This is a genomic window from Pelagicoccus enzymogenes (genome assembly GCF_014803405.1).
GTDB classification, from domain to species: Bacteria; Verrucomicrobiota; Verrucomicrobiia; order Opitutales; family Opitutaceae; genus Pelagicoccus; species Pelagicoccus enzymogenes.
In genome coordinates this window covers 1-230,686 of the sequence record NZ_JACYFG010000007.1, presented here as the reverse complement: position 1 = coordinate 230,686, position 230,686 = coordinate 1, and the positions used below count along the sequence as shown (strand labels likewise).

Annotated in this window: 180 protein-coding genes, 1 tRNA gene and 1 pseudogene; 89 read left to right on the top strand and 93 right to left on the bottom strand. The window is 56.6% G+C overall.

Annotation, left to right across the window (positions count from 1 at the left end):
* Nucleotides 1-643: 643 nt before the first annotated feature.
* From IEN85_RS06960 to trhA, 3 genes are all read left to right on the top strand, one after another.
* Nucleotides 644-1,282: a hypothetical protein gene (locus tag IEN85_RS06960; protein ID WP_191616361.1), complete on the top strand. Its 639-nt coding sequence runs from the start codon at nt 644-646 to the stop codon at nt 1,280-1,282.
* A gap of 139 nt (nt 1,283-1,421) precedes the next feature.
* Nucleotides 1,422-2,828: a Fe-S cluster assembly protein SufB gene (sufB, locus tag IEN85_RS06955; protein ID WP_191616360.1), complete on the top strand. Its 1,407-nt coding sequence runs from the start codon at nt 1,422-1,424 to the stop codon at nt 2,826-2,828.
* Nucleotides 2,829-3,134: 306 nt separating this feature from the next.
* Nucleotides 3,135-3,755 (top strand): PAQR family membrane homeostasis protein TrhA, encoded by a 621-nt coding sequence (gene trhA, locus IEN85_RS06950; protein WP_191616607.1) that lies wholly within the window; start codon nt 3,135-3,137, stop codon nt 3,753-3,755.
* Between the two features lie 264 nt (nt 3,756-4,019).
* On the opposite strand, the gene IEN85_RS06945 is transcribed toward trhA, so the two are convergent.
* Nucleotides 4,020-4,763: a BON domain-containing protein gene (locus IEN85_RS06945; protein ID WP_191616359.1), complete on the bottom strand. Its 744-nt coding sequence runs from the start codon at nt 4,761-4,763 to the stop codon at nt 4,020-4,022.
* Between the two features lie 194 nt (nt 4,764-4,957).
* Here IEN85_RS06945 and IEN85_RS06940 point away from each other — a divergent pair, with 194 nt between their 5' ends.
* Nucleotides 4,958-5,113, top strand: a complete 156-nt coding sequence (locus tag IEN85_RS06940) for a DUF3309 domain-containing protein (protein ID WP_191616358.1) — start codon at nt 4,958-4,960, stop codon at nt 5,111-5,113.
* 50 nt (nt 5,114-5,163) lie between these two features.
* Here IEN85_RS06940 and IEN85_RS06935 read toward each other — a convergent pair whose 3' ends face one another.
* On the bottom strand, nt 5,164-6,348 hold the full coding sequence (locus tag IEN85_RS06935; protein WP_191616357.1) for a sensor histidine kinase: 1,185 nt from the start codon (nt 6,346-6,348) through the stop codon (nt 5,164-5,166).
* 209 nt (nt 6,349-6,557) lie between these two features.
* Here IEN85_RS06935 and IEN85_RS06930 point away from each other — a divergent pair, with 209 nt between their 5' ends.
* Nucleotides 6,558-6,923, top strand: coding sequence for an HPF/RaiA family ribosome-associated protein (locus IEN85_RS06930; protein ID WP_191616356.1), 366 nt, complete (start codon nt 6,558-6,560; stop codon nt 6,921-6,923).
* A 183-nt stretch (nt 6,924-7,106) separates the two neighbouring features.
* Here the strand turns inward: IEN85_RS06930 and IEN85_RS06925 are convergent, their stop codons facing one another.
* Nucleotides 7,107-7,310 carry a DUF3185 family protein gene (locus IEN85_RS06925; protein WP_191616355.1) on the bottom strand — a complete coding sequence of 68 codons (204 nt, stop codon included), beginning with the start codon at nt 7,308-7,310 and terminating at the stop codon, nt 7,107-7,109.
* Nucleotides 7,311-7,742: 432 nt separating this feature from the next.
* On the opposite strand from IEN85_RS06925, the gene IEN85_RS06920 reads away from it, so the two are divergent.
* Nucleotides 7,743-8,393 carry a DUF2959 family protein gene (locus IEN85_RS06920; RefSeq protein WP_191616354.1) on the top strand — a complete coding sequence of 217 codons (651 nt, stop codon included), beginning with the start codon at nt 7,743-7,745 and terminating at the stop codon, nt 8,391-8,393.
* A 248-nt stretch (nt 8,394-8,641) separates the two neighbouring features.
* The gene (locus IEN85_RS06915) at nt 8,642-8,971 is read left to right on the top strand and encodes a sll1863 family stress response protein (RefSeq protein ID WP_191616353.1); all 330 of its coding nucleotides are present in this window, start codon (nt 8,642-8,644) and stop codon (nt 8,969-8,971) included.
* 334 nt (nt 8,972-9,305) lie between these two features.
* On the opposite strand, the gene groL is transcribed toward IEN85_RS06915, so the two are convergent.
* Nucleotides 9,306-10,928: a chaperonin GroEL gene (gene groL, locus IEN85_RS06910; protein ID WP_191616352.1), complete on the bottom strand. Its 1,623-nt coding sequence runs from the start codon at nt 10,926-10,928 to the stop codon at nt 9,306-9,308.
* A 145-nt stretch (nt 10,929-11,073) separates the two neighbouring features.
* The gene (locus tag IEN85_RS06905; protein ID WP_191616351.1) at nt 11,074-11,286 is read right to left on the bottom strand and encodes a DNA-directed RNA polymerase subunit omega; all 213 of its coding nucleotides are present in this window, start codon (nt 11,284-11,286) and stop codon (nt 11,074-11,076) included.
* A gap of 606 nt (nt 11,287-11,892) precedes the next feature.
* Here IEN85_RS06905 and IEN85_RS06900 point away from each other — a divergent pair.
* From IEN85_RS06900 to ptsP, 6 genes are all read left to right on the top strand, one after another.
* A complete protein-coding gene (locus IEN85_RS06900; protein WP_191616350.1) occupies nt 11,893-12,678 on the top strand; it encodes a DnaJ domain-containing protein in 786 nt (261 codons plus the stop codon).
* A gap of 188 nt (nt 12,679-12,866) precedes the next feature.
* Nucleotides 12,867-13,202, top strand: a complete 336-nt coding sequence (locus IEN85_RS06895; protein ID WP_191616349.1) for a chaperone modulator CbpM — start codon at nt 12,867-12,869, stop codon at nt 13,200-13,202.
* A gap of 157 nt (nt 13,203-13,359) precedes the next feature.
* The gene (locus IEN85_RS06890; protein WP_191616348.1) at nt 13,360-13,500 is read left to right on the top strand and encodes a DUF3309 domain-containing protein; all 141 of its coding nucleotides are present in this window, start codon (nt 13,360-13,362) and stop codon (nt 13,498-13,500) included.
* Nucleotides 13,501-13,550: 50 nt separating this feature from the next.
* Entirely contained in the window at nt 13,551-14,243 is a 693-nt protein-coding gene (locus tag IEN85_RS06885; RefSeq protein ID WP_191616347.1) for a hypothetical protein, read from the top strand.
* A gap of 9 nt (nt 14,244-14,252) precedes the next feature.
* Nucleotides 14,253-15,398 (top strand): site-2 protease family protein, encoded by a 1,146-nt coding sequence (locus tag IEN85_RS06880; protein ID WP_191616346.1) that lies wholly within the window; start codon nt 14,253-14,255, stop codon nt 15,396-15,398.
* Nucleotides 15,395-17,068 carry a phosphoenolpyruvate--protein phosphotransferase gene (gene ptsP / locus IEN85_RS06875; RefSeq protein WP_191616345.1) on the top strand — a complete coding sequence of 558 codons (1,674 nt, stop codon included), beginning with the start codon at nt 15,395-15,397 and terminating at the stop codon, nt 17,066-17,068. Before IEN85_RS06880 ends, ptsP begins: the two co-directional genes overlap by 4 nt.
* Nucleotides 17,069-17,208: 140 nt before the next feature.
* On the opposite strand, the gene IEN85_RS06870 is transcribed toward ptsP, so the two are convergent.
* Complete coding sequence (locus tag IEN85_RS06870; protein WP_191616344.1) at nt 17,209-18,258, bottom strand: fatty acid desaturase; 1,050 nt, start codon at nt 18,256-18,258, stop codon at nt 17,209-17,211.
* Between the two features lie 481 nt (nt 18,259-18,739).
* Here IEN85_RS06870 and IEN85_RS24645 point away from each other — a divergent pair, with 481 nt between their 5' ends.
* From IEN85_RS24645 to IEN85_RS06860, 3 genes and pseudogenes are all read left to right on the top strand, one after another.
* Entirely contained in the window at nt 18,740-18,865 is a 126-nt protein-coding gene (locus IEN85_RS24645; RefSeq protein ID WP_263597518.1) for a hypothetical protein, read from the top strand.
* Nucleotides 18,866-20,404: 1,539 nt separating this feature from the next.
* Nucleotides 20,405-20,788 (top strand): annotated as a pseudogene (locus IEN85_RS06865) (arsenic resistance protein); the annotation flags it as partial.
* Nucleotides 20,789-21,269: 481 nt separating this feature from the next.
* Nucleotides 21,270-21,785 (top strand): adenine phosphoribosyltransferase, encoded by a 516-nt coding sequence (locus tag IEN85_RS06860; protein WP_191616343.1) that lies wholly within the window; start codon nt 21,270-21,272, stop codon nt 21,783-21,785.
* A gap of 193 nt (nt 21,786-21,978) precedes the next feature.
* Here the strand turns inward: IEN85_RS06860 and IEN85_RS06855 are convergent, their stop codons facing one another.
* The 5 genes from IEN85_RS06855 to IEN85_RS06835 are packed head-to-tail and all read right to left on the bottom strand — an operon-like array spanning nt 21,979 to nt 26,541.
* Nucleotides 21,979-22,737, bottom strand: a complete 759-nt coding sequence (locus IEN85_RS06855) for an outer membrane protein OmpK (RefSeq protein ID WP_191616342.1) — start codon at nt 22,735-22,737, stop codon at nt 21,979-21,981.
* A gap of 23 nt (nt 22,738-22,760) precedes the next feature.
* Nucleotides 22,761-23,303 carry a hypoxanthine phosphoribosyltransferase gene (gene hpt / locus IEN85_RS06850; protein WP_191616341.1) on the bottom strand — a complete coding sequence of 181 codons (543 nt, stop codon included), beginning with the start codon at nt 23,301-23,303 and terminating at the stop codon, nt 22,761-22,763.
* 25 nt (nt 23,304-23,328) lie between these two features.
* On the bottom strand, nt 23,329-24,621 hold the full coding sequence (locus tag IEN85_RS06845) for an NCS2 family permease (RefSeq protein WP_191616340.1): 1,293 nt from the start codon (nt 24,619-24,621) through the stop codon (nt 23,329-23,331).
* Between the two features lie 38 nt (nt 24,622-24,659).
* Nucleotides 24,660-25,298, bottom strand: a complete 639-nt coding sequence (upp, locus tag IEN85_RS06840) for a uracil phosphoribosyltransferase (protein ID WP_191616339.1) — start codon at nt 25,296-25,298, stop codon at nt 24,660-24,662.
* A 31-nt stretch (nt 25,299-25,329) separates the two neighbouring features.
* Nucleotides 25,330-26,541: a uracil-xanthine permease family protein gene (locus IEN85_RS06835; RefSeq protein ID WP_191616338.1), complete on the bottom strand. Its 1,212-nt coding sequence runs from the start codon at nt 26,539-26,541 to the stop codon at nt 25,330-25,332.
* Between the two features lie 258 nt (nt 26,542-26,799).
* Between IEN85_RS06835 and IEN85_RS06830 the strand changes: the two genes are divergently transcribed.
* The 3 genes from IEN85_RS06830 to IEN85_RS06820 all read left to right on the top strand — a co-directional run bounded on the left by IEN85_RS06830 (nt 26,800) and on the right by IEN85_RS06820 (nt 29,877).
* Nucleotides 26,800-27,240 (top strand): MarR family winged helix-turn-helix transcriptional regulator, encoded by a 441-nt coding sequence (locus IEN85_RS06830; RefSeq protein WP_191616337.1) that lies wholly within the window; start codon nt 26,800-26,802, stop codon nt 27,238-27,240.
* A 106-nt stretch (nt 27,241-27,346) separates the two neighbouring features.
* Nucleotides 27,347-28,642: a mechanosensitive ion channel family protein gene (locus IEN85_RS06825; RefSeq protein ID WP_191616336.1), complete on the top strand. Its 1,296-nt coding sequence runs from the start codon at nt 27,347-27,349 to the stop codon at nt 28,640-28,642.
* An 8-nt stretch (nt 28,643-28,650) separates the two neighbouring features.
* Nucleotides 28,651-29,877 carry a hypothetical protein gene (locus IEN85_RS06820; protein ID WP_191616335.1) on the top strand — a complete coding sequence of 409 codons (1,227 nt, stop codon included), beginning with the start codon at nt 28,651-28,653 and terminating at the stop codon, nt 29,875-29,877.
* A gap of 145 nt (nt 29,878-30,022) precedes the next feature.
* Here the strand turns inward: IEN85_RS06820 and IEN85_RS06815 are convergent, their stop codons facing one another.
* The 8 genes from IEN85_RS06815 to IEN85_RS06780 all read right to left on the bottom strand — a co-directional run bounded on the left by IEN85_RS06815 (nt 30,023) and on the right by IEN85_RS06780 (nt 38,720).
* Nucleotides 30,023-30,346: a hypothetical protein gene (locus IEN85_RS06815; protein WP_191616334.1), complete on the bottom strand. Its 324-nt coding sequence runs from the start codon at nt 30,344-30,346 to the stop codon at nt 30,023-30,025.
* A gap of 82 nt (nt 30,347-30,428) precedes the next feature.
* Nucleotides 30,429-31,655 (bottom strand): trans-sulfuration enzyme family protein, encoded by a 1,227-nt coding sequence (locus tag IEN85_RS06810; RefSeq protein WP_191616333.1) that lies wholly within the window; start codon nt 31,653-31,655, stop codon nt 30,429-30,431.
* Nucleotides 31,656-31,842: 187 nt separating this feature from the next.
* Entirely contained in the window at nt 31,843-32,532 is a 690-nt protein-coding gene (locus IEN85_RS06805; RefSeq protein ID WP_191616332.1) for a class I SAM-dependent methyltransferase, read from the bottom strand.
* 111 nt (nt 32,533-32,643) lie between these two features.
* Complete coding sequence (gene ilvB / locus IEN85_RS06800; RefSeq protein WP_191616331.1) at nt 32,644-34,332, bottom strand: acetolactate synthase large subunit; 1,689 nt, start codon at nt 34,330-34,332, stop codon at nt 32,644-32,646.
* Nucleotides 34,333-34,685: 353 nt separating this feature from the next.
* Nucleotides 34,686-35,948 (bottom strand): AGE family epimerase/isomerase, encoded by a 1,263-nt coding sequence (locus tag IEN85_RS06795; RefSeq protein WP_224772493.1) that lies wholly within the window; start codon nt 35,946-35,948, stop codon nt 34,686-34,688.
* 102 nt (nt 35,949-36,050) lie between these two features.
* Complete coding sequence (locus tag IEN85_RS06790; protein ID WP_191616329.1) at nt 36,051-36,953, bottom strand: hypothetical protein; 903 nt, start codon at nt 36,951-36,953, stop codon at nt 36,051-36,053.
* A gap of 33 nt (nt 36,954-36,986) precedes the next feature.
* Complete coding sequence (locus tag IEN85_RS06785; protein ID WP_191616328.1) at nt 36,987-38,189, bottom strand: aminopeptidase; 1,203 nt, start codon at nt 38,187-38,189, stop codon at nt 36,987-36,989.
* A 72-nt stretch (nt 38,190-38,261) separates the two neighbouring features.
* Complete coding sequence (locus IEN85_RS06780) at nt 38,262-38,720, bottom strand: RidA family protein (RefSeq protein ID WP_191616327.1); 459 nt, start codon at nt 38,718-38,720, stop codon at nt 38,262-38,264.
* A gap of 87 nt (nt 38,721-38,807) precedes the next feature.
* Here IEN85_RS06780 and IEN85_RS06775 point away from each other — a divergent pair, with 87 nt between their 5' ends.
* Nucleotides 38,808-39,584 carry an SAM hydrolase/SAM-dependent halogenase family protein gene (locus IEN85_RS06775; protein WP_191616326.1) on the top strand — a complete coding sequence of 259 codons (777 nt, stop codon included), beginning with the start codon at nt 38,808-38,810 and terminating at the stop codon, nt 39,582-39,584.
* Between the two features lie 53 nt (nt 39,585-39,637).
* On the opposite strand, the gene IEN85_RS06770 is transcribed toward IEN85_RS06775, so the two are convergent.
* Nucleotides 39,638-40,162 (bottom strand): NADPH-dependent FMN reductase, encoded by a 525-nt coding sequence (locus IEN85_RS06770; protein WP_191616325.1) that lies wholly within the window; start codon nt 40,160-40,162, stop codon nt 39,638-39,640.
* Nucleotides 40,163-40,321: 159 nt separating this feature from the next.
* Here IEN85_RS06770 and IEN85_RS06765 point away from each other — a divergent pair, with 159 nt between their 5' ends.
* Nucleotides 40,322-41,827 carry a TolB family protein gene (locus IEN85_RS06765; RefSeq protein ID WP_191616324.1) on the top strand — a complete coding sequence of 502 codons (1,506 nt, stop codon included), beginning with the start codon at nt 40,322-40,324 and terminating at the stop codon, nt 41,825-41,827.
* 7 nt (nt 41,828-41,834) lie between these two features.
* Here IEN85_RS06765 and IEN85_RS06760 read toward each other — a convergent pair whose 3' ends face one another.
* From IEN85_RS06760 to IEN85_RS06750, 3 genes are all read right to left on the bottom strand, one after another.
* Complete coding sequence (locus tag IEN85_RS06760) at nt 41,835-44,720, bottom strand: M16 family metallopeptidase (protein ID WP_191616323.1); 2,886 nt, start codon at nt 44,718-44,720, stop codon at nt 41,835-41,837.
* Nucleotides 44,721-44,729: 9 nt separating this feature from the next.
* Nucleotides 44,730-45,842 (bottom strand): SMP-30/gluconolactonase/LRE family protein, encoded by a 1,113-nt coding sequence (locus tag IEN85_RS06755; RefSeq protein WP_191616322.1) that lies wholly within the window; start codon nt 45,840-45,842, stop codon nt 44,730-44,732.
* A gap of 280 nt (nt 45,843-46,122) precedes the next feature.
* Nucleotides 46,123-48,618 carry a glycogen/starch/alpha-glucan phosphorylase gene (locus tag IEN85_RS06750; protein WP_191616321.1) on the bottom strand — a complete coding sequence of 832 codons (2,496 nt, stop codon included), beginning with the start codon at nt 48,616-48,618 and terminating at the stop codon, nt 46,123-46,125.
* Nucleotides 48,619-48,914: 296 nt separating this feature from the next.
* Here IEN85_RS06750 and IEN85_RS06745 point away from each other — a divergent pair, with 296 nt between their 5' ends.
* Nucleotides 48,915-50,408 carry an MFS transporter gene (locus IEN85_RS06745; RefSeq protein ID WP_191616320.1) on the top strand — a complete coding sequence of 498 codons (1,494 nt, stop codon included), beginning with the start codon at nt 48,915-48,917 and terminating at the stop codon, nt 50,406-50,408.
* Between the two features lie 12 nt (nt 50,409-50,420).
* Nucleotides 50,421-52,559, top strand: coding sequence for an alpha-glucuronidase family glycosyl hydrolase (locus tag IEN85_RS06740; protein ID WP_191616319.1), 2,139 nt, complete (start codon nt 50,421-50,423; stop codon nt 52,557-52,559).
* Between the two features lie 134 nt (nt 52,560-52,693).
* Here the strand turns inward: IEN85_RS06740 and IEN85_RS06735 are convergent, their stop codons facing one another.
* The gene (locus tag IEN85_RS06735; RefSeq protein WP_191616318.1) at nt 52,694-53,191 is read right to left on the bottom strand and encodes a VPDSG-CTERM sorting domain-containing protein; all 498 of its coding nucleotides are present in this window, start codon (nt 53,189-53,191) and stop codon (nt 52,694-52,696) included.
* Nucleotides 53,192-53,512: 321 nt separating this feature from the next.
* Between IEN85_RS06735 and IEN85_RS06730 the strand changes: the two genes are divergently transcribed.
* The 5 genes from IEN85_RS06730 to IEN85_RS06710 are packed head-to-tail and all read left to right on the top strand — an operon-like array spanning nt 53,513 to nt 59,644.
* Nucleotides 53,513-55,045 (top strand): TolC family protein, encoded by a 1,533-nt coding sequence (locus IEN85_RS06730; protein ID WP_191616317.1) that lies wholly within the window; start codon nt 53,513-53,515, stop codon nt 55,043-55,045.
* 39 nt (nt 55,046-55,084) lie between these two features.
* Complete coding sequence (locus IEN85_RS06725) at nt 55,085-56,377, top strand: efflux RND transporter periplasmic adaptor subunit (RefSeq protein ID WP_191616316.1); 1,293 nt, start codon at nt 55,085-55,087, stop codon at nt 56,375-56,377.
* Nucleotides 56,374-57,066 carry an ABC transporter ATP-binding protein gene (locus tag IEN85_RS06720; RefSeq protein ID WP_318186589.1) on the top strand — a complete coding sequence of 231 codons (693 nt, stop codon included), beginning with the start codon at nt 56,374-56,376 and terminating at the stop codon, nt 57,064-57,066. Before IEN85_RS06725 ends, IEN85_RS06720 begins: the two co-directional genes overlap by 4 nt.
* 42 nt (nt 57,067-57,108) lie before the next feature.
* On the top strand, nt 57,109-58,392 hold the full coding sequence (locus IEN85_RS06715) for an ABC transporter permease (RefSeq protein ID WP_191616315.1): 1,284 nt from the start codon (nt 57,109-57,111) through the stop codon (nt 58,390-58,392).
* A complete protein-coding gene (locus IEN85_RS06710) occupies nt 58,385-59,644 on the top strand; it encodes an ABC transporter permease (RefSeq protein ID WP_191616314.1) in 1,260 nt (419 codons plus the stop codon). Before IEN85_RS06715 ends, IEN85_RS06710 begins: the two co-directional genes overlap by 8 nt.
* Nucleotides 59,645-59,739: 95 nt before the next feature.
* On the opposite strand, the gene IEN85_RS06705 is transcribed toward IEN85_RS06710, so the two are convergent.
* The gene (locus tag IEN85_RS06705) at nt 59,740-60,495 is read right to left on the bottom strand and encodes a ribonuclease HII (protein ID WP_191616313.1); all 756 of its coding nucleotides are present in this window, start codon (nt 60,493-60,495) and stop codon (nt 59,740-59,742) included.
* 52 nt (nt 60,496-60,547) lie between these two features.
* Nucleotides 60,548-61,552 (bottom strand): ribonuclease HIII, encoded by a 1,005-nt coding sequence (gene rnhC, locus IEN85_RS06700; RefSeq protein WP_191616312.1) that lies wholly within the window; start codon nt 61,550-61,552, stop codon nt 60,548-60,550.
* 113 nt (nt 61,553-61,665) lie between these two features.
* On the opposite strand from rnhC, the gene IEN85_RS06695 reads away from it, so the two are divergent.
* From IEN85_RS06695 to malQ, 3 genes are all read left to right on the top strand, one after another.
* Nucleotides 61,666-62,244, top strand: a complete 579-nt coding sequence (locus tag IEN85_RS06695; RefSeq protein WP_191616311.1) for a lipocalin family protein — start codon at nt 61,666-61,668, stop codon at nt 62,242-62,244.
* 84 nt (nt 62,245-62,328) lie between these two features.
* Complete coding sequence (locus IEN85_RS06690) at nt 62,329-63,366, top strand: A/G-specific adenine glycosylase (protein WP_191616310.1); 1,038 nt, start codon at nt 62,329-62,331, stop codon at nt 63,364-63,366.
* A gap of 379 nt (nt 63,367-63,745) precedes the next feature.
* Nucleotides 63,746-65,296 carry a 4-alpha-glucanotransferase gene (gene malQ / locus IEN85_RS06685; protein WP_191616309.1) on the top strand — a complete coding sequence of 517 codons (1,551 nt, stop codon included), beginning with the start codon at nt 63,746-63,748 and terminating at the stop codon, nt 65,294-65,296.
* Between the two features lie 48 nt (nt 65,297-65,344).
* Here the strand turns inward: malQ and IEN85_RS06680 are convergent, their stop codons facing one another.
* From IEN85_RS06680 to IEN85_RS06655, 6 genes are all read right to left on the bottom strand, one after another.
* Complete coding sequence (locus IEN85_RS06680; RefSeq protein WP_191616308.1) at nt 65,345-65,734, bottom strand: hypothetical protein; 390 nt, start codon at nt 65,732-65,734, stop codon at nt 65,345-65,347.
* Nucleotides 65,735-65,826: 92 nt separating this feature from the next.
* Nucleotides 65,827-66,720, bottom strand: a complete 894-nt coding sequence (locus IEN85_RS06675; protein WP_191616307.1) for an alpha/beta fold hydrolase — start codon at nt 66,718-66,720, stop codon at nt 65,827-65,829.
* Complete coding sequence (locus IEN85_RS06670; protein WP_191616306.1) at nt 66,717-67,751, bottom strand: 3-oxoacyl-ACP synthase III; 1,035 nt, start codon at nt 67,749-67,751, stop codon at nt 66,717-66,719. The genes IEN85_RS06675 and IEN85_RS06670 overlap by 4 nt, the downstream gene beginning before the upstream one ends.
* A 49-nt stretch (nt 67,752-67,800) precedes the next feature.
* Nucleotides 67,801-68,616 (bottom strand): enoyl-ACP reductase FabI, encoded by an 816-nt coding sequence (locus IEN85_RS06665; RefSeq protein WP_191616305.1) that lies wholly within the window; start codon nt 68,614-68,616, stop codon nt 67,801-67,803.
* A gap of 6 nt (nt 68,617-68,622) precedes the next feature.
* Nucleotides 68,623-69,069, bottom strand: a complete 447-nt coding sequence (locus tag IEN85_RS06660; RefSeq protein ID WP_191616304.1) for a 3-hydroxyacyl-ACP dehydratase FabZ family protein — start codon at nt 69,067-69,069, stop codon at nt 68,623-68,625.
* Nucleotides 69,070-69,117: 48 nt separating this feature from the next.
* A complete protein-coding gene (locus tag IEN85_RS06655; RefSeq protein WP_191616303.1) occupies nt 69,118-70,602 on the bottom strand; it encodes a phytoene desaturase family protein in 1,485 nt (494 codons plus the stop codon).
* 260 nt (nt 70,603-70,862) lie between these two features.
* Here IEN85_RS06655 and IEN85_RS06650 point away from each other — a divergent pair, with 260 nt between their 5' ends.
* Together IEN85_RS06650 and IEN85_RS06645 are read left to right on the top strand one after the other, a co-directional pair.
* Nucleotides 70,863-71,537: a hypothetical protein gene (locus IEN85_RS06650; RefSeq protein ID WP_191616302.1), complete on the top strand. Its 675-nt coding sequence runs from the start codon at nt 70,863-70,865 to the stop codon at nt 71,535-71,537.
* 114 nt (nt 71,538-71,651) lie between these two features.
* Entirely contained in the window at nt 71,652-72,128 is a 477-nt protein-coding gene (locus tag IEN85_RS06645; protein WP_191616301.1) for a peptidylprolyl isomerase, read from the top strand.
* A 162-nt stretch (nt 72,129-72,290) separates the two neighbouring features.
* On the opposite strand, the gene IEN85_RS06640 is transcribed toward IEN85_RS06645, so the two are convergent.
* Nucleotides 72,291-73,145, bottom strand: a complete 855-nt coding sequence (locus tag IEN85_RS06640; RefSeq protein WP_318186588.1) for a hypothetical protein — start codon at nt 73,143-73,145, stop codon at nt 72,291-72,293.
* Nucleotides 73,146-73,224: 79 nt separating this feature from the next.
* On the opposite strand from IEN85_RS06640, the gene IEN85_RS06635 reads away from it, so the two are divergent.
* The 9 genes from IEN85_RS06635 to IEN85_RS06595 all read left to right on the top strand — a co-directional run bounded on the left by IEN85_RS06635 (nt 73,225) and on the right by IEN85_RS06595 (nt 83,091).
* Nucleotides 73,225-74,214, top strand: a complete 990-nt coding sequence (locus IEN85_RS06635; protein ID WP_191616300.1) for a 3'(2'),5'-bisphosphate nucleotidase — start codon at nt 73,225-73,227, stop codon at nt 74,212-74,214.
* Nucleotides 74,215-74,542: 328 nt separating this feature from the next.
* Nucleotides 74,543-75,856: a TolC family protein gene (locus IEN85_RS06630; RefSeq protein ID WP_191616299.1), complete on the top strand. Its 1,314-nt coding sequence runs from the start codon at nt 74,543-74,545 to the stop codon at nt 75,854-75,856.
* A gap of 31 nt (nt 75,857-75,887) precedes the next feature.
* On the top strand, nt 75,888-76,763 hold the full coding sequence (locus IEN85_RS06625) for a PAS domain-containing response regulator (protein WP_191616298.1): 876 nt from the start codon (nt 75,888-75,890) through the stop codon (nt 76,761-76,763).
* Nucleotides 76,763-78,997, top strand: a complete 2,235-nt coding sequence (locus tag IEN85_RS06620) for a type I secretion system permease/ATPase (RefSeq protein WP_191616297.1) — start codon at nt 76,763-76,765, stop codon at nt 78,995-78,997. The genes IEN85_RS06625 and IEN85_RS06620 overlap by 1 nt, the downstream gene beginning before the upstream one ends.
* Before the next feature lie 11 nt (nt 78,998-79,008).
* Entirely contained in the window at nt 79,009-80,370 is a 1,362-nt protein-coding gene (locus IEN85_RS06615; RefSeq protein ID WP_191616296.1) for an HlyD family type I secretion periplasmic adaptor subunit, read from the top strand.
* Between the two features lie 507 nt (nt 80,371-80,877).
* A complete protein-coding gene (locus tag IEN85_RS06610) occupies nt 80,878-81,717 on the top strand; it encodes a hypothetical protein (protein ID WP_191616295.1) in 840 nt (279 codons plus the stop codon).
* Nucleotides 81,672-82,235, top strand: coding sequence for a hypothetical protein (locus IEN85_RS06605; protein ID WP_191616294.1), 564 nt, complete (start codon nt 81,672-81,674; stop codon nt 82,233-82,235). Before IEN85_RS06610 ends, IEN85_RS06605 begins: the two co-directional genes overlap by 46 nt.
* 96 nt (nt 82,236-82,331) lie before the next feature.
* Nucleotides 82,332-82,772: a DUF1801 domain-containing protein gene (locus IEN85_RS06600; protein WP_191616293.1), complete on the top strand. Its 441-nt coding sequence runs from the start codon at nt 82,332-82,334 to the stop codon at nt 82,770-82,772.
* A gap of 55 nt (nt 82,773-82,827) precedes the next feature.
* Nucleotides 82,828-83,091, top strand: a complete 264-nt coding sequence (locus IEN85_RS06595; RefSeq protein WP_191616292.1) for a DUF1841 family protein — start codon at nt 82,828-82,830, stop codon at nt 83,089-83,091.
* 61 nt (nt 83,092-83,152) lie between these two features.
* Here IEN85_RS06595 and IEN85_RS06590 read toward each other — a convergent pair whose 3' ends face one another.
* Nucleotides 83,153-83,626: a helix-hairpin-helix domain-containing protein gene (locus IEN85_RS06590; RefSeq protein ID WP_191616291.1), complete on the bottom strand. Its 474-nt coding sequence runs from the start codon at nt 83,624-83,626 to the stop codon at nt 83,153-83,155.
* 164 nt (nt 83,627-83,790) lie between these two features.
* On the opposite strand from IEN85_RS06590, the gene IEN85_RS06585 reads away from it, so the two are divergent.
* The 3 genes from IEN85_RS06585 (at nt 83,791) to IEN85_RS06575 (ending at nt 85,354) form a co-directional block, all read left to right on the top strand.
* Entirely contained in the window at nt 83,791-84,324 is a 534-nt protein-coding gene (locus IEN85_RS06585; RefSeq protein ID WP_191616290.1) for a hypothetical protein, read from the top strand.
* Nucleotides 84,325-84,367: 43 nt separating this feature from the next.
* Nucleotides 84,368-84,766, top strand: coding sequence for a cupin domain-containing protein (locus IEN85_RS06580; RefSeq protein WP_191616289.1), 399 nt, complete (start codon nt 84,368-84,370; stop codon nt 84,764-84,766).
* A 102-nt stretch (nt 84,767-84,868) separates the two neighbouring features.
* A complete protein-coding gene (locus IEN85_RS06575; RefSeq protein WP_224772490.1) occupies nt 84,869-85,354 on the top strand; it encodes an LURP-one-related/scramblase family protein in 486 nt (161 codons plus the stop codon).
* A gap of 713 nt (nt 85,355-86,067) precedes the next feature.
* On the opposite strand, the gene IEN85_RS06570 is transcribed toward IEN85_RS06575, so the two are convergent.
* The 9 genes from IEN85_RS06570 to IEN85_RS06530 all read right to left on the bottom strand — a co-directional run bounded on the left by IEN85_RS06570 (nt 86,068) and on the right by IEN85_RS06530 (nt 98,100).
* Nucleotides 86,068-86,466, bottom strand: coding sequence for an acyl-CoA thioesterase (locus tag IEN85_RS06570; RefSeq protein WP_191616287.1), 399 nt, complete (start codon nt 86,464-86,466; stop codon nt 86,068-86,070).
* Nucleotides 86,467-86,479: 13 nt separating this feature from the next.
* Complete coding sequence (locus IEN85_RS06565) at nt 86,480-88,801, bottom strand: alpha/beta fold hydrolase (RefSeq protein WP_191616286.1); 2,322 nt, start codon at nt 88,799-88,801, stop codon at nt 86,480-86,482.
* Complete coding sequence (locus IEN85_RS06560) at nt 88,795-90,732, bottom strand: acyl-CoA dehydrogenase family protein (protein ID WP_224772489.1); 1,938 nt, start codon at nt 90,730-90,732, stop codon at nt 88,795-88,797. Before IEN85_RS06560 ends, IEN85_RS06565 begins: the two co-directional genes overlap by 7 nt.
* Nucleotides 90,733-90,756: 24 nt before the next feature.
* The gene (locus IEN85_RS06555; RefSeq protein WP_191616285.1) at nt 90,757-92,928 is read right to left on the bottom strand and encodes a 3-hydroxyacyl-CoA dehydrogenase NAD-binding domain-containing protein; all 2,172 of its coding nucleotides are present in this window, start codon (nt 92,926-92,928) and stop codon (nt 90,757-90,759) included.
* A 1-nt stretch (nt 92,929) separates the two neighbouring features.
* A complete protein-coding gene (locus tag IEN85_RS06550) occupies nt 92,930-94,219 on the bottom strand; it encodes a thiolase family protein (protein ID WP_191616284.1) in 1,290 nt (429 codons plus the stop codon).
* 51 nt (nt 94,220-94,270) lie between these two features.
* Nucleotides 94,271-96,058: an AMP-dependent synthetase/ligase gene (locus tag IEN85_RS06545; protein WP_191616283.1), complete on the bottom strand. Its 1,788-nt coding sequence runs from the start codon at nt 96,056-96,058 to the stop codon at nt 94,271-94,273.
* 418 nt (nt 96,059-96,476) lie between these two features.
* Nucleotides 96,477-96,671 carry a CPXCG motif-containing cysteine-rich protein gene (locus IEN85_RS06540; protein ID WP_191616282.1) on the bottom strand — a complete coding sequence of 65 codons (195 nt, stop codon included), beginning with the start codon at nt 96,669-96,671 and terminating at the stop codon, nt 96,477-96,479.
* A gap of 73 nt (nt 96,672-96,744) precedes the next feature.
* Nucleotides 96,745-97,368, bottom strand: a complete 624-nt coding sequence (locus IEN85_RS06535) for an alpha-ketoglutarate-dependent dioxygenase AlkB (protein WP_191616603.1) — start codon at nt 97,366-97,368, stop codon at nt 96,745-96,747.
* A gap of 138 nt (nt 97,369-97,506) precedes the next feature.
* A complete protein-coding gene (locus IEN85_RS06530) occupies nt 97,507-98,100 on the bottom strand; it encodes a TetR/AcrR family transcriptional regulator (protein WP_191616281.1) in 594 nt (197 codons plus the stop codon).
* Nucleotides 98,101-98,230: 130 nt separating this feature from the next.
* On the opposite strand from IEN85_RS06530, the gene IEN85_RS06525 reads away from it, so the two are divergent.
* Nucleotides 98,231-98,977, top strand: a complete 747-nt coding sequence (locus IEN85_RS06525) for an SDR family oxidoreductase (RefSeq protein WP_191616280.1) — start codon at nt 98,231-98,233, stop codon at nt 98,975-98,977.
* 255 nt (nt 98,978-99,232) lie between these two features.
* Here IEN85_RS06525 and IEN85_RS06520 read toward each other — a convergent pair whose 3' ends face one another.
* A complete protein-coding gene (locus IEN85_RS06520) occupies nt 99,233-100,789 on the bottom strand; it encodes a polysaccharide lyase (RefSeq protein WP_191616279.1) in 1,557 nt (518 codons plus the stop codon).
* Nucleotides 100,790-101,118: 329 nt separating this feature from the next.
* On the opposite strand from IEN85_RS06520, the gene IEN85_RS06515 reads away from it, so the two are divergent.
* The 6 genes from IEN85_RS06515 (at nt 101,119) to IEN85_RS06490 (ending at nt 111,747) form a co-directional block, all read left to right on the top strand.
* Complete coding sequence (locus IEN85_RS06515) at nt 101,119-102,528, top strand: glycoside hydrolase family 28 protein (RefSeq protein ID WP_191616278.1); 1,410 nt, start codon at nt 101,119-101,121, stop codon at nt 102,526-102,528.
* Nucleotides 102,529-102,627: 99 nt separating this feature from the next.
* Nucleotides 102,628-104,787, top strand: coding sequence for a hypothetical protein (locus tag IEN85_RS06510; protein ID WP_191616277.1), 2,160 nt, complete (start codon nt 102,628-102,630; stop codon nt 104,785-104,787).
* 16 nt (nt 104,788-104,803) lie between these two features.
* Entirely contained in the window at nt 104,804-107,995 is a 3,192-nt protein-coding gene (locus IEN85_RS06505) for a DUF4450 domain-containing protein (RefSeq protein ID WP_191616276.1), read from the top strand.
* Nucleotides 107,996-108,211: 216 nt separating this feature from the next.
* On the top strand, nt 108,212-108,847 hold the full coding sequence (locus IEN85_RS06500; RefSeq protein ID WP_191616275.1) for a DUF3826 domain-containing protein: 636 nt from the start codon (nt 108,212-108,214) through the stop codon (nt 108,845-108,847).
* 379 nt (nt 108,848-109,226) lie between these two features.
* A complete protein-coding gene (locus IEN85_RS06495) occupies nt 109,227-110,024 on the top strand; it encodes a rhamnogalacturonan acetylesterase (RefSeq protein WP_191616274.1) in 798 nt (265 codons plus the stop codon).
* Nucleotides 110,025-110,097: 73 nt separating this feature from the next.
* On the top strand, nt 110,098-111,747 hold the full coding sequence (locus tag IEN85_RS06490; protein ID WP_191616273.1) for a rhamnogalacturonidase: 1,650 nt from the start codon (nt 110,098-110,100) through the stop codon (nt 111,745-111,747).
* Nucleotides 111,748-111,858: 111 nt separating this feature from the next.
* On the opposite strand, the gene IEN85_RS06485 is transcribed toward IEN85_RS06490, so the two are convergent.
* Complete coding sequence (locus IEN85_RS06485; RefSeq protein WP_191616272.1) at nt 111,859-113,208, bottom strand: Gfo/Idh/MocA family protein; 1,350 nt, start codon at nt 113,206-113,208, stop codon at nt 111,859-111,861.
* Between the two features lie 118 nt (nt 113,209-113,326).
* On the bottom strand, nt 113,327-114,448 hold the full coding sequence (locus IEN85_RS06480) for a sugar kinase (RefSeq protein WP_191616271.1): 1,122 nt from the start codon (nt 114,446-114,448) through the stop codon (nt 113,327-113,329).
* 383 nt (nt 114,449-114,831) lie between these two features.
* Between IEN85_RS06480 and IEN85_RS06475 the strand changes: the two genes are divergently transcribed.
* Both IEN85_RS06475 and IEN85_RS06470 read left to right on the top strand, forming a co-directional pair.
* On the top strand, nt 114,832-117,270 hold the full coding sequence (locus IEN85_RS06475) for a glycoside hydrolase family 88 protein (protein ID WP_191616270.1): 2,439 nt from the start codon (nt 114,832-114,834) through the stop codon (nt 117,268-117,270).
* 179 nt (nt 117,271-117,449) lie between these two features.
* Nucleotides 117,450-117,611, top strand: coding sequence for a hypothetical protein (locus IEN85_RS06470; RefSeq protein WP_191616269.1), 162 nt, complete (start codon nt 117,450-117,452; stop codon nt 117,609-117,611).
* Nucleotides 117,612-117,618: 7 nt separating this feature from the next.
* On the opposite strand, the gene IEN85_RS06465 is transcribed toward IEN85_RS06470, so the two are convergent.
* A complete protein-coding gene (locus IEN85_RS06465) occupies nt 117,619-119,682 on the bottom strand; it encodes a hypothetical protein (RefSeq protein WP_191616268.1) in 2,064 nt (687 codons plus the stop codon).
* A 127-nt stretch (nt 119,683-119,809) separates the two neighbouring features.
* The gene (locus tag IEN85_RS06460) at nt 119,810-121,192 is read right to left on the bottom strand and encodes a glycoside hydrolase family 28 protein (RefSeq protein WP_191616267.1); all 1,383 of its coding nucleotides are present in this window, start codon (nt 121,190-121,192) and stop codon (nt 119,810-119,812) included.
* 191 nt (nt 121,193-121,383) lie between these two features.
* Between IEN85_RS06460 and IEN85_RS06455 the strand changes: the two genes are divergently transcribed.
* The 4 genes from IEN85_RS06455 to IEN85_RS06440 are packed head-to-tail and all read left to right on the top strand — an operon-like array spanning nt 121,384 to nt 126,835.
* Nucleotides 121,384-123,117 (top strand): TolC family protein, encoded by a 1,734-nt coding sequence (locus tag IEN85_RS06455; RefSeq protein WP_191616266.1) that lies wholly within the window; start codon nt 121,384-121,386, stop codon nt 123,115-123,117.
* A gap of 2 nt (nt 123,118-123,119) precedes the next feature.
* Nucleotides 123,120-124,811 (top strand): efflux RND transporter periplasmic adaptor subunit, encoded by a 1,692-nt coding sequence (locus tag IEN85_RS06450; protein ID WP_191616265.1) that lies wholly within the window; start codon nt 123,120-123,122, stop codon nt 124,809-124,811.
* Between the two features lie 12 nt (nt 124,812-124,823).
* Nucleotides 124,824-125,537, top strand: coding sequence for an ABC transporter ATP-binding protein (locus IEN85_RS06445; protein WP_191616264.1), 714 nt, complete (start codon nt 124,824-124,826; stop codon nt 125,535-125,537).
* Nucleotides 125,534-126,835: an ABC transporter permease gene (locus IEN85_RS06440; protein ID WP_191616263.1), complete on the top strand. Its 1,302-nt coding sequence runs from the start codon at nt 125,534-125,536 to the stop codon at nt 126,833-126,835. The genes IEN85_RS06445 and IEN85_RS06440 overlap by 4 nt, the downstream gene beginning before the upstream one ends.
* 450 nt (nt 126,836-127,285) lie before the next feature.
* On the opposite strand, the gene IEN85_RS06435 is transcribed toward IEN85_RS06440, so the two are convergent.
* Both IEN85_RS06435 and IEN85_RS06430 read right to left on the bottom strand, forming a co-directional pair.
* A complete protein-coding gene (locus tag IEN85_RS06435) occupies nt 127,286-129,529 on the bottom strand; it encodes a pectate lyase family protein (RefSeq protein WP_191616262.1) in 2,244 nt (747 codons plus the stop codon).
* A 91-nt stretch (nt 129,530-129,620) separates the two neighbouring features.
* On the bottom strand, nt 129,621-130,361 hold the full coding sequence (locus IEN85_RS06430) for a hypothetical protein (protein WP_191616261.1): 741 nt from the start codon (nt 130,359-130,361) through the stop codon (nt 129,621-129,623).
* Nucleotides 130,362-130,513: 152 nt separating this feature from the next.
* Here IEN85_RS06430 and IEN85_RS06425 point away from each other — a divergent pair, with 152 nt between their 5' ends.
* The 4 genes from IEN85_RS06425 to IEN85_RS06410 all read left to right on the top strand — a co-directional run bounded on the left by IEN85_RS06425 (nt 130,514) and on the right by IEN85_RS06410 (nt 133,779).
* Entirely contained in the window at nt 130,514-131,185 is a 672-nt protein-coding gene (locus tag IEN85_RS06425) for a response regulator (protein ID WP_191616260.1), read from the top strand.
* Between the two features lies 1 nt (nt 131,186).
* Entirely contained in the window at nt 131,187-132,590 is a 1,404-nt protein-coding gene (locus IEN85_RS06420) for an ATP-binding protein (RefSeq protein ID WP_191616259.1), read from the top strand.
* Between the two features lie 73 nt (nt 132,591-132,663).
* Complete coding sequence (locus IEN85_RS06415; RefSeq protein WP_191616258.1) at nt 132,664-133,458, top strand: DUF3826 domain-containing protein; 795 nt, start codon at nt 132,664-132,666, stop codon at nt 133,456-133,458.
* A 63-nt stretch (nt 133,459-133,521) separates the two neighbouring features.
* On the top strand, nt 133,522-133,779 hold the full coding sequence (locus IEN85_RS06410) for a hypothetical protein (RefSeq protein WP_191616257.1): 258 nt from the start codon (nt 133,522-133,524) through the stop codon (nt 133,777-133,779).
* Nucleotides 133,780-134,102: 323 nt separating this feature from the next.
* Here IEN85_RS06410 and IEN85_RS06405 read toward each other — a convergent pair whose 3' ends face one another.
* The 7 genes from IEN85_RS06405 to IEN85_RS06375 form a co-directional block, all read right to left on the bottom strand.
* A complete protein-coding gene (locus IEN85_RS06405; RefSeq protein WP_191616256.1) occupies nt 134,103-135,944 on the bottom strand; it encodes a TonB family protein in 1,842 nt (613 codons plus the stop codon).
* Nucleotides 135,945-136,163: 219 nt separating this feature from the next.
* Nucleotides 136,164-136,610 (bottom strand): hypothetical protein, encoded by a 447-nt coding sequence (locus IEN85_RS06400; protein ID WP_191616255.1) that lies wholly within the window; start codon nt 136,608-136,610, stop codon nt 136,164-136,166.
* 159 nt (nt 136,611-136,769) lie between these two features.
* Nucleotides 136,770-138,686 carry a right-handed parallel beta-helix repeat-containing protein gene (locus IEN85_RS06395; protein WP_191616254.1) on the bottom strand — a complete coding sequence of 639 codons (1,917 nt, stop codon included), beginning with the start codon at nt 138,684-138,686 and terminating at the stop codon, nt 136,770-136,772.
* Nucleotides 138,687-138,789: 103 nt separating this feature from the next.
* A complete protein-coding gene (locus IEN85_RS06390; protein ID WP_191616253.1) occupies nt 138,790-139,788 on the bottom strand; it encodes a sugar phosphate isomerase/epimerase family protein in 999 nt (332 codons plus the stop codon).
* A gap of 46 nt (nt 139,789-139,834) precedes the next feature.
* Nucleotides 139,835-143,236 (bottom strand): glycoside hydrolase family 2 TIM barrel-domain containing protein, encoded by a 3,402-nt coding sequence (locus IEN85_RS06385; protein WP_318186586.1) that lies wholly within the window; start codon nt 143,234-143,236, stop codon nt 139,835-139,837.
* Nucleotides 143,233-145,668 (bottom strand): glycoside hydrolase family 95 protein, encoded by a 2,436-nt coding sequence (locus IEN85_RS06380; RefSeq protein ID WP_191616252.1) that lies wholly within the window; start codon nt 145,666-145,668, stop codon nt 143,233-143,235. Before IEN85_RS06380 ends, IEN85_RS06385 begins: the two co-directional genes overlap by 4 nt.
* 8 nt (nt 145,669-145,676) lie before the next feature.
* A complete protein-coding gene (locus IEN85_RS06375; RefSeq protein WP_191616251.1) occupies nt 145,677-150,152 on the bottom strand; it encodes a glycosyl hydrolase in 4,476 nt (1,491 codons plus the stop codon).
* 307 nt (nt 150,153-150,459) lie between these two features.
* Here IEN85_RS06375 and IEN85_RS06370 point away from each other — a divergent pair, with 307 nt between their 5' ends.
* The 3 genes from IEN85_RS06370 to IEN85_RS06360 are packed head-to-tail and all read left to right on the top strand — an operon-like array spanning nt 150,460 to nt 157,104.
* Entirely contained in the window at nt 150,460-152,862 is a 2,403-nt protein-coding gene (locus tag IEN85_RS06370) for a glycoside hydrolase family 2 TIM barrel-domain containing protein (RefSeq protein WP_191616250.1), read from the top strand.
* Complete coding sequence (locus IEN85_RS06365; RefSeq protein ID WP_191616249.1) at nt 152,859-156,512, top strand: sialate O-acetylesterase; 3,654 nt, start codon at nt 152,859-152,861, stop codon at nt 156,510-156,512. The genes IEN85_RS06370 and IEN85_RS06365 overlap by 4 nt, the downstream gene beginning before the upstream one ends.
* A gap of 1 nt (nt 156,513) precedes the next feature.
* Nucleotides 156,514-157,104, top strand: a complete 591-nt coding sequence (locus tag IEN85_RS06360) for a hypothetical protein (RefSeq protein ID WP_191616248.1) — start codon at nt 156,514-156,516, stop codon at nt 157,102-157,104.
* Between the two features lie 158 nt (nt 157,105-157,262).
* On the opposite strand, the gene IEN85_RS06355 is transcribed toward IEN85_RS06360, so the two are convergent.
* The 6 genes from IEN85_RS06355 to IEN85_RS06330 form a co-directional block, all read right to left on the bottom strand.
* Entirely contained in the window at nt 157,263-158,456 is a 1,194-nt protein-coding gene (locus tag IEN85_RS06355) for an alpha/beta hydrolase family protein (protein ID WP_191616247.1), read from the bottom strand.
* A gap of 240 nt (nt 158,457-158,696) precedes the next feature.
* Entirely contained in the window at nt 158,697-160,334 is a 1,638-nt protein-coding gene (locus IEN85_RS06350; protein WP_191616246.1) for a polysaccharide lyase, read from the bottom strand.
* A 36-nt stretch (nt 160,335-160,370) separates the two neighbouring features.
* On the bottom strand, nt 160,371-161,024 hold the full coding sequence (locus IEN85_RS06345) for a DUF3826 domain-containing protein (protein ID WP_191616245.1): 654 nt from the start codon (nt 161,022-161,024) through the stop codon (nt 160,371-160,373).
* Nucleotides 161,025-161,193: 169 nt separating this feature from the next.
* Nucleotides 161,194-164,547, bottom strand: a complete 3,354-nt coding sequence (locus tag IEN85_RS06340; protein ID WP_191616244.1) for a TonB-dependent receptor domain-containing protein — start codon at nt 164,545-164,547, stop codon at nt 161,194-161,196.
* A gap of 1,239 nt (nt 164,548-165,786) precedes the next feature.
* Entirely contained in the window at nt 165,787-168,027 is a 2,241-nt protein-coding gene (locus IEN85_RS06335; RefSeq protein ID WP_191616243.1) for a TonB family protein, read from the bottom strand.
* Nucleotides 168,028-168,299: 272 nt separating this feature from the next.
* The gene (locus IEN85_RS06330) at nt 168,300-169,304 is read right to left on the bottom strand and encodes an aspartate-semialdehyde dehydrogenase (RefSeq protein ID WP_191616242.1); all 1,005 of its coding nucleotides are present in this window, start codon (nt 169,302-169,304) and stop codon (nt 168,300-168,302) included.
* Nucleotides 169,305-169,311: 7 nt separating this feature from the next.
* Here IEN85_RS06330 and IEN85_RS06325 point away from each other — a divergent pair, with 7 nt between their 5' ends.
* The 5 genes from IEN85_RS06325 to IEN85_RS06305 all read left to right on the top strand — a co-directional run bounded on the left by IEN85_RS06325 (nt 169,312) and on the right by IEN85_RS06305 (nt 174,517).
* The gene (locus IEN85_RS06325; protein ID WP_191616241.1) at nt 169,312-169,848 is read left to right on the top strand and encodes a L,D-transpeptidase; all 537 of its coding nucleotides are present in this window, start codon (nt 169,312-169,314) and stop codon (nt 169,846-169,848) included.
* Between the two features lie 69 nt (nt 169,849-169,917).
* Nucleotides 169,918-170,718 (top strand): hypothetical protein, encoded by an 801-nt coding sequence (locus IEN85_RS06320; RefSeq protein ID WP_191616240.1) that lies wholly within the window; start codon nt 169,918-169,920, stop codon nt 170,716-170,718.
* Nucleotides 170,719-170,880: 162 nt separating this feature from the next.
* Nucleotides 170,881-172,986 carry an ATP-dependent DNA helicase gene (locus IEN85_RS06315; protein WP_191616239.1) on the top strand — a complete coding sequence of 702 codons (2,106 nt, stop codon included), beginning with the start codon at nt 170,881-170,883 and terminating at the stop codon, nt 172,984-172,986.
* A gap of 211 nt (nt 172,987-173,197) precedes the next feature.
* Nucleotides 173,198-173,500 (top strand): tetratricopeptide repeat protein, encoded by a 303-nt coding sequence (locus IEN85_RS06310; RefSeq protein ID WP_191616238.1) that lies wholly within the window; start codon nt 173,198-173,200, stop codon nt 173,498-173,500.
* Between the two features lie 96 nt (nt 173,501-173,596).
* Nucleotides 173,597-174,517, top strand: coding sequence for an AraC family transcriptional regulator (locus IEN85_RS06305; RefSeq protein ID WP_191616237.1), 921 nt, complete (start codon nt 173,597-173,599; stop codon nt 174,515-174,517).
* On the opposite strand, the gene IEN85_RS06300 is transcribed toward IEN85_RS06305, so the two are convergent.
* The 10 genes from IEN85_RS06300 to IEN85_RS06255 all read right to left on the bottom strand — a co-directional run bounded on the left by IEN85_RS06300 (nt 174,514) and on the right by IEN85_RS06255 (nt 185,354).
* Entirely contained in the window at nt 174,514-175,392 is an 879-nt protein-coding gene (locus IEN85_RS06300; protein WP_191616236.1) for a carbohydrate kinase family protein, read from the bottom strand. The two genes, IEN85_RS06305 and IEN85_RS06300, sit on opposite strands and share 4 nt — an antisense overlap.
* Nucleotides 175,389-177,452: an HAD-IIB family hydrolase gene (locus IEN85_RS06295; protein WP_191616235.1), complete on the bottom strand. Its 2,064-nt coding sequence runs from the start codon at nt 177,450-177,452 to the stop codon at nt 175,389-175,391. The genes IEN85_RS06300 and IEN85_RS06295 overlap by 4 nt, the downstream gene beginning before the upstream one ends.
* Before the next feature lie 20 nt (nt 177,453-177,472).
* Nucleotides 177,473-178,831: a glycosyltransferase gene (locus IEN85_RS06290; RefSeq protein WP_191616234.1), complete on the bottom strand. Its 1,359-nt coding sequence runs from the start codon at nt 178,829-178,831 to the stop codon at nt 177,473-177,475.
* 318 nt (nt 178,832-179,149) lie between these two features.
* Nucleotides 179,150-179,773 carry a mechanosensitive ion channel family protein gene (locus IEN85_RS06285; RefSeq protein WP_191616233.1) on the bottom strand — a complete coding sequence of 208 codons (624 nt, stop codon included), beginning with the start codon at nt 179,771-179,773 and terminating at the stop codon, nt 179,150-179,152.
* Nucleotides 179,774-179,840: 67 nt separating this feature from the next.
* On the bottom strand, nt 179,841-180,572 hold the full coding sequence (locus tag IEN85_RS06280) for a hypothetical protein (RefSeq protein WP_191616232.1): 732 nt from the start codon (nt 180,570-180,572) through the stop codon (nt 179,841-179,843).
* A 43-nt stretch (nt 180,573-180,615) separates the two neighbouring features.
* Entirely contained in the window at nt 180,616-181,143 is a 528-nt protein-coding gene (locus IEN85_RS06275; RefSeq protein WP_191616231.1) for a hypothetical protein, read from the bottom strand.
* Nucleotides 181,144-181,164: 21 nt separating this feature from the next.
* Nucleotides 181,165-181,338, bottom strand: a complete 174-nt coding sequence (locus IEN85_RS24875; protein ID WP_191616230.1) for a DUF1328 family protein — start codon at nt 181,336-181,338, stop codon at nt 181,165-181,167.
* A 247-nt stretch (nt 181,339-181,585) separates the two neighbouring features.
* Nucleotides 181,586-183,364, bottom strand: a complete 1,779-nt coding sequence (locus tag IEN85_RS06265) for a sensor histidine kinase (RefSeq protein ID WP_191616229.1) — start codon at nt 183,362-183,364, stop codon at nt 181,586-181,588.
* Nucleotides 183,365-183,400: 36 nt separating this feature from the next.
* On the bottom strand, nt 183,401-184,753 hold the full coding sequence (locus tag IEN85_RS06260; RefSeq protein ID WP_191616228.1) for a sigma-54-dependent transcriptional regulator: 1,353 nt from the start codon (nt 184,751-184,753) through the stop codon (nt 183,401-183,403).
* 52 nt (nt 184,754-184,805) lie between these two features.
* Nucleotides 184,806-185,354, bottom strand: coding sequence for a Dps family protein (locus IEN85_RS06255; protein ID WP_191616227.1), 549 nt, complete (start codon nt 185,352-185,354; stop codon nt 184,806-184,808).
* Between the two features lie 271 nt (nt 185,355-185,625).
* Between IEN85_RS06255 and IEN85_RS06250 the strand changes: the two genes are divergently transcribed.
* Complete coding sequence (locus tag IEN85_RS06250) at nt 185,626-186,915, top strand: glycosyltransferase (RefSeq protein ID WP_191616226.1); 1,290 nt, start codon at nt 185,626-185,628, stop codon at nt 186,913-186,915.
* 219 nt (nt 186,916-187,134) lie between these two features.
* Nucleotides 187,135-188,646, top strand: coding sequence for a Na+/H+ antiporter NhaC (nhaC, locus tag IEN85_RS06245; protein ID WP_191616225.1), 1,512 nt, complete (start codon nt 187,135-187,137; stop codon nt 188,644-188,646).
* Nucleotides 188,647-188,756: 110 nt separating this feature from the next.
* Here the strand turns inward: nhaC and proB are convergent, their stop codons facing one another.
* The 5 genes from proB to IEN85_RS06220 all read right to left on the bottom strand — a co-directional run bounded on the left by proB (nt 188,757) and on the right by IEN85_RS06220 (nt 195,754).
* Nucleotides 188,757-189,845, bottom strand: coding sequence for a glutamate 5-kinase (proB, locus tag IEN85_RS06240; RefSeq protein ID WP_191616224.1), 1,089 nt, complete (start codon nt 189,843-189,845; stop codon nt 188,757-188,759).
* Nucleotides 189,846-190,647: 802 nt separating this feature from the next.
* Nucleotides 190,648-190,722 (bottom strand) — tRNA-Met (locus IEN85_RS06235).
* Between the two features lie 134 nt (nt 190,723-190,856).
* Entirely contained in the window at nt 190,857-191,810 is a 954-nt protein-coding gene (locus IEN85_RS06230; RefSeq protein ID WP_191616223.1) for an alpha/beta hydrolase, read from the bottom strand.
* 27 nt (nt 191,811-191,837) lie between these two features.
* A complete protein-coding gene (locus IEN85_RS06225) occupies nt 191,838-193,217 on the bottom strand; it encodes a DUF1552 domain-containing protein (protein ID WP_191616222.1) in 1,380 nt (459 codons plus the stop codon).
* Nucleotides 193,218-193,228: 11 nt separating this feature from the next.
* The gene (locus IEN85_RS06220; RefSeq protein WP_191616221.1) at nt 193,229-195,754 is read right to left on the bottom strand and encodes a DUF1592 domain-containing protein; all 2,526 of its coding nucleotides are present in this window, start codon (nt 195,752-195,754) and stop codon (nt 193,229-193,231) included.
* A 543-nt stretch (nt 195,755-196,297) separates the two neighbouring features.
* Here IEN85_RS06220 and IEN85_RS06215 point away from each other — a divergent pair.
* Nucleotides 196,298-196,945 carry a response regulator gene (locus IEN85_RS06215; protein ID WP_191616220.1) on the top strand — a complete coding sequence of 216 codons (648 nt, stop codon included), beginning with the start codon at nt 196,298-196,300 and terminating at the stop codon, nt 196,943-196,945.
* Nucleotides 196,946-197,119: 174 nt separating this feature from the next.
* Here IEN85_RS06215 and IEN85_RS06210 read toward each other — a convergent pair whose 3' ends face one another.
* The gene (locus IEN85_RS06210; protein ID WP_191616219.1) at nt 197,120-197,962 is read right to left on the bottom strand and encodes a sirohydrochlorin chelatase; all 843 of its coding nucleotides are present in this window, start codon (nt 197,960-197,962) and stop codon (nt 197,120-197,122) included.
* 93 nt (nt 197,963-198,055) lie between these two features.
* Between IEN85_RS06210 and IEN85_RS06205 the strand changes: the two genes are divergently transcribed.
* Complete coding sequence (locus IEN85_RS06205) at nt 198,056-198,634, top strand: OmpA family protein (RefSeq protein ID WP_191616218.1); 579 nt, start codon at nt 198,056-198,058, stop codon at nt 198,632-198,634.
* Nucleotides 198,635-198,931: 297 nt separating this feature from the next.
* A complete protein-coding gene (locus IEN85_RS06200; protein ID WP_191616217.1) occupies nt 198,932-199,402 on the top strand; it encodes an early set domain-containing protein in 471 nt (156 codons plus the stop codon).
* 77 nt (nt 199,403-199,479) lie between these two features.
* On the opposite strand, the gene xerD is transcribed toward IEN85_RS06200, so the two are convergent.
* Together xerD and infA are read right to left on the bottom strand one after the other, a co-directional pair.
* Nucleotides 199,480-200,403 carry a site-specific tyrosine recombinase XerD gene (xerD, locus tag IEN85_RS06195; protein WP_191616216.1) on the bottom strand — a complete coding sequence of 308 codons (924 nt, stop codon included), beginning with the start codon at nt 200,401-200,403 and terminating at the stop codon, nt 199,480-199,482.
* Between the two features lie 44 nt (nt 200,404-200,447).
* Entirely contained in the window at nt 200,448-200,720 is a 273-nt protein-coding gene (gene infA, locus IEN85_RS06190; protein ID WP_191616215.1) for a translation initiation factor IF-1, read from the bottom strand.
* A 119-nt stretch (nt 200,721-200,839) separates the two neighbouring features.
* On the opposite strand from infA, the gene tadA reads away from it, so the two are divergent.
* Together tadA and IEN85_RS06180 are read left to right on the top strand one after the other, a co-directional pair.
* The gene (tadA, locus tag IEN85_RS06185; RefSeq protein ID WP_191616214.1) at nt 200,840-201,373 is read left to right on the top strand and encodes a tRNA adenosine(34) deaminase TadA; all 534 of its coding nucleotides are present in this window, start codon (nt 200,840-200,842) and stop codon (nt 201,371-201,373) included.
* A 70-nt stretch (nt 201,374-201,443) separates the two neighbouring features.
* Complete coding sequence (locus tag IEN85_RS06180) at nt 201,444-202,049, top strand: superoxide dismutase (protein ID WP_191616213.1); 606 nt, start codon at nt 201,444-201,446, stop codon at nt 202,047-202,049.
* Nucleotides 202,050-202,225: 176 nt separating this feature from the next.
* Here the strand turns inward: IEN85_RS06180 and IEN85_RS06175 are convergent, their stop codons facing one another.
* Nucleotides 202,226-203,446, bottom strand: coding sequence for a PD40 domain-containing protein (locus tag IEN85_RS06175; RefSeq protein ID WP_191616212.1), 1,221 nt, complete (start codon nt 203,444-203,446; stop codon nt 202,226-202,228).
* Between the two features lie 135 nt (nt 203,447-203,581).
* Here IEN85_RS06175 and IEN85_RS06170 point away from each other — a divergent pair, with 135 nt between their 5' ends.
* Together IEN85_RS06170 and IEN85_RS06165 are read left to right on the top strand one after the other, a co-directional pair.
* Nucleotides 203,582-204,631, top strand: a complete 1,050-nt coding sequence (locus tag IEN85_RS06170) for an Mrp/NBP35 family ATP-binding protein (protein ID WP_191616211.1) — start codon at nt 203,582-203,584, stop codon at nt 204,629-204,631.
* A 171-nt stretch (nt 204,632-204,802) separates the two neighbouring features.
* On the top strand, nt 204,803-205,024 hold the full coding sequence (locus IEN85_RS06165) for a hypothetical protein (protein WP_191616210.1): 222 nt from the start codon (nt 204,803-204,805) through the stop codon (nt 205,022-205,024).
* Nucleotides 205,025-205,118: 94 nt separating this feature from the next.
* Here IEN85_RS06165 and rpmG read toward each other — a convergent pair whose 3' ends face one another.
* The 5 genes from rpmG to hisG form a co-directional block, all read right to left on the bottom strand.
* The gene (gene rpmG / locus IEN85_RS06160; protein WP_008102793.1) at nt 205,119-205,286 is read right to left on the bottom strand and encodes a 50S ribosomal protein L33; all 168 of its coding nucleotides are present in this window, start codon (nt 205,284-205,286) and stop codon (nt 205,119-205,121) included.
* Nucleotides 205,287-205,488: 202 nt separating this feature from the next.
* Entirely contained in the window at nt 205,489-206,853 is a 1,365-nt protein-coding gene (locus IEN85_RS06155; RefSeq protein ID WP_191616209.1) for a PTS sugar transporter subunit IIA, read from the bottom strand.
* Between the two features lie 41 nt (nt 206,854-206,894).
* Nucleotides 206,895-207,269 carry an NADH-quinone oxidoreductase subunit A gene (locus tag IEN85_RS06150; protein ID WP_191616208.1) on the bottom strand — a complete coding sequence of 125 codons (375 nt, stop codon included), beginning with the start codon at nt 207,267-207,269 and terminating at the stop codon, nt 206,895-206,897.
* A 394-nt stretch (nt 207,270-207,663) separates the two neighbouring features.
* The gene (rpsA, locus tag IEN85_RS06145; protein WP_224772487.1) at nt 207,664-209,313 is read right to left on the bottom strand and encodes a 30S ribosomal protein S1; all 1,650 of its coding nucleotides are present in this window, start codon (nt 209,311-209,313) and stop codon (nt 207,664-207,666) included.
* 251 nt (nt 209,314-209,564) lie between these two features.
* Nucleotides 209,565-210,425, bottom strand: a complete 861-nt coding sequence (gene hisG, locus IEN85_RS06140; RefSeq protein WP_191616601.1) for an ATP phosphoribosyltransferase — start codon at nt 210,423-210,425, stop codon at nt 209,565-209,567.
* A gap of 261 nt (nt 210,426-210,686) precedes the next feature.
* On the opposite strand from hisG, the gene IEN85_RS06135 reads away from it, so the two are divergent.
* Nucleotides 210,687-211,436: a response regulator transcription factor gene (locus tag IEN85_RS06135; RefSeq protein ID WP_191616206.1), complete on the top strand. Its 750-nt coding sequence runs from the start codon at nt 210,687-210,689 to the stop codon at nt 211,434-211,436.
* Nucleotides 211,437-211,525: 89 nt separating this feature from the next.
* Here IEN85_RS06135 and IEN85_RS06130 read toward each other — a convergent pair whose 3' ends face one another.
* A complete protein-coding gene (locus IEN85_RS06130) occupies nt 211,526-211,693 on the bottom strand; it encodes a hypothetical protein (RefSeq protein ID WP_191616205.1) in 168 nt (55 codons plus the stop codon).
* A gap of 144 nt (nt 211,694-211,837) precedes the next feature.
* Here IEN85_RS06130 and hemF point away from each other — a divergent pair, with 144 nt between their 5' ends.
* The 4 genes from hemF to IEN85_RS06110 are packed head-to-tail and all read left to right on the top strand — an operon-like array spanning nt 211,838 to nt 217,209.
* Nucleotides 211,838-212,767: an oxygen-dependent coproporphyrinogen oxidase gene (hemF, locus tag IEN85_RS06125; protein ID WP_191616204.1), complete on the top strand. Its 930-nt coding sequence runs from the start codon at nt 211,838-211,840 to the stop codon at nt 212,765-212,767.
* A 26-nt stretch (nt 212,768-212,793) separates the two neighbouring features.
* Nucleotides 212,794-213,825, top strand: coding sequence for a uroporphyrinogen decarboxylase (hemE, locus tag IEN85_RS06120; protein ID WP_191616203.1), 1,032 nt, complete (start codon nt 212,794-212,796; stop codon nt 213,823-213,825).
* A 23-nt stretch (nt 213,826-213,848) separates the two neighbouring features.
* A complete protein-coding gene (hemG, locus tag IEN85_RS06115) occupies nt 213,849-215,210 on the top strand; it encodes a protoporphyrinogen oxidase (protein WP_191616202.1) in 1,362 nt (453 codons plus the stop codon).
* 52 nt (nt 215,211-215,262) lie between these two features.
* On the top strand, nt 215,263-217,209 hold the full coding sequence (locus IEN85_RS06110; protein WP_191616201.1) for an alpha/beta fold hydrolase: 1,947 nt from the start codon (nt 215,263-215,265) through the stop codon (nt 217,207-217,209).
* Nucleotides 217,210-217,446: 237 nt separating this feature from the next.
* Here IEN85_RS06110 and IEN85_RS06105 read toward each other — a convergent pair whose 3' ends face one another.
* From IEN85_RS06105 to IEN85_RS06095, 3 genes are read right to left on the bottom strand one after another with little or no spacing between them, the layout of a single operon-like run.
* Nucleotides 217,447-218,121, bottom strand: a complete 675-nt coding sequence (locus tag IEN85_RS06105) for a response regulator transcription factor (protein WP_191616200.1) — start codon at nt 218,119-218,121, stop codon at nt 217,447-217,449.
* Complete coding sequence (locus tag IEN85_RS06100) at nt 218,114-219,832, bottom strand: sensor histidine kinase (protein ID WP_191616199.1); 1,719 nt, start codon at nt 219,830-219,832, stop codon at nt 218,114-218,116. The genes IEN85_RS06105 and IEN85_RS06100 overlap by 8 nt, the downstream gene beginning before the upstream one ends.
* A 1-nt stretch (nt 219,833) precedes the next feature.
* Entirely contained in the window at nt 219,834-221,291 is a 1,458-nt protein-coding gene (locus IEN85_RS06095) for a DUF3108 domain-containing protein (protein WP_191616198.1), read from the bottom strand.
* A gap of 148 nt (nt 221,292-221,439) precedes the next feature.
* Here IEN85_RS06095 and rsmG point away from each other — a divergent pair, with 148 nt between their 5' ends.
* A complete protein-coding gene (rsmG, locus tag IEN85_RS06090) occupies nt 221,440-222,078 on the top strand; it encodes a 16S rRNA (guanine(527)-N(7))-methyltransferase RsmG (protein WP_191616197.1) in 639 nt (212 codons plus the stop codon).
* Between the two features lie 79 nt (nt 222,079-222,157).
* A complete protein-coding gene (locus IEN85_RS06085) occupies nt 222,158-224,785 on the top strand; it encodes a DEAD/DEAH box helicase (RefSeq protein ID WP_191616196.1) in 2,628 nt (875 codons plus the stop codon).
* A gap of 457 nt (nt 224,786-225,242) precedes the next feature.
* On the opposite strand, the gene IEN85_RS06080 is transcribed toward IEN85_RS06085, so the two are convergent.
* Entirely contained in the window at nt 225,243-226,622 is a 1,380-nt protein-coding gene (locus IEN85_RS06080) for an integron integrase (protein ID WP_318186584.1), read from the bottom strand.
* Nucleotides 226,623-226,817: 195 nt separating this feature from the next.
* Here IEN85_RS06080 and IEN85_RS06075 point away from each other — a divergent pair, with 195 nt between their 5' ends.
* The 3 genes from IEN85_RS06075 to IEN85_RS06065 all read left to right on the top strand — a co-directional run bounded on the left by IEN85_RS06075 (nt 226,818) and on the right by IEN85_RS06065 (nt 228,748).
* On the top strand, nt 226,818-227,276 hold the full coding sequence (locus tag IEN85_RS06075) for a hypothetical protein (RefSeq protein WP_191616195.1): 459 nt from the start codon (nt 226,818-226,820) through the stop codon (nt 227,274-227,276).
* A gap of 75 nt (nt 227,277-227,351) precedes the next feature.
* Nucleotides 227,352-227,918, top strand: a complete 567-nt coding sequence (locus tag IEN85_RS06070) for an STM3941 family protein (protein ID WP_191616194.1) — start codon at nt 227,352-227,354, stop codon at nt 227,916-227,918.
* An 83-nt stretch (nt 227,919-228,001) separates the two neighbouring features.
* Nucleotides 228,002-228,748 carry a GNAT family N-acetyltransferase gene (locus IEN85_RS06065; RefSeq protein WP_191616193.1) on the top strand — a complete coding sequence of 249 codons (747 nt, stop codon included), beginning with the start codon at nt 228,002-228,004 and terminating at the stop codon, nt 228,746-228,748.
* Nucleotides 228,749-228,832: 84 nt separating this feature from the next.
* Here IEN85_RS06065 and ltrA read toward each other — a convergent pair whose 3' ends face one another.
* On the bottom strand, nt 228,833-230,092 hold the full coding sequence (gene ltrA, locus IEN85_RS06060; RefSeq protein WP_191616192.1) for a group II intron reverse transcriptase/maturase: 1,260 nt from the start codon (nt 230,090-230,092) through the stop codon (nt 228,833-228,835).
* Nucleotides 230,093-230,686 lie beyond the last annotated feature (594 nt).

Sequence of the window (230,686 nt, the reverse complement as noted above, 5' to 3'; positions counted from 1 at the left end):
TCTATTGTAGACAGTGTTTTCGATAAAAAACTTCGATTCATAATGGATTCCAAGATTTTATTATAGAAACACCATTTCCGCAATAGGGCACGAACCTACCGCCCAATTGGCCTCAAAAACGATACATCATACTCAGTATCCCCTCGTTTCCACAATAGCCAAACAACCTCACCCTGCTACGGTGATATATAAACTCCCAATACGAACCTTCGAAGTTCAAAATGCTATTAAACAGGCCCGGTAGGCAATCACCCAATAGCGATAAACAGAAGTTTCTGTTACCTTGGAATCCAACACTGCAATGTCTTTGCCTAACAACTGTTGCCCGGACCAAATAACCTTACCTTGCCTAAAACACTGCGATCCACCGTGTCAGCCGACAAAGAGAGGCACCCTATTCGTTTCAAAAACCGCAGACACAGGGGAGCTTGCTCAACCCCAATATCCCCTTTCTCGACGCAATCCGCTATCAAATAAAACCCAGAATCGTGACCTAACGTTTTACGAGGTTTCGAAGAGTAGATTATCGATATCTGTGACCACTCTCTAATCAGCGTTTAACGGAGACAATTGATTACTATATTTTAAATAGGAACGGAAACTCACCCCTTCATTTCAACATTAAAAACAAACATCAAATAATATGCTTATAAATTCTAAATACTTCAAGCGAATCCTTATCGCAGCATCGGCTTTTTCAGTCATTGCAATGGCTTCAACGTCTCGAGCGACCATATCCGTCGAACTCTCCCCAACAGTCACTCCTGCAGCAGGCGGGTTCTTTGACTGGTCCTACGATACAACGTTTATCAACAGCTATACCCAAAAAAATGAATCACGGATTACCATTTTCGATTTCGAGGGATACGTGCCCGGCTTTGAAGTCACCCCCTTTGGCTGGACATTCACGACCGCCCCAACTGGCCCAGCACTTTTATCCGATGCAGCTCAATTGGCGGTGCCTTCCCACACCGACTTAAGTATTCCCAACCTAATCTGGAACTTTACTGGAATCTCGGGTCCCACCTTGGACTCATCGACATTGATGTTCGGGGCGCGCAGCATGTATGGGGAAGAAGTAATCCGCTCGTACGGAACGCGTGATCGCGCTGACAGTGGAATAGCGGAAACCAATTCAGCAAGCCAAGGTCCCACCTACTCGCCGAAATCGCATGCAGTACCTGACCAATCGTCCACACTTGCTCTGTCCGGAATTGCACTATTTCTGATCGGAACACTCGGACGTTTCCGAGCCAAAAATAGATCTTCAGGCAAGCAATAAAGCGGTCCAGGGCAACCACCCAACTCACACCCACCAATGGCCCATCGAAGATGGGCCATTACTTTTCGCTCCGGTCCCAAACAAGGATCTATTCCGAAACATCGAACGCCCCCGTTCCCTTAGAACAAGAGCACAAAACATGAAGGCAGACACCAATATCGAAGTCGACAGGGAGCGCGGAAACTTCCGCTTCACAGAACACCACACCTACGACGCTGGCACCGGCCTGAGCGAGCAGACCATCGACTATATCTCCGACGTCAAAGGGGAAGCGGACTGGATCCGCGCCTTCCGCAAAAGGGCCCTCGCCACCTTTCTCAAAAAACCGCTTCCCACCCATTGGGCCACCACCGACCTGGCAAACATCCACTTCGACAAGATCCGCTACTACCTCTCCGGAGACCGAAAGACTAAGAAAAGCTGGGACGAAGTGCCCGACGACGTGAAGCAAACCTTCGAGCGCCTCGGCATTCCGGAAAACGAACGTCGCTTCCTCGCAGGCGTCGAAGCCCAGTTCGACAGCGAATCCGCGTATTCAAACATCAAAGACAGCGTGTGTAAACAGGGCGTGCTGTTCATGGGCAGTACCGAAGCACTGATGCAGCACCCGGAGATTTTCCGCAAATGGTTCGGAAAAGTCATCCCTACTGCGGACAACAAATTCTCCGCGCTCAACAGCGCCGTCTTTTCCGGCGGCTCCTTCATCTACATCCCGCCCGGGGTCAAGGTCAGCCACCCGCTGCAAGCCTACTTCCGCATCAACGCGGAAAACTTCGGACAGTTCGAGCGCACCCTGATCATCGCTGACGAAGGATCCGAAGTCACCTACATGGAAGGCTGCACCGCCCCAAAATTCGACACTGCCACCCTGCACAGCGCCGTCGTCGAACTCGTCGCCCTGCCCGGAGCTAAGATCGAATATATCACTGTGCAGAACTGGTCATCCAACGTCTACAACCTCGTCACCAAACGAGCCCTCGCCCACGAAAACGCCATCGTCAAGTGGATCGACTGCAACATCGGCTCCCGCCTCACCATGAAATACCCCGGCGTCATCCTCAAAGGCCGCGGTGCCCGCGGAGAAGTCCTCAGCATCGCTCTCGCGAACGACGGCCAACATCAGGACACCGGAGCCAAGATGATCCATGCCGCCGACAACACCTCCAGTAACATCATCGCCAAATCCATAAGCGTCGGTCACGGCCGATCCACCTATCGTGGTCGCGTCCACATGCCCAAGCGCTTAAAAGGCTGCAAGAACAACACCGAGTGTGACGCCCTCCTCATCAACGCCTCCTCGCGGACCGACACCTATCCCGCGATAACCATTCAAGGACAGCGAAACGTCGCCCAACACGAAGCCTCTGTAAGCCGCGTATCCACAGACCAACTATTCTACATGCAGCAACGCGGACTGAGCAACGCCCAGGCTATGAGCCTCAGCGTTAACGGCTTCGTGAACGACCTCACCCGACAATTCCCCATGGAATACAGCGTCGAGCTAAAGCGCCTCATCGAACTGGAAATGGAAGGTTCCGTAGGTTAGATTCAACTACAAACGAGCAGGACGCCACGCACTAAGTTAGGGCGTCGATTGCTCCGTGCAACCCGGACACAGACCTTATGATGGATCAATTATTAGAGTTAGGAATGGGCGTCTGGACCCTTCTCGGCGCCATCGTCGTTATCTGTATCCTATATGCAGTGACGAAGAAGCGACCTAAATAGGCTTGGGCAATAGCTCCCCCCGAAAAGTAGGACTCAAATCCAATCCTCCCAAGCTAACGCCAAACGGGAAGGGATGGACTTTTCAAGTAACCGCCCCGAGAGTGTTATCGAAATCCAATCTCGCATGGAAAAAGGGGAACGATTCAATAGCATAACGCACATCGCCGGAGCGGTCTTAGCCCTTTGCGGAGCCGCCGTTCTGGTTACCTTCGCGTCGTTGCAAGGCGACCCTTGGAAGATCGTCAGCTTCAGCGTGTACGGCGTCAGCTTGCTCCTGCTCTACGCAGCCTCAGCCCTCTACCACAGCCTGCACGCAGGACGCGCCAAAGCCCTGTTCCAGACCTTCGACCATATCTCGATCTACCTTCTTATCGCCGGCACCTACACGCCCTTTACCTTGGTGACCCTGCGCGGAGGCTGGGGCTGGTCGCTCTTCGGCGTCGTGTGGCTCCTCGCCCTGGTCGGCTCCATACTGGAGCTTCGCCCTAAGTCCGCCAGCCGCGTCCCGTCGGTATCGATTTACCTAGGCATGGGCTGGCTGATCCTCGTCGCCATCAATCCCCTGCTAGATTCCCTGCCCCGCTTCGGACTGTTGTGGCTGGTCCTAGGCGGCTCGCTGTACACCGTCGGCGTAGTCTTCTACCTCTTCGCCAATCGAGTCCGTCACTTCCACGGCATCTGGCACCTTTTCGTCATCGCCGGAAGCGCTAGCCACTTCTGTTCAATCTTTTTCTTCGTCAATTGAAAAGGATAATGTATTATGTATCCACTTCACATTACAATCTCCCAACTTCTTCTATTTGATATAGACACTGGCGATACTTGAAGCATTTAGGCTCTGAGAAAGGTAAAACCCGAGGATGCAGATAACAGGTTTTCTACTCCCTCACCCACCGACAGGGAAGCTACTTGAGTCGGCGGAATACTGCCAGACCAAAAAAAGCGCGGCCACCTTTTCGGCGACCGCGCGGTTTTCCCTCTGATCCTCAAAACGAGATAGAACAGTCCATTACCCTTTGACGGTCATGTTGTTCGTCACGGACTTAACGCCGCGAACATCCTTGGCAAGTTTCCCAGCGAGCGAGCGGGCCGCATCCGACGCGGCAACACCGCCCAAAACCACCACGCCGTCGATAGTGGAAACCGAAGTCTTGAGCGCATGCGTCGATTTGCTGTTCAGCAGCGCAAACTTGACCTGGGCCGTGATTGAGGCGTCGTCGACCAACTCTGCAACCGACTCCTCGCCATCAGAAGGCACTTCGATTTCAATGTTGTTGGTCACCGACTTCACCCAGTCGATCTCCTTGGCATAGATCCCCGTCAGCTCCTTTTGCGCTTCGTTGCGAGCGGTGCCCCTCAATGTCACTACGCCATCTTCAACCGAGACATCCGTAGAAGCGGCGCTCACGTTGGCCTTTACAAGCAGCATGCTGCGGACCTTGAAAGCCATCCACGCATCGGAATGTTCTTTGTACTTCGACTCGATCTCGAGGTTGTTTTGCACCTTATCCACGCCAGGTATCTGCTTGACGGTATCGGCTGCCAGATCCTTTTCGCCTTGGTCCTGAACCTTACCGGATAAAGTGATATTTCCATCAATTGATTTGGCGATTACATTGCCGGACAATACCGTGCTAAAGTTGTAGGACGACTTGGCCGCTTCCTCGATCTTGCGATCGCTCTGAGGCGAGGCAGACAACAAGGCGGGGCTCGCGATCAAAGCGAGGAGCACTGATAGATATTTTGTTTTCATATTGTTTTCATAATAATTATATTATCTGCGCGAGTCGCGAAGATAGACTTGATTATATAATACCGTACTCAATCTCCTTTCGCCATGGGGCGTTACCCGCTACGTGCGGACAATGGAAACGCCTCGCTTGCGCCTCGCGCGCTTAGGACAAGGCCCCATAGAACTCACGCCTACAAATCGCTTACACTGCCGACATGAATATCTTACTTCTCGTTTTGTTGGCTGTCATTCTATTCGGAGGCGGTGGTTTCTATTACGGTGGCCCCGCCTTTGGTGGCGGCGGACTCGGACTGGTCCTACTCGTCTGCTTAGTTATATATTTCCTAGGCGGTTTCCGAAATCGCCTCTAGTTTCACCCGAGCCGAATCAAGTGGAGGCGCTAAAACCACGACTCGGCCCGCTATTCGGAGGATTCCCGCGGTAGTAGAGTCGTGAGCGTCGTGCCATCGTCGCCAGCGCTAACCTCGATTGCGCCACCGTGGGCGCGTGCGATCTCCGACGCGATGAATAGGCCGAGGCCAAGGCCTGGTCGACTTCCATGGCTCGACCGCAACGCAAACGGCGAAAACAAGGATGCCCGGTTTTCCTCGGATAGCGGCGGCCCGCCATTCGTTATTGCGATCCGCACCATATCCCCCCGATAGTCGAGCCCGATGTTCACAGGCTCCGAAGGCGGGCTGTGCTGCAGCGCGTTTCCCAACAAGTTGGAAAGCAGTTGGCGGAAGCGGACCTCATCGACGCACGCCACCACTGGATCCGAATGTAGCAAGCGAATAACCCGCCCTGGACGAGACAAACAGAGTTCGCTGATCGCTTCGCTCGCAAGTACAGTCAAGTCCAACTGGCATCGGCGTTCCAATGGAATCCCCTTGCCTAGACGACCGCGGGCAAAGTCAAGCAGATCCTCGATCAGATTCCCGATCTGAAGGCCACAGCTGCGGAGGATCTGATACAGTTCGTCGCGGTCTGGCCCGTCATTCTGAATCCGCATCAGGTCCGCTGCCCAGATTATGCTAGTCAAAGGGTTTCGTAGATCGTGGCCTAGCACCGCGATAAACTCCTCGCGAGCTCGGCTTGCCTCCCGTTCCGCTAAAAGTTGCTCCTCGAGCTCCTGCCGAGGACACTTCGTGCACAACTGCTGTCGCAGGAGCTCTCCCAGCAGCGTCAGCACCCCTACCATATCGGGCTTGAATGCGTTCGGCCTCCCGTCAAAGACGCAAAGCCATCCAAAAAGCTGCCCTTCGCAACCGGAGATCGGAAGCCAGATGCACCTACCCGGGCCAGCAGATGGCGGGGTTCCGTGCTTTCGAGGAAACCGCTCGGCTCCCACCGATTCCGCGAAAGGCAAAAAAGCCGAGTCGCCAGAGCGTACGAGAATGGTTTCACCCATCTCAAGCCGGTCGTCTACAGCGAGGCCGTAGTCCATGCAGTCATGGACGCCACACGCCGTCCATTTCCCATCCATCAAGCGAGCCACCAAGGCCAACCGCATGCCAGTGAGCTCGCAAACAAGCTTCAGAATCGTCGGCACAGCACTGGCAGACGCGGGCTGCGGAATTTCTCGGGAGGATGTAGTGACGGACATAACAGAGTTGCAAGTCGACGCTCATGTGAAATCGGCGACCCTGCGGCGACCCTGACCATCGGTTTCGGTTTTGAACAAGGATCACCTATGATGCACAGAAAAGCCCAATGCCCCAATAGGGTCATACCCGCCCCCAAGCCGCGAATGGAAGAGAGGCAGGTCTAGGCCCCATAGACGCATTCTCTCGGACCGGCCATACTCCCTCTGCAATGCAGATTCAGATTAACACCGACCGAAGCCTCGAAGGCCGCGAAGCCTTGTTTGCGTACATCCGAAAAGTCGTAGCGCACTCACTCAGTCACCAAAGCGAACACATCACCCGCGTAGAGGTTCATTTGGCCGACGAGAACGGCGCCCATGACGGCTCGAAGGAAATGCGCTGCACCATGGAAGCTCGACTTGAACACCACCAGCCCCTCGCCATCTCCCATGAAGCAGCAAACATACACCAAGTGGTCAACGGTGCCACTGAGAAGCTCGCTCAATTGGTCAAAAGGACCCTCCGAAAGCTAAGGGAAGAAAAGGGTCACCGCACCGATCCGCCGCCACCAAGCCCGGAAACGACGGCTCTGTAGGGACCCGATGTTTGGAACGTAATAATATACAACTCTAACACACACATCGTTGGGGAAGCGCGGTTGCATGCGAAATGCCGCGGATCATCCTACTCGTTCGCATCCGTTGCCTCTACAGCTCCGCTCCGACGCGTGCATTCACGCTTTCGATCTACCTGTTCCAGAGAAACGCGTGGGCTTGGTTTAATTCGACGAGCCGCGAAACAGGCCAGCAAGGCCTATCGCAAGAAGAGTGGCACCGCCCGCCAGCATCCAAATTGCTTCGTCCGTCGGCGATCCGGTAAAGAAGTTCGAAAATGTGGAGCTAATCGAGTCGGCGGCACTCAAGCCATAGACAATAAGAGCGCCACCACAGATCGAGAGGCCAATTGAAAAAATTCTATTCATAAGCATAGGTCATGGAATCGGGCTACTTTTCCAGGGCAACCAGCATACTCGAGAATCGTAGCTCCCACTATGGGGCCTAACCCGCATCGAGAGCTAGAGAGGGCTTGATACACCTCTTCAGGAACGGTCCACAGCACCTCGTAATGCAAGTGCCCGTTAACTAGCGCGCGAGCTCCCCCCAGTAGGCGAAGACCCCGTAGCGGCAAAAGCAAAGAACCGTTAAACTCCCAACCAACTAAATAGATCAGGGACAGGCGCAGCGGCATCAAACAAAACGCCGCAAGGTGATTCCGTCTTCCAACGGATGGCGGCCAAGGCAGGTCGACCCAAACGAAATTCAAGAAACGCGAACCAACGAAGCAGCCCTGCGAATCGTAGTTGTTTAATACATACTTCTGACTATTTCCGTTCGGTTACCAACCAAAATAAAATATGAAAACACATACATCACTTATCCTGCTCGCAGCTGTTGCTGCCCTGCTAATCGGTTGCTCTACCCTAGGCTACAAAAAAGCCCAAGACACTTCGTCCTCACTACGCGAAACCGCGCAAAGCATCGACGATAGCATACCGCCCCTTGATGCCGTCTTGGTGGCTCTCGACAACCTCGTGAAAACTCCAAACCAAAACCTGATCGACCAATATCAAAGCTACAGATCCGCATTGGCCAACCTAGGGTCTTCTATTGGAACGATAAATTCAAGGGCTCAGGACATGCAGCTACTTGGAGACGCCTATTTTCTCAACTGGGAGGGCGAGCTTGCCAAGATTCAGAACTATGAGATCGCAACAGACAGTCGTGATCGCAAGACACTTGTATCCAAAAAGTTCAGCGCCCTGAGCGAAAAATATGTTTCGCTCAACAAATCGCTTACCCCCTTCATGTCGGACCTTACCGACATCCGCACCGCCCTAGGCACCGACCTCACGGAAAAGGGTCTGAAATCCGTCGAAGGCGTCCTGAAAAAGTCAACTCGCGAGGGTGCCCGCATTCGCGATTCGCTCACGAACCTCTCTGCGGACTTCCGCAATCTCGGTATGGAAATGGAATCCTCCTCATCGGTAGCTGATACTGCTCGGTAACGAGTAATTCGCTTCTCTACTTTTATCAAAAATGTCCCTCCTCTCCACTCTCGCGCAATTCGCTCGGTGGTGGGAGAGGCAACAAACACAAAATCACTATGAAAACTATAATTCTTTCAACCTCACTCATTATCGGGATTCTAGCCGCTGGATGCTCGCAACCATCAGAAAAATCCATGGCGGCAGAGAAGACGGCCAAAGACCCGGTCGTAAAAACGGAAGCGTCTATTGACACTTCCTTATCCAAAATGAAGGCATTCTCGTTCGAGCAAAAGCAGGCTTTCTCCGAAGCGATGAGCAAGCAGCTCGTTGTCATTGAATCCGAAATACAATCCCTCGAAGCAAAGATGAAAAACGCCTCCGATTCTGTAAAGGCTGCGGGGCAGCCTAAGCTCGCGGAGCTGAAGGAACGGGCGACCTCGCTGAAAAAACAGATCGCAGCCATCGCCGATGCCACCCCCACTACCTGGGATGGCATGAAAGCCGACTCGCAAAAGGCCTACGACGCCCTCAAACATAACGTCGACGAGTCGCGCCAATGGCTAAGCGACGCAATTCAACCAAAGAACGAGACCTAGTCCATACCGACTGGCACGGACCAAAGAATATCAAGCGCAAGAAACGAACGAAACACCGTTCAGATCTAATGCGCAAACTCGCTTCTAAGGCGCGGTCAGAAAGGCCGCGCCTTAGTCGTAATCTGCTAGGTTACACCTAACGTAGGGCGCGGCGCTCGCCCCGTCCCGCGATGGATTGATATATACTCTGCGGGACGGTACGAGTGCCGCACCCTACTGCGAGCTCGCGTTTTAAGACGCAATGGCCTCTGCACCGCAGCAACGAATAGCTCGAACTCGCTCGCCAGTTCGAGAACAAACCCTGCAGCACGGGCGCCATGGACCACGCCGCGACTCAGCTCAAGGCTCCTGCAGACCCACGCCTTTGGGCGGCATGCTTCGTTTCCTCGAAATCCACGATCATGCACTCGGTAGTCAGCAATAGCCCAGCAATCGAAGCCGCATTCTGCAACGCGACTCGCGTCACTTTCGTGGGATCGACGACACCGCTGAGCAACAAGTCTTCATAAGCTCCAGTCGCTACGTTGTATCCATTGTTCCCTACTGCCCTTGCGACCTCCACTACGACCACGGATCCTTCAACGCCGGCATTCTCGCACAGCGCTTGAATGGGCGAGGACAAGGCACGGCGCACGATCTCTATCCCGAGCTGCTCGTCCCCTGAATACCTCAAGGCCTCCACTGCCGCGCGGCAACGCAGCAACGCCACTCCCCCGCCCGGCACGATTCCCTCTTCTACGGCAGCCCGTGTCGCATGCAAGGCATCCTCCACACGAGCCTTCTTCTCCTTCATTTCGAACTCAGTAGCCGCCCCCACGTAGATAACCGCCACCCCGCCGGCCAGCTTGGCCAGACGTGCCTGCAGATTCTCCCTATCAAAGTCCGATGTGGTTTCCTCCAGCTGCCGGCGGATTTTCTTCACCCGAGCGGCGATTCCTGCCGCATGCTGCCCGTCCGAGTACAGAATCGTAGAGTCTTTATCGACCCGGACGCGCTTGACCCGGCCTAAATCCTCAAGCGTAAGTCCTTCCAAAGTCAGGCCAAGGTCCTCGGTGACAAAGCGCCCGCCGGTAAAGCTTGCGATATCTTCCATGAAGTCCCTGCGGCGCTCCCCAAAGCCAGGAGCCCTCACCGCGCATGTATTCAAGCTGCCGCGCAAGCGGTTCACAACCAACGTGGCCAAGGCTTCGCCGGTGATGTCTTCCGCGATCACCAAGAGCGGCTTGCCCGACTCCGAGATCGACTGCAGTAGCGGCAGGATATCTTGCAAACGAGCCACCTTCTTTTCGTGGAGCAATACATAGGCGTCTTCCAAGTCCGTATCCATCGTTTCACTATTGGTCACGAAATAGGAGGACAGGTAGCCGCGATCGAACTGCATCCCTTCGACCACTTCCAGCGTCGTCTCAACCGACTTGCCTTCTTCGATCGTGATGCTGCCATCCTTGCCGACCTGGTTCATGGCATTTGCGATGATCTCTCCGATTCCGCTTTCCCAATTGGCGGAGACGGTCGCGACCTGCCGAATCTCCTCAACTGTCCACACTGGCTTAGAAATGCGAGCGAGCTCCAGAACGGCAGCCTCTACCGCCCGGTCGATGCCGCGCTTGAGAAAAATCGGGTTTGCCCCAGCCGCAACATGCTTGATCCCTTCCCGGTAGATGGACTCGGCCAGCACTGTCGCGGTCGTGGTGCCATCACCTGCGATGTCCGAGGTATGGGACGCCGCCTCCTTGACCATCTGGGCCCCCATGTTCTCGTAGGGATCTGAAAGCGTGATCTCCTTCGCCACGGTTACACCATCCTTGGTCACAATGGGAGTTCCGTAAGAACGATCAATCACCACGCTACGCCCTTTCGGACCTAAGGTAACCTTGACCGAACGTGTCAGCAGCTCGACGCCGCGTAGTATTTTGCGACGCGCTGCCTCGTCGAACATAAGTTGTTTCGATGCCATAAATTTATCTTTATAAAAATTGATCCCCCCAATTGCAGTAGAACCGATTGGTCCCTCCTCAATGGGCTTTTCTTATTCACATACCCAATGGGATTTCTCCTCACACCTGCTCTCAAAATTTGAGGACTTTTCGTCACCGGTATTATCAATACGGTACTTTTCCAGAACTTAGCTCGTAGCTGATCTTTCCTTCGATTATTTCTCGGAGGGCGACGTCCTCAAGCGCCAGCTTCTCCAACGACTCCACCATTGGCTTGCTGCCTTGCCGCAACTGTTTCACGCGCCGCGATACAACATTTACCAGAACATAGGGATCGGAAACAATTTTACGTGCTGCCTTGATCAGTTCGTCTTTCATATAAAATAGATTCCACAAGACTCCAATGGCCGTTTATTCGAAATGATACCTTGAGGCACGACACTCAACATACTCTTATTTCATGTCCGGATCCATGGGGTGTAACCCTGATGCAAGCGAAATGGTCCTGATCAGTATGCTCTTACCCAACTATCGCAGCTCACGCCGATCTATTCTAATCAGCTGCTATTAGCCGCCAAGTCGAGTACGCTGCCATTACGATCCCCCCACATAGAACAAACAAAGACTCGTCTCGCGGCAAATCAAAGAAAAATCGAGTAATAATCGTATCGAATGAATTCGCCCGGCTCAGCCCATAAGCAACCAACGCAAACGCAATTGCGAACCTGCTTATAATAAAGAAAGTTTTCATAATGTTAATTAACCAATCAGGTTATGGAGGAAGAAAAACCAAGGCTCTTGTACCGAAAAAACCCAGCAGACTACAAAGGGGATAGATTACCCAATTGGCATCAAACTGGGTATGGGGCGTAACCCGCCCTCAAGCGAACAAGCCACCTGGAAACAGGCGGGCAACACCCCATCGCTTTCTCGTTTCAACTACCTTATAATCGATAGGCCGATTCACTAATCGAGAGCCTTCCCATGTCAGTCGATTTCAAGGATTATTACCAGACACTCGGAGTCGAGCGAACGGCGACCCAGGCTGATATCAAGAAAGCATTCCAAGCGCTCGCCCGCCGTTACCATCCGGACGTCACCAAGGAGAGGGACGGCGCCGCAGATAAGTTCGCCGCCATCAACGAGGCAAACGAAGTACTTAGCGACTCCGCAAAACGCTTCAAGTACGACACTCTAGCATCTGAACACAACGAACCCGCTCGCCTTTGCGCCCAGCAGCCGCGATGGCAGGCTGGGACCTCGAGTAAAACCGGACGCCCCGAATTCCATTTTTCGGGTACCGGCTTCAGCGACTTTTTCGAGCAATACTTCACCCCCAGCTTCGAGACCCGCCATGGAGATACAGCGGAAGGCTATTCTTCCATTCGGAAAGGCTTGGATTTCGAAGGCGAAATTCCAATTACGCTCGGCGAAGTCCTAAGAGGCACAGTGCGGGACGTCTCTGTGAAACGTGCGGACCCTCTGTCTGGCAAGATCGAGCCACGCTCCTTAAAGGTACGCATACCAGCAGGGGCACAGCAAGCTCGCCCTATTCGCGTCCCGGGCAAAGGAAGCCCCGGCTCCGGTTCCGGCCTCTCTGGCTACTTGTATCCACGTATTCGCTACGGAGCCCATCCAGAATTTCAAGTCAATGGCTCAGACCTGCTTTTCGAGCTCGAACTAGCGCCTTGGGACACAATGCTCGGATTGAAAGCCAAAGTCCCGAGTTTGGAGAGTGCCATCAAAGTCAACATACCCGCCTCCACCTAAAATGGAACTCGACATCGCGTTCGCAAACACGGCCTACCGAACGGTCCCAAGCAAACCCGATGCGACCTCATCGTCGTCGTTGATATTTCAATACCTAAGACTCTCACCTCCAGTGAAGAAGCACTTTGGAAACAGCTTCGCGAAGCTTCCACACACCCCGTAAGCGAGCGAACAACCGAAACCGTACTATGAGAAAATCAAACCCAACTCCCTCGCAAACCATCACCCTTATCCCCGAGATCTATTCCGTGGACGACTCATATTCGATCGAAGAAGTCGTGCGTATCACCCATGTGCCCCGATTTCAGATTGCCGTGTACTGTCGCTACGGATTCATTTCCACCTTGTCCGAGCCTCAGCGCGACGGTTGGCGCTTCGACCCAAGCTCTATCGTAGCGCTGCAACGCATCAGGCATCTCAAGCGGACCTATCAGCTCAACACAGCTGCCGTAAAACTCGTCTGCTCGTTGATGAACGAAATAGACCATCTGCGCGACGAAGTCGGCAAACAACCTTCAGAATAAGACGACCTGTCGCCTGATAGCATTGCGTTCCCTCTCCTTTAAACCGAGAATCAAACGAGGGAGTGGTAGGTCTAGACCCCGTAGCGCTGGCGTCGCGCTTCAGGTACAATCGAACTGGTAAAAGCTGACTTCACAATGGAAACGGCCTAGCAACACCATGACCCACTCCGCATTCGTCGCAGTCCTATTATTCCTCATTGTGGGCGCCCTTCCGCGCTGGTCGCACAGCCGCGACTGGGGCTACTACCCAAGCGGAACCCTGCTCGCGATACTCGCGCTCATTCTGCTCCTCCGGTAGAGCACACTGAGAGGACCCGCCTTTCTGATACCGTTCGGCAGCTAGGACTTATGATGCGCGATTCCCACACGCTATTTGGCATGCCCGCCCTCGCTACCGACGGAGCGTTCGGCTACGTTACAGACTTTTACGTCGATCCATCGTATTGGAAAATCTGCTACATCGTCGTCAAGACACATGCGTGGTTCGACGGCAGGCTGGCACTCGTCGCGGCGCCGTGCGTCCAGCCAAGTCTCCTTGGCCACCCTGGCTGGACAATGATCAAGCGCGCACGCGAGCGGATCGCCCACCTCCCAACCGTAGACTGTGACAACGCAAGCGCCCCGCCCTCTTCGCTAGACCTTGATACATCCCATTTCCTGCCCAGCCATTGGGAAACCTCAGGCCAGGGAAACCGCTCCCATGGCCCCGCACTCCTTCCACCCAGTTCATTTCACCGCAATGGGCTTCACAGCTTGAAGTCCGCAACCGGTTATCGCTTAGAAACCAATGACGGCGCGGCGGGCAAACTCCAATCCGTGGCCCTCGATATCCAGCAGTGGGCGGCAACCGAGTTCCTGATCGAGTCGAAGCAATGGTTCAGGCAGTGGCGAGTCGGGCTTCCCGCCCGTTTCGTCGAGAGCATCGACCGGGAAAACCGTACACTCCTTACCAAGCTCTCTCGGAGCGAGGTACGCGAGGCCCATATCCCTCACTTAGAACAAAGCCTGGAACCGCTTCCAGACAAAGCAGGAACTGCTTGAAGACCGCTTATGAAATGGTCCCTTAAAATCGGTCGCATCTTTGGCATCGACCTTTACTTGCACTTCACCTTCCTCCTCTTGCTGGCCTTTTTGGGATCGGTGACGTGGAGAACAACGGGCAGCCTCGACAGCGCCCTGAGCACAGTCACGTTCATCGTGGTCGTTTTCTGCTGCGTCCTCATCCACGAGCTGGCGCACGCCCTCATGGCACGAGAGTACGGCGTCAAGACCCGCGACATCACCCTGCTCCCGATCGGCGGCGTCGCCCGGTTGGAAAGCGCAAGCCTCCGACCGATGCAGGAATTCTGGATCGCCCTCGCCGGCCCCGCCGCCAGCCTCGCCATCGCCATCGCTCTATTCGCTTGGATCTTCATAGCCGAAGGCGCATCCGCAGCCACGGATTTCAGCTTAAGCGCCGGAAACGCTTACCGGAAGCTCCTCGCCATCAACCTGGCCATCGTGGGCTTCAACCTGCTGCCCGCCTTCCCGATGGACGGCGGAAGGATCCTCAGAGCGCTTCTTTCCCTGAGGATCGGCCACCGGCGAGCCACCGCCGTCGCCGCTAACTTCGGGCAAGCGTTCGCCATCCTTTTCGGCATCGTTGGCTTCTTCTACAACCCCATCCTCATCTTCATCGCCGTCTTCGTATTCCTCGGCGCCCAAGCCGAAGCCGGAATCGTCGAAATGGAATTCGCCCTAAAGGGACTCCAAGTTCGCGACGGCACCCAATCGCAATTCAGAACCCTTTCACCGAGCGACACCCTCGACCAAGCTGCCGAACAAATCCTGGCTGGCTCGCAACAGGATTTCCCCGTCGTCGAAAACGGCGAGACCCTAGGCATGCTCGTTCACAAGGACCTCATAAGAGCCCTCAAGACCGGGCAACACGATCGGCGGGTCGAGGCATTCATGCTAACTGACAGCCCCAAAGTCCAAGAGAGCGCCTCACTGCAGGAAGCCGTGGAGTCGATGACGCGACAGCGCTGCTCAACCTTTTCGGTGATGAACGGTGAGAAGCTGGTCGGAATTCTCACCCGAGAACACGTCGCAGAAATGATCCTCATCCACTCCGCGAGCGCTCAGCAAGAACAAGCCGACACGCCGCACACAAAGGCGACGACGTCCCCCCACTCCCCGGCTCCTCCGCAGCCATGAGCACGCGCGGGAAAGAACAAACGATCAATGGCAAGCCGGTTTCCACAGGACTTGCCGAAGGATGCGCCTTCGTGTACCACGACGAACTACGGTCCCTGGACGCTCCCACACCCATCGTTGCTTCGGACGTCGAACAGGAATACAGTTTTCTCGAGGAAGCGACAAACGTCATTTCCGAGGACCTCGCCTCCCTCGCCACCAAGGTGGAGAAGGAAATGGACTCGCGCCTCGGCGCCGTCTTCGAAGCCCACAAGATGATGGTCAACGACCCGTCGCTAAAGAAAGAGCTCCAATCGGAGATACGAGACAACCTCGTCAATGCCAGCAGCGCCGTACGGTCCGTCTTCCTGCGCTGGGAGAGGCGATTCCTGCTCATGGAGTCCCAAATCTCGCGTCAAAAGGGAGACGACATGAAGGATCTTTCCAACCGACTCTCCAACGCCCTCAGCGGCATCAAGGTCAACCGGCTCGAAGACCTACCGTCCGGCAGCATCCTGGTCGCAAAGCGGCTCCTCCCCTCCGACACCGTCTTCCTCGCAAAGCAGTCCGCCGCAGCCGTACTTCTCGAGTACGGCGGAACCAGCTCCCACGCCGCGCTCTTCGCCCGCGAAATGGGCCTCCCCTGCATCGCTCAAATTCCCAATATCCTCCAGCGTATCCATTCGAACGATACCCTTCTGGTCGATGCCGAATCGGGAACCGTCGTCCTCCACCCCGGCGAGAAGAGCAAAGCCGCCTTCCAAAAGAAAATTTCCGGAAGAAAAGCGGCGGCCTCGAAGATCTCCCAAAAGGCGCACAAACCGGCCATCACCCTCGATGGGGTCAACATTCTAGTCCTCGCCAATATCGCGTCGCGCGCTGACGCCGACCGCGCCATCGTTAATGGAGCCGACGGAGTCGGCCTCTACCGCACCGAGCTCGCCTACTTGGGGATGAACGCGCCGCCCAGCGAAAACGAACTGCTGGAAGAGATGCAACACACTCTAGCGCCTTTTGAAGGCAAGCCCGTCAACATCCGGCTCCTCGACATCGGAGCGGACAAACCACTTCCCTTTACAGGATTCCTCGCCGAGTCCAATCCCGCCCTCGGCAGGCGCGGCATTCGCCTCCTCCTCGAGTATCCTGAACTTTTGGATACGCAGCTCCGAGCCATCCTAAGGCTCTCGAAGGAGTCGGATACCCGAATTCTCATCCCCATGGCAACGCTTGCCGAGGATATCACCGCCACCCGAGAACGTTTATCCGTCCTGTCCCGCCAACTTGGCAGCGGCAAAATTCCCCCACTGGGAATCATGATCGAAACCCCAGCCGCCGCCCTGTCCCTCCAGGAATTCGCGAGCCACTGCGATTTCGCCAGCTTCGGCACTAACGACCTCACCCAATACACATTCGCAGCCGACCGCGAAAACGCTGCCGTGGACTCCTATTTCCGGGACTCCCAGCGAGCTATTTTCCGCTTAATGGAAATCGCACGATCGGATGCTCCTGACCTGCCACTTTCCCTCTGCGGAGAGCTGGCGGGCAGAAGCCGCCATACCGAGGAAATCCTTCGCTGCGGCTTGCGCTCGCTGAGCGTCGCCCCGCCACTGGTCCCCATTATAAAAGACCGCATTCGCAACCTAAACTATGCCAAACCAAACACCACCCATCGTTTCCCACGGGATCACTGAAACCCGAAGCATCGACTTCGCCACCATCCCTCTAGACCGCCTCCTGCAGGCCCTCCTCGACAGCTGAACCGCAGCCGGGTCGAATCCAAATGAACAAGAACCGTAGGACGCGGGCAGGGCCACTTCCTTGATCGCGCTTGTCAGCTTCCCGTGCGGCGGCTGTCTCGAACTTCACGAAACCCGACCAAACGCTGGGCGTCTTCGTCCCAAAGGCGCAGGCGTAACGAGCGCAGGCTCGACCGCAAGGTCACCGGCTTCACCGAGCTAAAGAGCGGATCGGAACGGTGACAGGTTTCAAGCCGATAGTTGGGGATGCGAGCGCTCAAATGATGAACGTGATGGTATCCGATATTTCCCGACAGCCATTGCAGTACCTTCGGCAGGCGATAGAAGGAGCTTCCCTTCAAGGCAGCTTCGACAAAGTCCCAATCGCCTCCGCGTTCCCAATAAACGTCCTCAAATTGATGCTGCACATAGAATAGCCACACGCCCGCCGCTCCACTCACCCCGAGGATCACAAGCTGAATAAAGAGATACGCCTGCCAGCCATAAACCCCACTCAAAATGACGGCCGTCGACAACAAGCAAAGGTTCGTCCACAGTACGGAGCGCCGCTCAGGCTGGCCCGCCCCCATCGATGAAAAACGCTGCCTGACCAAAAAAAGCAGCAACGGGGCGAAGACAAACAACGTGATCGGATTACGCATCGTTCGATAGCGGATACGCTCCCAGATCGACGCCCTCACGTATTCATCGACTGTCATCGTGCTGACATCGCCAACACCTCTCCGGTCAAGGTCCCCCGAGGAGGCATGGTGCCGGGCATGCTCCCAACGCCAATGGGCAAACGGAGTGAAGGTAAGGACTCCGGTAGCGAAGCCCACTACGGAATTGGCACGTTTCGACGCGAAAAACGATCCGTGCGTACAGTCGTGGAAGATGATGAAAACGCGCACCAGGAACCCCGCTGCCATAAGGGCCAGACCCAACGTTAGCCAAATCGATACCCCGAGCGTCAAGTACATGAGCAGCCAAAGCGCCGCATATGGCGTCAGCGTATTGGCCAGCTGCCAATTCGCCCGCAAAGGCGCAGGCCGCTGAAACTTGGCCACCACACGTTTCCAGGCATGGGGATCTTTTGCCGGTTCACGAAGATCGGGAGCCGTTTGATGGTCTACGTTTCTATCCATTCCGAGATATTCTATCCGAATACCTCGCTCCCGCCTATGGAGTCTTACCCACCCTCTCGACCAGAACTCCCAGACAGCGGGTTGTACCCCATAGGCGCCGCTTCGCAAACAGCGTATCATACCCGGACAAGTAAACACAGTCCGTCTCCTAGATGGTCGACAGTACCTTCCTAAAACTCTTTCGCCATGCAGACCCGAGAAACGAAAAGCACAAGCAACGACACAAAACAAAAGCAACCAAACCTTGCAACGTCAGCGCTACACTACCTTAGCGACCGCATCAAACGCTTGTCATCGCGATTCCGGGGAAACTCCTCGACGCTGAAAGTCGATAAAGAGCCCGCAGAAAAAACGGCCGACTCCACCGGTGCCCCAGGCCCTCAGTGACTCCTTCAACAGTCACGCCACTCGATCCACCGACGAATCAACCGAACCCGATATTTCAGTATCCTATATTCAACTACATTAAGCCCAATCGAATATGCCAAAATCCAAAGACAACAAGAGAGAGAGCAAAAAGGCTCCGCAAAAGACCGCCAAGGAAAAGAAGGAGGCCAAGCGAATGAAGAAGGAGCAAGAGAACTCTCAATCCTTCCCAACCGGCTAACGATCAAAGATTAACCAACAAAGCTACGGCAACCAGCATTCTCCACCGTACCCAAGGTATCCGAGGATTCCACTACGAAAAGGCCTGACAGAGAGGCGAAACCGAATACTACCCTATAAACGCGAGCGAGGCGCGACAACTCCCTATCCCTTGCCGCAGCTCACGCGACGCCAGAACCTTGCACTCGCCCTCCGCAACGCCCACCGGCTCAACGAGGCTTATTCCTCCCATCAATCGAACTGGTCGCTCCTATCTACCAAGTCCGAACAGTCAAGGGACACTCGTTTCAACCCCGCCAATTCCGTGGTAGCATCCACCTGAACGGGGACTTTGCCGTCCGTTCAGTGAATCCATAAAACGGACACCCCCATTTAGAATCTCTTGATCCAAACTTCAAAGATTCTACCAGAGCTCGGGAACAGTCGTGCACGGACAGCTGATTTCCCTGTCCTCCCCAGCTCGAATGAACCAGTAAGCCACAAGCTAACGGTACCTGCCTTCGGGCATAAAATGGAAAGGTCGAAGGTTCGAGTCCTTTCGCTCTGACCAAATGATCCGAAAAAGACTGGCGGTGGGCCTATTACGGTCAGCTCCAGTGACCAGTAATTTTCAAATTGAACCAAGCTCAAGCTCAGTCTTCTGGCATCGCTACTCGCTGACCGCTAACATCTCTGAACAGTATCATTACCTGAATGATACCCTAAACGCCGCAGTCGCCTACAAACCCGCGGACTAGTCCTCTTGCTGGCCAGAGAACGTTTTACACCTCTCAACACCTGTTATCTATTTAAATCGTTGTTTATCAAACCTTAGTTCGAATCTCGGATCTCCCACCATTTTAACCGAAGGAAACAAACGCCTTCGGTCTTTTTATGCCCCTATCTTATGAAACGCCCCGGATCCGAGGTGAGAACGACCCAAGTGTCAGGCCTTCTCGTTTCACTCGTGAACGACGAAGCGAAGCGCAGATGGGCAATGCGCAGCATTGGGACGAAGTCCTGATGAGCGAAGCGAAGAACCAATCTCGGATCTCCCACCATTTTAACCGAAGGAAAACAGACGCCTTCGGTCTTTTTATGTCCAGATCTCAGGAAACGCCCCCGGATCCGAGGTGAGAAAGACCCGAGCACAAGAGCATGCCTGCAAGAAAAAAGCATCAGGTGAGATCCTAACCTGCAATCGGACACCTTCAAAGCCGACTCCCACCGACTCCTTCCGCACAACGGGCCCAGATCTAATCCAAATCTTCGCATATTCTCTTTTTAAAATATTCAGTTGGCTGCCTGATCTTAAACCTTTGCAGTGCGAACAGAAACAGAGTCCGGGAAGTGTATTTAAAACTGCATCCAGGATTCGCGATGGTAGGGCTGTCTGGCTCAGACAGCCGCGTTGCAGGATCATTCCTCCGCGGCGGACTGGGCCAGTCCGCCCTACCAGAACACAGAATTCATCCCACCCGAGTCCGGGAGTAGAGCTTCGGAGACGTCCGGAAAACGCGTCGACGAAGCTTCGCAGCAGTAAATTTAAACAACGAATCAAGCGCATGTCTTCACCATCGTGCTGATGTTTACCTTCAAGGGGGACACCATCCTTGAACTGCCTTTCGACGTGCTGCGCATCGCGGTCCCGTTGGCGATCTACTTCCTGATTATGTTCGTGGTCAGCTTTCTCATGGGCAAAGCGGTCGGCGCCGAATGCCGCCAAAGCGTTGCGTTGAGCTTCACCGCCGCCAGCAACAACTTCGAACTCGCCATCGCGGTCGCAGTCGCAGTCTTCGGCATTGGATCCGGCGTCGCCTTTGCGGCAGTCATCGGCCCGCTGGTGGAAGTTCCCGTCATGATTGCCCTGGTCAACCTCGCGTTCTGGTTCCGCAGGAAACTCTTCTCTCGAATCGAGCCACCGGCCCACCTACCTCCAATTTGAAGAATGGATACGCCGGCAGCCAAATGTAAACCTGAGCGAGGAGAATCTGGCGAAGGTTAACGAGATGATCGAAACCCGTCAGAAAGGACCCGAGTCTCGCGCCAAAATGCTCAGGAAAAACAGGCTCGACGAGGCAACCCCCATTTATGATTCGATCATGCTCAACAACTTGGACGACTGGCGATCGATACATCAGCAAATCGCGGCGAGCTAGCGTAATCCCGCGCCTAACAAATCGAGAGACGTAGCCGCGTTTCGCCAATAAGTCATTTAAGACAGAATACGCAGCACGATCACCTATCGCTCCTCCCGCTAAGATCTCCGCTGCAGCCATTCGAAGCCTCTAACTTGGCAAGCTCGCTCGATTTGTCCCATTTCGCACTAGGGAGGACAACTGGTGCACGCTTCTCGTTTACATTGCGAGCAAGCTGGAACACTCTCGAAAGCTCCGCTGAATGCGGAGTTTTCCCAGCCACCTACTATGAATATCGAATCATACATTCGCAGCACCAAGGACTTTCCCAAGCCGGGGGTCATATTCCGAGACTTCACTCCGCTTCTGGCAAACGGAGAAGCCTTCAAGGCTCTTATCGATCAGCTCAAGGAACGCTTCTCCAACAAAAAGATCGACGTCGTGGTCGGCATCGAAGCGCGTGGATTCGTGCTCGCGTCCGCCCTCGCCTACGCCCTGGGAGCGGGAACCGTGCTCGTGAGAAAGGAAGGCAAGCTTCCACATGCAACCCACTCTCAGGAATACGAACTGGAATACGGCTCAAGCGTTCTGGAAATCAGCCGCGACGCCTTCGAAAAGGGACAGAAGATCCTCGTCGTTGACGACGTGCTCGCCACAGGCGGGACCCTAGGAGCGACCCTAAAGCTTATCAAAGAGAACTTCTCCGTATCCATCGAAGAAATACTTTTTCTCATCGAACTCGACGAACTCAAGGGTCGGCAAAGGCTCCCTGAAATTCCTATCTACTCCGTATTTCACTACTGAGGAGATAGCCGCTGTGTCGCTTGGCCTAACTTCGCTAGGACCGAGGCGGAGCCCCGCCTCTCCAAGGAAACTTGCGCCCATCGCAGCGGGGCAACTTAGCGTAGCGAGCCTTACGTCCAAAGCCGCCACGCAATGCCGCTTCCCTGCAAACTCCTCGGCAACCTCGCAGGGAAGCAATTTTTCCGGCCCCGGGCTAGAAATGGAATTTCAGCAGTCCGCTGAAAGTCGACTGATTCGAGTCGAGACCGAAGGCACCATCTGGAACGGCATACTTGTTCTTCCAGTAGTCGTATTCGATTCCGGCGTACAACTTGCCTTTCTCCATTCCGGTCATCATTCCCACATCCAATTTGACCTGAGGGCAAACGTGCAAGTGGTCCGTTCCTTCGCCAATGACCCAGTCAATAAAACCGTCGCACACAAGCTCCGTCTCCCCCACGGGAATGGTTATCTTCCAAACTGGCGTGATCTGGTAAGACTCCAGATCGCTGGAAGTGTCATTGAACCTTCGATACCCGTTCAATTGGAAAAAATCGAACCCGGGCAGGTTCAGGTCGACTCCGAGCCCGACAAGTAAATTGTCGTCCGAATTCTGGCCAAACTCCCAAGTCGTAGCGACATAGAGGTCGTTTACCAGAGAGCCGGAAAAATCCTGCCCAACAATTTTGCCTATGTTGAAGCGTGGCGAGACCTCCCCATAGTAGGCCGTATCCTTGCCGCCGATATCCTCGTCGCCGTCGAAGTTGATCCCATCCACGAAGATAAACAGATCTCCTTTAGACCAACCGCTAACATGCTCGACGGTCACCGTTTGCTGCGTATCAGGATCGAGTTCGAAACCGCCGCCAACCAGAAGGCTGAGGCTGTTGTCCTGCCAAAGCAGCGCATCGCCCGCAAGGGCAACGGTCGCAAATAAAGTTGTAGCGCTCGCTGTGAGTAGTGTTCGTTTCATTTCTTAACTGATGGAAAGTTGTCTCAGTCGACCGGTCCTCCGTAGATCCCCACGTAGGGAACGTTTCGATACTTTTGGGCATAATCTAGCCCGTAGCCGCATACGAACTCGTCGGGTATATCGATCCCGCAAAAGTCGATCTTCACCTTGACCTGACGACGCGACGGCTTGTTGAGGAGAGTGCAGATACGCAGCGAAGCCGGTTTGCGCCCCTTCAACATACGGACCACCTTACTGAAGGTGTTCCCCGTATCGATGATGTCCTCCACCAGCAAAACGTCTCGCCCCGTGATCGACTCGTCCAGATCCATCACCACTTTCACGTCGCCCGAACTGGTTGTTGAATCCCCATAGCTGGAGATCGTCATGAAGTCCGTGATCATGGGCCGCTTGATCTGTCGCACCAAGTCCGCCATAAAAACGAACGACCCGCGCAGCAAGCCAACCACGATCAGCTCATTGTCAGAGTCTTTGTAGTGCTCCGTAATTTCGCGCCCGAGCCGGGCCACGATACTTGCAATTTCTTCCTTGGAGAGAAGCGTTCTTGTCAGTCCTTGTTCTGGCATAAGCAGTGATGCGTTTAATTGCTTCTTAGTGGGCCACCGTGATCACCATATTGACTGCCGACAGAGCTCCGACCACCCACATCACAGGGGATATCTTTTTCAAGTCGCCGCAAAAGACCGCTATCAGGATGTAGGAGAGAAACCCCACCGTCAGGCCCGTCGCGATGCTGAAGGTCAAGGGCATAAGGATCATGGTCAAAAACGCCGGAACTGCAGTCTTCAATTCCGAGAACTGGATCTCCTTTATGTTCCGAAACATGAATACACCTACGATGATCAAAGCAGGAGCGGTCGCGAACGCGGGGACCGCACCAATCAAAGGCGCAAAGAAGAGTCCGACGAGAAACAGCAAGCCAGTCACCACCGAAGCTAGCCCGGTGCGGGCTCCGTCGGCGATTCCCGAGGCAGATTCGATGTAAGTCGTAGTGGTGCTCGTTCCCAGGAGGGAGCCGACGATTGTCGCTACCGAGTCAGCTTCCAGCACCTTGTCGATCCGCTTGATCGAACCGTCCTTCTCGACGTGCCCCGCCTCATAGGAGCAGGCCACGATCGTGCCGATCGAATCGAACAGGTCCACAAACATGAAAGAGAAAATGGCCCCTGCCAATCCCCACTGCAGGGCCCCCAGAATATCGAGCTGGAAGGCGAGCGGAGCCAAACTCGGCGGAGCCGACCATACTGCATCTAGTTGGACGTCGCCAAAAAGCGCCCCCGCCGCAGTCGCGGAAAAGATGCCGATCAGGATCGACCCCTTCACTTTCTTTATCTCAAGGATCGTGATCAAAAGCAAAGCTCCTAGGCCGATCAAAACTGGACGCGTCAAAGCACCGATCGAAACCAAGGTCGCAGGATTGTCCACCACGAGCCCCAAGTTCTTCAGTCCAATAAACGTAATGAATAATCCGATACCGGCCGCCGTCGCGATACGCAGGGCCAAGGGAATCGCCGTCACCACCTTTTCGCGAATTCCCGCTAGGGTTAGAATCAAAAAAGCCACCCCGGAAACGAAAACCACGCCGAGGGCCGTCTGCCAATTGAGCCCCTGCCCCATCACCAAAGTGTAGGTAAAAAACGCGTTCAAGCCCATGCCAGGAGCCATGGCAAACGGCACCCTAGCCCAAAATCCAGCCAGCAAAGTCCCGATACAGGCCGCTAGGCAAGTGGCCGTGATCAGAGCCGGCTTGTCCATGCCTGCCTCGCTCAGTATCAGCGGATTGACGATGATGATGTACGCCATCGTCAAAAAAGTCGTGACGCCCCCGATCACCTCGGTGCGGACAGTCGTGTTGTTTTCCCTGAGCTTGAATAGGTCTTTCATCGATTTTGCATTCTTTAGCTTGAGTCCTTAGCAGCGACTTAGGTCGTGCCAAAAAGGCGATCCCCCGCATCGCCCAATCCCGGCAGAATGTAGGCGTCGTCGTTCAAGCGGTCGTCCAAGGCCGCCGCAAAGATCTCGATATCCGGATGGGCATGCTGGAAAGCCTCGACCCCTTCAGGAGCCGCCACCAGGCACATAAACTTGATATCCTTCGCGCCGCTCTGCTTGAGCATGTCAGCCGACGCGATAGCGGAGCCTCCTGTCGCCAACATGGGATCTACCATGATAAACATGCGGTTTTCGGGACGCTGCATCGGTTTAAAATAGTACGTCACCGGCTCGTGCGTTTCATGATCTCGATACAAGCCTAGATGGCAGATCGCGCAGTTCGGTATCAGATTGCGCACTCCATCCACCATGCCTAATCCGGCTCTAAGTAGTGGAACAAGCACTACATTCTCGCTATCGATCACGTTGCAAGTCGTCGTCTCCAAGGGCGTTTCGACCCGCACCGCTCGTACCGGCAGGTTCTTGGTGATTTCGTAAGCAAGCAGAGTCCCGACTTCGTCCACCAGTTCCTTGAACACTTTTTTGGACGTCCTCTTGTCCCGAATGTAGCTCAGCTTGTGCTGGATTAGCGGATGGTTGGAAACCGTAAGTGTGGGAAATCGCTTCATGGACAGAGTCTCCTATTGAAAATGCTTCAGATCAATCGTCGTTCGGATCGTCCGGCAGAATAAGGTGCAGGACAAGGTTCGCCAGCATCCCGACCATCGCGGCCAAGCCTATGCCTTCGATCACGAGTTCGCCTAGCGGCAATTTCACGCCACCCAGACCGCAAACCAGAATCAAGGCGACAATGATGAGGTTTCGGCTGCGATTGAAGTTCAGCTGAGCATTCGCGATGGTTCGGATTCCGACCGAAGCGATCATCCCAAAAAGAATGAAGCTCACCCCTCCCATCACCGGCACCGGTATCGTTCTCAAAAAGGCCCCCACTGGACTGAACAATCCTAGCCCAATCGCCATCGCCGCCGCCAGGCGCAACACCGCCGGGTCGTAGTTCTTCGTCACGGCCAGGACTCCCGTATTCTCGGAATAGGTCGTATTCGGCGGGCCGCCAATCAAACCCGACGCCACCGTAGCAAGCCCGTCCCCCAACAGCGTTCGATGCAATCCAGGCTTCTTGAAAAAATCCTTCCCCACTACAGCGCCATTCGTGGTGATGTCACCGATGTGCTCCATCGAGGTCACGATCGCCAAGGGCGCGATCGCCAGAATCGCCGTCCAGTCAAACACTGGAAACACGAAGCTGTCCGCCCCGATGAATACGCCACCGGAAGCCTGCAGCGCGCTGTAGTCGACTCGTCCCAGAATGGCCGCCACCAAATAGCCCGTCAGTATTCCGATCAAAATTGGCACCAGCTTGAAAAAGCCTTTCATGAAGCATGACACCGCGATGATGGTGAAAATCGCCACCAGCGACAGCAGCCAGTCGGAAGATGCCATTTCCACCCCGATGGGAGCCAGCGAGAGACCGATCACCATGATCACCGGTCCCGTCACGACTGCTGGGAACAGGCGCTTCATCAGCTTTGCCCCGCCAAACTTCACTACCAAGGAGAAGAGCAAGTAAAAGAGCCCCGCGCAGATCACCCCGCCCAAGGCTTTCGGCAAGCCGCTGCCGTCCTCCCCCACAACCGTCTTGATCGCTCCGATAAACGCAAAACTCGACCCCAGGAACACCGGGACGATCCCCCCAGTCACCCCATGAAAAACAAAAGTCCCGATGCCCGCTGCCAACAAAGCCACCCCCGGATCCATCCCCGTCAGGGCCGGCATCAACACCGTGGCGCCAAACATCGCAAACACGTGCTGCACGCCCAACACCAGCTTCTTAGCCCTATTAACATCTGCCATGATTCGCTTCCGATATAGAATTGCCGGAGGCTAGCGAAAGACATCGATCAAACAAGCAAAGCCCGCCGCCCCCGCTCCATTATAACCTGAATTAATCGCCAGGATCACAATCTCTCCAGCCCAAACGGATGGGCGGATGTCTCAATTATCCGAATACGCTGTTTCAAGATCAGACAGGTTCCCATCTGGAACGCATCGGCCCTCGCTCCGTTTTCGCTTAGACAAAGCGCTTTCATCACGTAAAACTTCCGTTCCAACATGCCGAAACGTAAACAAGCCGCCCAACTGATAAAAGAGGACTACGAACTCCTGTCGGAGTTTCGCTACCGGCTGCGGCGATTCCTCGGCTTCAGCGAAAACGCTGCCATCGAGCACGGCGTCACGCCTCAGCAATACCAGTCCATGCTCTCCATTCACGGCTTTCCCGGGCGCGATTGGGTCACGGTGGGGGAACTCGCGGAGAGGATGCAAATCGAGCACCACTCGGCAGGCGGCTTGGTGCGGCGCATGCAAAGCGTCGGACTGGTGAAAAAAGAAGTGTCTCCGGACGACCGACGCGTCATGCAAATCCGTTTGACCGAGAGCGGCCTCAACGTCCTCAACAAACTCATCCGCGTACACCAAGACGAACTCGGCCTTGTCGGACCCAAGCTGATCGGCTTGATCAAGGAAGCGACCCTGCAAAGCAACAAGCAGTAAGTGACCCGAGACGCCCCAGCAAGCTCACCGGGCAGCAACACTCGAAACCCATTTCCTTTTCTGCTCGCAAGGCTCTTCCTCCATCTGCTGCACTAGCAATCAGCCAATGGATACCTTCAGAACTGAAATACGAGAATCCCTTTTGAACTGGCTGCATATCCAGTCTCCCGAGTACGCACGGGTGTTCTACAACGGCATCGCGCTCGCTTGGATCGCTACCGTAGCCGTCGTTCTGCACCTGCTCCTGCACCATTTCGCCCTGAAACTCATCGACCGGACCAAGGCGCGCGAGCGCAAATCCTGGCGCAAAACCCTCTACGGACACGGCGTACTCTCCCGCATCGCGTTCGTGCTGCAAGGAGCCGTGGCCCACATCCAGGCCAGCCTCTGGCTTTCGCCGACCTCTCTCGTCGGAAACGCCCTTACCACCGCCCTCCAGCTTTGGATGCTCCTCTTTGGCTTGCTCGCTTTCTACGCCCTGCTCGACGCTCTGGAGAGCTTTATTCAGAGGAGCGGCAAACGCATACACTTCCCCCTGCGCGGCATCACCCAGACCCTGAAAATCGTAGCCAGCGTGATCATCGTCATCGTTGGAATATCGATCCTCATGGGGGAATCTCCGATCATTCTCCTCAGCGGCCTCGGTGCCCTCTCCGCGGTCCTCATGCTCGTATTCAAAGACCCGATACTTGGCCTGGTCGCCGGCATACAGCTCTCCGCCAACAATATGCTCTCGGTGGGAGACTGGCTCGAAATGCCAAAGTACGGAGCGGATGGAGACGTGATCGACATCGGTCTGACCACGGTGAAAGTGCAGAACTGGGACAAGACCATCACCACCATTCCCACCTACGCCCTCATCTCCGATTCCTTCAAGAACTGGCGCGGCATGTCGGAGTCGGGCGGACGCCGCATCAAGCGCAGCATCCATATAAACACCACCAGCATCAAGTTTCTGAACGAGGAGGACCTGCTCCAACTGCGCAAAGCGAAGTTGTTGGCCCCCTACCTTGAGGAGAAGATCGCAGAGCTAGAAAAGTCCAACGCCGATGCCGCGCTTGACCTTTCCTCCCCCTTGAACGGACGCCGACTCACTAATGTCGGCACCTTCCGCGGCTACCTAAAATCCTACCTCAAGAGCCATCCACGAATCGCCCAAGACATGCTCATCCTCGTCAGGCAGCTTGAACCTTCGAGCCATGGGCTCCCCCTGCAAGTCTACGCCTTCACCGCCACTACCAAATGGGGCGAGTACGAGGACATACAATCAGACATCTTCGACCACATCTTCGCTGTCCTCCCCGAGTTCGGTTTGCGTATCCACGAATCACCTACAGGAGACGATCTCCGTTTCCTCTCCACGCCCACGCCTCATTCCGCGTCGGAAGCTCCTCGCTTCTGAAAATCCCCATGAGCGTAGCATTCGATCGCGAGAGCCTCGCCCGTATCACTTTCGCCACCGGTTTCACATTCCTGCTTGTCGCTGCCTGCCTCGGAGTGGTGCTTCGCCTGCAAATTCTGGATCCGATCGCTCAGATCGACTATCGCTACCTCCTGCACGCCCACTCCCACACCGCATTTCTTGCTTGGGTCTTCAACGCTCTCCTTGCCGTTACCATCCGGCACCTCGCGACCGACAGGCAAATCGCCAGCTTCCGCATCATCTTCTACCTGCTGCAAGTCGCGAACCTCGGAATGCTCTGCAGCTTCCCCTTCCAAGGATACGCCCTCTGGAGCATCACTTTCTCCACTCTCCACATGGCGACCAGTTTCGTATTCGCGTGGAAGATCTTTCACGATAACAAGCTGCCGACGCTCGGGAAGAAATTCCTTCGAACCGCCTTGTTGTTCATGGCCCTCTCCAGCGTCGGGCCCCTTTCCTTGGGCCCCCTTGGAGCTTTTGAGCTGCGCGATTCGCCCTGGTACACGCTTTCCATCTACTTCTACATGCACTTCCAGTACAATGGCTGGTTTGTCTTCTTCCTGCTTGCTTCCGTTGTAAGCCTCCTACGCTCCAGAAAGGTGGAAAGCGCGTTTGCCACCGCTTACCCCTACCTCACAGCAGGCTGCCTGCTTTCCCTTGCCCAGGCAGCGATCTGGACTGAATTCTCCTACCTAGTGAACCTAGCTTCTCTCACTGGAGCGATCCTGCAGCTGGTCGGCTGCGCCATTATTCTTTCTCGTATCCACAAATCGGATTCATCTTTCATCGCTCGTTTTCCAAGACAAGAAAGAGCGCTCCTTCGAATCGCTCTTGCCTGTCTTATACTGAAGTTCGGATTCCAGTTCGCAGGCAGTCTTCCAGGGCTTGACGCCTTGACCAGCCACCGACACGCCGCTATCGGTTTTTTGCACCTAGTCTTTCTCGGAGTCGTTACCCCAGCGCTTTTCGCATGGGGAGTTTCCAACAAGTGGATACGTCGTTCAGGACTTACCACTGTCGCGCTCGTCCTCTACCTTCTGAGCTTTGCGATCGGGGAACTCTCGCTGTTCTATGTCCCACTAGCCACCCTCTCCCAGTGGCCAACCTTCCCGCAATCGCCAACTATCCTTGCTGCATCCGCAGCGATATCCGCCTTTTCGATAGCTTGCCTGCTGACGCAAGTGAGACTGAAACCCGAGAACGCAGCTCGCTAAGCTGACGGCAGACTCACGGCGGATAAGCGCCAGCGAGGAGCTAACAAATGATCCAAGGGTGGCCAACCGCCTCACCCGACAAAAATTTCAATCGGTGATTGGAGAGGCTTAACACAAAAGCGAATTTTAAGGGAGGGCAGCGATCCTAGTCTCTTTCCGAATTGTCGTCGCCGAAGGGGTCCTGTTCGCGTTCCTGCGCAGCGGAGCCGTTCACCTCCAGCTCAAGAGCCTGTATCCCCGAAATCGTCTTCGACTCAAGGGCGCTGGGCCCATAAACCCAGCTAGCCAGAGATATCACGAGCAACTGCTTCGAAACGCGCTGACGCCAGATCGAACCGCCAGCCCTTACCGTTTTCAGAATTTGAGGCAACTCCGTCGCCAACAATCCCCTCAAACTAAAAGGCAGCCATGACTCGACAGCCAACAAGGCTTCAATCTCCTCGACTCGCTTCGCGATTCTCCGGTTCAACGAACCGCTTCTCTTCCCAGAATTTCCCATTTCCGATTCCATCCTCTTTCCTCCCCTCAACGCTCAATACGCATCAACTACTTCAGGTTCCCTCGAATTTACCCCCGTTCGCCTGGTAGGCCCCCGTACCGCCGGGCAACGCACGCTGCAAATCCGCGATCAAATCTTCGGGCGCTTCCGTTCCCACCGAGAGGCGAATCAAGCCATCGGTAATGCCAGCCAAGCGCCTCGCCTCCGGATCCATTCCGCGATGACTGGACATGGCAGGCCGCGTCGCCAAACTTTCCATACCACCAAGGCTTACCGCATGCGTTATCAGTTGCATGCGATCAAGGAAGCGGTCTGCAGCTTCGCCGCCTCCTGAAAGCTCAAAAGCTAGAAAGCCGCTTCCGCCGGACATCTGCCGGCCAAAAATCTCCGCTTGTCTCTTCCCTCCGTTGCCAGGGTAATGCACTTTGGATACAGCTGGGTGTCCCCTAAGCCAGTCAGCAATAGCCCGACCGTTTCGGTTATGGGCCTCCATGCGCAAGGCAAAGGTTCTCATCCCTCGCAGAACCAGCCATGCCTCCATCGCATTCACGGTTCCACCCAAGTTCTTGTGAACCCTTCGATCTTGCGGCGTCAGCTTTTCTCGCTTTACCAGACAACCTCCCACCACGTCAGAGTGCCCATTGAGGTACTTTGTCGTTGATTGTACCACCCAATCGGCACCGAACTGGAAAGGCTGCTGGTTGAAAGGTGTCGCCACCGTATTGTCCACGATCACTGGTGCCGCCTTAGAGCGGGCAGCCTCGATGGTGGCCTTCAAGTCGATTAAACGCATGAGCGGATTCGATGGCGTTTCTAGCAGCACTGCGCCTGCATTCCTCACCGCATCCAACCAGCTGGCTTCTTCGCTCGGATCCACGACCGCTACTTGCAAGCCATAGGTTTCCGACAAGATGGCCAGCAATTCATGGCTACCACCATAGATGTCCGGATGCGTCACCAACTTTCCACTACGCCCCGACATCGCAATCGTGACGGCGCACAGCGTCGCCGCATTGCCCGAGCTCGTCACTAGGGCTCCACCACCGCCTTCCAAGGAACTTATCGCCTCCGCAAGCTTCTCCACCGTCGGATTCCCAAAACGCGTGTAGGCATGGCCAGGACGCTCCCCTGAGAAGATCGACTCCGCATCGGCGGCGCTTCCCAAATTGAAAAGCGTGCTCTGCACAATCGGCGGCACGTAGGGCTCGTTCCCTTCAGGGCGCCCACCGAGGTGGGAGCAACGCGTTCGCAATCGGTTCGACCTGTCATCGCTTTCCATACTGGGGCTAAGACTAACAGTCCCTCTTCGCGTGCCAATATTTATATCGCATTACGTTATTAAATTAGAAGAACGAATCGAGCGCTTCACTACGCAGTGAAGCTTAGGATCGAAATTCAATAAAAATGAAAATGCTCCACCCTCGCCTCTTGGCGGCGCGATAATCAGGAGGCGACCGTGCAAAAACCTAAACCTCGCAAAGGTATTCGGAGACAATACCGGAAACCGTTTCCACAGCCCTTATCTTGAACCCGCTGCGCTCGAGCAATCCTCGCATGATCCAGTCGTAGGTGGAAAACTCCTCGCGGAAATGACCAATCGCGTCCTCACGCAAAAAGGCGCCTCCCAAGGCCTCCTGCTGGGCGACAAATCGCGATACACATGCAGCCGCTCCCGTATCCGACATCACCACATCCCGCAGAAAAAAGCGACCGCCTTGTTTCAAGGATTGCCTCACACGCTCGAGCGCGACGCCCTTCCAATAGTCGGGCAGGTGATGCAAGGAAAAGCTGCTCGTCACCGCATCCAGACTTCTGGCTGGCAACTGAAAATCGAGGTAACCCGCGTGCTGAAAGCGCAGCTCGACACCTCTCTCTACAGCTTTCTCCTTGGCGCGTCCCAGCATGCTCGCCGAGACGTCTACCGCGACCACCGAATGCCCTTCTCCCGCGGCGGCGAGGGCGAACTCGCCGGTGCCGCATCCGATGTCAGCAATTGAAGCGCCCGACGGCAATTCGAGCTTCTTTAGCAGGGCTCGGTTTTCAGCGTCAACATTGCGAAACTGAGCGTGCGAGGAGTCGTAAACCGCCACCTCATCCGCCAGCGTGTAATCCTTTCCAACCTGACGGTATTCGTCGTACTTCCATTCTTGATACATTTTTGAATCCTTTGATGAATCGATTCTGAAAAGGCTTTGCAGCACGTCCACCCGAACGAACCTGCAACGCGGTCGCGAACTGCGCGTTCCGCGCTGCAGGAATCGTCGATCTTAAATAGCGACTTCTTGTTCCACCTGCTCGTGAATGGCCTCCGAATTCGCTCCACCTGGAGGAACCATTGGGAAAACCTTGTGAGTAACGTCGATGGGCACGTTGATCAAAACAGTCCCCTTCGCGTTCAAGGCTTCTTCCAAGAGGGCTTGCGGGTCTTCCGTCTTCGCCAAGTCGTAAGCGCCAACGCCAAACCCGCGGGCGATCATGCAGAAGTCGAGGTGGCTACTGAAGTTCGAAGCGAAGATATTCTTCCCATAGAACAACGTCTGCTGTTGGTGAACCAAGCCCAAGGAGTTGTTGTTGCAGAGAACAACCTTCAAGTCCGCGCCTTCCTCAGCTGCCGTAGCCAACTCCTGGATATTCATCATCAAACTGCCGTCACCGGAGAAGCAAACGACCCGCTGCTTCGGAGCCTCCAAGGCTGCGCCAATGGCCGCTGGCAGTCCAAAGCCCATGGTTCCCAAGCCGCCTGAGGTCAACCAACGACGCGGCTGCTCGAACGCGAAGGCCTGGGCGGCCCGCATCTGGTGCTGCCCGACGTCCGTCGTGACAATCGTATCCTGCGGGCAAATACGCTGCGTCTGCCGAATGATCCCGTAGGCGGAGGTCGGCGACTCCCGATCCGGCATTTCCATGGGAAAGTCACGTTTGAGCTCCGCGATTCGTTCCATCCAAGCTTCCCGGCGACGAGCTCGCGTCGCGGGAGCCAGTTCCTGCAAGGCGGCGTTCAAGTCTGCCTGGATCCCGACATGGGCCGTCTTGATCTTATGCAGCTCGGCGTTGTCGATGTCGATGTGGACGATCTTGGCGTTGGGACAAAACTGGGCGACCTTGCCAGTCGCTCGATCGTCGAAACGGGCGCCTAATGCGATCAAGAGGTCGCACTCTTCCAAAGCTTTGTTGGTGTACCGCGCCGCATGCATCCCGAGCATGCCGATAGACTGCGGATGGCTGGCAGGAAAAGCACCTAATCCCATCAACGTAGTCGTAACGGGAGCATGGATACGCTCCGCAAACTCCAAGGTGCGGGCTTCCGCTCCGCTGTGAATAGCTCCGCCGCCGAGATAGATAATCGGGCGTTCCGCTTCGTCGATCATAGCTGCCGCTTCTCTGATGGCTTTGGCTTCGATCGCCGACTCGAGCTCTCGTCGTCCCGGTTCAGGCCAACGCTCAACTTGGATACGCTCCATTTGCACATCCTTCGGGATATCGATCAAAACCGGCCCCGGACGGCCGGAGTTCGCTACGCGAAAGGCTTCCGGAATGATTTGGAGCAGCTCTTCAGCAGATTGGGCGAAGTAGCTGTGCTTGGTGACGGGAAGACTCAAGCCGAAGGTATCGATCTCCTGGAACGCGTCCGTGCCGATCAAGCTCTTGGGAACCTGTCCCGTGATGCAAATCACGGGTATCGAGTCCAGCTTCGCATCTGCCAAAGCGGTAATGGTGTTGGTCGCGCCCGGACCCGAGGTCGCGAAGAAGACCGCCGCCTCCCCCGTTACTCGGGCTTGGCCCTGGGCAATAAAGCCGGCTCCTTGCTCGTGGCGAGCGAGGATGTGCCGAATCTTTCCGCTGCGCGACAAGGCGTCGTACATGGGGAGGTTCGCTCCGCCGGGGATGCCGGCTATGCGTTCGATGCCCTGTCGTTCGAGCAATGCGATGAGTATTTCTGCGCCTGTGTAGTTCATTTTCGGATTCAGTTGATTTTGATTTTTTTATCACCGACCGATTCCGACGAAGGCATCCGAAAACGAACAACCCCGCCGGTTTCGCGCCGGCGGGGTTGTTTCGTTAAAAGCTGTTTGCTTCGATCAACCTCTCGCTGACGCGGTCCATCCGACCACGACCACCACGACCACGTTCACTAGCACGAGGTTGAGAAGGTTGCTGGACTTGATTGCGGATGGTTTCATCTTGTGAGGTTGACTCGACCTTCATCGGACAAGATCGACGAAGGTTGAAGCGAAAAAGGTTTCCGGACTGCGCGATGTCAAGCCCGTTTAGAAATCGTAACGGGATACGTACCGATCCTAGCCCCTGCTCAATGCCGCGTCAGATGAAACTCTCCCCGCAACATGCGAATGCAATTCATGTAAGCCCGAGCGTCATGGTAATTCGCTTTCCAGCGATAGGCCTTCGCTCGCGAAGCGGCGAGCGGATCGCTGTCTAATCCGACGGACATCCACCCCCCGTTCACGGGGTCGATTTGGTATTCCTTGATGTAAGCCCATTGATCGGCAAAGGCTTGCCAGTACTTTGGCTCCTCCGGGTACAGCTGGGACATCAAAAGCAAAGCGTTTAGAGACTCCGCCGCGATCCACCAAATCTTGTTGGGCATCACCACTTCCAAAGGGCCACTTTCCTCGAAGTAGTATCCCCCTTCGTACAGGGATCCCAGTCGCTCGTCCCAACCGGTCGCCAATGCATGGTCCACCAAAGCCTTGGCCGTTTCGGCAGTTTTCGCATCCACCTCGCCATGCAGCGCTTCCACAGCCTCCAACATAAGAAAAGCCGTCTCCACATCGTGCCCCCAGGAAACGTGGTCATACGCCAGTTTGCCGAGCACCGCGTCCCTCCCCTTGTCACGAAAACTCAGCGGCTGCCAATCCCGCTCGAAAATGAGATGGAGATAGCCGGGCTCCTGCACGAAGCGGTCGCGTACGATCTCCAGCATTTGCTGCAAGCGCTGCCGTAAATGTTCGTCCGGCCAAACCGTATATAGCGACGTATAGCTCTCCAGAATGTGGATGGAAGAATTGTAGTCCTTGGAGCCAGACGCTAACGTATCCCCATTTCCAATACGTTTTCGCGTCCAGTCTCCATCTAAGGACAAATCGTCGACATAGCCTCCAGCTTCGGAGTCCCAAGCGAATCGGTCCAACCAGAGAAAGGCTTTCCTAGCGTATTCGAGTGCTTCCTCGTCTCCAGTCGCCGCGTGGAAGGCTGAGAGCGCATAGATCGAAAACGACATCCCGTAAGCTGACTTTTTTTCTCGCTCGATCGGGACCCCTGCCTGGGTAACCGCTTCGTAAAAGCCGCCGCGGTCGTGATCCCACATCTGCTCGATCAAGAACCGCACCCCATGCCGGGCCTGCGCGGAGTAGCCGGTATCCCCTTCGAAAAGCGCGAGCTGCGACAATACCCATATGTGACGCGATTGGCCGACGAGGTACTTGTTCGTCTCCTCGTTTGCTTGCCAAGCGTTGTCGAAGCCAGTCACGTATCCGCCGTGCCGCTCGTCCACGGAGCGCGGATACCAAGCGTTGACGAGGTCGCGCTGGAAGGACGCTTCCAGTTCGGACAATATTTCCTGCCTCGTCCCGGCGAGGCCCGAAGGACAAGCGCCGCAGGTCAGAATACAAATAAGTAGCCAGTAACGCATCACAGCAATACCGCCAGCAAGAGCCTATTCTCCGTGCTCTTTCTTTTCCGATTCGCTCATGTCGATCATTTCGACCTCTCCCATTGAGATCTTGCCGCTGGTGTCGCCTTTCACGGTAGCGATCTTGTCCATTTGCAGGCCGATCACCCCCGCTATCGCCTCATTCATCGACTCGAAGGCCGTTTCAAAACCGACGCCGACGGCCCGCGTGTTATACCGCACCCGCCAAACTTGCTTGAGCTCCTTTTCCTTCAGGAGATGCTGATAGTCGAAAGCGTTCAATATCACGAAGTAACGCTCCTCCTCGAGGGCATCCCACAGCTCCTCGTCCGGCGTGTAGCCAAACGGACCCCTGCTTCTCAACTTCCCTTGCAAGCCAAGAAGGGCCATGTTCTTGGACCGCTGGGAGTTGTTTCCCGTACCCAAACTTTGGCCGCCTCCGGCGCTCGCTCCAGCGCTCGTAGGAGCTGACTGCACCATGATGGCATTTTGGCCTCCCCCCGCGGGCACGAGATTCCCCCCGCTGCTCGCTTCGTCCATGGCCTCGGCGCTCATCATGTCGCTAGCCCCGGAAATGCCCTGCAATTCCCCCCAATCCGGATCCAAGGAGGTCCGTCCCCAAGAAACCATGATCAGCAAGTCGCCCAAGTTGCGATCCACCTCGGGATACATCTTACGCTTTTTCAAAGTCTCCGCCAAGGATTCGAACAAGTCTTCGAATCCGAGGGTTTCCAGGCCACGGTCCCGCGTCGTGCCCCCGTGAAACTTGCCTTTGATGAGGTGGTAGGTCTGGTACTCGAGCTTCTCCGCCCGCTCCATGTACTCCACCTCCGCCTCCGCGTTGACGATAATATTGAAGCGCTTCGCGGAAACGGAGGTCCCCGCGAGGAGGACTCCAAACAGGACAAGCAGCAGATTCCTTGGCAACGCGGGGTACATAGGGGGGGGCGATGGTGCGGGTTAAACGGTGAATTGACCGTCCCTGTATATCACCTGACTTGAGCCGTCTTTCAAGTACGCTGTTACGGTTCTGTTCGAAGTCGCCACAATATCCGTGTGCACCACCGAATTGTTGTAGCCCATTTCCGCCCATTCCTTCTCGGAAACGCTCGACGGGTCACCGGTATAGGAGTCGCGATAGGCCGAGCCCACCGCAATGTGCGTGTTGCCGTACTCGCCGCCTACATTCTCGTCGTAGAGCGTCTCTCCCATGAACTTGGTGATGCGAGAGAAACGGCGATCGGTAAGGGAAAACTCGCCGGCCTTGTCCGCATTTTCGACTGCGATCATTTCCTTGAGCAGGTCCTCGCCCTTGCTCGCGGTCGCCTTGACCACCACGCCGTCCTTAAATTCCAAATACGCCTTCTCGATCAAAGCTCCGTATCGGTAGAGCGGTTCCGTAAACTGGATACGCCCTTCCGTGCCACGCCAATCTGGCGATACAAACAGCTCGAAGCTCGGGATATTGCGTCCCGATCCTCCCAGCCACTTGCGATTGTCCCCCAGTTTTACCCAGAGATCGGTGTTTTCAGCTTCGATGTGCAGCTTCTCGATCTTCAGGGCATCGAGCTTGTCCTTGTAGGAGTACAGCTTCTCGTAGAGTTCCTTCCACTTTTCAGCCGGCTTCGCTTCCCTTAGATAGCAGGCTTCGATGATCTGCTCCCAGTACTCCTCAAGGCTCATGCCAACCTCGTCAGCCATTTGCTGGGTCCCCCACATGGCCAAGGTCCAAGTATAATTGCCCGCAGACTCCTTGGCCCGCCGCCAATCCATGTACGGCTTGAGGGCCTTCTGGGCTGTCATGATCTTCTTCGAGTCGATGCCATCGAGCTCCTTTTTGTTCGTCTCCGCCAAGATCGCAACCGTGTGGTCGATCTGGTCTACCGTGCCCCGGTGAAACTTTTCCGCGAAGAAGCTGAGCTGCTCTTCGTTGGCCAATTCGAAGAACTCGCGAGCCATGTCGTCCGGAGTGAAAAACACCAAAGGGTGAGCGCCCGCCTTCAGCACCGCTCTACGCAGGGCGACCAAGAAGGGTTTCGCGACCTCCGGCACTCGCAGCTGCACGACTTCGCCGGGCTTTACGCCCTCTCCGCTGTTGAGGGCGAAGTTAATCATAACGTCCGCGTACTTTTCCAGAATCTCCTCAGAAGGCTGATAACTCATATGGCAAGAGACTTAGTGTTTCGGAGAAAAAAGCAAGGTCACCGAAGCTCGCTCAACTGCATGGGCTCGCTTCTATCCTTCCTCCGGATTGGCGACCGCCACGAGCTCGATCTCAACCAATGTTTCCCCGTCTTCGAAACCGGCGACCTCCACCAAGCTCAAAGCCGGACCACCGCCCTCGCGATAGACCAGCAAGCGCGCCGCCTTGGCCTTCTCGTAGTCGCTCCCCTGCTTGAGGTAGACGCGTTCCTGCACCACGTCCTGCATGCGCAAACCGTAGTTGCCCAGGACCGACTGAAGCCTGATGTAGATGGTGCGCAGCTGCTGCTCCAAGGTTTCGCCGGGCGAGCTCATGGCGGCGACGAAAACCACGCCACCGACCCGCACCGCCTGAGGCGTGCGCATCTCCTTGTCCACTTCGGAAAAGAAAAGAGGCTCGCGAAAGCTGACCTCCTCCTCTTGCCCGGAAGCCCACGGCGCCAAGACGGCCAAGCACAGCGCCAGCGCCCCAATATTCACGTTGAAACTCATAGTCCGCACTCTAGCATAACGACCTCCTCACGCCAACTCTGCCGATCGGCTAAACTTCAAACGTATCTTCGACGATACTCATAGCCCATGGTTCCAACTCCTCCCATCGTTGCCATCCTCACCGACTTCGGCGAGAGCGACTGGTACGTCGCCTCCGTCAAGGCCGTGTTGGCGCGTCTCTGCCCCGAGGCAAAGCTCATCGACATCACCCACCAAGTCGAGCCGGGCAACATCCGATCAGGGGCCTTCATCCTCTCCCAGTGCTACCACGACTTTCCTCGCGGAACCGTCTTCCTTTGCGTCGTAGATCCCGGAGTGGGATCCTCCCGCAAGCCAATCATCCACTTCGACGGCGACTACCATTTCGTGGCGCCCGACAATGGACTGCTCTCCCTGCTCGAATCCGGCATGTGCCGCACCTACGAGATCGAACCCCATCGCTTCGACGCCCAAGTGCGCGAGAGCAACACCTTTCACGGCCGCGATATCTTCGCGCCTGCCGCAGCCTTCTTGGCCAATGGAGTGCCACCCAGCAACTTTTGTACGGCCCTGCCCAAGTTCGCCCACGAAGGAATGGATTTTCCCGAGGTGACGGAGCTTCCCATGAAAGGGAGCACCCTCTACTTCGACCAGTTCGGCAACGCGATTACCAGCTTACGCATCACACGTACCAGTCCCAAACCGGAAGCCGTCGTATTGAAAAATGGAGACAAGATCCCCTTCGGACTCTCCTTCCATAGCGTCCCCAAAGGCAAGCCGGTCGCCTATCTCGGATCCGGCGGATTCCTAGAAATCGCCGTCAATCTGGGCAGCGCCAGGGTTTCGCTCAACCTCGAAGACGAATCGGACTTCGAACTCGTCTAAGCAGCGCATCCCGTCTCTCCCACCCACCAACAAGAGGTCGCCTTGCGGGAAAACTAGCTGCTGATCCTCTCGCCAAGATCAAGCAGAGCGTCGCAAAACTGGGCAATACGGCCACCCACGCTCTCGCTCATCGCCTCATCCTTCCAGTCGTTTGGAGCCGCATAGACGAAGCGAGGCAATACCAAGGTCCGGAAATCCAACATCAAGCTGTTCGCAAGCGGCATAACAGACATGTAGCTCATGGCTCCACCCGCCGCGCAGAGAAAGCCAACAAGCTTGTTTTCCATCTTCCGACCAGCCAGCTCCACCGCGTTCTTCAGCGACGCGTTTACGTCGTAGTTATAAATTGGAGACGCGAGGACATAAACATCCGCCGCTTCCATGCGCTTGTTCAGCTCGATTGCGTAGGGGTCGCCATAAGCCGCTCCACCGTCGCAGAGCGGCAACTCCATTTCTTGCAGGTCAATGAAGTCGACTTCTACCCCGCTGCGCTTCCCCAAGAGCAGTCGAGCGTGTTCAGCCATCAACCGGCTGCGGCTTTTCGGATTTAAACTGGAGCTGACAATCGCGACCTTCACGGAAAAGGTTTCTCCACTCCAGCTAGGCCATGTCAATCCCTCAGCCCCCGAACAGGAGCGAGCGATTGGAAATTATTGTGTAAGAGTGCCGCAATAGCCGGTCTTTCCGCTTCTAGCTGCTATAGAGAAAAGACCCCCAGAGTAACACGCTACCCCACCATGACAACTCGTACCCTGATCAATGCAGCTCTCGGCTTGGCAACCCTAAGCCCTCTCACTCTAGCCTCCCCACTCGGAGACTTCGCAAACAACCTCGACGTCGGAGCGCCGAAGCTAAGCGGCAACGCCAGCTACTCCCCCGAAACGCAAAGCTATACCTTGTCCGGGGCCGGCCAAAATATGTGGGCCGAGAAAGACGAATTCCATTTCGCCTACCGCAAACTGGAGGGCGACTTCATCGTTCGAGCCACCGTGGAGTTCGAGGGAGAAGGCGTGGATCCACATCGAAAAATCGGTATCATCGCCCGGAACACGCTCGACGCGGATTCACCCTACGCCGACGCCTGCGTGCACGGAGACGGACTCACCTCGCTGCAGTACCGCGAAGTCAAAGGTGGCCCAACCGCCGAAGTCGGCAGCCCCTTGACCGGTCCCACTGAAATTGAACTGCAACGCGAAGGCGATCGATTCACTTTTTCCGCTGCAGCCTTCGGCGAGGTCTACCAGTCCGTCAGCAAGCAAATCGATTTGAACGACGAGCTCTTCGTCGGGCTCTTTATCTGTTCCCACAATCCCGAGGTCACCGAAACCGCTCGCTTTCGCAACGTGCGAATCGTTCTCCCCGCCGCTCCCGACTTTCGCCCCTATCAGGACTACATCGGAAGCCGACTCGAGATCATGGAGGTAGCCACCGGTTCCCGCAAGGTTCTCGCCACCTTCCCGAACTCGATCCAAGCTCCCAACTGGACCCCGGACGGCAAGACCTTGATCTACAATTCCGAAGGCAAGCTCTACACCTACACCCTCGAAGACGGAAGTATCAACGAACTGAATACTGGATTCGCGAACCAAAACAACAACGACCACGTCCTCTCCTTCGACGGAAAGCAAATCGGAATCAGCCACCATGTAGGCGAAGCCGGCACCTCGGTCATCTATACGCTCCCCGTTTCAGGCAGCGACACGCCGCGGCAAATCACCGACCCCTCGCGTGGCCATTCCTTTCTCCACGGCTGGTCGCCAGACCATAAGAGCCTCATCTTCACTGGCCAACGCAATGGCCAGTTCGACATTTGGTCCATCGACATAGACAGCAAAAAAGAGACTCCCCTCACGCAACTACCCAGCTTGGACGACGGTTCGGAGTTCTCTCCAGATGGTCGCCATATCTTCTTCAACTCGGTGCGCAGCGGCAACATGCAGATTTGGAGAATGAAGGCGGACGGCAGCGAGCCGACTCAAATGACCTTTGACTCCTACAACAATTGGTTCCCGCACGTCGCGCCCGACGGCAAATCCTTCGTCTATCTCGCCTTCCCATCTGACATCGATCCCAACGACCATCCCTTCTACAAGAAAGTCTACCTCCGCCACATGTCCATCGAGGGAGGGAACGCTAAAACCATCGCCTACCTGTACGGGGGGCAAGGCAGCATCAACGTGCCCAGCTGGTCGCCAGACAGCACGCACATCGCCTTCGTCAGCAACAGTCGCCCGCTGGACTGAGACCTGCCTACTTGACTGCTCCCGCCCGCTTAGCGTCGTCCCAATCCGGCACCTCGGCAATTTTCGAAGGGTCGGAGGGAACGATTGCCACGGCGAGGGCGTCTTCAGAATTCAAATACCGACGGGCGACCTGCAAAATGTCGTCCGACGTGATAGTGGACAGCAGGCCTTCCTTGTACTGCATCGCTCGCTCCACGATCGTCGGATACTCCTGGACCCCATAAAGCACGTTTTCCAGCAAGTAGGTATTGTCTTGCCAAGCTTGCTTGAGCCCTTCCTCCAGAGGTGCAACCGCAGCCCGAATCTCCTCCTCGCTTGCTGGCGCGCTACTCAGCTGGTCCCCGATTTCCAAAACCACGTCTAGCAAGCTATCGGCATCGCTTTTCAAGCAATCCACATCCGCCCGAATGTGACGTAGCGTATCGTAGGCCGAAAAGGTGACATAGCGAACCGACGGCGAATAGCTAGCTCCCATTCCCTCCCGAACACGCTTACGTATTCTCGATTCAAATACATTGCTCAAAACGTAGAGAGCTGCGCTCTCGCGCGTAGTGAGCTTGTCCTGGATTGTCCAAACAATCACAGAGGCCGCGCTATCGCCCATCCCGTTTCGGTACTCGATGGTCTGCTTGCCGGAGCTTGGGCGCGTACGCAAGGACCGGACTGCAGCGAAATCGGCCTTCGACTCCCGCCGAACCGGCAACGAACCGATGGTTTCACCGAAAAGCTTCAGAAGTTCGGCCTCGTCGACGTCTCCCACCACAGCCACTTCCAAGTAGCCTTCCTTCAACGCGCTCCCCAGCCAATCCTGAGCCGCATCACGGCGTACATTCACGATATCCAAAAGCGAGGGAGCATGGAAACGAGGCTCTTCGGGGTAGAGCATGCGGTAGAGGTCTCGATACCCTTCGTTCATGCCGTCCGGCTCCAGTTCGCGGCTTTGCTTGAACTTCGACTGGGCCACCTCGAAAGCGCTTTCGTCGATCGTAGGGTCCCAGAGAAATTCGGATACGATCTTCAGAAACTCGTCGAGACCCTCCACCGGCGCCACGCCGCGATAAGTGAACGCGTCGTGATCTTCCACCCCGAAGATGAAGGAGCTCACGTTGGAGCGAAGTTCCTTGTAAACGTCCTCGATGTCGTGGTTGCCGAAACCGCTGCGGAAAAGCGCCCCCATAGCCAAGGCATGCGTCCCCGGGTTGGAATCGTTGAACGCCAACATTCCGCCTCCCACCCTGACCAAGGCTCGCACCGTGTCCTTCTCGTTTTCGGTACGCAGGAAGGTCAGTCTCGCGTTGTTGGAGAAGCGATAGGTCTTGGCTCCGATTTCCTCGATCACGCTCGACTCGACGATGGTACCGGGATTGCCGAACTTCGTGTATTCAAATTCCTCGGGCAATCTCGGAACGAAAGGCAAAACGGTGTACTTGCGGTCTTCCTTGAATCGACGCTTCAAAGCGACGCCATCGAACGACTTGCTCAAGTCGCCCGCCATAAAGTAAGACATGCGCTTCAATTCCCAAACCTCCCGAAACGCAGCGTTCAGTTCCTCCAAAGTCAGCGACTCGATAAACGCGTCCATCATAGCGGAAAAGCGATCCGTGGACATGTAAACCCGTTCGTTAGCGATGCTTTCCACCAAGTCGTCCACCAGCATGCGAGGCTCAGCGGTCTCGTAACGCGACGCAGCAGAGCGACTCGATTGCAGCCAAGTCTTTCTCACGTAATCCAGCTCCTGCTGAGTGAAGCCATAGACCAAAGCTTGCCGCAGCAGTTGATCCATCCAAACGAAGGCATCCCACCAGAATTCGCCTCCTGAGCTAATGCTCAGTTGGCAGTAAGGAATCCCAAAGATACGGTTGTAGTTAGCAAAATCGTCGCTCATGCCATCGATCAGCTCGCGGCAACGCTCGTTGAAAATCGAGGTGGCGAAGGAGCGCTTCGTGTCTTCCTTTCGCTGCTCCCAACTGTCGCCGGAGTCCCGCTCCATCCAAGCTCGCGAAACTTCCAGCGTGTAGCGCTCGACCCCTTCTACTGAAAGCTGCCCGGTACGAAATGGTTTCGGTCGGTCCAGACGCCCGATCTTCCGCTTGGGAACTCGCTTGCGGGGAGTCTCCATGTCAGCAAACGCTTCCGCAATCTGCCTTTCGAACGAATCCGTATCGACATCGCCCACCACCACCAAGGTCATCAAATCCGGACGGTACCACTTGCGGTAGAAGGCCTTCAATTCCTCGATCGAGGTATTCTTTACCACCGATTCCAAGCCAATCGGGCTGCGCTCCGCCAAGGCCGTTCCGGAAAAGGAAAAGCGGAACGAGGCCTCTGAAATTCGAGCGCTCGGGGTGTCACGGGCCTGCTTTTCACGTAGAATGACTTCCCGCTCATTCTCGACTCGCTCCGCATCGAAGAGGATTCCGTCCGCATAATCTCGATACAGCTGCAAGCCTTGGCGAACCAAGCCCTCGTCGTTCTGGGGCAACTCCAAGTGGTAGACCGTTTTGTCGTGGTAGGTAAAGGCGTTGACGTCCACTCCGTAGCCCATGCCCAGCTTCTGGAAAAACGCGATCATCTCGCCGGGCTTGAAGTTGCGTGTCCCCTCGAACGCCATGTGTTCGATGAAGTGAGAGAGGCCTTGCTCATGCTCTTCTTCGTCCAACGCGCCTACCTTTACTACTAGACGCATGCTCACCAAGCCGGGCTTGGCGTCGTGCGGCTTCAGAGCGTAGCGAAACCCGTTTTCCAAGTGCCCCCAGACGATGCTTTCGTCCGGAGTGAGCTCACTTAATTCGTGCGCCCACTTCTCCCGCTTCGCATCGACTGCGAACGGCAGCTGCAGTAACAGAAAAACGAATACCGCCGCGCTACGCCAAGATCCCCATCCCACACGCATTTTCTAAGCCTACTCGGAAGGAAGGGTTACGATGCTGATTCGCTGGCCGCGTCCTCCCGACTCCTCACTGCTTTGCTCTGGAACGGCGATTACGATGTTCCCGCTCTTGAGCTCCATGAGGGCGATCTTTCCGGGAGAGGAAAACTCGTGCCGCGGACGGAAACGCAAGGGGCGCGTGTCGCGCTTGCCCTTGGGAAACATTAGCTCTCCCGAGTTGCCGGCCAACAGGACCCTGCCCTTCGGCATGATCTGAATCCCGGTCAAGGCGCTCAAATCCCGCACGATCGTCTGCATGGAAGAGATGCCTTGGTACTGTCCGGAGCTGATGCGGAAAACAGAGCCACTCGGTCGCCCTTGGGTGTGGTTGGTTACGAAATAGAGCATGTCCTCCTTAGCGCGGAAAGTCATGTCCGTCGGGAGACTGGTGGTGCGAATCAGCTCCGCCTTCTTGGGAGCCCGCTCGGAAAGGAGGTTCTCCAATTCAGCGGCTTCGATGCGCCAAATTCCCGGGCGGCCGATCTGCTTGCGCTCGAACATGTGTCCGCCTACTCCAGATTCACCGATGTAGAGGTTGCCCTCGTCGTCGAAGCAAATGCTGGAGGGGGAAAGCAAAGAAAGCTCGTCCTTGAGTCGAATCCTGCTGTTGGGGCCTAGGTCGATCGACTTTATTTCCCGTCCCGTGTTTGGATCCAGCACGATCAGCCCTACCATAACTCTGGCGAGATCGCGCATGGGACGTCCGGCCTCGTCTTGCACCAGCGGAGTACCGACCGCTAAGAAAATGGCACCCTTGGGGATGCTGCCAAAGCGGATTGGCGAAAAGTCGAGATCGATCGGAGCAGTTAAGTTCCTGATAAATCGCATGTTGTTCACGCTCACTTTGCCGTCCGCATCGACCGCCAGCTTGCTGATGAAGCTCTGGCTGCGAAGCGTGCCCGCTTCGCCCTGAGCATGGTTGACCACGAAAAGGTAGCGCCCATCCGGGCTGAAAACTGCAGCGGTAGGCGTCAAGAAGCCGTCGAGCTGCTGGGAAATGACCGGGCGGTCTTGGGCCGGCAAGGTGCTGGCAATTGCGAGAGAGAGGAAGCCGAGCGTGGCGAAAAAGCGTCTAGTTAGGTTCATACAGTCTGATTTCGGGGCGGTCAGCGACCTGAGTCGCCTTCGGTAACTACAAGTGAAAACGATGCGCCGAACCTCCTGCATGCCAAGCCTCCTTTTGCAAGGCCTTCGATGCTTCCCCGATACCGAAGGAGGACAAAGCGGGAAGCCTCCGCTTGAGCAGGCTCTGGAGGGACCGGTTCCACCCGGTCCGCTTTCGCGCAAGCCCGCTTTCCCAGTCGCTACCCACGAAAAAGCCGCCCCGGACGAGGGGCGGCTCGGAAAGTGTCAGCGGCGCGATGCGCTACTTGACCTCAACCGGAGGCAGGTTCCAGATCTCGGAAGCGTACTGCCCGATGGTCCGGTCCGTAGAGAACTTGCCAACGCGAGCGGTATTGAGGATCGCCATACGGGCCCAGAGCTTCTTGTCCTTAAATGCCTCGCCCACGCGGTCTTGGCATTCGATGTAGGCGCGATAGTCGGCCAACGCCTTGAAGGGGTCCCCTCCGTCCAGCATGCTGTCGCGAACGGGCTTCAACACATCCGGTTCGTCCGGCGTAAAGTAGCTAGAACCAATCCAATCGACCACCGCCTTGAGTTCTTCGTCGGCGTGGTAGTAGGAGAACGGATCGTAGCCTTTCACGTCGAGCGCCTGAACCTCGTCGACGTTCAAGCCGAAGATGAAAATGTTGTCGTCGCCCACTTCCTCGCCGATCTCGATGTTCGCTCCGTCGAGCGTGCCGATGGTCAAGGCCCCGTTCAAAGCCAACTTCATGTTGCCCGTGCCGGATGCTTCCTTGCCCGCGGTGGAGATCTGTTCGGAAAGGTCGGCGGCTGGAATGATCTTGGCCGCTAGGGAGACGCGGTAGTTCGGCAGGAAGACAACCTTGAGCTTACCCTTGATACGCTCGTCCGCGTTGATGACCTTGCCCACCGAATTGATAGCCTTGATGATTCGCTTGGCCAGCTCGTATCCCGGAGCGGCCTTGGCGCCGAAGACGAACACGCGCGGAGCTATGTCCAAATCGGGGTTGTGCAGCAAGCGGCGGTAGAGCGTGAGGATATGCAGCAGATTGAGGTGCTGGCGCTTGTATTCGTGCAAACGCTTGATCTGCACGTCGAACAAGGCGTTGGGATCCACCTCTACGTGGCACAGTTCCTTGATCGTCTTAGCGAGCTCGACCTTGTTCTCGTATTTGATTTTCATATACGAGTCCTGGAAATCCGCGTCGTCAGCGTATTTTTCCAGCCCACGCAGCGCATCGAGGTTCTTCGGCCAATCCGAGGGGATCTTCTTACTGTCAATCAACTTGGAGAGCTTCGGATTGCAGGCCAACAACCAACGGCGCGGCGTGATACCGTTGGTCATGTTGGTAAATTTATTTGGATACAGGGCGTTGAAGCTCGGGAAAAGCACGGTTTTGAGCAGTTCTGAGTGAATTGCAGCAACGCCATTCACCGTATGGCTTCCCACCACCGCGAGGTGAGCCATTCTCACCATCTTGGGATGGCCTTCCTCGATGAGGGAGAGATCGCGCTTCATCCAGTTGTCGCCCGGCCAACGGTCTTCGATGGTTTCCATCAAGCGGCGGTTGATCTCGAAGATGATTTCGAGGTGGCGCGGCAAGACCTTCTCGAAGAGCGGAACGCTCCACTTCTCGAGCGCTTCCGGGAGTAGCGTGTGGTTGGTGTAGGCAAAGGTTTTGGTGCTGATCTCCCAAGCCTTGTCCCAGGAGAGCTGATGCTCGTCGACCAAGATACGCATGAGTTCTGCAACGCCGATAGCCGGGTGCGTGTCGTTGAGCTGGATCGCCACCTTGTCGGCAAATCCGTCCCAGCTCTCGTTGTTCTTGAAGTAGCGACGGATGATGTCGTGCAGCGAGCAAGAGACGAAGAAGTACTGCTGCACGAGGCGCAGCTCCTTCCCGTTCTCCGTCTTGTCGTTTGGATACAGGACCTTCGAGATCGTTTCGCCGATCGCCTTCTCGCGGATCGCCTCCACGTAGTCTCCCTTGTTGAACTCGTCCAAGTCGAATTCCTCGGAGGAACGCGACGACCAAAGACGCAGGAAATTGACGGTCTTCGTGTCGTAACCGGCAATGGGAATGTCGTAAGGCACGCCTTGGATGGTCTTGGTATCGACCCAAACAGGACGCGGATCCCCCTTCTCGTCGAACTGGGTTTCTACGCGTCCGTAGACCTTGAGCGTCTGCGTGTACTCAGGACGAACGATGTCCCACGGGGTGCCGAACATCTTCCAGCTGTCGGGCTTCTCGATTTGGTGGCCGTTCTGGAAAGCCTGCTTGAAGAGGCCAAATTCGTAGTAGATCCCGTAACCGATCGCTGGCAAGTCGAGGGTCGCAAGCGAGTCCAGGAAACAGGCAGCAAGTCGACCGAGACCACCGTTGCCCAGTCCCATGTCGAGCTCCTCTTCCACGATCGCATTCCAATCCACGCCGAGCTCCTCGACGGCGGCGCGAGCCTCGTCGTAGACGCCGGCGCTGTACATGTTGTTCACCAGCATCCGGCCCATCAAGTACTCCATGGAGAGGTAGTAGCAGCGGCGGACGTTCTTCTGGAAGTGGGTTTGCTGCGTCTGGATCATGTTGTCCACGATCCGGTCGCGCACGGCGAGGGAAATACAGGTCCACCAGTCGCGCTTCGTCGCAGCCGACGGATTGTGCGCAAGAGTGTACTTGAGGTGGTCGAGGATCGCTTGCTTCATGTCGCCCGGGGCGGAAGCTGCGGATTTCTTGGCGGCCTTTTTCGCGGCCGGCTTCTTTTTTGCAACAGTACTCATTTTCAATTCAAAAGTGGTTGATAATGAAAGGCTCCTTCTAGGACCTTTCTAGGGAACTACACAAAGGCAAAATAGTAAATAATGACCCCCGAGGGAGCCCTCCCGCCAAAGCAAACCCCGCGCCGTTTTTTTCGGCGCAAATTTGCCATATAGAAAGACCAGCCTTAGCTAGGATCGTGGCGAGTTTCAGCTTTCCCACCCCAGAGGCTAACAACAATGTCCCTCACAAAGCCTAGAAACCTAGGACAGTTCATACTTCGCCCCAGAACGCCCCTTCCGCTCACCCCTGTAAACCTATGAGTACCAACGCCTCGACCAAACTAAGCTTTCGCGAAAAAGCTGGGTACAGCCTCGGAGACGCCTCCGCGAACTTCATTTTCCAGATGTTCATCGTCTTCCCTACTGCGTTCTACGTCGACGTCATGGGAATCAGCGCCGCCGCCATGGGAACGATGCTTTTGCTGGTCCGCTTCAGCGACGCCATCACCGACCCCATCATGGGTTATATCGCGGACCGCACCAATACCCGCTGGGGCAAGTTCCGCCCTTGGCTGCTCTGGTCCGCCATCCCCTTCGCCCTGCTCTTCTGGGTCGCCTTCACCGTGCCTGAGGGAATGAGCGACAGCGGTCGCCTCTGGTACGCCGCCATCACCTACACCGTGCTCATGATGGCCTACACCATGAACAACGTGCCCTACTCGGCCCTCAACGGAGTGATGACGAGCGACGGCATCGAACGCACCAGCGTTTCCAGCTACCGCTTCTTCGCCGCCATGGTAGCCGCATTCTTCGTGCAAGGCTTCACCTTGCCGCTCGTCGACAAGTTGGGCGACGGCGACGACGCGAAGGGCTGGTCCTTGACCATCGGGATCATGGCCGTCACCTCCATCATCTTCTTCGTCATCTCCTTCTTCAGCGTCAAGGAACGCGTCCAGCCACCCAAGAACCAAAAGCCGGACCTCACGCAAGACTTCCGCGACATCCTTAAGAACCGCCCTTGGCTCGCCATGTTCGGCATGACACTCTTCGTATTCATCACCCTCGCCTTGCGCGGAAATGCTGGATACGTGCACGCGAAATATTATCTCGACCCCGACGCCCTGCGGGCCTTCATCGATAGCCTTGGACTGGTGGCGACTCCCGAAGCCCTGCAAAACCAAGGTATTGGATTTTGGATACTCGACCTATTCGGTTTGATCATCACGCCCGAGGCAAGCCCTACGTCTGTCGGATTCAGCCTCTTCAACATGATAGGAAGCCTGGTGAGCATTATCGGGGTACTTGCCGCCAAGCCGCTGGCCCGCCTCTTCGGCAAAAAAGCGGTGTTTACCGTTGGCCTCGCACTCGCTGCGATGTTCCAATCCCTCTACTTTTTCATCGGCCCTGAGGATATCTCAATGATTCTCCTGCTCACCTTGCTGACGAGCATGTCCTACGGTCCAACCATTCCGCTCCTGTGGGCCATGATCGCGGATACCGCTGACTACGGAGAATGGAAACACGGACGTCGTTCCACCGGCTTCGTTTTTGCAGGCATGGTTTTCGCGCTCAAGGCTGGCCTCGGCATCGGCGGAGCGCTCGCCGGATGGCTCCTCGCCATGTATGGATACACTCCCGAAACTGCAAGCCAACCGGAAGTGCAGCTCGGGATCCGCAAGCTGCTCGGTTTCTACTCGGGCGGATTCTTCGGAGTCGGCGTGCTCTTCATGCTCTTCTACCCGATCACCAAAAAGGTCGCCCACACCATGGAAGAAGAGCTCAAGCTACGCCACAGTACCCAAGATGCTTAACCCCATTTCGCTATGCGACCTATACGCCTACCCATTGCCCTCCTAATCTTCAGCCTCGGCCTAGCCGCCTCCGCTCTTGCAGAGGACGGTTACCGCTTGTGGCTTCGTTACGAGCCCATCGCCGACGCTTCCCTAGCAAAAAGCTACCGGAGCTCCATTGGCCCCATCGAGGCCGTGGCCACGAGCGACACCGCGAAGATCGCCCTCGCCGAACTGGAACGCGGACTCGAGGGCCTCCTCGGGGGCGAGCTAAAGCGCACCGGCGCCACACTGCTGGTCGGCACCGGCGACGCCAAGCACATCGCCAAACTCAAGCTCGACCTTTCCGGACTCGGCGAAGAAGGGTACTTGCTGACGCGTCACAAGAAAAACCTAGTCATCGCCGCCAACACGGACCAAGGCGTACTCTACGGTGTATTCGCTTTCCTAAGACAATTGCAAACACAGCGACCGCTCGAAAACCTGCACGTGGAAACGAGCCCCAAGGTCGACCACCGCTTGCTCAACCACTGGGACAACCTCACCCGCACCGTGGAACGCTCCATGGCGGGCGCATCCATCTTCAATTGGTTCGACCTGCCCTACTACGTCGAGCCGTACTACCACGACTACGCGCGAGCCTGCGCCTCCGTGGGCATCAACGGCACCGTTCTCACCAACGTCAATTCCAACGCCACCGTTTTGCGTCCCCAATTTCTCGAAAAGGTTGCAGCCCTCGCCGATACCTTCCGCCCTTATGGTATCCAAGTTTACCTGACAGCTCGTTTCAGCGCTCCCGTCGAAATCGGCGGCCTCGAGACAGCCGATCCGCTCGACCCTGCGGTCATTGAATGGTGGACCGACAAGATAAACGAAATCTACACCTACGTACCCGACTTTGGCGGCTTCGTGGTAAAGGCCAACTCCGAAGGCCAGCCCGGTCCTCAGTCCTACGGCCGCGACCATGCCGAAGGCGCCAACTTGCTCGCCCGCGCCCTCGCTCCTCACGGCGGTTTCGTCATGTGGCGGGCCTTCGTCTACGACTTCGAAATCAAAGAAGACCGACACAAGCAGGCCTACACCGAATTCACGCAGCTGGACGGACAGTTCGAGCCCAACGTTTCCATCCAAACGAAAAACGGGGCCATCGACTTCATGCCCCGCGAGCCTTTTCACCCGCTTTTTGGCGCCACTCCCGAGACGCCCCACACCCTCGAGCTCCAAATCACCCAAGAATACATGGGAGGTGACATCCATCTCGTCTACCTCGCTCCCATGTGGGAAGAAACGCTGGAAGCCGACACCTTCGCTCGCGGAGCTGGCTCGACCGTGGCAAAGGTCGTAGACGGCAGCGTGTTCGGGCACGAGCTCACCGCCATTGCGGGCGTCGCCAACATCGGCAACGAACGCAACTGGACCGGGCATCCGATGGGAGCCTCCAACTGGTACGCCTTCGGACGCCTCGCTTGGGACCATCAGCTCAGCTCCCAAGAAATCGCCGACGAGTGGACTCGCATGACATTCGGCAACGCCCCTGACGTCGTTGCCACCATCGAAGAGATGCTGCTTGAATCCCATCAAACCGTCGTCGACTACTCCATGCCTCTCGGCCTGCACCACATCATGTATCCTGGCCACCACTACGGCCCAGGCCCCTGGCACGACCAAGGACGGCCCGACTGGACCTCCACCTACTACCATAACGCCTCCGAGGACGGAATCGGCTTCGACCGCACCGCTACCGGCAGCGACGCTCTCGGCCAATACGCTCCCGAGGTAGTGGAAAAGTGGGGCACGCCAGAAAGCATCGAAGACAAGTACCTGCTTTGGTTTCACCACCTCGACTGGGACTACGAAATGAAGTCCGGCAAAACGCTTTGGAACGAGCTTTGCCTCACCTATCAGAGCGGCGTGGACCGCGTTGCCGAGATGGGCCAGCAATGGGATAGCTTGCAAGGCAGCATCGACGCCCAGCGCCACGCCCGGGTCGCCGCTCTGCTCAAGCGGCAGCTGGAGGACGCCAAGTTCTACAAGGACGCTTGCCTAGCGTACTTTCACACCTTCAGCCAGCGTCCTTACCCCGCTGGCGTGAACGCGCCTGAGTATCCGCTCGAACACTACAAGAACTTCGAACTCTACCACGTCCCCGGACACCCCGGCGAACAGTGGTAGCTTAGGAAACGTCTGGAGGGACCGGTGCCACCCGGTCCGCAATGGACAATCAGCAATAGGCCTAGACCCACCAGACACAAAAAAGGCCGTTACCCAAAACGGGAAACGGCCTCCAAGACTGTCTAAAAAAGTGGTTATACGCCTTCCTTCATGCGGCGCCTCAAGACGAGGATGATTGCGATTCCTACACCCAACATCGCAAACGCCGAACCAGAGTCTGGAACCTTCACGTCCGCTTGTCCCGGCTCGCCGTCCACCGTGACATGTGAAATGCCGAGGAACTGCCCGTTGCGCTTGTGGACGATCCCGTCTTGGTAAATGCGAATCGCGTCGTAGCTGCTCGAGTTATTGAAAAGTTGCAGGTCACTGGCGTCCCAAAGCATAGCAAACAAGCCACCCGCGGCCGACCCCGAACTGCCCGCCTTCAATCCAATGCCTGTCAAAAACGGCTTCGGATTGCCGGCCCAAGTCAATTGCACGAACTCGCCAAGCTGGTTGTCCACCCCGAATAGGAAATCGAAGATGCCAGCTCCCGAACCGCTTTCGCTGCTCGGCGCGTCCAGCTTGTAGAAGTCGCTCTGCGGATTGACGTCCGAAAGCGTCGCCGTCGAGTTGTCCAAGACGAAAGGCATGTTGATCGCGCTCGCAACACTCGCGAACGAGCAAACCAAGCTTGAGGCAAGGGCCAAGCGAACGGACTTTTTTAAAAAACGGAAAACTGTGCAGGTCATTCCCGTCAAATCGACTTTTCCAGCGGTATATTGAGGCGCACCCCAAATTTTCACCTGTTTCCCAGCTCCCAATAGACATTAATCTCCTGAATTTGACTGTCCGATTTTTAAGTTCGGCTTAAGGGGGCAAATAAGGACAAAACGGTAGAGTTTTACGCAACCAAATGTAAATCGTCGTGTACTGTCAGTCGTTCGCCTAATAAATCCCTCTCTATCCCTCACGTGAATGCCCGCAACTTCATCGCTGGGCTGATCCTAGCATCAGTCCCCTCACTAGCTTTTTCGCAGGGCGGCGACTCGTCTAGCGAGCCCCCCCTATCCCTGCGGTCCGCCATCGAAAAGGCCCTCGAGCAAAACCTCGGACTGCGAATCCAAACCCTCGCGCCGGACATAGCCGAGGAGGCGGTTATCGCTCAAGAAGCGAGCTTCGACCCCTCCGTCTTTTCGCGAGCCAACCTCAGCCAAAGCGATCTCGACTGGGAAGACTCCAACGGCGCCACCCGACAAACCACTTCCGACTCCCGATCTTATTCGCTGGGCGTCACCAAACGAATCAAAACCGGAGCTCAGGTCACCGCCAGCGCCAGCCAGTCACGCAGCGACGGCTCCAGTTTCAACTCCGAGCTCGGCCAACTGGTCGGCGGATCCCTCAGCGAGCGAGCTTCTCTGTCTCTCGAATTCACCCAGCCGCTGCTACGCGACTTCGGCAGCGAGGTGAACCTGGCCCCCGTCCGCCGGGCCAAGTCCCAAGCTCGAGTCGCCGATTTGCGCACTCGCAACGCGGTGCTCAACCTGCTGCAGCAAATCGAGAACGCTTATTGGCAACTCTCCGACGCACACCAACGCCGCAACCTTCGCCAATCGAACCTAGAACTTTCCGAGCGGCTGCTGGAAGAAGCCCGCGAACGCGAACGGCTCGGCCTCGCGACCAGAATCGAAACCTTGCAGGCTGAAGCCAACCTCGCCCAACGCAAAGAGCAAATCATCCGCGCCGAGCAAGCCATCCGCGAGGCGACTGACGCCCTCTACGCCGCCATGGGCGTGCTCGACGAAACCATGGCCCTCGATCCCCAGCTCTCCGTTTACCCGCTTCCGGAATCACGGGGAGAGCCCCCCTCCTTCCAAACGACTCTCGACACCGCCATCGAACGCAACTTCGACGCTGACATTCAGGAGGAAGTCCTCGAACAGCTAGAACAAGACCGTATCCTCGCCCGCAATAGCGAACGCCCTCAGGTCGACCTCAGCCTCTCCAGCTCCTACAACGGACTCTCCCCCGAGAGCGGAAAGGACGCCTTCAGCGAAGCCTTCGACCGTCGCGGCGACGACTGGGGATTACGTCTGAGTTTCAACCTCCCGTGGGGAGCCCGAGCCGCCAAGTCCAACCTTCGCCAAACGCTCTACCGCATCGACCAGGAGGAACTTCGCCTCGCCGAGATCAAGCAGGACTTGCTTCGCTCCGTGCGCTCCGCTTGGCGAGACCTCGACGCCTCTCGCCAGCAACTCGCAGCCGCTAAAATCGTCGTGCAACTGCAGGAGGCTACCTACGAGCAGGAGACCAGCAAGTACGAGGAAGGACTGTCTACCATCCGCACCTTGCTGGAAACCCAACGAGACTTGGACCAAGCAAAGCTCAGCCTCCTAGACGCCCAGCTCGCAACCGTGCAAGCCGAAATAACCCTCGCCCGAGTCGAAGGCAGCCTGCTCGATCGTCACGGCATCGAGTGGAACGACACCCTCACCTCCGAAGAGTAACCGTATCCCTTTTCCCACTACCCGAATCCTCCCTATCCCATGAAAAAACGATATTGGATATCCGCCCTCGTCCTCATCGGTCTCGGCATTGCCGGGGCCAGCAAATTCAAGAAGGGAGACCAAACGACTGAAGTCACCGTCGAAAAGGCCAAGGTCGGCGACATCACCAGCCTCGTAACTGCCACCGGCAAGGTATTCCCCGAAACCGAAGTCACCATCTCCTCCGAAGTCGCCGGCGAAATCATAGAACTGCCCGTAAGCGACGGACAGCTGGTCGAGAAAGGCGACCTCCTCGTTAGCGTCAATCCAGACCGCCTAGAAGCTCAAGTGCTACAGCAAGAAGCAGCGCTGAGGGCCAGCAAGTCGAATTCCTCCGAATCGAAAGCTCGCATGCTGCAGGCCGAACTCGACCTCAAACGGCAACGCAACCTCTTCGAAAAAGGCTTCGCCACCCAAGAGCAACTCGACGAAGCGGAGACCAACCTCGAAATCAGCCAAGCTTCCTACCAAGCGACTCTCTCCCGCATCGAACAACAGGAGATGCAGCTCAAGGAAGCCCGCGACTCCCTCGCCAAGGCTTCCACCTTCGCCCCCATCAGCGGCACCATAACCTCCCTCACCTCCGAGCTCGGAGACCGCGTCGTCGGCACCGGCCAATTCGAAGGCACCGAAATCATGCGCGTAGCCGATCTCAGCCAAATGGAGATTCGCGTCGACGTGAGCGAATCCGACATCGTGCAGGTCAAGATCGGCGACCCAGCCACCATCGAAATTGAAGCCCTGCCTAACGAGGAATACAAAGGCGAAGTCACCGAGATCGCCAACTCTGCAACCGGCGGACAAAACTCCAGCGACCAGCTCACTACCTTTCAGGTCAAAGTTCGCCTACTCGATCCCAGCGCCAAGATTCGCCCCGGCATGACCGCCACCGCCGACATCAAAACGCAAACGGTCAAAGGCGTCGTCAAAATCCCACTACAAGCCGTCACCGTACGCTCCAAGGACGAAGTCGCCAAACAGCTCGGCGAGGAGCAGGAAGCCGAGAAAGAGGAAACCTCCACGAAAGGCCCCGGCGGCGAAAGCAATTCCCGCCGCCGCGATAACCTCGAACGCGTCGTTTTTCTCTACAACGACGACAACACGGTCACCCTCGTCCGAGTAGAAACGGGTCTCGCCGACAATCGCTCCATCGAGATCAAGTCCGGCGTTTCCGACGGACAACAAATCGTCACCGGCGGCTACCGCGTCCTCACCCGGGAACTCGAAAACGGCAAAACCGTCAAGATCGCGGAGAACAAGAAGGACAGCAAATTCCAGAAACCGTCCAAGTGAGCCAAACCATCATCCAGATCACCGGAGTCAAAAAGATCTACGACCTCGGCAAGGCTAAGGTTCACGCTCTCGACGGTGTGGACCTAAAGATCTACGAAAACGACTACGTCGCCATCATGGGCCCGTCCGGCAGCGGCAAGTCCACCCTCATGAACATGCTGGGGTGTTTGGATACGCCCTCCGAAGGCCAGTACTACTTCGGCGGCGAAGACGTAGCCATGATGGACGACGATTCGCTCGCGGACATCCGCAACCGCCGCATCGGCTTCGTCTTCCAATCCTTCAACCTCCTTCCCCGAGCCACCATCCTGCGCAACGTGGAACTGCCGCTCGTCTATGCCGGCATTCCGAAGAAGGAGCGCGCGGAGCGAGCCAAGCACGCTCTCACTCAAGTCGGTCTCGGCAATCGGGTCGAACACCGTCCCAACGAACTTTCCGGTGGCCAGCGCCAACGTGTCGCCATCGCGCGGGCTCTGGTCACCGAACCTTCCATAATCCTCGCCGACGAACCAACCGGAAACCTCGACTCCAAGACTGGAGAGGAAATAATGGAGCTCTTCGAAGGTTTGTATTCGAAAGGCAATACTATCATCCTCGTGACTCACGAAGAAGACATCGCCCAACACGCCCGGCGCCTAGTCCGCCTGCGCGACGGCATCGTGGAGAGCGACGCCGCTATCCCGAGATAACAACCGCTCCTCCCCCCTCATCACTCACCCTTCATCCTTGAATTGAAACGCTCAAAAGCCAGACGCCTAATCAATGACTTTGAAGAGTCCGCCCGTATCGCCGGAGAACAACTCTCCGAGCACAAGGTACGCTCCCTTCTGACAGCGTTGGGGGTAATCATTGGCGTCTGGGCCGTCATTCTCATCGGCGTCGGTATGAACGGACTGGATACCGGATTCAAGAACAGCCTCAGCATGCTGGGAGACGACCACTTCTATATCGAAAAATTCCCTTGGAGGGACGTCGGCGACGACTGGCGCACCTACATCCGCCGCCCGAATTTCGAGACCCGTTACGCGGAGGAGATGAATGAGATCATCGACAACACCCCCAATTCGGGCTTGCTGCTAGCGGTCCCGACCGTCGGTTTTCGTCGTAGCATTTCCCACGCAGACCGGTCCGCGAACAACATCCAGTTTACCGCCACGACATCGGATTTTGGATACGTCAACACGGCTGATCTCGCCGCCGGACGCTTCTTCACCCCGACCGAGGAATCAAGCGGACAAAACGTGGCAATCCTTGGCTCCGGCGTGGTCAAAGCTCTCTTTCCCGACGAGGAAGACGAGGTGCTCGGCAAGCGGGTTAAGATCGCAAACATCCAGTTTACGGTGATTGGCACCCTCGAGGAACAAGGAGCCTTCCTTGGCCTGCAGAGCTTCGACAACCAAGCCATAATCCCCCTTCGTACCGCCCGCAAATTCTTTGTCGGGGGTCGTCGCTGGAACGGCACCTCCATCCGAGTCGTCAAGAAGCCGGAGACCGATCGCGACCTCGCTCGCGACGAAATTATAGGCGCTATGCGTCGGGTCCGAGGACTCTTGCCGGGCGAAGAAAACGACTTCGAGGTCAACGCCTCCGACGCCGTAGAGGACACCATCGGCCCCGTAAAAGCAGGTATCGCCGTCGCCGGATTCGTCATCACCGGACTCGCTCTTTTCGTGGGCGCCATCGGCATCATGAACATCACCTTCGTCAGCGTGAAGGAACGCACCAAGGAGATCGGCACCCGCCGCGCCATCGGCGCTCGCCGCAGCTCTATCCTGACGCAGTTTCTCATGGAAGCCGTGTCCATTTGCTTGCTCGGCGGACTCGTCGGGCTACTCCTCGCCTTCATCTCGAAAGCGGTCCTCGATCATTTCGCGCCCAACTTTCCCGCGAGCTTCTCGATCGAGCTCATGATCCTCGCCGTGTCCCTTTCCGTCACTACTGGAATCCTTTCCGGCTTTATCCCCGCCTGGATGGCCTCTCGCTTGGAGCCCGCCAACGCCCTGCGCCATGAGTAGAAAGCCCAAGCGTCGATCCATACTCCTCAGCGACCTCGTCGAGCAGGCATTCGCCTCGCTCGGAGCCAACATGCTGCGCTCCTCGCTCACTATTCTCGGAGTATCCATCGGCGTCTTTTCCGTCGTCGGCGTAATGACCGCCCTCTCGGCAGTTCGCCACAGCATCGACACCAGCCTAAACGTATTCGGCGCGAACGTACTGCAGATCACCAAGGATCCCGGCATTCAGCTCGCCCCCGGCCCTAGACGTCGCGCCCGAGGTCGCGAGCCCATTTCTCCTCAGCAAGCCGAGTTCTTTAAACAGGAAATGGACGCCCTCGGCATTCCAACCACCCTTTCCGCAAGCGACGGAAACGAGCGAGCCAGCTACCGAGACTACAAGACGCAACCGCGTATCCGTATTATCGGGACAAACGAAAACTTCCTCCTCACCAACAAATACGAGCTCGATTTCGGCCGCAACATCACGCCCGCCGACATCGAATTCAACCGTCCCGTCGTTGTCATCGGTCGCGAGATCCTAGACGAGCTTTTCCTCCACGAGGACCCCATCGAAAAACAGATCAACATGGATGGGGAAAAGTACATCGTGGTGGGCGTCCTCGCCGAACGAGGAGAAATCTTCGGCCAATCCATGGACGGCATCGCCCTTATTCCTCATTCGAAATTCGTGGAAAACAATTGGCACCGTCGCCGCAGCATGGAAATAGCGATTCAAGCTGACTCCGTCGACAAGCTGGCCGACGTCGAGGACATGGTGATCGGCAAGATGCGCATGGCCCGCGGACTGGAACCAGAGCAGGAAAACGATTTTGAGATAACCTCCAACGAGGCCCTGCAAGCTGCCTTCGCCGAGATCGCCGTGGTAGTCGGCACCGGGGGCCTGCTCATCAGCGGTATCGCTCTCGTGTGCGCCGGTATCGGAATTATGAATATCATGCTGGTTTCCGTAACTGAACGCACGCGCGAGATCGGCGTGCGCAAATCCCTCGGGGCCCGCAAAAAGAGCATCTTAGCCCAATTTCTGCTGGAGGCCGTCTTCCTTTCCGAAGTGGGCGCCGCGATCGGCATTTCCATAGGCATTCTCGTCGGCAACATCATCGCCACTCAATTCAACGCCACCATGATCATCCCATGGTTCTGGATCGGCGCCGCGGTCGGCATCTGCTCGCTCATCGGCATCGGCTTCGGCTTCGTCCCCGCCCTGCGGGCCGCCAACTTGCACCCTGTCGAATCCTTGAGGCACGAGTAGCGGAATTCCTAGTCTTTGGTGGGCCAGCCGCTCCGCGGGTGGCATCCAGTGTCAACGCCCGCGGAGCGGCCGTTCCACCTGAGCCTCTACAAACTCTAAAAACCAAACTCTTCCTGGCACTCCTCGCTCGGTTCCTCGAGCAGCTTGCGCAAGAAGAGCGGGCGGTGGATTTTCGTCGGTCCGTTGTCCAAAATCGCCGTGCGATGCAAAACGGTGGCGTAGCCTTTGGAGGAGGCCAAGTCGTAGTGAGGATACTCGCAGTCCAGGGCCATCATGATGCGGTCGCGCGTCACCTTGGCGACGATCGAGGCCATGGCGATGCAGAGGGCTGTGGAATCGCCTTTGACCACCGCTTGGTGCGGGTAGCCGAGGTTTTTCATCGGCTTGCCGTCTACCAAAATTTTCCAGCGCGAAAGGGTTTCGGGCTGATCCTCGTCGTCCGCCATCTGCTCGAAAAGCGGGTCCGGCTCGTGCGGCAGGATGTTGCCCGCTTCCAAGGTCTCCTCCACCGCTCGTTTCATTGCAATTTGGGTAGCGCCAAGGATGTTGTGGTCTTCGATCTCGCTAACGGTTCCTCTTCCCACGCCGATGAAGATGCGGCCTTCCCGCTCCAGCCAGCGCAATTTGGCGTAAAGGTCCTCACGCTGCTCCAGAGTGAGCAGCTTGGAATCGTTGATGCTCGACGCGTTGCGCTTGCACCACTCGCTGTCGTAAAAGTCCCTGCGAGCCGCGACCGCCGCCGCCACCACCGGCCCCGCCAAGGCGCCTCGCCCGGCTTCGTCCACTCCGATCAAGCCCACCTTCTTTTTGAGGAACTTGCGATCGTAGGCCCTGAGGCGATGCGACTTCATTTACGCACCCCCCGGCACAATCCTCGATAGCTAGACTGTAACCAATCTACCACTACCGCTTAAAAACTGTCTCCTTGGGTTTCTTCAATGGCAAGCGATCGAGCATGCCAGCCGCCTCCACTACTTGGTAGGACGTTTTGAAGTGCAGCTTGGCGAACTCTCCGAGTCGCTCCGGACCGAACTTGTGCAATATCTCCGTCGCTTGCTCCTTCACTTTGGCGCTGGCTCCCTTGGCCAAGGTGTCGCCAAACTTCTTGGACAAGCCGTCCATGTAGCGAACGTATTCCGCGCGGGCTACCACCGAAGCGGCAGCCACCACTGGATCCGCTTCCGCCTTGGTCTGCATGCGCAGGTCGAACTTCGGATCCTTGAAATAACGCCCCACCAAGTTTTGCTTGCTGAATTGGTCCAACATTCCCCAGGGCACGCGCTTCTTGCCCAGAGCCGCCGTCAACGACTTCGCATGCTGCCAAGCCAGCAACAAGTTCAGGTTCGCCCGCGGCTTGCCCATGAGCTCGTTGTACTTGGTCATCCCGCAGAAACAGGTTTCCACGGAGATCCCCTTCGTTTCGCGGATAATCTTATCCAACTTTAGGATACGTCCGTCAGTGATCGTCTTCGAATCGCGAATCCCCGCCTTGATCCAAGCGTCGATGTGCACCTTGTCGGCGATCACGCAAGCGGTGATAACCGGGCCAAACAAGTCCCCCTTGCCGCTTTCGTCCATGCCGGCATGCGACTCGAACCATTCCGGGTGGTAGACCTCGTCATAGCCAAAGCGGGCTTCCCCCAGCACTTCAGGCTCGAGGGTATTGATGATGAAATCTTCCGTTTCCTTGCCCTGCACCACGAGCTTGCCGCTCTGGTAGCCAACCACGTTCACCTTGTTTCCCTTGAAGCCGAATTGGGCGTACTCCACCTCGTAGGGTTCCCACATCTTCATCTCTAGGATATGCTGGAGCTTGTCCAACTGCTCCTGAGAGAGCTTGTGGGTGTACATCGTTTTCTTCTTGGGTTCGTCCGGGTCGACGACTGCTTTCTTTTTGCCTCTGGCCATCAATATCTTGCTTCGAAACAGCTAGGCAGAGCCGACGGGGTTTGAAAATCAAAAAGTAGCCCCACCTTCTCCCGTCGCGAAATCGGGAAATCCTTCCACCCGTATACTTTGCGATGCCTACCACCCCCTTACAGAAGCTGCTGACCGGACTGGCCCTGCCCTTGCTTTTCCTTTGCGGCGGCCACGCGATCCAGGCGAAGACGCCCCCCGAGGGCGTCGTCCCCGTAGAAAATTTCGAGCTGGAACGCTACCTCGGCCTCTGGTACGAGCTCGCTCGCACCGACAATCGCTTCGAACGCGGACTCGATAGCGTTACCGCCGAATACACCCTCAAGGACGACGACAGCATCCGCGTCTTCAATCGCGGATGGGACGAGGAGAAGAAAAAGTGGAAAGAGATAGACGGCCGCGGATACAAGATCGGCGATCCGGAGGAAGGCACCCTCAAGGTCACCTTCTTCTGGCCCTTCTACGCCGGATACCACATTTTCGAGCTCGACCACGAAGGTTACCAATACGCCCTCGTCAGCGGCGACAACCACAGCTACATGTGGCTGCTCGCCCGCACGCCCCAGCTGCCGCAAAGCACCATCGATTCCCTGATGGAAAAGGCGGAAGCAGCCGGCTTCGACACCGAGTCGCTCATCTGGCTCGACCACAAAACCGTGCACCCCTCCCTTTTGGGAAAGTAAGGGATCCCGCCGGAGATCCGATCACCGCGACACGCCCCAAAAAAGCTAGCCCTCGCGCTGGCCATCGACCACTGTGCCTCCCGCATGCCCATCCAGCCCCTGTCCGACAACGCCGACACCTTCCGCTCCGCCTTGATCGAGTGGTACGACGCCAACGCCCGAGACCTGCCGTGGCGCCGCTCCCCATCGACCTACAAGACCGTAGTGTCCGAATTCATGCTCCAGCAGACGCAGGTAAAAACGGTGCTGCCCTACTTTGCCGCTTGGCTGGAAGCCTACCCTGACTTCGCAAGCCTCGCCGCCGCCTCAGAGGAGCAAGTACTCAAAAGCTGGGAAGGCCTCGGCTACTACTCGCGAGCGCGAAACCTGCACAAACTCGCTCAACAAGTCGCCGCCATCCCGGAAGACAAACTTCCTACCGACGCCAAAAGCTGGCTGCAATTTCCCGGCGTCGGCCCCTACGCGGCAGCCGCCATCTGTAGCATCTCCTTTTCCGACCCCTCCGCCGTGGTCGATGGCAACGTAGTTCGCATCCTCTCTCGTCTCACCGCCGACCAATCCGACTACAAGAATTCCACCGACGCCGCCAAAGCCTACCGCGCCCTCGTGCAAGAGCTGCTCAATCTCGAGCGCCCCGGCGACCACAACCAAGCGATGATGGAGCTCGGAGCCACTGTCTGCCACAAGCAGTCGCCCAACTGCCTGCTCTGCCCCGTACGTTCGCTCTGCCAAGGCTACGCGCAGGGCATCGCCGAAGACCTGCCTCGCCTCGCCAAGACAAAATTCGAGGAAGTCACCGTCAACCGAGCCTGGATCAAAGGAGAAAAGGGCATTCTCCTGCACAAGATCCCAGCCGACGCAAAACGCATGAAAGGCCTGCACGAGTTGCCCGACCTTGCTTTGCTGGAAATCGCCGTTCCAAAGAAAAAGCCCCGTCTCACCCGCAAACGCGGCATCACCAAGTACCGCATCACCGAACGCATCCACGCCCTTTCCGCCGACCGACTGAAGGCAGCCCCGCCAGCCGATCACGTCTGGGTTGCTCCCGATGACATTCCCGATCTCCCTTTCTCCGGGCCGCACCGCCGCTGGATCACCGAGCTGCTTGAAGCCGAAGTCTAAACCTCTTTGTGGGAACTCACACCCTCCTCCAAAAACGCGACAAGCCGACGTCTCTTGCGAGGGCGTCGGCCTGCTGAATCGACTCGTGGAAATTCCGTTTTTGAAGTATCGGTATTCCGTTTTTTACTATCGTTAACTCCTTGAGTCTGATTGCTTCCTTTAATCGGAAAACCCGCCACCTCGCTGAAGCATTTTTGGCTCCTTTGTAAACCTAGGGGGCATGGTATAAGCTACGCGCGTCACGTCCAGCGCTGCGACTCATCCATCGCTTCCCAAAGAGGTTACGCAGGGGAAAAATCTTTGCCCCGCCTCCCGCGGAAGCTTGTTATTCTGACGACCCAGCGCTTATTTGCCGCTCACTAACAACCAACCACCTATTGTGAAAGACCCGCTTTTCAACTGGCTCGACCACCGCGCAGCAGGAGTACTCCTCCATCCAACCTCCCTTCCCGGCGAATACGGAATCGGAACCCTCAACGACCATTGCTACCGCTTCCTCGACTTCCTCGAAGAAGCTGGCTTCAAGTACTGGCAAATCTGCCCTCTCGGTCCCACCGGCTTCGGCGACTCGCCCTACCAGTCTTTCTCCTCCTTTGCGGGTAACCCATACCTCATCTCGCTCAACGCCCTCGAAGCAAAGAACCTGATCGAACGCGATATCCTGGAGGAGCTCAAGTCGCTGCCCAACGGCTTCGTCGACTACGGCGGCCTCTTCAACGCCAAATGGCCCGTTCTTGACGCCGTCTACGAAACCTTCGTGCAAGGCAACAAGAAGATCCGCCCCTACGGCTCCTTCACCGCCTTCAAGAAGAAACACTCCGCATGGCTCGAGCCCTACGCCTACTTCCAGGCCCTCAAGGCTCACTTCAACGGCAAGCCCTGGTACGAGTGGCCGGAAGAAGTCCGCTCCTTCGCCAGCGCGCAAGACTACCCGCTACGCAAGGAGCTGGAACGCAAGATCGACGCTGAAATGTTCTTCCAGTACCTCTTCGAGGGACAGTGGCAGAAAGTTCGCGAGTACGCCAACAACCGCGGCGTGCAAGTAATCGGCGACATTCCCATCTTCGTAGCCCTCGACAGCGCCGACGTCTGGCAAAACCCAGAGTACTTCCAACTCGATCCCAAAACCTTCCGTCCCATCGCAGTCGCTGGCTGCCCGCCCGACTACTTTTCCGCGGACGGACAGCTCTGGGGCAATCCGCTCTACGACTGGGACGCCCTCGCCAAGGACGGCAACTCTTGGTGGATCAAGCGCCTCAAGCGCTGCTTCGAACTCTACGACGTCGTCCGCATCGACCACTTCCGCGGCTTCGACTCCTACTGGAGCATCCCCTACGGCTCAGAAACCGCCCGCACCGGCGAATGGAAAAAAGGCCCTGGCCTCGACTTCTTCAAGTCCATCAAGAAGAAGATCAAGAACTGCAAGCTGATCGCCGAGGACCTCGGAGACCTCACTGACGACGTCCGTATCCTTCGACGCGATACAGGCCTGCCCGGCATGGCCATCCTGCAATTCGCCTTCGGCGGCGAAGGAGACAATTTCTACCTTCCGCACAACCTCCAGTCAAATTCTGTCCTGTATCCAGGAACGCACGACAACAACACCTCCCTCGGCTGGTACGCCGAAGCGTCCGACAAGGAGCGCGACCACATTCGCCGCTACCTCCGCGTGGACGGCAGCGAAATCGGCTGGGACCTGCTCCGCACCGCCTACAAGAGCGTCTCCAAGCTCGTAGTCGTGCCCATGCAAGACCTGATGAGCCTCGGCTCGGAAGCCCGCTTCAACACGCCCGGCGAAGCCATCGGCAACTGGACCTGGCGCTACCTTCCCCAGCAGCTGCAAGCCCTACGCGGCGACACCGCGGCCTACCTGCGAGACGAAGCCGAAGTCAGCTACCGAGACGGCTCGCCTGCTGTGAACACCATTTAGGCATCTCCGTAGGGCGCGGAGCTCGCGCCCTACCGTCAGGCCCCTCGCTCAGATAGCGATCTCACCCTTGGTGAGCCACGCAAGGGCCGCGCCTTCGGTGGAAAACTGCCGCATGTGCGACTTCTTGCAGTCAAAGAACTCGCTGAAGTAATTTAGATAAGCAGACGGAACGGGCTGGAGATTGTAAATCGCGCTGCGGATCGAGTTATATTCGGCGAGAGCTTCCTCTCGCCACTCCTTGATCAGCAACATGTTTTTTCGAGTGAGGGGAATCTCGATCTCCTCCACGTCGGTGGAGGTGATCACCCGCAAGTTGCGGTCATAGGAGCTATTGGCTTTCAATAGCTGAAAATGCATTCGCACCGCTCCGATATCGATCCGTTTACCCCAACTCACTCTGAGCAGGCGACGGTCGGAATAGTACGTATGCAAAGCCATGACAAGTTGGATTAGTGCAGACAAGGTAGCTGCTTTCAACCTGAACGCAACTAGGCACCGCCTCTTTCAAACTTGTATTACAAGCGAGGTCCTCAGTCTTCGTCGTAGTCGGCCATCTGGTAGATCGCCTCGCAACAGGACTCGGTCTCGTCCTCTAGGACGTAATGCCCCGCCTCCAAATAGCGGAACGCGGTGGCATCCGGCAAAAAGCGACGCCAGCGCTCGTAGAAGTGCAGGTTGAAACAAAAGTCCTTGCCGCCCCACAGGATCGTCACGTCCCGCTCTCGCAACTTGAGAAGCTTGTTCTCCACCTCCAGCAAGTCGTTGAAGCTGCGATGGGAAACGTGCATGGGAATATCCTTCACGAACTCGTAAACCGCCCGGCGATTTCCCCAAGTCCGATACGGCAGCAGCATGCCTTCCTTCACCGTTTTGCTGAGCGGCTTCTTCTTGACCGACATCCAAGCGGCCGGCCCTGCGAACCCGTTCAAGCCTTGCACCAGGAACTTGCCGAACAAGGGGTTGCGGCAAAGCGAAATGCGAGCCGGAATGCGGGAGTCCACAAAGGCAGCCGTATTCAATATCGTGACACGACGCAGCTTTTCGAATCGCTGCAAGGCTGCTCCCAGTCCGATTACCCCACCCCAATCGTGCACCACGATGTCAAAGCGCTCCAAAGCGAGATGGTCGATCAGCTCACCCAAATCTTGGATACGCTGCTTGATGCGGTACGAGTACTTTGAACCGGGTTTGTCGCTCAAGCCGCAGCCGATGTGGTCCACAGCAATACAGCGAAACTTCGGGCTCAGCTTCTTGATGACGTTTCGGTAGTAGAAGGACCAAGTCGGATTGCCATGAACCATGAGCACCGGAAAGCCTTCGCCTTCGTCCACATAGCTCATCTCGAAGCCGCAGCTAAGCTTCAATCGCTTGGGCTCGAAAGGATACTCCTCCTTCAAGCTGTCTGGAATCGTCACTACGCTCACCACTCCACCCCCATCATCAAACAATTCAAGCCGCTGCCAATGCCCAGCAATGCGACCTTGTCTCCAGCTTTTACCGCCCCGTCTTCCGCAGCCTTGGCCAAGGTGATCGGCAAAGCGGCGGAGCCAGTGTTGCCGAAGGTCCGGTAGCTGGAAAAATCCTTGGCGTGGTCCAAGCCGAGCGTATCGAAAAGCAAGCGCTGGTGTGCCGCTCCTACCTGGTGGCAAACGATGCGGTCCGCCGTCGACTCGTCCCAGCCGAGCTCGCCCTTGAAGGCTTCCCAAGTGCGTTTGGCCAAGCCCACACCCGCTTGCAGCATCTCCTCGGAATCGGTCTGCATTTCCAAACCGCCACCCGCAGCGCTGGAGTCGCCCTTGCACAAGTCGTTGGCCGACGTATCCGCCATCACACTACCACCCAAGATACGGTGTCCGTTGGGCGAAAGCGATTCGTGGCAAACCACCGCCGCCACCGCTCCGGCTCCTATCGTCAAGTTGGCGAAAAACGGCTTAATCGATTTACGAGTCAGTTCGCGCTCCAGCAAAATCTGGATGGTACGCTCCAGCAGCGGCTTACCATTTTCGCCGGAAACCACCACTCCCGCCTTGATCTGCCCCGAGTCGATCATGGAGCTGAGCAAGCTGATGGAATTGAGGAATCCCAAGCACGCATTGGACACATCGAACACTTGCACCGTCGGACTCAAGCCCATTAAGCGATGAGCGAAGGATGCCGTGGCCGGCTCCAACATGTCGCGACACACCGAAGAGTGGATACAAACTTCCATCTGCTCGGGCGCCAAGCCGGAGGCGGCAATTGCCTTGCGCCCGGCTTCCGCTGCGATCTCGGACGGACGCACGTCTTGGTCCCAGAAGCGTCGTTCCTTGATCCCAGTCATCAGCTCCAATCGTCCCTCCGGAAGCCTCAAACGCTGGTAAAGCGGCGCCAGCTTTTCCTCGATCAACTCGCTCGACCAAGCGGTCGGCGGCGAAACGTAGGAAAGCGAATCTATAACTGCGGAGCGAACCTTCATACCGTAACGCTGAGCTTTAGCCAGCGACCTCCCTGCAAGAGCAAAACCATCACGACCCCTTCTCTTCCGGGCGCATGGCCAGCTTGATCACTTCCGCGTCGAAGTAGTTGATGCCCATGCCCGCGTCGAGCGTGATTCCCGAACCGTTGATGCCGCTCGAGCGATCGCTCAGCAGAAAGACCGCTGCGTTCGCAACTTCTTGCGTATTCAATGCTTGCTTACGGAAGGTCAGCTTTTCGCTAAACAAGTAGCTCTCCGCGTAACCAGGAATCCCCGCTGAGGCGCTCGTCTTGAGCGTGCCAGGGTTCACCGTATTGAAGCGTACGTTCGTGTCTTTGCTGAAGGACTTGGCGAGGAAGCGTATCGAAGACTCCAAAGCCGCCTTCACAGGCGACATGTATCCATAATTCTCCGCAGTTATCGTTAGAGAGGAAATGCTGATCGCCACCACCGACGCGTCGTTGTCGAGGTAAGGCTTGAAGGCGTTCGAAACCTCGACCACCGAAAAGGCGGAAATTGCAGTGGCCTGCAAGAAGTCCTCCCGATTGGTTTCGTGGAAGGGCTTGAAGCCTTCGCTGTAGTTGGCGAAGGCGATGGAGTGCACGATGCCATGCAGCGTGCCGAAATCGCGGCCCACTTCCTCGGCGAGCTTCACGATTTCATCCTTGTTCTCCACGTCGCAAACGTAGACCGGACGGTCCTTGAGCAACTTGGCGGTGCTTTCCTTGCGAGCTTCGGAGCGCACGCTGAAAATGACATTCGCCCCTTCCTCTTCCAAGGTCTTGGCGATAAACCAAGCCACGCTCTTGCGGTTGGCCACCCCCATCACGAGGATGTTCTTTCCTTCTAGATTGAGAAATCCCATGGGCGATTAAGCTTTGGCGCTGGCGAGAGCTACGCAGAAGGAAACGGTCATCACCTTGCGGCCGTCTTCGGTCTGAACGCTGCCGTCGAGAAAGGAAAAGGCGCCTACGCTTTCCTTGTACTTCACCGTAATGAGCAAGGTGTCGTTAGGACGCACGATGCTTTTAAAGCGGGCATTTTCGATCTTCGACAGCACCGGAACCAAACTGGGATCGTTCTTGATCTTGTCCGCGAACAAGCGACTCATGTAGATGGCGCCCGTCTGAAAAACGGCTTCCGAGATGATCACGCCTGGCATGATCGGATTGTTCGGGTAATGCCCTTCGAAAAACGACTCCGTATCCGGTACGTGGCGACGAGCGGTAAGCGAATTTTCCGAAGCCTCCACCACTTCGTCTACGAAGAGAAAGGGAGGACGGTGCGGGATCGCGTTGAGAACTTCTTCAGTGGCCATAGCGGGTATCGGGTTCGTGCGTTACGGGAATTCGGGTTGTATTCAAATTTAAGCGACAGGCTTGCCAGTCGCCGCAGCCTTCATAGCCACGATTTGCTTGTCGACCTTGTTGGAAGTGATCACGCCGTAGTTCATAGAGCCGAGCCAGCCTGACATGATGATGCCCACCGAACCGGCATGATAGAGTCCAGTAACTTGCTCGGGCAGCTCCATGGAGGACTTGAGCCCTTCGAACTTGGTTCCAAAAGAGGTGCCCTCCGGGTGGCGGGTGTAGTGGTTGATGGTGCGGGGAGTGGCCGCTTCCAGATGGTCGATCTTTTCGCGAACGCCAGGGATATACTTCTCCAGCGATACGAGCGACTCCTCGATGAGTCGCTCCTTGTGCTGCTCGTACTCCTCGTCGCTGAGGTTTTCCCAGTCCACCATCTTGGCGTTCAAGGAAGCCACCACGGTATAGCGACCGGTTCCGGGACGCGTCTCCGGGTAATAGACCGAGAAGGTGCGGCTGGTAGTATGCAAGTCGACCAGCTCCTCGCTGCTGAAGACCGGAGCGTCCGAGGTAAAGACCAAGTCTCCGATGTTCGGGATGGTTTCGCCTTCCTTTATGCCCATGTAGACTTGGCAAGAGCTGCTGTTGATACGGACCGCGTTGAGCTCGTCGAGATACTCCTTGGAGAACTTCTCCTCGCCCACCATCTTCTTGACGGTGGTCACGACGTTGGCGTTGGAAACCACCGCCTTGCTGCGAACCGTCATCACGTTGTCCGGCTCGGAGTCGCGGGTACGGCCTTCGATCACCACGCCGGTCACCTGCGGCTTGCCGTCCACCTCTTCCGTCAAGATCTGGCGGACCAACACGTTCTTCTTGAGGGTCGCGCCATTGCGCTCGAGCTCTTCCACCATCTTGCCGATCAACACGTCCGTGCCACCTTGGAAGGTGAAGACTCCCTTGCTCATGAAATTGGAAAAGACGATCCCGTAAGTGATCGCCGGCTCGTCGAGCGTGGAGCCGTTCGCATAGGCAATCGGCTCCAGCAACAAGCGGTGCACGTCCTTGCGGCCGGGGAAAAACTCCTCGAAGAGCTCGCGGGTGGTGCGCTTGTCGTCGTCGTAGAAATTCATCTGGCGCAGGTGCGTGTAGAAGCCTTCCACCTGCTCGCGTTCCAGCTTGAAGTCCTCGACCAAGATGCGGGTGAAATCCTGACGATCGAAAGTGGTCCACACGTCGAACTGCGGATTGATGAAGCGCACGTCCTTGAGCTGGTGGATGGAATCCGCAATTTCCTTGGTCCAGTACTTGCGGCAGGACTTGACCATGCCGTGCGGGAATCCGTGCAGGGAAATGTCGAAGATATGCTTGCCCGGACGCTTGAACCAAGTGGCAAGGCCACCGAATTGGTAGTGGTGCTCCAGCAAAAGGACCTTGTGTCCGCATTTGGCGAGGATGTTGGCGCTGGTCAGTCCACCCAGGCCGCTGCCGATTACGACCACGTCGTACTCCTCCTCTACTCCTTCTAGCCAGTTTTTGCCCATAAGCGGCCAACGAATAGGCCCGCTCCCACGAAATACAACCGAGAAATCGCCCCCTTTTTACCAAAATTCAGATAAATCTCACAGAGCTCGATTCTCTTCCACCTCCCTCTGCGCCACTCGTAAAATTCGAGGCCAAAACTCCCGCGCTGAAGCGCCTCAGCCCAGCTCAGACACCCATCTGGCGCAGCCGTTGCTAAACAGCCCATCCTAATTCTCGCACCGCTTCAACAGGCAAAAAAATCCACCCTAAGAAACCATACATGATCCAAACACTGACAAGCGGAACCCCCACCCAATCAACGGCAAGCTCACAACGCGCCGCCAGCCAAGCTCAAGCCCCGGCCCGCAGCTTCGAGGAGATCGCCGATCAATACTGGTCCAACGAGCAACGCGGCTCCGCCCTCAATTACCTGCGCAGCCTCTCCCGCGACGAGCTGGAGACCGTCGGCGAACAACATCGCTTCGCCCACACTATCCCTACCTTGACCGGCATCTCTAGCGAAGGAGCCAACAACCTGCTTCGCCTCAAGGGCGAAACCATCGACGAGAACCGCGACGGGATCGACGAAGTCGGCGAAGCCCGCACCTTCCGCTTTCCCAACAGCAACACGCCTGAAAACGTGAAAGCCGCCTGGGAAGAGGCCACCGCCGACCTCGGAGAGGGCGAGATGCTCATGACCATGGCCACCTTTCTCCCTTTGCCGCAATTCGAGACTGACGCCGCCGGACGCGTCACCCGCGTCATCAACCCCGGCGATCCCGACTACGTCAACCGCATGGAACAGCCGGACTACTCCTACGCCCGCACGGTGGAAAACAAGCTGCGCGCCCTCGACGATCCCAGCAACCCGCCCAACGACTACCAGTACTACCTGAAGGCCAAGGAATTCTACCAGAACCTGCTCGACAGCTTCCAACGTCACGGCGTGCGCTAGACTCCGACCTCGCCACCGAAAGTAGCGGACCTCGCCAGAATTCCGGCTTCCTCGCTCCCGCGCGAACCGGCTTTTCTGCTTGCGGATCCGAAAACGCGCGCAATTCGTAAGCAAATGGCTAAGACCAAGATCAAATTAGAAACCAACCAGGGAACGATCACCCTGAAGCTTTATCCCGACGTAGCGCCCAAAGCCTGCGAAAACTTCGCCACCCACGTGGAGAACGGTTACTACGACGGCATTATCTTCCACCGCGTCATCCCAGAATTCATGGTACAATGCGGCGACCCGACCGGCACCGGCCGCGGCGGAAAGTCCATCTGGGGCAAGACCTTCGAAGACGAATGCACCCCTGACGTACGTTTCGACAAGACCGGCCTGCTCGCCATGGCCAACGCTGGCCCCGGTACCAACGGCAGCCAGTTCTTCATCACCACCGCCAAGACTCCCTGGCTCAACATGCGCCACACCATCTTCGGCGAAGTGGAAGAAGGCTACGACGTGGTGCAAGCCATCGAGTCCGTCGAGCGCGACGGCATGGACAAGCCCTTCGAAGAGCAAAAAATCGTCAAGGCCACCGTCATCGCCTAGCCGCGATCAAACTTTCCAACGCAAAGCCCGCTTCCCACAAAGGAGCGGGCTTTTTCGTGGCTATCGCGAATCGAAAACGTAGGGCGCGGCGCTTGCGCCGTCCCGCATCGGTGGGATCAATTTTCAGTCGGACAACACAAGACCGGTTCCAACAGAGCCACCTCAATCCCGCTTCTTGGTCAAAGCCAACAAACGGTCCCACTCCTCCAGGTAGCGAATGAAGTGCTTCTTCCCCTTCTCGATCTCGTCGTCGAGCAACTCCCTCACCAAAACCTGCTCCCGCTCGTAGGCCTCCGAACTCAGCAAGCCGGCAAAGTGGGCGATGCGCGCCCACAGCAAATGTGTGGTGATCGCGTCAAACTCGTTGTAGTCCAAAATATCTTGCAGCTTACCCTGTAGCCATAAGTCGGATACGAAGCCGCCTTCCGTGTCCACCTTGCCCGGAATCCCCGAAAGCGTGGCGATCTCGTGCAAGCGAGGAGTCTGCCCCCAGCGTCCCACCATGGGAGCCAGGTCCACGTTGTGGTCCCCGCTGGTAGCGAAGTAATCGACCCCTTCCCACGGCTTGTTCGGACGCTCGCCCATGCCTTGGCTGAAAAGCCCGTGCACGATGGCCCGCTGCACGATGATCGGCACGTCCGCATTGTGGGAATTGTAGCCGACAAGCTGCGGCTTGCGGGAGCCGATGGCCTTGAGCAGCTGCTTCAAGATAGTACGCTCCTTGGCCTTCTCGTCGTCGCCCGCCGTCGCGGGCAAGGTCACCAGCTTGAGCTTCACCTCTTCCGCCACCACTTCGCGCAAGACGCCGGATACCGAAACGATGCGGCAGAGCACCGTCTTGAGATACGGCTGCGGATTCTCCTCCGTCGCCCCGCTTTCCTTCCAAAGCCGCTTCATCGCCTCTTCCGCCCCGTGGGCGCCGCTCGTATCTACTCCGTGGAGCATTTCCGCGCTCAAGGGATCGGGGATCCATTCCAAGTCGAAAGAGAAGAGGCAGGGTTCGATGGTCTTTAACACGGGACGAAATATAGGAGCGCTCTTCGCTCCATGTTAAGTCTTTCTTGCAGAAGCTCCCCAGCTTTCCATCTTGCAAGCCATGCCATTCGAAAAGGAACTCGCCGTTGCCCAAGAAGCCGTCCGCAAAGCGTCCCAACTCTGCTCCGCCGCCCAACGCGGACTCGTCGACGCCGAGAAGCACGACAAAGCCGACAAGTCGCCCGTCACCGTAGCCGACTACGGAGCCCAGGCTCTCGTGCTCTCCACCCTCGCCGCCGCTTTCCCGGGCGACCCCGCCGTAGGTGAAGAAGACTCCAGCGACCTGCGCAAAGCGGAAAACGCGGAGCTCTTTTCTCGCGTCGTAGAATACGCCCAAAAGGTCGATGCCTCGCTCGACGCCGATTCGGTGCTGGCTGCCATCGACCGCGGCAGCCACTCCGGCGGCTCCAGCGGACGCTTCTGGACCCTCGACCCCATCGACGGAACCAAAGGTTTCCTGCGAGGCGAACAATACGCCGTCGCCCTCGCCCTCATCGAAAACGGCGAAGTCCTGCTGGGCGTCCTCGGCTGCCCCAACCTCCCCGTAGATCCGAACAAACCGGAAGGCGAAAAGGGTTGCCTGCTCTTTGCCGTCAAGGGCCAAGGCGCCTTCCAAGCGCCACTCAGCGACCTCTCCGCTGCGACATCGATCTCCACCGACTCCGTAACCGATCCCGCCCAAGCCGTTTTCTGCGAATCCGTGGAATCCGGTCACACCGCCCATGGCCGCTCGGCAAGCATCACCGAAGCCCTCGGAACCGCCGTCGAGCCTTTCCGCATGGACAGCCAGTGCAAGTACGCGGCCGTCTCCCGCGGCCAAGCCTCCGTCTACCTCCGCCTTCCCACCCGCCCCGGCTACGAAGAAAAGATCTGGGATCACGCAGCCGGCTACATCGTGCTTTTGGAAGCGGGCGGAAAAATCGCCGACACCTTCGGCCAACCACTCGACTTCTCCCTCGGCCGCACCCTCAAGAACAACAAAGGCATCGTCGCCACCTCGCCCGCCGTTTTTGAAAGTGTGGTAAAAGCGGTCGTCGCCTCAGCAGAATAGAGCGCCCTTTAAGGCGATAACGATCAAAGCTCCCACCCCTGGGAGCTTTTTTTTGCGAGATAAATCCTCGAGACTCGACAGCCACATTTAGCCGTCCACGGCCTAACGCCGCCCCTGCCCCGAAGCCCCCCCCCCGGAAACAGCCCCCCGCAAGGCCACTCGCCCAGTCGCCGCACAAAGATTACACAACCTTGTGTTTATTTCGCGCAGCGGCCTGCCTGGGTAATCCTCCCCATGAGCTCTGGGTTTTATACCTCTCGAGCAAAGCAAGCTCAAGTTTCACCAAAACCGAACGATCATAGAGTGCCGAACCTAGAAAGCTCGCACTATGAAAGATCGAAAACGAAACTACCTTTCGCGCTCCCGCGTGCGCCCTGCGAGTAAGCTCCGACTGAGCTTGCTCAGTCTGATTGCCTTCGTCTCGTTCGCTGGAGCCAGCGCGAGCCAGGCTCAAACCTTGAGTGAGGCCCTCGACGCGACTTTGGCCCGCTACCCAAAAATCCGCGTCTTGGAGTCGCGCGTGCTTATCGAGCAAAACAAGCTCGACGGAGAACGGGCTGCCCGGCGTCCCCAATTGTCGCTCAGCATGCGCGGCGGAGAAGAGCGCTTCGGCAACGACAAGGGCTTCCAAGTCTATGGCGAAACTGGCAACGCCTCCCTGCAAGGCAAGCAATTGCTTTTCGACGGCGGCAACACCCGCCATCGCATCAGCGAGGCCCAAGCCAATCTGCGTACCAGCGAGGAATCGCTACGCAAGGTGCGCGAGGACCTGGCTCTGGAACTCACCCTGACCTACGTCAACGTCATCAAGTACACCCGCTTGGTAAACCTCGCGGAGCAAAGCGTTTACCTCCACGAAGACGCGCTGGAAAAGATACGGGAAAAGTTCGAAGCCGGGGCGGGTCCCAAGGCCGACGTCATCTTGGTCAACGCCCGTCTCGCCATGGCGAAGGCTAGCCTGGAAGCGCGCAATCGCCAACTGAAGATCGCCAACAACACCTTCTTAAAGCTTACCGGAACCTATCCCGACCGACTGCAAGAGCCCGCGTTCCCAGAGTGGGCCCTTCCCGAGTCCATCGACGAAGTTTCCTTCCGAGCCAACCCCAGCGTGCGTACCGCGCACTCCGAGCTGCAGGCCACTTACTCTCGCCGCAAGGTCGCGGAGAGCGCCTTCCGCCCTAAACTGAATTTCGTGGTCGAGGGCGACGCCGCCGAGTCAGACCGTTACGAGAAGCTGCAAGAGGACGCCATGGCTCTCGTAACCTTGTCCTACAATATCTTCGATGGTGGACGGCGACGGGCTGAAATCAATCGAGCCAATTCCCAAATCAGCGAAGCGGACTTCAAGCTGCAAGACAGCCTCATCGAAGCGGAAACCGCTTTCGCCAATGCTTGGAACGAGCTCACATCCACCAACGAACGTATCTACCTTCTGGAGACGCACCGCGATGCGATGGAGTCGGTCGTCTCCGCCTACCACGAACAGTTCGAGCTCGGCAAGCGCCCGCTCATCAACCTGCTCGACGTGGAGAACGAACTTTCTTCCGCCCGAGCATCCGTCGAAGAGGAACGCCTCAACCGCTTGCAAGCCGCCTACCGACTCCTCTCCGCTATGGGAGAACTCACAGCCTCTATTAAATAAACCTCACCCAAAAAACAGAGAATCCAACAGAATGGGCGCCAACACAGAGAATAAAGTATCCAAAGGTAAACTACGCGTACTTATCGTAGAGGACTCCAAGATCGAGGCCAAGTTCACCGCCAATCTTCTCAAGAAGAACGGATACGAGGTTACCAGCCAACGAGTGGAAACCCGGGAGGACATGAAGCACCAACTCGACGAGTACGAGTGGGACATCGTCATTTCCGACTACCAAATGCCCGAGTTTGACGGCATGCAGGCCCTGCAGCTCTTCCAAGCCTACGATCTCGACATCCCTTTCATTCTGGTATCCGGAAAGATTGGGGAGGAAAGCGCCGTGGACCTCATGAAGATGGGCGCTCAGGACTACATCATGAAGGGCAACACGGCCCGCTTGCTGCCCGCCATCGAGTCCCACCTCAAAGACGCAGCCAACCGCCGCGAAAAGACTCAGCTCGAAAGCAAGCTGCGCGAGAGCGAGGCCCAGTACCGCGGCTTCTTCGAAAACGCCGCCATCGGCATCTTCCGCTGCGACGCGAACAGCAACCTTCTCGACGTAAACAACTTCCTCGCCAGCGCCCTTGGTTTCGAATCCCGCCAAGACTGTATCAGCGTGCGTGAGACGCTCGTTCCTGAAGTCTACGACCACCAAACCCATCAGGCAGCCACCGTAGACCTCGCCGACCAAGCCGAGCAAGGAGGCCGCTTCGAAGCCCTCTTCCACCGGCAGGACGGCACCGTCATGGAGGCCATTATCAACGTCTGGGCGATCGAAGATGAAAACAGCGACAGCGTTTACCTCGAGGGAACCATCGAAGACGTGACCGAGCAAAGAGAGATGGAGCGCAAACTCCGCGAGATGGAGCAACTCCACGAATCCCTAATCGACCTGACCAGCAATCTCTAATGATCTCCGACAAAAAGAACACGAGGCTCGCGCCTTCGGTTCGCAAGCCGTCACCCAAGCCGCGATTCGACGCCGCAAAGCCAGAGGCTAAGGCGCCTCCGCCGGCCGTCGAGCCACGCGTATTCGACGATCCATTACTCGACTGCCTTATCGTCATCGGCAAGATGCACGATCGCCAGCTTTCCGGGGATGTGCTTACCGCAGGGCTGCCCCTCGTCGACAACCGGCTCACCCCTCGCCTCTTTATCCGCGCCGCTGAAAGCGCCAACTTCTCTGCCCGCCTCGTTAAGCGCCAGCTCGCGGAAATTCCCCAACTTGTCTTCCCCTGCGTCCTCCTGCTCAAGGACAACCGCTGCGCCGTACTCGTCGGCCGCCAGAAAGACGCCTTCTCCGTCGTCTTGCCCGAAACCGGATCCGGCCAAGTGACGCTGGAAAAGTCGAAGTTGGAATCCGAATACATCGGTACCTCCATCTTCGTAAAGCCGGAGTTCGCCTTCGACGCCCGCGCCGACGAGTCGGAAAGCGCCGTCAAATCCAAGAACTGGTTCTGGGGCACTCTCTGGAAATACCGCCGCGTCTACCAAAGCGTGCTCCTAGCCGCCGTCTTCATCAACCTCTTCGCCGTCGCCGGATCGATGTTCGTCATGAACGTCTACGATCGCGTCATTCCCAACAACGCCATCGACACCCTCTGGGTCCTCGCCAGCGGCGTCACCCTGGTCTACGGCTTCGACTTCCTGCTTAAGATCCTGCGCAGCTCCCTCATAGACAAGGCCGGCAAAAATGCCGACGTATTGCTCTCCAGCTTCATCTTCCAGCGGGTGCTCGGTATCAAGATGGAGCACAAGCCCGCTTCCGCCGGCAGCTTCGCCAACCAAGTAAAAGGCTACGAAAGCCTGCGCGAGTTCTTCACTTCCGCGACGATGGCCACGCTCATCGACCTGCCATTTGTCGTGCTCTTCATCGGTTTCATGTATTTCATGGCAGGCTGGGTCGCCTTCATACCAGCCGCCGGCATCCTGCTTATTTTGGCAATCGGAGCGATCCTGCACATACCGCTCAGACGAGCTGCCGAAGTAGCCCAGGGTTCCTCGGCGCAGAAGCATGCCCTGCTCGTGGAGGCCATCGGTGGTTTCGAAGCCATCCGAGGACTCTCCGCAGCGGGCATCTTCCAGCGCCGAATGGAAAATTTCCTCGGCAGCTCCGCCAAGAGCGAAGTCGCCTCCCGCCGCATCTCGGCCACCGCAACGAACTTCACCGTTCTCGTAACCCAGATGGTTTCCGTAGTCATCGTGGTCGCATCCGTTTACCGGATACGAGAAGGCGAGATGAGCATGGGAGCCCTCATTGCCTGCACCATCCTCAGCGGACGGGCCATGGGCCCTATCGGTCAAGTCGCCGCCTTGCTCTCTCGCATGCAGCAGTCGCTCGTTTCCCTCAAGGGACTGAACGAAATCATCGCCCTGCCGCAAGAGCGCGAAGCCGGCCGCAACTACGTTCGCAAAAACGATTTCCGCCCAAGCATCGAATTCAAGGAAGTCAGCTTCTCCTACTCCGAAGACGCTGAACCCGCCGTCAAGAACGCCAGCTTCACGATCGAGCCGGGAGAAAAGGTTGCCATCCTCGGTCGGGTGGGTTCCGGCAAGAGCACCTTGCTGCGCCTCATCCTCGGCTTCTACCAGCCGACCTCCGGAATGATCCTGGTCAACGGTACCGACATCCGCCAGCTCGACCCCGCTGAGCTGCGACGCCGCCTCGGCTACATCGCCCAGGACAACAACCTCTTCTTCGGCTCCCTCAAGGAAAACATTCTCATGGGCGCCCCTTGGGCCGACGAGGAGGACCTCCTCACCGCATCCAAGCTCTCCGGCGTCGAGCGCTACGCTTCCCGCCACCCCATGGGCTACGACATGCAGATCGGCGAACGCGGCGAACGCCTATCCGGCGGCCAACGCCAAGCCATCAACATTGCCCGCGCCATCATCGCGAAGCCACCCGTACTGGTGATGGACGAGCCCACCAGCGCCATGGACGCCAATGCGGAACGCGAGTTCATCGCCGCCATGGACTCCTACGGCAACGATGGAGGCCGCACCCTCGTCCTCTCAACCCACAAGCCTTCCATGCTCAAGCTGGCCGACCGCATCATCGTGATGGACCAAGGACGCGTCGCCGCCAACGGACCGAAGGCCGAAGTCATGCGTCAACTCTCAGGCGGAGCCGGAAGAAACTAATGCCCGATCCCATGAACACGCCAGAATCAACCGATACTCGCCCCACGCCCAAGGCCGAGAGCGCAAAAGCGACGACTCCCGCAGACGCGGCAGATCCGAAAGCCGAGCCCACTCCAGAGCCCCAAGCTGCAGATGCCACGCCCCCCCCGCCTGCGGAGACCAAAAAGGAAAGTCCCGTGAAGCCAAAGAAGGGCGACCTCGATTTCGTGGCCGACACCAAAGCGGCCTTCCTCGAAAACCGTAGCCCGCTCGCCAGCCTGCTCCTCTTTACCATCGTCGGTATCATAAGCGCCTTCGTCTACTGGGCCAGCACCTCTCAAGTGAACGAAGTCACCCGCGGACAAGGCAAGGTCGTACCCACCGACTTCCTACAGGTCGTGCAAAGCCTCGAAGGCGGCATCCTCGCCGAACTCAAGGTCGCCGCCGGCGATACCGTAGAAAAAGGCCAGAGCCTGCTCCGCATCGACAGCACCGCCTTCTCCGCAGCCCGTAGCGAAAGCGCCGCCCAGCGAGACAATCTCATGGCCAGCATCGCTCGCTTGGAAGCCGAAGCTCAGGCACGCGAAACCATCGACTTCCCAGCATATATCGAGGAAAACCGTCCCGACCTGGCCGAGAGCGAGCGCAGCCTTTTCCTAAGCCGCCGGGAAAACCTGGCCGGTTCCGTCGCCCACCTAAGCAAGAGCCTTGAACTCAAACGCCAAGAACTCGCCATCACCGTGCCGCTTGCCGAGAAAGGCATCGTTTCCCAGGTCGAGCTCCTACGTCTCCAGTCCGCCGTGAACGATACCGAGAGCGAACTCAGACGTATCCAATCCGACTATACAAAGGAAGTTCTCAGCCAACGGAACGAAGCCCGAGCCAAGCTCGAGCAAATCGAGAAAGGCATGCTCGCCTACGAAGACAAAATACGGCGAACCGACGTCATCTCTCCCGTCAACGGTACGGTCAACAAGGTCAACTTCAACACCATCGGCGGCGTCATCCGTTCCGGCGAGCCCATCGTGGAAATCGTCCCCCAAGAGAGCGACCTCATCGTGGAAGCCAACGTCCTACCCAAGGACATCGGCTTCATCCACCCCGGCCAAGAAGCCACCGTCAAGCTCACCGCCTACGACTTTTCCATCTATGGAGGCCTCAAGGGCACCGTAGAGCACATCAGCGCCGACAGCTTCACCGACGAACGGGGCGACAGCTACTACACCATCCGCGTACGCACCGGAGAACGCTCCCTAAAAACCTCGCAGCAAGAGTTCAAGATCATCCCCGGCATGCAGGTCGAAGTCGATATTCTCACTGGCAAGAAGACCGTACTCGACTATATCTTCAAGCCCCTTCTACGGGCCAAGATGAACGCTCTCACCGAGCGCTAAACTCGAAGGAGAGACGCAACCTTTTTGTAGGAAGCGGCCTTGCGCCGCGATCTCGCATCGGCAATCGCGGATCCAGCTCCTTCACGCAAAGCCACAATCCGACAAAACCGGGGGCAGCTTTACTGTGCCACGGCAAAGCCAGCTCGTCTCCATGGGGACAGGTGCCCTCTCTCTTCACCCCAAGAGCGCCCGCCCCAAGGCAGCCAAGAAGCAGCCAATGAGGTAGCTCCCGCTCGGCCACCGGCCCCATGCACCCGACCGACCCACCCCTTCGGCAAGCGCGGCAGACAATCCCGTTCATGCGATGCTCAAGTAAAGGCTAGCCCGAGAGTCCGTGTCGCATATCGCACAAGCCAGTACTGCTACCCTGTACCGAGGCGACACCGACTCCCCCTAAGTCATTGACAGACGGCCCCAGTCTAAGCATTTTCGCCGAACCCCACATCGCACAACCCCAGAAATCATCCCGACAGATTTGTCGCATAATAATACCATTATCGAAAGAAAATGAAAGTCGCAACAAAGCTGTATCTGACCGTAGGTGCACTGGTCATTTGCTTTCTACTCATGCTCTATCGAACAACTCGCGGTCCACTGGTGAGCTCCTCGTCACACTGGCCAGGGATCATACATCTTCTCGTTTTCGTCGGTCTCCTTGTACCCTATGCCATTCTCTTCATAAGGAGATCGAAGGAAAAGAAACTACCAATTTGGCTGTCATACTTGCTACTTCTCATGCCCATCGTCTGCTTTGGCTTAGCTTTTCTCGGACTCTTAGGGCAGTCTGGCTTATTTTTACTTTCTCCCCTCGGTTTCGCTGCATTTTTGCTTCTACAGAAAAATAAAGGGGCTAACTCGACAGTCGAGCGGTGCTCGGGGTGCGCATTGGCCGCGTTGCTAATTTCGGCATTCATAGCGCACGAGAACGGGTATAAGCTTTATGGTTACACGTACCTGTATCGAAAGCCTCCTCCGGGAGATAGCGACTGGATCAAGGTAAACGAGATCACATCCACGAGTCTCAAGTTGGAGAGTTACGACTCTGTTGCATTCACAGAAAATAGCATTCCATCCTTCGCATTTGACTACCCACAGACAGATCTGGCTGTAATCATGTTTCAGGTTCCGATAGATGACCTTTACGTAAGAAAAGATGGCTCAGGTGAATGGCAGGCTAGATACGGTAACTTCATGCTCCACACGAATCCCCATTTTCTGCCAGGGCGTTTGTATGGATACTACGAGAGTTCGGTTGATTCGGCATTTTACGACGCTAACTTTTATGCACTGAAAAACAAAGCATGGATGGATATAAACAGACGATTGGCTCTACTGGAAAAGTACTAAAACAAGCAGAACAGTCGCTTCAGGCAACAAGCGCAAGCGCTCGCTGCCTGACCTATATCGGCGTCCTGAGAAAAGAAGTGAAGAATCATCTAATTGCTATCTCTACCATTCTAACACTCACATTGGTTCCACATGTTGATGCGAGCAAAAGAATCGCCTTCTCGCTTATAGAGCAACAAGGCGAAGAAACAATTTTCTTGATGGTTACAGAACAAATCGACGACTACTACATGCACGTCGGCATTGGGCATGGCGAGCCTCCGATTAAGCTAACAGAAGAAGAGTTTAGCCTACTCAGATACAAACTTCTCGGGATGGACATCTCAGCCTACGAGTCAAATATCCCACCAGATTTCGAGAAGAATTACGCTATTATCCTGAGGAACGATTATGGAGGTGAAGGCGATTCAGGTACGACTTACTCGGTCCCTAAAGATGAAACACCGAAGAAGATCAAAGAATGGATCTCACTGATGAAGAAGATATCCGGTATCCAAAAAACAAATAGATCGAATTAGGTAACTCACGCAACTCAGGCCCGCTCCGCTAGCCTGAACCTGTAGCACCAAACGAAAGTCGTTCGAACGCGCAATCGATCCTGACTCCTCATTCCCATGTCCCAGAGACCACCCTCCCCAGCGACCCGCGAGTACTTCTCATCGCTGCCGCCTAACATTCGCGGCAAGGTTCTTGAGCTGCGCGAGCTGGTTCTGGAGGTTGGGAGAAGAATCGAACCGATCGGTGGCGTCGAGGAATCCTTAAAATGGGGCGAACCGAGCTACTGCACGATAGCGGGCAGTCCCATACGGATCGGATGGAAAGCGAATCGTCCGGACCGCTACGGACTCTACTTCCACTGCCAGACGAAGCTAGTGGAAACCTTCCGCGAATTGTTCCCTCACCGCTTGTCCTTCGAAGGCAAGCGCGCGATCCTCTTCGAGAAGGACGCAATCGTTCCAGACAAAGAGCTTAGACAATGCATCGAAATGGCCTTCACCTACCACCGCATAAAAAAACTGCCGCTGCTAGGGCGTCAAGTGGCCTCACTCCGCTAGTGGTTCGACTGCTAGCATACCATTACAACTGAGCAGCTATCCAAACCACCTAACCATGGAAGAAAATCCAAGAGCCAAAGCCGCAATCCTGGAGGCCGTGAGGGAGCAGATATCCTCGCCCGAGTCGCCGTATGTGGGCGAGCACTACAAGAGGCTCCTAGATAGCGGCCACGACGAGCAGGAGGTCTTGGAATTGCTCGGCTCGGTGCTGGCTGCGGAAATGTGGGAAATCAGCGTGCAGGGGCGCGCGTTCAACGAAGCCCAATATATCGATCGACTGGCGCAGCTCCCGGACACCAGCTGGATGGACGAAGCGTGAGTCGATCGATCTGCCCCGCCAAGTCGGACACCGCCCCCCTAGCCGCGATGCAGGAGATCTGCTAAGACTTAGACTTCTTTTTCTTCTTACCCTTCTTCGCCTTGCCGGAATCCTTCTTCCCGGACTTCTTGCCTTTAGCCTTGCCGGAGTCTTTCGGCTTCTTGCCCTTGCGCTTGTCACCGCCCTTGGACTTCTTCTCGGCTTTCGCCTTTTTGCCGGACTTGGCTTTCTTGCCGGACTTCCCCTTCTTCGACTTCTTAGTCTTTCCCTTCTTGGGAGTTTCTTCTGAAATGGGGGCTTCGACCGCTGCCGTTCGCTTTTTCGCCGCGACCTTCTTCACCTTTGGAGCGGCGGGAGCGAGCGCTTTGGCGGCTTCGATCAAGCGAGCGGCCCGAGCAGGCCCCACGCCCGACACCACGCACAGTGCCGCAGCATCCGCGGAGGCCACTTTTTCGATGCTGGAAAATCCATTCTCCGCCAAAGCCTCCGCCAATTGGGGGCCGACACCTGTGATTTGCGTCAATTGAGTATTCATAATAATCGTACAGCTACAGTCTTTAAAATCGTCCGACACGCGTAATAAAAAGCTCTCTAAGTTATTAGTCAACAAGAGCCGCAGGCAAGAGCTGGCATAGCTCAAAGCTCGACAGCTCTCCGCAAATAGACGATCTCTGCTAAGCAAGGACTCCAACCAACCCCATGAAACTTGAAGCAAGAAGCAAAAAGCTGATAAACGCCTGCGTCATCGCCTTCCTAGGCTGGGCGGTCGCTGGCATACTACTCAACTCCAAGCAACTCGACTCCGTTACGGTCACCCTTCGCCCCGGGGCGACCGAACACAAGGATAGGACCATACTCATTGTCGGCAAGAACGACGAAGCAGCGGACTACCAACTAAAAGTCCGTTCGCAAAGCGCTTGGATCGACCTTGGGACCTATGCAAATCGCCCCATCGGCGACGGCCTTACTTTCTTCCCTAGCGACAGCTACCCGACTCGCACCATCCAGGAGGTGCTTCTCCTCGACCATGACAAACTAGAAAGCGATACCCTCGAGCAAGGACCTCTCGAAGATAGCAAGTATCAAGGTAGCAACTACGAATTCAGCATTCAGTCCAGCTTCAGCTTACAGGCTGGCTTCCACTGGTTCTTTGCTACGCCAGTGGGCATCGCGATCCTTGGAGGAATCGGCATCGCCATCTTCCTAACGGTATTGTCGAACTTGAACTTCTGATCGCCTTCCCTCCTCGCAAAACACGCTTCCAAGCGCCTCACCCATGGACATCCTCCATCAAAAACCGGATCCCTCCCATACTCACGAAGCCAGCCTCGGCCCCTACAAGATCGAATCGCTAATCCCTCTCGAGCAAGAGGGAAACCTGACCGCTTACCGAGTCCGTATCGAAGCTCATCAAGTGACCAACGAGAGCTACCACAAGCGGGCCGAGGAATGCTATTACGTAATTGCCGGCTCAGGCGTCGCCACTCTTGACGGCAAGGAATACCGCTTGGCCGCCGGCGACTTTATTCGCTTGCCGCCCGGAACCCGACATCGCTTTTCAACTGGGGAGGACGGTCTCACCCTGCTCGACATCCACTCTCCGGGATCCCGTCCAAACAAGGACGTCTACTTTACGGACGAAACCCCAAGCGGTTTTGAAAGCAAGGGAGCCTGAACACGGAGCTCGTTTAAGCAGGCAATCTCCCGCCAGCCGACGGCGACGCGACGAAGCCAACTAGCAAGCAAGAAAAAGGAAACCAACGAAACGATGAGATACATGATAAAAGAAAAGTTCTGGTCCTGGGGTGACGACTTTCACATCAGCGACGAGAACGGTAACCCCGTCTTCTTGGTAGACGGCCAAGCCTTCTCCTGGGGAGACAAGCTTTCTCTCCGAGACCTGCAAGGCAAGGAGCTCGCTTTCATCGACCAGAAGCTGCTCACTTTCATGCCGAAGTACGAGATCTATCGAAATGGCCAACTTTTCGCCGAGGTCCGCAAGGAGTTCAATTGGTTCAACAAGAAGTTCACCTTGGATGTACCCGGCCCCAACGACTACACCATCGAAGGCTCATTCTGGGCCCACGACTTTTGCTTTCTCCGCTCCGGAAGAATTGTCGCCACCGTCAGCAAGGCAATCTGGTCCTGGACCGACACCTACGGCATCGAAATCGAAGAGGGCGAAGACGATATCTCCATCCTCAGCGCCTGCATCGTGATCGACCAAGTTCTGCACGACGAAAAGAACCACAGCAGCTTCTAAGCAAATCGCCCATCCAAGTTGGGACAAATTCCTTTTGGCTTGTCGCATCAAGGTGGATCGGCTTCTCCGAAGACGATTTTCAGGAGGGCTGAATCAATAATCGCCTTCGAAGAAGCAGCGCCACCCTAAGTCTGCTTTTTGCCAATAGCTCCCTTCCGGAAATCGAAATTTAGACACGCTCCGAGGCCCAAGGGAACGACACTCGAGACATTTGGACAAAACAAAAGCCCGCCAGAGCTAAGCTCTGCGCGGGCCTCTTTGATAGCAGGAGTACCCCTACTCCTATGTCGCTATCGTGTATGTTTTATACCCCAAAAAATCTGTGACGAAGCTTGGCTTCGTATCGGTTGTGCCTCTCGGTTGGCCGATGGAAGAACTATACGACATTTCGGCTATAAACGGAAATACTTCGTTCCACTAGCCTCTATAGGATATACCTATAGCAATAGACTAAAATCCGTATTCCTTTTTCCTACAACGCTTTGCGTATTTCGCATTGCCAACATTCGGCGAACTTCCCCCACGGTTTTTCCTCGTTTTTTCCGAAAAGAGGAGCGAGAACCCTCGGAAAAAGCCGCCCTTCGAGCATCTTTTCATCCACCGTGGAGACCTAAAGACAAGCCCCCCCTGATTTGCGTCGACTCCTGGCGACGTGTCATGCGTCAAAGGCAGCTCTGAGCTTTAGGAAGCCAGCGCTACGGCGCATGCGACATTCACCCCGTGACAGGACTCTCGTTGCGGCTCACCGCTGGAACGACATCTCGCGGGAGCAGCTTCTTTTCGCCCGTCTCGTCCACACAGACATAGCTGATGTGCGTCGCAAAGATTTCCTCGTGCTCTCCTGACGCCTTTTCCCGAGTCACCGCCACGGAATACCGGACCGAGCTTTTTCCTCGATCCGCCAGCAAACTGCGAAACCTGAGAATCTCGCCAGAACGAACTCGCTTGCGAAACTGCAGCTGGTCCATCGCAACCGTCACGAACAACTGGTTCGGAAAATCCGCGCAGGCCGCAATGTAGGCATACTCATCCACCCACTTGAGCATATTTCCTCCGAAGAGGAATCCGTGGTGATTCAAGTGTCCGGGGTGCACGAGCTTGTAGTTGTCCATCCAATACTTCCTCTCAATAGCCGGAGCAATGAAACTCGAGCTCTGGAACCAATGGAGACGCCAGCTCCAAGGTGCTGAAAAAGTGTCTTACGTAGAGGGCCACCCCATCCTTGTGCTCATCCGTCACGATCACATGGGAATCGGCTTTCAGGGAAACGATACTGGTCGCCTCCGAGCCGATCTTCTCTCGAATCAATTCAACTCCGGTCGCATCCACTACTGGGTCATGCCTCGCCTGCACAATCAGGCAGGGGCATTTAACCTCCGGCAACGACCTCTCGCATTGCGAAATGAGCAAGCCTAGCTGACGCACACCCTTTACATAGTTTCGCGTGTAATTGATTTCTGGATTCGCAGGAAGGTTTTCCACGTATTCAAGCTTCCCCATTCCGATGTGCAAATTCTGCAGCATGCCATTCCAGATGTCTGCCGCACCCGCTAGGCCCGCTCGGTGGTCCTTCAGTCTAAAGGCCGGATTGATAGCAACGACTCCCGCCAACTGCTCCCCTAGTTGAGACGCCTTCAACAATGCCAGCAAGCCGCCCATCGAAAACCCGACGAGATAGACGGTATCGTGCAAACAAGACATTCTGACATAGGCAGCATGAACCGACAACAACCAGTCTTTCCAGCGCGTCTCCGAAAGATTACGCGGAGCGGTTCCATGTCCCTCGATTCTCATTCCATAACAGTGATAGCCCTGCTCGCAAAGCGATTCACCCAAGTAACGCATCTCCTTCGGAGCTGCCATGTATCCATGTATCAACAACACGCCCGCCCGCGTTTTCCCGTCTTGCGGCACCAAGTCGAAAGGCTCGCCCACTTGGAGCGACTTCGACAAGTCGGCGTTGAAGTACTCGCGATAGGCAGACTCGTATTGCTCTTGCTGCTCCACCCTCATCGCTTCAGCCAATTGGCAACGCAAGCGGCCTTCCGTGTAACTTAGGTTTCGCCTCAGCACCTCAACGCATTCGACCAATGGCTCGAACTCGTTGGCGATCACTTTTGTCGTCAGGCGCAAGCGAATGTCATGGAATGAAATCGTCTCCTCGAAACGACCGCGCTCAATCCAATAGAAATCTCCCTGATCCTCTAGCACCCCTTCCCTTACGCTCTCCGTCACGATACTCTCCAACGCTTTGCAGTTCTTTCCCGAACACACTTTCACGCAGGTCTTGTACAGCTTGGGGTGCATGCGGCACATACCTTCCCGCCTCATTTCAACAACGGTCAACAACAGGGCTCGATGGAAGTATCGCTTGAGCACTCGGTTCTCCCGCAGCAACTGCAATCCACCGCAAAAGAGATGGTCGAAGCTCACCTCCACCGCCCGGTAAATTTCCTTCATGAACGCTCGCGTGAGTTGCTCTCGTTGCGATCGCACCGTTTGGTCCAGCAGATGGCTCTCTCCTTGAATGTGGGCCAAGAGCCTAGGAACAAATCCGCGCGGCGCCAAAAACGCTTTCAATGGCAGAGGAGCGCAAAAGTGTATCTTCATGTCTGTCTTGCTGAGAAGGATACGCCCTTCCACCTGCAGCTCCTCCTCCAGTCGTTCCGGCAGTTCCGAAAAGAGCGTGCGCGCCAGCTGCGACACCAAATTCTGCTGAGGCCGTATCGGATAGTAAGTGATGTTCACCGGCAGCACCACCAGCTCCTGCCGCGACACATCGTCTGGGCCCGAGAAGTGATACTTTTCCTCGTAAGCATGCATCGTCTCGCCATCGCCTTCCTCGTAGGCACGCAAGTAGCGCAGCCGATGCGACTCAGCTTGCAAGGCCAATACCGCCGCCCCCGTGCGCGGAGGGCCACGATACTCCGGCGAATCGATGATGAAGCTGCCGTGGTCCAAAAACTTCTTGTTCTTCACCATCGTTCCCTCCGGGTAGATCACCCAGTTCTTTCGGCCGGTCATCAGATCCCCGACGATCAAGTTGTCCCGCTCCAGCTCCTTGGTGGAGACCGCGCCCAAGCGAGAAATATAGCGCCCCAGAAAGCCGGTAAACAAGCTGTGGTGGGCAAGGGTCCTCGCGCTCTCCTCCCGCAATTTGTAGAGCAGGTAAGGAATGATAAAAGTCTCCGCTCGCGTGAAGTGGTTCGCCACGTACAAAGTCGGATGAGCGCTGAGATTTTCCAGCCCATCCACCCTTAGCCGAATTCCCAAGGTGCGTTCCAGCACATCCATCACCGTGCCGGTCGCCTTCCATGTCAGCCGCGAACGCATTCCCACGTCCCTCGGCTTTTCGAAAGGAAAACAGCGGCAGCGCTTGCCAACATCCCTTGGCTCCGGCTCCTTGGGGCGACTGGCCTCGTTCGACTGGAAATAACGACTCAGCATCGATCTCGGTACGCGTTGGGTTCAGATTCTACGATGCCATCCTCCAGCCAGGTGAATTCGTCCTCGAGCACCCGTTTGGCCAATGCGTTTCCGCTACGGTCGGCGTTTCGCTTCAAGCCGCGATAGTGCTCTTCGATTCGCAAGCGCGATTGCCTTGCAAACAGCTTCGCCAGATCCATGGGAGACTTGTCCGTGGGGTGCCGCTCAAGCAAACCGTTCGCGTAACTGCAGGTGGTCGCGATGGCAAATAGCTCGGTCCCGATTTCCATCAGGTGCCCCAATATGTTCTGACGCTTTTCCAAGCGATCCTGATACAAGCCCATGAAGTGGAAGATGGTACGTGCCAAGCGATGGGCAGCCGCCTCCACATACCTGAACTCGGAGGCAAGGTCTCCCCCCTCCTGGTGGCTGTGCCAAACGCTACCGTTTACCCACTGACGCGGGTACCAGCCACTGTAGTATGCGGCCACCCCCACGCCCGCTCGAAACTTCTCAGAAATCGGCACGTGATGCTTGAGCAACCCGGCCGCCACCCGAAGATGAGGATCCATCGCTTCGCGAGCGAGAAACAGCTTCATCACTTCCGTAGTGCCTTCAATGATACGGTTAATGCGACACTCGCGCATCATACGCTCCACCGGAAATCCTGGTTCCCCGCGAGCCCGGAGCGAGGAGGCCTTTTCGTAACCCCGGCCTCCCCGCAGTTGCATAGTATCGTCGACGATCTTCCATGCCATTTCGCTGCAGAACAGCTTAGCCATAGCGGCTTCTATCCGGATATCCTTATCGCCTTGGTCAGCCCAATGCGAAGTCAGCAAAGTGATGGCTTCCATGGCCAAAGTATTGGCCGCAATCGACGCGATCTTGGTGCGGCCCGCTTCATGCATTCCCACAGCGGAGCCCCATTGCTTGCGATGCTTTCCCCAACGGCGGGCGATCGACAGACATTGCTTCGCCATGCCCGTGCATGCAGCCGGCAAGGTGAGACGGCCGGTATTCAAGGTAACCAGTGCCAGTTTCAGTCCCTTGCCCTCGCCCAATAAAATATTCTCCCTCGGGACCTTCACCTTGTCGAAACGTAGCAAGCCATTTTGGATACCGCGAATTCCCATGAAGTCGCAGCGATGCATCACCTCCACCCCTGCCCACTTCGTTTCGACAATGAAGGCAGTGATCTGCTTGCGCTCTTTTCCCCTCACCGTCTTGGACGGCGTCTGAGCCATGACCACTATGACATCGGCAATCGTGCCGTTGGTGCACCAGAGCTTGGTACCGCTCAACAGGAAATGCTCCCCATCCTCCGTCGGCTCCGCTACCGTCGACATCTGAGCGGGATCAGAGCCCACGTCGGGCTCCGTCAATGCAAAGGCTGAAATCGCACCCTTGCGAAAGAGCGGCAGGTACTTCCGCTTCTGCGCCTCCGTGCCAAAGAGCTTCAGAGGCTGTGGCACTCCAATCGACTGATGGGCAGAAACCAGAACCGCCGTGCTGCCACAGTGCGAGGCAATCATCATCATCACCCGGTTGTAGTTCACTTGGGACAAGCCTAAGCCATCATACTTCTCCGGTATTTTCATGGCGAATACACCCAGACGCATCATTTCCTCGATCACTTCTGGCGGGATGGTTCGCGTCTCGTCCACCTCTTCCGGATCCAAGCGATCCACCAAGTAGTCAGCCAACTTGCGCACCAATTGGCTGCCCTTCTCCCTTTCCAAGTCGTCCTGGAAAGGAAAGGGCGTCAGCAGCTCCGGCTCGAATTCGCCCATGAACAGCTTGCTCGCAAAGCTTGGCTTCTCTCCTTTGGCTTCCCGAGCCGACTCCGCCACTTCCAAGGCCTCCCGCTGCTGCCGATTCATTCGCGAGGTATCGATTAACATCTCCTCGTCGGAGCCCGATTCCCTTCCATCCACTTCCTTGATATCCTTCATGTTGCTTTCTCAATTAACATTCACTCAATGGCTCGAGCTCGTCTCGTAGAAACGACGTCCCGTCCGCTCCATCTCCAGCAGCAAGCCCGAAGGCTCGTAGCGTTCTCCAAATTTCTTCTGCAAGGCCTCCAAGGACCGGCAGATATCGCTCAGTCCGCGTTCGTCCGCATAGCGCAGAGGACCGCCCCGGAAGGGCGGAAAGCCCGTCCCCATGATCATCGCCATGTCCAGATACTCTGGCGTGTGCACGATGTCTTCCTCTAAGCAACGGGCCGCCTCGTTCACCATGCAAAGCAATGCTCGGTCAACGATCTCATCCGTATCCAAATCATGGTGATCCACGTGAAGCCGTTCCTGAACTGCTCTGGCCAAATCCCCAATCGCCTTTTCATTCGGGATGCGCTCCTTACCTTTGTGCAAATAAAAGCCCTTGCCGTCCTTTTTTCCGAGCAGATGCCCTTCCTCGTAGACCGCTTTCATGATGTCCGCCACCCGCATGCGCTTGCCATAAGCTTTTTCCAGTATCAGCGCCACCTTGAGGCCCACATCGATTCCAACCTCGTCTGCCAAGGCGAAAGGTCCCATCGGCAAGCCAAAGTCCTCTAGGACCTTGTCGATGCGTTCCATCGACGTTCCCTCCTGCAGCATGTACGCCGACTCGTTGAGGTAAGGGATCAAGATGCGGTTCACCAGGAATCCCGAGCAATTGTTCACCACGATCGGGGTCTTGCCCAGACGTCGCGTCAGATCGATGACCTTGGCTACCGCCTCCTGCGAGGATCTCGGACCCGCAATCACCTCCACCAAGGGCATGCGATTGACCGGATTGAAAAAGTGCATGCCAACCAAACGTTCCGGATGCACGAGGCCTTCGCCGAGATCGACGAGGGACAGCGAAGAAGTGTTCGTAGCGATCACCGCGTTCGCCGGTATCCGTTTCTCAACGTCGCGGAGCACCTTGCGCTTCACTTCCAGATCCTCCACGACAGCCTCGATCACCAGATCTACATTACGAAATCCCGTATAGTCGACCGTTCCTGAAATGCGATGCATCTTAAGGTTCACTTCCCGCTGACGCATCTTACGCCGCTTTACCAACTGGCCATAATAGCTGTTCGCTTCCGCAAACCCGGCAGCAATGGCATCCCACTTGATATCCTTCATGCGCACGGGAATATCCTTGGAGCTGAGCAGCCAAGCGATCCCTCCGCCCATCACGCCAGCCCCTAGCACCGCAGCGCTGCGAATAGGAGCAGGATGCAGGGTATCGCCAATTCCCGCGTCCTTTTTCAGTGACTCGTTCGTATAGAAAAGCTGCACCAGATTCTTGCTTACATGAGTAACGCAGAGCTTGGAAAACTCTTTCGCTTCGCAGGCGAAGCCTGCCGCCCCTTTGCGGCCATAGGTTTTCTTCACCACTTCCAATGCCGCCTCGGGGGCTGGATATTTGCCTTTGGTTCGACGCTCGAGATTTTGGCGAGCTTTGCGATAAACGAGCCACCTCCCCAAGGGGGTCCCGCTCAAGAAGCGATCCGCCAGCCCTCCCTTTCTCTTGGAACGCCGCGCCATGGAAGGATTCAACAGCAACTCCTGCACGAAGGCTTGCACTCCTTCCTCGACGAACTCGTGAGCCAACAAACGATGCGCCAAGCCCATCTTCACCGCTTTCTTACCGTTGACGGAACGCCCCGACAAGATCAGCTCCAAGGCACGCGGCAATCCCAGCAAACGAGGAAGCCGTTGCGTGCCGCCCCAACCCGGGATGATTCCCAAAGATACCTCCGGCAGTCCAAGCTTGGTTTTCGGACTATCGCTTACCAAGCGAAAACGACAGGCCAAGGCGCATTCCAAACCGCCGCCTACGCACGCCCCATCAATCACCGCAACCGTCGGAAACGGCAGCTCCTCCAAGCGTTCGAAAACCGCCTGACCAAAACGAGCCTTCGTTTCCCCATCCTTCTCGTCCTTGATCTTGGCCAGCTCGCCGATATCCGCCCCAGCGATAAATATTCCTGGCTTAGAGCTTTCGAGCAGCAGTACCTTGATGTCAGGATGTTTGGATACTACATCCAGCATATCCAAAAACTGCTTCATTACTGGATGGGAGAACTTGTTCACTTTTTCGCCAGGCAAATCAAAAACCAAGCGAGCCACTCCCCTGTCATCTACCTTTAATTCAAATGCGTCTCTTTTCATATCAAGCTGCCTCCAGCGCTAACGCTGCCCCTTGACCGCCTCCGATGCAGAGCGTGGCCAAGCCCTTTTCCTTGTTCCGTCTCCGCATCTCCTTCAGGAGCGTGAGCACCAGTCGCGTACCCGTTGCCCCCACGGGATGCCCCAGAGCGATGGATCCCCCATTCACATTCAAGCGCTCCCGATCGATTTCACCCAAGGCCTCGGAACGTCCCAAATTTTCCTGGGCAAAGGCTCTCGACGAAAACGCTCGTTCGTTGGCGATCACTTGAGCCGCAAAGGCCTCGTTCAATTCCACCAAATCGAAATCCCTCAGACGCATTCCCGATTTCTTGAACAGCTTCGCGGACGCGTAGGCGGGCCCCAGTCCCATCCGCTCACCTTCCAAGCCCGCGTAGCAATACTCCCGCAGGTAGCCGAGCGGCCGCAACCCCATCTCCTTGGCCCTGCGCTCGCTGGTGACCAGCACCGCCACCGCTCCATCCGAGATCGGACATGCATTGCCAACCGTCACCGTGCCGGTGTTTCGGTCGAAGTAGGGACGCAACTTCGCCAAGGCCTCGATCGACTGGTCCTTGCGCGGCCCTTCATCGCTGTAATGTATTTTTCGATACTGCGGCAACACAGGCAAAGGCACCGTCTCCTGCTCGAAAAGCCCCTCGTCCATCGCCTTGCAAGCCTTGCGATGGCTATCTAGGGCGAACGCGTCCTGTTCCTCCCGCGTAATGTGAAACTCCCTGGCTAGAAGTTCCGCCGTCATGCCCATGTTCATTCCGCACACCGGATCCGTCAGGCCTTGCTGCACTCCAACGATAGGAGCTAAAAACCGAGGACGGAAGGCGAGCAAGGCTTTCAGCTTCTGCATCATTCCTCGAGCCCGGAAAAGTTGGCTGAAAAGGTTCACCATCTCTCGGCGATAAATGAAAGGAATGTTGCTCATCGACTCCGTTCCCCCGCAGATCGCAAGGTCGATTTCACCTGCTTGAATCTTGTTCGCCGCCGTGGTGATCGATTCCATTCCCGAAGCGCAGTTCCGTTGCACCGTATAAGATGGCATCTCCTTGGGCAGCCCCGCCTTCAACGCGATCACGCGAGCGACATTCGCAGCGTCAACCGGTTGAGCCACATTGCCAAAGATGAGCTCGTCGATCTCCTCGCCCCGCAGCTCCACGCGAGCCAGCAGTTCCTTTACCACGACCGCTCCGAGGTCATCCGCCCCAAATCCACTCAAGATGCCTCCCGCCTTGCCGAAGGGAGCCCTGACACCGTCGATAATCGCAATTCTTTCTTTCATGACCTATTGTATTAAGTATCCACCTACGGCCGGGCCTATCTTCTCAGACGGCTAAGCCCCCATAATATTTTCGTGGCCGGAATAGAGAGCGTTGATCTCAGCCTGATACCGACCCTCGATCACGTGCCGACGTATCTTCATGGTCGGCGTAAGCTCCTCCCGCTCAATGCTAGGAACGCCCAGCACACAGCGATAGTCTCTCACCCTTTCCCAAGGATTCAGATGGGAGTTAACCTTGGAAATTCGAGCGTCCAAACGATTCGCGATACCCAGCGCCGACAGGGCGCTCCGCTCCAAGACTTCGCCTTCCACGAATGCTTCTGAAGATTCGCCCAAGCTATTCGGATCGATGAAGAGCAACGCGCTCACAAAAGGCTTTCCTTCTGCAATCACCATCGCCGTATCCACTATCCTCGATTCGCAGAGCGCCAATTCGATTGGCACGGGCGAAACGTACTTCCCGTTGGACGTTTTCAACAGCTCTTTTACTCGCCCATCGATCACCAAGAAACCCTCTCGATCCAGATGCCCGAGGTCGCCCGTATGCAACCAACCTTTTTCGTCGATGACATCGCGTGTCGCTTGCTGGGCATGATGATAACCGAGCATGATGTTCTCGCCTCGAGCCAAAATTTCCCCGTTGGAAGCGACCCTGACGTCTACTCCGGGAAAAGGCTGACCCACGGTACCGATCTTGTTGTGCCCCGGATAATTGGTGGCCAAGACTGGAGCCGCTTCGGTCAATCCGTAACCTTGGTATACGGGCAAACCGATATTCAGGTAGAAGCGGTGCAGTTTAGGGGCCAATGCGGCGCCTCCCGCGATGATTCTGCGGAATCGGTCACCCAGCCCCAAACGAAACTTGGAATACACCAGCTTGTCCGCGAGCCGATCTCGCCAGTCGTAGCGACGCGACGGGTCCAGCCGAAAGGCTCGCCGTATCGCCCAACGGGCGATCTGCCGCTTCAAGAACGGCTTCGCCTCCGCCCCTTCCCTCAACTTTCCGTAAAGCTTCTCCAACAGGCGCGGCACCATGGTCATGGTCGTCGGCTGAACTTCCTTCAAGCACGTACCCACGTTTTGGATATCGTCCACGAAACAGACGGGCACCCCCGTACAGAGGTAGAAGTAAACCACCATCCGTTCGAAAACATGAGCCAAAGGCAAGCAGCTCAGAGCCACGTCTTCGGTCGGATCCATGGGAAATCGCTGTCCCGAGGCCCGGATTTGCGAAAGCAAATTGGTGTGCGAAAGTTCGACTCCTTTGGGCGAACCCGAGCTACCACTGGTATAGATAATCGTCGCGATCGCGTTTGGATCCAGATCCTCTAGCATGCATTCTAGGACCTGCGGATCCGTATCCGCTTTCGCCTTACCAATATCTATCACGTCCTGATAACCTAAGTGGCGTTCACCCCGTTCGGAGTCAACATTCGCAGAAATAACTAAATCGAAATTTTCCAGGTGGGGAGCAACTCGAGCGTAGGCCTCCGGCCCATCCACGTAGATTGCCCGCATTTCGCTATCCTCGATCTCGTAAAGCAAATTGTCTTCCGCGACATTCACGAAAATCGGCACCGTCGCGCAGCCCGCCGCCATCGAAGCAAGGTCAGCCACCAGCCATCTCGGGGAAGACGCAGCGACGATCCCTATCGTATCTCCTTTTCTGATACCGAGCTGCAAAAGGCCAGCGGCAAAGTTTTGCACTTCGTCGAGGAACTCGTTCGAGCTCACGCTTTCCCAGCGTCCGTCGCGTCGCTCGCTGGCGACGCGACTGGCGTCGTTAGATCTCAGTGTAAGTTCGACCGAGTGAGGTAATGTATCGGTCGTGTTTCGCATGGCTAATTACCCGCGCTGTTCTGGATGAGACAGGGTTACTTGCCTCTTGTTTCAAGCTATCCATTTCGGGCGTTTTGTCCATCGATATCGGCTGAAATAAGGGGTATTATCCATACGATTTCCATGCTTTCCTTCGGTTTAAACATTAGGGTACAAAACGGTCACAAGCTAACCCTAGTCAGAGCCGATGTATCGACATATCCGATACCCGACGTCCCTTCTATTATAGAGCGCACAAGACCCGAACCTGCCCCGAACCACCGCCCTATTCGATACTGCCTAAGGGTCAGGCTGGAGGTACTACCTAAGACATCCCAAAGGGACAAAAAACCTCGAAAAAAAGCGCCTAGCCCCATCGCAAACGCAGCATCCAAGCGCCGCGCGCCATAGCCAACGCAGGGAGGACCTCGACCCGCTCCTACTCGTCCTCGCTTCGAGCCTGCAAGTCTACAATCTCGCCATCTTCGTCGACCATTACGCTGAACTGGATCGGCCGACAGCAAACCTGGCAATCCTCCACGAACTCTTGAGAAGTAAGCGTGCAATTGATAACCACTCCTACCGCCTCACCACAGTAAGGACAGGCAACCGTCCGATCTTGCTCCAAGTTCATACTGGACGTCACCTTACTCAAAAAACGGAATAACTCCAGCGCGAAGCGCCAACAAGTCCTCCAATACTTGAGCTTACAGCATACGGCGAAAGGTTAAGTTGACCCGCGGTTGCTTCACTTTCGTCGCTTTCGGAATTTGATGCTGCCAACAGGCTTGGGTCGTGCCGCGCATCACCAAGAGGCTTCCATGCTCCAGCATGACGGAGACCTTTTCCTTGCGCTGCTTGTGACGAAAGTCGAAACGTCGCTCCGCCCCGAAACTGAGGGAGGCGATATTTGAGTTCTCGCCCAATCCCTTTTCATCGTCGTGGTGCCAAGCCATTCCTTGGGAGCCATCGGCATACAAGTTCAACAAGCAGGAGTTGTAGGACGCTCCCGCCTGATCCTCCACCCTCGCCTTCAGATCCAAAAGCTCGGGCGTCCAAGGGAGCGCCGTGCGGGTTCGCCCGGAATAAGTGTACTCGAAGCACTGGTCTCCATACCAAGCCACCTTGCGAGCCGTCACGATGTGACGCCCGTAAATAAACGCTTCGTCGTGTTTCCAAGGAATCGCATCCAGCAAGTGGTTCAACCATTGGTCCGCCTCGGTCGCATCCATCATCCTGCCGAAATAGATCGATTCTCCATCCCGCGGCAAAACGTTGTAAGGATCCCGCTTCGCGTCTCCCCCTAGCCCTAAACTAAATTGCTCGTCCATGTCCGAGTTCTTTTCCATTAACCACTCTAGCAAAATCGGCCTCTCCAAACCACCCGATACTTGCTACAAAAAGCCCACCGTTCCGTCACCAATTACCAACTACATTAGGCCCTCTCCCGCAACCACACCGATACGCGTTCACGCTTTCCAAACGTCCAAAAGGCTTTTCAGCATACTGTGGGCGAAGGAGCTGATTCGCTCCGCGCTCTCGCCAGCTCTCGACTTCACCCTCACCGCAAGGGCGATGCCAAAAAGGTTCGCCGCCACCTCGTCGATCGGAATCTCAGCCTTGAGCTCCCCTCGCTCTCGGGCCTGCTGCAATCGTTCCGCGATCCACCTCTCAGCGTGCTCCACATAGCGCTTCAAGGTCTCGGCAATCTCCGGCTTGTCAGGCGCGACTTCCAGCAGGGAATTGACCACAAAACAACCCCGCCAGCCGCCCTCGCTGGTAGCGTCTTCGAGCACTTCCTCAAACAGCTTCTCGATCTGCCCCAAAGGCGACTCCACTTGCTCCGCAGCCAAGTACATCGGCGCGCACATCTCAGAGTAACGATGGATACACTCCACAAAAACGCCATCCTTGCTACCGTAACTGGAATAGAGGCTGCCCGCCAAAACTCCAGTCTCCTTCACCAAGTCCTTGATCGAGACGCCGCGATAGCCCTTCTCCCAAAAGAGAGCAGTTGCGGTGTCTAGCAGTTGAGCTCGGTCGTGCTTGATCGGACGGGCCATAAACAAGGCAAGAAAGCGAAATTGTACGATTGTTCAATAATTTCCGCCAGCCCCGCAGTCGCGGTTTTTGATCAGTCGTTCAACAAAAGCATCCAAACCTAAGCAAAACCCAAAGCAAAACTGACTAACAATGACATCGAAAATCGAGAACCAAACCGCATTCGTAACTGGCAGCAACCGTGGGATCGGACGCGCCATCGCAGAGGCCTTGCTGCAGCGCGGCAGCTCCAAGGTCTACGCCGCCGCCCGCGATACCGACAGCCTTTCCGACCTCGTCGCCCGCTATCCGGATCGTGTGGTTCCCGTCCCGCTGGACGTGACGGATCAGGAGCAAGTCAAAGCCGCCGCGGCCACAGCCCAGGACGCCAGCATCGTCATCAACAACGCCGGAGCGCTGGGAAGTGGCTCCTTGCTCGAGGGTAACCTTGCTGAGTTTCGTCGCGAGTTCGAAGTCAACTACTGGGGGCCGCTTTACGTCGCCCGAGCGTTTGCCAATTCCCTAGCCCGAAACGGCGGCGGAACTTTCGTAACCATTTCGAGCGTCGCCGGACTCGCCAACTTTCCAGTCATTCCTAGCTACAGCGACTCCAAGGCTGCCGCCCATTCCCTCATCGCCGGAACGCGATTCGAACTCGGTCGCAATGGAACTAAGGTAATCGGCGTGTATCCAGGACCTGTAGACACAGACATGACCAAGGGAATGGAAATGGAAAAGGTCTCCCCTGCATCCGTAGCTGAACATATCCTCGACGGTATCGAAAACGGCATCGAAGACATCTTCCCCGACCCTTTCGCGCTTACCTATGCTGCTCCCTACGAGGCAGGCCATAAGATGCTGGAGCGCCGCACTGTCGAAATGCTCTCCCAACCTGCATAAGCATTCCGCAAAACCGAACGGAGCGGCAACTTGCTTTGGACGTGTTGCCCGCTTCCCAGCGTAGGGCTGCCGCTCGCGGCACGCCGCGTTGCAGGAAAAGCAATCCGAAGCACGGCACACTGCAGAGCAAGAAGCAAGCGCAGCCCCCGCCATTGGCGATAATCACTGCTTATTCGGATGAAAAAACGAAAAGCCCTGGTCGCCACAACGACCAGGGCTTACTACCATACGACTGTACTAAGAACTGTCTTAAAATTAACTGATCGTATCGACGTTATTTCCGAGGTTTAGGTAGTCGATAAACTCCTGTGGATCCGTGCCGTTGAGGAACTCTTCCAGATTTGTGTAGCCGTCTCCGTCCGTATCGAGCGCTCCGTCCGCAGCATCTTTGGCATCGAGTCCGTTGGCTTTCTCCCACCGATCCGGCATCCCATCGCCATCCCTGTCGGCAGGAACTTCCTTCCTTGAGTACGTGAATTCTGGATACCCTCCCACTTCATCGGGATTGCGGAGAATTCCGTCCCGTACCATAACTTCGTTATTGCGAACCATGTTAACCACTCGCGTATCCACTGCGTCACGACGCGGAAGCGTGGCGCCGACCTTGGCCAAAACGGATTCGTACGCCTCGGCGGCGGTTTCCTGACGCACCGGCCAGCCTACAAAGGGCGTATTCACCCTAGCTAGCCGCTCCAGCTCAGCATCCACTTGCATGCCCTTCCAATTATCTGCGGTAACGCGATCGCTTCCTTCCACGATGTTACCTGCCACATACCACTTCCCGGGGCGCTTTTCCGCTTGAGGATACCAATCTCCATCGGCCCATGCGCTTCCCGGAGAGTACATGTTGCGAACGCCCGGGCTGACGCGAGCGATGGTTTCCCGCATGTTCTGATTCGTAGCGGGTCCCGCTTTGTAATAGTTGTTGATGGCGTTGATTTCGGAGGTCTCGTCACCTCCGTCCATGGTGCGGTGCGACCAGTTGTAGATGACGTTGTTGCGATAGTCGAAACGCCCCGACATGCCAATCGAGGGATTACGCCCCGTATTACAAGCAAAGAGGTTGTGGTGGAAAGTAGAGTCCTCGCCGCCCCAAGTTCCCCCAAACTCGTGCCCCGGGCCCAAACCTTCGCTCGAAACTACCCACTGGATCGTTAGGTTCTTCACTGGATACTTCACTCGCGAACCGTCGGGCATCAGCTTCATGTGGCGATACAAGGAAATGCCTTCGTCGCGCCCCCAGCTGACCGAGCAGTGGTCCACGATGATGTCGCTATCGGGATTGCCCCCGATGTTGTCCGAGCCTTGGCCGCCCTCCGGGTCGCCGCGACGCACCCGCAGGTGACGCAAGATCACGTTGCGAGTGTTAATGTTCAAAGAGTGGTTCTTGATGCAGATGCCGTCGCCCGGAGCTGACTGGCCAGCAATCGTGATGTCGGGGTTGTCGATATCCAGGTTCGATTCGAGCTCGATGATTCCCGCAACGCGGAAGACCACCGTGCGCGGACCTTCCGCTTCGATAGCCGCTCGCAAGCTGCCAGGTCCGCTGTCATTGAGATTCGTAACCGCGATGGCGCGCCCTCCACGCCCACCGGTGGTAAACATGCCTCCCCCCCATGCCCCCGGAAAGGCAGGAACGATCTTCTCCATTCGTACCGGATGCGGAGGGATCTGCCCCGGCTCCGGCGTAACGGAAGCGGCGCCGCCCCAAGCGGCTAAAGTGAGCGCCATGGCGGCTCCCGCCGCCGCGCGAGCTTGCTTTGAGATTGTCCCAACTGGGCCTTGGAGTAACGAGGGGTGTTTTTGTTTCATTTGAAATAATACTATTTCCAATTCGTATTTCACCAAAACGAGGAAAGTCAACACTTCCCTCGAAAATCGTAAGAGCTCCCCTCCCATCTCTCTGACTCTAGAACAGAAAAGGACTTTCTCCCACTTTCTTGGCGCGCGTTTTTTTCTCAGAATTTCATTGTTATTTCATACCTTAACAGCTTCATTGGTCCTCAACAACCCCGTGATCCCCGTAAGCGCGTTAGGCCAACGATCGGCGCGATGCCGACCTTCGAGCAAATGCCTCTCCGCGCCGCTGCGAGAACCGGGCTCAACCGTACTGGAAAGACAATACCTGCCACTACCCGCTCATGAACCCATCTCCCACTTCTGCTTTCGAAAGCAATCGACTGATTGCCTTAGCTTCCCTCGCATGCCTCGCCCTGCTACAGGGCTGCGCGCCCAGCCAAGAAGGCGCCGACGACTCCGAAAAGGCCTTCATCGGCTGGGACGACCTGCCGCAAATCCTGGAGCAGATCCAGGCTCCCACATTCCCGGATAGGGATTTCGAGATTACGGAGTACGGAGCAGTGGCCGACAACGCGACCGATATTAAGCCCGCCATCGACCAAGCCATCGCGGCTGCCAACGAAGCCGGCGGAGGTCGCGTGCTGATACCAGCAGGCGATTGGTTCATCGCGGGCCCCATCCACCTCAAGAGCAACGTCAACCTGCATGCCGCAGAAGGCGCCACCATCAACTTCAGCACCGAACCCAAAGACTACGAGCCGCTGGTCTACACCCGTTTCGAAGGCACCGAGGTCATGAACTACTCCCCACTCATCTATGCCTACGAACAGGAAAACATAGCCATCACCGGCAAGGGCACCTTCCACGGCCGCGCTTCCCGCGACAACTGGTGGAGCTGGTCCAAGGACGCCCGCGAGCACATAAACAAAGCCCGCCAAATGGCTGAGGACGGAATCCCAACAACCGAACGCGTATTCGGAAACAATACCGGCCTGCGCCCCGTATTCGTTCAGCCATACAAGTGCAAAAACATCCTCATCGAAGGCGTTACCTTCCGAGACTCCCCCATGTGGTTCGTCAATCCCGTGCTCTGCGAGAACATCACCGTACGTGAAATGACCGTGATCGGCCTCGGCCCCAACAACGACGGCTGCAACCCCGAATCCAGCAAGAACGTGCTCATCGAGGGCTGCTACTTCGACACAGGCGACGACTGCATCGCCATCAAGGCTGGACGCGACGCCGACGGCCGCAACATCGGCGTGCCCACCGAAAACATAATCATCCGCAACTGCAAGATGCTGGAAGGGCACGGCGGCGTAGTGGTCGGCAGCGAGATGTCCGGAGGCGTGCGCAACGTCTTCGCGGAGGACTGCGTCATGGACAGCCCGCACCTCGAGCGCGCCTTGCGCATTAAGAGCAACACCTTCCGCGGAGGATTCGTGGAAAACATCCACTTCCGCAACGTCACCGTAAGCGAAGTCGCCGACGCCGCCTTTCGCATCAATCTATACTACTGGGGACAAAACGGCGACCACTACCCAACCGTACGCAACGTCAGCATGGAAAACGTTGTAGTTGAAAAAGCCCCACGGGCCTTCTACTTCCACGGCCGCGAGGAGCTGCCCATCCAGGACGTCCTCGTGAAGAACTGCCAATTCAACAACATTTCCCAGCCGAGCGTCATCACCGGTATCGAAAACCTGAAATTCGAAAACGTCCGCATTAACGGGCAACCGAAGAACCAGTAGCTTCATCCCATTTCCGCCTCCCGAATCGCTTTCGGGAGGCGTTCGTTATTTTAAATCTACCCTCTCGCCGCCACCCACATACCAAGACGCTCCTACGAAATGAAACTACCCCTCATTTTCACCCTCTCCATCCATCTCGCAACAAGCGTTCTCGCCAGCGCTCCCGCGCCCATCGACCGCCAGGCCGTGGTCTCCCGCCACAACCCCAGCCTCACCGCCATCGACTACGGCGCCCCCCTCACCGTAGGCAACGGCGCCTTTGCCTTCACCGTCGACATCACCGGCCTGCAAAGCTTCGGCGAGGCCTACCACCAAAACGCCATTCCCCTCGAAACCCTCGCCCGCTGGTGCTGGGTCACCGAGGAAAACGCCGAAGGCTACACCCTGGCCGACGCCAGCGTCGAATTCGTCCAGCCCAACGGCAAAACCATCCTTCTCCCCTCCCGCGGCACCAGCACCGAGGCCGGACTTTGGCTGCGCCGCAACCCTCGCCTTCACCCGCTCGGCCAGCTCTCCCTCGTCTGGGACGACGCTCCCAACGGACAGCTCGCCGAGTCTGACATCCAGTCCCCACAGCAAACCCTCGACCTCTGGCAAGGCGTCATCACCAGCAGTTTCACGCTTGCTGGCCAAGCCGTCACCGTCACCACGACCTGTGATGCCGCGACGGATACGATTGCCGTAAAAATAGATTCCCCGCTCGTCGCCCAAGGCAAGCTCCACGCCCGTCTCGACTTCCCCAAAGGGCACGACCTCGCAGTCAAAAACACCCCGGGGCTCGACTGGACCAGCCCAGATTCGCACCGTTCAACCCTCGTAGACCAGCATACCATCGCTCGCGAAGTCGAAAGCACCCACTACTTCGCCACCTGCTCCAACGCGCTCCAACAAGTGGACACGCACTCCTTCCTCATCGGAAAAGGCGTCGAAGCCCAGCTCCAAACTCCAAACTCCACCCAATTCACCCTCCGCTACGCCTCTTTCGCTGACGCAGCCCCTAGCTACCAAACCGCACTCCAGCGCGGCCGCGATCGCTGGGAAACCTTCTGGTCCACCGGAGCCGCCGTCGACTTCGCCGGCAGCACCAACCCTCTAGCTGATAAGCTGGAGAAACGTATGATCCTCTCCCGCTACCTCACCGCCGCCCAAAGCGTCGCTCCCGTCCCGCCCCAAGAAAGCGGCCTCACCTGCAACACTTGGTACGGCAAGCACCACACCGAAATGACCTGGTGGAACATCGGCCACTTCATCCCGTGGGGAAAAAGTGAATACGCGGAAACCAACCTCCAGTGGTTCCTCGACAATCTCCCCAACGCCCGCCTGCTCGCCGAAAGCCGCGGCCTGCGTGGCGCTCGCTGGTCAAAGATGACCGGACCGGACATGCGCGAAAGCCCCGGCGGCAATCCTATGATCTTCTGGAACCAGCCCCATCCCATCCACCTCAGCCACATGCTCTGGAAGCAATCCGGCAGCGAGGAAACCCTGCGCCGCTACGCCGAGCTCGTACTCGATACCGCCGACTGCCTCGCCACCATGCTCCACTTCGACGAGGAACGCGGCGAATACCTGCTCGGACCTCCCCTCTGGATCGCCCAAGAAATCCACGACCAAGCTACCAGCCAAAACCCTTCCTTCGAGCTCGCCTACTGGCGACTCGCCCTGCAAATCGCCCAAGAGTGGCGCGAAGCCCTTTCCCTGCCCCGTCATCCCGAGTGGGACCACGCTATCGCCCACATGCCCGAGCTGCCCCAAGCCCACGGCATGTACGTCGCCCTCGAGTCGCATCCAGATACTTGGGACAACATCGACAGCCGCCACGACCACCCGCAAATGCTCATGCCGCTGGGTTTTCTCCCGGACACCGACTACGTCAACCGCGACATCATGCACGCCACCCTCGACGGCGTCATCGCCCACTGGGACTGGGAAGCCAAGATCTGGGGCTGGGACTACCCCATGATCGCCATGACCGCCACCCGCCTCGGCCGCCCGCAGGAAGCCCTAGAAATCCTTCTTCGCGACGGCCCCAACAACGTCTACAACGCCAACGGCCATTGCCCGCAAGGCAGCGACCGCGTTCGCCGCTCCGCCAACCAGTCGCGCCCGGAAATCGCCGTCTACCTGCCTGCCAACGGATCCTTCCTTTCCACCCTCGCCCTCATGGTCGCCGGCTGGGAAGGTTGCCAAGTCGAGCACCCCGGCTTCCCTAAGGACGGCACCTGGACCATCAGAGCCGAAGGCCTCAGCCCTCTTCTTTAAGTCAGCCGAACCTACCATGCTCCTTGCACTCACGCTCTTGGCCGCGGCATCACCCTTTCGTTCAACCACTCCCGAATCGCTTGGGCAGCAGCTCCGCTACGAACCGGACAACGGCGCTTTCGTCGCCATCCACGACCACGAGCGATTCAACCGCCCCCTCTACGGGGGAAACACCGCCTTTCGGGTCGACGGAGGAGACATCCCCGAATTCGTGCTCTACCTGCCAGGTCGCGGCGGCAATGTAAGGTTCGCGCTACAACGAGGCGAAACCACGAAATGGATACATGAAGCTGAATCCGTGGAACCCCGCTATATCCCCGGCTCGCTCGCCTACCTGATCGAAGATCCCCTATTGGAGGGAGCAACCCTGCAACTCACCGCCCTCGGTAGGTACCACACCGAAAGCTTCCTTGTCGAAATCGAATGCCCCAACGCGCCAGCCGATCTTCGCATCCTCGCCGTTTACGGCGGACTGAACGGGCAGCGGGGACAGCGCGACGGCGATATCGGCACCGAAGACGTCCCCATTAGCGAATGGTTCCAACTCAAGCCTGAGTTCTGTCGCGACAACGTATTCACTTACTCAACACTTGGTCAAAGCTACCTGCTCACCGCCCCTAAAGGCCGCATTCAAGCCTTCCTCTCAAAAGATGCCCAACTGCAAGCCGTCGACGCCGCTTGCTGGCAAGACCTGCAATTGCTTGCTCAACAGGCATCCGACTCCAACGCCGTCCGAACCGATCGCCCCCTTCTCGTATCCACAAACCAACTAAACGGAAAGCCGCTCTACTTCTCTTGGGAAAAGCTACCGAACGAGACCGATTCCCAAGCCAGCTTCTCCCCCAAGCAACTTCCCCAACGCTACGCCGAAAGCCAGACCATCCGCCAACAGCGAGCCACCCAACTCGAAGTCCACACCCCAGACCCCTATTTCGACGCGGCCGTGGCCGCACTTTGCATCGGGGCCGACGCGACCTGGGACGAGCCCCAGCAAGCCGTCATGCACGGAGCCATCGCCTGGCGCCGTAAACTCTTGGGCTGGCGCGGCCCCTACGCCATGGACGCCCTTGGCTGGCACGAACGCTCTCGCGCTCACCTCGAGTACTGGTCCACTCGCCAAGACACCTCCCCCATTCCCGACGTCATTCCAGGACCCGACGAAGACGGAAACCTCGCCCGCTCCGAAGCCGCCCTGCACAGCAACGGCACCCTGTCGCGCTCGCACTACGACATGAACCTGGTCTACTTCGACGCCGTCTTCCGCCACCTCCGCTGGACGGGCGACATCGAATTCGGAAAAAAACTCTGGCCGGTCATCGAACGTCACCTAGCCTGGGAACGACGCCTCTTCCGCCGCGAATACGAAATCGACGGCGAAAAGCTTCCCCTCTACGAAGCCTACGCCGCCATCTGGGCCAGCGACGAAATGAGCTACAATGGCGGAGGCGTCGCCTACACCTCCGCGTACAACGCCTTCCACAATCGCGAAGCTGCCCGCCTCGCCGCCCTGATCGGCGAAGACCCGCAACCTTTCCTCGACGAAGCGCAAGCCATCGAAAAAGCCATGCGAAAACTGCTTTGGGTCGAGAACGGCGACGCGTCCTACTTCGCCGAATACAAAGACTGGCTTGGCCTGCAACGCCAACACAAGGCGGCCGGCGTTTGGAGCATTTACCACACCATCGACAGCCAAATCGCCGATCCAGAAGAAGCGTATCAAATGACTCGATACGTCGACCAATCCATTCCACACCGTCTTCTCTCCTACCCCCAACTCGCCGACTCTAACCCCATCTGGGTTTTTTCCAGCTCCCACTGGTTCCCCTACGATTGGTCCGTCAACAACGTTGTCATGGGGGAAAACATACACACTGCCCTCGCCTATTGGCAAGCGGGTCGCTCCGAGGAAGCCTGGAGCCTCACCAAAGGTTCCCTCATCGCCAGTATGTTCGCCGGCATATGCCCGGGCAACGTTGGCTCCATGAACTTCCTCGACGCCTACCGCGGCGAATCCCAACGAGACTTCGCCGACGGCTCCGGAGTTACCTCCCGCGCCATCGTGGAAGGCCTCTTCGGCGTGCAACCGAACCTACTTGAGCAAAACCTCACCCTGCGCCCCGGCTTCCCACAGGATTGGGAATCTGCCCAACTTAAGCACAGCTCGATCGCCCTGAACTACCAAAAGACAGGCGACGAGGTAAGCCTCACCGTCGAATCCCAATTTCCAGCCGAAACCCAGCTCATCCTGCAGCTCCCGCTGCACGCGATCCCGGGCAGCATCCGCCTCGACGGAACTAAACCGAGCAAACTTGCTACGCTCAACCAAAACGGACACGGATACCATCAGGCTATCTTCACTCCCAGCCAACAAAACTACACCCTTAGCTACACCCTCCCCGCCAAAGCAGCCTTCACGCCTCCAGATTTCCAATACACGCCTTCCGTCACGGTGGATGCTATCGACTGGAGCAAGACCGTGCCAGCAAGGCTAACCGCTCCCGTCGACCTTAGCGGGGCCTTCAACGCCAAGGTGACCGAGATCTTCCAACAAGAGTATCGCAGCCCGCGATCCCCCTTCGTCTCCCTCGCCATCCCCAAGCAGGGCATCGGCGGTTGGGCCGGCGCCTACAAACGACAGTACGAAGTAGACGACCGCGGAGTTCGCCAAACCGCTGCCGACAACGAAGGCAAACTAAACCTGCCCAACCAAATTCCCCTCACTACTCCAACCGAGCCAGAGAGCAACAACATCGCCTTCGTCTCCCTCTGGGACAACTACCCAAACAGCATCACCGTACCTGTCAAAGGAGACGCCCGCAGGGCCTACCTCCTCCTGGCCGGTTCCACAAACTGGATGCAATCCCACATCGACAACGGCGTAGTTGTTTTTCACTACACCGACGGCAGTTTCACCGAGCTTGCCCTGCACAATCCCACCACTTGGTGGCCCATCGACCAAGATTACTTCGTCAACGACTTCCAGTTCCAGCATCCAGGTCCTTATCCGCTGCGGCTCGACCTCGCCACCGGAACGTTCCGTAACTACGACCCACTATCCAGCGCCGACCAAGCCTACGCGATTGAGGGTGGATCCGCCACCGTGCTCACCCACACCCTCGACCCGCAAAAGAAGCTCTCCCACTTGGAACTCAAGGCACTCTCCACCGAAGTCGTCATCGGCCTTATGGCCCTCACCTTGGAAAAATAAAGTTCATCACCAACGCAGTGGAAATCGCTGACTGTTTTGTAGGGCCGTCGCTAGCGACGTGCCGCAGTTCCCAACCCGTCATCCTGCAACGCGGCGTGGAGCAAGCTCCAGCCCTACAGCATCGCCAACAGCAAAAAGTCATTCCCGCTAATTGGGATGTGCCAAAAATAAAGCCGACGCCAACTCAATATTTCTAACCAAACCAACAAACACGAAATGCTCGATAAACGAAATATCGCCATACTCCTCCTATCCGCCTTGCTCGGCTTCTCGCCAGCAAGCCAAGCCGCCGATACTCCCACACCGGCGGAAAAGGCAAGCTCCATCATCAAGCCGATGCGTTTCATGGATACTGAGCAAAGCGAACGTGCCATCGAGTTGACCGCAAACTACCTCAAGGACATCGCTACGATCTCCCAGCAACGAAGCAAAGAACTTTCAGCAATCGGCGACGCGCCAGACGCCGCTCCGGAAATCCACGAACAAACTGCTGACGCCTGGAAAAAGCACCGACGCCTCGCGATCGCCCTGCGCGACGCCTACGTTGCCCAGCTCAACACCCTCATGGTCCCCGGCCGCGTCGACCGCGTCAAGGACGGCCTCACCAGTGACTGGTACCAGCTGGAGCTGCAACGCTTCGACCGCCTCGCTCCCGACCTCACGTATCCAGAACGCGCCCACATTGTCGGCCTGCTGGTAGAAATGCGCGAGAACGCGATGCTCGAGGTCGAGCCCAAGCTACAATTGCAATGGGCTCACAAGTACCGAGGCATCATTAACAACTACATCGCCGCCCAAGGCTACGACTTCCACGCCCTCGCCAAGACCTACAGAGAGACTTACGGAGACTAGCATGCCCCCTGTAGGTCGCAGGCCTAGGCGACAAATCCACGAACGTCGCCACAGTATCAAAGCTCAGGCGGCGTTTCCCGCATTTAAGTCGTGGGAGAGCGCTTGTCACGCGATTCCCAACTCCAAACCCGACACACGCCGTAGGGCTGCCGCTCGCGGCACGCCGCGATGCACGATCCAAAAATCCTCGAGTGAAGCGATCATTGCCGGTCTCAGACCGGATCCAGCGAGCCCAGCAAGCGATGCGAACAAAAGCATCTCCCATGCTCACACTTTTTGTCCTAAAAACTGAATACGCCAAGTACACGCAGCGCCCAAGCAAATCCTACCGTGAACCCAATCCCTCCACCCCTGTGCACAGCAATAACTACTCCTAAAAATGACCTCCCCCCTACACCTCCTGGCAAGTCACTGCCTAATCGCTCTTTCCCTCACTACCCTACAATTCTCGTCCGCCGCCCCCAACGCAACCAGCCCCGAGCAAGCTGAGCACCACATCCCCCGACTCTTCATCGCTAGCGACTCCACTGCCGCCCAAACCAACAAACGCCCGCAATACGGTTGGGGAGAATTCTTAGGCGAACACTTCGATCCAGACCGACTCGAAGTCGTCAACCTCGCTAAAGGCGGACGCAGCAGCCGCACCTTCATTTCCGAAGGTTGGTGGGCTGAGCTCTTGGAGCAAAGCAAACCGAGAGACTGGGTCATCATCCAGTTCGGGCACAACGACGCCACCGCGATTGGAGCCTCTATGTTCAGAGGCTCCCTCCCAGGTCTAGGAAACGAATCCGAAACCTTGCTCAACACTAAAACCGGAGAGCGAGAAACCGTACGAAGCTTCGGCTCCTACCTTCGCGAAATGCTCCGCGACGCCAAAGCCGCGAAACTCCACCCAATCCTCGTTTCCCCAACCGTGCGCAAGTCGTGGCAAGAGGGAAAGATCGTACGTGATGCAGAAGGCCACGGAGAATGGACCCGACAAATTGCCCTCCAAGAGAACGTCCCTTACATCGACCTCAACAGTCGCGTCACCGACATCCTCGACGCCCTCGGCCCCGAAAAGGTCGAAACGATGTACCAAGGCAAAACCCATTTCCGCGCTCCCGGAGCACAACTTCACGCCGCCACCCTTGCCCTAGAACTCGCCAATCACCTAGACATACCAATCAAGCAATAGGAAACAGTGACTTCGCATTTCGTTGAATAAGCGCTCGAGACCTCGTTTATCTCCCTTTTGAATATCAACAAAAATGCTACTCCACAAAAAGCTCCCCATTTCCTACTTCCTCTTTGCTTTTCTCACTTCCACCGCATTCGGCTCGAATGGTGTCTTGAACGTCAAAGACTACGGAGCGCAGGGCGACGGTATCGCCATCGACAGCGACGCAATCAACGCGGCCATTGACGCCGCCGCTGAAAGCGGAGGCGGCACCGTGCTGCTGCCAGCGGGCGATTACCTGTCCTACACCCTCCGCCTCAAAAGTAATACCACTCTAAAGATCGACGCCGGAGCCACCTTGATCGCAGCCGAACCCACTTCTGAAAGAGGATACGATGCCCCCGAGCCCAATCCTTGGAATCAGTATCAGGATTTTGGACACTCCCACTTCCGCAATAGCCTCATCTGGGGCGAAGGCCTAGAAGGCGTATCGATCCTAGGCCCCGGTAAAATCTTCGGACGTGGACTGAGCCGCGGCAACGGTCCTCACGCTGCGCCCTACGGATCCCAGCCCCCACCCGCCATCGACGGACTTCTGCCCGACGTGCTGGCAGCCGACGGCGATTTCGAAATTCCCCATCGCCCTGACGTCGTTCCCGGTCCTTTCGGTCACCCGAACCAGCGCGACACTCTCGCCGCCGGAATCGCCAACAAGGCCATTGCCCTGCTAAACTGCCGCAACGTCACGATGCGTGACCTGAGCATTCTCCACGGTGGCCACTTCGCCATCATCACCACCGAAGTAGACAACCTCACCATCGACAATCTCCTCATCGACACCAATCGCGACGGCATCGACATCGACGCCTGCCAAAACGTCCGCATCTCAAACACTTCCGTCAACTCCCCCTGGGACGACGCCATCTGCCTCAAGTCCTCGCACGCTCTCGGCCGCCCTCGCACTACCGAAAACGTCACCATCACCAATTGCGCCGTCAGCGGCTACGACGAAGGCACCCTCTACGACGGCACCCGCAAACGCACTTGGAAAACGCGCGGCGGCCCGCACGGACGCATCAAGCTCGGCACCGAAGCAGGCGGCGGATTCAGGAATATCACGATTTCAAATACGACCTTCGACCACTGCCGCGGCCTTGCCTTCGAGCAGGTAGACGGCGGCGTGCTGGAAGATATCACCGTATCCAACATCACCATGCGGGACGTGCAAAACGCCCCTATATTCATTCGCCTCGGAGCCCGACTACGCAATCCCGACGCTACCGGACCGGGTACCGTATCCAGAATTCTTATCGACAACGTCACTGCTTGGAACGTCGCTCCCGAACATGGCATCATCATCGCCGGACTCTCAGGGCATCCCATCGAGGACGTCGTTCTCTCCAATTTACAATTTCACTACCGCGGCGGAGGCACTGCTCAGCAAGCCCAGCGAGTGGTTCCCGAATACGAACGCGACTATCCCGACCCTTATAATTTTGGCACCATGCCTTCCTGGGGCATGTTCGCCCGTCATGTGAAGAACCTCCAATTACGCGGCGTGGAGTTCCGGGCCCTCAGCTACGACGCCCGCCCCGCGATCCTGCTGGAAGACGTAGTAGGCGCCCGCTTCAGCGACCTTCAGCTTTCAGGTGACTACCATGAGAAATCTTGGTCTATGACCGACGTATCCAGTTTTCACGCACGCGACGCAAGCGGACTGGCAGATGGCCCTCAACTCTGAAATTCGCTCCAAGGTGGCGCGGCTTCTCCGAAGACGCTCTCAGCGTACACTTAACTCTCAAATCCTTTCTGGCAATCGCGTGACAAGCACGCTCCCACTGAATGGGAGCGACTAAAGCGTATATTTCCAGCCTTCTCTCGGCTCGGGAGATCGAATGTATTGGTCCGCCTCCGGTACGCCGATCGCCTTCATGTTTTCGCTGTCCCAGTGAATTGTCTTTCCTGTTTTGAGAGCGAGATTGCCGACCAAAACGCCCTCGTTCAAAGTGGCTCCATATTCGAAATCCGCGTTGGCGCGTCGACCCTCTCGGATCGCAGAAAAAAACTCCGAATAGTGACTGCCCTTGATACGCGGCAAGGTCTTCGGAGGGAGATTCCTACGAAAATCCTTCCAACGCTCCTGTGGCAGAACGATCGGGGCAGACTTAGCCCGCATGTCCGGAAAATAGAGAGCACCCTCCGTACCCACGAAATACATACCAGCGCTCTCCTTCAAGGGATCGCCCTCGGGCCAGTGAGGCAGGTTCTCCGGCAAGTGTGGTTGCCCGTCCTTTTCTCCGCTGTACCAACGCACCTTAACAGGACCACGCCCCGCCTTGGCAGCGTACTCGTAGTCGACTTTGCACCAGCGCGGCGTGCCGACATCCGACATGCGCGGATTGATTCCAGACACCGTTTTCGGAGCTCCCAATTCGAAACAGAACTCTAAGACGTCCCACATGTGCGCTCCGATGTCTCCCAAAGGACCATTGCCGAAATCCCACCATCCGCGCCAACTCTTGGGAAGATAAATGTTGTTGAAAGGGCGATACCTCGCTGGTCCCAGCCAGAGATCCCAAGAGACTCCATCCGGAATCGGTTCTTCAGGCGCGTCTTGTTCGTAAGTGTGAAAGTCGCTTTCGCGCGGGCGGTTCGTCCAAAGGTGAATGTCAGTCACTTCCCCGACCACTTCCGCATCGAGCCACTCCTTCAGCACCCGCAAGCCCGCGAAACTGTGCCCGTGCACGCCGAGCTGGGTGGTCACGCCGTACTTTTTTGCAGCGGCCCTCAGAATTCGGATCTGCTCGATAGTGTGAGCCATCGGCTTTTCCAAATAGATGTGGTATCCCCGCTGCATCGCCTCCATTGCGATTGGAAAATGAGTGTGGTCTGGCGTGGAAATACCCACCGCATCGATCCCATTTCCCAACTTGTCGAACATCACACGGAAATCGCGAAAGCGAGGGACGTCAGGAAACATTGAATACGTCTCCGCAGCGCGCCGCTCATCCACATCGCAATAGCCAACCGTGTTTTCGGTGCGGTTTCCTTGGGATGCATGCACCCCATGGCCGCCGACTCCCACATAGGCCACATTCAAGCGATCGCTCTTGCCAGGCTTGGCTGACAAGGAGGACACGTAGGGAAAACCGAGCAAACTGCCCGCATAGAGGGAGGTCTTAACAAAATTTCTTCTATTCATGGGGTAAGGGGTAACGACGACTCGAAGGAAAAATCAGTTCAACAACTCTGAGACGCTAATGCCAAACGAAATCATCGCTAGGGTAAAACCATTTCAAGGGCTCTCGAATCCATTGGAACTAGCCCGCAGTTCTCCACGCTCTAGATTCGGATGCCCGCACTCCTTCCAGCAAGGCCTCCACCTCCCTCAAGGTGGCGATCGAGGTATCCCCCGGAGTCGTCATCGACAAGGCCCCATGAGCAATCCCGTAATCGAGGGCGGTGGAAAGCTGCCCGAATTTCATTAAGCCGTAGATCAATCCGCTGGCAAAACCGTCTCCGCCCCCCACCCGGTCGAGAATCTCCAAATGCTGGAACTCTCGACTGTAAACGAACTCCCCGTCCTGCAAACCGATAGCCGCCCAATCGTTCACGCTGGCGCTGCGAACCTTGCGCAAAGTCATGACCAAAGCCTTAAGCTTGGGAAAGCGCTTGGCCACTGCTGGCGCGCTGGACCGGAACAAAGTCTCATCGCTCAGGGAGCTCCCCTCTGCGCCTTCGGCGAACTTCAGTCCCAAGCATTTTTCGAAATCGAATTGGCTTCCCAGCAAATAGTCGGATTGCCCAACGACCTTGCGCAGTACCGAACGCGTTTTATCGGCGTCAAAGCCCTCACGCTCCCAGAGCGAACTCCGGTAATTCAAGTCACAACTGACCATCGTGCCTGCCCTTTTCGCGGCCCGGCAAGCTTCCAAAGTCAGTTCAGCGGTCCTCGGCCCCAGGGCGGCGAAGATTCCTCCCACGTGCAACCAACGAACGCCCTGTTTTGCGAAAATATCGCGCCAGTCAATATCTCCTGGCCCCATCATCGATGCCGCAGAATGCCCGCGATCCGACACCCCAATCGCCCCCCGTAGTCCAAAACCGCGCTCAGTGAAGTTCAATCCGTTGCGGGCCGCCAAGCCCGTACCGTCGAAGGGTACCCAGCGAATAAAGCTCGTATCTACCCGCCCCTTCTCGATCAAACGCTCCAGCAGATGCCCAATCTCGTTGTCCACCAGAGACGTCACCACTGAGGTCTTCAGTCCGAAACAACGGCTCAAGCTGCGGCTCACATTGTATTCGCCGCCCCCTTCCCACACGTGAAAGCTTTCCGTCTCGCGAATGCGTTCGCAACCAGGGTCAAAACGAAGCATGACTTCACCTAACGATACACAGTCAAAGCGAAAATCCTTCTCTCCATTGGGGTGACTAGAGGGCATACTGCAAACAAATCGGTCTTGCCATAGGCGAAGTCAAGATCATACACGTGTTGGCCTATATCGGAGGTTTCGTTTTACCAAAGCTAAACGACTGGATCGTAGCTTCAGTGGGCCCGTCCTCCATCAACCAGCTCAACTAGAAGGAACTACATGATAAAAAAAAGCAGCCCCCCGATGGTTATTGCATGAGGCTGCTCAACCATTGTGCAAGAAACCTATCTGGTCCTCGAATCATTCGATCGAACTATCACCATATAAACAATTGAAAGAACTCACCGTCCCGACTCACATCCCCCTACGCGACAGTTCGAAATCTCTGCGTCAAAACCATCAACGCCAGTCGCCTTTCTACCCTGAAACCTTTCAAAACCCAAAAAATAACAATGAAAACTAACTCGTGTAAGGCTATCGCGCTCACAAGCCTCTTGGCACCTAGTCTCGCTGTGGCTGCCCTTTCCTCAAACGAATCCATCGCTACCGTCGAACTGACGAACCCCAGCGACTACCAACGCTCCGACGAGATCGTCTCATTCGACCTCTTCGACCTCGGCCTGCGAGAGAATGATCCGAGAGGCAATCAGCTCGTTGCCATGGAAGGAGACCTCTCCCTCCCCAGCCAATCTGTCGACGACGACGGCGACGGCTCATTCGACCGCTTCATAGTGGGACTCGATTTCACTCCCGGCCAAAGCCGAGAGATCGAAATCTTGGTCGCGCCGAAAGTAGCCAACGCAAACGCTTTCCCAAAACGCACCCAAGCCGAAATATCCCGCGCCGTCGGAGGTAAATGGGTGGGCCAAGTCTATGAAGGCGGCACCGGCTTCGAAAACGTGCAAAGCCTCACTCCGCCCGCCCAGCACAAGGATCATTCTCTCTTTATACGCTACGAAGGCCTAGGCATCGAATCCGACAAAGTTGCCTACCGCGTCTACTTAGACAGGCGCAACGGCTTCGACATTTTCAGCAAAACCAAGCACGAACTGGCATTGCACAACATCGGACAAGACGGCTTCGAGTCCTACCACCACCTCGCCGACTGGGGCATGGATACCTTAAAAGTGGGCCAATCCCTCGGCACCGGAGGTTACGGACACTGGAATGGCAAGAGCGTGGACATTGTCTCCGCGGTCGACGGCTGGGACGCAACGATCAAGGAAAACGCACACCTGCAGTCCTCGTTCAATATCAAGTACAAGGGCTGGGAAATCGCCGGTAAGAAGGTCGATCTCGACGCCACCCTCTCCATGCAAGCCGGCAGCCACCTCGTGCATGTAGATCTTGAATACAGTGAGGTCCCCGGTCCCATCGCCATCGGACTGGTCAAGCACGCCGGAACAGAGCTCATCGAAGGCGACCGCGACATCTCCAACTTCGGAGCTTGGACCTACATCGCCAGCTGGGGCAAGCAAAGCCTCAACGACGACTACCTCGGCATGGCCGTCTTTTTCCGCAAAGGCAGCTTGGAGAAAATCACGCAAGACGACTCCAATTACGTCGCCGTCGTGGAAACCGGCAACACCGGCTACGATTACTACTTCTGCTCCACCTGGGAGAAGGAGCCCAACGGCATCGGTTCGAAGGAAGCCTTTGTCGCTTACCTCGACCGCCAAATGGAAAAGCTCACCCTTCCCGTACGTAGGGAAGTCGTCACTACGCTCGACCTAGCAAACAAGCAAGGCCCCCTCACCGCTGAGCGGGCCCTAGGCTACAGCGTGCAAATGTCGGAATCCGAAATGAAGCGCCTCGGTTATGGACTGGCCCTCAATCAATACGACCCCGACCGCGAAGGAATCGCCAAATGGACCTACACCACCGGTCTCCTCATGCAGGCCATCGACGACACAGCAGCCGCCACCCAACGCGCCGATCTTCGCAGCTACGCCGACAAGGTCATGAACTCCTACGTCGAAGAAGACGGCACCATCACCGGATACAACGCCAAGAGCTTCAACATCGACATGATCAACTCCGGCAAGTTCCTGCTTCGCCTCTGGGAACGCAGCAAAGACGAAAAGTACAAGATCGCCTCCGAGCACCTCCGCGCCCAGCTCGCAGACCACCCTCGCACCTCCGAAGGCGCCTTCTGGCACAAGCAGATCTATCCCAACCAACTTTGGCTCGACGGCGTCTACATGGGCATGCCCTTCCTCGCCCACTACAGCCAACTGTTCGAAGACGGCTCCGAAGCGAAAACCGCCGTGCACGAGTTCGAAATCGCCCGCAAACACATGCGCGACTCGAAGACCGGCCTCTATTACCACGGCTGGGACGAGTCCCGCGAACAAAGCTGGGCCGACAAGAAGACCGGCCTGTCCGCCGAGTTTTGGGCCCGCGGCTACGGCTGGTACACCATGGCGCTCGTAGACGTCATGGACTTCCTGCCCGAATCGCAAAAAGATCTGAGAAAAACCATGATCAAGCTCATGGTAGAGGTCGCCGATTCCCTGGTCGGTGTCCAAGATCCAGATACAGGCACCTGGTACCAAGTGCTCGACAAGCCCGAGCATCCGGCCAACTACACGGAATCATCCTCCAGCTCCATGTTCGTCTACTTCATGGCCAAGGCCATCAACGAAGGGTATTTGTCCGACAAATACAAAGATGCTGTCATCAAAGGCTACCAAGGAATGGTCAACGAATTCATCACCTTCCACGCAGACGGCTCCCTCAGCCTTAAAGATGTCTGCAAGGTCGCCGGCCTCGGCTTCGGTCGCGACGGCAGCTTCGACTATTACATGAAAGAGGACATCGTCGACAACGGCCCACATGGAGTCGGCCCCTTCATCCTCGCTGGAGTAGAAGTCAGCAAACTCCTCAAGTAGAGCAAGACGCACACTTTCCAAAAAACAAAGGGATGCCTCGCGGCATCCCGTTTTTCGTAGGGCTGGCGCTCGCGCTACGCCACAGAAACCTAATCGCAGCCCCTAGCTGCAACGCGGCATGCCGCAAGCGGCAGCCCTACAAACAATCGAAAGCATCACCAACGAAATCCATAGTCTTCGTGAACGAACCACTTTTCGGATACAAGCCGAGCAAGGTGGCGCGGCTTCTCCGAGTACGCACCTCAACCCAAGCATTAGCCGACGCCCGCACAACAGGATCTACTCCCTACGACCGCTGGCTGAAGCTCAGCGCTACGACGCATGCGACGTTCGACCCGTGACAGGACACTAGTGCAGCGTATGCAGATTGTTCGCTGGAACCGTATAGTCCACAAACTCGTTGGGATCGGTTCCGTTCAGAAACTCCTCCAAGTTCGTGTATCCATCTAGATCGGCGTCCTGCGCTCCGTCGCGACGGTAATTGGGCCGCAAGCCATGCGCTTCCTCCCACGAGTCGGGCATCCCGTCGCCGTCAACATCCTTGTCAGCGAGTGTGGCCCCCTCGGCGGGCGGGGGAAAGTTCGCATCCTCCCACATTTCGTAGAGCTCCATGTTGTCGTTCTCGTTTCCGTACGGCTTCCACTTTCCACCTTTCAGGTGCGGCAGCTTGCTTTCGCGGGATTTGAACCTCTCGATGAAGTGCAAATCCGTGCTGTCCCGGTTTGGAAGGTAGGCGCCGGCAATCGGGGTGAGAAGCGCTACCAATTCCAGGGGATCGGTCTTCGTGACCGGCATCACCGTATGCCCCGATTCCAGAAAGGCGCTCCGATAGTCCGATGCGAAAGGTTCGACCTCATCGCCATGTTCGACCCAGTTTTCCGCGAGAAAAGCCGTGTCGTTGGAGTTAAAACTGTAGCGATTCGGATTCCCTGGAATATCGATGATGTAATTCCCCACCATATTGAAGCGGCTGTGCGGGCGTAGCGAATGGCCGCTGCGCATGTTAGCCATTACATTGTGTCTCCAGTCCACCAATACGCAGTCGATTTCCGGCGAGCGGCTGAGTGTGTTATAAAATAGGTTGTGGTGAAACGTTCCATAGCCTCCGACTTCAGGCCCGTAGGGATGATCGCCCAAACCGGCCAAGCCCGGACCGAGCAGGCAATATTGGATGCTGAAACCGTAGAAGGAGGACTCTCCCCCAATCATGCGTAGCAGCTCGTCGCTGGCGTATGCGAAGCTGCAATGGTCGAAAATGATATTCTCCAGTCGACCGCGGGTACTCATGCCATCCTTGACCATGGGAGGCCGCAGACGAAAACGCATGCCGCGCATGATGATATTGCTGGCCGCCATGCAAAGACGTCCGTTGATTTCCACTCCTTCACCTGGAGCCGTGTAGCCTATCAGCGTCAAGTCTCCCTGGGTGATCCAAGTATCGTCCGGCAAATCGATTTGCCCGCTCACGGCGAAAAGCACCGTCCTCGCGCCTTGCGTTTCCAACGCTTCCTTGAGGCTTCCAGGGCCGTCGGGGTTCGTGTTCGTAACGTAAATCACTTGCCCGCCCCGACCTCCTGTCGCCAGGGCTCCAAACCCTTCGGCTCCTGGGAATGCCGGAATGAAATCGGCTGGCACTTGTCGTGGACCTCCGGATACAATCAGCCAAAAGAAGGGATCGTGTTCAAAGCGTGTCGGAGCGGAACGCGGAAAATCTCGGATGTAGAGATAGAGTCCCTCCGTGATCTTTGCCCCATAGTTACCGAGTTCGGGAGCAGCCAGCGTCTGGGCGCCATAGGGCTTGAACGCTTCGACCAGAGCCTCGATTGTCTCCACGACATTCTGCCTCACCTCGCTTAATGGCGTCGTCGGAAGGTATTTTTCCGCCAGTTTCACGAAGCGTTCGTCCATCAGGTGGCGCTTGTTGGAAGGCGCTTCCCGTCGTTCTTGCAGGAGAGCCTCGAAGGCAGCCAGAGCGTCGGGGTCATCCGTGCCCCCGTAAAAAGTCCGGTTCCAAGCCGAGTCCCGTCCGTTGCCCAACATCACGGGATCCTTCTGCTGCGGACCGCCCGAGGGAAGCGAGGTGAACTCCTTCCAATCCGTCTGGTACTCGAGCACGATGGCAGGATGGTCCAATAAGGTGCCCTGCAGCAATTCGACACGTACCGAGCGTCCATCGCCAAACCGCCGGAAACGCGCATCCGCCAATCGGGAGCGCAGCGCCCTTTCTACCGCCGGTTCCTCCAGGCGTGGCAAGTACTCTGGGTCCAGCAAGGCGCGTTCGATCAATGGTGACTTGCGGATTTCCTCAAATACCCCTTCCGCAAGGGGATACCGTTCTTCTAGAGTGTTCGCGCCAAGCACTGACAAGGAAACTCCTAACGCAGCAATTCCGAGAATGCTTTTGTATTTCATACTATTTCAGTTTCTAACCTTATTTCATTAAAGGCACCCAAACCGTCACGGCAAAACGCAAATGTCAATCAACGAACTGCTTTAGGGCGGATCGTCGATCGTCGGCGCCAGCCCTACGCCATTTCTTTTACTGCTCGCGCCAGCTCAACTCTCCATCGATGACTTGGGAGCCGATCCGTACGTTCTCGAACTCAAGATCCACCGCGTTCTCAACGATAAAGGGTGTATCCGCGCTTTCGATACGAATATTTCGAAACTGCACATCCCGCAACGGGGAAGCCGCCGGGGCGTGAGCTTCGAAGACCACCTTGACCTCTTCCACTGACATGTCCTCGAAAACGATATCCCGGTAGGTCGCCGGAAAGTTGCCCCCTAGCTTGCTCGGATAGTTCAACTGGAACCAGAAGAGGGTATCGAAGGAGCCCACCTCGAAATTGCGTAAACGAATCTTCTCCACCAAGCCGCCGCGGTCCAGATTCGACTTGAAGCGGAAGGCGGACATGCCGCTGCGCAGAATGTTGTCGGTGAAGTAGACATGGCTGATCCCGCCCGACATTTCGCTCCCCAGCCCGATACCGTCCTCACCGCCGAGGTCGTTGTTGCGAACTACGATATGGGTGCTGGGAATGCCGATTGTGCGACCATCCAGGTCCCGGCCGGACTTGATCACCACCGAGTCGTCTCCCGTGCGAAATACGTTTCCTTCCACCAGCACTAGGGAGCTGGACTCCACGTCGATGCCGTCGTTGTTCGGGAAATGGCTGTCGATGCGCAGATCCCGCACCGTGGCATGCTGCACGTACACCAAGTGGTTCACCCAGAACGGCGAGTTGATTACCTTGTATCCAGAAAGCAGAACACGCTTGCCTCCGAAAATCTGCACCGATGGCGGACGGAGATGGGTACCCGCTCCAAATTGACGCTGCTCCACGGGCACCCCCTCGAAGCCCATCTTGCGCAAGCGATGGAAATCGGGTTCCGCCTTGGGGTGCCACGCGAGGAATTCGCTCTCCGCGTTGCCGTCTATCGTTCCCTCTCCCGTAATCGCCACGTCCTCCACATCGCGACCGTAGATCAGCGGGGAATAAGTGAACACCTCCGTTCCCTCCCAACGCGTCTTCACCACCGGTAAGAAGCTCTCCGCCCTGCCGGAAAATCGCAGCAGCGCCCCCTCGGACAAGTGCAAGTCGATCCGGCTCTGCAGGTGGATCGGCCCATCGCACCACCACTCGCCAGCCGGGATGACCACCTGTCCCCCTCCCTTTTTCGCCTGGGCGGCGATGGCGCTCATGATCGCCTTCCTCGAATCGGCTGGAGCCGGCTCGGCCCCAAACGCCTCGATCGAGACGCTGCGCTGCGGAATGTCAGGCAGCTCGATGGTTTCCACAATCGATTCGGCGACCGACCAACTCGCTGGCGCGTCGACAGATAATTCGGTGGAGGCCCATAGGCCAAAAGGTGCTAGAAGGCAAAATGCCAAGGATGAGGAGTGTTTGATCACAAAGTTCATATCAATTGGGGTAGCTGCTGGGGAACAGAGTTTTCGCCAGCGGAGTAATAGGAGCTGTAACCAAAAACCCAGCACGCCCCCCTGTCAACGAACCGGGGAAACTCAAAGCGCGTTTCTTAAAGGAAACCACCCAATCTCCAATCCGGTAACCATACGGTAAGGTTCCCTGCGCTATAAAGTCGGTTGCTAGCATGGAAAAGGACTCACCTTCTAAAGTAAGCCATTCGATCGTGGCAGGGGTGACCCTTGCCGCTTCCCTCGCATGGACCGGTTGCACGACCCAATCCTATCGAAAACGGGCCGACAAAGCGGCCTACCAAGTCGTCTCTCAAGTCGAGGAGCAGATTTTCGGAACGCCATCGGATTTTTCAATTGAAACCGAATACTCGAACCGCAACCCGAAACAAATCCGGATCGAGGAAATCTTTGCGGACCGCAGCGTTGAGGGACAGCTAAACCTCAGCTTGAGCGACGCCCTCGCGATTGCCACCCGAAGCAGTCGCCAGTACCAAAACGAAAAAGAGCGTCTCTACCTCACCGCCTTGAGCCTCACCGGGCAACGCCACGCCTTCCGACCGCAGTTCTTTGCTCGCAGCTCAGCTCGTCGCATTATCAGCGCCGACGGCGAAGAAACCGATTCGATCGGCACCGACGTGGGAGTCGGACTACTGCTGGCGACCGGAGCGGACCTGAGCCTGAATATAGCCAACGACATCCTGCGCTTCGTTTCCAACCCTTCCAGCGAATCCCTCTCCTCCGCCTTGAGCTTCAGCATCTCCCAACCGCTGCTAAGGGGAGCTGGGAAGAAGGTCGCAGCCGAGCGTCTCACCCAAGCCCAACGCGATGTCATCTACTCCGTGCGGAACTTCGCCCATTTCGAGAACGAGTTCGCCGTGTCCGTGGTGATGGACTACTTCCGCCTCCTCCAGCGCAAGGATACCGTCTACAACGAATACAAGAACTACCAGTCTCGCATCAAGTCGACCGAGTACCTGAAAGCCCGATCCGTAGACCGAGCCAAAGCGCTCGACGTCAACCGAGCCGAGCAATCCGAGCTGTCCGCCCGCAATCGCTACATCAACTCCATCGTCGCCTACCGCAACTCGCTCGACCGATTCAAGATCACTCTCGGCCTTCCCCAAACAGTGGAGATCCGCCTGCAGGACTCCGAAATGGAATCCTTGAAGGAAAAGGGCCTCATCTTGCATAAGCTCGATGCCCAACTCGGCTACCAACTCGCCACCGAGCACCGTCTTCCATTGCTCAACGAAATCGACCAGTTCGAGGACGTAAAGCGCCGCACCCTTATCGCGGCCGACCAGCTGAAACCGGGACTCGGCTTCTCTGCGAGCGCTACGGTCGACAGCCTCGACGACAATCGATACGACGAATTCGACTTCGATCGCGTGCGCCGCGATGTCGGGCTAACGCTCGACCTCCCTCTCAACAAGCTGTCCCAACGGAACAACTACAGGAGCGCTTTGATTGGCTTCGAGTCGGAAATCCGTTCCTTTAGCCTCACGCTCGACCAGCTGCGTTCGCAAATCGAGGAAAGCTTCCAAAACCTGGAACGTCTCCGCCAAAACTACGAGATCCAGTCCAATGCAGTTGTCCTAGCAGAAAAAAGCGTGCTCGGCGCCCAGCTTTCCATCGAGGCGGGCGAAGGGATTTACCGCGACCTAGAGGATGCCCAAGACAACCTCATCTCCGCTCAAAACGCCCAAACTGGAGCCATCGTCGACTACCTGGAAGCTCGCCTTGGTCTCCTCATCTTCATCGGTATCATCGACACGGATACCGATCGCTTCTGGTTGACGGAAGCAAGCAAAGTCGACCTGTCCGCCCTCGACTCCGAAGCGTCTCTTTCCAAAACAGTCCAGAGCGACGGATCCGTCATCACACCAGACCAACTTTTCAATCTTTAGCCATGACCAACACACCCAAGGACGCCGACAAGCCCCGACTCCCCGCCAAGCTCAGGGAACTCGCCCTCAAGAGCCGCGCCTTCCTCGCGGGAAGCTACAAACGCCGCCCCATCGTCACTTCCCTCTCCGCAGCAGTCGTAGTCAGCCTGCTCTTCATCGCACTTTTCGGCGGAGGCTCCGACGAAGACGCTTTCAACTACCACGAGGTCACTCGATCCGACTTTCTAGTGAGCATCGTGGAAGGCGGTTCGCTGCAAGCGGTCAAGGAGGTCACCGTCCGCAACGAGGTCGACGGCACCTCCCGTATCATCTACATCATCCCGGAAGGCACCTACGTCAAGAAAGGCGACCTCATCGTACAACTCGATACCGCCGAGGCGGAGAAGGACCTAAACGAGCAGCTGCTTCGCTACGAGGACGACAAGGCCGACGTCATCAAGTCCAAAACCGACGTAACCATCACCCGCAGCGAAGTCGAAAGCGATATCCGCTCGGCAGAGCTCGCCGTAAAGTTCGCGGAGATGGACCTGCAAAAGTTCGAGCAAATCGAAAAGGAGCAGGAGATGCGCAACGCCCAAATCGAAGTGTTCACTGCGGAGGAATCCCTCAAGCTAGCTGAAGAAAAACTCGATTGGTCGGAGAAGCTCACCGAGGAAGGCTTCGAAACCAAAGGCAATCTCGATCGCGACAAGCTAGCCGTCACTAAACAGTCGCTAAGCCTGGAAAAGGCCAAGAGCGTGAAAAAGATGCTCTCAGACTACGACCTCGCGAAGTTGGAAGCTGAATACAGATCAAAGTTGGAGGAGGCAAAGGAGGAGCTCGAGCGAGTCAAGACTCAGGGCAACAGCAAGATCCTGCAAAACCAAGCCAACTACGAAAAAGCGGAACGTAAGCTCAACTTGAGCGAAGCGAAGCTGAAAAAGATGCAGGAGCAAATGGAGTCCACAAACATCAAGGCGCCTCAAGACGGCTTGATCGTCTACGCCAAGCCGCGCAGTCGCTACAGCCGAGAGTCCATCATCGAAGAAGGGGCTGAGATCCGCCAACGCCAATCGATCGTAACGATTCCCGACACCTCGAGCATGAAGGTAGTGGTCAAGGTTCACGAATCCCATGTCAACCAACTCAAGATCGGACAAACAGCCTTCATCGTTCTGGACTCCATGCCAGACAGCCGCTTCCGCGGACGCGTCACCAAAATTGCAATACTACCCGACCAGCAAAGCTCCTTCGGCAATTCTAACTTGAAGGTTTACGACACGGAAATCGTGATCGAGGACAAGCTGCCGGACGTGAAGCCCGGCGTATCAGCCAAAGCCGAGATCGTTATCACCAATCTACAGGATGTAATCACCGTTCCAATACAATGCGTGACCACTATCAAAGGACAGCAAGTCTGCTTCGTAAAAGGCATCGGAGGGCCAAAACCAGTAGAGGTTGAGATCGGCCTCTTCAACAACAAGTACATCGAAATCGTTTCCGGCCTTGAGGAAGGCGACCGCGTCCTGCTCTCGCCTCCGATGGATGGATCCATCGACTTGGGAGGAGCGATCATCCAAAAGGACGAGGAAGTCGACCTCGAGGCGAACGAGACAGCCGCGCCAGTCGAGAATCCTCGTCCCGTCAATCGCGAACGCCCCTCCAACGCGCCTCGTCCAGAGCGCAAACCATCTGGCCCAAGACAAGACACCTAGCCCGTCACAGGCATGATTTCAGAACCTAAAACCATAATCGAGATTCGAGATATCGAAAAGATATTTCAAGTGGGCGAAGTGCAGGTGCGCGCCTTGAGAGGCGTCAATATCGCTATCGAAGAGGGATCCTACGTCGCAATCATGGGACCTTCCGGTTCCGGCAAGTCAACCATGCTCAACATCCTCGGCTGCCTCGACCGCCCCACCTCCGGGCAATACTTCCTCGGCGGAGAAGACGTCTCCGTCATGGACGACGATACGCTCTCCACCATCCGAGGCAAGCGGCTCGGCTTCATATTCCAGTCCTACAACCTCATCGCCCAGCTCACCGTCATCGAAAACATCCAAGTTCCCCTGCTCTACCAAGGCGTCGACCTCAAGGAACACGAACAACGCTGCATCGAACTGGCGGAGCTCGTCGGGCTGGGAGAACGCCTCGACCATCGCCCCACCCAACTTTCCGGCGGACAGCAACAACGCGTCGCCATCGCCCGCTCCCTCGTCAACGACCCGCTCATGATCCTGGCCGACGAACCGACTGGTAACCTCGACTCCAAGACCGGCGCCGAGGTCCTCGAGCTGCTCGACAAGCTCAACGACCAGGGCAAGACCATTGTGATGGTCACCCACGACGACGACATTGCCTTCCGCGCCGACCGCGTCATCCGCATGAAAGACGGACTCGTCGACAGCGATATCCGCAACGACAAAAAGATCCGCCCATGAACCAGGCGAAGCTCAACCAAAACCGCATCGTCACCTCCGTGCTGCTCGGCATCAAGAGCCTCATGCTGCACAAGCTGCGTTCTGGCCTGACCATGCTCGGCATGATCTTTGGAGTCTGCTCGGTCATCGCCATGCTCGCCATCGGCGAAGGAGCCTCCCACGAAGCCCAAGAACGCATCAAGCGCCTTGGCTCCACCAACATAATCATCAACAGCGTCAAGCCCCCCGAGCAGCAAGACTCCGGTTCGAGCGGCGAAACCTTCGCCAGCGCCTACGGCCTCACTTACGACGACGCGTCCCGTCTGCAATACACCATACCCAACGTGGAAAGCGTTCTGCCCATGCGCATCATGCGCGACAACGTACGCTTCAGCCAGAACCAGGAACCTTGCCAAGTCATCGGCACCCACCCCCAATACGCGAGCTTGCAGAAAGTCGAACTCGTATCAGGGCGCTTCCTCGCGGCCATCGACGAGAAGCATCAACGCAATGTCTGCGTCATCACCTCCGGATTGGCTAGACGGCTTTTTACCTATCAAGACCCCATAGAATCCACGATCCGGATACAAGACGTCTACTATCAAGTCGTTGGCATCATCAACGAAACCGGCACTGCCGAACAACGCCCGCAAAAGGGAGAGATGGAAGGTGAGGCCTTGGACAACAACGTCTATATTCCCCTTTCCACCGCTCGATCCCGCTTCGGCGAAACCATCGTCCGCAGCAACTCGGGAGGATTCAGCGCCGAGACCGTTGAGCTACACCGCATCATCGTCAAAATGGCTAACACCGAAGCCGTCATCGCCGCCGAGCAACAGATTTCTAGCCTAATCCGCCGCTTCCACGAGCAAAACGACTTCGAGCTGATCGTCCCCCTTCAACTCCTGCGCGAGGCCGAAGCCACCAAACGCATGTTCAGCATCGTACTCGGATCCATCGCCGCCATCTCGCTCATCGTCGGAGGTATCGGCATCATGAATATCATGCTCGCAACCGTCACCGAACGTACACGCGAGATCGGCCTACGGCGCGCCCTCGGCGCCAAGAAGCAGGACATCGTTTCCCAGTTTCTCATCGAAACCGTGGTGCTGTCGATCGGAGGCGGATTGGTCGGTGTCGTGCTTGGTATCATGGTACCTCTGCTCGTATCCATTTCCACAGACATGATCACCATCATAACGCCTTGGTCCGTGATCCTTGCCTTTGGCATTTCCGGACTGACCGGCATCGCATTTGGAATCTACCCCGCCTCGCAAGCAGCTGAGCTCGACCCCATAGAAGCCCTCCGCCACGAGTAGCCGCCGTAGCGCTGAGCTTCAGCCAGCGACCGCGCTGCAGACCCCAAGAGGGATCTCAACGATCTCAAACCAGCAACTTCGCAAAGAAAACATCTTGTGGGAAGCGACCTTGCGTCGCGATTGGAGACCGCTTGATCGCGACGCAAGGTCGCTTCCTACGGAAGGGCTTAGCATGCAAGGAACGACAAAGACAGGACCTCTGGCCCCCGGTGAAAGAACACTTAACATGCTAACTAACCCGATCTCACCCCCCAAAAAAAGTATCATCCCAAGGCAGTGTAGACTGCTGTTTGTTGATTAAAAGTGTAGGGCTGCCGCTTGCGGCACGCCGCGTTGCAGGAGGCCCATATAAATCGCGTGATAACCCAACCCAATCTCACCCCCAAAAAAAAGAGACGCAAGGGTCCCCACCCTCACGCCTCTTCGAACTCCGTACTACAAAAAGGTTTTCTAAAATGTATTTCCGGCTGCCAGCCAGTTGAGGTAGTCCTCTAAATGGGTATAGCCATCTCCGTCAGGATCTTCGGCTCCATCCTTCCCGTCGCGAGGATCCAATCCCTTGCGAGCTTCCCACTGGTCAGGCAGTCCATCCCGATCCGTATCCCAATTTTCAGGACGGTGGACTACCGGATAGTCCTCCCATCCTCCCACGTCCGTTTGCGAATCCGGCAAACCGGGCAAACCAGAGCGGCTGCCCACAAAAGTCGTGGTCCCAGTGCGCACCTCTTGGATGACTCTTTTGTCGTGATCATCCAACATCGGCACATTGCAGCCAACGTCCGCGAGCACGTTTTCATAAGCTTCTTCAGCGCTATGGGTTGTCACGTAGGATTCAAAAAACGGTTGCTCCACCGTAACTGGCCAAGGCTGCTTGCCTCTCACCCGCATTCCTTCATAGCCGCTGGCGGGACCTTCCGGCCCAACCACACCTTCCATTACGTTTCCAGAAACATAGTACTGCTGCGGACCGAAAGATGGATTTTCGTATTGCGGATTCAAATACGTCATCACCTCCGAAGCCGGCCCCGGCTTGTAATAGTTGTTTACGAAATTCACTTCGCGGGCGCCCCCGTCCGTCGTCCGGTTCCGCCAGTTGTATACCACCATATTACGAATATCCAACCGCCCCGCGTGGCGATTCGCCTGGTCAATGGCTCCCGCGAGCGACCAGTTCCGTCCAGCGTTGTGGGCCAAGAGGCTGTGGTGAAAACTTCCCACGTTTCCGCTTATCGATCCCGCATAGCCATGTCCCTTGTTCTCGCCGTATTTGCGGTGGCCCGCCACGTTCAAAGCCTCGGAAATCAAGTTTCGTTGGAAGGTGATGTTCTTGGCCCCGCGCGAGCTGAAGGCTTCGTCGATACTCCACGAGATCGAGCAGTGATCGACAATGCTGTGATCGCCACTCGCCAGCCCCATGCCGTCCATCGTTTCGCCCGCTAGATCGCCCATACGCAGACGGATGAAACGCACGATCGTATCGCGGCTTCCAATTCCGCCAAAGGTATAGTTTCGAATGCAAATCCCCTTTCCGGGAGCCGTTTGGCCCGCGATCGTAAGAAACTCGTTTTCTTCGCCGAAAACGAGTTTCGACTCCAGAGATATAAGTCCCGATACGTCGAATACCACGGTGCGCGGACCGGTGGCTTCCACCGCAGCTCGCAAGGATCCGGGACCCGAGTCATTCAAATTGGTCACGTGCAGGACCCTTCCCCCGCGACCGCCAATAGCGAATCGGCCGTATCCTTCCGCAGTCGGAAACGCCAAATGACGCACCCTAAAACGCCAAATGTCCCCCCGCGTCACGTTCCCGTGCGGGTCGATCGAATCGACCCTCCAAGCGTAATGCAGCAGCGAATTGTTCGGCTCGATAGGGACCTCCACCGCGCGCCCTTGGGGCACGGAGTTCCAGAAGCTGTCAGAGTGCTTCTCGGCCGCGGCGACCCGCCGTACCGCCTCCTCCGCATCCCGGTCCGAGGCGAAGAACACGTTTTGCGTTACGGCAGAGTCAGCCGGAGTCCAACTCAATCGAACGCGACCACGATCGCCGTCAGCATGCCGTTCGTAGTTAGCTGGCGAGGGTTTCAAGGCCCGATGCTTCGGATCCGTGTCATCGATCGCGAAACCATTAAGCACCACCGGGTCGGTGCCGTCCGCAACAATCTGAATCGTTACCGCCTTGCCACGCTTCGCTTCGAATCTGACAAAGGCGCTGGCCAGATCTTCGTTGCTTTCAGCTTGAGCGGCAGGCGTGACCCTTGCAAGCGGCACCCCATCTACGAGAACTGAATACGCTCCCTCTAGCTTCGTTCCTATACTGCCGTGAAAGCTGGTGAAGGTATGCGTTCCCGCGGGTAGCCCGCGTAGTTCCAAAGTCATTACAGACGGTTCACCCCCAGCGACAACAGCCGCATCCGCGCCCAAGGTAAGCCCCGTCACAATCAATGCCTTGCTTCCTTCGAAGCGGAGTTCGCCGCCTCGCTTGTCCGCGGTTAAACGAACCGTCACACCATCGAAACTTCGACTCGCCGCGGCACCCGATGCCTGCCAGTTGGTCCAATGCTCGGTCTCCATGTCGTTACGAGCCTGGGCATTCAAGTCGACTCGCAGAGGCGCCATTCCTTCGGCCTCTAGGCATGATCCGCTCATGATAGCGAAGGCCATCAAGACGCGTAAGCAGGGTTTGGGGTAATTCATCACAGATAAAAATGAGATCGTGGATCGGACCGCCCTAAAACAGCCCGTCCAGTTTTTGAATACAGTTGATCTAAAGTAACAATTGACGGTGCTATTCCTTCCGCTCCCTTTCCGCGAGGTGACGCAAAGTGCGGCTGGCCTCTTCCCGTACCCTTCGGGAACCGTCATTCTTTTCCACGTAACGGAGCCAATCTTCCAATTCCGGATCCGGCAGAAAGCCAGACATGGCATCCAGCGCTTGTCGCCTGACACGGTAGTTCAAGTGTTCAGCCGTTACCTTCAATAGCGTCGGCGCAAGCTCAGGAGTGGTCACCCCGTCCAAAAGTTCCAGGATGTCTTCCTGCACGCGCGGATCATCGGTAGCGTGAAAAGCAGTGATGGTTGCTCGCACGACATCGTCGTCCAAGCCCTCCGCCCGGCGAAGCACCCTCAAGGCTGCAAGCTTAGGCTCGGCATCCAGGCTTTCGTCGAAGATGCTCCTGCGTGCCCGATCAATATGGTCAGGAGTGGCCGGCATGAAGCCTCGAACCGCCATCGTCCAGCGCATTTCCTCCACGTCGCTTTCTAGATAACCTGCTGAATTGTCATGATACTTAGAATACAGCGGATCAGCTTCCGATCGGCCATTCGAATCACCGTAACTCCCAGTACGAGCTGGGTAACCGCTACCTTGCAAATAGGCCAGTTCGCGCTCGAGTTCCTCGATCCTTTCCAGGTGCGCCGCATCGCCGGCCTCCGCCACCATGAAACGATCGTAGACGCTGAGTCCCACCGCTAGCAACGAGCAGAGCAAAGCGGATAACGAGAGCATGACTATGGATCTTTCTTTCATAGAAAACCGATTTTAGAGGCTCATGCTAGCACGCCGATCCTTATCGGAAGGTTACCGGTCGAAAACATCATCAGTTTTCCTGCAAACCACAAAAAACCTGTTGCGAATCGGCTTTCCTCCCTTTGGTTTTCAGGCCTGCGATCACGGCCCCAATGAAGCTACTCCTTGTTGAAGATTCCAAACGATTGAGAGATTCCCTCGCACTCGGCTTGCGTAAGTCCGGCTACGTAGTCGATCTCACGGGAGACGGCTCAGAGGGCTGCTGGATGGCCCTGAACGACGACTATGACGTGATCGTTCTCGATATCATGCTCCCTGGAATGGACGGCCTGAGTATCCTCTCAAAGCTAAGGGAGAAACAGGTGAACAGCTGCGTTCTCATGCTCACCGCTCGCGACAAAGTAGAAAACCGCGTCGAGGGATTGAGCAAGGGCGCGGACGACTACCTCGTAAAACCCTTCGCGATGGACGAACTGCTCGCGCGGATCGACGCGCTTTGCCGACGCAGCTACAACGTACGAGGATCCAAGATCAGCTTCGGAGCGCTCAGCCTCGACCTATCCAAACGAAGCGTATCTGTCGACGGCTCAGAGCTCACCCTCAAGCCGAGGGAGTATCGTATCCTTGAATACATTGCTATGCGCTCCGGGGAAATCGTATCCAAAACCGATATCGAATCCCGCATCTACGACGACAATGCGGAGCTACGCAGCAACGTCGTGGAATCAGCCATCTCGTCTATACGCAGAAAGTTCGACGCAGTAGGCTATCCTTGCCCAATCGAGACGCGACGCGGGCTCGGATACACGATTGAGAACGCTTGATGTGAATACCATTCGGGCAAAACTGGCGATCGGCCTCACCCTCTGCTTCGCAACCCTACTCGCCCTCTCCGGATACGCCGTTTACTACAGCGCAGAAAAGGGAGCCTACCAGCGGATCGAAGAAAAGCTGCAGATCGACGCCTACTCCATCATGTCGGCGACCTACCTCAAGGAGGACGAGAAGGTGGAGCTCCACTTCACGGTCAGCCTTCTCAGACAGTTCAGCGTCGAGGTACAAAGCGCCTACTACCAGATTTGGGAAAACGGCGACACTACGATCAAGAAATCCGAGTCACTCCGGCGCAAGAGCCTGCCCAAGCCCGCACAAGTGACCCGCGAAGCGGTTTTTTGGAACTTTAGCCTAGAAGAAGGCCGCCTCTGTCGAGCGGTGGCGATCCGCTACGGTCCCAAGGAACGCGGACGCGACCGCTACACGAAAGGAAAAGAGGAGTCCCTCGTTCTGGTTGTCGCCCAAAACATCGAAGAAGAGCGGGCCGCCTTGGCCAGCCTCCGAAACAACCTGATCGGCGTCACCCTGCTCATTCTCATCGTCACTCCCATCCTGGTGACTTTGGTCCTGCGACAAGGCCTCTCGTCTCTCGCTCTGCTCGCCAGCAAAACGGGACGCATCGAGTCCCATAATCTCTCGCAGCGATTCTCGGTGGATAGCCTGCCCGGCGAGCTCAAGCCGATCGCCACCCAACTCAATCAGCTCCTCGACCGACTGAGCGTTTCCTTCGAACGGGAACGCACCTTCAGCGCCGACGTTGCCCACGAGCTGAGAACCCCCATCGCGGAGCTGCGCAACATCGCAGAGGTAGGCTTGAAGTGGAAAGACCCCGAGTCTGCGGAGGACTACCAAGCAGCCATCGAAATTGCCACCCAGATGGAACGGATCGTAAACCAGCTTTTCGAGTTGATGCGTTGCGAGAGCGATCAACTCGTTGTATCGAGCAAGGAAATACAGCTTTCGGAATTCATCGAAGGGCTCCGCCGGCGAAATGCGGCCGAAGCAGCAAGCAAGGGACTCTCCTTCGACATCCGTATCCCTTCCAAGGCTCGCGTCGTCTCCGACTTGGAGATGTTGCAACGAGTCGTTGGAAATCTGGTCGACAACGCCGTAGCCTACTCCACGCCGCAAAGCGAGATAGCAATCGCGTACGATCCAGCAGAAGGCAGTTTGCAAGTTTCAAACCGGACGACCGACCTCGATGCTTCCGATACGGAACACCTCTTCGACCGCTTCTGGAGAAAAGACAAAGCGCGGGCCGACGGCAGCCACAGCGGTATCGGCCTCTCAATCGCCCGAGCTTTCTCGGAGCGCCTCGGCCTCACCCTTGAAGCCCACTTCGAAGAAGGGGGCCGGATCACGTTCGTTTTGTCAGGATTCGAGAGAGTTGACTGAGGCCTTGCGCAAAACATCGTTTTTTCCGCTGCCGGTAACCCTTTGATAAGGTTCCCTCAGCTAGACTCCGGGAATGCTGAAAACGAACCCCGCATCAAGATTTCGCCGCAAGTCAGCGCTCGCATTCTCCTGCGTCATGACCGTCGCCGCCTTTTCCTTCGCAGCATCGCAAGTCAAAGCCGCCACTCCGGCAAGCGTGGCGGCGGGCGCACAAGCCCAAATCGATGACAAGAACTACCCCGCCTGGTGGAACCCCGAACTACCAGAGGCTATGCAAAACAACGTTTTCAACAAAGGCAGACAACTCGCGGAAAAGCTCGAGCTCGCAAACGCCGGCCAAACCGAGCGCGTAGCAAACCTCGTCAGCCAACACTACGCCCGTGTATGGGCCTGGCACCAGGAGGTGGACCCCGTCCTCGATGCCGCTTGGGACGAATGGGACTTAGCCCGCAGCAACACGGACGGGAAAGAGAAAGACGAGCTCAAGGCTCTCGCTATTATGAGCGAGGAGATTGACCCCATCTACGCCCAATTCACCCCACAAATCCGTACCTTTCTTCGGGAACTGGAAGCGGAAGTGGGCCACGAAAAAAGTATCGAACTCTTGGATATCATTACGCGTTCGCCTGGAGTAGAACGAACCTACAAGGCCTACCTTGCCATGGTGCCTCAGATGAACGATGCGGAAAAGGCGATCATCTGGAACCGCCTCAATCAAGCTCGTGAAGATTCGCTAGCGGCCTGGAGCGGCAAGCGGATCATCAAGATCTTCAAAAAGTACAAGATCCGTAACGAGTTCTCGATCGACTACTTCGGCTACGGCTACCGCAAGCACTACAAAGCCTGGGTCGAATCCTCCAAGAAATAGTATTCTCCAATCTGATACAAATACCAAAGTCGATAGAGACCAATCCTCAAACCAACACATCCTATGAAAACGAATTCACTGCAAAACCGAATGGCGCGGGCAAATCGCAATCTCAGCCCCAACGAATCCCTGCCCCGCTTCATTAACTCCAAAGAGTTGATAAGCTTCCTCCACAACACCGCGGACGAGCTCAGCAGAAACAGCGAAGCCCTCGATCGGGACGGTAAGTACGAGAGCGCCCGCCTCGACGAAAATATCGCGATCTACCTCAAGGAATGCCTCATCGAAGAGCTAGCCGAAACCCTCGGCATCGACGTATAGAGTCGCACTGCCCCGCACGTTACAGAGCTTTCAATATCATTCCCCTCAGGGCTGTCCCTCGCAGAACTGATACTCCACTTGCGCTGAGAGCCCCGAGCAATACGCCCACGCATTTTACCCGAGTTACTAAACTGGCCTCAGAGTCAGTCCAATGAAATCTACTCGCCTCTGCTGCGTAGGGTTGCAGCTTGCTGCAGACCGCAGTGCAACCCCGCTTCAAAGGGCAACGCGGACTGGACCACGGTCCAAGCCAACAAAAACTCGAGTTACGGGACAGTCCCTCAGCCATCGAGCGAAGCCATGTGACGACTACCGTCTCCGCCCTACTCTGCCTTGCCGGCAGGTACTAGTGCGTCTTCACTCGGCTTGAAGTGAAAGGGAATCCTCACTTTTGCCGCTACCGACTTTCCGTCTTTGACTGCTGGCCGAAATTCGATCCTTAAAGCGGTTTCCAGCGCCTCTTGCTCAAAGATCTCATGAGAGGATTCAACTACCTTTGGCCGATGAACTTGCCCCTTGTCGTCTACGACAAGCTCTACCACAACCGTACCATCGATCGCCTCTCTCATTATCTCATAGGGGTACTCGGGCTTGGGTATTCTCAACACTGTGGGCGGGCGGTCTAGAGCTCCGACTTTCGAGCCTTTGGTTTCTCCCAAGTCCGCAGCGAGCACATTAGCAGCTGCATACGCCTCTTTGTTATCCAGTTTAATGGCTTCCAATATCGCCTTTGCGGGATGCACTCCACTTTGAATACCAAGCAAGGCCAGCTTGCTTTTGGGGTGGAAAGATTCGCGCGACTTTTCCAGCAGCTTAACGGCTCGATCTAGGTCTGCTCCTTGAGCACCTTTTGAAATTTCAAGAAGCGCGAGATAGAAGGATGCCTCGCCAGAACGCCTTGAGCCGTCCTCAGCGAAGCTCTGAAACATTTTCTCGAAGCCAGCGCGCGTGTCGCTTTCCTTAAATATACGAGGGAAGTTTAATTGAAGCAATTGCTCCGCAGAATCGTATGACCCCAACTCAATACCCTTTTTCAGAATCGCACTGGCCTCTTCCAATCGGTCACTCAGCCTATAGTGTTTTGAGAGCGCTATTATATCTTCGATCTGCCCCTCTTCAACGCCCCTGAGCAACCAATTCTCCATTTCGGGAACAGACGTCATGTATTCAAGGTACTGGGCAGGCGTCACTTTCCCCATTTTATTCGTCACTTGGGCGAACAGTGTTCGAACAGCCGCTTGGCTCCCCGCCTCTGCCGCTGCAGCGAAATAGCGACTGCTCTCCTCCAAATCGACGGCGCCAAAGCGTCCCTCTTGCATTCCCATCCCCAGCAAGTAGCCAGCTTCGTAATCGCCCTCCGCCAAAGCCAATTCGTAGTAAGTCTGTGCCTCGACGCTGTCCTGCTCCACTCCTATGCCATTGAGGTAGAGACTTCCCAAGGCCGAAAAACCACGAACGTCTCCTTGTGAGACGGCCTGTAAAAAGAGTTGATGGGCCGCGTCATGATCGACGATCGAGGCGTGCCCATAGGACAAATACAAAGCTAGGTCGTAGGTAACCGTCTGGTCGCCAGCTTCATGCAGTTTGATCAACTCGCTCAAAACGGATTCTGGATCAGCAACGCCCAATAAACCATATTTTTGACGCACACTTTGTTCCAGTCGATCCAAGTCCAGTGGAATATTCTCAACCTTCGCTAGATAATCCAGAAACGCTCGCTTTTTCTCTTCCGAAACAATCGGAACCTCCTTAAGGGCCTCACCCCTTTCGAAATCCCCCTCTTTTCGCCCAGTGCTAGTTTTCTCCCCGCGGGATCGAGTTCCGGGTTCAGCTTCGCCGGTAAGCTCAACCTCTTTTTCCGCTTCTGCAGTATTTACCCCATCGCTCATTCCGCTCTCATTCCCTGATTCGCCATCTTTCGCGTTTTCGCTGTTTACTGTATCCAGATTTTCGCGACTTACGGCAGGTATTGCTTCAGAAGATGCGGAGTCACCCAATTCGACATGCGAAGGCGACGGCGTTTTCGCACAGCCTTGCAGCAGAAAAATAAGAATGAGCGAGGCTGGAGTCGGAACATTGCGAGTTCGCTCAGACCATCGAGTATTCAGCATTCCGGAGCAAAGCCCTGAAACACGGCCGAGGAGATCAAAGGGTAAGAATGGCATAAACAAGTGGGATTCAGTTGGTTCAAAACGGCTCCTTCAAAGAATCGAGCCGATTCGAACCTCGTCATCAAAAGCAGACAAAGCCAAAACAGCACGTTAAAAGTTGACCAGCGAGTAGCAGTGCTACGCGACGCCCCACGAGCTTCGGGCCCCATAACCAGCCGAATCCCCCCTCAAAAAACGTAGCACAAGCGGCAACGTTTCTTGAACCGACTGAGGTCAAAACCTCAAAAGGCAGTCCACCACGTAGTAGCATGGAAACTGGTCGTGCCAATAAGGCGTAAACGCGAGATTCGCGACCAGCTGCTCCAAGTACAGCAGTTCGCCTTCTGAAAGCTCTTTCGAGGTCGCATTCACGTAATCGATCGCTCCAGATTCCAGAATCCGGAAGTTCAGCTGGATTATCGTACCCGCAGGCGCTCGAAAATTGTTCAGGGCAAAAACAGCCTCCGGAAAAGACACGTCCCGCGGATACTGAATCACCGCCCGGTCCGGATCTATCATGTCCGGATCCCCCTGAAACGGGACAGGTCCAGGGCGACCATGCCAACGCACCGCGTTAACGACCTGGCCACTCAAGGTTTTGCTCGAATGTCCTGAGCTAGTGGAATTGCAGGCGGACAAAAACGCCAGGAAGAGAGCAAAGGCGACGATTCGATAGGTCATGGGGCAAAGATGCGTATTGGGTTCGCTTTCGCCCCGGATTATAGAGCTTAGCCTAAAGGGTGCACGTACTATTTTGAACTCAGGGTAACATTCGCCCTTGCACGCTCCGGGAGGAGCCCTGAGGCGTCCCATCCCGAACGATCCCCTCACTAGTCGAGGCTAATTCACGTATTCCAACAACATGCGATAGGACTCCTGCAGTCCGGCTGCCTCCTTGATTGCTTCCGAGGTTTCAGGGCCATTGTTCTCCCAGGTATTTCCAGGACCGTTGGCGTTAGTGGAGAATTTCTGCTCAGGACACCAGTTGTCGCGCACGTAGATGAAGGAGGAACCTTCGTCGAGGTAGATGTAGTTCCAGTGATTCGGATCGTGCACGTAGCTCGGCGTATAGAGTGAGTGGATACTGTTTTCGCTGATCTCCGACTTTGGTTGCGGCGAAAGCGTGTAGATACCGCCCACATCGTACATGTGCTTGCCAAAATGGTGGATGTGGTTGGCGTGAATGCGATTGTCGCGCATGCAGTTGACCGACTTGGTCCAACCCCAACCCATGCTGATCCCCGTGTAGCTAACATCGCTGATCTCGTTGTGCTCGATGTTGATACCGCGCACGTAACCAGCTCCAATGCCTACGCAGCCCCAATCTTCGTTAGCTACATCAGTCACAAGATTGTTGGCAATCCGAGCGTCCGTGCACAACTCGCGCTCGTCAGCCGGATCATAAGGCACGTGGGTTTCGATTCCCCCATCCTGAAAAGACCCAATCACGATGCCACTACCGCCGATGTCGCGGAAAATGTTTCCTTCAACTACCGCACGGTGCGAGCCCCAAAGGTAGTCGAGTCCAGTAGCCGCTAGATTTTGAAATATGCAATTTTCAAATACAATGTCATTTCCTGCGTAAACCGAAACCGCAGCAGGTTTTCGCCCAATCCAAGCTTGATTCTCGAGCTTCGCCTTATCCGGAGTTCCCGGGATCTTGAGCTTGTAAGCGTCGTACATGAAAAAACCCGCCTGCAAGGGTACGTGACCAGCATAGGAGGGACGCATCCAGGTCGTATTTTCGAAGCGGATACCATCGAAGTGAACGTGTTCAACCGGAGCGTCGAGCGAACCTTCGACTTCCACCAAGGTTTCCATCGCCGGCACCACCGCCTTGGCTGTCGCCATGTCCTGCCCTTCTTTCGGCCAGTAGTAGAGCGTGTTGCTGTCCTCGTCCAGATACCACTCGCCCGGCTCGTCGAGCAGCTCCAAGCGATTCGTCAAATAGTAGGCGGAACTCCCGTTCTTTGCGGTATAGAAACCAGGCTTCCCTTTTCCACCGAGCACAACCGGCGGCCAGGGATGCTCGAACTGTACGCGGCTTTCCGGCTCATGAAACGAGAGACGAGCCTTGCCCTCCTCCGGAAACGCCTCGAAAGTCTTCACGCGCAAGATGGCGATCGCCCACATTTGGTGGATCACAAACTCGAGACCATGGGGATCCGAAAAGTCGCCAAACTCCGGCAACTCGATCCAGCCCACGCGCTCTTCTTTGTCCCAATCGAGGATCCGCCTCAGATCGTCGCCATCCACCTCTCGGGCGCGATTGGCTCGCTTACCGTCCACCCAAAAATCGCGAAAGGCGAAACGGTTGTTGTTCTTTCGCGGCGTCTTCGCCATCCAGAGCTTGCCCTTGGCCGCAGGGTTCAGCCCCTCGATCGTCCCTTTCACTTTCGACCATCCCTCAACCTGCACGCCACCACTAATCACAGGAGAGGCATTCGGAGCGGCCTTGAAAACAGTGGGGCTTTCAGCTGTACCCGAATCTTCAGTACGCACCAGCAGCGGTTCGATAATTTCATAAGTTCCATCGGCGAGAAGGATTTCGATCCCCTCGCCAATTGACTCGTCATGCAAGCGCCTCAGCTCGCGGGCCTGGCGCTGCGCAGCGGCGATTCTCTTGTGAGGCGCCTCAAACGACCCATCCCCCGACTCCGCCCCTTCCGGCGAAACCCAAATCTGCCGCGGCCCAGCCGCTGAAAGGAATGAAACACTCAATGCCGAAAAAATCGCTAGTACTGTCTTCGTATTCATAAAAAGTTCTTATTTTAACCACGGATAGACACAGATTAACACAGATGAGAATCCCATGTTTAAATATCCGTGTCTATCCGCGTACATCCGTGGTTACTAAATTTCAGTCCTGTTCTCCTTGGAACACCTTCTTCAAATATCGCGTATTCGCGCCGAAATTACCAATAACGTCACGTGGGTTGTTCGCGTCGCGTGAACGCTCGATCAGCAACCAGCCGCTCCAGCCCATTTCGTCGAGGCATTGCTTCACGGCGTACATATCAAGCCTGTCATTGTTTTCCAACCACACACCGTCTTCGTCGGTCGCGAGAATCATGCAGATACGGTCCTTACCGAGGATTTTGATCTCTTCAATCAAGTCGCGGCCTTTCTGCAACGAGTTGGCAAAGTTGAAGAAGATCTTGATATTCGGAGACCCAACGTCTTCCAGCAGTTGCACATCCCCCGCCGCGTCGTAAGCCGTTTCAATACCGATCACCACATTTGCGGCTTCGGCCAGCTTAGCGGCTTCCTTGAGACGCTCAACCACCACGGGTCGGAGTTCAGGAAACTGCACCAAATCAACCTTCGTCCCCAAGGGCAGGAACGCCGTCTTCACCCCCATGATCTCCATAGAGTTGATCGTGTCCCGCACCATCACATCCACCGCTCCTTCTCGCTCGGCAAAGGACTGAGCGTAGAAACCCGACATCGACAAGGCGCAAACCGTCAGATCGTACTTCTCGATCTCGTCCCGCATCTTGCGACGCTCGATCGGGTTCATGAGTTTGCTGTCAAAAGTCGGTCGATTCCCCAGCCCGCCCATATCCAGCATAAGCCCATCCGCCCCAATCTCATGCGTGCGAGCAAACGCCCCCAGCTTCTGCCGCTTCAGTATCATCCAATCGCATACGCCGATCTGGTAACGCGGATCGTCGGAAGTTTTTCCAGCATGTATCGAGGGAACCACGAATGTGACGGAAAGAAGTGCCAAAAGAAATGTAGGAACCACGGATACAAGCGGAAACACACGGATGTTCTCTGTTGTGGGAGCGAGCTTGCTCGCGATCCTCAACCCAATCGCGAGCAAGCTCGCTCCTACCTTTACCCTACTTGTATTCATAATATATCCGTGTGTATCCGCGTTCATCCGTGGGCCAAAAACTCTTCTACTCATACTCCACCCTCGCCGCATCCACCGCTCTATCTCCCTCATCCAAAGGTTGGATACTGAAACTCATTTCGTATTCTCTAGGAGGCAGGGCGTACTTCTGCAATACACTCGGACCGCAGCTGCTGTTGCCGATGCCGCATTGGGCGACGTCCAGCGACAGCACGATATCGTCGCGTTCCTGCAGTTCATTGGTGTGCGTAGCGGCTGACAGGTCCTCCTGCGCATAATGCAGGGCCGACGCCGAAAGCGTGTTTCCTTCCGACTTGATCAAGACACCTCGTCCTTCCGCTCCGTTTCTCAGAGCCAGCCAACGAACGCCTTCCTTGTTGCCCGTCTCTTGAGGACGCGGGTACGGCACGTACTGCGCGGGGACTGTGCTGTTCCAGACGTTTACCGGAGTGCTGTCCTTGCGATCGACGTAGTTCTCGAAGGGACCATGTCCATACCAAGTGAAGTCTTCCAATGCCTCATCGAAAAACAAACGCACTCCAATACGCGGCAGATACGGCAAGCTCTCGGAGCAAACGAAGCGATTTTGCACCTCGATCGAACCATCGCCTCGCACTGTCCAAAACGCCGTGTGCTCAATGTCTCCCGCTTCCGTCGTTCCGCGTGTCACGATTTCAAATGTAACCTGGGACCGCCCTTTTCCGACCACGTCAATCGAGCGAAGCTCGCGGCCCATCTGGTCCAATCCCGCACGGGACCAATCCTTGGCCAGCCACTTCCCGAATCCCTTGTCGTTGTCAGTATAGGCTCGATACGCCTGCAACATCGGCTTCTCGTTATTTCCCAATACTTCCACGCCGTCATACTTCAGCGACGAAAGTGTGCCCGTGCTCTTGTCTAAGGCTAAGGAAAAGTCCTGTCCGCTCACATGCCAGGCTTGATCGTCTTCCCTGAGCTGAAGAGACGCTAGGCTTCCTAGGGAACGCATCTCCGAAGGCGCGGCTTCCGTTTCGATCTGAAATTGTTCGAAGGCGATTTCATGCCCTGCCGCAGCCCAAGCGGTATTCTCTCTCGTACTAAATCCAATTCGAAGCCAGTGATCTCCCGTTCCCAAGGTGGGAATTTCTAGATCGAAAGCCGCACGCTCACCGGGGGCGACACTGTAGTCGCCTAGCTCTCCTTCGAAGAGCGTTTCACCGTCCTTGATTACCTGATACCGGGCGGCGAGCTCGTTAAGGTCGATGTGGTGGTGACGATTCTCGATTTCGATCCGCAATGAATCGGGGTCCATATCGAGAGCTCGCACTTCCACCGGCTGGTAGATCTTCTTGAGCTGCCAGAACTTAGGATTCAAGGAACGGTCGGCAAAAATCACTCCATTCAAGCAAAAGGCCTTGAGGTTCGGCTGGTCGCCAAAGTCGCCTCCGTACGCAATGTAGCGCTCTCCATTTTCATCGGTTTTCCAGAGTCCCTGGTCCACCCAATCCCAAATGAAGCCCCCCAACATGCGGGGATGCGAATAGATCTCGTCCCAATACTCTTTGAGGTTCCCGAGCGCGTTACCCATTCCGTGCGCGTATTCGCTGGTCAATACAGGACGGTCGTCGGCCTCGTCTCTCGCGATATCCAACAACCGCTCCCAACGAGCGTTCTCAGCCCGCTCGTCCATGGAGTCCTCGGGCATGCCAGGATTCAAGTACGCATCCTGCGTTCGCGGGTAGAAGCGACTGATCACGTCCACCGTATCCGGATCTAGGGCACGATTCTCCATCGAATAGCTTCGGTCCTCGGTGGCGAGGTCACGCTGAGCCCCCTCGTAGTGAATAGGACGCGTCGGGTCGAATTCTTTGAGCCAAGCAGATACGGACGCGAAATTCGGACCATAGCCAGACTCGTTGCCCATCGACCAAAATACGATGCTGGGAAAATTCTTGTCGCGCTCGGCCATGCGCACGGCCCGGTCGAGGAAGGCCGCGTTCCAACTCGGTTCGCTGGCGAGGTAGCCACGCAGACCGTGGGTCTCGATATTGGCCTCGTCCATCACATACATGCCATAGCGGTCGCAAAGCTCGTACCAACGCGGGTCGTTTGGATAATGCGCCGTGCGCACCGCGTTCACGTTGGCCTGCTTCAGAAGTTCGATATCCTGCACCATCCGCTCCAAGGTCATTTCGCGACCCAGCTCCGGATCGTGCTCGTGACGATTAACGCCACGGAATCTCACCGGTTTACCGTTCACGAGAAATTGCCCGCCACGCACTTCCACTTCCCGGAAGCCGACATCGCAGGCCGTGGCGTCGACCACGTTCCCCTCCCCATCCTTCAAAGAGAGGGTCAAGCGATACAGGTACGGCGTCTCCGCTGTCCATTTGCGCGGGTTCTCAACAGTGGCGTTTAGCCAGCCAAAAATGCGACGGCCTCGCTGCGGCGTGCGACGCACCAGTACACCAGCGCTGTATCCAGGATTCAATATCTCCTTCGCTCCGTGCGACAGAGGCGTTGAGAAAACGCGTTCTCCATCGGCGTCAAAAAGCTCCGCTTCCACTGTCCAATCTTCCAGCGAGACGCCTTCAGGAGCCGCCAGCTCAGGCTTGATCGCCAAATGAGCATCTCGATAGTCCTCGTCGAGATCGGTGCGAACCGCGAAATCCGCAATATGGGCCTGCGGGGTCGCGTACAAATACACCTCACGATGGATACCACCGAAGCGCCACATGTCCTGATCCTCGAGATAGCTCGCGTCACTCCACTTGTAGACCTCCACCGCGATCTGATTGCGACCGCTGCCCACGTATTGAGTCACGTCGAACTCGGCAGGCGTCATGCTGCCTTGACTGTAGCCAACTTTCTGACCGTTAACCCATACGTAGAACGCGCTCTGCACGCCGGCAAAATGCAGAACCACCCGCTCTTCTTGCCATGACTCGGAAATCTCAAACTCGCGACGGTAGCTCCCCACCGGATTCCGCTCCTCGTAGGCGGTGTACTTCTCCTTCGGTTCGCTCGTTACGCGTGGTGGATCAATGCGGTGCGGATAGCCTGCGCTCACATAGATCGGGGTTCCGTATCCATTTACTTCCCACACCGCAGGAACTTCGAAATCGACCCAATTCGAATCGTCGAAGTCGGTTCGGAAGAAATCGACCGGACGCTCTTCCGGACGCTTCACCCAATTGAATTTCCAATTTCCGTTCAGCGACAGAAAGCGATCTGAATCCTCGCGATCCCCTTCGAAGGCGGCCTCCGCAGACCCATAATTAAAGAAATGGGCCCGAGCCGGCTCTCGGTTGATCTGGATAACATGCTGATTCTCCCAATCGGGTTGGGAGGCGGAGAGAGAAGTGGCAACAACTCCAGCCGTAGCGCTGAGCTTTAGCCAGCGTCCACAGTGCAGGATCAAGCAACCAATACGCTGGCTAAAGCTCAGCGCTACGTTTTCCCACTTCACAGCTCCACCTCCATAACTTCACCTTTCCTCAACACGACAGGCGTCGCCTTTCCCTTGTAGAAAAGCTCTGTCTTTGTCCCGTGGATACTTTTCACTTTCACTGTCTTCAATTCTCCGTTGCTCCAGCTCAAATCCACTTCGAACCCGCCTCGAGCCCGCAAGCCTCTCACCTCTCCATGGCTCCAAGAACGCGGCAAGGCTGGCAACAGGCTGACTCGTCCCAATTCGCTCTGCATGAGCATTTCGGCGATTGCTGCCGTACCTCCAAAATTCCCGTCGATCTGGAATGGTGGGTGGGCGTCAAAAAGATTTGGATACGTGCCCCCTTCCCAAGGAGAGTCTTTGGTTCTTGGTTTGGCTGGTTTGAAGAGCTGCTTCATTAGCTTGTAGGCCCGATCACCGTCGCCCAACCGCGCCCACATCCCAATCTTAAAAGCGAGACTCCAGCCTGTGCTGCCATCGCCACGCACGTCGAGCGTCTTACGAGCGGCCGCCGCTAAATCGGGCGTGCGTACCGGATCGATCTCATTTCCTGGATACAGGCCCCAGAGGTGCGCGATGTGGCGATGCTGCGGGTCCGCTTCCGGATACTCCTCAAGCCATTCAAGCACTCGACCGTCGCGACCGATACGCGTGGGAGCCAAGCGGGGCAACGCCGCTTTCACCTCAGCCTCAAACGCCTCATCCTTCTTGAGAATCGCTTCCGCTCCGATGCAGGCTTCGAAAAGGTAACGCAACAACTGCTGGTCCGCAGTCGGTCCCATGCAAACATGCACCTTGTTTCCGGCTTCGTCCAGAAAGGCATTCTCCGGCGAATTGGAAGGCGAAGTCACCAGCCAACCGGACTTGGGATCCTCGATTAACATATCGAGATAGAACCGGGCCGAGCCCTTGAGAATCGGATACGCCCATTCGAGAAAGGCATCGTCTTCCGTGTATAAGTAGTGGTCCCATAAATGCTGGCACAACCAAGCGGAACAGGACACAGTCGATCCCCAGCTTGCCGACTCTCCAGGCGAGGTGTATCCCCAAGGATTGGACAATAGAAACGAAACCCAACCGTCCGCGTCGTAATAGGCTTTGGCCGTCTTCTGCCCCGGTTCCACCAATGACTCGATCAGCTTGAACAAGGGCTCATGCAGCTCGGAAAGGTTGCACACCTCGGCGGGCCAATAGTTCATCTGCGCGTTGATGTTGGTATGCCAGTCACCATTCCAAGGCGTCTGCGTCTTCTCCGCCCAGATTCCCTGCAGATTCGCGGGCAAGCCTCCAGGACGCGATGAGGAGATCAGCAGGTAGCGGCCGAAGTCGAAGTAAAGAGCCGCCAAGTCTGGATCGTCGTAACCACGCTCCACTCGCTTCAAGCGCTCGGGCGTCGGAAGCGATTTACCTTCATCCGTATTCTCTCCCTCGATACGGATCCCCACCCGATCGTAGTACGAACGGAAATCCGCAATATGAGCTTGCTTCAACTTCCCGTAGGACTGTTTTTCAGACTTGGCAAGATCGCTCAAAGCTGCGGCCCTTGCGTCTTCTACACCTCGACCGGCAAAGGTTTTGATATCTGTCGCAGCGGTAAACAAGAGCACTGCCTCGTTAGCGTTTTCTACCATTATACGGCCGTCTACGCTACGAACAGTTCCGCCCTTTCTTAGCACCTTGACCACGCCCGCATAGCGAACTCCTTCCTGAATACGGTCCGGAGTAACTGCAGCGATCTGCTTCCCGTCCTCGTATCCATTATTCAATTGCCCAAACATTATCAGACTGTCTTGCCCCAGCGACTCCACCGAGACCCGCTCCTCGCGTTCCAGCGACAGCTCGAAACTGAGCGAACCCTTGCGGTCAGCCGATAGCTTCAATGCAAAGACCTCATCCGGAGCGGACACGAAACCTTCGCGCGAAAAGCGAACCCCATCCACCTCGTAAGACTGACTGAACAGCGCGTCGGCAAGCGCCAACTCGCGGCGATATCCGCTCGCCTCTCCGTCATGCTGCATCCGCAACTTCATTTTCCCCAGAGTTTGGTAGCAGCCGTAGGGAACGTTTTTCCCGCGTCCGTGCCCCGAACCCGAACCCGCGCAGGTGAAGTTGGCATTTACCAAAGCTTCCGCTTCGAAGTTCTTACCTTCCAGAAGGAGCTTTTTGATCTCTGGCAAAGCCTTATAGGCATCCAGCCGATCCGCATTTTGCGGCGAGCCCGACCACATGCCGTTTTCGTTGAGCACGATCGTTTCCTCGACAACGCCACCGTAGAGCATCGCTCCCAGACGTCCGTTCCCCAGGGGCACCGAAGCCGTGAAAGCCTCCGCCGGTTCATCAAAGCCTAGCTTCCGCTCGGGGATCTCGGCTTGGGCCAGAGATGCTGAGCAAACGAGCGCGAAGCAGGTAGGAGCGACCTTGGTCGCGATCATTCGTATCCGTTTATTCACTTCTAAAATCATTTGTGGGAAGCGACCTTGTGTCGCGATGTTTCCTCTTGTGATTCGCGAGCAAGCTCGCTCCTACCCTTCAAATCCTTCGATGTCGCCAATGCGATGACCCGGCCTTCTTCGCCGACCGCGCAGTAGAAGTGATACACGACACCGTCGTGCTTGATCACCCAAGGCTTGTGGGCGAATTGCTTGTCAAAAGGTTCGCTGGGCTCGATCAGGTGCGGGCCGTCCCATTTCGTCCAGTTGACCATGTCACGGGAAACCGCAAAGGTATCAAAGGCGTCCGGCTTCCAGAAGGCGCCGAAGTAAAACATTACCCACAAGTCTCCTATCTTCACGATCTGCGGATCTCCGCTAATCGCCCACGGCGCCTTGCCGATGTTGTAGACCACGTTCTTATCTCCGTAGCGACGCCAAGTTTTCATGTCACGCGACACGGCCATGCCGATCGCCTCGACCCCGCCGCCGCCTTCCTCCTTGCCGTTGTAGTACATGACGAAGGGCCAGCCGAGCTGTTCCGTCTTGTCCCAAACGATATGCGACTTGTAAACGGTCTTCGCCTCGAAAGGACGCCCGTATTCATGGTTTGGAGTCAGGATGGGATTTCCAGAATAGCGTGTCCATGCCTCTGGCCTGTGCGGAGCCTCTGTCCATGCCAATCCGGCCGATAGAGGGTCCGTCTCGTAGCCTTGCATCGATCCGCCGATGTAGGACATCCAATACTTACCTTCGTAGGTTTGCAGTTCCAAGCTACCACCCCATTCATGGTCCATCAAGGACACGCCACCGTCGCCTTGCCACTTGTCCCAACCGCTTTCGGCGAAGGGCAAAATTGTATCCAGCCGCTTCCAATTCAACAAGTCGTCGCTCTCGGCTAAAAAGGTCTCGTAGCCAACCCCGTCGGTATTGCCCACGAACATCATGTACCACTTGTCGCCGTGACGAAATACGTTGGGACAATCGAGCAGTTCGCCTTCGCCACCCTTGAGCACGACGCCGTATTTGTAGGGCGTTTTCACTTCTTCGTACACCGCTTGCATTTCCGCAGGGGAAATGGCGGCAGGCTCGCGCATCAGGTCTTCCGGAAACGCCAGCGGCGGTTGGTCGGCCGCCCGGTGTGGAACCTCGCATCGCAGCAAAACCGGTCCCAACAAGCCCGCTGGGCGCAGGGAATCTCCTTCCAGTCGGTAAGGAGCATTGGTCCAAAGCTGCTTCGCATCCTCGGCTCGTGCGTGGTCCGCCATCAAAGCGTTGCCCCATGTATTCGTCACCTCGATACGGACTTCGTTTTCTCCTGCCAGCAAGTGATCACTCACCTCCAACTGCCAAGGAGCGGTCCAAACGGTGCCCAACCGTTCGCCATTTAAGTGAACCGTTGCGATATCCGCTACCGCGCCGAGGTCCAGCCAAACTCGCTCTTGGGCCACTGCCGGTTCGTACTCGAAGCGACGCGAGTAAACTGCCGTCCCCGAAAAGTGCTTAACGGCGTCATCCTTGTGCTGAGTCCAGCTTTCGAGATATCGCTTGTAGATGACCGACTCCGAACGTCCGGGGAAATCGACCTCCCAGGGTCCGTCCAAACGTTGATGAGGCACGGTATCGACCACCGCCGCCACGAAGTCCTCTGAACCCTCGAAGCGATCCTTGAGCACCAAGAAGAGCGACTGGTTCGCGTGTAACCGCAGATCAAGGTCCGTCCGCCCCGCAAACTCAGTCACGTTTCGTGCCTCTACGCGGCTGCCATCCACCGCATTCCAAACTTCCACCGCTCGACCCGTCGCTCGCAAAGAAACGCGCAAGTCACGCAACTCCGCCATTTGGTTTGAAACAAAGTACAGGTCCCAAGCATGGCCGTTTTCCTCACCAGTCCGGTGGGTCCAGGCAACTTCTCCCACTGAGCTCCCTTGTGTATCGTAAAACTGGATATCTGGATCTACTCCAATAGAAGTAAAACTGGATTCGGTCCATTTTCCCAAATGAAATCCGGACTGATCCATAATACGCAGGATCGCCTCGAAAAGTCCCCGCTGATTGTCGCTCGCGCTGAGAGAAAAGACTGGAGCTTCTTCCATGACAATCGGCAAACCAGCCTTCGCGAATTCCAGAAGCTTCTCGCACAGGGCCGTCGACATGTGCGTGCCACCTGTCGGATTCAACGGTCTTTTCCCAGGAATCACAAGCACCCCATAACTGGCTCCGCCATCGAGCAGCAGGCGTCCGTTCTCCACGCGAGCATGCTTTAACAAAACATCCAAATTCAACGAATCGTAATCGTATCCATTCAGTGGATCTATCCACTGCGAAAGTTCAGGAATATTGGCGCTCGCCTTCACACCCTTGGGCGCTTCGCGCAGGGGCAAGCCGGAGTTGTCCAACCGCTCGCGTTCGCGCTTAACCGCAGACTCACCCAAGATTCCCGGTAACACATTCACCAAGTCTCCCGGTTGCACCGCTCGCGAGGGAAGTTCCTCGCCCGCGAAAACCGCGACATCCACCACTGGCTTGCCGGCTTGCAAAAGGGCCTGCGAACGAGCCAAGTAGTCGACCCAATCCTCGCTTTGTTTCCACCAAGTTTGCCCTCGCTGATAGAACAGGCCCACACCGCCGAGCGAGACGCCAGGCTCGCGGTCGACCCATGGCGTTTGCATGAAAACGTGAAAGACGAACTTGTTTACGCCCAAGGCGTAGTGCAAGTCGCCAAGGGCCTTGATATTCCAAGGAGCTTCGTCCCACGCGATACGCAGTTGGGTAAAGGCTTCAGCTTGAATGATCTGCTTGCCGTAGATGCGACCGCCCGAAACGGCATCGCGCATGTCCATTGGCTTGTCGTGCGTCGGGCTGCGCAGCCAGAACTCGCCCATTGGTAAGTCCACTGTTCCGTGGTGTCTCAAGTTATCGGATACCATGGTAGGCGATACCGATTCGGAGGTGAATTGATAGCCACCCTCATGAGCCAGTTTGCTCAGCGTCTCGAAATAGGCTTCGTTAACCCGTTCCGCAATAGTCTTGCGCAGATCGTAGAGAAACTGCTCCGAACGCGCCGCACTCTCGACCACCACACCCGCCATAGCTGGCAAATAGGGCAAAGGGTCGTAGCCGCGACGTTCCTCGAAAACCGTCTCGAAGCCTGCTGTCCAGTTTTGGCTCTCCGCCTCCCAACTGTCCGAGTGCAAAATCTCTACCACTTCGTCAAACAACTCCGCCCCCACCTGGCGACGCGTTTCGCCAAACCAAGAGTCGAACTGTAGGGCGATGGCGGCCGGATTGAGCTTGTCCGCTTCAAGTCCCTTCCCTGCCGCGCCATTGTAGTTGGTGGCTCCCGTACTGGTATGGCCCATACGGTAAATCGTCCATTTACCCTCAGGGGCATCCCAGCGAAGCGTTCCGTCCGCATCCATCTTGCCAGAGATATTCAATACATCCTCTTTCCTGACCGATTGCTCCGGCGTCACCTCGGTTTTTTCGGTCCAATCAGCGACGCGCCACACAGCGGCAGACTTGCCTTCGAACTGGTTCACGCGTTCCGCGCTCGAGAGCTCAATGCTCTTCACTTTCAGCGATGGTTTCCATTTCGCCCAATCTAGATCCTCCGCTCCCGGCTCGCTTCCCTCGGGATCGTAGACAAAACGGAACACTTTGGCCGTGGTTTCGGGAATGGAATAAGTCGCGCCGAACCCACCATCCTGCCAACCGTGGCGAGGAGCAAGGAATTGCTTCACTAGCCTAAAAGTCTCGCCGTCGTCGCTCGCTTCCATGCGCAGACGTAGCGCCTGATAAGATTTCCCAAGCGGCCGTATCCGCACAGACCTTACGGTGACCGGATCCTCGTATTCAAAAAGTATCCACCCCGGCTCGTACATGCGGAAACCTTCGTTGTTCTCGCCCGAGGACAAATGCGACAAGTCGGAAGCGTCCAAGGAACTCGTCACCCTTACCTCGCTCTCCTCAACCCGTCGCCCCGCGACATCGGCTTCCCGCACGGCGAAGACCGCAATGTCTCGATAATAGTCTTCAACCGCCTCGGGCTGGGGGAGCTGCAAGGATAGCGCCCGTCCGCCCTCTATCCTTTGCTCGGTCCAAACCACCCGTTGCATGGAAAGCTGCGGAGTGATCCACGGTCCGCCCGCAAGGGAAAATCCCGCGCCCACATGAAAGCCGAGCTTCAAGCCCAGCCGCTCCGCCTCCGCCACCGAGTGCCGTACCAGTTCCCAATACTCCTCGGAGAGCGTCTTGACCGGCGGCGTCCACCAAGGGTCCTCCTTCGCTTCGTAGACCGGCATGAGGTAAGCGCCGCCGAGCCCCACCTCGGCCATCGCCTCCAGATCGGCCGTGATCCCTTCCTTCGAAGCCGCCTCGCGAAACCAGTACCAGATCACCCAGGGCTTCGCCTCCTCCGGCGGATGCTGAAATCGGTCTTCCAACGAGGCCACGTCTGCAGCTGCCGCGATCCCCTTGGCGGGAATCAAGATCAGAGTGAACACAAGCAATCGGCTCAGCAGGTTCACCTGCCAGAGATGGTTGGCAGAGAATCGCAAAGGGACACGGAAACACCGTTGGAGACGCGAAAAAATCAAGGGAGTTACAGGGGTTACTAGTTATTTTATTTCAAATGAAATAGTGTGATATTTCGTTATGTTTCATAAAAACCTTGTGTCAAACTGAATCCCTACTAGTCACAGAGAGACCCTGCCTCTTGCTCCTACACCGCAGTGGGCGGATCTCTGTGAAATATTTTTTGTTTCATCTCTGCAAAACCCTAATTTTCATCCCTCGCACTCGCACCCTGTGATGCTCGACTTCCCTAAGCTCACCCCGCTCCAGTCACTGAAGCGATTCGCCGCTTCCGCTCTCGCCGCCTCCGGCTTGAGCCTCAGCGCGAGCGCCCACGAAACGTGGGAGCTCGACGGAAATTGGCAATTTCGCCATGAAGATTCCGGCCAGGAATGGCAATCCGTGCAATTGCCCCATGACTGGAGCATCTCGCTGCCCCGATCCGCGGAAAAAGCGAGCGCAGGAGGAGGCGGCTTTTTCGAGACCGGACGCGGCCAATACCGCTACGAGTTCGAGGCTCCCCTGCGTTGGCTCGAGCAAAAAGTCTTCCTCGATTTCGAAGGCATCTACCGAAACGCCACCGTATCGATCAACGGCGTGGAGAAAGTCACCATTCCCAACGGCTACACTCCTTTCACCGTCGACATCACAGCGGAAACCCACCTCGGCACCCGCAACCTCATCGAAATTTCGGTCGACAACTCCGCCCAGCCAAACTCCCGCTGGTACACCGGCTCCGGCATCTTTCGCCCCGCAGCCCTCAGAGTGGTCGACCCGATTCACGTGGACCCGCGCGACATTGCCATCTCCACCTGGTTTCTCTCCGAAGACAAAAGCCTCGGCACGGTCGCCCTATCGGCCGCCGCACGCAACGAATCTAAGAAAGCAGCCGAAATCACTATCGACTTAAGTATCATCGATCCCGACGGCTTACCCGTCGCGACCTACGCCGAATCAGGCCTAGCTGCGCCTGGCGAAACAGTGACCATCACCCCCAAGCTTGCAGTTCCTCATCCACGTCCTTGGCATCCGGATACGCCTGAGCTCTATCGCCTCGTCACCCGCAGCTTCGTCGGAGGCCGCCTCACCGACCGCCAGGAAACCACCTTCGGCATTCGCAGCCTCCGCTTCCGAGCAAACGAAGGCTTTCTCCTCAACGGCGAGCCCATCGAACTTTTCGGCGGCAATGTCCACCACGACACTGGCATCCTCGGTGGCGCCGCCTTTCGCGAAGCGGAATTCCGTAAAGCCCGCCTTCTTAAGGAAGCCGGCTTCAACGCCGTGCGCACGGCCCATAATCCTCCCTCCTCCGCCTTCCTCGACGCTTGCGACCAATATGGCCTGATCGTGGTCGCCGAAGCCTTCGACGGCTGGAAAGCCAAGAAGCTCAAGCACGACTACAACGAGATCTTCGACGAAAACTGGGCCAGCGACCTCGAGGCCATGATCCGTCGCGATCGTCACCATCCCAGCATCGTCATGTGGAGCATCGGCAACGAGGTCTACGAGCGCGGCAAGGCAAGCGGCATACAGATCGCAGCCGATATGGCGAAACGTATAAAGGAACTAGATACCTTCCGTCCGGTCACCGCCGGCATCAACGGACTCGGCAAAAAGGAGGACTGGCCTAAGCTGGACGAATTGTTCTCCCACTTGGACGTAGTGGGATACAATTACGAGATCGACCGCCATGCCGCCGACCACCAGCGCCTGCCTAAACGCATTATCTATTCCTCAGAAAGCTACCTGGACGACGCTTTCAAAACTTGGAAAATCGCCACCGAAAACATCTACGTTATCGGCGACTTCGTCTGGTCGGCCATCGACTACCTCGGCGAAGCCGGCATCGGCCGCATTTTTCCTCCTGACGAAGAAGCTCGGGCTCACTGGGAAGGCAGCCACTACCCTTGGCACGGAGCGGCCTGCGGCGACATCGACCTCATCGGCTGGCGCAAGCCCGTTTCCCACTACCGCAACATTGTATGGGATCGCGGTGAAATGCTCTACGCGGCGGTTCTCGAACCCAACCCCGAAGGCTCTAGCTGGAACAAGCACAACTGGGCTACCGCTCCCATGCTGCCCTCTTGGACCTGGCCGGATACCAAACGCGGCGCCCCCCTTACTGTAGAAGTCTACTCTCGTTATCCCAGCGTTCGCCTCCTGCTCAACGGAAAGCAAGTCGGCGAAGAAAAGACCGGCGAAGCCCAAGCCTTCAAAGCCGTATTCGAAGTTCCCTACAAAAAAGGCGAACTCGTAGCTGTCGGCCTCGAAAACGGAGTCGAGCAGGAACGTTTCACAATAAAAACAGCGGGGTACGTCAGCAAAATTCAACTACAAGAGGAATCACCCGCTGGCGACGGGAAGGGACGCGACTTGCGCTTCGTGCAAGTTCAACTCGTCGACAGCAAAGGCGTTCCCAATCCTAGCGACCCTCGCGAACTCAGCTTTTCCGTCGAAGGTCCCGCGCGCATCCTCGCAGCCGGGACAGGCCAGCTCGACCACGAACGGCCCTACGACGCATCTCCGCTCACGACCTACCAAGGACGCGCCCTGGTGGTGATCGAGGTCACCGGCGAAGGCGATGCAACTCTCACCGTCAACGCGGCCAAAACCAAAGCCGGAGTTCTCAAACTCAAATGAGCCAACGCGAGAAAAGTCCATTCCGCAAAGCACGCCGGGCCATTCTCGGATCTTTGACTCTGGCCCTCGCCCTTGGCTCTCCGCTCGCCCAAGCGGAGGTATCCTGCCCTGACATTTTCTCAGACCACATGGTGCTGCAGCGCGAAAAGCCGATCGCCGTCTGGGGCACTGCCGATCCGGGAGAAAAAGTTACCGTTCGCTTCGCAGGCCAAGAGGCCTACGTCAAAGCCAGCGACACCGGAAACTGGTCACTGGAGCTCCCAGCCCAGAAAGCCAGCTTTACCCCCCGCACCCTCACGGTCAGCGGCGAGAATACCCTCACATTCGAGGACGTGCTCGTGGGAGAAGTCTGGCTCCTCTCTGGACAGTCCAACATGGACAAGCCCCTCGGCGAAATCCGAGGACAACAAGTATCGCAAGGCTACCCTGAAGTTCTCGAAGAGGCTGATATCCCCGCCCTACGCCTCTTCCGCATGCCCAACAACCTCAAGATCGAGGACGCATCCCTTGTAAAGCAGTGGGTCGTCTGTACCGGCGAGACGGTGGACGCCATGCGATTTTCGGCCGCTGGATTTCACTTTGGCAAGGAGTTAAACGCCAAGCTCGACGTACCCGTCGGTATGATACACACAGCTTTTGGCGGAACCATGATCGAGGCATGGATGCCCGAAGAAGCCTTCCAAGCCGACCCTCAGTTGGAGCCGCTGATGAGAGAGCCTTACTTTTCCTGGGTCAAAGGCGTACAAGCGACCGAGCTCTACCAAAGCATGATCGAACCTCTCGCCCCCTTCACGCTGCGGGGATTTCTCTGGTATCAGGGAGAGTCCAACCTCATGCACGGCGACTCCCAGATCTATACCGCCAAGCTCAGCCATCTCATCGAGGCTTGGAGAATGCGCTGGTCCCAGCCCGCAGCTCCATTCTACTTCGCCCAGATTGCTCCCTTCACCTACTCAGAATGGATAGGGCACAAAACGCTCACCCTCGACGCTCTCCCCCTTTTTTGGGAGGCCCAACTCGCCGTCGCAGACAAGGTGCAACGGGCAGAGATCGTTCCGACTGTTGATCTGGTAGACAACCTTCGCGACATCCACCCGACCAACAAGCGCGACGTCGGCCTACGCTTCGCTCAACTCGCCCTCCACGAAACCTACCAGCATGCCGACTCCTCATTCGAACTTCCTCGACTCCAGTCCATCGAGAAAGGCGATAACAGCTCCCTGCTTCTTCGCTTTTCCGGCGCCTTTGACCTAGGCAGCGCCATAGCAACGGACGCCCTTGGGGCTTTTGAAATCGCCGGAGGCGAAGGCAACTACCACCCCGCTTCCCCCCACTGGAACAATGGAATGCTCGAGCTCAGAGCCCCCGGGATAGAAGAGCCTCAGTATGCTCGCTACGCTTGGGACGAAAAGGCATCTCCACCTAAAGCTAAGGCTCCCGAGCTTCCATTGTATCCGTTTCGTACCGACAAGAAAACATTGGCGACCCTCACACCTCCCTTTTTCAATTCCAAGCGTTTGGACCTTAGCCCAGACAACGGCCGCAACGACAATCAGAAAGAGACCTGGGAGGAGTGGAACATAGGAGAAACCAGCGAGGCTGAGATCGCCCTCGAAGCCCTTACCCTCCGCCTTGCCTCAACAAATGGAACACCCCTGCAAGGCGATTGGAACAAAGCGGGGCTTGCAAGCGGAGCCAAGCTTGCGACCGACGGAATCGCGTCCCAGAGAGGGGCAGGCATAAACCTAAGCTTGGATGGACTCCCTGAGGGCAGACACTCTATCGTAACCTACCACAACAGTCCGGGCAGCTCTGACTACGGGGAATTGCAGGTCATGGTCGGACAAGATTTCGCAGGTACGGTGACGCCAAGCCGACGAGTCGAAGACGACTTGCAGGCAACAAGCTTCTACTACGAATTCGACGTCACGAAGGATGAAGCTGTCACCCTCACCTTCAAGCCAGGCAAGGAAACGAAAAATGGCGCCATCATCAATGGAATCGCCATCGACGCTCCCAATCCAGCCCTACAAGCCAGCGCTCCGTATCCATCCAATGGCGACCTCCACGCAAATTTGGATGATAAACGGCTCACCTTGCGTTGGCGAGCTGCTTCCGACGCCCAAAAGCATCTCGTTTATCTCCACCAATCGAACGACGCTAAAGAGAGCTTCAAGCTCGTCAATCGAGCTGGCCGTAGCTCACGAGCCTATCAAGGATCCACGGCCCAAAGCCACTTCGAAGTCGATCTTGCAGGAGCGAACAGCCTCCAACACTACGCCTGGCGGGTAGATACCATCGGGGCCGACGGCACCCTCACTCGCGGCGAGGTATGGACCTTCTCCCCACGACAACTGGCTTTTCCCGGGGCAGAGGGTTACGGACGCTTCGCGCGAGGCGGTCGCGGCGGAGCGGTCTACCACGTAACCAACCTCAACGACAGCGGAGAAGGAAGCCTCCGAGCGGCGATCGAAGCAGAGGGTCCGCGCACAGTGGTCTTCGACGTTTCCGGCCGCATCGAGCTCAAAAGCAAGCTCACCATCCGAAACCCCTTCCTCACAATCGCCGGACAAACCGCCCCCGGAAAAGGTATCTGCATCTCCAACTACAACTTGGGCCTCCTGGGAGTTAACGACGTCGTGCTGCGCTACCTACGCGTTCGACCAGGCGATCTTTCCGGAAAAACCATGGACGGAATGGGCATGGCCAGCAGCGACCATTGCATCATCGACCATTGCTCGATCAGCTGGACCCAGGACGAGGCCTTTAGCTCACGCGGAGCTCGCAACATAACCTTGCAACGTACGCTCATCTCCGAGGCCCTCAACATAGCGGGCCACAAGAAGTACGGAGACGGAAAGAAGCATGGCTTCGCCGCCAGCATCGGGGGCGATATCGGCAGTTTCCACCACAACCTCCTCGCCCACAACGAAGGCAGGAATTGGAGCCTCGCCGGAGCCCTAGACCAAGCAAGCCGCCATGCCGGTCGCCTAGACATCCGCAATAACGTGGTATACAACTGGGGCGGCCGCACCACCGACGGCGGCGCCAAGCAAGTGCAGTATGTAAATAACTACTACAAGCCCGGCCCTGCCTCCAAAGTATTTCACCTCCTAAAGCCGCAACGCGACCTCGTCGCCGCCTTTGGACCACAAGATTACTACGTCGACGGCAACGTAATGGAAGGCAGGGTCAAGGCCCACAAAAACCGCAAGGGCATCGTCACCAAGGAAAACGAACCACAGCGAAACTACCTTTCCAAGGAGCCCTTCTTCCCTTCCTTCGTCGAAACGCAATCCGCGGCGGAAGCCTACGAAAACGTGCTTTCGGACGTCGGTTGCAACCTTCCCCAACTCGACCAGCACGACCAACGCATCATAGCCGAAACCCGAACTGGCAGCTTCACCTTCCGCGGCAGCAGTAGCGGAGAACCGGGCTTGCCCGATTCCCAAGCGGACGTCGGCGGTTGGGAGGACTATCCTGAAATCCATCGTCCCCAAAACTGGGATACGGATCTTGACGGAATGCCGGACCATTGGGAAGTCGCAAACGGCCTCAACCCCAACGAACCAGACGGACACTTTCTCGAACCTCAAGGAAGTGGCTACACCAACTTAGAAATTTATCTAAATCAAATAACCCGAAGATAATATGAAAAACATATCCAAAATCCTTAGCATTTTCGTTGCAACAGCATGTCTGATTCCTGCTACGAATCTCGAACTTTCAGCCAAAGACACAGACCTGCACGGATTGACGCCCAAAGAGTTCAAGATGCACAAGCGCGAAGCTAGGTCCTACGGATTCGAGACCCGCATCACCAAGGACAAAGCAAACGACCTGATCCTAGTCGAATCTCCCATCGAGGAGGACCCCATTCGCGAAACGCAACGCTACTACCTTCGCGCCGCAGTTCGCGACAAGAAGGTGCTGGTAACTCAGATCATCGTCACAAAAACCCATCTCTCCTTCACCGAGTACGACAGCGCTACGATGGACTACTCGAAGGCAACCGTAGACGGCCTTCCCCTCTATGTCGAAATAGCACCCCCAAATCCCAACCCGGGCCAGGATGCCATCACCCAGATGTCGACTGTTCAAATCTCCCTCGCCCAGTTGAAAAAGTACGAATATACCGGCATGGAGCTAAAGGTTTTCAACAAAATCGGCGAAACTGACATCAAGATAAAAGGCAGCTTGATACACGGTTTCCTTAACAAACTGGACTCTCAGACCAAGTAATCACGAGCAAGCCGCGCAGCTAGCGCAGTTCCTGAGATCTAAACATCCAAGAGGAAGTCAGAGTGGCTTCCTCTTTTTCATTGCCCAAAGAAGCAGTGCTTAACCACAGGGCCGTCACTTGTAACGCACCTCATCTTCAGTTTCTAGCTAGCGGATCCCTACTGCAGACGTCCTTTGAGGTAAGTCCCCATCGCCTCAAGCAAGGCTCCGTCGATTGGCACCTTATGCCCTTTTCCGTCACCATCTTCTAGATACGTAAACTCGCTTCCCAGTTGACTTAAGCGTGCCCGTAAAAGCTTCATCTGATGCTGGGCATCGGGACCCTCGCCCGAATTGATGCTGAGAAACAAAGGAATGGTTGGCCTATCCAAATAATCGAGAGCTCCCTGCTTCCGCCAAACGCTCTCGAAATCTTCGCGCTTGCCCCAGGCCCGCTCGTAGCGAGGCAACATGTGATCATCATCCAAAAGGTCCAGATAGGAAAAGCGCCCCGACAAAACGACCGCTGCCTGCACAGAGCTATCCACTTCCCGATTGGGTCCCACTCCTTCAAATTCTCCCGAATTCTGCGAGGCCGCCAGCAACAGGGCCATGCCGCTGCCCCTGGAAAACCCGAGCACCCCGAGCTCGCCCGAGAGACCTAAGCCATTGCCGGTAGCCCTTAGCGTACGCACTGCGGCCTTCACCTTGTATCCGCAATCCGGCATCGGGTCCAAGCCCTTGTAGGGAGCTGCGACCGGATGATCCGCCATCGCCGTCGCGTAGCCCGCAAAAGCCATCCCCTCCAACAAGGTGTCACGACAGGCAACCAAGGAGTAGTTTCCCTTCCGATCTCGATTATCGCAGGAAAACTCAAGCAGAGCTGGAACCTTCGCTCCTTCCACCAATTCCAAAGGGTAAGCAATATCCAAATACAGCGTTCGCTCTTCCGCCTCGAAATACGGCACGCTTGACGCGACCGCGTAACCTTCCGGCAGCACGAAAATACGAGCTTGGTTAAGATTCAACTCTGACAGAAAAGAGCCCTTAAGCAGATCGGAGCGCAGCTTCGCGATGTCCTGGCAAATAGCAGGATAGACCGCCTCCTCGCGCCTTTCGTAATCAATGCGAACAATTCGGAACCCATCCTCAAGCAGTCGCTCACGCGAGCGACTCGAACGCGAGCCGGAGGACCTCCCTCCCGGCAGATTAGCCAGCACAATCGCCGTTTGCTCCGCAGCCGACTCTCCCTCTACTTCGACCCTCAGCGCTGCCGCGCCGTCGAAGAGCGAGCTTTCCCATAAGCGCTCCGCCTCCAAGCAACCTGGGGCCAGCCCCAGCGCCCCGATCAACATAATCCCAACCAACTTCATTCCTTTTGCTTCCTAAAAAACCGAAAAGCGCGTTTCGCGATGTACGACTACCCTATCGTTAAACCATCAAATGCGAAACGCGCCCCCCAAAAAAATTAACTAATTTGTTATAGTGTCCTGTCACGGATCGAATTTCGCCTGCGTCGTAGCGCTGAGCTTCAGCCAGCGGCCGCAGAGAGTAGATCCTGCCTTGCGGTCGCCGGCTGAAGCTCGGCGCTACGTTTGACGCATGACACGCCACTAGTCCGTCACATTCCAAAAGAGATCGACATAAGTTCGAGGCGACTCCCACTGTCTTGCCGGCGCCGAGGGATCGAGTCCGTTGATAAAGTCTTCGATGTTCGTGTAGCCGTCACCGTTCAAGTCACTCGATGCGTCCAACGCATCATGCGGATCGAGCCCGTGCGCCTTTTCCCAAGAATTCGGCATTCCATCCCCGTCCGAATCCTCGTAGGGCTCTCCCTCGTAATCCGGGTAAGCTCCCACTTGATCGATGCTCGTGAGAATCCCCTTTCCCGCTTTGTATCCCACTTCGCCGCTTCGGACCATAGCGACTACCCTCTCGTCAACAGCATCCCGACGCGGCAAGGTCGCACCCGAATTCGCCAGCACATCCTCGTAAGCCTGCTCCGCTGTAGTCAACTCGAGGTAGGCGTGAGGGTAAGGCTTGTTGATTCGTACCTTCGAAAGAATTTTGTCAGGATCGAAACCGTCCCTTTTGTCAACTTGCACGCCACCGTCCCAGTTGTCAGCGGTCACGCGGGCATTGCCTTCCACAATGTTCCCAGTTACGTACGCCCGACCAAAGTCCTGAATGGGAAATTTGCTGCGGCGCGCATCCGGTTTTAGGATACGGTAGCTAATCGGGTCGTCCAAAGGAGTTACGGGCCCGGGCTTATAGTAGTTGTTCACCAGCGTGTAGTAGCTACGATGATCGCCTCCATCCGTCGTACGATGACGCCAGTTGAAAATCACGTTGTTGGCGAAAGTAAAATCATAGATCATGCCGACGCTCGGATTCCGTCCCGTGTTGCAGGCCCATAGATTGTGGTGAAACGTGCTGTTGTACCCACCTATCGTGCTGCCAAATGCATGGTCGTAAGTATCGAGGGCTTCACTGAAGATCGAATTTTGAATCGTGATGTTCACCGTCGGAAGCTTAAGTCGCTCCCCCCCATCCTCAGGAGTATACATGTGTCGATACATGGACATGTTCTCGTCCAGTCCCCAACTCGCGGATACATGGTCGATCATGATATTTCCAATCGGGTTTCCACCAAAGGAATCGTTTCGATCCCCTACCCACGTTTCTCCACGACGAAAACGCATATGACGCACCACAACATCGTGCGTTTCGAGCTCCACCGTATCGCCCGCGATGCAAACGCCATCTCCCGGCGCCGTATTTCCTGCGATCGTTATGTAAGGCGCTCGAATCACCAATCGCTCCTTCAGTCGGATAATTCCCGCCACATTGAAGACCACGATTCGCGGTCCGCCTGCCTCGCAGGCCTCCCGAAAGCTTCCCGGTCCGCGATCGTTTAAATTGGTGACGACAAAGACCTTCCCCCCGCGTCCCCCAAACGAGTACATGCCTCCCCCTTGAGCCCCCGGAAAAGCGGGGATATCCGCTTGCGGCAGATCGTCAGGATGAGAGGCCCCGGGCAAATACGGCTTCCCTCTTTCCTCCCATTCCAAGATCGCTGGCAAAGCCTTTTCCCAGGCCGCGTCCGAATTCGCCTGCATGATAGCATGCCGACGTTCCGACTCTGCCTTAACCTCGTCGCTGATCTTTGGATACCCGGCATACAAAGCAGGCACGAGCAAACTCGACAATACTGCCGATCGAATTGCGTTCAAAAGTCCACGCTCTGACATAACTGGAACCCAATTTCAGTTCAGCTGAGCTTCCCCTCAGCGGGCGGCCTTCTCGCGCTCCGCCAAGGCTCTCTCCGCTTCCTTCATGTTAATCCCCAGAGCGGAAAGGTAGTTATTGATTCGCCCCTTATACTTGCCGAAGCGACGATGCTTTTCCTCGGAGGATCCCTCGTCCATAGCGTGCTCGCGCGCCTCCACCAATGCCGTGTAGATCCAACGCTGGTGTTCTTCCTCCAAGTCGGGCAACAACATCATGTAACGGCGATAGGTGTTGGGAACCACACCATAGGTCATCCCGTCCTTCACCTGCTCCACTTGCGACTGGTCGAGCTCAGCGGATAGTTTGGCCAGGAAAGCGTAATGTAATTCGAAAACCTCCAGCCGGGCCTTTTGGCGAATCTCTTTTGCGGAGCCGCCTGCCTCGATCGCTGCGTCACGGCCATCATGAATCGCGCGAAGATCGACGTATTGCCTAGCGACGATCTCAGATACGCGCACCGCCTTGGCAGCGTCCTCTATCGATATTTTGGATACGATCTTCTCACCGCGCTTCAAGACGGTGTCCCAATAGGCAACATCTTCTCCATACGAGCTAGGGTCGCCCTTTCCCGACAGGCTTGCTGGTAACGAAAGCAGGCCCGTCGCGACGAAAGCCAAGAGAGATAGTTTCTTTAAAATGGTATTCTTCATTTTGATACTGGCGAAAGGGGATACGTTTCGTCCCCCAGACTCTCCGAGGGTTAAAAAGCAAGATGAGCCATCAGTCGGCCAAGGGCTCATCTTGATCTTCGAAAGAAAAAAGAGGCCCAGCACAGCCAGTGCTGGGCCTCCGAAATGTTAGCCGAGTTCGCTATACGACCTAGAAGCGGCCGTTGACTCCGAAAGTCATGTTGAAGCCATGTACGCGCTTTTCTTGAAGCATCGCGTAGGCTGGCCACATCCCTTCCGCTCCGATGCGCTCGGACTCGTCAGAGATACGTATGTTTTCCGAACCTGTGTCAGTGATGTTCGCGGCGTTGAAGAAGATGCCGTACTTGTCGTTGATTTGGTAGTTCAGGTTAACATCGATACGCTCTTCTGAAGGCGTGAAGGTGTAGTACTGGATCGTTTCGCTGTCGCTGCGGTCTGGGTTTGCGTGCCAGAGACGACCGGAGTTGTTCTTGCGGATCGTTTCCGAACGGTAAGTGCCCTTTACGTTGGCGCTGAACTTTCCAATACGTACCGCGACACCGCTGGCAGCTGAGTCATCTGGAGTTTGAACCAACGAGTCAGTGTCTTCCTGCGTCGTGCTCTTAGTGCCGTAGCTGGCGTACCAGCTGACATTGCGACCCCAGTCACCCAAAATGCTCAGGTCCTGGTTGAAGTCGATTTCGTAGCCAGAGGTCTTTGCGGTGCCCTCGCCATTGACGCGGGTTTCAACCGTCCAGAACTCGATGTCGTCGAAGTCTGGCAAACTGAGTTGCGCGATGAGCTCAGGCGTTACCCCTTCGCTGATGTTCTTGTAGAAGTTCTCAACGTGCTTCTCGTAGTAAGTAAGCGTCAGCTTACCTCCGCGCTCGTTGTAGTACGAGACGGAGAAGTCGTAGTTGTTGGATGTCCATGGCTCGAGGCTTGGGTTACCGATCTTGATCTTGCCGCCCGGATCCTCGACGTTGTCGTGGATTTCTACGCGATTACCATTCAAGGTGTCTTCGAAGTCGGGGCTGGCCGAAGTCTTGGACCAAGCGAAGCGAGCCTTCCACTTGTGGTTGATATCGTAAGCCATGTTCCAGCTGTAGGTTGGAGCTTGGTCGACTTCACCGTCGGTGTAGTAGGTCTTCCACTCGCGAGTCGCTTGGCTAAGCGTATTGCGAACAACGAGCTCGTCCCAAGTCTGACCGGAGGAAGCGAGAGCCGCTTCGATCTCTGGCTCGTTGCCTGCCTGATAGGACTCCCAGAGGTCTGGATTGCGCATGTCGATACGTTGCGTAGAGCCTTCGGAATCCTGATAAGTGATGAATTGCCCCAGCTCGTTCTTAACGAAACCGTAGTTGGTATCGCGATACGGCTCATAGCCTTCGCGCTTCTTCTTACTGTCACGAACACCGGTTACGATGTTGAGCTTTCCCGAGAAGAACTTACCTTCGAGCATGGCGTAGAAAGAGTCATCGGTTTCCCTCAAGCCCTTGATGTTCTTGATACCCTCTTCGTAGTTGTTGGCAGCAATCGTCTTGCCGTTTGCTACGTCCTGGGTGTCGCTCCAGTAGTCGGGATTGTCTTCGAAGAATGTCCATAGCTTGTACGGGTCAACCCATGCAACACCACTGACACCGTAACCCAGATTCTGTCCAGAGTAGGAATCATCGTAGTAAAGCTCCGGATTGAAAGCGTCGGAAGGCCCGATGTAGCGGTACTTGTAGTTAGTACCCTTTCCGGACTTAGATTCGTCGAACACACGGCGATGGAAACCAGTCTTGAAGGCAAGCTGCATCGCGTCGCTCGGGATGAAGTCGAGTTCGCGGCGAATATCGACCTTATAGGATTCGCGGATACTCGTGGTCTTCGCTTCACCGGCAAGGACCGTCAAGTCCGTACCGCCATCACTTTGCTCGTCGGGATCGATTTCGAAATTATTGATGTCGCCCCAATCGTAAGCATTCCCCTGTTTGTCCATAGCGATAATGGTACCCGGGACTCCGTTAGCGATATCGTGAAACTCGATGTATCCAAGATTGCCACCCTTGACCTCGAGGCCAGTGAAGTGTCCGTTGCGGCCGCTGACGAGTTCGCCTTCAGACTTGGAGTGAGAGGCCACTGCACTCACCTCCCAAGGACCTTGGTCGAACTTGTACTTCAGGTAAGAGGAAAGCGTATCGCCATCGCGGTCCAACATAAACCCTTCCTGGGCTAGTTGGCCACCGGTGCCGATCGTGTAGTCGTCGCCCCATGCATCTGGGTTGCGAGCGTCGATTTGGAAGCGACGCGCTCCCTGAACGCTGGAGAAGGTGGAGGTCTGCACGTTGAAGGTGAACGAGTGAGCATCCGTCGGAGCGTAGTCGAACTTAGCGCTGTAGGACTTGCGCTCGGAGGAACGCGGGTCGTCTGTGATAGAAACCTGCTCGAGGTAGGGATTGCGAACGTCGTTCTTCAGCCCAGTGTCTTCGTTCGTTCTGCGGAAGTCGTCCTTCCACTTCAGCTTAAGGTTGTGGTTCTCGTCGAACTGGTTGGAAACCGCCGCGTTCAAAGTGAGGCCGAACTTTTCGTTGACCGGCAAAGCGTAGGAGAAGCTGTAGCTAGGCTTCATCTTCCAAGTTTCGCCCTCGCCCGGACCTGGAGTCTTTCCGAACATGAAGTCGGAGCTGAGATTCTCTGAGTTTACGTTAAAGTAGGCGCTCCAAGAAAGACGTGGCTTTGCGTACTCGAAAGCAGACTTGCTCACGAGGTTGATCTGACCGCCAATCGCGTCGGACGGCATGTCAGGAGTCGGAACCTTTACGAGCTCCACACGAGAAGCGTTGTTGATAGACATCATGTCCAAGCCAACCGCGCGAGTCATGCTACCGGGTGTAGCGCCAGCGATTTCGACGCCATCGATGGTTACGGAAGTCTGATCGGCACCGAAACCACGGATCGAGATGGAAGTCGCGTCAGCGCCGTTTCCATAGGAACCGCCACCGTAGTTCACCTGCACGCCTGGCATGAACTTGACGAACTCACCCACGTTACCTTGAGGAACCGCGCCGAAAGCGTCAGTTGAGACAACGTTCTTTAGGTTGGTGGAGAAACGCTCCTCGTTGGAAGCCAACATGCGAGCATCGAATTCCTTGCTCGCCTCCACTTCGAAAGGAGCGAGCTCGAAAACGTCTTCGTCGTCGATCTCCGAATAGTCGAGGTTCTTAGACCATGGGATCAGGCGAGGATTCAACTCCACGATCTGTCCTTCGGATACCGAGATCTTGTAGATACGAGACTTTGTGCCCGTGTAATCCACGACGATATTCACGTCCCCTTCCGGCACATTGCGGAGATGGTAGAAACCATCATTGTCCGTCAGCGTCTCGATCGCCGTTCCTTCAACCTTAACGCGGGCAGAGCTAAGGAAGGCGCCCGTCTTGACATTCTTTACACGCCCCTCGACCTCGCCGCGCCCGTCTTGGGCAAACAAATCAGCGGGAGCGGCGACGAAAGCCGCCAAGGCGAACAGGCAAAGGAAAATGCGTCCTATCCCTTTCATTGAAAAAGCCTGCCCGTTGGAGGGGCGAGCTTGAGCGCCGGAATCGCGACCAGCGTCGCATTCTCCGGAATAGGCAGTAGCGCGGCTCCTACGTGGGGACGCACAAGAGGCCAATGTTTTTAGTAGAAACATGGAGTTTGTAGGTATTTTAGGGTTATGGAGTTCGAAGAAAAGGCGGAGCGGAATAACGATTAGGGTATTGCTCGCCGCAGGGTGGGTTTTATTTCATTTGAAATAACGAGTGAAATAATTGCATCAGATGAAATTACCTGTCAATATCTAAATTTGGAGCTACAGGGGCTTGCTCCTTCACTAGAACGACAGCTTGAAACAAGATTCACGGGAGGTCTAAGCTCAGTAACTCCCAACGTAAGATCATTCTTTCTTACTGCTATTTAAACACTTACAAAGCCATCAAAGGGAATTAAACATGATCGAATCGCGATTGCATACTTTTTCAACAAAAACGCACTCTTTCATCTTATTTCATAAAAAACCGAGCAAATCAGCAGAGAACCGCCCATTGAAACCGTTCCCGCAAGTGAGACTACCCATCCCCTTTTCCTTGATGGACTGCAACTTAGAGAAGAAAAGAGGGGTAAAGCGCTTCCCAGCTTCCCAACTCGTGTTTGCAAGATGGCTATCCTGAAATAAGAAGAATGTGTTTTTACCGGGCCCACTTTGCCCTGCGACGGCAAACGTAGCCTGTTGAAAGTCGACTTCCAATAGGCCAGCTGAATCAAATCATGGCCTCGCTGGAGCGCTCCAACACGATTTGGAAAGAACCTCCGAGAACATCTCTAGAGGGATGGATAGCCACCTAGGCTACGAGCGATACCTCTACGAACGCTGCAGCCTGCCCGCCTTGATCGCATGGAACAAGACACCTCAATCGTATGCGCGATACGCTTGGCTCAGAACCGCTTCAGAGTGTCCGCTGAACAAGGCGACTCACCCTCCCCCCCCAAAAAAAAGGTTAATCACCAAAGACAGTGGAATAGCTGGCTACGCATTCGGTCCAACTGCGGGAAGCGGCCTTGTGCCGCTATTGGGCAGGATCGATCGTGCCACAAGGGCACTTCCCACTAGAGAATCTCTAGCCCCGCAAAAATGGTGATGAACCCAAAAAAAGGCAGCGGGCTCTCCGCTGCCTTTCTTGTATTCTAAATGGTGATACAAATCAAAAACCCTTCACTGGGAAGCTCAACGTTCTCCATCGCTCGGAAGGCTTCGCCTCTCTTAGGGCGAGAATTGAATCGGGATCCTCACCCGACAGGCAACCGGCTTGCCTTTGCGACGGGCCGGCTCCCACCCCGAGTTAACCACGCAGAGAACAGCTGGAGCCTCGAAAGCCAAATGAGTGGACTTGATAGGTTTGGCATCCCGCACGGTGCCGTTAGGCATCAGGACAAACGAGACGACGACCTCCCCCTTCGTGCGGCTTTGCTGCATCGAATAAGGGTAAAGAGGGGTCGCCATCCGCACCGCCCTGGGCTTTTCGTCAAGCTCCCCCATCTCGTAGACCTTTTCCAACTCGAAATCTGCCTTCAGCGGCAACTTTGTGGGCAAGCTCACCGTCACTGGCTCCCCACCCGCCGTCAGCGGAGCGAAGCGAAGCTTAGCCACCGCCGGTTCAATCACGTCGAACAATTCTTCCGGCAAGGCCTCGTTCTCCGGCCGGACAAACAAGGGTTGCCCTTGCTTTGAAATGATGATTTCCACCCTCTCGGTGCGGCTTCCGTAACGAGCCCTCAACTCGTCGGGATACACCACCGATATCGGCGTCAAAAGCTGCGGCTTCTCGTCCAATTCCCCAGACGGGCGCACCGCCCCACCGAGCCCGGCGTCGATCCCCTTCTCGTCCAGGAAAGCTAAAATACGCTTCGAGCCTAAAGCTTCGGCCGCAGATCGTATGCTCAAGTCACCAAACACCAGCTGGTCCCATTGGGCCCCTCGATCCATCAACATCTTAAGCAACTCCAGTTGGTCGCCTTCCACAACCCGAGCGAGCAGGACAGCGGCATGCCGTCCCGACAGATCCAAAACCCCGCCGTGATCCACCAAGAGCCGCGCGATCTCGAACTCCCTTTCCGAGATCGCAAAAAGCAAAGGAGTCACTCCCTCCGCCAATTCCGCGTTCACGTCGTAGCCGTACCCCAACAAACACTCGATCGACTCGTAGCGACCCGCCTGGATCGCTTGGGCGATCGAACGCGCCAAAGACTTTTCGTCCACCTCGCCGTCTCGCCGGTCAATAAACCAGCAGATAGCATCTACATTCCCCTTGCCCAGCGCGAAATCGAGAGCCTCTACTCCATTGGCGGACTTGGAGCGAGGGTCGATCCCAAAGTCGAAGACCCTTTGCAAGAGCGATGCGTCCGCGTATCCAGCGACTGAATGCAGCGCCGTATAACCATCGACCTTGAAATTGGGATTTATCCCGAAACGATCCAAGATGCTGAATCCAAGTTCTGGATACCCTTCCATTATCTTCGACAAGGCGATCCTTTTCTCGTCTGCCTCTCCGAAGTCAATCTTGGGCTTGAAGGGCATCAAGTAGTTGACGATGTCCTCGTAGTTTTCATTGAGAGCCTCGGACGCAGCCCACGAGCAATGCCAGGTCCCCGTCGCCCCCTTCGGCTTCTCTGGCATCAACGCTTTGACCGTTTCGAAATGCCCGTGAGTAGCGGCTAGCATCACGACGGAATTGAGCGAACCCCAACCATCTTCCAGCGGAGACTTGTACTCCATAAAACGCGCCGCAGTCTCGGCTCTTCCCGTCAACGCGGCATAGCGAACCGGAAGCTGATCGTACTCGTCAGGAACCTTTACGAGCTTCTTCTTGCTCTCCAAAAGAGAACGAACGCGTTCCGCTCGTCCATTCGCTGCAGCGTAGAAAATCTCACTCCGGCCCTTGCTATCGACTTCTAGAGCTTCCTTGCCTGCCGGATCCTCGCCGCTATCGTCGACGATCCAGTCCCAACTGCAAGGCGCTCCCCGCTCAAGCACTTGACCGTCTCTCACGTGCCAAAGCGCCGCAAAGCCATCCTTCATGGCCCCTGGAACAATGAATTTACTGTTGCTGGCAAGGTCGACCCCTTGCTTGCCCAATCTAACAGGCTGCACAAGACGGACGCGGCCCTCGTGAACCCATCCGAGCAACAACCAATCTCCAACCATCTTTTTGCCCAGCGGCGAGACCGGCACCACGATTTCCCAGCTAGCCTGCAATACGTACTCGGGCTCAGCATCCCTTTGCCCATAAGGCTGGGGCACACGCTTCAAGGAATAGTCAACCAACGCCGAAGCAAACTCGCGCGTCAAAGGCAACTCCCCTTCAAACCACCAAGCATTGTGGCGAGTCCCTGCAAACTCGATAGCAGATGCATCGACCTCCTTATCCAACACCGGCAATCCGTCCTCCGTCGCGTTCACCTCGTAGGCTCGCTGATTAACGAAGTGGAATAGCTTGATCGGCATCGCTCCGATAGCCTCGAAAGCGAATAAACATCCCAACAGGGCAAAGAAGGGGACCTTTTTAAAGTAGATACTACAAAACATACCCCGTAAACCTACTGAATATCTAAGCCATAAATACAAGGCTAATCCTCGACCCGCGCACGGACCGCGAGCGGAGAAGCCTCCCTCCATCTCTAGCGATCGGAGGCGAAAGGGAAATGCCCCCTGATCCAAAACGAAAAAAAGGCAGCGGTCGAACCGCTGCCTCTAAAGTATTCACCGAGTCGATACAGTTACTTCGACTTGACCAAGTACTCGGCGATCTGGATCGCATTCAAGGCAGCGCCCTTCCAAAGCTGGTCGCCCACCACCCAGAAAGCGAGGCCGTTGTCCAAGGCGCTGTCGACACGGATGCGCCCAACTCCACAGTTCACCTTGCCAGCGTAGTCGAGCGGCATCGGGTAAACCTTGTTCGCAGGATCGTCCACCACGTCAACTCCCTCGAAGGCAGCGATCGCTTCGCGGGCCGCCTCGACGGAAACCGGGCGCTCGAATTCGGCGTTGATGGAAATTGAGTGAGAGCGCATGACCGGCACCCGCACGCAGGTACAGGAGACCTTCAAGTCCGGCAGAGACATGATCTTACGCCCTTCGTTAAGCATCTTCATCTCCTCCTTGGTGTAGCCATCTTCCAGAAACACGTCCACGTGCGGAAGGGCATTGAAAGCGATTTGGTAAGGATAGACGCTATGCTCGATCGGTTCGCCCTTGGCCCAAGCCTTCAGCTGGTCCTCGAGCTCCTGCATCGCCTCCGCTCCGGTTCCGCTTACCGCCTGGTAAGTGGAGGCCACCATGCGCTTCAGGCCGAAAGCCTTGTGCAAGGGGTAAGCCCCCATCAGCGAAATCGCCGTCGAGCAATTCGGGTTGGCGATGATGCCCTTGTGGGACTTAGCCGCCTCGCCATTGATCTCGGGCACCACCAGCGGCACGTCCGGATCCATGCGGAAGGCCGAGCTGTTGTCGATCGCCACCGCGCCTGCCTTGGCGGCTGCGGGACAAAGGGCCTTGGAAACCGTTCCGCTCGCGCTGAAGAGCACGAAATCCAAGCCTTCGAAACAGGTTTCAGTGGCTTCCTCAATGGTAATGGTTTGCCCAAGCGCCTCGACCTGCTTTCCTGCAGATCGAGCAGAAGCAAACAGCTTCAGTTCCGACAGAGGAAACTTTCTGTCGCCTAGAAGCTTGATGAACTCTTGGCCAACCGCTCCGGTTGCTCCAACGATGCCTACTTTGTAACCCATTTTTATTATGTCCTCGGACTTATTGCAGCCGACCACCCATAAGCTTCGCTCCCTCGAGATCAAGCAAACAGCGCGCCTGCTGCTGGTATCGATCGAGCGACAGACCCTCGAACTCTACGTCGACGGCCAACTGAGGCGCCGTTTCGAGGTCTCCACATCCAAAAATCCGCCCTCCTGCATCGAGAACTCTTTCGGCACGCCGAGCGGCCTGCATCGCATCGCCCAGAAGATCGGTCAAGAAGCGGAGCTGGACGCGGTTTTCAAGGGCCGCGTCGACATCGGGAAAAAGTACTGGGAACTCACCGACAAGGAGCAAGAGCCCAATCTCATCACCACCCGCATCCTTTGGCTGGAAGGGCTCGAGCCGGGGCACAACCAAGGGGGAAACCGCGACTCCTATCGCCGCTACATCTACATCCACGGCACCAACCACGAAGACAAGATCGGCAGTCCAGCCAGCGGAGGCTGCGTGCAGCTACGAAACAGCGAGATGGTCGAGCTTTTCGACGCCGTAGAGCCTGGGGATTTGGTCTACATCGGCTGAAACGTCACCAAAATCGCATCCTGATCAGGCTTTGGCACGTACCTTCCTTTGGAAAGGAACATTTACCCCATGAGCTACCCCACCCCTCTTGGCGTCATCGCCACGCTCGCCGCTCCGCGTGCCCAGCTGGCGATAGCAAGCCTACTGGCCCTCTTGCAAAAGTCTCCCGCTATCGTAAGGTCCGCGAGCAGCCTGTTCACCACCGTCGAGCCCGCCACTCGCATCCTTCAAAAGCTCGGCCTGACCGCAGCAAGCCTCAGCAGCTACCATGCTCTGTCCGGAGCGACCACCGCCGTCTACTCCACCTCTCCAGATCCCCCGTTCGCGTTCGAGACAGGCGAGAGCGTCACCCTCGTATTCGGCGTTTCCAACACCATGGCGGAAGCCCAGTCCTGGAGCGTCTCCGGCAACGTGCCGCCCGGACTGACGATCTCCGGCACCCTGGGAGAGCCCCTTTCCAGCAACGGCGTATTCAACGCTCAGTTCGGGCAGGTCTTCGGAACCCCAACCCAGGTCGGCATTTACACCTTTTTCCTGAAACCATGGAAAGAGCGCAACGCAGGGGGCGAAACGGCAGAGGCCTTCGAAGTGACGATCACCGTCAAATCAACCCCAGCCATTCCCCCGGAGATTCCCAGCGTATCGATAGCGACCGCCCCCGAGCACTTCACCGTGACTTGGACCACCAAGGCCGGACAAAGCTACCAACTGCAGCGTAGCGACAATCCACTGGACCCGGCGAGCTGGACGCCTTTCCCCGTCGACATCCAAACGGACTCCGACCGACAAGTCGCCATCATCCAGAAAACGGACATGCCCACCCCACTCCTGCTCAGAGTGGCCACAGCCCAGAGCCAGAGCAGCCAGTAGAATAGCGAGGCTCTCCCGCCCAAGCGCCCGATTTAAAACTGTATCCTGTATTCGCGAGGGTCACTTGCCTAAATCGCTCCGCCTGCCCTAGCTAAGTCAATTTTGCTCGACCCCTCACCTCCCTCCCGAGACAACTAGCGGCACTTTTCCGAACTGCCGCCTATGATATCCCCCAACGACCGCGAAAGCGCCGAATCCTCGATTTTCCTGCCGGAGATCGTTGGCCGCATTTTCGACGAAGGCGGGTACCTCCAGCGAGAGCTCAAGCTCGAACACCGACCGCAGCAGGAACAGATGGCTCGAGCGGTAGCTGCCGGGATGGAGCTCGACGAGCCGCTCATCTTCGAGGCCGGCACCGGCGTGGGCAAATCCCTCGCCTACCTCGTTCCCGGCATCATCCAAGCCACCGAAAGCCAGCGCCCCTGCGTCGTCTCGTCCCATACCATTTCCCTGCAAGAGCAACTGCAGCGCAAGGACCTCGAAATTTGCCGCACCCTCTTCCAATCCATCCCGCAGCTCGAAAAGTACGCCGCCTTCAAATCGGCCGTGCTTGTGGGCAAAGGCAACTACCTCTGCCCGACCCGACTCGCCAACGCGATTCGCAACAAGACCGAACTTTTCCCCACCGAGGAAATGGAAGAGCTCAGCCGCATCGCAGCTTGGGCGGAATACACCAAGACCGGCCTCCGCCAGGAGCTGAACCCGCTGCCCAACTTCGACGTCTGGGAACAGGTCAACGCCGAAGGCTCCGCCTGCAACCGCAAGAACTGCGACCACAACTCTTGCCACTACCAGCGGGCGCGGGCCGAAATCCGCAAAGCCCAGGTCGTCATCGTCAACCACTCCCTGCTCTTCGCCCTCCTCAACGCGGGCGGCCTCGCCCCCGGAGCCAAAGGGATCCTGCTTCCCGACGACTTTCTCGTCATCGACGAAGCCCACACCACTGCAGAAGTCGCCACCGAACACTTCGGAGCCCGCATCTCAAGCTATGGCGTCGACCGCCAGCTCAAGATGCTCTTCAACCCCAAGCGCAAGTCCGGCATCGTCAGGAAATTCGCCCACCCGAAGCAGCTACAGTGCATCATCGACGCCCAAGAGGCCTGCCAGGAATTCTTCGGCTACCTCATCGCCACTCACCTCGCCAAGCATAAGCTCGTCCGCATCTCCGAGCTCGGTTGGTGCGAACCCACCCTCGTCGGCCCGCTCCGCGCCTGCGTGCAAACCATGGACGGCATCCTATCCAAAATCGAAGACGGCCCCATGCACGACGAGATCAAGGACCAGCGCAGCCGTATCCACAGTTATTATACGGGAATCCGACGCTTCATCGACCTCGCGGAGGACGACCACGTGCATTGGATCGAAAAGAGCGGCCGCACGGGCAACATTTGCACCTTGCGCACTGCTCCCATCGACATCGCCCCTTACTTGCGCGAAGAGCTCTTCAACAAGGAAACCTCCGTCACCCTCACCAGCGCCACCCTATCCATCGCTCGCGACATGCGCCCCTTTCAGCTGAAAATTGGCGCCGAAAGCGAGACCGCTGAAATGGTCGACTCTCCCTTCGACTACGAGAATAACACCCGCATCTACATCGCCACCGACGTCCCCGCTCCATCGCCCCAAGACCAGCGGCTGTCCATCGAGATTCTCATAGACTACATCCGTTATTGCGTATCCAAAGTTTCAGGAGGCACTCTCGTGCTCTTCACCAGCTACTCGGACCTGCGCAAAGTCTCCGACGCGCTTCAGACCGAGTTCCTCGACTCCGGACGCCCCTTCTTCGCCCAAGGACAAGGCATGGGACGCAGCGAGATGACCGCAGCATTCCTGGAAGCAGGAAACGGCGTTCTCTTCGGTACCGACAGCTTCTGGACAGGTGTCGACGTACCCGGGCCTTCGCTCGAACAAGTAATCATCACCCGCCTTCCGTTCGACGTTCCCACCCATCCCATAGCCGAAGCGAAATCCGAACACATCAAGGAACGAGGCGGCAACCCCTTCGCCGAACTCAACCTCCCCGAGGCCTTGGTAAAGTTCCGCCAAGGCGTAGGACGCCTCATCCGCACCCGCAATGACAAGGGGATCATCACCATCCTAGACTCCCGCATCCTGCAAAAAAGCTACGGCCGCCAATTCCTGCAAAGCCTGCCCAAGCCGAAATTCATCCGTATCAACCGCAACGACCGCGATGCCCGCTTCCACGAGATCCACCAGGAACTGCCCGGCCGCCGCAACCCCGGCAGCGAACCGCCCACCAGATCTTAAAACCACCCGCTACACCTGGAGACGAAGGAGAAACAGAGAAGAGAATTTGAACCACTGATAACACCGATAGACACTGATGATCCATCAAGTGAATCCTTTCTATTCCACAACCATCGGTGTGAATCAGTGTCCATCAGTGGTTAACACAAAGCGGTGCAGGATCTTCTCCCTTTCTCCGTGCCCTACGTGGTAAAAACCAAAACCTTCAATCATGAAAACCGAACGCTTTCAAAACCTCGTATCCAAAAATCCGAACAACGAACTGTTCCGCTTCTCCCTCGCCCAGGCCCTTATCGAGGAAGAACGCCACGAAGAGGCAATCGAGCAGCTCGACTTCTGCATCCAGAAAAAGGAAGACTGGATGATGGCCGAGATCCTCAAGGGAAAATCCCTGCTCGCCCTCTCTCGTCCTGCAGACGCCAAACCCACGCTCGAGCGAGCGCTCCACCTCGCCGTGGAACAACACCACGAAGCTCCTGAGGCGGAAATCCGCAAGCTCCTCGAAACCCTGTAGGAGCGACCTTGGTCGCGATCCCCTCCTTCCCTCGGCCGCAAAAAAGCACAAACAATCAAGCGGCCCTAGGGAGCATTGCGCTAAGATCGCCTCGACATGCATCACTTAGTCGCAATCCAAGGAACGCTCGATCGTATCGAATCGCTCACTACGGAGCCTATATCCGTCGAACAGTTGGCCAAAGAAGCCGGCATGTCTTACTGGCACTTTCAACGCACCTTCACCGCGATGGTAGGCGAACCCGTTGGCCGATACATCAGGCGACGCCGCATCGCCCAAGCTGCCATGCGACTGGTCGACTATGAAGGAACCCTCCTGGAGCTCGCCCTGGACTACCAATTCGAGTCGCACGAAGCATTTACACGCTCCTTCAAAAGCGAACTTTCCGTCACGCCAAGCGAGTGGAGAGAAGGACGCGGAAGCATCCTCTACCCACGCCACCGAGAGCGTCTGACTCAAGCAAGCCTCAAGCAACGCTACAAGAACATGAACCTGCTCCCAGAAATCGTCCAACGCCCCGATTCCCGCTTCAACGGCTTACAGGCTCGCTACCTCTCAGCCACCTCGGATGAAGCTAACAACATGCGAGTGATTCCCGAGCTCTGGAAAAAGTTCTTCGAGCGAGCGCCCCAGCTTCCGCCCCAAACGGACGGCGTGTACTATGGACTGTCCAACACCCCTGAAGCCCTCGGCCTCGAGCGCCGTCACCCCGACGAAGCGATCTACCTTGCAGCCGCGGAAACAGACCCCAGCTTCCCTATCCCCGCCGGAATGACGCGCTGGCAATCCACCGGCGGCCTCTTCGCCAAGTTCGAGCACCACGGGCCAGTGGATACACTCGGCGAAACGATCGCTTACATTTACGGAAAATGGTTTCCAAATTCTGGATACGAAGAGCGGGAAGGTCCCGACTTCAATCGCTTCGACCACCGCTTTTCACCCGTAAGCGAGACCAGCGTACTTGAAATTTTCGTTCCAATCTCGTCACCCACCGGAGCGACGGATTCCGTAGCCTAACTAAACAGTTTCCGAGGCTTGTAGAGCGGCTGCGCCCCCCTTTTGGAGGCGACGAACGAACTGAGCTTCAGGGCCCTAACCAAGCACTCCTCCAAGCCGCGCTTTTCCAGCAAGCCCATGGTCAAGGCAGCCGTGAACGCATCCCCGGCTCCTATGGTGTCAGCCACTGAAATGTCATCGGGAGGCAAGGAGAAGAAGCGTCCTCTGCGCCAGAGCATCGCGCCCTTGCTTCCCAAGGTGACGCAAATCAAGTCCACGCCCGTCTTCTGGTTCAATGCCTTGATGCAATCCAAAAACTCTCCTTCATCGCCGCCGACCAAGCGCCTCAGCTCCTCGTCGTTGACTTTGATGACGTCTGAGCGCTTCAGGAGCGAGAGGGCCAAGTCCAAGTCGTCGTGCGGCGCCCGTAGGTTGACGTCGCAAACCTTGAGAGCCTCCGTTCGCTCCAACAAGCCCAGCAGCAAGGAACGGTTCGACTCCGTACGAGCGGCTAGGCTTCCGAAAACGAAGGCGTCCGCGCTCGCGAGGATTGGACTGTCCTCCTCCTCCAAGGCGATCTCATCCCACGCTACCTTCTCAAGTATCTCGTAGGTGGCGTCCCCAGACTTATCCAAGCTCGCTACCGACGCCCCGGTCGGCCAGCGAGGGTGACGCTTCAAAAGATCGGTCTGCACTCCAGAGGCTTCGAAGCGTCGCACCACTTCGTCCCCTAAGAAATCCTTTCCGACCGCGCTGGCGAGGTAACTCGTAGCTCCTAAGCGAGAAGCGTGATAAGCGACGTTTAACGGCGCGCCTCCTAAAAACAGTCCGCTAGGCAAGCAATCCCAAAGGACCTCGCCAAAAGCCACGACTTTCTTCGTATTTGATTCCGTCATACAATTTTCAGCATTTGGCAGACTTTGACGAACTCCGAGCAGGACCAAGCCTGGTAGGTCTTGCCCATCGGTCGTCCTGTTTCCCCGTGCGACCACTCATTGAACTCCCATGCATCGGCTATCCCCGCTTCATTTGCCTTGGCAAGCTTGAGCAGCTCGGCAACAGCGAGATCCCGGAAACCGAGCTTGTGGATAAACTGTACCCACATTGCCCCTACAAAAGGCCAAATACCGCCGTTGTGGTAGTGGTTCGGCAAATTCAGCAAGTTAACCGTGTAATAGGGCTTCCAGTCAGGATCGCCAGCCTGAACCACCGGATAGAGGTTTCGCACCGGGTACGGATCGTTGACGCCTACTCCCCACATAAACCGAAACGCCTTTTGCGCTTGGTCGGTGCTCAACACGTCGAAAAGGAACGCCATCACGTTAGCATAGACGTCACAGCGCCAATCGAATGAAAAGGGCGTGGTCTGAGCCAGCAGGTAGTGGGTGTCCCCCATGGTAAGCTGCTGGTCCGCGAAGCTGTATTCTCCATCCTTGTGACCATTGGTGCTCGGCCAAAACTTCTTGAGGATCGTACGCTTGATGTGGCTGGCCCAGCGGAGGTAGTCCCCCGCCATTGCCCACTTCCCGAGCATCTCCATCAACCGACCGTAACAGATATTCGCCCGATACCAGAGCACCTCGTCATAAAGCGGATTGTAGCTACGCCCGAAAAGGTCCGTCCAGTCTCCGGCCTCTGGCACTTCGATCAGACCGTCGTTGTTCGAGTCCTGGGCGCTGAGCCAGTCCATCGCCCGTTGCAGGTTCTTGGCATTGTCCCGCAAGAAATCGAGGTCGCCCGTGGCGCGAACAAATTCGAATACCGCGATGATCAGCCATATTCCGCTGTCGATGGAGCAGATCCCACCTACTCCGGAATAGTCCGGGTCTCCTGTATCTATGGATACGTTGCTAGGAACCTGCCCCGTCAAAGAAAGGTGATCGAGCAGCGTCTTGAGCGTGTTGCGCTGGCACTCCCTCATCTCCGCGTCGCCGATCTTTAACGAGCCGATTACGGTAATCGATCCGTCTCGCCCCCACACGCTGCGATAGTTTTCGTCCGTGCCCTCCGTGACGTTGTCTTCCAGCGAACACGCCGAAAAGCCCATGGGGGTAATGTTGCGACGCAAGCCTTCCACTGCCTTCTTGTAGGCGAGTTTAAGATACTCGCGATCCGCGTCGCTGATATCCGCAACTTTTTCCTCGCTGATCAATCGCAAGGTGTCCTTGTGCAAGGAAGGGTCTCGCGGCAAGTCGCAGGTATCTTGCTGCGGTTCGCATACGGAGTCGATTGCTCCAAAGTGTATCAAACCTTCCAATACACCATCCGCGCAGACACCGTCAGCTCGGTAGACATCCAATCCCACGGTCCGTTCGTGCAACTCCGGTTGGGCGTTGCCTACCACGATACCGCGAATCGACTTCTTTCGGAACATGGCACTGTCGTTGCCCGTGTCCCCAGCCACCACGACCTCGCTCGGCTTGATATTGAGCCGTTTTATCAGCCACGTCAGGGCATTGCCCTTGTTCGCGTACTTCGGGACGACATCGAGATCTCGGTTGGAGGAATAGATTATATTTACGTCTAGACCTGACTTTTCGAGGGCTTCTTCGATCTCGTGGAGCCTATCCTCAGAAGCGTCACGCAAGAACCAACTGCTCTTGTACGGACCCTGAAAATGCTTCGGCTGGACACTCACTTCGGAAAAGCTGCCTACCGCAGCTGCTGCCGTGTCCCGGTTCCATCCCTCCTCCAAGATTTCCGTGAAGTCCTTTATCTTCTCTTGCTTGCGGTAGTCGTAGATCAAAGTCCCTACGCCGCAAATGAGGTAATCCGGCTCCATCAGGTCCCCGTTCTCGATCAGTTCGAGCATGTCGTCGAGCAGGCGGCCCGTGTTGTAGCACAGTAGAGGTCTACGGCTTTCAGGGCAAGCCACCCAAGAAGCGTTGAACCGCTCTAGGGCGTCCGGCTTGCCAATCAAAGTCCCATCAATATCCGTGGAAAATAACTTTACCATGTTTTCTGGTGAAGAGGATTCTAGGCGACGGGCATCAACTTTCCCGGGCTGCTGGGATTACCATGAAACCCTTCGACCGCAGCGATCAGCTGCTGAGCAATCCCTGACCAAGTGAACAGGCTTCTCGCCTTGTGCGATCCATTCTCGGAGAGGCGTTCGCTAATCTTAGGATGCTCGAGAATTTTGCACATGGTAATACCGTAATCCAGAGCATCGAACGAGTCCGCGTAGAGCGCGTCTTTACCGTATTCCAAAGTTCGATACAGGCCGCCGTTGGTTGTCACGACGGTTGGAGCGCCGCTCGCCATCGCCTCCACAGCCGTCATGCCAAACGGTTCGTAGCGGCTCGGCAAACAGAACAAGTCGCTCGCGCGGTAAAAGTCAGGCATCAGCTCGTCATCCAAAGACTGCGTGATCGTTACCCGATCCTCCAATCCTAGCTTATGGATCTGCTTGACGATATCGCTCAACATTGGGTCCTCCGCTTGGCTTTCGGATTCGGACCCCAAGGGCATGAACAGACGCACGTCGTCAAAGCGCTTGGCGACGACAGCAAAAGCGTCCACCAGCAAGTCGAAACCCTTGTTTCGGCTCAAGCGACCTATACTCGTAATGACACGTCCTTCAAAGCCGAACTTCTCGCGCAGCGACTCCCGAGTGGCATCGCTAACTGGGTAGAATCGCGTGTCGTCATAACCTGGCGGAATCATGACGACCCTGTCCTTCGCGAGACCGTAGTCTTCAAAGAACATGTCCATCTGTATTGGAGAAGTGGCGACAACGATCGAACACTCGTCGTATATTTTTTGTTCGTTCTCAATACGGGTCGAGAAATTGTAGACCTCGTCGAAACCGTCTTTGTCTTCGGGAAAGTCGGTTTCCATCTTTTGTCGCTTCCAAGTACCGACCGAGTGCGGCGTGTGCACGTGAGGACAGGCGAGGTGCTCCGAAAGGATCTCGCCGGCTAGGCCCGCGTCCCAGTAGTGCGAGTTGATAAACTCGTAGGACAAGCCCTCCGCGCTGATCTTCGCCAGGGCATTGCGGGACCACTCCGGGATCCACTTATGCAGAAACTCTTTCGCGATGAAATCGTCGCCACCACAAGGAACCCGCAAGATGCGAACCCCTTCGTCGACCTTCTCCTCCGCGACCTGCCCTTCGAACTGGCGCGTCCAAATGTCGACCTGGTAGCCGAGCTGCGCAAGCTTGCGAGAGAGCTCGATAACAAACACCACTTGCCCTCCCGTGTCCGGCATTCCGAGCGGCGGCTCGGCAGCCACGTAACCGTGGGTTGAGACCATCGCGATGCGCTTGTCAGCGTTCGCAGCCTGCTTCTCAAGTTCAAATTTCTCTACAAACGACTCTGGCGTTACTTTCATCTTCCTTCTTTCTAGTTAGCATTCTCCCCGAATCGCTTCGGGCAGCTTACAATACCAAATATTGCACTTTGCATTACAGCGTTCCTTGCACGGGACGTTTTGCCCCATAACAACCTCCGCTGCCCCACCTTTTGCTAATACCATGCCAACAGCGCTCGCGCCCTATTGAGCTGGCCTCCGGCAAAAAGCTCGGCCCAATCATTTCAGCGCTATCGGAAACGAAAAAGGACGCCCCAAAAAGCAGGGCATCCCAGATAGGTCTCATGCCTTCGCAAGCCCGCAGCTCCGCGAGGTCGGCTAGGCTCTAGAACGCCCCGCCTAGGCAGGAGAAGTCGCGCTCTTCCTCTCGTCAATTCCTTCAAGATTCGCTTGGGCGTGCTCCGGTTCGGTTGCTTTCTCCTCGCTCTTTTCCTCGCCTTCAAGCTTCGCCGCATCGGCCGGCCTCAACAGGCACTTCTGGAAAAACTGGTTGTTGGGAACCTTGTAGGTGTCCCCGCTCCCTTTGCGTACCGTGGTGAAGAGGAAGTTTATGTCGACGACGCGGCCCATCACTTCCTCGCCCACGATTGCCACGTAGTCGCCCATCTTGAAGGGCTGGACCAGCAGGATCAAGAAGGTGGCCGAGATGTTGCTCAGAACGCTCCAGACCGCGACGAAGCCGATCGCGACCAGTCCTATCGTCGTGGATACAAGCGTCCAGAAGCTGCCGATCGGGATGCCGTACGCCGTCAAGCAAAGCAGCAGCGCGATCAAGACCACGGCGTACCGCGCGATCAGCTTCAAGGGAAGCAACAGGGTTTGCGAAACCCTCGACTTAGATTCCAAAGCCCTGAAGGACCGGGAAACGACCAGCCAAAAGGCCAAGGCTCCCACGATAATCAAGATCGAGGCGAGCGCATCCCCCAAGAAACGTCCCCATTCAAATTCTGTCCAATAACTCATACTTGAAAGCAGCCATTAAAGAGCTGCGCTCTGTTCGGTGGTTGGTTATAGTCTCCTCTCGTCCCTTTCAGTAGGAAGACAGGTCGATCTTCTGCTGGTCGCCCAAGGTTAGTCGCCCTTCGCTCAAATCCGCGCTGGGGCTCTCCATGAGATGGTAGGAGCTGCACTGGGTACAAAAGCTTTTCGTCGCAAAGTCTACCGTGAGGGCCACGTCCTTTTGCCTGGTGGAAATCAGCCGTACGCCGCCTCGCTCCGAGGGCTTCGTATCCACCGCGAGGTAGGCTACGGAGTAGTCGCTCACGTCCAAGATCAAGTCCCTCGCCTGTCCAAGCACGTTTTCGCCATTCCTGACTTGGTACCCCAGCAATTCCTTCAACGATCGCAGGTTCGGCTCCACCTCATGCGGGATTTTCTCGTGAACCAAGGGATCATCCGCTGGATAGGCAGGATCCATTCCCAGGGCCCCATCGATCGGCCCTGACAACCAATACGGAGCGAGTTGATAGTGGTTCAAGGCGGCCAGCTCCACAGCTCTCGAAAATGGCACTTCATCCTCGAACGCGGGAGCAGACTCCAAGGCTTGCTTGGAAATGGTTAGAGTAATCGCCTCTGGGTTGTTCGCCAGCTCCACCCGGTCGATGCTTTCCGGCGAGACGAGACTCCGTTTCTTGAATACGAAGCCTCCGTCCACCGCTACCAGATGCCGCAGCTTCCAATGCCCGTCCTCGAAGTAAAGATCTTCGCAAGTACCGCACTCCTCCCCGCTACAGAGAAGAGGCAAGCCCCTCAGGTAATCCATGCTATACAACATGCGTTCCCCCTCTTCCTCTCCGATCCACTCCTCAGGAGGAGGTAATCTTCATCTTTAGCTCCTGCAGTGACTCCGTAAAGGCGTTCCACTTTTTCTGAGACTCCAGGCGAACTTCGGACCACGTTTCAGCGGTCGCATTCTTCGTCTTCTCGATCTGCAACCTCAACTCCGCTTGCTTTTCCTTAAGGGCTTCGAGCGAAGCCTCCGCTTCCTTCCTGCTGGCATCGGACAGATGCTCGAGCTTTTCGCTCAGCTCGACTACCTTCTGGTCCAACGCGATTGACTGCTTCGCCAAGAAGTCCACTGCCTGTTCTTTCTTTTCAACTGAGTATTCAGAAAACTCCGACCAACTTGCTTCGCCGGCTTCGACAGCCTTTTCCGCCGTCTCGCGGGCCGCGTCGGCAGTTTCCTTAAATTTTTGCTTCGTCTGATCTGCTACCTTCATTTCCTCTTCTCCTGTTTCCTTGTTCTCGTTGCACGCGGACAGCACTAGCGAACAGGCCACTGCCGCCGCGAGGTAAGCGCGACGCTTACCGCTCCTCGTTTTGCTTCGCTTCATAAAAATGTATCGTTGCCGCTTTCAAACGCGCCCGTCGGATCCGCCTCGTCCAAGCAAGATGGATACGATCCAAGCGGACGCGAAAAACATGCATAGGGCTTGCGCCACCGGAGCAGCGGTCTCCGCCACTCCGCCGAAGCCAAACACGGCTGCGATTATCGCTAATATTAAAAATACAATAGAATGCCTCAACATGCTGAACTCGCCTAACTAACTCAAATGCAGAGGAATCAGCCTTCCGCTGCTTTCCATAAAGGGTACGCAATAGTGCCGCAGGTCCCGCGCCAGCATAGGGGGCTGGCCCTATTCCCCTCTACTTAGCCCCTGAAAGGCTCCGAGGCGGCCCCCGCACCGCCAAAAACCCTGCAGAATGCAGAGGCCAAGGCTCGCGAGATTGCCTTTTGCAAGCCCAGTTTCCGAGGCAAGAACTCGATCGGGCAGGTTATTCGCTCTGCTCGGGATCCGCCGGATCTAGCTCGATAAAAAAGTCGCAGCCGCGCGGCTCCAAGGGCAAGCATCCTACCGTGCCCTCATGGGCGATAGCGATATCCTTGACGATGGAAAGCCCCAGGCCGACGCCGTCGATCGTACGGTGCCTGCGCGAGCGATAAAACTTCTCGAATACGATTTCCAGGTCGTCCTCGCTCAAGCCCGGCCCTTCGTCACGCACTCCGAATCGAATCCGAGATCCCATCATACATGCATACGCCTCCACCCGTGACCCAGCGGGACTGAACTTGATGGCGTTGGAAAGGTAGTTCGAGAGCCCGACCTCCATCGCCTTCAAATCGACGACGACTCGCGGCAAGCCCTCCTCCACGTGGGAAACCAGCTGGATGTCCTTGCTTTGGGCAGCCATCGAAAAGGCGTCGATAACGGAAGAGACGATCCGCAGCGGAGTTTCCGCCACCGCGTCAAGGCGGGGCGACTTGCGTTCCAAACGAGCGATCTCCAAGAAGTGGTCCAGCATGCGCCGCAGGCGAGCCAAGTCGTCGGTAGCGGTTTGCAGCATGTCCTCCTGATCTTCCGTAAGCTCCCCCAAGCTCTTTTCCAAAACCAAGTGCAAGGCCATGGTAGCGCTGGTCACCGGCGTCTTGATCTCGTGGCTCACGGTCGCCACCATGTCGCTCTTCAACTCGTCGGAGAGACGAAGTCGCGTGATATCCTGCAAGACGAGTCCGCACTCGATTTCCTCGATCGCGTCGCTGTCTACGCGCACGAAAATCGGCAGAAAAAAGCGCGTTTCGTTTCCGATCTTTACCGAAATCGTTTCGTCGAAATCCGTCTCTACGATTTCCTCGCCCGTACCAAACACTTTCTCTATGCGGGAGCTCAGCTGCGGCAGCAAGGCCGACTCCCAGCTGACCGCTTCCAACAACTCGTTCGCCGCCGGATTGCGATAGGCCAAGTCTCGGTTGCTGTTCAAGAAAACGACCGGATTCGGCAAATTGTTGAAGCACTCCTCCATGCGGCGCCGCGTCCGAGCAACCTGAATATCGCTCTGCCGTTGATACTCTGCGATCCGCCCCGCCATCTCGACGAAGGCGCTTTCCAAGCGCAAGATCTCGTCCTTGCTGCTTGGCGTGTAGCCAGCCATGTCATAACGGCCGTGACCGATCAGGTCCGCATATTCAGTGAGAGCGTCGATCGGCTTCAAGATCCGTTGGCTCAACTGAAAAGCGACGAACCCCATCAGAAAGACGCTGGCGATGATCGCAGTCACCACCACGTAGAAGTGAGATTGCGAATCTCCCCTCAAAGTCTCGTTACGACTTTTTATGACCGAATTGTTCTTCGAGATAGAGCGAAAGCCCGCATCCTCGATCTGCTCGACCAGAGGCTGCAACATGGACTCGCTGGTCGCCCGGTTTCCCTCGAATATCGCCTTCCCCATCGACATCAGGTTGCGAAGGAGGGGCGTCAACTCGCTTTCGCTCTCCAGCTTGTCCCGCTCCATCCACCTTTCGAACGCTGGCATACTGCGACGATAGGCATTGCGAGCGATCTCGGTCTCCCCTTCCAATTCCAAAAGGATAGCCCGCTCCAAACGGGAGGTCGCCAGCAAGATCCTCTCCACCTCAGAAATTGAGCCATACTGCTCGACCTGCAAGCGATCCAGTTCCTCGCTCAACCTCGCGTGATTGTAAACTGAATACAAGCAAACGAGAATGAGCAGTCCCGCAACCGGGAACATCCCGATATAAAGTTTCGAACGAAGCATCGTTAGGTCCCCTGGGAGGCGTTTCGAACAAGCCGCTTAAAGCAAGCCGAGCTTTTTGCGCTTGCGGTAAAGAGTTGCCGAATCGATCCCCAAGGTCCGTGCCGCCCGCTCCAAGCTTTCGCTGTTATCCAAGACGCGCTTGATGTGCTCGTCCTCCAACTCCTGCAGGGTCACGTCGCCGCCGAGGCCGGCGATGCCCGTCGCGCCTCCTCGTTCCGCTGACCCGCCGCTGATCTCGGCAGGAAGATCCGTCAAGCTCACGCTGTTTCCCGAGCAAAGTATCAAGCAGCGCTCGACCACGTTGTTCAACTCGCGCAAATTCCCCGGCCAGTCGTATGCGAGGATAGCCTCCATGGCATCCTTTTCGACAGACACCCCTTCTCTCCCCATCTTGCGGGCGTAGAAGTCTACGTAGTCTTCCACCAAGGTTTCCAAATCCCCCTTGCGCTCCGCCAAGCCTGGCAGGTGCAGGGCAATCACGTTCAGCCGGTAGAACAAATCCTCGCGGAACCGCCCTTCCTTAACTTCTTCCTGCAGGTCCTTATTGGTCGCGGCCAGGATTCGAACGTCAGCGGTTCTTGTCTTCGTTTCTCCAATACGCTCGTAAAGCCGCTCTTGCAAGAGACGCAGCAGCTTGGCTTGGACCTCCAAGGGAATGTCTGCGATTTCGTCGAGGAAAAGAGTGCCCCCTTCCGCCGCATCGACCTTGCCCCAAGTATCCTTTACCGCCCCGGTGAAGCTCCCCTTCACATGCCCAAACAGCTCGCTCTCCAACAGCTCCTTGGAAAGACTGGGACAGTGAACGACCACGAAAGGATTGCCGGCGCGATCGCTCATCTCGTGTATCCGCCGCGACAATACCGTCTTACCCGTTCCGCTTGGCCCCAGCAATAGCATGTTCGCATCTGACTTGGCCGCCTTTTCCGCCACCTCGTAGACTTGCTGCATCCGGGAATCCTGCGAATCGAAGCGAATGCCCGGGGTCTTGTCCGCTAGGCGGGACTCGAGTTCCGAAACCTTGTTAACCAGCGAACGGCTTTCCTCCAGCTTGCGCAAGGCTTGCCTGATCTGCTCCGGGACGAAGGGCTTCGCCACGTAATCGAAGACACCCTTGCGCGTCGCTTCGATCGCTGTCTCGATGGACGAATACGCCGTGAACATGATCACGGGCATCTCGAAGCCTTGCGACCGCATCTCGTCGAAAACGTCCAAACCGTTTTCCTCCCCCAAACGCAAATCGAGGAACACCGCATCAAAGCGGTCTTCCCCGAGCTTGCGCAGCGCTTGGCTGCCACTGAACGCTGACACCGATTGGTGCCCCATAGTCTTTAGGCTGAGAGCGGTTGTTTTCTGTATATTGCTTTCGTCGTCAACGATCAGGATTTTCATAAGAGAGCGGGCACTCTAACACCCAAGTAGATTCAAGCGGTCCAATCAACCCCTACTGCGCCTCTGCCAGCGTTTTCCTCACCAGCGAGTCGTGTCCAAGGTAATGATCGATCTCGTGAGCTCTCTCCTCGCGCTCCATCAAGACCTTCTTCAGCAAAGTCTCGGTGCCGTAGTCCTTCAACTCGGACGCCTTGGCGATCGTTTCCCCGATAAACGAGATCAAGGCCTGCTCGTTCTCCAAGTCGCTCTTCAACATGTCGCGGATCGGAAACACGCCTTCACTCTCCGCTTCCAGCAAGCTCTTGCCCGCTTGGGCTCTCATCGAGGCAGTCGGAACCGCCCCCAGAGTCGTCATACGTTCCGCGACCGCATCGAGGTGCCCTTGCGTTTCCATGTAGGCTTCCTCGAAAAACACGTGCAAGTCCCGGTGCTCTGGACCTTCCACCACCCAGTGGTGCTTGAGGTACTGGTGGTACTGCGTGGAGAGGCTCGAGACCAAAGTATCCAGCAAACCAGACATTTGCTTGGCGGTGAAGCTTGGGAGACCAATCGCGTTTCGTTCAAGTTCGTCGATTTCTTGTAGCTGCGTTTTCTGTGTCATAATTAGGCCCCGACGCTAGGACCGCGCCAATGCGGCTGCCGTGCCCTAAGAAAACCCCATTAAATGCTCTTAGTCAGCACCTTGCAAATCCTCCCACAAAGATTCAGCCTATTAGAAATTGTCCCGACCTTGCAAATTGCAAAACGGGAGCTTCTCGGCGAATGCCGTTTGCAGGACATCCAAGGCCTCGCCGTACCGCAGGCGCGACACGCAAACGTTACCTTCCCGCCATCGACAACAGCGAAAACGACTCGCTATCTAGCGGACCTAAATGACCATCGTCATCACTACCCACGGATCGACTGGAGACATCTACCCGCTCATTCGCCTTGCGCTCGCCTTGCAGGAGGCTGGTCACACCATCCGCTTCGCTACGAGCCGCCCCTTCAAGCCCGACGTCGAAGAAGCTGGCGTACCCTTTTTCCAAATACCACCCGACTGGGAAAAGTCGGAACTTCAATACTGGATGGGCCGCCTGCAAAAGCTGAAGTCCCCCGTGTCCCAGCTCAAGGAAATGTATCGAGCCGCAACGCCACATATGGAAGCGATTCTCGACGCCATGGAAGAGGCGATCGACGGCGCTGACTGCCTCATCTCCTCCTACTTGTTCCCGATAAACAAAGCGATCGCCCAGAAGCACGACATCCCGTTCATTTCCTACGCCTTCGCTCACAATACCGTCCCATCGCGCTTCTACCCTCCCCACGAATTCCCGCGCTTGAGAGGGATGCCCGATTGGCTGCAGCTGCGATGGAATCGCCTTTGCTGGAAAATCGGTAATGTCATCGTGGATACCGCGATCAACACCACGATTTCGCGAGCCTTTAAACGCAAAGGGCTGCCAGGGGTGAAGGATTTCTTCTCCAAATCGGCGGAGCTTGTCCTAGTGGCTGTATCGCCCGGTTTGATGCGGCCGAAAATCAAGCTGCATCCCCGCTTCCAGTTCACCGGCTACTGTCGCTGGCAGTACCCGAAATCACAAGAGACCGAACAGAAACTGCTCGCCTTCCGCGGCGACGAGCTCGTGCCCATCATCACTTTCGGCAGCATGGTTTACGACAAGCCAGAAGAGGTCATTCAACGCTTGCTGCAAGCCTGGCCCAAGGACAAGAAGCTCATCCTGCAAACCGGCTGGTCCGGATTTAAGGTCCCCGATTCCGCGACTCACATCTTGGAACTCGGTCCAATGTCCCACGACCAATTACTGCAACACGCGTCCGTCGTTATCCACCATGGCGGGGCTGGCACCACCGCATCCGTGCTTTACGCCGGCAAGCCTCACATCGTGGTACCCCATATCGGCGACCAGGACTTCTTCAGCGCCGAGGTGAAGCGCCTCGGATGCGGCATCAAACTCGGCAAGCGGAACTGGCCTGAAAAATTGGCAAGCAAGGTGCAACTGGTCGAGTCCGAGCCCTCGTTTCTGGAAGCCGCACGCGCGGCGCTGCAAACCCTGGAGCAAGAGGACGGCCCAGGCGAAGCAGTTCATCAAATCGAAGCCTACCTCGAACACAGACGTCACCTAATCGGCGATTTCCTAGGCCTCGACGAGGACTTCTAGTCCATCAACGTATCCTGTTTCAGGATACCTTTTCGATGAGGTATCCAAAAAGCACCGAACACAAAAGTTCAAGTTTTTCCCTTGAACCACGATCCTACGTGTCTAGACGGGTAGACTGACCAACGCTGCTGACAGAACCATTGTCTCAGCATTTAACGCGGCACCATGTCCTCAGGGCATGTCACGTATTCTACGCCCGAATACACCCCAACAGCCACCATGAACAAAAACGAATTACAGCCAAAGCTCGCCCTTGCGATCACTCCAGTCATCTTGACGTTGCTCGTCCTCGGGCTTCAAATATTCTACTTCGGCGTCTTCGAGCCGCACATTCCCCTGGCGATCGGACTAGCCATAACCAGCCTAGTTGGCATCCGCCTCGGCCTCAAGTGGAAGGACATTGAAGAGGGAATTTTTCACGTCATCCATGTCGCCCTGCCCTCGGTTTCAGTCCTCATTACCGTAGGCATGATCATCGGCGTCTGGATCGCCAGCGGTACCGTTCCGAGCATCATCTACTTCGGGCTGAAGATCCTCTCGCCCGAGTACTTTCTGGTGGCAAGCATGGTCATCTGCGCCTTCGTCTCCGTTTCCTTGGGAACATCATGGGGAACGGTCGGCACCGTCGGCCTCGCCCTCATGGGCATCGGAGCCGGATTCGAGATCCCAGCCTACTGGACGGCTGGAGCCGTGGTCTCGGGATCCTTTTTCGGCGACAAGATTTCGCCGCTCTCCGACACGACCAACCTGGCTCCAGCGGTTACCGGCACGGATGTGTTCTCGCATATCAAGAATATGATGCCGACTACGATCCCGGCGATGCTCATCGCTCTGATCATCTACCTGATCGCCGGCTTCCAGCTCGTCGGTTCCGAAAAGGTCTCTTTCAATAAGATAGACGCGATCACCGGCGCATTGGATGCCAACTTCCACATTTCCATTTGGGTGCTGCTCCCCGCCCTCCTCGTCATGGTCCTCGCCCTAAAGAAATACCCTCCTATTCCTTCCCTTTTCGCCGGCGTCGTAGTGGGCGGTATCACAGCGATGGTGGCTCAAGGCGACTCCCTGCAGTCGATTTTCCAATATGCCAACAACGGCTACTCCATCGATACCGGAATCAGCCAAATCGACGGGCTGCTCAACAGAGGCGGCATCCAATCCATGATGTGGACTATCTCGCTCATTCTCATCGCCCTCGGCTTCGGAGGAGCCCTGGAGCGCACGGGCTGTCTCCGCTCCATTATCGGAGCCATCTGCAGCAAGGTTAAAAGCTTTAGCGGCACCCAGACCGCTGCCATCGGCACCTCCTTCGCCACCAACCTAGTGGCAGGCGACCCCTACCTGTCGATCGCCCTGCCCGGCCGCATGTTTTCGCCTGTCTATCGCGGATTGCGCTATTCCACGCTGAACCTCGCCCGCGGGGTCGAAGAAGGCGGAACCCTCATGTCACCGCTTATCCCTTGGAACGCGGGCGGCGCGTTTGTCATTTCCGCTTTGGGACTGCATATCGCCGACGGGCACATGGAAAACCTGCTCTACATCCCACTGGCATTCGCCTGCTGGCTCGCACCCTTTATCGGCATTTTCTACGCCATCACCGGCTACTTTTCACCCAAGGCTTCCCGCGCCGAAATGCGTCGCTGGCGCAGAGACAAGGAGGAAGTCGCACCCGGATTCGAGCCCATCTCCGAAAGCGAAACCCGCATGCAAGACACCCGCAACCCAACTTAGCCCACAGCCAAAGCTAGGCCTGTCTTCGAACGAGCTCCTTGTTGGATCGAACCCTATTGAAGGACAGCCCCCGCACGGCTCGTCGAATCAACTCGCTGCAGCGACTTCGCCTAAAGGAAGGCGAAGTCGTTTTTGTGTACGACGTCGGGTCGGGTGCGGTAACCGAGCACCGAGAAGATGTCGGGGCTACGGCGTTCCAGCAGGGCTTGAGCTTCGTGGTGGTTAAATGCCACGATCCCGCGGGCCACTTCGTTCTCGCCCACGCTGATGCTGACGATATCGCCGCGATCGAACTCGCCCGAAACCTTCACCAAGTCTTCCGGGAACAAGCTGCGTCCTTCCGTCAGGCTAGGCAGCGACTTCTCCCGAATCTCCAGAAACCCGCGGATATCCAAGCTGGTGGCGATCCACAGGTGGCGGGCGCTTTCCGGAGTGATGTTCGACTCGATCACCGTGTGGGTGCGCGATCCATCGATCGCGTCGACGACCGGATTGACGCAACTGCCACTGGTGATGTGGGTACGGCAACCGGAGGCCAAGGCGATCTCTGCAGCCTGCAGCTTGGTGATCATCCCGCCTGTGCCGGGGCCTGAGGCGCCGCCGGCCAGCGAGAACACGCTTTCGTCCAAATTGTCGACACGCTCCACGATCTTGCCATCCCGGTCCAAAAGTCCGCCTACGTTGGTCAAAATCACCAAATCGTCAGCTTCCACGAGGTGACACACCTTGGCCGCAAGACGGTCGTTGTCCCCTACCCGCAAGTGCTTGGTGGCAACCGTATCGTTCTCGTTGACGATCGGCACGATGCCCTGCCGCAGGAGTTCCTCCAAGGTATCTTCCGCATTGACGAAACGCTTGCGGTCATCGAAGTCGGAACGGGTGATAAGGATCTGGGCGATGCGCATATCGTGCTCCGAGGCAAAATTCTGGTACGCCGCCATCAAGGCGGGTTGCCCCAAAGCGGCCGCAGCCTGCTTCTGCGGCAGGGTCAAGCTTTCCTCCGGCGTGCGCGCCCCATAGCGGCGGCCGAGCGCGACCGATCCCGAAGAAACGATGACGACCTGGAAATTTCGAGCCCGCAAAGTCACCACATCGTTCATCAAGTGGTAGAGGAAATCCATGCGCAATTTTCCAGTTTCTTCGCTTACCAGCAAGCTGGAGCCGATCTTAATGACGATTGTTCTATCTCTTGCTTCCATCTGTATTTGACGTTAACTAGCTCGCTGCGATCTGGGTTAGAGGGCCGAAAACAAAAAACGGCCGCGTTGAGATACACGAAAAATCGGAGAAGTCTTTTAAATACAAAACGATGATGTTCTTGAGTTTATAGATAATTAACAGGGAAACCTCGAGAGGCGAAGCTTCCCATAAAGCCCCCAGTACGCGGAAACTCGGATATTTGTCAAAACAACGATTACCCGGAGCCCGAGGCGTCGAGACGCTCAACCCATCGTGTATTCCTTTTTCAGATACAGTTTTGCAGTATTTCAAATCTGGTTACACCCATCAAAAAACGACGCGACTTTCGGCTTACCCTGGCTCTCGTCCTACGGAAGTTCGCTCCTTCCCGCGAGCCGCGAATCCTCTGACAACGCGAGACAACGCAAACGCTTCCCTTGAAGCGAGACGCGCAGCCACTGCCACAACTCGCTCTTGGTCCGCAGTTCAAGAGCCGGAAAACGAGAAAGCCGGTCCCTATCGGAACCGGCTTTGGAAAGTGAGAGAGTGGTGCCAAGGGGCAGACTTGTACCGAGCGAAGCGAGACGCGCAGCCACTGCCGCAATTCGCTCTTGGTCGGCAGTTCAAGAGCCAGAAAACGAGAAAGCCGGTCCCTGTCGGAACCGGCTTTGGAAAGTGAGAGAGTGGTGCCAAGGGGCAGACTTGTACCGAGCGAAGCGAGACGCGCAGCCACTGCCGCAATTCGCTCTTGGTCGGCAGTTCAAGAGCCGGAAAACAGAGAAAGCCGGTCCCTGTCGGAACCGGCTTTGGAAAGTGAGAGAGTGGTGCCAAGGGGCAGACTTGAACTGCCGACCAAGAGCTTATGAGTCTCCTGCTCTACCACTGAGCTACCCTGGCAACTCTCAGAAAGAGATGGACAACCTGCCTCTCAACAAAGGCAAGTCAAGTCTTGATTGAACACTTTTTTGGGAATTTGTTCCCATTTCGCAATGCAGGAATAAGCGGTTCACCGATGGCTCGCCCCGCCCCCTCTAGCGGTTCTCGTACATCCACTTCAGGGCCTCCGGCAGCAATGCTCCCGCATGGTCGTCGTTGTGCACTCCGTCCGTCCAAACGGCTTCCACATCGTAGCGAGGCCCCTCCTCCCCCTTGCGGTCCGCCTTGGCGTTCGCATAGCGGAAAGCTGCGAGCATCTGCTGGTTCGCCAAAAACCAATTTCCCCATTCGTTGTCCAAGTCCCGATTGCCGTCCTGCAGGAAAATCTTGATGGGACGGATCGGTTCCCGGCGGATCAGAGCCGGATAATCCTGCCCTCCCAGTCGCGGCGGGTTCTCGTAGGGCCGAAAGCCGATGGAAACATAGCTGCCTATGAAGCTAAGCACCTTGCCGAATTCCTCCGGTCGGTGCCATGCCACGGTGAAAGCGCAGATCGCACCACTGCTCGTGCCGCCAATGCAGCGCATACTTGGGTCGTCCGAGATGCGGTAAGACTTCTCCAACTCGGGCAGCATCTCGTCAACCAGGAACCGGGAGTAGCGATCGCTCATGGCATCGTACTCAGGAGCGCGGTGGTTCGGATTGCTCCATCCTAAATCGTCGGGATAGCGTTCCGATCGGTTGCCGGGAGTGATAAAGAGTCCGATGCTTACCGGCATCTCCCCTTTCCCAATCAGGTTTTCCATCACTTGATGCACTCGCAGCACGCCTTCCGGATGAGTCGCGCGCTGGCCGTCGTGGAAGACCAGCAATCCTGCAGGCGTGCTGGGGTCGTATTGGGCAGGCACAAAAATCCAGTAGCGCCGGACGGTCCCTTCAAACACCTCGCTATGGAATTCGAAAGGCCCGTCGAGACGCCCTTTCGGTATTCCTTCCTGCGGCAAATGGTAGTCGGTCAACCCTTGCAGGTCGGTCCTAATCTCCAAGCCATCCCCAAAGGCAAACGTAGTTACAGCGAGGATACAAACAGTCAGAAAGCTCAATTTCATTTCGCGTAGCAGGCTTGTGCCACCTTCCTATAGATTTCCAAGCCGACCCGTGGAATCGCCAAAACGCTCAAGCCCCGTCACGCCCGCTTGGTCAGCGAGCGACAGGAACAAGTTGCTCATCGGCTTGGCTCCGTGCTTCACGTAGCGACCAGTGCTCAATCGACCTCCCCCCGAGCCCGCCAGGATGATTGGCAAGTTGTCATGGCTGTGAATGTTGCCATCCGCATTGCCGCTGCCGTAAACAATGCGCGAATTGTGCAAGATGGAATTTCCGTCGACGTCGACTTCCGCATTCAGGCGATCGAGGAACGAAGCAAAGCGTTCCACGTACCAGCGGTCGATCGCAGCCACCTTGTTGACGCGCTCCTCGTTGTTCTGGTGATGCGAGAGATCGTGGTGCCCCTCGCTGATTCCTATCTGGCCAAACGAACGGTTGTCACCGTCGTGACCCAGAACGAAAGTGGCGATACGGGTGGAGTCCGTCTTGAACGCGAGCAACATCATGTCGTACATCAAATCCACGTAGTCCTCGTGGCTATCCGGGATTCCCGATGGGGTCGGCATCTTGGGATCTACGTTCGAGCCAAACTGCTCCGCTTTTTGGATACGCATCTCAACGTCGCGCACTCCAGTCAGGTACTGGTCGAGCTTCTCCTTGTCCTCGTGCCCGAGCCGACGCTGCATGCGCTTCGCGTCATCCAGCACGAAATCCAACAACGAACGCCGCCCCATCATGCGACGCTTCGCGTTCTCCGTCCTCTCCCCATGCGGCCCCGCCCCAAACATTCTCTCAAACACAAGGCGAGGATTCGACTCCGGCGTCATGGGAGTGCGCTCGTCCTGCCAGGAAATGTTATACTGGTAGGCGCAGGAGTAGCCCGAGTCGCAATTGGACGACTGGCGACGCGCGTCGCAACTCAACTCCAGCGACGGAAAACGGGTCAGGTGGCCGATTTGATTGGCCATCACCTGATCGATCGAAATCCCTGCCCTGATATCCGTTGCGCTCTTGTTCAAGCGAACGCCCGTGAGGTAAACGCCGTTGCCGCGAGCATGGTCGCCTCCTCCATCTCCGCCCGGCTTGGCATTCTCATGATCAAGTCCAGAAATGACCTGCAAGCTGCTGCGAAGCTGCTGCAAGGGCTGTAAGGTTTCGTTGAATACAAAATCGCTTTCACTTCCCTTTGGCCACCAGCGATCGGGAATGGCGCCGTTGGGAAACATGACAAAGGCTGTTCGCAAAGGAGCTCCCGTGGCAGTGGTGGCAGCCTGCAAGGCGGAGCTTGCGGCAAAGGCTTTGCTAGGCAAGAGCGAATGGAAAGCCGGCAGCGCCACACACGCCCCCATGCCTTTGAGGAAATTGCGGCGGCTTACGGACGAATCGGAGTGGTAGCGTTTTCTTTTCATTGGAGCATTGGTTAGCGTTCGGCGAAGGATTTCGAGCCATCCTGCGAGGTGACACGTCGTTTCTGGAAAGGAGCAGATTCAATGATGCCGTAGATGAGAGCGGACGGCTTTCCACCGGACTCTCGCAAGCGGTCGACCAATCGGTCCACCGTCTCGACGTCGTAGTAGTCCAGACCCCGCCCGAGGGCGTAAGTCAGCATCTTTTCAGTAAAGCAGTAATAGAAATCGTCCCGTCGTTCCGTAACCAGAACTTCCTTCAACTCGCGAATGTCGTTGAAAACTTCCCCTGTTATCAACTTCCCCTCGGGTTCGATCGGCATGTCCATCTCCGCCTCACGCCAACGCCCCATCGCGTTAAAGTTTTCCAAGGCCAAGCCCAAGGGGTCCATGCGATTGTGACAAGACCGGCAGGTGCTCTTCTCCGCGTGAAGGGCCAGCGTCTCGCGAAGGGAAAGCGCCTTTAGCTCGTCGGGGCTGGCAGCGTCTTCCAACGAGGGAATGTTGGGCGGCGGAGGAGGAGGAGGCGTGCCCAGAATGTTGTCCAAAATGAAAACGCCACGTTTCACCGGCGACGTGCGCGTCGGGTTCGAAGTGACGGCTAAAACGGTCCCTTGGGTCAGCACTCCGCCGCGCACGCTTCCCTCCGGCAAGTCGAAACGCCGCATCTCTTTTCCCACAACTCCATCGATCCCGTAGTGGGAGGCGAGATCCTCGTTGAGGTAAGTGTAATCGCTCTTCAGCAACTCCAGTATGCTACGATCGTCCTGTAGTATGTATTCGAATACACTTTCACTCTCCTCCAGCATCGCTTCGCGAATGTCTCGGGACAACTCAGGCTTGGGAATTCTGAAAGCCGCTCGGTAAATCGACCGGGCATGCTCCAGTTGGGCTTCCTCTTCGGAGGTGCGATCCTCCATGCGAATGTCACGAATCCGTTCGTAGGTAGCTCGAGCCCTGTCCAGCTCCGGGTTCGGATTCTCCCTTAGCCAGACGGCAAAGTCGCTGATGGGAACCTCGCCAATATCGCGGGCTTGCAACCACTGCCCTACGAAATTCTCCACCAAGGCCGACGCTTTCTCGTCCGCCAACATCCGCTTCACCTGCTGCTTCAATTGAGCCCTCAGCAGGCCTCGCTCCGCCAAGTCGAACAAGGTCTCGTCCGGCATCGTGGACCAAAAGAAGTAGGAAAGCCGCGAAGCAAGAGCCCACTCGTCGACGAGCGCGGAATCCCCTTGCATGCTGTCACCCGCAATCTCCTCCTCGCGAAAAAGGAAACGCGGAGAGGCAAGCACCGCAGCGTAAGCCTGAGCCACCCCCGACTCGAAAGTAGCGTCTTCCCCAGAGGAGGCATGCTCCGCGAGAGCCACCAAACGATCCAAGGTGTAGTCATCTACCGGACGGCGGAAAGCGCGTTTCGCGAATGCCTCGATCCGCTCACGGGCGTATGCCCGACGCCCCTCTGGATCCCCGGGAACATCGCGAGGGAAGAATTCGCGATAATCCTTCGGCTCCACGAAATGCTCCGGCGCATAAGGCCCCCGCAGGGATACGCCATGCAGCCGGAACCGCAGATCGCGCACCTTGTCCGCTTCCGGCGTCAGCGGTACCACCTCTACCGTAAACCGGTGCAGCCCGGGCTCCCACTCCCGCGTCTGCACGAAACTGAAGCTTTTCCATCCCTCTCGAGCAAACTCTCGCTCAAGCACGACCTCGTCATCCAGCTTCAAGACCAGTCGACACCGGTTCTGGTCGAAAACGTTATTCACGTAAGTCTCGATCGCCATGAGGTCCCACTCAACTTCGTAGGTGCCGGCCAGATCGATCTGCCGCTCAGCCGTCAACGAAATCGGCTCGTAGTAGGAGAGCTCGCGGTTCCAAGCCCCCTTGCGCGGCACTGATTGTCCGGCTTCCACGAATTCTCGCCCCGGCAGTTGCTTCTCGGCCACGACTCGCGAACGGGTCGGCACCGTAGCAGCGACGATCTGCTGGGCGGCATCCAAGTACTTTTCCAAAAGCATGGGCGAAATCGTCAGCACGTCGCCCATGTTATCGAACCCGTGGCCCGTGTCGTCCGCAGGAAACTCCGCATCCGTGTCGTAGTCGTAGTCCAGCAAGTCGCGAATCGTATTGCGGTACTCGACCCGATTCAGGCGACGCAGGACCTGACGGCCCGGATCGGGATTGGCTGGGTTGAGCTGAAAAACCTTGGACTTGATCCAAGAGAGGATCTCGTCCCGCTCGGCCTCCGTCGGCTGCAGCTCGTCCGACGGCGGCATAAGCCCACTGCGCAAATTCTTCAAAGCCCGCAGCCAAAGACCGTGGTCCCGCAGCTCCATGGCGTTGTCGAACTCGTCCAAAACCACTCCCCCTTTCTCGCTCCCATACCCATGGCAGTCGTAGCAGTAGATGTCCAAGACGGGTTGGATATCGTCCGAGAACTCACGAAAGAAGGAGTCGCCGTCGGCGGCCAGCAAGATAGCTGGCAAGGCGCACGAACACGCAACAGCGTTGATGAAACACTTAACGAAACGGGGCATAGATGGATAGTTGGGGCAGAAGAGCTCGCGAAAGCCGCTAGCGTAACGCGCCGGGATCTCCGACGCATGCACAGAGCGAATCCCGGAAAGCAAGCAGGCTGACAGCCCGGTCCCCTAAACGCACCGCAAGCGCATGCGCTCAAAAGAAGCGTCGCCTCCCAGAACAACGCATCATGTCCAAGAAACTACCTCCCACCACGCGCCCGAAGCAATCCCTAGCGGCGTCCGCTCGCCCCTTTCTCTACTCTAACTTAATACTAAGCTCCAAGATCCCGAATGATCGCTTTCCTAGGTACTGCAGGAGGACAAAACTAGGGTTAAATAAAGGGAGGTCAGGAATAGGGAATCAACCCTATTTTATTACATATCTTCACAGGTTCCTTACGTTTGTGGTCAAAGCGTTGACCAATTTTTGAACCCAAGCTTCAAACGAATGTGAATACTTTGCCCGCAACTTGATATAAGGACTTATCCTTATACTTTGTTTGCATAGATACCAGAACAGCGAAAACGCACCTGCACCAGCAAAGAATTTAACCGACCATGAAACGACTGTATATCGTAGACGACCTGACCACCGTCAGGCAAATGCTAGCCGACGTTCTCGAACGACACAACTACGAGATCATCGGCGACTCCGGAAACGGCCAAGACGCCCTCAAGGAAATCCTCGAGCTCAAGCCGGACATCGTTATCGTCGACGCCCGACTTCCGGGACTTAACGGTCTCGAGATCGTGCGCCGCCTCAACCGCCAGCTTCCGGACACCCGTTTTCTCGTGTTCTCCGCCTACCAAAACCCTTCGATCGTAAAGGATATGCTGGAGGCCGGAGCCCACGGCTTCGTCGAAAAGACCGCCAACCTGCGCGAGTTCATCAACGGACTCGGCATCGTGGCAGAAGGCGGCACCTTCTTCGGACCGAACGTCGCCGAACTCATTCGCACCGTCGTGGCGAATCCGAACAACGTGCAACGCTCCAAGGACACCCTCACCGAGCGCGAACGCGAGGTCCTGCAAATGATTGCCGAAGGGCACAGCACCAAGGAGATCGCCCTCAAGCTCGGGCTCAGCATCAAGACCGTCGACAACCATCGCACCAACATGATGCGCAAGCTCGACCTGCACAACGTCGCCAGCATCACGCGCTACGCCATGCAAAACGGCCTGATCGACCTCGAGCCCGCCATCTAGACTTTCTAAGGAGTATTATTCAACCTCAGGATGGAAGGCCCCGCCTTCCATCCTTTTTTTCCCGCAAAAGCAGCGGGATTGTTTGCAGGGCTGGCGCTCGCGCCACGCCGCGACTCCCGAATCGCGCGCCCTCCTACAACGCTGCGTGCCGCAAGCGGCAGCCCCAAACCCCCATCAAAGCTCCAGTGACTCGTGGTAGCGACGAGCCAGCAATTCGACCAAAAGCGGACTTTCGCCTACCAGCGGAGCCGAGAGGACCTCGCCCCCGCCCCTCGCAAAGTCCGACTCCGCGACGATCCGGTCGATATCACCCCCCGGACCCGCATGACGCCCGGGCGAAAAAAACAGGTAGCTCAGCAGCACGCGCTTCCACCCTCTTTCGGCAGCGATCGACAAAGCCTTTTCCAGCAGCGGCTCGTTGAAGTCGTACTCCTCCCCCTCCCGGCGTTCCATCGAAGCCGCGATCACTCCCGAAACCCGATCGCCCAGCCTCGCGGCAAGACGGCTCGCAACCAAGTCGCGACATTGAGCCACCGCCTTCAAAGGGCTACCGTGATCCACCACGACTACCCCCACCCGACCGCCGGGACTTGTATCCATTTTTTGGATAGAAAGGGACTCCAGCATCTCAGCCACCGCGTCGTCTCCTCCTCTTTCAAGGTCGACCAGCGGTTCCGCTACCTTCACTTCCGCACCAGCATAACTCGCCAGAGCCTCAGCCGATACTTTCGGCAGATAGTCGGCAATCGCGGAGCTCGGACCAAAAAACAAGGGAACAACTCGTACTTGAGCCACTCCCTCCTCTAGGCGTCGCCGCAAAAAACGCCGCCATGTTTCGGCCTCCACTCCGCCGAGCTTCTCAGCATCGATCTTGCTGGAGTGCAGCAAAGAAACCGGATGCACCTTTTTGCCGATGCGCGACTCCAGTTTCCCCGCGATACTCCGAAGGCTAAATACCGCCTCCGGACGCAAAGAACCGTTATCCAGTAAAACAATACACTCCTCGCTCGCTGCCATAATCCAAATTCACCTTAAACTCTCGCCAGTAATTTCTTGCCGAACATTGGCGAATACCGATAGTCCCATAATACGAAGACCAAGCCCTCCATCATGTTCAAGAAAATCGTCCTTATCGCCACCGCATCTCTGATCGCAATCGCATTCTCCGGCTGCTCCAAGAAACCACGCCGCCCCAACCCGCTGGACACCGTTATGGGACAGGGATACGAATCGGGCACGCGCGGAACCGACGACGGCTTCAACCCCATCGGACTCGAAGGCGATGGAGCGATGCTTGAAAGCCGCGGAGCCGATTGGGATGGAGCCGACATTGCGACCTTGGTCGCCAACGCGGATCGCGGCATGTTCGCCCCGGTGCTCTTCCAATTCGACTCGTCGGCCATCGCTCCCAGCCAGCGCGGCACGCTCGAGTCCGCCGCGAACTACCTGAGGAACAACCCCGGAGCCAAGGTCATCCTCGAAGGCCACTGCGACTGGCGCGGCACCCAAGAGTACAACCTCGCACTCGGCGATCGTCGCGCCAAGAGCGCTTTCGACTACCTCATCACCCTTGGAATTCAAAGCAACCGCCTCAAGACGCTCTCTCAAGGCGACCTGAAGGCCACCGAAGGCGCGAGCTCCGCCCAGATGGCTCAAGAGCGTAAGGTCGAACTTCTCGTTATCCGCTAGCTCCACAGCCTCGAAGACTTTCCAAAGCCCTGCCGCGCAAGCGACAGGGCTTTTTGCTGCAAAAGTTAAGCGCTACGAAAGAGCAGCTTATAAGCTTAGATCAAATTTGATTTCTGGCGCGTCCATTGCTAAAGGAGCGCAACAACCGCAGGCGTCACTCAGGCGTAACGCCCAAAGAATAACCTGCTGTTGCTATTGCGCAAAAGTGTGTGTTCATTCGCGAGACTGGGAGCCGGTTCAATCTCTCAATCCGTTGAATCCGACACCAAAACCGGTACCAAATCAGAAGACAAACTCATGAAAAAGACTACTATCGCCGCTGCCAAGAAGGCAGCTAAGAAAGCCGTCAAAAAGGCCGCTGTCAAAAAGGTGGCCGCCAAGAAAGCTCCCGCCAAGAAGGCTGCCAAAAAGGTAGCTGCCAAGGCGCCCGCAAAAAAAGCAGCTGTGGTAACGCCTGCCAAAAAAGCTCCCGCCAAAAAGGCAGCTGCGAAAAAAGCGAGCAAGAAGGCCGCTCCTAAGACCACGATCGTCGCCAACGTCGATATCGGTTTCGGGAACACCCTCTTCCTTCGCGGCAGCGCCAACGGCCTTTCTTGGTCCGAAGGTATCCCCATGGACTGCAATTCCGACTCCTCCTGGAGCATCGACATCGCAGGCGTTACAACAGCCTTCGAGTTCAAGGTGCTCATCAACGACGAGTACTGGAGCGCTGGATACAACGACGTTGCGGAACCCGGCAAGGAGACAGTTATCACTCCTGCATTCTAAATCCTCTAACTAAACTTTAATTCTGCGGGCGACCCTTCAACGAAGGCGTCGCCCGTTTTCGTTAGGCCCGGAGCCGCCTACAGTCCTGTACCCGTTTCTCGGCTACGCGGGTGAAATTCGTCATGGGCGCTTCTCGTCCGCTCCGCTTCTACGGAAGTATAGATCTGAGTCGTCGATATGTCGGCATGGCCCAACAACTCCTGGATGATGCGCAAGTCCGCGCCGCCCGTCAGCAGATGGGTTGCAAAGGAGTGCCGCAACATGTGCGGCTTCACCGGCTTGTCGATTCCAGCCGCCCGCGTGTACTTCTTAACCAAGACCCAAACCGTCTTCCGCGAAATGGCGCTCCCTCGCGAACTCAAGAAAACCGCGCTTCCCGTTTTCGACTTAACCAAGCGAGGGCGTCCATTTCTCAAATAGTCACCCATCGCCTTGACCGCCTTGCTGCCCATCGGGCAAACCCGCTCCTTGGAACCTTTGCCGTAAACCTTCAGCGCCCCTAAGTCCAAATCGATCTGCTGCAGCATCAGTCCCGACAATTCGGATACACGCAATCCCGACGAATAAAACAGCTCGAGGATAGCCCGATCCCTCAAGCCCTGCGGCGTCGTCTCGTCCGGAGCCTCCATAAGCCGATCGACTTCTTGGATACTCAAAGTATAAGGCGCCTTCCGGCGCAACTTCGGCCCCACCACAATTTCGGTGAAAGACTTCGAGAGCTTTCGCTCTCGCAACAAATAAGCATCGAGGGCTCGCACCGCGCTCAATTTTCTACACAAGCTGGCGTTCGAGTAGTCCTCCTCGCTAAGGAAATAAATCCAGTCCGAGACGTCCGCAGCCGTCACTTTTTTCCAACTACCCGGATTGGAAGTCTTCTCCAAGCGAGAGATAAACTGGTTCAAATCGAGCTGGTAGCTGTCGACGGTGTTGTCGGAAAGCCCCTTTTCCAAAGAGAGATAGGCAAGGAAATCGTCCATGCCCTCAAGCAGACTGCTAGCCACAGGGAAGCAGGTTGATCGCGAAGCCTCAGCCTCGCAAGGCGCAACTAGCGCCGACGACGCGGACCGAAGGAGCGAATCGGGGCGTTGCGGCTCTGGGCTGCGTTACGGAGACGGTAAACGATGCGAGCCTTGTTCAGGTCGTAAGGGCTCATCTCCATCTTTACCAAGTCGCCCGCCGTGATCTTGATGAAGTGCTTACGAAGCTTTCCTGAGATGTGGGCAAGGACCTGGTGTCCATTTTCCAACTCGACGCGGAACATGGTTCCCGGGAGCACTTGGACTATCTTGCCTTCTACTTGGATTGTTTCGTCAGCCATATATTACAAAGAGAGATCTGGCAGTACCGGCCAGGGCGGAATAGATGAAGCGTCGTTCCTTTCATATCCTTGCTATTAGTCAAGAGTATTCATACCCACCTTTCCCTACAGCGTCCACCATGCCAAATCCGCCCAAACCCGCTCCTGAGTGCCCTTTCGAGAAACGCTACCCATCCGCCCTCCAGCGGGACGACCGCTACTACATGGAACTCGCCTACAACCAAGCCATCGAGGCTTGGCGCGAAAACGAAGTCCCCATCGGAGCCGTCATCGAATACGGAGGCGAAGTCGTCGGAGCCGCCCACAACCGCGTCGAATCCACCAACGACCCGACGGCCCACGCCGAAATGCTGGCTATCACCCAAGCAAGCGACGCTATAAAGAACTGGCGGCTCAACGAAGCCACCCTCTACGTCACCAAGGAGCCCTGCCCCATGTGCTCCGGGGCAACTATGATGTCCCGGCTCAAACGCGTCGTCTACGCCGTACCCGATCCCAAGATGGGCGGTCTGGGCGGACTCTACGACGTCAATAGCTACCCCACCATCAACCACAGCCTGCAGGTAGAAGTCGGAGTCCTGCGAGCGGAATGCCTCGAGCTGCTGCAGGCCTTCTTCCAACTAAAACGCGACATGGGCAAAGCTTCTATTTGACAAAGTTTATTCTTTCTTTAAAAACGGAGCTTCCAATTTTCCTAACCACCTAAAACCAACAGTAAATACTATGGCATACGAACTCCCCGCACTTGACTACGCATACGACGCGCTCGAACCGCACTTCGACGCCCGCACGATGGAGATCCATCACAGCAAGCACCATCAGACTTACATCAACAACGTGAACGGCATGATCGCTGGCACCGACCTCGAGTCGAAGTCCGTCGAAGAACTCATCGCCAACCTCGATGCCGTTCCTGAAGAAAAGCGTGGAGGCGTACGCAACAACGCTGGCGGCCACGCAAACCACAGCTTCTTCTGGAAGGTTATCGGACCTAACGGCGGCGGCTCTCCAGTCGGAAAGCTGGCAGCGGCTATCGACGCCGAGCTCGGCGGATTCGACGCTTTCAAGGAAGCTTTCGCCAAGGCGGGCGCGACTCGCTTCGGAAGCGGATGGGCATGGCTCTGCGTCAAGGACGGCAAGCTCTGCGTTTGCTCCACTCCAAATCAAGACTCTCCCATAATGGAAGGCGGAAAGCCAGTTATCGGACTCGACGTCTGGGAACACGCCTACTACCTCAACTACCAAAATCGCCGCCCAGACTACATCGCGGCATTCTGGAACGTAGTGAATTGGGAAGCGGCCAACGCCAACTACGAAGCCGCCCTCTAAGCGGCATCAAATTTCTGAATACAATCAAGCCGAGCGCCTAAGGGGCTCGGCTTTTTTTTGGCAAATGACCAAAATGTTTCAGGTGGCGTGGCTTCTCCGAAGACGCTCGGTTTAAGCGCCCAACCCCGAAAGAGTCGTCGCGATGCCAAGCCGCCGCGCCTGCGAGCTGCAGCGTCCTACTTCACGAAGGCTGGCTGCGAGACCTTTACCCGGCTACCTGATATGACGTAGCTCTTGCCGAACTGGTTCGGCTCCGCCGCGGTATCCATAATCTTTATCTCGCTGCGATTGGCGCGACGATGGGTATAGACGAGATGTCGACCGTCCGCCAACCAGTGCGGCTCGATGGCGTCACCCGATTCGTTGGAGATGATGCGGCTCTTGCCCAAACGCGAATCGTAGATCACGATCTGGCGGCCTGAGCCGATCGCCGCGCTAAAAGCGATCTTGTTGTCGTGCACCGGATTCCAGTCCGGCTGGGCGCAATCGCCGCTCACGTTGGTAGCCAAGCGGCGATAGCTCCCCCCCACCGAAGGCATCACGTAAAGCTGAGGCCCCCCTCTCTCATCCGAAGAGAAAACCAGACGGGTGCCATCGGGAGACCAGGCCGGGGCCGCCTCCAAGCCACGCGACTTGGTGAGGTTCTTCATGCGTCCGCTCGCTTCCCTGACCCAAACGTCGGAATTGTTTCCTCCGGAAATAATCATGGCCATTCGCGAACCGTCCGGGCTGTAACGGGCGCCAGTGTTCAAGCCCTTGTAGTTGGCGATCACCTGGCGACTGTTGGTACGCAAATCCAGTTGGTAGATATCAGGAAAGCCTGCCCGGTAACTGGTGTAGACGATTTGATTTCCGTCCGGAGACCATTTTGGCCCCAAGGCGCTTACCCGGTCGTTAGTCAACTGCACGACACGCTGGAAAAGCATATCGGAAACGCACACCTCGGGAGCTCCCGACTCCTCGTTGATAAAGGCGAGCTTGCCGGACCAAAAACCGCTGTCGCCGCGACGCGTCTTGTAGACTGCGCGATCGATGGCTCTATAGACAGCGTTTAGCGAGGAATCGCCGGAAAGGGTCTCCGTGAACATGAGCTTCTCAGGAACGCCGGAAAAAATCGAAAGCTTGGCGCTACCGGAACCGAGCGGATCAATTTGGATAGTGTAGTGCGCTTCGTTGGCGGAAGCAACCACGTCGAAGCGCCCGTCAATGCGAAAAGCCGTATCCAAAATCGCCTTCGTATTCGAATTTCCAGAACGCACCACCACCAAAGTCGAGGGGGGGACGCTGTCGATGGTGACGACCCCTCCATCGTATTGGGCGAGAGCAAGGCCGACAAGCGGCATTGCCATCGCGATTAGCAAGGCGGTTCGGAAGAGTTTTGGTAGGCGGAGATTCATGCGACAGCAACGCAGACTTGACAGCGGAGCGAATGTTTCAGGTTTCTGAGAAAACGCCTTTTATGGTCCGCGAGCATTCAAGAGCAAGCGCGGGAACCGCAGGAAGGCAAAATTTAAGGAAACAAGCGTACCAGAGTGAGCCTCGAAAAAATAAACCAAGCCCTAGCAACCGTTAAGTATCCGGGATTCAGTCGCGATATCGTTTCATTCGGCATCGTGCGCTCCGTCGATTTCCAGGACGGAAAAGCCAGCGTTTCCATCGCGATCACCACTTCAGACAACAGCATTCCGCCCGCGATTCGCGACTCGGTCGAAGCCGCTCTCAACGCCCTTCCGGAAGTCAACGAAGTCGACGTTTCCATCGTGCTCTCCGCCAGCAAGAAAGCCTCCCAGTCGAACGGCGCTGCCCCGGCCGAGGGCATCCCGGGAGTGAAGCACGTGATTGCAGTCTCTAGCGGCAAAGGCGGCGTCGGCAAATCCACCTTCGCGGTCAACCTCGCTTGCGCCTTCTCCCAAATCCTGGAAGCGGAAGGGAAGAAAGCCGGCATCATGGATTGCGACATCTACGGCCCTTCTGTCCCCTTGATGCTGGGGCTCTCCGGCCGGCCCTACGTCGAAGGCGACTCCCTCATCCCCATGGAAGGCCACAACCTGAGCGTCATGTCCATGGGCTTCCTCGTCGACGAAGACACGCCGGTCGTATGGCGCGGCCCGATGGTCATGAAGACCATCCAACAATTTTCTCAAAACGTTAAGTGGGGCGACCTCGAACTCCTCGTCGTCGACTTGCCGCCTGGCACCGGCGACGCCCAGCTTTCGCTCGTGCAAACCATCCCCCTCAGCGGAGCGGTCCTCGTCACCACCCCGCAACCGGCCGCCACTCAGGTCGCCAAGCGCGGAGCTCGCATGCTGGAAAAAACCAACGTGAAGATCCTTGGGGTAGCCGAAAACATGAGCTACCTGGAAGGTCCTGACGGCTCTCGCCAAAACATCTTCGGGGAGGGAGGCGGCCCCCAGACCGCGAGCGATCTCAAAACCGATTTCCTCGGACAAATCCCCCTGGACCAATCCATTCGCGAGGGCGGCGACGCCGGCACTCCCATCGTGCTCAGCAAGCCCGACTCGCAAGCAGCCAAGGTCTTCAAGGAGATTGCCAATACCCTGCTAGCAAAGGTACGGAGCTAAATGCATTTAATGCGTCGAATCGGCGCTTTTCCTATGAAAAGCTAGGGCTGCAAGCGTGCAAAAAAGGTTGGCCTTGAACAAATTACCCTCAATGCTTTCCATTATAGTTAACGCAAAATCAGGTAGATCCATCCGCGAGGACGGCCGAGCTTGAACAGCGAATTGCACCTTATGCCATCAAAGAAAACCAAGTCGAGCGGTCAGCACGAGTTCGTCAAGCAGTCGAGCCTCTATCAAGAGTTCCTCGCCGAGCGTGAAGAAATACTGCGCCACAAGTGGCTAGAGTCCGAGCGACTCGGCTACGACATCGGTTTCGAACGGGCCCTCCTAGACTGGATCCGCAAGCACCGCGACAGCTGGCGCGCCTCGCGTCGGCGTCCGGAGGCGAACTAAAAACCTCCCCACTCCCTCAATCCGGAGAACCGGGAAAACGAAAAGCGACACCCGAAAGTGTCGCTTTTCTTTTAAAATCTAAGCTGAGAGACGCTTACTTGATCTCCTTATGGATCGTGTGGCGCTTCAGATGCGGGTTGTACTTCTTCTTTTCGACGCGTTCAGTAACGGTCTTCTTGTTACGAGAAGAGAGGTAACGTGATACAGGCTTACCTTCAGCTTTCGCTTCGGTACATTCGAGAGTGATTACTTCGCGTGGCATGGTGTCTAAAAATTAAAGAAGGCGGAACATCTCAGCTCCCGGCCAGAATGCAAGGGCAAAATGCCCTCACGCCGCTCGTTGCCCTGATTTAATGCGGGGCTAGGTAAGGGCTGTCTGGCCCAGACAGCCGCACTGCAGGATCAGATCTACACGGAGGACTGGGCCAGTCCGCCCTACCCTCGGCCGTTCACAGGCATCGCGCTCAGAGCGACTTGCCGCCAAAAGAACGCTCCACCAGCGGAAGGGCAATCCCGTTCCGGAAAACCGTGACCTGCCCCGAACTCGAAGAAACCACGATCGCCAAGCAGTCGGTGGCCAGAGAAATGGCAGCTCCCGCCGCATGCCGCGCTCCCAGGCCGCTCGGCAGCGATTGGTCGAACTCGGGCGTGTGAATCAAGCTGCCGGCCGAAGTGAGAACGCCATCCCCCTTGATGATGAACGCTCCGTCCAAGCCGGAAAACTCTTTCACCGTCTCGTCCATGAAAGGGCTGAGGATATTGCGGTCCTCTTCCTTGTAACCAAAAAACGGATTCAGAACCAGCGGCTTGGTCATGGTCTCCACCTTTTTGGAGTCGCCGAGAACGAACAAAGTCCCTACCGGACGCCCTTCCCTCCCTTCAATGGAGAGCTCCATGGCGATGCCGATCACACGTTCGAGCACCTCCGGAGAAACATCTCCCGGCATGAAGTTCTCGCGCTCCGCCAGCAAAGCTTGGAACTCGTTCTTCATGTCGATCACCACCAAAGTGTCGAACTGGTCGCTCCCGGGAATCCCACCCACGCAGCAAATCTTGTCCGAAGTCTTGAAAACGCCTCGCGTCAGCCCCACCAGAAAGGCGGAACGCATTTGGGCCAGTCGCCCATTGGAGAAGGAACGCACCTGAATCACTTCATTGAAAACCGCGTCTTCCACGTCGCCCTCTTTCGCACGCCGCGAAATCAGCACCGTCTTGAACTCCTTGAAGCCCTCCGGCGGCTCGACCGGACTGGAGACCAAGCAGTCGCCGAAAACGGCAATCGAGTCGCAGTGCGCCCCCTTGGCCACTCGCATGGCCTGGCGCAGCATCAGGCGGTTGATAGAGCTCTGCCGCGTCTTCTTGGGCGACGCCAAAATGCCGCCGAAGGCCGAGGTCAGCTGGTCGTGCAGGTCGTCGAGGGACTCCGAGCGCAAAAGCATCTCGACGAAAGCCTGGTCCTTCACCAAGCGAGCCACCGCCGCCAGCACGTTCAAGTAGTCTCGAGCGCCCTCACCTGCCAGCAGGAGCACCACGAGGTGAACCTTTTCCTGGTTCTTGGGCCCCTCGTAATCGAAGCCTTCCTTGGAGCGGCCGATGGCGAAAACGTACTTGCGCCGCATCTTCACGCGCAAGTGCGGCAAGGCCACGCCGTTGCCCAGATAAGTCGTCATGGTGCTCTCCCGTTGCATCAAGCCTGGGAGCAGCCGCTTGCCCTCCAAGTCCTTGAATCGGGACGTGGACACCTTGAGCAACTCTTTGAGAGCGCCCTCTAGGTTGTCGCTTTCGAGGTCGAGTGTACGCCTCCGCGAAAAATATCGGTCGAGTCTCATGTCGGGGCAAAGCAGCCCCCTGCGACCTGGTTAGGACAGACTTACTTTTCCCACTCCAACGCGCCCTTTTTCAGCTCGTAGAAAAGCCCGACGACGAGCACTCCGAGGAAAAAGAGGATGGGGCCAAGAATCGGAAGGCTGTTGGCCACGAAATCGCGGTACACCAGCACCCAGGGGATCAGAAAGAGCACTTCGATATCGAAGAGGATAAAGAGCATCGCGGTCACGTAAAACTTTACGGAGAAGCGGGTGCTCGTTTTGCCGTCTGACTTTATGCCGCACTCGTAGGCGTAGTTCTTAATCTTGTTCTTTGATCCACGCTGGCCGAAAAGCACGCTCCCAGTTAGGATGGCTCCGGCGAGTCCCGCTGCGAGGGCGATTTGGATCAATACAGGTACGAAGTCAGAAACGGTCATGACGCAGGCTAAGATCCCCAATAAGCGGCTGATTTCAAGGCAAATGCTAAAAAGACCGCTCGATCCGCCCACAAAAGTAGTCTGCAGCGGCGAAAGCCGCCTCATCTCGCTACAAACTGCGTCCACTCAAGCCGATCCAACTTTCGAATACAGGGAAATGCGGGTAGCGGCCTCGCCCCGCGATTGGCGCAAGCTCAGGTGGAGCGGCTTTTCCGAGGACGCTCTTTAAACGCTGCCCAACAACAAAGCCGCCTTGGGGACAAGCCGGCCCACCTGCTCTGCAAACCAGCGGAACCAACTCCTGCAGCACGGACGAGGCGGAACTCGTCCCTCCACAAAAAAGCGGACCTCAGACGAGGCCCGCTTCGAAAGTATCGAGAAACGTGATACGGGATTACTTGTTGGAAGCTTGGTCGAGGATATCGCCCAAGTTCATCAAGTCGCCACCGTCGCTCATGTTGTCGTAAGTGGCAGTTTCCTGAGCCAACTGGCTGTCGTCGTAGTTAGCAGCCTTGATGGAGAGGCCGAGGCGGCGCTCTTCGCGGTCGATCTTGATAACGCGAGCAGTGACTTCGGAGCCGATGTCTACGACGTCCTTGATCTTCTCTACGCGCTCTTCGCTGATCTGGCTGATGTGCACGAGACCGTCGATGTGATCCTGCAGTTCGACGAAGGCGCCGAAAGAAGTGATCTTGGAAACGGTACCGGAAACAACGTCGCCGATGCGGAAACGACCGTCGATGTCTGCCCAAGGATCGTCAGCAAGCTGCTTCATGCCGAGGGAGATACGCTGGTTGCCAGTGTCCACGTCGAGTACCAACGCATCGATCTCGTCGCCCTTTTTGAGGACTTCGGATGGGTGGTTGATCTTGCGTGTCCAGGACATGTCGGACACGTGAACCATGCCGTCGATGCCTTCTTCGAGCTCCACGAACGCACCGTAAGTGGTGATGTTGCGAACCTTGCCGTGTACGTGGGCGCCAACTGGGTAGTTGTGAACGACCATGTCCCATGGGTTTGGATCCAGCTGGCGGATACCGAGGGAGATCTTCTCCTCGTCCTTCTGGATGCCGAGAACCACTGCTTCCACTTCGTCCCCAACCTTGAGGAGCTCGCTTGGCTTGGTAATACGCTTGGTCCAAGACATTTCGGTAACGTGCACGAGACCTTCCACACCTTCTTCGATTTCGATGAAGGCACCGTAAGGAACGAGGTTAACGACCTTACCGGCAACCTTGGCGCCGATTGGGTACTTGGCCTCGATGTCTTGCCACGGGTTGGACTTGGTCTGCTTGAGACCGAGGGAGACACGCTCCTTCTCACGGTTGATCTCGATGATCATTACATCGATCTCTTCACCCTGCTTGAGCATTTCGCTCGGGTGAGAGATACGACCCCAGCTCATGTCGGTGATGTGGAGGAGACCGTCCATGCCGTCGAGGTCGATGAACGCGCCGAAGTCGGTGATGTTCTTGACCACACCCTTGACGACATCGCCAGGGTTGACGCGCTCGAGGAGGTCGCGACGCTTGGAAGCGCGCTGCTCTTCGATCAGCTCGCGGCGGGAAAGAACGATGTTCTTACGCTCCAAATTGATTTTGAGAACCTTGTAGTCGTAAGTCTGGCCAACGTACTGGTCGAGATTCTTGGGAGGCTGGATATCGATGTGGGAAGCAGGAAGGAATGCGTCGACGCCCATCGCAACGATGAGACCGCCCTTGACCTTGCCCTTAACGCGGCCCTGTACGATCGAACCTTCTTCACACTTGGTGATGATGTTCTCCCAGTTCTTCTTCTGCTCGGCCTTGTCGAAAGAAAGAAGCGGATTGCCTTCCTTGTTTTCGAGCTTTTCGAGGTAGACTTCGATTTCTTCCCCGATCTGAAGTTCGCCGAGGTCGACGAATTCTTGGCCAGGAACAAGTCCTTCGGACTTACCGCCGATATCAACGACTACTTCGTTTTGGCGGATTTCGGTGATGGTGCCCTTTACGATTGAACCTTCCTTGAGCTGGTCGAAGGAAGTCTGGGCGAGAAGTTCAGACATTATTGAACTCATGATGTAATTGGCGGTTTCATTCCGGAAGCTTCCAATCTCCTCAATGACCTACCTAAAGGTGAGCCAGCGAACCGGCTCGGGTTTGATTTTTGAATAGCTCAGCCGGAAGCGGCGCGACGAGGCTGAGCTTGTTTTATGTCGCAAGCGGGCAGCAATCGCACCCTCGCCTGCCTTGGGCAAGCGAAAATACGAGAAACTGCTCTAATAATAGGGAAAAAGTGGCGATTCTCCGCTTTTGACTAGCGAACCACCTTGTTCAGCGGGTACTCGATGATGTCGACCGCTCCCAGCTCCTTAAGCTTGGGGATGATGTCGCGCACCAGCTTTTCCTGCAGCACCACTTCGACCGCTGCCCAGTCCTTGTCGGACAGCGCGTTGACGGTGGGGTTACGCAGGGCGGGCAGAATCTTGAGGATCTCGTCGAGATTCTCCTGCTTCGCGTTGAGCTTGAGGCCCACCTTGTCCGCAGCGTTAAGGGCCGCCTGCAACATCATGGCGATGTTCTCGATCTTGGCCCGCTTCTTGGGATCTTCCCAGCTCTTCTTGTTGGCGATGAGCTTCGTATTGGTCTTGAGCAGCGTATCGACGATGCGGAGCTTGTTGGCGCGGAGGGAGTTTCCGGTTTCGGTCAAGTCCACGATGGCGTCCACCATGTCGGGTACCTTAACTTCGGTCGCGCCCCAGGAAAACTCGATTTCAGCTTCTACACCGTGCTTTGCGAGAAACTTGCGGGTCATGCCCACGACCTCGGTCGCAATGCGCTTGCCCTGTAGGTCCTTGATCTCCTTGATCGGAGACGCTTCCGGTACCGCCAAAACCCAGTAGGACGGGCGATTCGAGGCGCGGCTGTAGACCAGATCGCAAACCTCAACCACGTCGGATTCGTTTTCCACGACCCAGTCGTAGCCGCAAAGCCCGCAGTCGAAAAAACCATGGTCGACGTAGCGGCTGATTTCCTGGCTGCGGACGAAACGTCCATCCAGCTCAGAATCGTCGATGCTCGGCTTGTAGGAGCGAGAGCTCTTGCGTATATTCCATCCGGCCTTTTGGAAGAGGCGGATGGTGGGTTCTTCCAGGCTACCCTTCGGCAGCCCAAACATGATCAGTGACGGTTCTTGTGACACGAGAAACTCAAAAAACAGAGTCGCCCTCAGCCTCAAGCCTAAACGAGCGCAACAAAATTCGATAAATTTACATTTTGTGATTTTACATTTGTTAATTATGGGTATTGTTGCCCATGACGCTTAGCTCTAAACACCTTGCTTTTCGCTAAGTGGAGTACCTGAGCTGTCCTCTCCTCAGGACAAGATCCTAGCCACGTTGCCCCACCACAAAACTAGCTAACACCAAAAAGATCCGCCATGCCTACCAAACCCAAACCGCTTGTGCTCATCGTCGAAGACGAAACCGAGCTCGCGAACGTGATTTCGGAACACCTCGAAGCGGCAGGCATGCAAACCCAGGTTTGCAATCGCTGCGCCCTCGCAATGCGCTTCCTCAAGCACAACTTCGCGAACATCCTGCTCCTCGACCTCACCCTGCCCGACCAAAACGGTTTCGCCTTCCTCGAGGATTTGAAGCGCGAAGATATCAATATCCCCACCATCTTCCTCACCGGCAACGACTCGGAAATTTCCAAAGTGAAAGGACTGGAGCTCGGAGCTGACGACTACGTCACCAAGCCTTTCTCCGCCCCCGAACTGGTGGCCCGCATCCACGCGGTGCTGAGACGCGCCGAGGTCGCGCACGACTTCAACGTAACCAAAAACGTGCGTCTCACGGACGCGCCCTTCGAGTTCAACACCGCTTCCGTCAACCCGACCAGCATGGAAGTGACCTTTCCGGACGGCGAAATCGTAAACATTGGCCGCAAGGAGATCGGCATCCTCTCCTACCTGCACGAAAACCCGGAGACCATCATCACCCGCAAGAACCTGATCCACTCCGTCTGGGGCATTCATGCCGACATCCGCAGCCGCTCCTTGGACCAGTACATCGTGAAGATCCGCGACCTCTTCAAACGCAAGAACGCGCCCCTGGACAACCTCAAGACCATTCACGGAATCGGCTACCAGTACGAACCGCTCGTCAAGTCGTCGGACACCAACTGAGAGCCACCTCGATTTAAGCAAAGAAAAGCCCTGCCGGAATCAAATGCGGCAGGGCTTTTCTTTGTTCGTAGAAATTCGTCTAGCGTCGCTTAGCAGCGATCCGCTTGCTCGTTGAGTCCTTCTTCGACGCGAGCCGGGAGATAGTGGAAGCCATCTTCGTCCTCGTACCCGACAGGCGCCTCTGCCACAGCAGTCAACATCAACCAAGAGCCGAGCACGATCAACATGCCATAAATAAGAAAAAACGTTTCAAGCATGCTTCCCTATCGACAGAACAAGCCGCAACCTAAATCGCCGCACGCAGTTAATTGCGAGAAAAAAGCCGCTCGCTCCCACTAAGAAATACTCGTTCACCACACAAATTTCTAGCCCTCACGCCTTTAACCGCTACACATGGCCGCGTGGAACGAGATAAACTCGAACAAGCTAAAACTTTCCTCCTCGACTACCAATCCCGACTTTGCTCACGCCTGGAGGAACTCGAGGCCGCTTCAACCCCCTTTCTGAGTGACAGCTGGAAAAGAGCCGAGGGAGGAGGAGGCATTTCCAGAGTCCTCGAAAACGGCCAAACCTTCGAGAAGGCCGGCGTCAACTTCTCCCACGTGATGGGCGACAAGCTCCCCCCATCCGCCACCGCCAACCGACCCCAGCTCGCCGGACGACCCTTCCACGCAACTGGCGTGTCCATCGTAATCCATCCACGCAACCCCTACGTCCCCACCTCCCACGCCAACGTACGCGTTTTCATCGCCCCCGCCCAAAACCAAGACGAGAAGGATATCTGGTGGGTCGGAGGCGGCTTCGACCTCACGCCCTACTACGGATTCGAGGAAGACTGCGTATCCTGGCACCAGCACGCCCGCGCAGCCTGCGAGCCCTTCGGCAAGCACCTGTATCCAAAATTCAAGAAATGGTGCGATGAGTACTTCTTCCTCAAGCATCGCAACGAACCCCGAGGCATCGGCGGGCTCTTCTTCGACGACTTCGACGAAGGAGGATTCGAAAACGCCCTCGGACTAATCAAAAGCGTGGCAGAACACTTCATGGAGGCCTACTCCGAAATCGTGACCCGCCGCTTAAACACGCCCTACGCAGAACGCGAAAGAAAGTTCCAGCTGTATCGACGCGGGCGATACGTAGAGTTCAACTTGGTTTGGGACCGTGGAACCCACTTCGGCCTGCAAAGCAACGGACGCACCGAATCCATTCTCATGTCCCTGCCGCCGGTCGTGGAGTGGAAATACGACTACCGGCCAGAAGCGAACAGCCCCGAAGCCGAACTCTACGACACCTTCCTGAAACCCACCGACTGGTTGAAAGCTACAGACTGAACGGCTACAGACTCTCCATCCATCAAATGAATTCAAAAGAACGCTTCCTCGCTGCTCTCGACTGTCAACCGCTCGATCGCCCTCCCATCTGGGTCATGCGCCAAGCCGGCCGCTACCTGCCCGAATACCGCGCCCTGAAAGAGAAGTACTCCTTCCTCGAGCTGGCCCAAACGCCGGAACTCGCCTTGGAAGTGACCCTGCAGCCGCTACGCCGCTTCCCCCTCGACGCCGCCATCCTCTTCTCCGACATCCTCGTCATCCCCGAGGCCATGGGTCAAGGCTACCATTTCCGCGAGCAAGGCGGTATCGGCATGGACTACACCTTGGAGAGCCGCGCCCAAATCGAGAACCTCACCAGCAACGCCATCGAAGAAAAGCTCAACTACGTTGCCCAAGCCCTCAAGCTCATCGACTCCGAACTCAACGGCTCCAAGATGCTGCTCGGCTTCGGAGGATCGCCTTGGACCCTCGCCACCTATATGCTCGAAGGCGGAAGCTCAAAAGATTTCGCCAAGGTGAAAGCTCTTTTCTACGAGGACCGAAACGCCTTCGAACTCCTCATGGAAAAAATTTCCGACGCCCTTATCGCCTACTTCCGCATGCAGAAAGCGGCGGGCGCCGACGCCATTCAGATCTTCGATTCCTGGGGCGGAATCATCTCCGGCGAGGACTACGAAGCCGCATCCCTGAAGTGGATACGCAAGATAATCGACGCCGTACGCGAAGAGGTCCCCATGATCATCTACGCCAAAGGCACCACCCCGCAACTCCGACGCCAAGCAGCCTGCGAGCCAAAGGCCATAGCAGTCGACTGGACCATTCCTATCGAGGAAGCTGCCGCCCAAATCCCTTCCGACGTCGCCATCCAAGGGAACCTCGATCCCGTTCTGCTCGATACCAAACCTCAGATCGTACGAAACAGCGCCACGCGTATCCTCGAAGCCATGAAAAACCGCCCCGGCCACATCTTCAACCTCGGTCACGGAATCCACCCCACCGCCCGCATCGAAAACATGGAGACTTTAGTCGACACCGTCGTCAACTGGTCCAACGATTGAGGAAATTCTCCAACACCTAGGCCATGCAAGACGCGATCATACTTGGAGGCGGCATCAGCGGACTGACCGCTGCCTACCTTGCCCAGCAAGGCGGCCTCGACATATCGGTCATCGAAAAAGCTTCGCACCCCGGCGGACCGATCACTTCTTGCCAAAAAGATGGCTACCTCTTCGAACGCGGACCTAATTCCCTGCTCCTTCCAGCCCCCTGGGTGGAGAGCTTCATAGCCGAATTAGGCCTGCAAGACCAGCTGCAGGAGACCAATCCAGTCGCCAACAAACGCTACATCGTAAAGAAAGGACGGCCCGTAGCCGTACCCACTTCCCCACTACAGGCGGTCACCACTCCGCTCTTTTCCATAAAGGGAAAGCTTGGGTTTCTGCTGGAACCCTTCCGCAAGCAAATTTCAGAGCGGGCCGGAAGAACCGAAACCGTAGCCAGCTTCGTGCAGCGTCGCATGGGGAGAGATTTCCTCGACTACGCGATCGACCCCTTCGTCAGCGGCGTATACGCAGGAGACCCTCACAAGCTCATACTCGAACAGGCCTTTCCCATCATGAGGGGCTTCGAACGAGAGGGAGGCTCCATCATCCGCGGAGCGATCAAGCACAAGAAGCGACAAAAGCGGGAAGGCACCGCCTACAAGAAACGCTCCATCAGCTTTCGGGAAGGCCTCGGCGTCCTGCCAAAAACCATTGGCCGTAAACTGGGCAATCGGCTCTGGCTCAACTCCGAAGCAGTCGCCGTCAATCGCGTCGACGAAGCCTGGCAAGTCACCTGGAAACGAGACGGGGAGAACTTCGAGGGCTTCGCCAAGAACCTCATCGTCTGCCTACCCTCCTACGCTATCAAGCGAATCGCCTGGAGCAAAGGGATCTCCGAACCGCTCAAGGCGTCCCCAAATCTCGAATACCCGCCCGTACATAGCCTAGCCTTGGGATTTCGGCGCGAACAGATCGCTCATCCCCTGGATGGATTCGGAGTCCTCGTACCCAGCAAGGAGTCGCCCACCATCCTCGGAGCCCTTTTTAGCTCCTCTCTCTACGAGGGTCGAGCCCCCCAAGGGCATTGCCTGTTAACCGTGATGATGGGCGGGATCCGCCACCCTGAGTTCGCCTCCCTCTCCCCTGAAAAGCTCCTGCCAATCGCCCTCAGCGACCTACGATCGCTTGTCGGCCTCGAAGGCGAACCGAGCTTCTACCATTGCAGTTCTTGGCCGCGGGCCATTCCGCAGTACACCCGCGATTTCGCCCCCTGGAAGGAAACGCTGCATAGCCTAGAGGACGAGTACCCAGGGCTTCATTTCGGCGGCAACTGCGTCGACGGCATCGCCATGGGAGCGTCCATCCTCAGCGGAAAACGGTTGGCAGAAACGGTTTCTTGATTAAGCCTGCCTTCCGCCCCTTCGCTTCTAACTCCATACCCCACTCTGCCCGATGAAAAGATCGCTCTTCACGTTCTTCTGCTTCGCCATGTCCCTTGGCCTGATGCTGCCTGCCCTTTCAGCGAAAAAGCAACGCAAGATCGAAAAGGGCAACAGCATGGAAAACCTTTTCCGTCCCCCACTCATTCGAAGCATGAGCATGTCTCCAGACGGCAAATACGCCGCTGGCATCGGCCCAATCGGAGGAGTGGACCAAGAAAAGGGACTCATCATCTACGACCTGGATGCCATTAAAATCGAGCGTTCATTCAAGTGGTCAGAAAGCTTCGAAATCTACCAACACGGGTGGCTCGATAACGACTCGCTCTGGTTTAAGGTAGCTACCGTCGGAAGATATATCAACGGTCTCTACCGCTACGATATAGACAAGGGAACCGCTAGCCCCCTGTTCGGGAACGACGCAGTCGTATCCATACTGGACCCCAACGAAGAAACAAGCGACCCCGCCTGGGCTTGGGTACAGGCTTCCGGCAGCATGAAGCCAACCCTTGTGAAGCTGAACAAGAACGGCTACACCACCGCCAGTACACGCGTGGCGGACAACCCCCTAATTCTTGAAAGAATCCCCGAGCCCACCGGCGATATCTACCGTTGGTATATCGACCACGCCCACCAAGCGCGCGGATTGCTCAGGTACCACGAGGACAAGCTTCAATTTTCATTCCTTGGCAACAGCAATAACTCGTGGTCGAGTCTGGACCTCGATCCCGAAGACTGGTCCATCGAACTCTTCCACCACGAAAACAACAAGATCTACATTTCTGGCTACAACGGAGAGGAAACCAAGGGCCTCTACCTCTACGATCTTGAGACAAAGCAGATCAGCGAACCCATTTTCAGAGACCCCTACTACGACTTCTCCGAGACGGCGCGTTACCTGACCTTCAACGACCAATTGCTCGGTATCACCTACACCAAAGCGACCCCCACGACCGTTTGGCTCGCCGAAGAGATGCTGGGAATCCAAAACATGCTCGATTCAGCAATTCCAAATCGAGCAAATATCATCTACGACTGGGACACCAAGCTCCAACGGCTCCTGGTGTATTCGTTTTCCGATACAGTTCCACCCGAGTATCTATTGCTCGACCTGAAGGAGAAAGCCATTCGCGACATAAGCAAGTCTGCCCCATGGCTGTCCCCCGACCGTCTCTCGCGTACCGAGATCTTCCATTTTAAGACGAGCGACGGCCTACGCCTAGAAGGCTACCTAAACCGGCCGACCTCAGGCAAAGCGCCCTATCCAACCGTGGCCCTTATCCATGGTGGGCCGTGGGCGCGCGATTTCGCGACATTCGACGAAGAGGCGCAATTCCTGGCTACCCAAGGTTACGCGGTGCTAAAAATCAATTACCGCGGCTCAACCGGATACGGAAAAAGCATCTCCCATGACCCTGAATACGACTTCGCCGCCATGAATCGCGATATCGCCGAAGCGGTTCGCACCGCCATAAACGGTGGTATCGCGGATCCAGATAGGGTCGCGATCATGGGGGCCAGCTTCGGCGGCTACGCGGCGATCTCCGGCGCCGCCTTCGAACCCGATCTCTATCGCTGCGCCATCACAAACATGGGCGTATTCGACTGGGAAGAAATGACGAAATCCCGCAAACGCCAACGAAGCCGGTATTCGCACAAGCGCTTGATAGAAGCATTCGGCGATCCCAACGAATCCACTGCGGCGTTCGAGGCGATCTCGCCCATTCACCACGTGGACAAGATAAAGATCCCCATTTTTGTGATACACGGAAAAGAGGACCGTAACGTATCGATCCGCCAGTCAAAAAAGCTGAAGAGCGAACTCAAAAAAGAGGGAGTCGTTTTCGAGACGCACTTCGTTGGCGACGAGGGACACAACATTTTCGAGCACAAAAAAAGAATGAAGACCTACGAGCAGATCCTCGCTTTCCTCGACAAGTACATGAGAGAGCCAAGATAGGCTCTCAGAGACCGCCCAATGAAACAGACTCGCCTCCTCTGCGCAGGGTTGCAGCTTGGCTGCAGACCGCAATACGAACCCGTTTCACTGCACGACACGCCCTCTAGGGCGTGTCTTCAAAGGTCCAAGCCCTCAAAAACTCGATTTGATGGGCAGGCTCTCAATCCAACGGAGAGGGACCAGAGATCCCTTTCAAGTCGCTCGGGCGAGCCCCAAAGCGAACAAAAGCATATCGAGCTAGGACTGGAAACGATACCCAACATCCCGAATCGTCAGGATGTGCTTGGGACTCGAAGGATTGTCTTCCACTTTCGACCTCAAGGTCGTCACGCAGCGATCCACGCTACGCTGCGTCACCAAGACACTGCTCCCCCAAACCGTATTCATGATTCCCTGACGCGATAGCGCCTTACCTTCGTTCGTCATCAAATAGTCAAGCAACTGGTATTCCTTGCGGGTCAACTTCACTGGCTCCCCATTTCGGCTAAGGCTCATAGAGTCCCGGTCCACTCGAAAGGGACCGAACTCGAAAACGCGCTCCTCGATCGCTCGGTGCCGCCTCAGGAAGGCCTTCACTCGAGCCATCAACTCCCGCACGGAAAAGGGCTTAACGACATAGTCATCCGCCCCCAGCTCCAAGCCACGCACAATGTCCCGCTCCTGGCCCCTCGCCGTCAACATGATGATCGGCATGTCGCAGCCTTCCTTGCGAGCCGCGTCGCAAATAGAATACCCATCTAGCCCCGGCAGCATGACGTCCAGCAGAGCGATATCCGGCCCCTTCTCGAGCAACAGGTCGAGTCCAGTGTCTCCATCGGCCGCATACAAGACCTCGTAGCCCTCGCAAGAAAAGTTGTCCTGCAAGCCACGTGCCAAGGCTTGGTCATCTTCCACAATCAGTATCTTAGGCATAGGGAATCCTCACTTTAAAAACGCTTCCTTTTCCAAGTTCGCTCTCCAGCTCAATTTGTCCGGAGTGCTTGGATACAATAAACTCAACAATACTTAAACCAAGCCCCACACTCCCCGTCTGCCCGGAGGCATAGTGGTCAACCTGAAAGAACTTCCTGAAAATTCGCTTCTGGTCACGCTTGCTGATCCCCTTCCCAAAGTCCTGCACTTCAAATTGAATCCCTCCAGCTACAGCCTCGCAACGCAGCTCGATTCGCCTCTTCGGACCTCCGTACTTAAATGCGTTTTCCAAGAGGTTGCCCAGCACCGTCGCCAAAGCATCGGGATCCGCTGCCATGTCTGGCAAGGCCTCCGAGCTTTTGATCGACAGATCGAACGCTTGTCCCTGGAAACGCTCCCGAAACGCTTCCTCTACCGCGGTCAGGACGCCCGCTGGCGAAGTCGCTCGAATATCGAAACTCCCCTTCGAGCGTTCCATCCGGGAGAACGACAAGAAGTTGTCGATAAGTCGCCCCAACCTCTGGTTCTCGCGCGAAATCAACTCGATATACTCTTGCGTATCCACTTTTTCACGTCGCTCGGGATCCAACATCGTATCGACCAGCAAACGTATGGAAGAGACGGGAGTCTTGAGCTCGTGGGTGACAGTCGCGACCAAATTGTCCTTGAGCTGCGTGACGCTAGCCTGACGCCTCACCGAAACCACGATCGCCGCCCCAGAGAGAATGGACAGCCCTAACACAATCCCTCCGATCCAAAGGTAGAACACCGCTTTGCTCTGTTGATCCCCCATCACTTCTCCAATCCCCGTCAGGGGCACGATCGCGACAAAATCGAGCGGCGCCGGCAAGGTACGCCCCTCGGAGCCGAGACCTGCGGGAGACGCGAGAGCCATCCCGAGCTCCTGCCATTCCGTCGACGCTGCAACCGCTTCCCGCCAATCCTCTACCGTGAAGATCCGAACCGTCGAACTCCCAGCCTCGCGCGCCGCTACGAATCCGGCAAAGCTATGCAGACCGGCAGCAGGAGGATAAACGCCGCGAGCTTCCGCCTCGCCAATCCAGCGCTCCACCCGAGCTTGGCGCTCCAGGAGCCTTGCAACTTCAGCGGATCCGCTCAAAGGAGCGTATTGCCGCAACAAATACCGATGCTGGCGGCTGAGCTGCCCCGCTTCCATATGTTCCAGTACGTAGGCGTCGGCCGCTGCCAGAAAGGCGGAATCGAGGGCCTCAACTCCCTGCGACAAGCCCAACTGTATCAGCAAAGCCCCCAACGAACGCCCCTGCCGCAACCGAAGTCCACGCAAGTCCGGATCGCGCAGGTAAGCGGTCAAGGAACCTTGAAAGGTGAGCGCGTCCTGCGTCGCCTTGCGCTCCCTCGCCTCGCCGAGCACCGCTCTCGCTCGCTGCGATTCGCCCTCCGGCACCTGCGCCGAAACTGAATCCAGAAGATGGGAGACACCCCCGTTCTGCGGCGTCGGCACCAACGACTCAGCCAACTCGAACAACAGTTCGCCGGCATCCTCGTACCGTCGCTCGTTCGCCTCGGCAACCAAGCGCCGCACGACCGCATTTTCGTTTTCGACCGCCGTCCTGACCAGCCAGACAACGCAAACGACCGGGCTGATAATACCGACCGCCAACAGCGCATAGGTCACCCAGGCCGAGGCCTGAGTGACGTTTGACTTCGCATTACCAGTACGGCCAAACATTCTACGAATCGATCCTTAAGCTGAGAACGATCTTTTCGAACACAGGCAGCATCTCCTCGACTTCGTCCACTGGAATAATCGCTTGAAAGATGTAGTGCTTAGCGTCTCCGACAAAGGAATACAGATATACCGTATCCGCCGCTTCGTCCTCCGGGTTGGAGAATCGGCTCAACCGCCCTTCCATTCCGCTCACCGTCAGGCTACGCCCCCAGGCCTCGTCCAAGACGTAGCCCTTGAAGTGGCGAGCCACGTTTCTGCCCCCCTTCTCGATCAAGCTTCCGACGTTCAGCTCCTTGTCCGACTTCCAAGCGCTGTTGAGCTCCGAAACCGCCAAGTACTTACCCCGCACCAGCGGATCAGCCAGCCACACCATCTGCTCATTGTCGTCGTTGCCCTTCGGCTGCTCGACAGCACCCCACTCCCCGGGTATCGATACCTCCCAAGCGTGCTCCCGATTGGCGTATCCAATTTCCTGATCGACATCGACGGTCTCCAGTTTCGACAGCACACCTTCAACGCCGCCCGCGACCATCTTGACGAGGATTCTCCGCTCGTCAGCTGTGAAATAGACCGTCTGCTTCTGCACATGCATATCGATCAACACCTCGTAGCACTCGACTCGCCCTAGAGCCGTATCCATCTCCTCGATGCTGACCACCTCGAAATTGATATCGACCGGCATTCCCGAGAAGGTGACGAAGATTTTCTTGGACATGGAGTAGCCGACTTCGATCGGGAGCTGCCGCAGCAAGTCCACCGCTTGCTCGTTGTCGTAGACGCGGGACGGAAAATCGAAACTCCGCTCCGCCCCCGATTTCGTGTATTCGACTTTCGCCGACAAACCGTCCTCAGCGTACCAGGCGCGCGTCACCCCCGCATCCGCGAGGGACATCATGCTGTAGGCCGTCTCAAACGTATCCTTTTCAAACTCTACTACCGTGGCTCGATGCCCATTGAGCAAGAAGCGGGTCTCCTTTCGCCAAAGAGCCCTGCCTTCCCAGTCGTAGCTGTAGATCGTGGAAAAGCTGCGTCCGATAACGTCTCCCGACGGCAAAACCCAGTCGTAGTGCGTGCGCTCGCCATCCGCCCAAGGAGTGAGCTCCGGCACGAAATCCTTGGGCAACACCTGCTTGGCCTCCGCTACCCACTTCGACTCGCTCGGATAAAGCTCCACCAAATCGTTGAGCACCTTCATGCCCAGAGCCCGCTTTCCCTGGTCCAAGTAAACCAAGGCCAGCCGGTACTTGGCCTCCGCCGCGATAGAGTCCACCAGCGAGCTCTCCTCCAAAATGGCCTCCAGCACGTGAGCCGCCTCCTCGAGATTGGCTTCTCCTTCGTAGAGGTAAATCGCCCGCTCCAGCTCGTCCCCCAACTTCAAGGAGGCCGAAGGGCTCTGGGCATGAAGCCCCCAGCTCCCCGCCCCGAGAACAAGCCCCGCAAGTACACACCGAAATATCATATGCTTTTTCATAGTGACGCCATCCTAGCGAGGAAGTGTTACCCCCGTGTTACCAACAAGTAACCGGTTCGCGCTTTTTCAATCAACCCTAGACCCACGCTTTTGTTTCGCCACCGCCGCCAAAGCCATTTTCCTTGGCCAACTTCCTATGAAATTCGACCTTTCCATCGTCTCAAAGCACTTCCCGGAGTTCACTCCCCAGCAGATCTCCCAATTCGAAACCTACGCCGCCGCCATCGCGGAATGGAACGAGAAGATCAACCTCATCTCCCGCTCCGACGTGGAAAACCTTCCCAAGCGCCACATCCTGCACTCCCTCGCCATCGCCAAGGTCATGGCATTCCAGCCCGACACCACCGTCATCGACGTCGGCACCGGCGGCGGCTTCCCGGGCGTCCCCCTCGCCATCGCCTTCCCCGAAACCCGCTTCCTGCTCGTCGACTCCATCGGCAAGAAGATCAAGGTCGTGCAAGACTGCCTCGAGCGCCTCGAGCTCGAAAACGCCGTCGCCATCCAGTGCCGCGTCGAGCAAGTGGACCGCCAAGTCGACTTCGTCGTAGCCCGGGCCGTCACCCAGCTCCCCAAGTTCATGGGCTGGATCCGCAAGAAGATCAAACGCTCCGGCTTCAACGACCTCCCCAACGGCGTGCTCTACCTCAAGGGCGGCGACCTCACCGAAGAACTCTCCTCCATCCCCGAAAAGCCCCAGCCGCACCCCATCCGCAGCCACTTCGACTACGACGAATTCGACCAAAAATACGTCATCCACGTCCCCGTAAAAAGGTAGCCGCCTTGTAGGAGCGGCCTCGGTCGCGATTCCCCGACCCGATCAAAACCTTCGTCCCTCTGCCTTCATCCATTCCAGAATGCGCCTCCGCATTATCCTCCCACCCAACATCGAGTCCGCCGCTCCCCGCGACGCCATTCCCACCAAGCTCGAGATCGCTCTCGCCAACGGCCAAGCCGTCCGTCCCGAAACTCTCACCCCGGACAAGCTCGGCGAGCTCGACGAAGCCGGCCGCGTAGCCGCCTTCTCCCTCTTCCAATGGTGCGGCGGCAAGCTCTCCTCCTTCCTCCAGCTCGACCGCGAAAAGCTCACGACCCTCGTCACCACCCTCGCCGGACAAGACGACTTCTACTGGGCCAACAAGCCCCAGGACCCCATCGCCTGGAACGGCTCCGAACTCATCGGCGTCACCGAACACCTAGAACCCCCACCCCCTCCAACTTCACCTTCATCTACTTCTTCATCTTCTTCTTCATCCCCCTCCCGCCGAGAAGCAGATGAAGAAGGAGAAGCAGAAGCAGAGTTCACCTTCACCGGCGCCCCCATGACCGTCGACGGCTCCTCCCACTACCTCGCCATCTCGCTTCCATCTCGCGAACACCCCTACTACGAAGAGATCCGCGAACTCCTGCAAACCTACCGCTTCAAGCTGGAGCCCGGCAACCGCAAGTGGTGGCTGCGCGACCGCCACCTCACCCTCAACTTCCTAGGCGAATACTGGGGCGAGCTCGAAGACCGCTACCAAGCCGAATTCACCGCAAACTTCCAGCAACGCGTCGGCAAGATACCCGAAGCCAAGATCAAGACCGAGGTCATGGAAGAGCGCAACGGCTACAACCTCACCGTATCCATCACCGCAGGACAAGCCTCCCAACAGGAAATCAGCCAAAGCCTCAACACCGGCAAGCGCTACATCGAGTCCGGAGAGAAAGTCTTCCTCATCAAACGCTCCCGGCTCGACACCCTCAACGCCGTGCAAAAGCAGCTCACCGGCGACTTCAACGCGCCCCTACTGCACAACGGCAGCTACAAGATCCCCTACTCCCGCAGCCTCGAAATCGAGGAGCCCCTCTCCGAGCTCAACCCCAACTTCGAGCCCCCTTCCACCTGGCGCACCCGCAGCGAAGCCCTCAAGCGCCTCGACAAACTGCAAGCCCCCAAGCTCTCCGACTCCCTCGACGCCATCCTGCGCCCCTACCAAAAGACCGGCGTCGCATGGCTCCACCACCTCTACCAAAACAAGCTCGGCGGCATCCTCGCCGACGAAATGGGCCTCGGCAAAACCCTCCAAGCCCTCGCCTTCCTCAGTAGCATCAAAGGTGGGACGGCCGCTCCGCGGGCGTCAACATCATCAGGTGGGACGGCCGTGGGCGCTTCGCTTTGTCGTCGCGAGCGCTCCTCGGTACCGCGGGCGTCTACCTCATCGCTCCCCCCAGGTGGGACGGCCGCTCCGCGGGCGTCAACTCCAAGCCACTCCCGTCAGCCTTCATCCCTGCCCTCCCTCGTCGTCTGCCCCGCTTCCCTCGTGGAAAACTGGCGACGCGAAGCCGCCAAGTTCACCCCCGAGCTCAAGGTCTTCGTCAACCAAGGCTCCACCCGCATAAAAACCCCCGAGCAGGCCCAGGCCTACGACCTCGTCATCACCTCCTACGGCACCCTCATCCGCGACAAGAAACGCTTCGCCGACATCAACTTCCTCTGCGTCATCGCCGACGAAGCCCAACACATCAAGAACCGCCGTACCCAAAACGCCAAGGCCCTCACCGCCCTGCAAACCGACGGCCGTATCCTCCTCACCGGTACGCCCATCGAAAACAGTATCCAAGATCTAATGTCGCTCCTGGACTTCATTATGCCCGGCGGCTGGAAGCCCATCCCCAACGGAGCCCGCGGCGACGAGCGGCGCTGGCACGAACGCCGCATCCTCGACCAAGCCGCCCCCTACATCCTCCGCCGCACCAAGGACAAGGTCGCCACCGAGCTGCCCGAAAAGATCGAGCAAGTCCTCTTCCTCGAGATGACCCCCGCTCAAAAAAAGACCTACGAAGCCGCCCGCCAACACGCCGAAAAGGAAATCTCCCAGCTCGAGAAAAGCGGAGCCAGCGAAGGCGCCCTCCGCATGAAGACCCTCACCCAGCTCCTGCGCCTCCGCCAAACCTGCTGCGACCCCCGCCTGCTCGACGAAAAGCTGGAGCCCAGCGCCTCCACCAAGCTCAACTCCTTCCTCGAACTCCTCGAAGAATCCAGCGACGGCGGCCACCGCATCCTCGTCTTCTCCCAGTTCGTATCCCTTCTCTCGATACTCAAGGAAGAGCTCGACTCCCAGAACGTCCCCTATTGCTACATCGACGGCTCCACCCGCAACCGCATGGCCGAAGTCGACCGCTTCAACGAAAGCGACGACATACCCATCTTCCTCATCTCCCTCAAAGCCGGCGGCACCGGACTCAACCTCACCGCCGCCGACACCGTCGTGCACTTCGACCCCTGGTGGAATCCCGCCGCCGAAGCCCAAGCCACCGACCGCGCCCACCGCATCGGCCAAACCAAGGTGGTCACCAGCTACAAGCTCATCGTCAGCGACTCCGTCGAAGAAAAGGTCCTGCAGCTGCAAAACCAAAAACGCCAGCTGCTCGCCGACGTCTTCGAAGCCAGCGAAGCCGCCAACGCCAAGATCACCCTCCAAGACCTCAAAGAGCTCATCTAGCAGCCCCAACTGGAGGGACGGCTTCCACGCCGTCCGCGCTGCAGGATCAACACCAAGCCGCATCCCAAACCGAACGTAGGAGCGACCTTGGTCGCGATAATCCGCCCCACCCAACAAGCTAGCGGCCGCTGTCCCAGCGGACACTCTTCATCCTTTCCAAGCCAAGCCCAAGGTGGCGCGGCTCGTCCCGAGACGCTTCTCGTCTCCATCCCCAATTCCACCACCTCGTCAACCCAACTGGAGGGACGGCTTCCACGCCGTCCGCGTTGCAAGATCCCCCCCCTCTGGAGGGACGGCTGGACGTGTCACTTCGTTCGGCACCACGCCGTCCGCGCTGCAGGATCAACACCAAGCCGCATCCCAAACCGAACGTAGGAGCGACCTTGGTCGCGAAAATCCCACCCCACCCCAAAGACCTCCCCTCTCAAAAACCGCATCCAAAGGGCAAGAATCCGCCTCACAGATCGCCCAAAGGACTTTTAACGTGCATGCCAGGCCGGTTCATCACGTGCAGGTAGATCATCGTCGTCTCCACCGAGGCATGCCCCAGCAGCTCCTGGACCGTGCGGATGTCGTACCCGTCCTCCAGCAAGTGCGTCGCGAATGAGTGGCGCATCACGTGCGGAGTCACATGCTTGTGGATGCCCGCCGCCCGCGCCGCATCCTTTACAGCCCGCTGGGCGAAGCGGTCGTTCCAATGGTGCCGCCTCACCGCGTCGCTGCGCGGATCCTTCTGCAACCGTTCCGTCGGAAACACGTACTGCCAGGGCCACTCCTTCGAGGCGTTCGGGTACTTCCTGTCCAATCGATTCGGCATGTAGACTCCATCTACCCCAGCCGCCCTGTCCCTGTCGAAAAAAGCCCGAACGGACCGCAAGTGCTCCTTCAAGGGCTCCACCAACCCTTCCGGCAAAGGCGTCCGGCGATCTTTCCTGCCCTTGCCGTCCCGAACCACCACCACGCCGTAGGCGAAGTCCAAGTCCTTCACCCGCAGCCGCAGCGCCTCGCTGACCCGAAGCCCGCTCCCATACATCAGCTTTACCAGGGCGCGGGCCTTCGGCTCCACGCAGGCCATGAAGCGCGCCATCTCGTCGCGAGACAGCACCACCGGCAGAACCCTCCCGCGCTTCGATGCCCTGTAGTCAGGCAAAGCGCCGGGCTCCATCCCCAGGCAAGCGCGATAGGCGAAAATCAAGGCGTTCAAGGCCTGGTTTTGCGTCGCCTGGGCCACGTCCTCCACCACTGCCAATCCGTCCAGGAACCCGGCGATCCCGCGCTCCAGCTCCTCTCCCGCCTGCTCCCGGCTTTCCAAGCAAACCGCGCCCAACGCCTGCTTGCCCCACCATCTCCTCAGCCGGCCAACCCACATCGCGTATCCCTTCTCCGTGGAGAGGGCCCGTCCCTTCCTGCGAGCGACGACCCGAACCACTCGCTCCATGCCACCCTCCTCCACGAAATACCGCTCCACCTGCTCGAGCGAAGCCAGCTGGGATGCAGGCACCTCTACCGGCGCGCGCGCCAGAATCTCCGCAGGACCGACCTCCCCCCCATGCGAACCCGCTGCGTCAAGCAACCAGTCCACCGCCTTGCCCGCCTGCTCTACCTGCCAATCCTCCACCTTCCAATTCTCGCGCAAAAACCGCTCGAACGAGCGCGCCACCGCGTAGCTAGGCAACGCAGACGGCAAGCGTCCCCCGTTTCGCTTCTCCAGGTAGTTCAAGAAACGCTTTATCCACTTCGGGCTCCACGCCTCGTCCAATCCTGCGGGAGTGCCTGCGGCTATCCAAAGCTGGCGGGCACGGCGAAGCCATTCCGGCTGATCCGGTTCATTCGACATACAATTACGGGTTTAGTGTTGAGTTCCTGGTCGCATAACTCGGGACAGCTCCACTTGAGTTATGCGACACCAACTTTTCCTAAGTCGTTGACAAATGCAACCGCTCTAAGCATTTTCGCTTAAATTCTTGTCGCATAACCCCGGAAAATTAACCCGACAAATCTGACGCATAATACTACTGTTCGGTATAAACAAATGAAAATTATACACATCCCCTTGCTTGCCTTCTTTTGCCTGATTGCAGGTTGTAAAACAACAAATATTCCGACCAAACCAGAAGGACACGTCACTCTACTCGGAGAAACGGTGACTATGGGAACCCTACTTGGGAAAAAAGGAGGAAATATTTTTATCGTAGAAATTGACGGAGAAGCACGAGAGGCATCTCCAGGGAATCCCGTTTACCTACCTCATGGTCATCACAGAATTGGATTTTGGGCAGCTACCGGATACAGAAGATCGGAAATCATTCGATTTGATTTCACAGCAAAGGAAGGCAGTGACTACTATATTGATGTTATAAAGGGAGGTGAAGTCATAGAAGTTACCTTCATCGAAACAACCAATAACGAGCAAAAGGAGGTGCATTCATGGAAACTACCAACAGTTTACCAACAAGGTAGCGGAATATACACTCCTCTAGTAGTTCAATAATACCGAACAAGTCGTGACATACAATTCCGGAGGCTGCGCCTCCTCCATCGTATGCACTCGGCGTTGGCTAAGAAAATGAATACAGACGAAAACGTCATTACGATCTCCCTAAGCAAAGGAAAGATAGTAGGCATCTCTCTGCTATCCTTAGCGTTTGTGGTGGCTGGCGTTTTCATTTGGTCGATTGCTGACACTCAGACTCGTCATTCGCCTGAAATGGCACGAATTATTGCTGCTCTTTGCATTCTATTCTTCGGTCTCTTCGGTTTGAGTACGCTACCCAAGCTCTTCGATAGGAAGCCAGGATTGGTCATATCACCAAAGGGCATATTCGAGAATTCCAACTCCTCCAGTGTCGGATGGATCGATTGGAATGATATTTATGGAGTCGATGAAGTTGAGGTCCAGAGCTCAAAGCAAATGATCATTTTAGTCTCCGATCCTAAAAAATATGCAAAGAGACGAGGCCCGATTCAAAAAATGATTATGAAACTACACACAGGGAGCAGTACAGTCTGGATCACATCGAAGGCACTCGATTGTGAATTTTCCGAACTGAAGATCTTGCTCGAAGATAGCTTCCTAAAATACAGCCAACCAGGCATCGCACACAATGGCGGAAAACGCTCGCCTCTTTCATAACGACCCCATGGAAATCAACCTCAACAGACTTGGAATCTCAACCGAAGCCGCCATCGTGTGGATTTGACGTTGTGCAAAGAAAGATGAAAGCAAGAAGAGCGAATCTAGAAGACGTTGATCGGATAGCGGAAATCCACGTTCGCTCTTGGCAGGAAGCGTACAAAAATTCGCTTCCAGCCGACTTCCTAGCCTCACTTGATCCTTCCAAGCGGGCAATAATGTGGAGAGGTTGCGTAGAAAATAACGGATTCCTTTTTGTGGTTGAGGACGACCATTCTAAGATCCTCGGGTTTCTCAATTTCGGAAGATCAAGAGATGAAGATTTAAATACAGCAACAGAGCTAACCGCTATCTACCTCGATCCACAACACTACGGCTCTGGAATCGGAACGACCTTCTGGAAAACAGTAGAAGAGGAAATAGAGAATAAAATCGTTTTCTTGTGGGTCTTAGCAACCAACAAAATTGGCATCTCTTTCTACGAAAAGAAAGGATTCGGAAACGAAGATTTACAAGATGAAGTTGGCTTACAGGGAGAGGACAAACTTTACGATACTCAAGCTGCTCTGGAGGTAATCGAAAAAGAAACGAATCGGGGTAGATTTCCCGCAGTTTCTCTTCTACTCTTTCGAGAAGACCGTTCTCCCGTAGGCTATCATATATTTGTCGCGGCATTGCGGGGACAGGAACCCATCTTGATTGATCCCGCGAACGGGCGAACCGTGGCGACAACCAAAGAAGAAATATCCAAGGTACTAATACAGAATTCGGCCCTAAATCCTGAACGAAAAACGATTCATATTCAGACTCTGGAACCAAAAGATTGCTAGTCGAAATCGGGTAGCCACGGGCATTAACTCCCGCGGCCCCCACACCACCCGGCATGCGGATCCGCACCGGGCGGTTCCCACACGCTATCGGGACGTATCCGGATAGTGAACACGGGTCCAGAGTTCCACCAGGGACGGAACCCCTTGTCCCTTGAGATAGCCTTTCGACAGGGCTTGGCTCACCCCTGGAGTCTTGGACATCTTCCAATGCCCCAGCCGGGTCACCGCGGTCTTGACCGCGGTCCGCAGATCGACCCCGAGGGACACGAGCTGCCTGACCCGGTTCGAGTGCGTCTTCCATTGCTTCCAGTAGCAGCAGCGCACGCGGCGCCGGATCCAGTGGTCCAGGCGCCTGGCCTCCTTGAAGGTCCGGCTGACGCCGTAGTAGCCCATCCAGCCGCGAACGTACTGGGCGAGCTTGAGCAGGCGGCGTTCCATGGACACGCTCCAGCTGCGGCACGTGTACTCGCGTATCCGGCGCTTGAACACGCCAAGCGACTTCTCGCTCCACACGATCTTCCCGCCGGTTCCGAAGGCGAAGCCGAGGAACTCCAGTTCCCTCGCCTTCACGACGCGGCTCTTCCCCTCGTTCACCTTCAGCTTGAGCCTGCGCTCGAGGAACTTCCTCACGCTCGCCATCACCCGCTCGCCAGCCCGAGGGCTCTTGACGAGTACGACGAAGTCGTCCGCGTAGCGGGCGAAGCGATGGCCGCGCGATTCGAGCTCCTTGTCGAGCTCGTCCAGGACCACGTTGGCCAGCAGCGGCGAAAGCGGACCGCCCTGAGGCACGCCCCCCCTCGTCGCATGCAGGCGCCCGTCGACCTGGACTCCCGCCCGGAGGTACTTGCCCACCAAGCGCAGGACGCGCCTGTCGCGGACCTTCCTCCCAAGGCTCGACATCAATATATCATGATCGACGCGGTCGAAGAACTTGGACAGGTCCAAGTCCACCGCCACGCGCCGACCCGACTTTATGGTGTCGCCAACTTGCTCGACCGCATGGCGCGCCGAGCGATTGGGACGGAAGCCGAAGCTGCTTTCGCTGAAGCCCGGATCCAATATCGGCCCCAGAACCCTCACGATCGCCTGCTGTATCACCCGGTCCAATACGGTCGGGATCCCCAGCAGCCTCTTGCCCCCGTCGGGCTTGCCTATCTCCGCGCGCAACGTCGGCGCGGGCTCGTACGAGCCCTCCGCCAGCCGCTCGCGCAGCCTGGGCCAAGCTTCGCGGAAGAGGCCGGGGAAGTCCTCAACGGACACTCCGTCCACCCCCGCCGCGCCCTTGTTGGCCCTCACCCGCTTCCACGCCCCGGACACGTTCTCCGCGTCCAGGATCGCTTCCATCAGGTCGCGTTCCGAGTCCCGGCTGTCCGCTTCCCGCCGCCCTTGCGCTACCTCTGGCGAGGCATACCCGCAGGGCGAGAGTTCGGGCCGGAACCCGTCGTGTCGGTTCGGGCCTTCGCCCCATGCGAGTTTCGGACCCTTCGCTGGACGGGTCCCCCGTCGGCAGCTACTCCCGGCTCGCCTCATGGCGCTACTATGCCCTCTGCTGATTCCTCATGTCCGACTCCCGCATCGCTGCGGGAGCTGCGGAGATCCGATGGCAGGTTTAAGCCATCCCCGCGGGAGCATGAGGCCTCCCCGGATAAGGACGTCGACTTCCGCCGCGCAAACGCGCCATTTACCCTGCGCCCCGAACCTTCTCCGGGCTTCGCGTCGCTGGGCACGCTCGCCCGAGGCGCTGGGCCTTGTATGGCGTTCTTGTACATCGTCTCGCGGCTTTGCCTAGGGCTTCCTTCCCACGAAGCCTCGCGACTTCGCAGTTGCCTTCGGCTAGCGCTTTTTCTTAGTTTACTTTCGCTAATGATCATAACCTACAGGTTCCATGCGCAGTGGACTTTAACCACATCAGTCGACGCCCATGCCGGGCGTACCCAG

Excerpts from the sequence above, each read along its gene's own strand:
- IEN85_RS06130 (WP_191616205.1), bottom strand. The coding sequence starts at position 211,693 with ATGCTTGAAACGTTTTTTCTTATTTATGGCATGTTGATCGTGCTCGGC.
- IEN85_RS06710 (WP_191616314.1), top strand. The coding sequence starts at position 58,385 with ATGAGTAGAAAGCCCAAGCGTCGATCCATACTCCTCAGCGACCTCGTC.
- IEN85_RS06460 (WP_191616267.1), bottom strand. The coding sequence starts at position 121,192 with ATGAACTTTGTGATCAAACACTCCTCATCCTTGGCATTTTGCCTTCTA.
- IEN85_RS06080 (WP_318186584.1), bottom strand. The coding sequence starts at position 226,622 with ATGTCGAATGAACCGGATCAGCCGGAATGGCTTCGCCGTGCCCGCCAG.
- IEN85_RS06940 (WP_191616358.1), top strand. The coding sequence starts at position 4,958 with ATGAATATCTTACTTCTCGTTTTGTTGGCTGTCATTCTATTCGGAGGC.
- IEN85_RS06305 (WP_191616237.1), top strand. The coding sequence starts at position 173,597 with ATGCATCACTTAGTCGCAATCCAAGGAACGCTCGATCGTATCGAATCG.
- IEN85_RS06275 (WP_191616231.1), bottom strand. The coding sequence starts at position 181,143 with ATGAAGCGAAGCAAAACGAGGAGCGGTAAGCGTCGCGCTTACCTCGCG.
- trhA (WP_191616607.1), top strand. The coding sequence starts at position 3,135 with ATGGAAAAAGGGGAACGATTCAATAGCATAACGCACATCGCCGGAGCG.
- IEN85_RS06230 (WP_191616223.1), bottom strand. The coding sequence starts at position 191,810 with ATGAAATTGAGCTTTCTGACTGTTTGTATCCTCGCTGTAACTACGTTT.
- IEN85_RS06200 (WP_191616217.1), top strand. The coding sequence starts at position 198,932 with ATGAAAAAGACTACTATCGCCGCTGCCAAGAAGGCAGCTAAGAAAGCC.
- IEN85_RS06650 (WP_191616302.1), top strand. The coding sequence starts at position 70,863 with ATGATCCAAACACTGACAAGCGGAACCCCCACCCAATCAACGGCAAGC.
- IEN85_RS06165 (WP_191616210.1), top strand. The coding sequence starts at position 204,803 with ATGCCATCAAAGAAAACCAAGTCGAGCGGTCAGCACGAGTTCGTCAAG.
- ltrA (WP_191616192.1), bottom strand. The coding sequence starts at position 230,092 with ATGGAAGCGATCCTGGACGCGGAGAACGTGTCCGGGGCGTGGAAGCGG.
- IEN85_RS06725 (WP_191616316.1), top strand. The coding sequence starts at position 55,085 with ATGAAAAAACGATATTGGATATCCGCCCTCGTCCTCATCGGTCTCGGC.
- IEN85_RS06695 (WP_191616311.1), top strand. The coding sequence starts at position 61,666 with ATGCCTACCACCCCCTTACAGAAGCTGCTGACCGGACTGGCCCTGCCC.
- IEN85_RS06330 (WP_191616242.1), bottom strand. The coding sequence starts at position 169,304 with ATGGGTTACAAAGTAGGCATCGTTGGAGCAACCGGAGCGGTTGGCCAA.
- IEN85_RS06890 (WP_191616348.1), top strand. The coding sequence starts at position 13,360 with ATGACCCACTCCGCATTCGTCGCAGTCCTATTATTCCTCATTGTGGGC.
- IEN85_RS06935 (WP_191616357.1), bottom strand. The coding sequence starts at position 6,348 with ATGTCCGTCACTACATCCTCCCGAGAAATTCCGCAGCCCGCGTCTGCC.
- IEN85_RS06300 (WP_191616236.1), bottom strand. The coding sequence starts at position 175,392 with ATGACGGAATCAAATACGAAGAAAGTCGTGGCTTTTGGCGAGGTCCTT.
- IEN85_RS06345 (WP_191616245.1), bottom strand. The coding sequence starts at position 161,024 with ATGAAGAATACCATTTTAAAGAAACTATCTCTCTTGGCTTTCGTCGCG.
- IEN85_RS06565 (WP_191616286.1), bottom strand. The coding sequence starts at position 88,801 with ATGCTGAGTCGTTATTTCCAGTCGAACGAGGCCAGTCGCCCCAAGGAG.
- IEN85_RS06635 (WP_191616300.1), top strand. The coding sequence starts at position 73,225 with ATGCCATTCGAAAAGGAACTCGCCGTTGCCCAAGAAGCCGTCCGCAAA.
- IEN85_RS06600 (WP_191616293.1), top strand. The coding sequence starts at position 82,332 with ATGTCCCAGAGACCACCCTCCCCAGCGACCCGCGAGTACTTCTCATCG.
- IEN85_RS06415 (WP_191616258.1), top strand. The coding sequence starts at position 132,664 with ATGCTGAAAACGAACCCCGCATCAAGATTTCGCCGCAAGTCAGCGCTC.
- IEN85_RS06220 (WP_191616221.1), bottom strand. The coding sequence starts at position 195,754 with ATGCCCCGTTTCGTTAAGTGTTTCATCAACGCTGTTGCGTGTTCGTGC.
- IEN85_RS06425 (WP_191616260.1), top strand. The coding sequence starts at position 130,514 with ATGAAGCTACTCCTTGTTGAAGATTCCAAACGATTGAGAGATTCCCTC.
- IEN85_RS06315 (WP_191616239.1), top strand. The coding sequence starts at position 170,881 with ATGATATCCCCCAACGACCGCGAAAGCGCCGAATCCTCGATTTTCCTG.
- IEN85_RS06755 (WP_191616322.1), bottom strand. The coding sequence starts at position 45,842 with ATGAACCTAACTAGACGCTTTTTCGCCACGCTCGGCTTCCTCTCTCTC.
- IEN85_RS06075 (WP_191616195.1), top strand. The coding sequence starts at position 226,818 with ATGAAAATTATACACATCCCCTTGCTTGCCTTCTTTTGCCTGATTGCA.
- IEN85_RS24645 (WP_263597518.1), top strand. The coding sequence starts at position 18,740 with ATGCCAAAATCCAAAGACAACAAGAGAGAGAGCAAAAAGGCTCCGCAA.
- upp (WP_191616339.1), bottom strand. The coding sequence starts at position 25,298 with ATGAAGCGATTTCCCACACTTACGGTTTCCAACCATCCGCTAATCCAG.
- IEN85_RS06260 (WP_191616228.1), bottom strand. The coding sequence starts at position 184,753 with ATGAAAATCCTGATCGTTGACGACGAAAGCAATATACAGAAAACAACC.
- IEN85_RS06945 (WP_191616359.1), bottom strand. The coding sequence starts at position 4,763 with ATGAAAACAAAATATCTATCAGTGCTCCTCGCTTTGATCGCGAGCCCC.
- hisG (WP_191616601.1), bottom strand. The coding sequence starts at position 210,425 with ATGTTTGGGCTGCCGAAGGGTAGCCTGGAAGAACCCACCATCCGCCTC.
- IEN85_RS06530 (WP_191616281.1), bottom strand. The coding sequence starts at position 98,100 with ATGGCCCGTCCGATCAAGCACGACCGAGCTCAACTGCTAGACACCGCA.
- IEN85_RS06580 (WP_191616289.1), top strand. The coding sequence starts at position 84,368 with ATGGACATCCTCCATCAAAAACCGGATCCCTCCCATACTCACGAAGCC.
- IEN85_RS06845 (WP_191616340.1), bottom strand. The coding sequence starts at position 24,621 with ATGAAAGACCTATTCAAGCTCAGGGAAAACAACACGACTGTCCGCACC.
- IEN85_RS06630 (WP_191616299.1), top strand. The coding sequence starts at position 74,543 with ATGAAAGATCGAAAACGAAACTACCTTTCGCGCTCCCGCGTGCGCCCT.
- IEN85_RS06370 (WP_191616250.1), top strand. The coding sequence starts at position 150,460 with ATGCTCGACTTCCCTAAGCTCACCCCGCTCCAGTCACTGAAGCGATTC.
- IEN85_RS06585 (WP_191616290.1), top strand. The coding sequence starts at position 83,791 with ATGAAACTTGAAGCAAGAAGCAAAAAGCTGATAAACGCCTGCGTCATC.
- rpsA (WP_224772487.1), bottom strand. The coding sequence starts at position 209,313 with ATGTCTGAACTTCTCGCCCAGACTTCCTTCGACCAGCTCAAGGAAGGT.
- IEN85_RS06785 (WP_191616328.1), bottom strand. The coding sequence starts at position 38,189 with ATGAGTTATCAGCCTTCTGAGGAGATTCTGGAAAAGTACGCGGACGTT.
- IEN85_RS06500 (WP_191616275.1), top strand. The coding sequence starts at position 108,212 with ATGCTCGATAAACGAAATATCGCCATACTCCTCCTATCCGCCTTGCTC.
- IEN85_RS06150 (WP_191616208.1), bottom strand. The coding sequence starts at position 207,269 with ATGACCGTTTCTGACTTCGTACCTGTATTGATCCAAATCGCCCTCGCA.
- IEN85_RS06925 (WP_191616355.1), bottom strand. The coding sequence starts at position 7,310 with ATGAATAGAATTTTTTCAATTGGCCTCTCGATCTGTGGTGGCGCTCTT.
- IEN85_RS06745 (WP_191616320.1), top strand. The coding sequence starts at position 48,915 with ATGAGTACCAACGCCTCGACCAAACTAAGCTTTCGCGAAAAAGCTGGG.
- IEN85_RS06430 (WP_191616261.1), bottom strand. The coding sequence starts at position 130,361 with ATGAAAGAAAGATCCATAGTCATGCTCTCGTTATCCGCTTTGCTCTGC.
- IEN85_RS06740 (WP_191616319.1), top strand. The coding sequence starts at position 50,421 with ATGCGACCTATACGCCTACCCATTGCCCTCCTAATCTTCAGCCTCGGC.
- ilvB (WP_191616331.1), bottom strand. The coding sequence starts at position 34,332 with ATGAACTACACAGGCGCAGAAATACTCATCGCATTGCTCGAACGACAG.
- IEN85_RS06510 (WP_191616277.1), top strand. The coding sequence starts at position 102,628 with ATGAAACTACCCCTCATTTTCACCCTCTCCATCCATCTCGCAACAAGC.
- infA (WP_191616215.1), bottom strand. The coding sequence starts at position 200,720 with ATGGCTGACGAAACAATCCAAGTAGAAGGCAAGATAGTCCAAGTGCTC.
- hpt (WP_191616341.1), bottom strand. The coding sequence starts at position 23,303 with ATGCCAGAACAAGGACTGACAAGAACGCTTCTCTCCAAGGAAGAAATT.
- hemE (WP_191616203.1), top strand. The coding sequence starts at position 212,794 with ATGAATTCAAAAGAACGCTTCCTCGCTGCTCTCGACTGTCAACCGCTC.
- IEN85_RS06750 (WP_191616321.1), bottom strand. The coding sequence starts at position 48,618 with ATGAGTACTGTTGCAAAAAAGAAGCCGGCCGCGAAAAAGGCCGCCAAG.
- IEN85_RS06660 (WP_191616304.1), bottom strand. The coding sequence starts at position 69,069 with ATGGCCACTGAAGAAGTTCTCAACGCGATCCCGCACCGTCCTCCCTTT.
- IEN85_RS06290 (WP_191616234.1), bottom strand. The coding sequence starts at position 178,831 with ATGAAAGTAACGCCAGAGTCGTTTGTAGAGAAATTTGAACTTGAGAAG.
- IEN85_RS06355 (WP_191616247.1), bottom strand. The coding sequence starts at position 158,456 with ATGAAGTTGGTTGGGATTATGTTGATCGGGGCGCTGGGGCTGGCCCCA.
- IEN85_RS06085 (WP_191616196.1), top strand. The coding sequence starts at position 222,158 with ATGCGCCTCCGCATTATCCTCCCACCCAACATCGAGTCCGCCGCTCCC.
- IEN85_RS06110 (WP_191616201.1), top strand. The coding sequence starts at position 215,263 with ATGAAAAGATCGCTCTTCACGTTCTTCTGCTTCGCCATGTCCCTTGGC.
- IEN85_RS06625 (WP_191616298.1), top strand. The coding sequence starts at position 75,888 with ATGGGCGCCAACACAGAGAATAAAGTATCCAAAGGTAAACTACGCGTA.
- IEN85_RS06210 (WP_191616219.1), bottom strand. The coding sequence starts at position 197,962 with ATGGCAGCGAGCGAGGAGTGTATTGTTTTACTGGATAACGGTTCTTTG.
- IEN85_RS06885 (WP_191616347.1), top strand. The coding sequence starts at position 13,551 with ATGATGCGCGATTCCCACACGCTATTTGGCATGCCCGCCCTCGCTACC.
- IEN85_RS06905 (WP_191616351.1), bottom strand. The coding sequence starts at position 11,286 with ATGAAAGACGAACTGATCAAGGCAGCACGTAAAATTGTTTCCGATCCC.
- groL (WP_191616352.1), bottom strand. The coding sequence starts at position 10,928 with ATGGCATCGAAACAACTTATGTTCGACGAGGCAGCGCGTCGCAAAATA.
- IEN85_RS06070 (WP_191616194.1), top strand. The coding sequence starts at position 227,352 with ATGAATACAGACGAAAACGTCATTACGATCTCCCTAAGCAAAGGAAAG.
- IEN85_RS06545 (WP_191616283.1), bottom strand. The coding sequence starts at position 96,058 with ATGCGAAACACGACCGATACATTACCTCACTCGGTCGAACTTACACTG.
- IEN85_RS06895 (WP_191616349.1), top strand. The coding sequence starts at position 12,867 with ATGAGAAAATCAAACCCAACTCCCTCGCAAACCATCACCCTTATCCCC.
- IEN85_RS06105 (WP_191616200.1), bottom strand. The coding sequence starts at position 218,121 with ATGCCTAAGATACTGATTGTGGAAGATGACCAAGCCTTGGCACGTGGC.
- IEN85_RS06495 (WP_191616274.1), top strand. The coding sequence starts at position 109,227 with ATGACCTCCCCCCTACACCTCCTGGCAAGTCACTGCCTAATCGCTCTT.
- ptsP (WP_191616345.1), top strand. The coding sequence starts at position 15,395 with ATGAGCACGCGCGGGAAAGAACAAACGATCAATGGCAAGCCGGTTTCC.
- IEN85_RS06285 (WP_191616233.1), bottom strand. The coding sequence starts at position 179,773 with ATGAGTTATTGGACAGAATTTGAATGGGGACGTTTCTTGGGGGATGCG.
- IEN85_RS06860 (WP_191616343.1), top strand. The coding sequence starts at position 21,270 with ATGAATATCGAATCATACATTCGCAGCACCAAGGACTTTCCCAAGCCG.
- IEN85_RS06590 (WP_191616291.1), bottom strand. The coding sequence starts at position 83,626 with ATGAATACTCAATTGACGCAAATCACAGGTGTCGGCCCCCAATTGGCG.
- IEN85_RS06410 (WP_191616257.1), top strand. The coding sequence starts at position 133,522 with ATGAAAACGAATTCACTGCAAAACCGAATGGCGCGGGCAAATCGCAAT.
- IEN85_RS06665 (WP_191616305.1), bottom strand. The coding sequence starts at position 68,616 with ATGGGATTTCTCAATCTAGAAGGAAAGAACATCCTCGTGATGGGGGTG.
- IEN85_RS06155 (WP_191616209.1), bottom strand. The coding sequence starts at position 206,853 with ATGAGACTCGACCGATATTTTTCGCGGAGGCGTACACTCGACCTCGAA.
- IEN85_RS06255 (WP_191616227.1), bottom strand. The coding sequence starts at position 185,354 with ATGACACAGAAAACGCAGCTACAAGAAATCGACGAACTTGAACGAAAC.
- IEN85_RS06520 (WP_191616279.1), bottom strand. The coding sequence starts at position 100,789 with ATGAAACAAAAACACCCCTCGTTACTCCAAGGCCCAGTTGGGACAATC.
- IEN85_RS06455 (WP_191616266.1), top strand. The coding sequence starts at position 121,384 with ATGGAAAAGGACTCACCTTCTAAAGTAAGCCATTCGATCGTGGCAGGG.
- IEN85_RS06320 (WP_191616240.1), top strand. The coding sequence starts at position 169,918 with ATGAGCTACCCCACCCCTCTTGGCGTCATCGCCACGCTCGCCGCTCCG.
- IEN85_RS06325 (WP_191616241.1), top strand. The coding sequence starts at position 169,312 with ATGTCCTCGGACTTATTGCAGCCGACCACCCATAAGCTTCGCTCCCTC.
- IEN85_RS06870 (WP_191616344.1), bottom strand. The coding sequence starts at position 18,258 with ATGGATAGAAACGTAGACCATCAAACGGCTCCCGATCTTCGTGAACCG.
- IEN85_RS06095 (WP_191616198.1), bottom strand. The coding sequence starts at position 221,291 with ATGATATTTCGGTGTGTACTTGCGGGGCTTGTTCTCGGGGCGGGGAGC.
- IEN85_RS06280 (WP_191616232.1), bottom strand. The coding sequence starts at position 180,572 with ATGGATTACCTGAGGGGCTTGCCTCTTCTCTGTAGCGGGGAGGAGTGC.
- IEN85_RS06390 (WP_191616253.1), bottom strand. The coding sequence starts at position 139,788 with ATGAATACAAGTAGGGTAAAGGTAGGAGCGAGCTTGCTCGCGATTGGG.
- rpmG (WP_008102793.1), bottom strand. The coding sequence starts at position 205,286 with ATGCCACGCGAAGTAATCACTCTCGAATGTACCGAAGCGAAAGCTGAA.
- IEN85_RS06475 (WP_191616270.1), top strand. The coding sequence starts at position 114,832 with ATGAAAACTAACTCGTGTAAGGCTATCGCGCTCACAAGCCTCTTGGCA.
- IEN85_RS06835 (WP_191616338.1), bottom strand. The coding sequence starts at position 26,541 with ATGGCAGATGTTAATAGGGCTAAGAAGCTGGTGTTGGGCGTGCAGCAC.
- IEN85_RS06135 (WP_191616206.1), top strand. The coding sequence starts at position 210,687 with ATGCCTACCAAACCCAAACCGCTTGTGCTCATCGTCGAAGACGAAACC.
- IEN85_RS06645 (WP_191616301.1), top strand. The coding sequence starts at position 71,652 with ATGGCTAAGACCAAGATCAAATTAGAAACCAACCAGGGAACGATCACC.
- IEN85_RS06250 (WP_191616226.1), top strand. The coding sequence starts at position 185,626 with ATGACCATCGTCATCACTACCCACGGATCGACTGGAGACATCTACCCG.
- IEN85_RS06295 (WP_191616235.1), bottom strand. The coding sequence starts at position 177,452 with ATGGTAAAGTTATTTTCCACGGATATTGATGGGACTTTGATTGGCAAG.
- IEN85_RS06900 (WP_191616350.1), top strand. The coding sequence starts at position 11,893 with ATGTCAGTCGATTTCAAGGATTATTACCAGACACTCGGAGTCGAGCGA.
- IEN85_RS06605 (WP_191616294.1), top strand. The coding sequence starts at position 81,672 with ATGGATGGATATAAACAGACGATTGGCTCTACTGGAAAAGTACTAAAA.
- IEN85_RS06595 (WP_191616292.1), top strand. The coding sequence starts at position 82,828 with ATGGAAGAAAATCCAAGAGCCAAAGCCGCAATCCTGGAGGCCGTGAGG.
- IEN85_RS06735 (WP_191616318.1), bottom strand. The coding sequence starts at position 53,191 with ATGCCTTTCGTCTTGGACAACTCGACGGCGACGCTTTCGGACGTCAAT.
- IEN85_RS06265 (WP_191616229.1), bottom strand. The coding sequence starts at position 183,364 with ATGCTTCGTTCGAAACTTTATATCGGGATGTTCCCGGTTGCGGGACTG.
- IEN85_RS06680 (WP_191616308.1), bottom strand. The coding sequence starts at position 65,734 with ATGGCTTTGCATACGTACTATTCCGACCGTCGCCTGCTCAGAGTGAGT.
- IEN85_RS06435 (WP_191616262.1), bottom strand. The coding sequence starts at position 129,529 with ATGAATTACCCCAAACCCTGCTTACGCGTCTTGATGGCCTTCGCTATC.
- IEN85_RS06615 (WP_191616296.1), top strand. The coding sequence starts at position 79,009 with ATGAACACGCCAGAATCAACCGATACTCGCCCCACGCCCAAGGCCGAG.
- IEN85_RS06400 (WP_191616255.1), bottom strand. The coding sequence starts at position 136,610 with ATGACCTATCGAATCGTCGCCTTTGCTCTCTTCCTGGCGTTTTTGTCC.
- IEN85_RS06440 (WP_191616263.1), top strand. The coding sequence starts at position 125,534 with ATGAACCAGGCGAAGCTCAACCAAAACCGCATCGTCACCTCCGTGCTG.
- IEN85_RS06805 (WP_191616332.1), bottom strand. The coding sequence starts at position 32,532 with ATGTATCAAGAATGGAAGTACGACGAATACCGTCAGGTTGGAAAGGAT.
- proB (WP_191616224.1), bottom strand. The coding sequence starts at position 189,845 with ATGGAAGCAAGAGATAGAACAATCGTCATTAAGATCGGCTCCAGCTTG.
- IEN85_RS06350 (WP_191616246.1), bottom strand. The coding sequence starts at position 160,334 with ATGTCAGAGCGTGGACTTTTGAACGCAATTCGATCGGCAGTATTGTCG.
- IEN85_RS06225 (WP_191616222.1), bottom strand. The coding sequence starts at position 193,217 with ATGAAAAGAAAACGCTACCACTCCGATTCGTCCGTAAGCCGCCGCAAT.
- IEN85_RS06445 (WP_191616264.1), top strand. The coding sequence starts at position 124,824 with ATGATTTCAGAACCTAAAACCATAATCGAGATTCGAGATATCGAAAAG.
- IEN85_RS06215 (WP_191616220.1), top strand. The coding sequence starts at position 196,298 with ATGAAACGACTGTATATCGTAGACGACCTGACCACCGTCAGGCAAATG.
- IEN85_RS06820 (WP_191616335.1), top strand. The coding sequence starts at position 28,651 with ATGAGCGTAGCATTCGATCGCGAGAGCCTCGCCCGTATCACTTTCGCC.
- nhaC (WP_191616225.1), top strand. The coding sequence starts at position 187,135 with ATGAACAAAAACGAATTACAGCCAAAGCTCGCCCTTGCGATCACTCCA.
- IEN85_RS06480 (WP_191616271.1), bottom strand. The coding sequence starts at position 114,448 with ATGCCCTCTAGTCACCCCAATGGAGAGAAGGATTTTCGCTTTGACTGT.
- IEN85_RS06570 (WP_191616287.1), bottom strand. The coding sequence starts at position 86,466 with ATGGACAACTACAAGCTCGTGCACCCCGGACACTTGAATCACCACGGA.
- IEN85_RS06395 (WP_191616254.1), bottom strand. The coding sequence starts at position 138,686 with ATGAATACGAAGACAGTACTAGCGATTTTTTCGGCATTGAGTGTTTCA.
- IEN85_RS06690 (WP_191616310.1), top strand. The coding sequence starts at position 62,329 with ATGCCCATCCAGCCCCTGTCCGACAACGCCGACACCTTCCGCTCCGCC.
- IEN85_RS06205 (WP_191616218.1), top strand. The coding sequence starts at position 198,056 with ATGTTCAAGAAAATCGTCCTTATCGCCACCGCATCTCTGATCGCAATC.
- IEN85_RS06180 (WP_191616213.1), top strand. The coding sequence starts at position 201,444 with ATGGCATACGAACTCCCCGCACTTGACTACGCATACGACGCGCTCGAA.
- IEN85_RS06065 (WP_191616193.1), top strand. The coding sequence starts at position 228,002 with ATGAAAGCAAGAAGAGCGAATCTAGAAGACGTTGATCGGATAGCGGAA.
- IEN85_RS06555 (WP_191616285.1), bottom strand. The coding sequence starts at position 92,928 with ATGAAAAGAGACGCATTTGAATTAAAGGTAGATGACAGGGGAGTGGCT.
- IEN85_RS06810 (WP_191616333.1), bottom strand. The coding sequence starts at position 31,655 with ATGGAAAGCGATGACAGGTCGAACCGATTGCGAACGCGTTGCTCCCAC.
- IEN85_RS06560 (WP_224772489.1), bottom strand. The coding sequence starts at position 90,732 with ATGAAGGATATCAAGGAAGTGGATGGAAGGGAATCGGGCTCCGACGAG.
- IEN85_RS06505 (WP_191616276.1), top strand. The coding sequence starts at position 104,804 with ATGCTCCTTGCACTCACGCTCTTGGCCGCGGCATCACCCTTTCGTTCA.
- IEN85_RS06405 (WP_191616256.1), bottom strand. The coding sequence starts at position 135,944 with ATGCCATTCTTACCCTTTGATCTCCTCGGCCGTGTTTCAGGGCTTTGC.
- hemG (WP_191616202.1), top strand. The coding sequence starts at position 213,849 with ATGCAAGACGCGATCATACTTGGAGGCGGCATCAGCGGACTGACCGCT.
- IEN85_RS24875 (WP_191616230.1), bottom strand. The coding sequence starts at position 181,338 with ATGTTGAGGCATTCTATTGTATTTTTAATATTAGCGATAATCGCAGCC.
- IEN85_RS06930 (WP_191616356.1), top strand. The coding sequence starts at position 6,558 with ATGCAGATTCAGATTAACACCGACCGAAGCCTCGAAGGCCGCGAAGCC.
- IEN85_RS06670 (WP_191616306.1), bottom strand. The coding sequence starts at position 67,751 with ATGAAGGTTCGCTCCGCAGTTATAGATTCGCTTTCCTACGTTTCGCCG.
- IEN85_RS06775 (WP_191616326.1), top strand. The coding sequence starts at position 38,808 with ATGGTTCCAACTCCTCCCATCGTTGCCATCCTCACCGACTTCGGCGAG.
- IEN85_RS06540 (WP_191616282.1), bottom strand. The coding sequence starts at position 96,671 with ATGAACTTGGAGCAAGATCGGACGGTTGCCTGTCCTTACTGTGGTGAG.
- IEN85_RS06535 (WP_191616603.1), bottom strand. The coding sequence starts at position 97,368 with ATGGACGAGCAATTTAGTTTAGGGCTAGGGGGAGACGCGAAGCGGGAT.
- IEN85_RS06485 (WP_191616272.1), bottom strand. The coding sequence starts at position 113,208 with ATGAATAGAAGAAATTTTGTTAAGACCTCCCTCTATGCGGGCAGTTTG.
- tadA (WP_191616214.1), top strand. The coding sequence starts at position 200,840 with ATGCCAAATCCGCCCAAACCCGCTCCTGAGTGCCCTTTCGAGAAACGC.
- IEN85_RS06610 (WP_191616295.1), top strand. The coding sequence starts at position 80,878 with ATGAAAGTCGCAACAAAGCTGTATCTGACCGTAGGTGCACTGGTCATT.
- IEN85_RS06655 (WP_191616303.1), bottom strand. The coding sequence starts at position 70,602 with ATGGGCAAAAACTGGCTAGAAGGAGTAGAGGAGGAGTACGACGTGGTC.
- IEN85_RS06880 (WP_191616346.1), top strand. The coding sequence starts at position 14,253 with ATGAAATGGTCCCTTAAAATCGGTCGCATCTTTGGCATCGACCTTTAC.
- IEN85_RS06450 (WP_191616265.1), top strand. The coding sequence starts at position 123,120 with ATGACCAACACACCCAAGGACGCCGACAAGCCCCGACTCCCCGCCAAG.
- IEN85_RS06175 (WP_191616212.1), bottom strand. The coding sequence starts at position 203,446 with ATGAATCTCCGCCTACCAAAACTCTTCCGAACCGCCTTGCTAATCGCG.
- IEN85_RS06920 (WP_191616354.1), top strand. The coding sequence starts at position 7,743 with ATGAAAACACATACATCACTTATCCTGCTCGCAGCTGTTGCTGCCCTG.
- IEN85_RS06575 (WP_224772490.1), top strand. The coding sequence starts at position 84,869 with ATGATAAAAGAAAAGTTCTGGTCCTGGGGTGACGACTTTCACATCAGC.
- IEN85_RS06830 (WP_191616337.1), top strand. The coding sequence starts at position 26,800 with ATGCCGAAACGTAAACAAGCCGCCCAACTGATAAAAGAGGACTACGAA.
- IEN85_RS06525 (WP_191616280.1), top strand. The coding sequence starts at position 98,231 with ATGACATCGAAAATCGAGAACCAAACCGCATTCGTAACTGGCAGCAAC.
- IEN85_RS06960 (WP_191616361.1), top strand. The coding sequence starts at position 644 with ATGCTTATAAATTCTAAATACTTCAAGCGAATCCTTATCGCAGCATCG.
- IEN85_RS06360 (WP_191616248.1), top strand. The coding sequence starts at position 156,514 with ATGAAAAACATATCCAAAATCCTTAGCATTTTCGTTGCAACAGCATGT.
- IEN85_RS06620 (WP_191616297.1), top strand. The coding sequence starts at position 76,763 with ATGATCTCCGACAAAAAGAACACGAGGCTCGCGCCTTCGGTTCGCAAG.
- IEN85_RS06335 (WP_191616243.1), bottom strand. The coding sequence starts at position 168,027 with ATGCCGATCAAGCTATTCCACTTCGTTAATCAGCGAGCCTACGAGGTG.
- IEN85_RS06760 (WP_191616323.1), bottom strand. The coding sequence starts at position 44,720 with ATGCGTGTGGGATGGGGATCTTGGCGTAGCGCGGCGGTATTCGTTTTT.
- IEN85_RS06765 (WP_191616324.1), top strand. The coding sequence starts at position 40,322 with ATGACAACTCGTACCCTGATCAATGCAGCTCTCGGCTTGGCAACCCTA.
- IEN85_RS06340 (WP_191616244.1), bottom strand. The coding sequence starts at position 164,547 with ATGAAAGGGATAGGACGCATTTTCCTTTGCCTGTTCGCCTTGGCGGCT.
- IEN85_RS06550 (WP_191616284.1), bottom strand. The coding sequence starts at position 94,219 with ATGAAAGAAAGAATTGCGATTATCGACGGTGTCAGGGCTCCCTTCGGC.
- IEN85_RS06915 (WP_191616353.1), top strand. The coding sequence starts at position 8,642 with ATGAAGGCATTCTCGTTCGAGCAAAAGCAGGCTTTCTCCGAAGCGATG.
- IEN85_RS06100 (WP_191616199.1), bottom strand. The coding sequence starts at position 219,832 with ATGTTTGGCCGTACTGGTAATGCGAAGTCAAACGTCACTCAGGCCTCG.
- IEN85_RS06825 (WP_191616336.1), top strand. The coding sequence starts at position 27,347 with ATGGATACCTTCAGAACTGAAATACGAGAATCCCTTTTGAACTGGCTG.
- IEN85_RS06310 (WP_191616238.1), top strand. The coding sequence starts at position 173,198 with ATGAAAACCGAACGCTTTCAAAACCTCGTATCCAAAAATCCGAACAAC.
- IEN85_RS06465 (WP_191616268.1), bottom strand. The coding sequence starts at position 119,682 with ATGAAATACAAAAGCATTCTCGGAATTGCTGCGTTAGGAGTTTCCTTG.
- sufB (WP_191616360.1), top strand. The coding sequence starts at position 1,422 with ATGAAGGCAGACACCAATATCGAAGTCGACAGGGAGCGCGGAAACTTC.
- IEN85_RS06705 (WP_191616313.1), bottom strand. The coding sequence starts at position 60,495 with ATGAAGTCGCATCGCCTCAGGGCCTACGATCGCAAGTTCCTCAAAAAG.
- rsmG (WP_191616197.1), top strand. The coding sequence starts at position 221,440 with ATGAAATTCGACCTTTCCATCGTCTCAAAGCACTTCCCGGAGTTCACT.
- IEN85_RS06855 (WP_191616342.1), bottom strand. The coding sequence starts at position 22,737 with ATGAAACGAACACTACTCACAGCGAGCGCTACAACTTTATTTGCGACC.
- IEN85_RS06490 (WP_191616273.1), top strand. The coding sequence starts at position 110,098 with ATGCTACTCCACAAAAAGCTCCCCATTTCCTACTTCCTCTTTGCTTTT.
- rnhC (WP_191616312.1), bottom strand. The coding sequence starts at position 61,552 with ATGGCCAGAGGCAAAAAGAAAGCAGTCGTCGACCCGGACGAACCCAAG.
- IEN85_RS06780 (WP_191616327.1), bottom strand. The coding sequence starts at position 38,720 with ATGAGTTTCAACGTGAATATTGGGGCGCTGGCGCTGTGCTTGGCCGTC.
- IEN85_RS06365 (WP_191616249.1), top strand. The coding sequence starts at position 152,859 with ATGAGCCAACGCGAGAAAAGTCCATTCCGCAAAGCACGCCGGGCCATT.
- IEN85_RS06515 (WP_191616278.1), top strand. The coding sequence starts at position 101,119 with ATGAACCCATCTCCCACTTCTGCTTTCGAAAGCAATCGACTGATTGCC.